Origin of the sequence: Marinobacter sp. CP1 (assembly GCF_001266795.1) — a bacterium.
Lineage (GTDB): Bacteria > Pseudomonadota > Gammaproteobacteria > Pseudomonadales > Oleiphilaceae > Marinobacter > Marinobacter flavimaris.
Genome location: NZ_CP011929.1, coordinates 745,683 through 965,704, shown reverse-complemented (window position 1 = coordinate 965,704; position 220,022 = coordinate 745,683). Strand labels below are relative to the sequence as shown.

The following is a 220,022-nucleotide window of genomic DNA, read 5'->3' as shown; positions in this document are numbered from 1 at the left end:
CATGCTGGACCTGAATGCCAAAGACCCGGATGTGCGCGAAGCGTCCGCGCAGGACATGATGGGCAAAGTGGATGCTTCCCTGGTTGAGCCACTGGAAGCTCAGCTGGCGAAAGAAGAAGACGCGGCCGTCCGCAACCGCATTGAAGAAGCCCTGGCCATCTACCGGGTGGGCGAGGGCAACCTGGAGGCCGTGGACGTGCTCGCCGGCAGTCTTCATCCCCGGGCCCGTGCCGCTTTGAACGAAGCCGTTCGCGGTGACAACGAGGCGCTGGCTCAACGTGCCGCCAGGGCCCTCGAAAGCATTGAACAGAAACTCCAACTGAACCGCGCCGCCGAGACCCTGTATTTCGGCCTTTCCCTCGGTTCGGTTCTGGTACTCGCCGCCATCGGCCTGGCCATCACCTTTGGCGTGATGGGCGTGATCAACATGGCCCACGGCGAACTGATCATGCTCGGTGCCTACACCACCTGGGGCATGCAGCAACTCTTCCCCGGCCAACCTGGCCTGGCGCTGATTCTGTCGATTCCCGCCGGGTTCATGGTCGCGGCCACCGCCGGCATCATCATTGAACGCAGCGTAATCCAGTACCTCAAAGGCCGGCCGCTGGAAACCCTGCTGGCCACCTTCGGTATCAGCCTGATCCTGCAGCAGCTGGTGCGCACGGTGATCTCTCCGCAAAACCGCACCGTGGTAACGCCGGACTGGATGAGCGGCTCCCTGGTGATCAACGACGCGCTCTCGCTGACCCTGAACCGCCTCTACGTGTTGGCCTTTGCGCTGATCGTGTTCGCCGGGCTGATGTTGATCATGCGCAAGACCCGCCTGGGCCTGGAAGTGCGCGCTGTTACCCAGAACCGTGCCATGGCGCGCTCCATGGGCATCCGCGCCACCCGGGTAGACATCATGACCTTTGCCCTGGGCTCCGGCGTCGCCGGCCTGGCCGGGGTGGCGCTCTCCCAGCTCACCAACGTGGGCCCGAACCTGGGCCAGAACTACATCATCGATTCGTTCATGGTGGTGGTGTTCGGCGGCGTCGGTAACCTCTGGGGCACGCTCATTGCCGGGCTTTCCCTGGGCACCATCAACCAGCTGCTTGAACCCTGGGCCGGTGCCGTACTCGCCAAGATCATCGTGCTGGTGTTCATCATCCTGTTCATCCAGAAACGGCCGAAGGGGCTCTTCCCCCAGAAAGGCCGGGCAGCGGAGGGTTAAGGTATGTGGTTAACAAGACCCTTACAGGAACGTTCAACCCAGATATTTCTTGGCGTGCTGTTCGCGGCCGTGGTGCTGGTGACCTTCCTTCACCTGTTCATGCCCCAGGACAGCGCCCTGCACGTGAGCGCCTTTACCGTCACGCTTCTTGGCAAATACCTCTGCTACGCCCTGCTGGCAGTGGCCGTGGACCTGGTGTGGGGTTACCTCGGTATCCTCAGCCTGGGCCATGGCGCCTTCTTTGCTCTCGGCGGCTATGCCATGGGCATGTACCTGATGCGCCAGATTGGTGATCGCGGCGTGTATGGCGACCCGATCCTGCCGGACTTCATGGTTTTCCTGAACTGGCAGGAGCTGCCCTGGTTCTGGCACGGGTTCGACATGGCCTGGTTCGCCTTCATCATGGTGCTGCTGGCCCCGGGCCTGCTGGCGCTGGTGTTCGGCTTCCTGGCCTTCCGCTCACGGGTAACCGGGGTGTACCTCTCCATCATTACCCAGGCGCTTACCTTCGCGCTGATGCTGGCCTTCTTCCGCAACGAGATGGGCTTTGGCGGCAACAACGGCCTCACCGACTTCAAAGACATCCTCGGCTTTAACCTGCGTACCGACGCCACCCGCCTCGGGCTGTTCATCGCCACCGGTATCGCCCTGGCCATTGGCTACGTGATTTGCCGGGGCATTGTGACCAGCAAGCTGGGCCGGGTGAGTGTGGCCTGCCGGGATGCCGAGGCCCGTACCCGCTTCCTGGGTTACCGGGTGGAGCGGGTTCAGCTGTTCGTGTTCGTGGTCTCCGCCATGCTGGCGGGTGTGGCAGGGGCGCTGTATGTGCCTCAAGTAGGCATCATCAACCCCAGTGAATTCTCGCCGCTGTTCTCCATCGAGATCGTGGTGTGGGTGGCCCTGGGTGGCCGGGCGACCCTCTACGGCGCGGTGATCGGGGCCATCCTGGTGAACTACGCCAAAACCGTGTTCACCGGCATCATGCCGGACGCCTGGCTGTTCGCCCTCGGTGGCCTGTTCGTGCTGGTGACCGTGTTCCTGCCCAAGGGCATTGCCGGGCTGCTGCAGAAGCGTCGGAAAGCCAGGGAAGATGACGATACCCCCACCGAGCAGGAGGCGACTGTATGAGCTTTTTTCAGGAGCTGACCGACCGCGAGCATGTGTTCGAGTTTTTGACCCAGGTGCAGTCCCCGGTGGACGTGCGCCACGGGCCGATCCTGTATCTGGAAGACGTGAACGTAAGCTTTGACGGCTTCAAGGCCATCAACAACCTCAACCTCACCATCGACGACGGCGAGCTGCGCTGCATCATCGGCCCCAACGGCGCGGGTAAAACCACCATGATGGACATCATCACCGGGAAAACCCGCCCGGACACCGGCTCGGTCTGGTTCGGTAGCCGCCACAATCTGCTGACCATGAACGAGCCGGACATTGCCTCCCTGGGCATCGGCCGCAAGTTCCAGAAACCCACGGTATTCGAAGCGCTCACCGTGTTCGAAAACCTGGAACTGGCCATGGCGGCGGACAAGCGGGTGTTTCCCACCCTCACCGCCGTGATGAAAGCCGAATACCGGGACCGGATCGACGAAGTGCTGGAAATGATCGGCCTGGAATCCCTGCGCGACCGCCTCGCCGGCATCCTCTCCCACGGCCAGAAACAGTGGCTGGAAATCGGCATGCTACTGATGCAGAAACCCCGGCTGCTGCTGGTGGACGAACCGGTAGCGGGCATGACCGAACAGGAAATGGAACGCACCGCCGAACTGCTCACCAGCCTGGCCGGCAAGCAGTCGGTGGTTGTGGTGGAGCACGACATGGGCTTTGTGCGCTCCATCGCTCGCAAGGTGACCGTGCTGCACCAGGGCAGCGTGCTGGCCGAAGGCTCCATGGACCAGGTCTCCAACGATCCGGAAGTGATCAAGGTGTATCTCGGGGAGGAGGCGTAATGCTGAAGATTGAAAAGCTCAACCAGTTCTATGGCGAGAGCCACACCCTCTGGGATCTGGACCTGGACGTACCCCAGGGCCAGTGCACCTGCGTGATGGGCCGCAACGGCGTGGGCAAGACCACCCTGATGAAATGCATCATGGGTGAAGAAACCACCAAGAGCGGCAGCATCGAATTCGCCGGGGACGTGGAACTCACCAAAAAGAAAGTGGAAGACCGCTCCCGGCTGGGCATTGGCTACGTGCCCCAGGGCCGGCAGATCTTCCCGCTACTGACCGTGGAAGAAAACCTGCGCACCGGCCTGGCCGTTCGCAAGGACGGCAGCAAGAAAATCCCCGAGCGGGTGTATGAACTGTTCCCGGTTCTGAAAGAAATGCGCCACCGCCGCGGCGGTGACCTTTCCGGCGGTCAGCAGCAGCAACTGGCCATCGGCCGCGCTCTGGTGATCGAGCCGCGCCTGCTGATCCTCGACGAACCGGGTGAGGGCATCCAGCCCAACATCGTGGCCCAGATTGGCGAGGTGATTCGCAAGCTCATCGAGGAAGACGGCCTTACCGTTCTGCTCGTGGAACAGAAGCTACCGTTCGCCCGCAAATACGCCGACCGGTTTGCCATCCTCGACCGGGGTCGACGGGTGGCAGAAGACGAAATCGCCGGCCTGACCGATGAACTCATCAAGAAGCACCTGACGGTATGACGGTTTTTGAACGCATCGAACCCGCCCACGACTCCGGCCATCGCTTCGACGCCGGGCGGCACTGGGCCGCGTCCATTGCCCTGGGCTTCGACACCCGGCCGGATGGCAGCAACACCGCCACCCGGATGACCCATGTGCGCCACAAAGGCCCGTTGCGGGTGCAACGTCCCTTCTATCCGGAAGGCCGCCATGGCTGCTGCCACGTGTACCTGCTGCATCCGCCGGGCGGATTGGTGAGTGGCGATGCCCTGAGCATCGAGGCTCGCGTAGGTAAAGACTCACACACCCTGCTGACCACGCCAGCGGCGGCCAAGCTCTACAAGGCCGACAGCCACGGCGTTGCCTGGGCCCAGCACACCCGGTTGAAGGTGGAGCAGGGCGGCATTCTCGAATACCTGCCCCAGGAGACCCTGGCGTTTGATGGTTCCCGGGGCGAACAGAGCACCACCATCGAACTGGAAGCCGGCGCCCGATGCATCGGCTGGGAAATCCTCGCCCTCGGCCGCCCGGCCAGCAAGCTGCCGTTTGTCTCCGGCCATCTGGAGCAGAAATTCCGCCTGCTGATGGACGGCCGCCCCCTGTGGCTGGAACGCCAGCTTATGGACCCGAACCACGCCCGGTTCAAAGGCCACTGGGGCCAGGGCGGTGCCACCGTGCAGGCAACCCTCTGGGTGGTTGGCCTGGACGATGAAGCCGGTGCCATTGAAGAACTCAGGGAAGCCCTGCCGGCAAGCCACCGCTGGGCGGTGACCCGCCGAAGGGGTGTGGTGCTGCTGCGCTACCTGGGGCAGGAACGAAACGAAGCCTGGGCGCTGTGCCAGCAAGCCTGGGAACTCATCCGGCCAAGACTCACCGGCCAGCCAGCCAGCGTTCCCCGAATCTGGCTGACCTGAATGTTTGTGCAGGTACAGGGTGGAACGGCCTGTTCAGGCACCAAGAGCGAGCTAAAGAAACGTAGGTCGATGAGATGGTCTCCTCCCCTCCTAATCGGCGTCGCAATGCGCCAGGATAGGGAAGGAGAATTTTCCTATCAGAAACGAGTGGGAGGAGACCATGAGTAAGGTTACAACGGTTGGCATTGATCTCGCAAAGAACACGTTTGTCCTTTTTGGGCTGGGCCCTAAAGGTCACAGCGGGTGGAAGCGCAAAGTGCGCCGCAAGCAGTTGCTGGAGCAGCTGGTGCGTTTGGAGCCTTGCACAGTCGCTCTTGAGGCGTGTGGGAGCTCGCACTATTGGGCTCGCCAGATACGAGCGTTAGGGCATCAGGTTGAGTTGTTACCGCCTCAACATGTGAAGGGCTATCTTCGAGGTCAGAAAAACGATTACAACGATGCTCAGGCCATTGCGGAGGCCAGTGAACATGGGCGAATTCGCCCGGTGCCGATCAAAGAGGTCGAGCAGCAGGATGATCAGATGCTGCACAAGCTGCGCCAGGGCGTGAGCAAGGATCGGGTACGAATCAGCAATCAGCTTCGAGGATTGCTGGCCGAGTACGGTGTGATCATGCCCCAGGGAATAGCGGCGCTGCGCCGGGAGCTGCCACTGGCACTGGAAGACGCTGACAACGGGTTGAGCGAGCGGGCCCGGCAGTTGTTGCACCGCCAGTATCAGCGTTTTCTGGAAGTAGAGCAGGAACTGGCCTGGTACGACCAACAAGTAAAGCAGAGATCGAGACAGGATGAGACCTGTCGGCGCCTGCAAGCGATACCGGGCGTTGGTGAAGTCGTCGCCAGTCTGCTGAAGGGCTGGATGGGTGATGGCCGCCAATTCCGGCGAGGCCGAGACGCTGGCGCAGCGCTGGGCCTGATCCCCCGTCAGAACAGCACCGGGGGCAAAGACGTCTTACTGGGAATCAGCAAGCGAGGCGACCCGTACGTACGCGCCCAACTGGTTCACGGGGCGAGAGCGGTGGTTGCCCGTGCGGACGGGAAAATGGACCGCCTCAGCCGATGGATCCAGCGACTCAAGGCAGAGCGAGGGTTCAACAAGGCAACCGTCGCATTGGCCAACAAGTTGGTTCGCATTGCCTGGGTGATTATCGCCCGAGGCGAGCACTACCAGCCATCGGAGCAACGGCTGGCGGTATGAATAAGTCAGGGATTGACTGAGCTAAATCACCGACGCGACGTCGGAAAGTAAAGCGGTTACCCTTCCCGCAGGTTGCGAGGGTCACAGCAATCGATGGCATAACAGGTCAGACCGGCCTGCCGAAAACCTGACTAATCCAAGGGCCCCAGAGGCCGTTAGGTCGATAAGGACGGCAGGCGCGGATCTTCCATCAAGGCCAGAGGCGACAAAGCCGCCTCATCAAACAGGCCGGATATACGGGCGCAAACCTGTCCCTGACATTGAGTGCTGAGACCTTGCAAACGGGGAGGAGACCATATACGGATTAGCAAAGCGTAATCCGACAAGCAAGCGGAGAACAAAAATGGAACTAACCCCGAGAGACAAAGACAAGCTGCTACTGTTCACGGCAGCCCTGCTGGCTGAACGCCGCAAAGCCAAAGGCCTGAAGCTCAACTACCCGGAAGCCGTGGCCCTGATCAGCGCCGAAATCATGGAGGGCGCCCGCGAAGGCCGTACCGTGGCCGAGCTCATGACCGCCGGCACCGAAGTCCTCACCCGTGATGACGTGATGGACGGCATCGCCGAAATGGTCGACGAAGTGCAGGTGGAAGCCACCTTCCCCGATGGCACCAAGCTCGTCACCGTCCACAACCCCATCGTGTAAGGAGCGCGCCATGATCCCCGGTGAATACCAGCTCAAAGACGGCGACATCGAACTCTGTGAAGGCCGCGAGCGCATCCAGATAGAGGTGGCCAATACCGGCGACCGCCCGATCCAGATCGGCTCTCACTACCACTTTGCCGAAGCCAACCCGGCCCTGGATTTCGACCGCGCCAAGGCCCGTGGCTATCGCCTGGATGTGGCGGCCGGCACCGCCATCCGCTTCGAACCCGGCCAGAGCCGGGAAGTCACGCTGATCCCGTTCGCGGGCGGCCGTGAAATCTACGGTTTCCGGCAGGAAGTCATGGGCAAACTGGAGGGCCAGAAATGAAAATTACCCGACAAGCCTACGCCGACATGTACGGCCCAACCACCGGCGACCGGGTACGGCTCGGCGACACCGACCTGTGGATTGAGGTGGAAAGCGACGCCGCCCACTACGGCGACGAAGTAAAATTCGGCGGTGGCAAGGTTATCCGCGACGGCATGGGGCAGAGCCAGCGCGCCGATGCGGCGGTGATGGACACGGTGATCACCAACGCCCTGATTCTGGACTGGTGGGGCATCGTCAAAGCCGACGTGGGCATCCAGAAAGGCCGCATCGCCGCCATCGGCAAAGCCGGTAACCCGGACACCCAGCCAGACGTGACCATCGTGATCGGCCCCGGCACCGAAATCATCGCCGGCGAGGGCAAGATCCTCACCGCCGGCGGCATCGATGCCCACATCCATTTCATCTGCCCCCAGCAGGTGGAAGAAGCGTTGATGAGCGGTATCACCACCATGCTCGGTGGCGGTACCGGCCCGGCCACGGGCACCAACGCCACCACCTGCACACCGGGCCCCTGGCACATCGGCAAGATGCTCCAGGCGGTGGATTCACTGCCCATGAACATCGGCTTCCTGGGCAAGGGCAACGCCTCGCTGCCGGAATCCCTGGAACTGCAGATCCGGGCCGGCGCCATTGGCCTGAAGCTGCATGAAGACTGGGGCACCACCCCGGCCAGCATCGACAACTGCCTCACGGTGGCGGACAAATACGACGTGCAGGTGGCGATCCACACCGACACCCTGAACGAATCCGGCTTTGTGGAAGACACCCTGGCCGCGTTCAAGGGGCGCTGCATCCACACCTACCACACCGAAGGCGCCGGCGGCGGCCACGCACCGGACATCATCACCGCCTGCTCCAAGGATTACGTGCTGCCGTCGTCCACCAACCCGACACGGCCCTACACCGTGAACACCATCGACGAACACCTGGACATGCTGATGGTGTGCCACCACCTGGACCCGAACATCCCGGAAGACGTCGCCTTTGCGGATTCCCGCATCCGCCGCGAGACCATCGCCGCCGAGGACATCCTGCAGGACATGGGCGTGATCTCCATGATCGCCTCCGACTCCCAGGCGATGGGCCGCGTGGGCGAAGTGGTGTGCCGCACCTGGCAGACCGCCCACAAGATGAAACAGCAGCGCGGCCTGCTGCCGGAGGATGAAGACCTGGGCGCCGACAACCTGCGTGCCAAACGCTACATCGCCAAGTACACCATCAACCCGGCCATCACCCATGGCATCGCCCATGAAGTGGGTTCCGTGGAAGTGGGCAAGCTGGCGGACCTGGTGCTCTGGAGCCCGGCGTTCTTTGGCGTGAAGCCCGCCACCATTCTCAAGGGCGGCATGATTGCCGCCGCGCCCATGGGCGACCCGAACGCCTCGATTCCCACGCCCCAGCCGGTGCATTACCGCCCCATGTTCGGCGCCTTTGGCAAAGCCGCCAGTGCCACCCGCCTGAGCTTTGTGAGCCAGGCTGCGATTGATGCCGGTATTGGCAAAGAGCTTGGCCTGGACAGCCCATTATCCGCCTGCAAGGGCGTGCGTGACGTGCGCAAGGGCGACATGAAACTGAACGACGCGTGCCCGCACATCACCGTGGACCCGCAAACCTACGAGGTGCATGCCGATGGCGAGCTGCTCACCTGTGAGCCCGCCACCGAGCTGCCCCTGGCCCAGCGCTACCATCTCTTTTAGTCAATACAGCTGAAGGCTGTTCTGAGCCGGGAATAAGAGGACATTGTTATGTTGGAACTGATTGAACGCATCGGTGACGTGAAGTCCACCGGCATCGATACCAGCGAGATTCTGGACAACCTGATCCTGCCTTACGAGCTGCGTATCCGTGGCCGGCTGCGGGCCACCACCGAAACCAACGTGGACGTAGGCCTGTTCCTGGATCGCGGCCCGGTGCTGCGGGACGGCGACCTGCTGCAGGCCAGGACCGGCGAGATCGTGCGCATACGCGCCGCCGAAGAGCAGGTTGTGACGGCGCGCATCAAGTCTGGCCAGCCCCTGGCCCGCCTGTGCTACCACCTGGGCAACCGCCACGTGACACTGGCCATCGGCGAAGACGAGCAGGGCAGCTTCGTGCGTTTCCCGCCGGATCATGTGCTGGAAGAGCTGGCCGAACGCCTGGGCGCCACCGTGGTGCATCACACCGCCCCGTTTGATCCGGAACCCGGTGCCTACACCCAGGCCGGGCATTCTCATGGTCACAGTCACGGCAACAGCCACAGTCATTCACACGATCACGACCACGGGCACAGCCATGGCCACAGTAAGAAACATACCCACTGAGGCCGCCACCCCGCAGGTGGACGACCTGGCATTGCTGGGCCTGATGCAACTGGTCAGCCCGGCACTGCCCATCGGCGCCTTCGCCTGGTCCCAGGGCCTGGAAAGCGCCTTCGAACTGGGCTGGGTGAACAACGAAGCCGAACTGGCTCAGTGGATTGAAGGCGTACTGGAAGACGGCCTCAGCCGCTGCGAACTGCCCCTGCTGGTACGTTTGCAGACCGCCTGGGCGGAAGGCGATGCCATTGCGCTGGCAAAGTGGAACGACTGGCTGCATGCCACCCGGGAAACCGCCGAGCTGAGTGACGAAGACACCCGCCTCGGCGGCGCCCTCGTCACTCTTTTGCGCAACCTGGAACTGCTGCCCGAGCCACACCTGATTCCGGAAGAGCCCGGCTACATCACCATGTTCGCGTGGGCCGCCCATAAACGCTTTGTGCCGGTTCGTCAGACGCTGCTCGGCTTTGCCTGGGCCTGGCTGGAAAACCAGCTTGCGGTGGCCTGCAAGGCATTGCCCCTGGGCCATACCGCCGCGCAGCGCATTATCGAACGGCTACGGCCGCAACTGGCGGTGGCGGTGGACACCGCCCTCGAACGAAACGATCACGAACTCGGGCCCATCCTGCCGGGACTGGCGCTCGGAAGTGCAATGCATGAAACACAGTATTCACGGCTTTTCAGAAGCTGAATAACAATTGAGGAGATCTGCCATGACACATTGTCTGAGAGTTGGAGTGGGTGGCCCGGTTGGTTCCGGCAAAACCGCCCTGTTGCGCCAGTTGTGCAAAGCCCTGCGGGACCACTACGACATCGCTGTGGTGACCAACGACATCTACACCCGGGAAGACGCCGACTTCCTCCTGCGCCACGAAGCCCTGGCCGCAGACCGCATCCTCGGCGTGGAAACCGGCGGCTGCCCGCACACCGCCATTCGTGAGGACGCCTCCATGAATCTGGCGGCTATCGACGACCTCCAACGCCGCCACCCGAACCTGGAACTGGTGCTGGTGGAATCCGGCGGTGACAACCTCTCCGCCACCTTCAGCCCGGAACTGAGCGATCTCACCCTGTACGTGATCGACGTCTCCGCCGGCGACAAGATCCCCCGCAAAGGCGGCCCCGGCATCACCAAATCCGACCTGCTGATCATCAACAAGATCGACATCGCCGAACAGGTGCATGCCTCCCTGGACGTGATGGAGCGGGACAGCAAGAAAATGCGCGGCGAACGGCCCTTCGTTTTCACCAACCTGTACGACGGGGTAGGGCTGGAGACGATCATCAGCTTCATTCTGGAGCGGGGCATGTTGCCGGAGCGACGGCCTGAGAAGCTTGCCGAGACTGCTTGAGCCAATCGAGTACAAACGACTTAGGAACCATCAGGAGAAAACCATGAAACTCACAGCCAAACTCCTCACAGCTGCCGCGTTGCTGACTGCTTCCGCCTCCGCCATGGCCCACTCCGGCCACTCCGAAGGCGGCTTCACCAGCGGTCTGCTGCACCCCATGCTGGGCCTGGACCACCTGCTCGCCATGGCCGCCATCGGCTTCTGGAGTGTGCGCCAGAGCAAGCACATGAAAAACGCCACCCCGGCCTTTGTGATCGGCGGCATGATTCTCGGCGCCACCCTTGCCTGGGGCGGCCTGAGTCTGCCGGGCGTGGAAACAGGGATTACCTTTTCAGTACTGGTCGCCGGCATCCTGATTGCCACACTGGCGAGGCTGCCGACGGCTGTGGGTGGCACTCTGGTTGGTGCGTTCATGCTGTTCCATGGTTTTGCCCATGGGGCGGAGATGCCTGCAGGCGCGACACTTGGTGCTTACCTGGCTGGTTTCTCGATCGCTACGCTCGCCATTACCCTCGTCGGGCGTGGATTGGGTAGCTTGATGCTGAAAGCAGATAGCCGGTTCAGTCGTGGTGTTGGTGGTGTGTTGGCGGTTGCTGGGGCGTATTTGGCGGCTGCCTGATACGCACTTCGAAACTTGCAAACGATAGTTAGAGAGCCGCTCGGGAACCGAGCGGCTCTCTAATTATCCAGTCTAAGAATAAATCTGTCCGAGTTTTTGTTCAGCCCGCCAAAAGAGGCCCCGGCGTCACCAAATCCAATTCGTTGATCATCAACAAGCTCGATATTGCCGAACAAGTACACGCCTCCATGGACTCAGTTGGTCGAGGCTCCAGAAAATCCTGACGAATACCTCTTAGTGTCTCCCAAACTGAATAACGGAGTTAGACTGGAAGCCATCATCAGCTTCATTGTCGAACGCGACAGATTGCATACCTTGCCGATAGTTCCTGGCTAAAAATCAAGCTTGTTTTCCAGTGCTTCTTTTAACCATTCGGGTAGAGTCGGAAGTCTCACTGTGCCAAGCTCACGCGGTTCAATCTTACGCAAACCACCACCATACTTTCTCAGATTTATTCTAAGGTCAGCGTCCTCTGCCGCCTGAAGCAGATCAAAAAGATCGCGTTCTCTAACCGGATTCTGATCTAGAATGACTTGCAGTCTGGGCTTTGGATACATTAGGAGATATGTGTTCGTAGCCAAAGCATCTGACTCATTCTTAATAAACCGAATTGGCGAGACAGTGTTTGTACCGCGCCCCATATACGTACACAGAAAAGGCGGCGGATCCCTTCGTTCCTGGCGATACCAAAGCCTGCGCGAACGAATCAACGATCTATCTTTAATTCCCATCTCGTCTGCGGAATCCAGGAACTTTTTTATTAGTGGAAATTTTCTTCTAAGTTCTAACTCCTCAAGGCTACAATCAAACAAAAATAACTGGTTATTAACCGCAGGGAGCCCTTTGGCGTCTCTGCGAACGATAGCTGATGAAAGTGTTCGAGATTTTGGGAGAAGGGGAACCAAGAACTCATCTGGAATATTGGCGTCGTAAGCCTCATCTCTTTTCAGAATGAAAAACTCATTGGCACCGGTTGCAATTCCTCTTTTGATTTCAAAAAGCTCTCCGAGCGTTGGGCCGTATGAATCAACTGGCTCACCAAAAAGCATTTCAAAGGTCCAGCGTCTTTTACTTCTAAGAAACCCAATCGAGAAACTTCGGGATTGCTGAGGATCATCTATACTTCCGCCGTGACTAAACGTTACGTAATCATCCTCCCGCGCGCCATTCTTCTCCAAGAATACGACACAAGATGAGACCTTCGCATTCTCGAATTGTGGTAATGCGTCGTCGTAAATATGTATCTTCTTGAGTCTTACGCTGGTTGTAAGGTATTGCCGAAGCGCAAAACCATAGTTGGTATCCATAAACTCAGTTGGAATAAGCCACGCACCAATAGCTCCCTCTCTCATCCATGAGTGGGAAGCAAGAATAAAATAAACGTAAAGACCAGAGAGTCCACTTATTTTTAAACCACTGGCTTTCGTAGCTTTTTCACGTAAAAGCTGTCCATACGCTTTGTCGATGTGCTGAAATCTAACATAAGGAGGGTTTCCCAAAATAAGATTTCTGTCTGGTTTGCTATCAAAGTGAAGATAATCTCCTGAGTTGACTTCTAAGCCATACCTACTCCATTTTGATCGAGTGGACTGAGCTATTTGATTGTTCAATTCGACTCCAATTGCCGATTTTATTGAACTGTCATCGAGGAGATGTTGTAAAATTGAAAAAAATACGCCATTCCCAACCGCGGGATCTCCGAAAAACACAGAGTTTCTGCCTGCACCCATGAGATCTAAAGCGCACCTTGTAATATCTGTCGCTAGCTCGGGCGGAGTAATGTAGAGGCCTGACTGATTAGCGTCAGGATCTTTGTTTTTATCCCAACTAAGAGCTTCGTATGGCGAGGATTCGTATTTTTCCAGATTGCAGTCCTGCTGATATGGATGCTCGACCGGTTCAAAATCTTTGGCAACAAAGTGGATCTCGTCACAGATTTGGCGAATGGCATCTATTCGATCTGAATCTGACAGGGACGCTAAAAGCTCCAGTGAGAGATTTTGACTAAAAAGTTTCGCAAAAACATCCTTTGTTTTTGATGAAAACATCAAATTTGACGTTTTTTTTTCTGCTATTTTTCCTAATTTCGATTTCGTCTAAGCGCTGATCAATTAATGGAAGCTGGAAGCTCCAATCATAACGCTCCAGTAAACTCAAAAGTTTTTTGGCAAATTCTGAGTCATCACCATCATACATCGTAATATGAAATACACTATCGGGGAAATGCGGTTTGTGTTCCAGTCTATTGAGTTCTTTCGAAGAGCATTTAATGAACACCACCTTGTTACTGTTATCATCGGGCTTCACCAGTCCGAAGCTACCCGGCCCAATTATTTCCAGGCTAGTAGGAGCACACTGCCTGTAAATTGAAAGATCGTTTTTCCTCAAACGGTCAATGTATCGAACAGTTACATGAGGCTTTGATCTCGACTTCGGATTTCCAAGTTTTCGGATAGCATCGAGAAGTGGGCCGATCTCTGTATTATCGAGATTGAGAACGAATGCAGTTGCCAATTTAGATCACCAAGTGTCGTACAAGACCTAATTCAAAGTTCTTTTCTTTGTCAATAAATTTTATCAGTTCAAACATTGCATCTCCGAATTCATTGGCCTCTTCGAGGAGTTTCGAGCCATTATTTTCGGTTGCAAATCTTTGGTGGAGTTCGGTTTTAGAGAGGCCCGTCATGTCTAAAAAAACGGAATATTTTGTAATTAGATTATTCACCATACTTTGGGCGTTTGGCAGCCATTTTGGAACTTTTTCTAATCGTTCTCGAGGTGTCATTTTTATTAGTTTAACTACTTCTTCTTTATTTGTTGATGTTGGCATCGCGCCAATTGCGCAAACAGTGGCAAAGCACGTCATCATCCTGCTATATTTAAGCTTATAGTTGTGTACCTTTTTTTTCGTCTTTGACTCATCATCTTTTCGGCGATATTCATAGTTGAGGAGAATCGTTTTCCAGTATCTACAAATATCGTTCAGTAGGAAGATCGGACGAAAGTCATCTTTGTGTAGTTCGCTATCCTTAAAGTAATAATCTATGACGCGTTCAATTAGTTTTTCATATTCAGCTTCGTTATATAACCATTGGCTTTCAAGAATTAAAAGCATTCGCGCGGTGAAGTAATTTTGGTGGTCGTCTGTGGGGCTTCCGAGTATGTCAAACATTTTGTCGATCGACAGGATGTCTAGATATTCACAATCACCTGAAAATTTTGGAAACTTCAAGTCTGATATGACTTGGATAAGCTTTCCAAATAACTTTAGTTCTTTTGTCCTCGGATCTTCCAACTTATCAGGATTAGCGAAAAAGAACATATCAATGTCCGAGAATTCGCTCGCTTCTAAGCGCGAAAATGAGCCTGCTCCAATTATTGTGAGATTTGGGTACTCTGTTACTTCAGGGGTTTTGCCTAGGGCATGTCGAAGTTCATTAATTTTTTTTGTTGAATGGTCTTTTCTATTTTTTATTACCCGCTGACTATCAGGCTGTGTATTACTCACAGATTCCTACCCCCCGGCCGGTGGTTTTTTTGAAATTTCTACTGCTCTTCTCTTTGCTTGTTTTTTTGTATAGAAAGGGTTTTCCTCTCGTGCTTTTCGTAGCGCTTTTCTTTGGAGGTACTGCTTTTGAGCGCTATCAAATGCTTTCCCTGTTGTGGTATGTGAATTTTGACTTATTTGTAGGTAACGACGATAAAAATGGTTTAGTTCGTCTTCTGACAAGGAGCCGCCCTCTGACTTAATCTTTGCAGTCTTTAAGTCGAATGATAAGTCGGTATATTGCTGAATAGCTCGAATGTGTAGAGAGTTATTGGATTCCACAAAAAAGCTGTCAAAAAGAGCATTTATTAGAAAGATCGCAAGGGCTAATAAGCCCGAAAATATTAGTATCTTTGGTTCATTAATGCTCGGATAATAATTTTTTAAAATATTTATATCTGTAAATACAACCAAAGTAATAAGTGCGCTGAGTAATATGTTAGCAGATTTTTGAACTTTGAGTTTGAAGCTGGTGCTCTCTTGAAGTACATCATGTACTCCGCGCTGAAGTTTTATTCTTTCTTCCAGGTCGCCCTCGCGGGTGTTGTATTCTACATTCCTGTTTTCGGGCTGATTTTGAGCGTTTGTCATATGTCTGGTCCATCAGAAGTGCAGAACTTCCTGTCGAAAAAACATCTAGATTCTAATAGCATGAGTCGAGCGTAGCACTTTTCGAAGAACGCATGGAAGTGCTTCTGGTAGACTTCGTTAAGAACCGGAAAATATTGATGGATCATGCGCCGGTGCAACCTAGGGAAGGAGCTTCATATCTTACATCGAGTGTTTTTATCCATTGAGTTGCCGGAAGCTTTGCGGAGGCGAGTGGCCTTGATTTCTGAAAGGATTGTTGGGCTCGTCCCGCAAGCCCAAAATCGCCTTCACCTCACGGTCTGTTTTATTGGTGACGTTTCTACTAATGAATTGGATAGATTACTGCGCATCAAAAAGAAGATCGAAGTCCCGGAATTTGATGTGGAGCTTGGGAAACTGACAGCCATAGATCTCCTTCATTCTCGCTGTTGGTGTATTGAGGTTTTTCCTCTTGGCCAGATGCGGGTATTGAATAGTTTGGCTAGGAAGCTACTGATTGGTCACGGTTTTGGTGTTGAGCAGGTTAACTATTATCCACATATTACCATTGGCTGGCCTAAGGCAGGGGAAGACACGGTGGAATTTGATCAATCTCTTGTTACCAAGCTTTGTGGCGTTTCGTTTGCTGTCCGCGAGGTTGGAATTTTTGAGAGTCAATCGAGGGACGGATCAAAGGTCTATGAGAAAAGGGGAGGTTTTGGGCTTTTAGAGGACACACAGGATAAGGCTATTAGAAAATTTGATTTGGGGCTGGACAGATAGTGAGGCTTTTCAGGCTTTAGGTGAACACTGGGCGAAATTATAAAATGCCCGGCGAGTGCACCACCCGGAATACAAAAAAGCTTTTTTGTTCGGTGCCAGAAGTGATAAAACCCATCTGTTATAGTTCCCGAAGAAGCTTTGAGCCATCTGAGCCGCGGGGCTCTTATTCGAAAAACTACTGTAAACGCTGCGGTGTTGGGCTGTTTGGTGAGGATTACTTCAGTTTCAACGAGAAGCCCGCCCCAACTGTCCGGAAGAACCTGGCTGTGCATTTTGCAGCGCTTCTTTTCGGGGTTGCTGGCTTAATGTTATCGCTTTTGACTGGCCGGTCTTGACCCCTGGGAAAACCTGGACAGATCTATTATCGCTGTTGTGAGGGTAAACTAGCCCGCTTTTCCTGAGACATTCCCTCCTCCCACTCAGCCTCACCGCCCGGCGCTGGCAAAAACCGCCCAAACTCGATCATCTGGGTGGCCGGGATGTCCTGCAGATAGATCCAGACATCTTCAGCTGAGATGTCTACGATTTGGGCTATTTCTTCAAGCATCTGGCTCATCAGGGCCTGTTTGATCTCGATGCTTCTGCCCTCCCGCACCAGGCCGTGCACATACACCTGAGGCGCGGTGTTCACTCTGCCACCCACAAAGTGTTCGCCCTCATTGGCCGCAGAAAACAGAACCTGGGCAAAGAACCTGGGAGCGCCGGTTTGGGCATTATGGGCCGCTGTGATGGCCTCGGCGATCTGTGATTTCTGCTGCGACGACAGAGACAGATTTGCGACCGTGACGGTGTAAGTGGGCATGGGAAGCTCCTGCCATGGGTTGTACGTTTACACTGGATCTCGCCAATACCGGAGTGAGACAGGCTTGTTTCACTATAGCAACGCTTAGCTGCCGTGCCCCGGCGATTTACGCTGCCGATTTGATATTGAAGCAATGAGCTATCCTGAGACTCTCGACCTTCAAGCATGAGAGCCAAACAATGATCGAAACGCCCCTGGAATTTCAGAGCGATGGTACAACCTGTCGCGGTGTTCTTTACACGCCGGATGCCGGCAGTAAAGATTTACCGTGTATCGTCATGGCCCATGGTTTTGGGCTGACTCATGCCAGTGGTCTGGCACCGTTTAAGGAAGCCTTCTGCAATGCGGGATACGCGGTCTTTGCCTTTGACTACCGCCATTTCGGTGACAGTGATGGTCAGCCACGCCAGACGCTGAGCCCCCGGAAGGAAGTGGCAGATTGGCTGGCGGCACTGAATTTTGTGCGGCAGCTGGATCGTGTCGATGGCAGCCGCATTTGCCTGTGGGGGACGTCGTTTTCTGGCGGGCTGGTGATTGCGGCCGCGGCAAAGGATGGAAACGTGCAATGCACCATCTCCCAATGCCCGATGATGGATGGCTTGGCGTCTTTGCTGGGGGTTGTCGGTTATGCCGGCTTCATGCAGGCGATGCGTCTGACCTGGCACGGAACGGTCGACTGGCTTCGTCGTGGGCTGGGGATGTCTGCCCGGTATATTGCGTCGGCCGGCCGTCCCGGCGAGTTGGGCATGATGACGGCTGAGGACTGCCAGGAGGGGTATGTTCCCTTGCTGGCCGATAACGCGTCGAATTACGTCGCGGCGGGCGTGAGTTATGCCATTCCTCTTTTCCGGCCCATCCGGTTGGCCAGCAAAGTTGCCTGCCCGGCACTGGTGTTGATTTGCGACCACGATACGGTCGCCCCGGCGAGTGCTGCAGCCAAAGCAGCCCAGAAAATGCCGAACGCGGAAGTGAAGCACTATCCGGTGGGTCATTTTGATGTCTATCGGGGCGAAGCTATGGAGCAGTCCATCGAAGATCAGCTGAATTTCCTGGCCCGGTTTTTACGGTGACAGCGAAAACCGGGGCAGAGCTATTTTGGATGGGGTTAAGGGCATAGAATTGGCGAATGGTATCGACTGGGTTCGGATGCGCACTCAGATAACAACCGCAGCGACAGGCCCTAACTATGAATGTGGATAAAGCAAAAAAGCGTATCGCAAAGCAGGTCAAGAAGGGCTTTCACGGCTATCCGTTGGTTTCGCTGGAGTACTTTGGTAAAGCGAACTCTGGCAAAACGCCCGATTCAGCCAGCGAGGTTGTGATTTCTTATACCGAGGAAGAGGGCGCGGAACCCCAGAAGCAAACGTTCGTAAGTGGCAGTGATGCCAGGGAAGATGAAACCATTCAATCCACACTCCTCAAAATCATTGAACGGGCGGATGCAAAAACGGTTACTGAGATCGACGGTATTTCCCCTGTCCGTGAAAGCTGAAGCTCGGGAAACCGGGTGACCGCTCAGAATCGAGACAGGCCCATTTTCTTAAAGCGTTCGACATAACCATGCACAGCAGCAGCCTGCGAGGCAGCGATTTCAAAATCACCCAGGATGGCGAGGACATTCGGCACGCGGACTTGTTTTCGTCGTTTCAGGATACCGATCGCCTTAGCATCGTTGTCCCTCGTCGGTTTGAGGGCATTGGTGCGATGACTCTGATCATGGCCTACGTCACCGCGTTCTATGACCGCTATCGTGAGCGCGGGCCAGAGTTTTATGCCTACCCGGATTTCTTTACCTTTCAGCGGGAGGCCCCCTGTGCCGACTATGGCATGTTCGACATCTGGCCCAACCACAAGAACGTCCACGTTCCAAACGATGCGCAGCAGACCGCAGAGGCCATTAACGGGCGGGGCGTGAACGTTTTACTGGTTCCCGACAACGACGCGCGGGAGGTAGCGATCTCACCGGTTGAACGGGAAAGCGCCAGGCGCAGTGTCCAGCAGTGCTTTGCCTACTCGGAGTCCGGTACCGCGTCGTCGTCCGATCTTGTCATCGAATGCCGGAGTGAGTTGCTCCGCGGTTATGCATTGTCCGTTCTCGATTCCGTGCCTGCCGACGAATCGGTGCTGAAGCATCGCAGGCAATGGGAGGCGCGACTGGCCGGCGACACCTTTCGCCAAAAGTTTCGCACGTTGGATCTTGATGATGCTTTGCGGAGGATCTGAATTGCGCAATGCCGACGTGCCGGCAATGCGACTCGTGCCCGGTTGCCGCTCTCTATTTCGAACAAGTGTACAAAAAGCGCAACAAACGCCTCTCGCTCGTTAACCGGTGAACGCCGGCCAAAAATCGCTGCACGCCCAGAAAGTTCTCTTCACCCTCACAGTCGATCAGTGCGTCTTTCCGTTTTTCGCGCGCATCGTGCCAACGTTTGGACAACAGAGCACAGTTCGCAGTGGTATCACGAGCTTCAAGCAGCTTGAGACCGGATTCCTGTATTAATTGCTCGTTGACGCCGGGAGGGCTGAAAAAATACAGACCGTCTGGGCATCGATTCTCAAGCTCTTCATAGGAAATCAGTCCCCCGATCACCAAAGCGTCGCTAAAGACGAATTTCCCACCAGGTTTTAGCAACCTTTGTGTGTTGGAGAGAACTTCTCGCCGACGAGGGACATGACACAGGACATCCGTGGAATAGATGGCGTCGAAAGAATTATCTTCATAGGGCAATTCTTCAGAGGCATCGTGTTGTTCGAATTTCACGAGGTCGCTGACCTTCTCATCTTCGGCCAACGCATTCGCCGTTTTCACGCCCGACGCATTTATCTCGAACCCTACAACCCGACAGCCTATACGCTTTGCCAGGCCGACAGCGTACCCGCCAGATCCACAACCGATGTCCAGGACCGATGAATCTGATGTCAGCTGAAGTAACTCGGGTATCTCGTGGGATTCTTCAGTCGAAACCCAGCTGGTTTGCCCATAATCCTCGCCATAAGTCTCCAGCCGGACCTCGCTGTAGGTTTCCAGCGAGTAATTGCTGTAAGAGCTACTGTAGAGATCGATCTTTTTGCTCATGGGTTCTTCCCTTCCTGGGCTGCTGACTTTTGCTGCCAGGTAGTGGATACGGGAAACCGGTGGTCTTGTTTCACTGTAGCAACGCCTGCACTTCGTCACCACGAGCCAGCTCACCCCCTTCAACCACCCGCGTAGTAATGCCTCCATGCCCACGCATGGCGTTGTACCCACCCGGCCCGAGGGCCGTCTCCATCTTGCTGCAGGGGTGGCACAGGCCGGTGTATTCCAGCACCACACCCCCAATCCGGAACCGTTTGCCTTTCAGGGCCAGCAGGTTCAGGCCAGAGACAACGATGTTGCGCCGGAAAACCTCGGGTTCAATGGCTTCCCGCTGCAGGCACGAGGCAATGGCATGCAGGTGTTCTTTCTGGATCAGGGTCACCTGTCGTTTGCTGGTATCGCGGCCCTTGAATCGATCTCCGTCCAGCCCTTTGCCCGGGGTGACCGTTGCCCTCTCGAGCACCTGCATGGGCTCGCCGCGTGCAGGGCGGATGCCAATCCACTGAACGCGGCCGCATTGGGGAAGTGTGTCGAGCAGGGTTTGAAGTGGGGTCGATTCGGGCATGGGGTTATAAAACTCCTTGGGCGATGAGTTGGTGGCTCAGGACAAAACCTGGCCGCCGTCCACCACCAGTGTCTGGCCGGTAATCCAGCGGGCCATATCGGAGGCCAGGAATAACGCGACGTCGGCGACTTCCTCCGGCGTGCCCAGGCGCCCGAAGGGAATCCCCTCGCGAATACGCTGGTAGAGCTCTGGATTGTTCTGCCGGGCCTGATCCCACACGCCGCCCGGAAACTCGATCGAGCCAGGGGCAATGCCATTAACACGCACTTTATGCGGGGCCATGGTCACCGCCAGGCTGCCGGTGTAGTGAGCGACCGCGGCCTTGATGGCTGCGTAGGGGGCGGTGCGTGTCGAGGCGTGCAGGGCGGCGATGGAGGCAATGTTGATGATCGTGCCCCCGGCTTCCTTGAGCGCCGGAAGGCAGATGTGGCCAGCGCGAACCGTGCCCATCAGATCCACTTCAACACTGCTCAACCAGCCTTCTTCGTTGTCTTCCCGCCCGAATGCCGATGCGCAATTGACCAGCACGTCCAGGCCGCCCAGCTCGTCCATGGCGTTCTGCAGATAAGTTTCCAGCTCGGCCTTGTCGCCGATGTCGCAGGGGGCCACATGCAGGGCCAGCCCCTCGCTTGCCACTTCTTCTGCCAGAGCGTCCAGGGACGCCTGCCCGCGGGCGCACACAGAGACGCTGGCCCCGGCTCGGGCAAAGCCCAACGCGATTGCCCGGCCAATACCCTTGCTGCCGCCAGCGACGATGACGCGCCGGCCGTGGAAATCAAACATCACTGAATGCTCCTGTTTTCCCATAAGGTTTGGTCTCGCCCTCGGGCACCGCGAACTGTTTGGCTAGGTTCTCTCTTTGAATTTCAGTTTGCAATTGCCGTTCATGCGCTGTGGAAACCGGGACAGATTTATTTTTTTATCGCCCTCACGCAACGGCGGAACAGCTCTGCCGAAAAGTATCGGTGTTCGCCGGGCTGCTCTGCCACGAAGAGCTGGCCACCGGAACTGTAGATTCCGCCCTCGATCATCAGGTTGTCGCTCATTTCAAAGTCTTCAATGGTATGGCCCAGTTCGTCCAGGTCGGTGGCGCCTGCTCGTTCCCGGTAATATCGGCTTTCGAGGGTAAACCCGAAGGCGGGTTTACCCTGTCCGATCATATACCCCACCTCAAAGACGGTGCCCGGGTCCGCGCTGATACCGCGGAAGGGGGTCAGGTTGGCGATGATGGCCTCGCAGCTGTCCATCAGTTCCCGGTTGGCCCAGTAGATCCGATGCCCGCGCCTGAATTTCGCCTCGTTGGCGGACAGCGCCAGTTCAGTGTCCAGCGGGTCTACGCCCTCCAGTCCGTTTTCCTGTAGCAGGCGTTTTTTTCTCGGCCACGATGGCCTGATGTTCAGCTGCGGGGAAGAAAACTTCTGGGCCGGCGAGGTAGATTCGTTTTGGCTTCGTCATGGGTGCCTCATAAAGCTGATGAAACTGCAGGATAGCATCCAGTATTTTCCAGGTAGCAGAAATGGGGCAGCGAGGTTTGATCGTTGCGCCGGGCGGATGCCAATCCACTCAACGCGGCCGCACTGAGGCAGTGTGTCCAGCAGGGTTTGAAGTGGGGGCGATTCGGGTATGGGCTTTACTGAACTGCTGGGACGATGGGAAAACTAGCGGAATCAGGGAAACCTGATACGCTTGATTGGTCGCAGCTGATTCTGCGGCAGGATGCGAGCGGTATTCAAGGAAGATAAAAATAACGCAGCAAGGAGCTACACCATGTTAAACGTCAGGTTTAATCGTACACCTCTTGCCATCGCAGTGGTCGCAGCAGCGACCGGCCTACCTGTCTTCGCCGCTACCAGCGTTGATACTTATACCCTTCGAGAAGCGGTTACTGTTGCAGGGGTTCGCAGTCACCAGGCTGCCTTTCAGGCAGCAGCCGATGCCAATGGAGGAACCCGAGAAGCATCATCGCCCGGCTACCAGGCTTCGGTAGATTACGTCGTCGGACAGATGACCTCTGCAGGGTATGAGGTAACGATCCAGGAGTTCGACTACCCATTCTTCGAGGAAAACTCGCCCGCCGTCCTAGAGCAGTTAGCCCCCAATCCGACGGTCTACGAGTATTTCGGGCTTGCCGGCTTTGCCACCATGACCTACTCCGGCAGTGGCAACGTGACGGGAGTCGCCGAGGGCGTGGATCTGGCTTTACCACCTGGAACGGAAGCCAACACCTCGACCAGTGGCTGTGAGGCAACGGATTTCTCTGGGTTTACAGCCGGCAATATCGCGGTGATCCAGAGGGGGTCCTGCTCATTCGCCCAGAAGGCGCAGAATGCTGCGGATGCCGGTGCCATCGGGGTGATTATCTTCAATGAAGGCCAGCCCGGGCGTACCGAAAACTTTTTGGGAACGCTCGGTGATCCTGGTTTCACTATTCCAGTGGTTGGCGCCGCCTTCGAGGTTGGCGTTGAGCTCGCCGCCGGCGGTGTTGATGCAAATCTCGTGGTCGATGCCAGCTCGGAAATTCGCACGACATCGAACGTTATTGCCAACTCGCCAGAAGGCCGGGACGACCGGGTGGTGGTAGTAGGCGCACACCTTGATTCGGTGTCCGAAGGTCCCGGTATCCAGGATAACGGCAGTGGCTCGGCGGCCATCCTGGAAGTTGCGATCCAGATGGCAAACCAGCAGATCAGCCCGAGAAATAAGGTGCGTTTTGCCTGGTGGGGGGCGGAAGAAGCCGGCTTGCTGGGAGCACAATATTACGTTGATCAGTTGAGCCCGCGTGACATCAAGGACATTGCGCTGAATCTGAATTTCGACATGATTGGCTCGCCGAATTTCGTTCGCTTTGTCTACGATGGCGATGGTTCTGATACTCCGCTTGCAGGCCCCAACGGTTCAAAGACGATCGAAAGCGTTTTCCTTGAGTACTTCAAAGCGAGGTCCTTGCCGGTTGAGGCAACCGCCTTCGACGGCCGCTCTGATTATGGGCCTTTTATTGAAATCGGAATCCCTGCGGGTGGGCTCTTCACCGGGGCGGAGGGGATCAAGACACCTGATGAAGTCGGTTTATATGGCGGTGTTGCCGGTGAGCAATACGATCCCTGTTACCACCTTGCCTGTGACACCTTCGATAACATCAGCCTTCAGGCGCTCGATGAGATGTCCGATGCTGTTGCGCATTCTGTGATGACCTTCGCCTTGACCACCTCGTCGGTTAACGGAACCGACAAAGGTAAAGGGCTGGGTAAGATCAAAAACGATATGGAATATCGCGGATCTCGCCTGGTGAAATAGCGCTGCAATACGATGGCAGGCGACCAGGGACGGTCGCTTTGCTCCATTTAAAATCGGGACAGGTTTATTTTTTAGAAGGAGCTCGGTTGCCCCCCAAGTTGACAGTATTGGCTATCATTAGGGGTATCTTGCATGATCAAAGGAAGGGAAAAAGACTCGCCAGATGAAACCGCTCCTTCTGATCGTTGCTTACCTTGTCGCTGTCACCCTGCCGTTGCTCCTGTCCGCATGGGTAGGAGGTCCACCACGCCAGTTCCACCAGGAACTGGCCTCCGGCCTTGGCATTCTTGCCTTCTCGATGATCCTCGTGGAATTCATCCTGTCCGGGCGTTTCCGGGCCATTTCAAATGACGTCGGCATGGATGTGACCATGCGGTTTCACCAGGTCATGGCTCGCACGGCACTGGCTTTTGCTCTGCTGCACCCGTTTCTTTACCAGGGAACGCCGACAGGAGGGCAGCGCCCATGGGACCCCACGCGTCAGTTGACGCTTACAACGGATTTTTCCGATCTGGCGACAGGCATTATCGCCTGGCTGTTGCTTACCGGCCTTGTTGTCATGGCCATCGGGCGCACCCAGCTGGGCTACCGATACGAGACATGGCGCCTGTTACACGGGCTCGGCGCGCTGCTGATCGCGGTACTTCTGCTGCACCATACGGTGTATGCCGGGCGTTACGGATCGCAGCCGGTGATGACCTGGGTGTGGCTGGTCATGACGGGTGTGGCGGTTGGGTCACTGCTGATGGTTTACCTGGTGGTTCCCTGGCTGCAGAAGGCTCGCCCCTGGCGCGTGACGTCTGTCGTTCGGTTGACGCCGAAGCAATGGGAAGTGACGGTGACCCCCAACGGTCACCGTGGGCTGGATTATCAGGCCGGGCAATTCGCCTGGCTGAATGTGGGGCAAAGCCCTTTCTCGATGAAGGAACACCCTTTCTCCATTTCCATTGATGGCGAGCTGATGGATCGCGTCTTTTCAGAGCTGGAGTTCCGTGACTGGGTGTTTGTGATGTGCGGACCGGCGGTCATGATGGACGTTGTTGAGGATCACCTGATCCAGCGGGGCACACCCGCTCACCGGATTCTCTCGGAGCGGTTCAGCTATGACTAATCCAATCCAGCGGCTGAATCAGCGGCGGCGGCTTTTTTTGGTCATATGGGGGCTGAATATTACTTTGGTCCTGATCCTGCTGGTTTTTGTGTTGCGCTGATGCAAAGGCAGGCCAGGGGTATGATCAGGTGAGCCCGATGCGCATCCAGCCCCTCGGTCAGCACTCCAGGTGCCGGGTTTCCCCCGTTTCCACATCGGTGTAAGTGACCTTCACGGTTTTGAAGTTCAGGTCTACAAACAGGTGGCAGTAATAGTCTCCATGGCGCCAGGCCATGGCCACGCTTGAGTTGTTGGAATAGTTCAGTTCGAAGTGCCCATCAAAGGCCGGGTAGTTGCTGCGGAACTTCATCAGGCTTAGCAGGCGTTGTACCACCGGTTTCTGGATGTCCTGCTCCACTTCTTCGAGGGTGTAGTAATGGCGGTTGATGTCTCGCAACTCGCCACTTTGTTCCATCAGCTCGTGATCGTTACAGCCGGCCAGTAGCCCCACGTAGTAAACCTGTGGGATGCCCGGGGTGAAAAACTGGATGGCCCGGGCGGCGATGTAGGCGTCGTCGTTTTGCATCAGCGCGTCATAAAAGGTGCAGGTGAGCTGATAGATGGCACCCACGCTGTGAATGTTGGCCGCTGAGCGCCGCATGATGGGGTCCGCGCTGCGGGCGTCGATGTTGTCGATCAGTACTTTGATTTTCTCATCCGGCAAAACGCCTTCCACATCGGGAATGCAGATGCCGTCATGGGTATCCAGTACGGTGACCATGTTGCGCGGGCACATGCGCAGCCAGTTCTTCAGGTAGGTGCTGTTGGCGTCCAGCAGTGAATAGAGCAGCAGCGGCGGCAGGGCGAAGCCATAGGGGTGCATGTTGCGCCGGCTGATGGCGTACTGGTAGCTGGTGTGGTCGTGTACTTCCGGGAGGCATTCCGCCCCGTGTTTCAAGGCAACCTGGTTGACCCAGTCGAGGATTTGATACACCTCCGGTTCCACCAGAAAGCAGCTGGTGCCGATCCGTTTGGTGGTGTATCCGAAGGCGTCCAGCCGCAGCAGATTAACGCCTTTTGATGTCAGAAATCCGATGTAGCTTTCCATCAGCTGATAGGCCAGGTCGGATTCGTAATTCAGGTCGATTTGCTGTTCGGTGAAGGTACACCACACTCGGGTTTTGGTGCCGTCGGACAGGGTCACTTGCCGGAAGGGCTCTTTCTCCTTGCGGATGTGAATCTTCGCCATGTCGTCCGGTGAGATCTCGCCGAATTTATCCACGTGCACAAACAGATCGGCGTATTCCGAGTCGAAGCCGTTGGCAATGAAGTCGGTGAACTCCGGCGATTCGTCCGAGATATGATTAACCGTCAGATCCACGCACAGATCGTACTTTGCCGTAAAGGCTTCGATGTCGTCCCAGGTGCCCACCTTCGGGTCCACTTCCTTGTGGGTCAGCGGCGAGAAGCCGCCATCGGCGTTGGAGGGAAAAAACGGCAGGATGTGCAGCCCGCCGATGGCTTCGGACAGATGCGTGTCCACCACGGTGTAAAGGTCTTTCAGATTGTTGCCGATCCGGTCCGGGTAACAGATCAGCTGCACCGCATTTTTGAGCAACATGGTGTGGTTTCCTCCGTTCAGGCGGCGCAATGACCAATGGGCAGAATCTTTTCCAGTTTGATGGTGCGGCGCTGTTCGGCGGTGTCGATGAATTCCCGCCCCCAGTAATCGATGTCGTAACGGCTGACCACTTCAAAGGCCTCGCTGAGCCGATTCTGTGCTTCGCTGCGGCTCATGGCCAGGGCGTAGTAGCAGGTGTCGGCAAGGTCCTGGGGGTGATGGGGATTGGCCAGGATGGCACCGCGCAGTTCGGCGGCGGCGCCGGCGAATTCCGAGAGCACCAGCCTGCCACTGCCCTGGGTCAGGCCCTGGGTGGCAATGTATTCCTTGGCCACCAGGTTCAGCCCGTCTCGCAGCGGTGTAATCCACATCACGTCCGCCATGGTGTAGTAAGACACCAGTTCCTCGAACGGCAGGGCGCGGAAGAAGAATTGCACGGGCGTCCAGCCCACCTGTGCGAACTGGCCGTTGATGCGACCGACCGTCTGCTCGATCTGCGAAAGCAGTTCCTCGTAGATGGTCATCCCGGCGGCCGCCGGCACGCAGACCATCATCAGGGTAACTTTGGTTTTCAGCTCCGGGTGCTCGTTGAGCATGCGTTCGTAGGCATCCAGTTTTTCGATGATGCCTTTGGTGAAGTCGAGGCGCTCGACCGACAGAATCAGCCGAACGTCCATCAGTTCGTTACGCAGGGTTTCCATGCGGTCAATCACGCTCTGGTCCGCCAGGGCATGTCGCACCCGGTTCAGGTCCAGCCCCACCGGGTGGGCGCCCAGGCCGATCTTGCGATCATTCACCTTGATTTCGGTGCTCATCTCATCAAGGCCCACGGCACAGCCGTAGGTCAGGAACCGGGGCGCACAGCCGGCTTTCTGAGTGACTTCCAGGGGCGTGACACCGCGAGCCACATCGACAAAGTTTTCCGCCTGCCTGGGAATGTGGAAGCCGATGTGATCGCACTGCAACAGGCTGCCAACGATTTCACGGCGCCAGGGCAGCACGTTGAACACGTCTGCTGAGGGGAAATAGGTGTGATGGAAAAAGGCAATGGTGAGGTCCGGGCGAATCTCGCGCAGATAGGCCGGCACCATCCATAGATTGTAATCGTGAATCCACACCACCGCGTTCTCTGCGGCTTCCTCGGCCGCGCGCTCCGCAAACTGCTTGTTGACCTTGAGGAACACCTGCCAGTGATCATCGTGGAAGGTGGCCCGCTCCCAGAAGGTGTGCAGGGTTGGCCAGAAGGCTTCCTTGGAGAACCGCTTGTAGAAAATCTCGACGTCGTCTTTGCTTAGGGGCACCCGCGCGGCCACCAGTTTTTCGTAGCGGTCGGTATCCACTTCGGTGTGGGTCTGGAACGGGCCCAGGTCCGGGTCGTCAATGGACCAGGCCACCCAGGAGCCGGCTTTGCCGTCGGCAAAGAAGCTCAGCAGCGTGGGGATGATGCCATTGGGGGATTTTGGGCGACGGCGGATCAGTTCGCCGTTTTCCACCACTTCTTCGTAGGGTAGGCGGTGGTACACGATTACCAGGTCGGATTTGCCCCGGTTCATGTAGTCCGGCGCTTCCGCTTCAATGCCCAGATGGCCGAGATACCCGAAGTGTTCGAACGCCTCAAGGATACCGCCGCAGCCGGTTGCCCCGGCGTGAAGAACCCTTGCCTTGTGCATGGTAGCGTCCAGCAGGTCGGGCTCAGATTCGCCCACGCACACGCCTTTGAAGCCGTGCTCGTACATCGACAGGTCATTCAGGGTGTCGCCGGCCACCAGCACGGATTCCGGGTCGACGTTCAGGTGTTTCACCAGTCGTGACAGGGTACGCCCCTTGTTCACGCCCTGGGGCAGGATGTCCAGGTACTTGTGGTTGGAGAAGAGCGCATTGCAGGACAGCGCCTTGATGCGGGCGACCATCTCGTCAGTGACCACATCGCCGTCGCAGAAATAGGACACGCGGCGTTCCTGGGGGACTTCCTGTCGCTGCAGGCCGTCAAAGGGGAGCAGGGCGTCTTCGATCATCTGTTCGCCCGGCCAGAGCTCGTCGATCTCGCCTTGCAGCGGTTGGATGGCCTGCTGGGTCTCGCCGTGAACCACGGTGCAGCCGACGTCACAGATGATGTAGTCCGGCTGCGGAATGGTGGGGTCGGACAGCAGCGGCAGCACGGATTCCAGGCCGCGACCGGTCACAAATACCAGGTCTATTTCGGGGTGGGCGGCAACCAGTCGGTAGAGCTTGAGGCGGTTGTCGGGATCACCCGCGAGAAAAGTACCATCGAGATCGGTGGCCAGTAACATAGTCTGCTCCTATCGAAACTTTTGCTCAGATAAGGAATGCGTTGCAGCTTTCATACCGGAATCGGATTTAACAGCGTCACCTATGGCGCAGCGATTGCAGGCCAGTAAGCAGTGGCACGGCGATCAGGGCGATACAAAAACTGAACAACACACCCCAAGTGCTTGCTGTCTGAGGCAAACAAGCCCTTTCATTTCAGGGCAGGGAGGTGTGTATCTGGACTTTAATGCGCCCTATTGGTGCAATTCTCGCGAGTGTCGCGCTATTACAGCTCGGCAGTGGCTTGTTGAATACGCTGCTGGCGGTTACGGCCAATGAGCAGGGTTTTTCCACGGCACGGATCGGCGTCATCATGTCCGGCTTTTTCGTGGGGTTCGCCTGCGGCATCTTTATCAGTGGCCGTTTGATCCGCCGCATGGGCCATATCCGTACCTTTGCCTTCTGCGCGGCGGTGTGCGCGTCCATCGCGCTGCTGCACTCCCTGTGGGTTGATCCCTGGGCATGGATGGCGCTTCGCTTTCTTTACGGATTGTCCCTGGTCACCCTGATGACGGTGACGGAGAGCTGGCTAAACGCCCGCGCTGAGAAGCACGAGCGCGGGCGGGTCTTCGCCATGTATATGGTGGTCAACCTTGGGGGAATTGCCCTTGCTCAGCAACTGCTCAGGCTGAGCCCGGGCGAGCTGTTGGTGCTGTTTTCGGTGTCGGCCATCCTCAGTTGCTGGGCGCTGCTGCCCATCACCATCAGCAGTCGCAGCCAACCCCACATTCCCGAACGGGCTAAGAGCAGTCTGAAGAAGATCATCGGCTTTGCGCCGCTGGCCGTTGCTACCTCGGCGCTCTCCGGCCTGGCCATGGGCGCTTTCTGGGCGATGGCGCCTTTGTACGCGAGCAAGCTCGGATTCGGGTTGTCGGAGGTGGGGCTGTTGATGAGCCTCACCATTGTGGGCGCTGCCCTGGCGCCTCTGCTCGTGGGTTTGATTATGAATCTGGTGGGCCCGCAGGGCATGCCTGTTTACATGGCGGTTGTTCTGGGCTTGCTCGCCACCTATGCGATCTATCAGGTACGCCATGTTTCCGTGCTCACCGCGGGCGAGCAGGCGCATTTTGAGCCAATGGCGCAGTCGTCCCATGAGATTGTTGAAATGATTGAGCGGTAGATAGTTATTGCACCGGCTCACCGCTCCAAGGACGGTGAGTGGCCTGCGTTCGAGCTTCTCGATAGCCGGGAAGTCATTGGCTCTGTAGCTGCCCTACATAGGCGGAAACGAAGGCCGCTTCCTGGAAGGCCTTCAACCCCGTCTCTGCAAACGCAATGGGCAGCGGATTGGCTGCCAGTGTGGACTTGATGAGAGCGGAGGGCAGCAGAGTCACCGTCAATTCGATGTCGGTGATCAGTTGAATGGCGGCTTCCATTTTGAAGCTGACAGCGCCACCGGCAAATTTGCCTTTTGGCATTCGCTCTTTGATCGCGACGTGAGTCACGCCGTACTCGGCCATTAAGGCGGCAAAGGCCGCCTGGAACTGCTTCAGGTCTTCACGGCTGTGGTTTTTTGGCAGTGACAGTTTGCGCACCTTGCATTCCGGCAGGTTGAACTGCCCCCGGTCCATATTCAGGAAACACACCACTGCATCACTGCCGGTAAGCTCAACACCGCAAACAATCATAGCCATTTCCCCGTCTCCGCCTGTTATCAGCCGCAGCACTTCTTGAATTTGAGCCCGCTACCGCAGTTGCAGATATCGTTACGTGAAGGCGATTTTACCGTGGTAACCGCCCCGCCTTTGGTCAGGATAGCAGTGAGCTCGGTAATGGACTCAACGGCGCCCTCGCGGGTATCCACCGAAATGTTTGCGTACAGCTTTGCCCTGGCCACCTGCGCTTCGACTTCCTGCTTGCGCGCGTCACTGGTTACCACCAGCGTAAGCGGGTATTTCTTGCTGCCACTCTTCTGGCTGGCGTTGGTCTGAAAGCCGCCGTAAGTGGTGTGGTGCTGGCGTGCGTCCTGCCGGCCTTTGAAGAAAAATTTGTCTGACATGCTGAGATCCTGATGGGGAGAATGCCCGGGCTATTGCCGGGAGGAGTCTTTTAGCATGCTTATGGAGACGGCGATATAGGGAGATACGAAATCCGCCTGGTCCCCCGTGACGGTTTTGTGACCTTTCCTTGATCGACTTTTTACCCAGCCGTGACGGCCGCGTAAGCGTTCCTGCTTAGTCTGCATTCTGATGCTGCTGGTCTTCAGGTATGGGGTCGGCAGTGTCGAATAGACACTATTTCCAATAAGGAGAATGCACAATGAAAAGCCTGACAGCGACGCTTCTGGCCCTCGGTACCACCCTGGCCCTGATGGCCCCGGCCCATGCAGACGACATGGACAAGGGCAACAAGGGAATGGACGACACCATGATGCAGGACGACATGAAAGATGACGGTATGGCCAAAGACTCCATGAAGTCCGACACCATGGACACCATGCATGACGGGATGAAGACCGAAAGCATGATGGATGAGGACATGGAGAAAGAGGGAATGGAAAAAGACGCCATGAAAAAGGATGGAATGTCCGAAGGGGATAAAACATCCATGTAATGGCCGGAAATTTTCCAGATTGGCGCTCTATTGAACGCCGTAAACCTCAATAATCGTCTTGGCCAGCTCCAGGTCGTTCTGGTTCGCCAGTGCGAGCTGGTTCAGTGCCCGGATGGTGGTGTCTTTCTGGGAGGCATCGACACCCAGCAGTTGCACGATGGTGTCCACCTTTTCACCGCCACCGCTTGCCAGCTGGTGGCGAAACTCTCCGCTGAACGCGATGATGATTTCCTTGATCTGTCGCGGCTTGGAGGTGGAGATCCCGGTGGGGGTGTCAGGCTTCAGGGTAACGAAGTACTGGTCCGGCGAGAACTCGTGAATGGCACCTGAAACACCATCGGTAGTGGAACCCAGAAGCCCGCCGATCACGATGTTCCCGAAGAACCAGGGGTTGGTTGTGGTAGAGAGCTGAGCGGTGTAGGTCTTGTAGCCTTCCTTCTCAAAGGTAATGGACTGGTTGGAGCCCCGATCCACTGGCACCGTCAGTGGCGTTTTACCGAGCACTCGGCCGGAAACCGTAACGGTGGCTTCTTCGGGCTCGCTGTTGAAGGTGAGCTTCTGGTCGGTTCCTGAGACGACCGACGCGCAACCGGTCGACAGAAACGCGATTGCAGCGAGTGTGAGGAGTAGGGAGTACTTCATGGTTCTTCCTTGTTGTAGAACGTGGTTCCAGAAACGTTATTGCGTGAGGGAGACGTCACCGGGCTGGATTTGCAGTTCGGCGAGTTTGTCGAGCAGACCCTGAATGTTGGCTTTGCCGGAGCCTTCGTTGGCCAGTCTCAGGCGCTTGATAGCGGCGAATGCATCGCCAATGGTGGCGGTGTAAGGGGCGACAACCGTTTCATTCAGAACCACGGCACCGTTGTTTTCGCGGTCAGTGAGGATGTATCTCACGTGGGTGGTTACCTCGAAGTCCAGACCGAACATGGGTTGGTCAACTTCCAGCAGGAGCGCTTCGAGCTGGTAGCGGCCGGAGCCTGCGAGCAGTCCCTGTTTCTGCAGGGTTTGCTTCAGGGCGCCAGCGAACGCGTCGTTGTCGATTTCAGAAGTCCAGGCGGGGTTTGTTTTTTCACCGCCAGATACGTTGGTGACATCCACATTGTCTTCCAGGGCTGTGTCGTAGGCCTTCACTGGCCCCTCATACACCATGTTGCCCATTTTGGCGCCGGAGGCGCAGCCGGTGAGGTACAGCAGAGCAGCCAGCACTGCCAGGATCCTTGCGTTTCGCACAGTAGATTCCTTCTTACTTAATTGATTATTTTGAGTTATTCCCTGCCGACACGCCGGAGCTTATGGCGGCGCGCCATGGTAGCCGAGCGTTGGTGAGCTTGCTATGAACTGAGGGGCTAACCGGAGTAAAATCTCGTGAAATGTCACGGAGAGGCCGCTCTGGAGTCTGTTCCAGTGCTGCGGGCTTTTTCTGCTAGACGCTATTCCTTGAGCCGAACGAGCAACCGCCCATCTTGGACCTGGATATAGTCCACACCGGCTGCAAAGGATTGCCAGAACCCCGGGTTGGCACCGAACTCGTTGACCAGATCCACGTTCTTGAGGTTGCCCAGCCAGGCATTCGGGATGGGAACGCCCATCAAGCTCACTCCCTTTAACTTAACCAGCGGGCGACCGTTGGCAAAGGAGAGTTCCACTCCTGCATTTACTCGCACCGTTCTGCCGCCGAGTACAGGGAAACCCTCTTCAAAAGGTACGAGAAGCACCGCGCTCAGAAGATCGTCCGAGAGATCGACGGCGAGTCGTTGAGCCAGATCGGTGTTGTTGGCGAGCATGCCGTTGAGTTCCCGCTCGCTGAAGCGTACCTCCCGGCTGGCACCTTCCTCACTGTAGGGCTCTGGCTTTAACGGGCCGGCAGATCCACCACCTTGGGTGTCAATCCCCAGGGTGTTCAATTTGCTGTTGAGTGAATCCTGTTCACTGGCATTCAGGGTTACGGGTTCGAAGTTGTCTGGGAACACATAGTGGCTTAACCACCAGTAACCAATGCCTGCCGTGGCAACGATGGTGAGCAGGACAATGCCAAAGACATGCAGGCCACTGAAGCCCTTCTTTGCGGGTGGTGGCGCGGATGTTGGTTTATCTTCGGTTGTTTCGTTCATTGCCGATGACACCGCTTTAACGCGGTGGTTTCAGTTCCCTTTTTTGAATTTCGCTTTGCAATTCCCGCTCATGCACATGGTGCAGTAATGCTCACGGTCCTCGTGCTTGGTGCCCTCTGTGATCTTGATGCCACAGCCGTTGCAGAGCAGAACGGCAACGTCGCCTTCAAATTTCACAATAGCGTGTTCGTATTCCATAAGACACCCTGGTCCTGATTAAAAATGCATCATGAGTAGTACGGTATTTGCAGCGGGGCAGACCGCTGGCGGGCTGCTACCACCGGCGTGTTTGAGATTAAACCGCGACAAACTCTTTTCGTCATTCCAGAATCTTTGGCCAGTTTGCGTCTGCCTGTCGAATGAAGCCCTCTGTGTCCTTCAGCCATCGATCCTGAACCGACTCATTGTAGTTGAGGTACAGCCGGCCATCGCGGATGGCCCAGTGTTGAGGGTCACCTTTGGCGAGGTAGCCTTGGGCAACCGCCCAGGCGCAGTAGCCGCCGTAGGCAGGCAAGTAGCGTTCAGGATTGGCTTCGAAGCGCGTCAGGTTCTCCGCACTCGCGAATCGCCAGGTTACGCCCAGGTGCTCTGTGGTGTATTCGCGCGAGCCTTTGGCTGGTTTTCCCGTTTCGAAGTAGCTGACTGTGTCGTAGCCGCCCGCCCCGGTATTGCTCAGCAGGCCGGTGTAGACGGCAGGCTCAGAGGCCCAGGTGGTGGCGCTAAAGAAGAATACGAGGGTGATGAATGTCAGTTGTCTGTTCATGTCGGTGTCCCCCGAAGGATTTGGTTCTTTAACCGAGAACCCTGGTGCAGCCTTTTGCCACAAAACACCCCATGCTGTGCTGGCGATATTGGCGCATGCTGAATCGTTGATGTTTGCTCCCACTCTATGGACACAAACGAGGTGGTTTTGTTTCGCGCCCTGAACCCTGCAGGTCATAAAAAGATGTGCAGAAGCTGCTTTGCCACTTTCCGTAGCCACAAAATCGGAGACGGTGAGTAGGGTGAGACACTGACTCTACTGTCGAATAAACGCTTCGGTCAGAAGGAACAGGTGCTGCCTTAACGTATCCGAAAACTCCAGCTGGAAAACGGTCAACGGTTCCACCTGCATGGCTTTGCGGGCCGGCTCCGGCGGGTGGGACATATGCCAGCAGCCAATCAACGCCTGCTGGCACTGCATCAGATACCGAAAACAGGCGGCTTCTTCCTGGCCTGTCGCTGCAGCGAAGACAGCCGTCAGTCGGCGGGTCTGTGCCAGCAGGAACAGTTTGAACTCCCGGGCCTCCACTTCGCTCAGGCCGGTTTCAAGAGCAATGTGCAGGATGGCGGTGAGACCGCAGAACACGGGATGAGCCAGAATGCGGTCAACGAACTGTTCAGGGAAGCCGTCTGGGCCAATCGCTTCAACGTCTGAAACCCAGCCCGACATTGCGCGGCGGTAAACGGCAATGAACAGCAGTTCCTTGCTGCGGAAGTAGCGATATAGAGCCGCTTTGGTGAGCCCGGTTTCGCGGGCCACATCCGCCAGGGTCAGGCCGTGGAACCGGTGCTCCAGAAACAGCCTTTCCGCCGCATCGAGTATCTGCTGTTCCCGTAGCGCCTTGTCTGACTCGGTCCGGGCGCGTTGTTTACCACCGCATAGTCTGTGCTTCAAAACCACCTCAAAATGCTCGTTTGTTGGCCCACATCAGGCTTGCAGCCATCCGGCCAGCCGTCGTGTTACGGCCCGGGGCGAGAGTTTACCAGACCAGACCATCAGCAGGTTGCGCAGCCCCGGAATAACAATGGCGTTTCTGCGTTGGGCCAGGGATTTCTTGACCACATCCTCGGCTGTCATGGTGCCGGCTTTGAAGAGTTTGGTGTCAGTCATGTGTGCTTCCTGGGCAAACTCTGAAGCAGTGGCACCGGGGCACAAGGCACTCACCGCAACACCTGCCCCTTTGAGTTCCTCATGAAGCGCTTCGGAGAAAGACAACACAAACGCTTTGGTGGCGTAGTAAATTGCCATATTCGGCCCGGCCTGGAATGCCGCGGTGGAAGCCACGTTGATCACAAAACTGCCGCTCTGTTTGCGCAGGGCTGGCAGCAGCTGCCAGGTGAGGGAGACCAGCGAGGTGATGTTCACCTGGATCATTGCCAGCTGTCGTTCCAGGGCCAGATCGGCAAAGGCGCCGCGGTCGCCAAACCCGGCGTTGTTGATCAAGCCGGCAAGCGGCCAGCCGCCCTCGTTGATCCGCCGGGCCAGTGCGTCGGCGCCGGCCTGGTCCGCCAGGTCGGCTTTCAGGACGATGGCCTCAATTCCATGCTGTTTCTTTAATTCTGCGGCCAGAGCATTCAGGCGCTCTTCCCGGCGAGCCACCAGAATCAGATTCTGTTTTTCCGCGGCGAGTGCCCGGGCGAAGCACTCGCCAATGCCGGCGCTGGCGCCAGTGATAACCACGTACGACATGATTCTCTCCATTTAAATGAACGATGGTCACTTAATATACTGCGGCGTTTTCTGCCTGTAAATGACCGGTGGTCACTTATTTGTGTTTCCGGTGCTGAAATTGAAAATCCGTTTGATCAATACGGCCCTGGAGTTGCCTGATAGTGCGATGTGAACTGCGAGGTTTATCGGGCCTCAAATTTGGGATAGGCTTTCAAGTCCCTCAAATCAGGGACAAATTTTCAAACATAAGGAAATGGAATGACGGCTCAACGTTTCACCGAATACAAGATGGTCCATATTTCGGAAGGTGGCTGTGGCACGCTCCTGCTCGGCTCCTCTGGCCTGCCTTTGAAAAAAATCGAAGCAGAATTGAATCGGTATGCTGCCGAGGGTTGGCAGGTAGTATTCCAGGTTCTGGAGATGAAGCGTTTCTGGCTGTTCTGGCAGCGTGAATCCGTGATTGTGACCCTGGGGCGTTAACCGGTGCTGCAGGCGTTAGCACTGAAGGCCATCGGGTTTTATCGTCGGACAGGCGGTGGTACCCGATGGTTTGGCATCGACTGCAACTTTGAGCCGAGTTGCTCGGCTTATTCAGAGGAAGCTATCCGCCGGTTCGGTCTCTGTGAGGGAGTGAGGTTAACGTTTCACCGTCTTCGCAGGTGCAACAGGCCGGACGCGATCTGTAAATGCATTGAGCCGGTCACGGGGGATATCGGGCATGCTGAGACAAGAAGAGGTTGATGCCGAGGAAGAAGCCCTCAGAAAGGCGATTCGAGAGCTTTCAGAAGAACAGCGAGTGGAATTCTACCGGAAGGCCGGGAAAGCGGTGAAGGATCCGGATACCTACGCGGCACTGAACTGGTTTTTTATCACCGGATTGCACCATTTTTACCTGGGGCGCTGGCAATGGGGGCTGATGGATATTGGCGCCTTGCTTGTTGCTATCGGGTGTTTCGTCGCTGGTTTGGTTTTGCCCGGAGTTATCCTGCTTGCGATCGTTTATTCCTGGGAATTGTGGCAACTTTTCAGATCCCAGATTATTGTCCAGGACTGGAATAACCGGCTTTATCGGGATTTGTTGCGGCGCTATTAACCTATGAAAAACGGATGGGTAAATCGCGTAGTGTGTTCAATAAAAAAGGCAGCCCTGGGGCTGCCTTTTTTTGATCACGTATTGGCTGTTATTTACAGGCCAATAACGTTTTCTGCTTGCGGGCCTTTCTGGCCCTGAGTCACGGTGAACTCAACTTCCTGGCCTTCGGCCAGAGTTTTGAAACCGCCACCCTGAATATTGCTATAATGAACAAAGACGTCTGCGCCGCCTTCACGAGTAATAAAACCAAAACCTTTTGCTTCGTTGAAGAACTTAACGTTGCCGGTAATTGTAGACATAAATAGTTATCCTGAAATTAATCAATAAGGTGCCGTCAAAGGATCGTTGTGATCATTGATCAGCGATATGCGGGAAATAAAAAAACGTGCAGGATCAAAAACAGGACAAAAGGTGTGGCAACACAAGAGGTCTTATTCGTGAAATGCTTTGCTAGATCTTTCCAACGAGAGAGACAGTACGCTAATTAGGAGGCCCTGCATAGCAAAGTTTTCAACTGTTACGAAAAACCGGAACAGACTTGTTTGCTGGGCAAACACTCTGTTCCGGTGTTCATTCGCGTTCTAACGTTCTTTTATATTGCCGTCCGCATCGGAAATCACTATCTCGACCCGCCTGTTTTGTTGGCGCCCTGCGGATGTTTCGTTCGTCGCAACCGGATATTGTTCCCCGAATCCCTGCACTTCAATCCGGGCGCGATTAATACCTCTATCCATCAGGGCCTCTCTTACAGCCTCAGCCCGACGCTCTGACAGTTGTTGGTTGTAAGATTCTGCTCCGGTGCTGTCCGTGTATCCTTCCACGCGCACGCGACGGTTTTCATATTCAGCCATGAATTCAGCCAGGCGGCCTACTGTCGTTTCCCCGGCAGGTTTCAGTTCAGCACGATTCAGGTCGAACAGAACGTCACCCAGGGTAAGTACCATGCCACGGTCTGTCTGTTCGGCCTGCATAGCTTCCATTTGACGGCGCAATTCAGCGGCTTCCTGCTGGGCAGCCTGGGCCTCTGCAGAGCGAGCCTGCAACTCCAGTTCCTTGCGTCTTTCTTCGGCTGAGTTTATCTGTTGCTGCAGCTTGGCGCGTTCGGCCTGCTCCCGGGCAATCTCGGCATGGCGAGTGGCCAGGTAGGCCGCATGCTCGATTTCCGCGGTGCTGGCACCCTCTTCCAGTAATCGCTCAGCGCGGGCAAGCTGATCCCTGGCGCTTCTCAGCTGGCGGTCGCCACTGCGGGCAACGTCTGGATCGGTTCGAATGTCCTCATAGGCCGCCTTTGCTTCGTCAACCATCTGATTGTCCTTGGGCGTACTGGCACATCCGGCCAGGAAGATGGAAAAGCCGACAACCATGCTCAAAATCATGTATCGATTGTTCATATCAATCTCCTGTTTAAGCTGGCGCCCTTACTGGCTTCCATTCATGCGTTGGCGAAGAGACTCAATGTTCCTGTTGATCTCCTCCACAGCCTGTTTGGCCTTTGCAGTTTCGGCACGCGCGCCGGCCAACTGAGCATCGACGGATGCCTGTTCCAAAAGGTGCAATGCTTTCTGATAATTCTCCTCGCTCATTTCATCGTCGATGAGCTCTTCGGCATCGGCAAGCTTGTTCTGGGCCTGATTCAGCAGCACTGGCTCAAAGTTTCTTGCGTCGGATGACACCGCTTGTTGAACGGAAGATTCGGCGGCTCGCATTTGAGAGGTGGGGGGCTCCACGGAGCTTGCGCAACCGGTGATAGCGACGGCTATGCCGGCAATCCCGACGGCGCCCAATATCGACATATAATTGCTCATGCAATATCTCCTTATACTGGAAAACGGAGGCCTGACTGATTCCTTTAATCCAGTCAGGTTGCTGATCTGTGGTAATGGACCTGGAGGAGAACTCAGGGTATCTGTCAGCTCAAACGCCTCTACTTCCTCAATTCAAAGATAGCAGTCAGTGGTGTTGTGCACATGAGCATTTATCAATGAACATTAAGAGCCGAAACACACTGTCTGAGAACGAGTAAGCCCTCCAAAATGAACGCTCCTTTCAAACTCCGGCCTTACCAGCGGGAAGCGGTTGACGCCACGCTGGCTCATTTTCGGAAAACCGATGAGTCCGCCGTTATCGTGCTGCCAACCGGTGCGGGGAAAAGCCTGGTTATTGCCGAGTTGGCGCGTCTCGCGAAGCGAAAGATCCTGGTGGCAACCCACGTAAAGGAGCTGGTGGAGCAGAATCACGCCAAGTATCAGAGTTATGGATTAACCGGCGGAATTTTCTCCGCCGGGCTGAAGCGGAAGGAAAGTCACCACCAGGTGACCTTTGCCAGTGTGCAGTCGGTATCGGCGAACCTGGATCAGTTTCGGGACGAATACTCGCTGGTTATTATCGATGAATGCCATCGGGTCAGCGGGGAAGAAACCAGTCAGTATCAGCGCATCATAGAGCTCTTGCGGCAACAGAACGATTCTCTGAAAGTGCTCGGGCTGACTGCTACGCCATACCGTCTGGCCATGGGCTGGATCTATCGCTATCACTATCGGGGCTTTGTTCGGGGCGAGGATGACAAGCCTTTTCAGCACTGCATTTACGAGCTACCGCTGAGTTACATGATCAACCGGGGGTATCTCACCCGGCCGGAGCTGGTGAACGCGGCAGTGGCGCAATACGATTTCTCTGCGCTGCCCCAGGACCGCTTTGGCGAATACGCCGAGAAGGACGTCAACCAGTTGCTCAGCAAACACAAGCGGGTGACCCGAGCCATCGTTGAGCAGGTGATGGAGCTGGCCACTGAACGCCAGGGGGTGATGATCTTTGCGGCCACGGTGGAGCATGCGCGGGAGATTACCGGCTACCTGCCGGAACACGAAACGGCCCTGGTGACCGGCGCGACCGATCTGAAGGATCGGGACTTGCTGATTCAGCGCTTCAAGCAGCGCCAGTTAAAGTATCTGGTGAATGTGTCCGTGCTCACCACGGGTTTTGACGCGCCCCATGTGGACTTTATCGCGATTCTCCGTCCGACCCAGTCCGTGAGCCTGTATCAGCAGATTGTGGGCCGTGGTCTGCGTCTGGACGAAGGCAAGCAGGATTGCCTGGTAATAGATTACGCGGGAAACCACGTGAATCTGCATCACCCGGAGGTGGGGGAGCCGAAACCGAACACTGACAGTGAGCCGGTGCAGGTGTTCTGCCCGGGCTGCGGGTTTGCCAATATCTTCTGGGGCAAAACAGACGATGACGGCCGTGTGATCGAGCACTACGGCCGCCGTTGTCAGGGGCTGCTGGAGCTGGCGGAAGGGGATGAGCCCGCCGGGCAGAACGGGCGCCCGCAACAGTGTGATTACCGTTTTCGTTTCAAGGAGTGCCCACACTGCGGTGGCGAGAATGATATTGCGGCCCGCAACTGTCACCAGTGCCATAAAGCCATCATCGACCCGGATGATCAGCTGAGAGATGCGCTGAAGCTCAAGGATGCCATGGTGATCCGTTGCGCCGGAATCACGCTAGGTGTTGATGGCGGCAAACTGAAGATCATCTATCACGGTGAAGACGGCGAGGAGCTCAACGAGTCGTTTGATTTCAGCAAGCCCGGACAGCGCGCCATCTTTAACAAACTGTTCGGGCGTCGTTTTGCCAACGGCCAGGCCCCGAAAGCCTTCAATAGGGCGGAAGAGGTCCTCGAGATGCAGGCCCTGTTATCGGCCCCGGATTTCGTCATCGCCCGCAAGCAAAAGCACTATTGGCAGGTACAGGAGCGGATCTTTGATTATCGGGGTGCCTATCGTAAGGCGAATGAAACCTAAGGCCGCTTCGTTAAATTGTTCAATCTGAGAGCGAGGAGTGCCGGCCACTCGATCGCTGACTCATATCGGCCAGTTGGCAAATCGATCACCGAATATCAACAGAATGATCGGGAGGGGAGAAATTGCGACGGCGACTAAAAGCAGGTACCTACCCACGGAGAATATCTTGCTCATTCCGGCCATCATCGCAAGCCCACCACCCCCGCCCAGAACCATATTGCCCGGCAGATTGATGGCAAGCATCAGGGTGAGGTAACGGTGCCGCAAAAGCCACGGGATCCAACGCCGGGGAGACAGGTCTGACAGACGTGTCAGTCGCTGCTCGGCAGATAGCCCGCTGAAGCTCTCAAGGAATGAAGCGGCTTTAACGAGATGTATTTCTCGCAAGAACTTGATGATACCCCTCTCCGGGACCAGGCGACCGATCAAAAAAGCCAGGCACATGGATATCAGTGTGCAGCCATACACCAGTGGCACGATTTTGGGTCCGAGGATCATCATCAGGGCGAGTCCGATTTCGACGCCCGGCACAAATGGAATTGCCATCAACACAATATAAGCGGCCATGGAGATCATGATGATCTGGTGCAGCATGGGCTCGTTCGTGGGGCGGACGTCCATCTCGATGCCATCAACGATACCGCTCGTCAACAGGTTGCCGGCGATGATGACGCTGATTAGAAGGGCAAGTTTTAGGAGTCCTGCCAGGCCTTTACCCGCCAGTAGGCCTTGCCGGGTCATTGACTGTTGGTCTCCACCAACCGGCCTTTGAAACTGAACTCTTTTTCAAAGGTCCAGTACCAGCGCTTGTTTACCCAGGTGAACGAGCCCTCGATTTCGTCCCCCCGCACAGTGCCCCGCCAATACATGACTGCATCCGACTTGCTACATGGCACTTCGGCTCGCATCTGAATGCCATCATCATGCGCCCTGACCCAGTATTCGACCTTGGCATAGCCGCAACGCCGAGCGCACTCCTCAGAGACGAAATAGCCGTCTTTGAATACCAACAGATCGTCAGTATCGGCGGGTCGCCCCATCGGGCCGAGTTTACTCTGGAAGGACATGCCATCCAGCGCTTGGTGGGAGATGGTCTGTTCATCAGCGAGCGAGAGGTTGCTAATTGCGAAGGCCGCAAGGAGCACCAGCCAAGAAATCGCGTGATCAGGAATCAGTCCTAATGAATGGGTGGAGGTGCTTCTTGTTGAGCCAGGAGACAGATTCATGGCACGAACTCCGCGCACTTGATCTGATTAAATTTTAGTCAATTTGTTGGTAAATTGGAAAGCAAGAGTCGGTTTTATTCTGCCGGTCCTGATCAGCGTGCCCGCCGCCTGATCAGGACCTTATGCAGCTCCTCCACAGCGAGCAGGCTCATAGCCAATGCAAGCAACTGCAACCATTCGGCCACTGAAATTGGCTGGATCTGCAGGACATCGGACAGCCCCGGGGTGTACATGGCACCAATGTGTGCCAGCTGCGCGAGGGGAACTGCCAGCATCAGGAAAGGGTTACGGAACAAGGAGATCTTGAATAGGGAACGGGACTCCGAGCGGCTGTTCAGCGCGTGAATGTTGCCGAAGAGCACCATTAGCATCAGCGTCAGGTTGCGCGCTTCCTCAATGCTTTGGCCCTGGTCGAGTGTCCACTGAAAATTGAGGAATGCGACGAGGCCCATCCACGATCCCACCACCAGGACATGCTCAATAATGTGTTTGTCGAATACGGGCTCGTGAGGTGAGCGTGGCTTTACAGACAATTCGCCGCCTTCCTTCGGTTCAAATGCCAGTGCTACGTCCTGGAAGCCGTTCGCAACCAGATTGAGCCAGAGTAGCTGGACCGCGATCATGGGCATTGGCAGGCCGGCCAGTACACAAAAGAAGAAAAGCAGGATTGCCGAGAAACCGGTGGCAACCAGCAGTCCAATCACCTTGCGGATATTGTTGTAAACCACCCGCCCTTGCTCGATGCCGGCAACAATGGAGGAAAAATTATCATCGGTGACGATCAGGTCTGCCGTTTCCTTCGCCACATCCGTGCCGCGTTTGCCCATGGCGATGCCCGCATGGGCCTGCCGCATGGCGGGCGCATCATTGACACCATCCCCGGTGACCGCGACAAAATGCCCGTCCCGCATGAAGCTGTCCACAATCTGGGCTTTCCTGGCGGGTTCGATGCGGGCGAATACCCGGGCCTGGCGAATGAGCTGGTCGACCGCCGCCTGGCTCTCCGCTTTGGCTTCATCAAGCATGGGCCCCGTGACAACCGTAGCGTCCGTGTCACACAGGCCCAGTTCCAGGGCGATCGATTTTGCAGTAGCAGGATGGTCGCCCGTGACCATGGCCACCTCAATTCCGCCGGTGCGGCACTTTTCGATGGCATCAAAGGCTTCATGACGGAGGGGGTCGATCATGGCGACCATGCCGAGAAAGACCATATCGGCCATCTCATGGTCGCCGGATGAAGACGTTTTCTTCGCCAGGGCGATAATCCGGTAGCCTCGGGACGCGAGCTCGGTGAACTGGCTTTCGAGGGCGGGCTTGTCTATTGCCGTGGAGCCGTCAGTGGTTGCCATCTGGTGGCACATGGCCAGCATCTTTTCCGGGCTGCCTTTGGCATAGATGACGGTTTGATCACCAATGCGGTTGACCACACCGCTGTAGGCCTTTTCCGACTCATACGGGATCAGGGCCACCTGCTCCTGCCGGGTTCGCAGGTCAGTGATGGACATACCCAGTTTTTTGGCCATAACCAGGAAGGCGATGTCGACGATATCGCCCTGGGACACCCATTCGCCGCCGCTATAGTCCAGATGACTCTCATTGGCGAGGACGCCTGCGACACAGAGCTCCCGCAGCGTATCCTGGCCTGCTGTATCCACCTGGGTTCCGCCATGGCCTGTTATCTCGCCGCCAGGGGCCACGCCCTCGCCAGTGACATCGAATTGGCGCCCATCAGGCAGCATCACTTTGCGAATCGTGAGTTCGTTGACGGTCAGCGTGCCGGTCTTGTCGGAGCAGATCAGGGTGCAGGATCCGAGGGCTTCCACAGCCACGAGCTTGCGGATGATTACATTGCGCTTTGCCATCCGGGACATGCCGATGGCCAGGGCCACGGTCAGTGCGGCAGGCAGCCCCTCGGGAATGACCGAGACCGCCAGGCCGATGGTCATGAGGACCATGTCTTCGATCGAATAACCACCATCCAGGATCATCAGGCAGGCGAGGGCGCCTATGGCCACGAGAATGCCGAAAGCAACCTGGTAGGTGAACTTTCGGATCCGGATCATCAGGGGCGGTTCGGCGGACGTTTTGCCGGTGACACCCTGGGCAATCTTGCCAAGCTGGGTGTCAGAGGCGGTTGCTATCACCCGGCCGCGTCCGCGCCCGTGGGTGATGATGCTGCCCGCAAAGCACTGATCAACCCGCTCTGTGAGTGGCGTGCTGTCGTCGCTTGCCGCTCCGGCGTTCTTGGCAACCGCCAGGGATTCCCCCGTCAGCATGGACTCATCCACTGCCAGGCTGCTGGCGCTGAGTAACTGAATATCAGCGGGCACCTTGTCGCCGGAAGAGAGCAGAACCACGTCGCCCGGAACGACCTCCTCCACTTCCACGGTGACCACCTGGCCATCCCGCAGAACGTGAGTGGTCCCTTTCATCATTTGCTTCAGCGCGGCAGCCGCTTTCTGGGCCGAAAACTCCTGGACCGTGCCGATAATCGCGTTGATCAGCAGGACGATCAGGATAAAAACCCCGCTGGGGGTCTGGCCGAGTGCAAATGACACCCCGGAAGCGATCAGGAGGATGTAAATGAAAGGGCTAAGAAATTGCCGCGCAAAAAGCTCCACCAGGCCTGGCATGGGCGGGGTGGGCAGTTGGTTGTAGCCAAATTGCTTCAGGCGTGCACTGGCTTCCGCTCGGGTGAGTCCGTTACCAGCGGGATCCGGTGTGCCGGGTAGCTCTGGGACTGCGCTGTTCATGGTGTTTTCTCTGGCCCTGCAGGAAAGTGGGTGCGATGCACAGGAAGTGTAGACTCCTATTTTTCCCTTGGGCCATCAACCGCTTTGACCGAAGGCGCTGCTGAAGTCAGCATCGCCGCTGGTTATAATGCTATATCGTTAACCGCCACAGAGAACCCTATGTCTATCGAAAAGAATCAAGTCGTCCTGTTTCACTACAGTGTCCGTGATGAACAAGACAACGTTGTTGAAAACTCCCATGGTGGCGAGCCGAACGCGTACCTGCATGGCCACGGTGGCATTATCAAGGGCCTGGAAGAAGCCCTGGAAGGTCGCGATGCCGGTGATACGTTCAGTGTTACCGTCACTCCCGATAAAGCCTACGGACCGCGCAAGGCTGATGCCATCCAGCGGGTGCCGATCAAGCATTTGATGGGTGCCAAACGCTGGAAGCCGGGCATGGTCGCCCAGGTGCAAACCGAGCAGGGTCCACGGCATGTGGTGGTTGCCAAGGTCGGCCATAAGTTCGCGGATGTCGATACCAACCATCCGATGGCCGGTAGAACCCTGACCTTTGATATTGAAGTCATTGACGTGCGCGCCGCTACTCCGGAAGAGTTGTCGCACGGTCACGCCCATGGGCCGGGTGGGCACCATCATTGAGGAAATAAGGGAGCGTGAGTATGCAGATGGGTGTCATCCCAGACGCCCATAGCAAAATGCCTCAGGCCTATTTTCAGCCATAGCCCATCATGCCCGGTAACCACAACACGATGCCGGGCAGCGCGATCAAGGCGGCGATGGTTAATACATCGGCCACAAAGAAAGGGGTGCAGCCCCGGAACACGTCCTGCACAGTACATTCTGGGCGCACGCCGGCAACAACAAAGCAGTTCAGTCCGATGGGAGGGGTAATCAGGCAGAGCTCCGCCATCTTTACCACAATAATGCCAAACCAGATGGCGCAGCCGGCGCCAGAGACCCCGAAGGCCGACTCGGCGGCAGTAACGTCGATCCCCCCATTCAGGGCTATCACCGCCGGGTACACTACGGGCAGGGTCAGCAGGAGCATGCCGATGGCGTCCATAAACATCCCCAGCACGGCGTAAGCGCAGAGAATGAGCAGGAGCGTTAGCAGCGGACTCTGTTCCAGGCTGACGATCCAGTCTGAAAATGCGCTGGGCAGATCGGCGAAGCCAAGAAAGCGAACGTAGATGAGAACGCCCCAAATGATGGCAAAAATCATCGCCGACAGCTTCGCCGTTTCCATCAGGGAAGCCTTTAGCTCTGGCCACCGGCTTCCGTTGTAGATCGCCATGCAGAGAATGACAAACGCACCCAGGGCACCGGCTTCAGTGGGCGTGCCCACGCCGCCATAAATACAAACCATGATGATGCCAACCACCACGAAAATAGGCAGTGCGCCTGGCACTGACTCAAAGCGCTGTTTCCAGGTATAGCCTCGAACCGGCGGGCCGAAGTTCTTGCGGGTCATTGCCATGAATATGACAAGTGCACCGTAAACCAGGGCTGAAAATGCACCGGGCAGGAAACCGGCCATTAGCAGCGCGCCGACGTCCTGTTCAACAATAATGGCGTAGATAACCAGAATGGCAGAGGGCGGGATCAGCGACGCCAGTGTTCCGCCCGCTGCAACAACGCCAGCGGCGAAGCGCTTGTCATATCCCAGTTTGAGCATTTCCGGCACGGCGATGCGGGCGAAAACCGCAGAAGTCGCCACTGACGCGCCGGACACGGCTGCGAAGCCTGCTGTGGAAAAGACGGTAGCGACACCCATGCCTCCTGGTAGCCAGCCCACCCAGCGTTTGGCCGCTTCAAAGAGAGCTTTAGTGAGTCCTGCGTGATAGGCAAGAAAGCCGATCAGTATAAAAGCGGGAATCAGTGACAGGGCAAGCGAAGAAACTTTTGAATGGGGAATGGTGCCCGCCATTTTTACAGCGACCAGGAATCCCCGGTCGAAACCGAGCTTGGCGGAAAAGATCCACACCAGACCGAGAAAGCCGGCTGTGGCCGCTGCGAAGGCTACTCGAACGCCTAACAGGACGAAGACCAGCATGGCGCCAGTGACCCAGAGGCCAATGTCGATGGAATCCATGTTGCCCATGGTTTGAAACAGTTCAGTCATGGTGTTTTTTCGTCCTCGTGGCCACTGACGGCACTGGCTTCCCGGGCGGCAACGTCGGCCGCCGACTCCACAAGCGGGACAGCCACAGGCGTATCGCCACCCTGTCTGAGCGCCCGCAGGTAGCCCCACAATTGCAGTAACAGACGCATTGCCAGAATGGTTAGAGCGATTGGAACCACCAGTTTGGCGGGCCAGGTGGGCAAATTGATGTCGAGCGATGAATCACCAATGGAGTAGGCTCGCCAGAAATGCATGTAGCTGCCGTAGATCAGCACAGACGTGACTGCCAGCATCAGCAGGGTTGTGACCATTTCGGTAAACCAAAGGTAGCGGCCGCGGAATTTGCCAACCAGTATGTCCATGCGGATGTGGCCGCCCATTCTCTGGGTATAAGCAATGCCAAGAAAAGCAATGAACGCCATGGCCTGTTCGACCCAGTCAACATAGCCACTGATTGGCGATGAAAAGATCCAGCGACCGAGAATGTTTACCGTTGCCAACAAAACCAGCAGAAAAATCGCAAAACCGCCGGCAAGGGTGAGTAAGGACTCCAGCCGGAAAAACAGACGGTCCAGACGACTCAGCGTCGAGTTGTCAGAAAGTACAGATGCGGCTGCAGACATGTCAGCCTCCAGTTAGTGATGGTTCGGTTTCCCAAAACCAAACCGGGGCCCGATGAGATTGAATCGGGCCCCGATTTTCAGGGCAGGTTACTGTTCGGCGAAGAGTTTGGCTGTGAAATCGAAGACAGCCTTTGCATCAAAATCGCCCTTGTGGGTTTCAATCCACTCCTGGCGGACAGACTCAGCCAGTTCGTTGAGTCGGGCAGTCTGCTCTGGGGTGAAGGTAACCTCGGTAATGTTGGTTTCGTCCTTGGCGGCCTCGAACCTGGCCGTGGTGTTCTGCTCGTAGTTTTCCACGTAGTAGTCGAGAGCTTCCTCTACAGAACCCAGCAGTGCCTCGCGGTGGGCCGGCTCAAGCATGTCCAGGGCATCGGTATTGACGACCACCGGGCAATTGGCTGAGCCGAGATTAAGGTTAGTGGTTGCCCACTGACCTACTTTGTAAGTTGTGGTGGCCAGGTGTGCGTGGGGGGCGAAGGAGGCTGCGTCGATGACTCCGGAATCCATGGCCTGGCGCACCTCAGCGAAAGGCACCCCTGTCTTGACCGCGCCCAGTTTTCCCAGCACACCCATGATTCCGCCCGGGCCACGGATGCGCATGCCTTCAAAATCTTCCAGAGTCCCGATCGGCTCTCCTTTACCGACGATGTTGTACTGAGGCAGTGGGGTGGGCATCAGCAGGGTGGCATTCCATCGGGCCAGATCTTTCTTTACCTCGGGGTGATTGAACACTTCGGTATAGATGTCGCTGATCCGAGCCAGAGAAACGTCTTGTGAGAAAGGCAGCTCGGTTACTGTGATGGTCGGGTTTTTGTCGGTGTGGTAGAAGGAGCAAAACTGCGCCATTTCGAAAGCGCCAAACGAAATACCATCAAGGTTTTCCCTTGCCTTGGACAGCCCGCCATAAGAAATGTTGAGGGTGAACTCTCCATTGGTTTTGGCTTCAACCAGTTCGGCGAGTTTCTCGACGTTTTCGGTGAAAGCTCGGCGCTTTCCCCACAAAGATACGTTCCACTCGGTCGCCGCATGAACATCGGCTGCGATAAAACTGGCTGCGGCCACCGAGGCGACCAATGCGGTTTTTATGGTAATCATGAGGTTTCCTTCCGGTTAGTTGTTGTTTGTCGGTGTTGGCATTCGTGGCGCAGGTGATTGCGTTGATGCTGAAGGTGAATGCTAAGGTTTTCGTTCACAAAGCTTAGGTCACGTTCTTCATATTTTGCAGTAGTATATTGGTCGGGTAGGGCTCAGAATCTGTTTGTTCGGTCGCACTCGTATTCGTGCCGCATTAACTGCTTACGCTCTCCAGAGGGTAAAGCGCAGTGTTAATAGGGTTAAAGGTTAATGAAAGCAGTCCATTCAGTCTTTGTGTTTGCGCTGTTCGTGATCTTTGCAAGCACAGTCTCTGCAAAGATTTACAAATGGGTAGATGAAGACGGTAAGGTTCACTTTAGCGATCGTCTGGATCATAGCGTTCAGCAGGAAGTGGTCAATGTGAAGCCGAGCGCTTCGAAATGGTCCCGCTTTGAGATCGATGTCAAAGCTGTTGATATTGAGCTGAGTGAGGAAGAGCACCGGCAGATCGTTGACGGCGTGAACAATGTCTACGAGTTTTTTGACCGGGTGATGTCCTTTGACATGTACGAGACGGTGCCCGTCAATATCCTGATTTTCAAGAACAGTGCCGAATACCGGGACTACCTGGTTCGCAAGAACAGGGGCATGTCGGTTGCCTCGTACGGGCTTTACATCCCCTCCGAGCATCAGATCGTCGTCTATGTGCAGAAAAACAGAAGCCTCACCTTTAAAACGATCAAGCATGAAGTGAGTCATGCGGTTGTCGATACAATCGTTCCCTATGCGCCTGCCTGGCTGAATGAGGGGCTTGCGGAGCAAATGGAGATGCTGGAACGTGATGAGTCGGGCTTGTATTTTGAGCGTCATCACGAAAACCAGTGGGTTGTTGATCAAGCCCGTGAGCAGGGCCGTTTAGCGGCTATCGACCAGTTGTTGAAACTGCCCAGCAATAAGTGGCGACATTCAGATCTGTCGGGGCGCGGAAGCCTGAGGGCTCAGTCCGGCCAGTTTGTCTATTTTCTGTTTTCCAAGCCGACCAGCCGTAACTTTGTGGTGCGACTGATGCACAACTTTAACCGGGGTGACCGCACCATCTCGTACTACCTGGTGGATGACAATTACATCGGCGGTGTAACCATGTTGGGGCTGGACTGGCGGCGTTGGTTGCATGATCAGGGTGAGGGGATTGTCAGGCTTTAGTCTTCTGTCGTTGTTATTGGGTGTCGCGAGGGCAGGAAACTGCTGGCACAGGAGCGACTCACGGCTCCAGCTCACGTCCTGTTTCGGAAATCATCTCCAGCAGCTCCTGCAACATGCTGTAGCTCAGTCCCCAGATGCATGAATCCAGGTAGTGGCAACACGGCAGGTTCAGGGTTCCGAGGGGCGTGCGCCAGGGGAGTTGGCTTTGGTTCTCGCCGGCAGCGAGGTAGTCCAGGGGGACCCAGACCGCCCGCTCGACTTCATGATTAGGCGAGACAGCCTTTGGCCCCCGCCATTCGAACACGTAGGGTGTAACGACCATCGGACGCCAGCGGCTGTGATGGCGGGTAATCAGGTCTGATAAGCGGGCTAGGTAACGGCCATGGCGACTGAGGTCGATACCCGTTTCTTCCAACGTCTCCCGTTGGGCCGCGGCCCGGGCGGACGCGTCTTCGGATTGCAGCCGGCCTCCGGGGAATGCCATATCGCCGGACCAGGGATCACCCGCCCGGCGGGCTCGCTGGATAAAGAGCAACTCCTTGCCGCCGTCTTCTGTTTTCCGAAAGATCAACGCAACAGAAGCGCGAGCGAATCGGCGCCGGAATGGTATTTTCTGAGGTCGCAATTGGCTGACCCAGGATTTACGGGGCACGGAAATCTGTCCTCTGGTAAGTAGAGCTATAGTAAAACACATCTTGCAAGGCCGGGGTGTGTTCGTTGCGTCCGCGTTGCCAGGGGCTCTGTGGAAGACTAGATTGCAAGGCCAGAGGAAGTAAATCAGGCTGGATAGATGAAACCGTTCTTTTTGATCCTTGTTTACCTTTTTGCTGTCACATTGCCCTTGATCTTGTCCGCGTGGGTGGGAGGGCCTCCTCGCCAGTTCCATCAGGAACTCGCATCCGGTCTTGGCATCCTTGCCTTCTCGATGATCCTGATGGAGTTCATCCTGTCTGGCCGTTTCAAGGCCATCTCAAATGGCGTTGGAATGGATGTGACCATGCGGTTTCACCAGATCATGGCTCGTACGGCACTGGTCTTTGCCGTGCTGCACCCGTTCCTTTACCAGGGAACTCCGACCGGTGGTCAGCGCCCCTGGGACCCAACGCGCCAATTGACGCTCACGACCGATTTTTCCGCTCTGTCGACAGGTATTGCCGCCTATCTGCTTCTCGCGGGCCTTGTTGTAATGGCGATCGGGCGCACCCAACTGGACTACAAATATGAGGCATGGCGCCTTCTGCACGGGATCGGTGCGCTTTTGATTGCGGTTCTTCTGTTGCACCACACCGTCTATGGCGGGCGTTATGGATCGGAGCCTGTGATGACCTGGGTTTGGCTGGTCATGACTGGTGTGGCTGCCGGGTCATTGCTTGCGGTTTACGTGTTGGTTCCCCTCTGGCAGAAAGCTCGTCCCTGGCGTGTGGCCTCGGTCACCCAGTTGACGCCAAAGCAATGGGAGTTGACCGTAAAACCCGAAGGTCATCGGGGGCTTGATTACCAGGCCGGGCAATTCGCCTGGCTGAATGTCGGCCACAGCCCCTTCTCGATGAAGGAAAACCCGTTCTCCATTTGCTCGGCACCGGCGTCCGGGGCTGAAGTATCTTTCATGATCAAAGAGCTTGGCGACTTCACGCGAACAGTTGGCCAGATAGAGGCGGGTACCGTCGCCTACGTTGACGGTCCTTATGGCAATCTTTCTGTCGATGGTCGCACTGAACCCGGGGTCGCTCTCATCGCAGGTGGCGTTGGCCTTGCTCCGCTGCTGGGCATACTTCGGCAAATGCGCCTCACCGGCGATTCGCGCAAGGTAAGGGTGATCTATGGAAATCGGCTGATTGATCAGATTGCGTATCGTGAGGAGTTGGGTGAGCAGGACGTAGTCTATGTGCTGTCGGAACCGCCTGAAACCTGGCAGGGAGAGACGGGTTTCATCGATGCAGAGCTTATGGATCGTGTGTTTTCAGAGAAAGAGATCAGCGAATGGCTCTTTGTGATGTGCGGGCCGTCGATCATGATGGATATCGTTGAAGATCATCTGATCAAGAAGGGTACGCCCTCTCACCGTATCCTGTCGGAGCGTTTTAGCTATGACTAATCCCATCAGCCGCATGAGCCTGAAGCGCCGAACTTCGTTGATCATCTGGGCTGTAAACATCATTTTATGCCTGACTCTTGTGTTTTTTGTTTTGCGCTGAGTCATGGCTTTGCATTTTCTGTGACGTTGGGGATGGCCTGAACTCGGTCGGCTTCAGCGCCGCGAACTGAACTGCCTCAGATTTCCCGGCTTTGGTCTACAGTGTATTGGAGCGAACGGTTGCTAAACGATTGTCGCACCAATTATCGAGACGGTGACGGTGGGTTTATGGAGTTGGAGCAAATCAATGCCATAGAGCGGGCAACACGTTATGGGCGTGCCGAGGTTCTTCGCATCGGCGTGGCGGTGATCTTCATTGTGGGGATCATGTTGTATGTCCGTTCCATCGGGGCCGATGCGCCGAATATGGTCATGCTGGTAGCGGCGGCCATGATTGGCGGATACATGGCGATGAATATCGGCGCCAACGATGTTGCCAATAATGTTGGCCCCGCTGTTGGCTCCAAGGCCCTGACGCTGGCCGGTGCAATCGCCATCGCCGCAATTTTTGAGGCCAGCGGGGCGCTTATCGCCGGTGGCGATGTGGTGAGTACCATCAAAAAAGGGATTATTGATCCGGCTCTGATTGCCGATGCCGATACGTTCATCTGGCTCATGATAGCCGCGCTGCTTGCCGCTGCACTGTGGTTGAATACGGCGACATACGTCGGCGCGCCAGTCTCCACGACACACTCCATTGTTGGTGGTGTTATGGGCGCGGGTATCGCTGCCGGTGGCACGGGCATTGTTGATTGGGGCCAGTTCGGCCAGATCGCTGCCAGTTGGGTTATTTCCCCGGTGCTTGGCGGTGCCATTGCAGCCTTGTCTCTATACCTTATCAAGCGCCGGATTACCTACAAGCGGGATATTGCCCAAGCTGCGAAACACAACGTTCCCCTGTTCGTTGCAATCATGGCCTGGGTCTTTTCGACCTATCTGGCGTTGAAGGGATTAAGCAAGATTGTCGAGATCGGGTTACTCCCCGCCGTTGGGTTGGGGGCAATCGTCGGAGCCATCGTGTGGTGGCTTACAAAATGGTTGATTCACCGCCACTCCGCCGAGGTGGAAAACAGCAAGGCGGGCGTTGATGGCCTTTTTACTATCCCGCTGATTTTTGCGGCCGCGCTTCTGAGCTTTGCCCACGGCGCGAATGACGTTGCCAACGCAGTCGGCCCGCTGGCCGCGATCAATGAAGCCGTGCTTCAGGGCGGAATAGCGTCCAAGGCCGCGATTCCCAGCTGGGTGTTGTTGGTGGGTGCACTTGGTATCGCGCTTGGCCTGGCACTGTTTGGCCCCAAGCTCATACGCACGGTAGGTTCGGAAATAACGGAGCTCGACCGGATGCGGGCTTTCTGCGTAGCGATGGCTGCGGCGGTTACGGTTATCGTTGCCAGTCAGTTAGGCCTTCCGGTGAGCTCAACGCATATTGCGATAGGGGGTGTGTTTGGCGTTGGCTTTTTGCGCGAACATCTCAAAACGACCTATCGCCAGAAGATTGATGAGATCGAGGCGCACTATGCCGGAGAGGACCGGGAGAAAGTAGAGCGGGTGCTGGAGGAGTTCGAGGAAGCTTCCTTTGAGGAGAAGGGGCAACTTCTACAGAACCTCAAGAGGAATAATGGTGGCACGGCACCGATCTCGAAAAGCGATCGCAAGGGTCTGAAAAAGGTTTATCGCCAGGAGCTGGTAAAGCGATCAGCGGTGTTCAGGATTGTGGCTGCCTGGATTGTCACCGTTCCATTATCGGGACTGTTAGCGGCTATGCTTTTCTTCACGATCAGGGGGATGCTTCTTCCATAAGCTCTCTCAGTTTGGCAAGTTGCGCCTCAACAACTCGCAGGCGAACTTCTGTTTGAGCGGGTGTTTCCCCCGGGGCGCCGGAAGTCAGTCGGTCGCGGTATTTCTCCTGCTTCTCCACCAGCCGCTCTTCAAGCCGCTTCAGTTCTTCAAGCTCCAGGGACTTACCCTTGTCATGGTCGCCCAGAATATCGTCAAGCTTCGCCACAAGATCCTTGAAACCCACTGTTCCGTCCTCTCTGTTTAAAGCTTAATCGGAATTCGTCATGGCATGACTTCTGCCCGCCCTGCGTCGCTCACCGACAGCTCCTCTGTGGTTCGAGCGGCTTCAACATCCATGGCAGTCAGGAGCTCGCGGGTTCCTGTCAGAATAGCATCGACGGTTTCGCTGGCGTAGGCAGAGTCGTTTAGCAGAGACGTAGCCATGGCGGCATCAATCCGTTTTGCACCCAGGAGTTTTGTGACACGACCGACCATCGATTCGCGGTCTACTCGTGCACGCACAGCGATCTCGTCGAGCTCCAGTATTGCTGCGCTGGCATCCTCAAACCGGCCTTCGTAAAAACGATGGGTCTCACGCAGTACCATCGCGACTCGCAGTCGAAGCTCGTTGTACTCTTTGCGAATCGTGGCGTTATCCGACGCCATATAAATTGTGAGATTCTTGCGTAGGTGTTTGACATGCTTGATGGCTTCGACCATCTCCGCGGCAGCATGCTGAAGACGATAAAGCGATTCGGTGGAGTTGGCCGGCGACTCCCGGGTCATTCGCCCGGAAATAAAGTCGAGAATGGCGTTGTACAGGCGTTTTACTCGCTGTCGGTAGATCAGGTCGATGTCGATATCGATGCGTTCCCGGGAATTGTTAATCATCGCTTCAAGGTCATCGCTCTGGCGAATATTTTCGCGGTGCAGGTGGAGACCATGGGAAAGGATAACGAAGGCTTGATCGAACAGGTGCCAGACCTCCCTGCGCACTGCCGCGTTTGCACTATCGGGTGAGTCCATCGCAGCCTGATTCAGGTACCGCGGCTGTGCGGCGACCTCTTCCTCTCGCTCTGGCAGCCAGCGCTCGAGTGCCCGTGCCATTCTCGATATCAGTGGCAGCATGATGGCAACACCAAGGCAGTTGAACAGGGTGTGGAATACGGCGAGCTTGACCGTGTAGTCATCGTCGGCGATCGACATGAGGGCTGACAGGGCATCCACTGACCAGCGCAGGGGCTCGATCAGCACCAGGGCAATCACCGCCGTTACCGCGTTGAACAGGAGATGGGCGCCTGCCAGACGCTTGCCAGTGATATTTGCACCCAGACCACCGATCAGAGCGGTGACGGTTGTACCAATATTTGCACCAATGGCCAGGGCCAGAGCGTTTTCGTAGGTAATCTGGCCCGTGGCCAGACCGGCCAGAGTCAGCGCCAGCGTCGCATGGCTGGATTGCATCACGACGGTCGCCAGAATTCCGAGGCCTGTGTAGACAAGAAGTCCTGAGATACCGTCCATTGCATACTCGCGCAGATCGACAGCCGACTGATAGCTTTCGAAGCCCGCCTTCATGAAATCGATACCGAGAAACAGAAACCCGAGCCCGGCGAGAATTGCACCGAAGGCTTTCCAGGCTCGTGGTTGCTGAAAATTCAGTACCACGCCAAAGACAAGCATCGGCAAGGCAAAGGCCGAAAGGCTCATTTTCATACCGATGGTGGCGAATAACCAGGCGCCGGTCGTGGTGCCAAGATTGGCGCCGAAGATAATGCCGATACCCGTGATCAGCGGAAGCAAGCCGGCGCTCAAAAACGAAATCGTGATCACCGATACCAGGGAACTGGACTGCATGATGGCGGTACTGACGATGCCAAAACCGAGGCTTTTCGGAATCGTATCGGTTGTACGACGCAGCACGCTCTCGAGAAAACCACCGGTAAACTGGCGAAACCCGTTCTCCAGCGAGAGCATGCCGAACAGAAAAATGGCAACGCCGGCGGCAATCTGTTTGAACTCTGGGCTCACCCATAGCGCAAGGGCGAGGATTCCGAGGATCAGAGCAAGAAAGAGTTGGCGATAGTTCACTGGGATTCAACGTCCCCTTTTATGAATTATTTGACTATCAGGTTGCACTGGAACCATTCCAGTGATCATCCTTTTGAATTGTAGGCTGTTAACTTTTTAAACGCGTACCCAAACCGTGAATCGAACTTTAATAACCCGGCATTCATCGCAAAAAGGCGAGCGATTGAAACCGTGCCTTGCGATGCGCACGACAGGAGGCCAGATGACGTTCGAGCATATCGTTCAGATAAACGACCTGACCAAGCCAGAGCTACCGGTTCTGACCCGATTCCAGGTGTGGGAGGGGCTGGTGCTCAGGGCCCGGCGCCCGGACAAGTTCCTCGTTGGTGTCGATGATTACGAGATTCTGGATCAGGGCCCGGCTTACCTGAAGCGTAGCCTCCAGCTGCCGGGACTGCAGGTGGTCGATGAAGTCACTTTCTGGCACGAGGCGAGGATAGAGTATCGGACCCAGCCAACGGCTACCCTCCCGGCCGCAACACTTGTTATGGATATCGAAGAGCCCGAGCCGGCATCACTGTTTGTCCGTTTCCGGTATGAAACAGCGAGCATCGAGAACCGTGGTGATTCGATGCCCTATGACCAGTATCTTGAACAGGCCTATGTAGTCACAGACATTGAGACGATTCAGATCATTCGGCAGTTGGCTGAGACAGGGGTATTCTGCTAAATCCCACTCGTTTGATGGAGTGGGAGCGTATCCTGTCTGTTAGCCCACAGTTGAGGAGTAGCCATGTTTCGCATTCATGTCGAACGAGTTCTCGAGAAGGATATCGAGTCAGTCTTTGAAGCCATCTCCGACCATGCCCGCTATTCCCGGTTTCCAGGGGTCAGCAAGTCTTTACTGATTGAAGAGGGTAGAGACGAGAAAAATGGCACTGGCGCCCTGAGAATTATCGGAGCGGGCCGGCTCGAGCTCACTGAGCGTATTACCCGGTTCGAGAGGCCAAACCGAATGCATTATCAAATTGAAAAATCGAGCCCGTTCGCCGTTCAGCACACGAAGGGAGAGATTGTTTTAAAGCCAGAAGGCGAACAGACCCGGGTTACCTGGGTTTCTGAAGGGCACGTGCAAGTGCCGCTGCTGGGTGGGGTAATGGACCGATTGGCTGAGCGCAGCTTTTCCAGAGCCTTCAGTTCTTTGCTCAAGGCTATTGAGCGCCTCTAGAGCTTGAGCTGAGCCCACACTATTCATAACTCGACAAACCGTGGCACAACCATGAGCCCTACACCCACTGCCAGCATCTCCCAGGCGCTGCTGGCCAGGTAGGGATACAGGATCATGGCAATGCCGCAGTAGCGGGTGACGATGTTTTTCCTGCGCCGGCCATACATGAAATAGGCGAAACCGATGCAGCCAAACAGCAGCGACAGGAAGATGTCAGCGGTTTCCATGCGGTGAACTCCTCCGGTAAGTTTACCCGTATAGACTAATTGTAGAGCCTCGAAATAGGGAGCAAGTTGGTTATGAGAGTGTCTTTTTCAGTGAAAGCGGTGCTAATCCTGCTATCACTTGCGCTGGCACCGATAGTAGCGCACGCGAAGCCCGTGTGGATCGATGTCCGCACAGAGGCGGAACATCGGCAAAGCCACATAGATGGAGACCCGCTGATTCCGCATGACCAGATCGTTGCGGAGGTTACCGAGAGGTTCCCGGACAAAGACACCGAGATTAATCTTTATTGCCGCAGTGGCAACAGGGCAGGTAAAGCAAAATCGGCTCTGGAGCGTGCCGGTTATACAAATGTTGAGAACAAGGGGAGCCTGGCTGAGGCGCGTGAAGCGCGTAGTCTATAGGGAGCGAACAATTTTTAGCCACTTCAGGTATAATGGAGGGCTTACGATATTAATTAAGCCATCCCGACCTGGATATCACTATGAGCAAGAAACCCGAGAAAGTAACCCTGACTTCTGCTGCCATTGAAGAACAGACAGCCGCGTTTTTGAAAGCGGGCGGATCTGTGGAATACGTCGGCAAGGGCAAAAGCGGACAAGTATCCCCCACGGGTTCAAAGCAGATCAGCCTGAAAAAGTAACGCCCATCTCAGTGACGAGGATTGCTCTGATCGGGGGAGGACTCGTCATCTGAGGCGTTGTCATTCGATGTGAGGTAGTAGTCTTTCTCATCGAATGTTTTCACATCAGGATCTTCAATATAGTTTTTGCGTTTGCCCCGATACAGCCAGACGGCGATGATCGCGACAATTACTGCGAGCACAATTCATTTCATCGTTATCTCCTCCACAAGGTCGTCGTTCTTATATTGAGCACCTTGCAGAGTGACCAGTCAATGTAACTTGCACATACGCTTCAAAGAGGCTCGGATCGGCATTTGAGCAAAATGCCATTCGCGCCTTTACTTGATGTACGGACAGCAAAGGTGTCGTGCAGATCATGATGGAATCATTCGGTGCAGATTTGATTGAGCAGCTCCGTCGAAATCTTGGCGATGCCTTTCAGGCAGTGTCAGGCGAGAATCTCGACTGGGGGGCGTTGCTGGTACAGGTACTTGGCCAGCTGCTGGTCTCTGTAATCTACCTTGGCGTCTTCCTGGGCGTTTATCTGATTCTGATCGCTGCCATCAGGCTGGGTCTTGGTGAGCGGCGAACCAAAACCCCTCTTTACATCCAGATGCGCAGCGGCCTGCGCTATCTGGCCGGGTTGGGTGCGCTGATAGTTATTCTTGCGCAATTCGGGGTTTCTCCTGAGGTTCTCAAGGCGATGGCGAGGGCAGGTTTCATGGTCCTCGGTTTCTACGTGGTCTGGGTAGTTTTCCGGCGTCTGATCAAGGAAGGCACTTCACGCTATCGAATGGATCCTTCCATCCGGCAACTGGTCGAGAATCTGTTTGCGGTTATCGCCGCAACCCTTGCGGTGGTGACGGTGCTTGCCCAGTTCGGTTTCGATGTGGTGTCGATTATCGCCGGTCTGGGCATCGTCGGTATTGCCGTTGGTTTTGCAGCGCAATCCACTCTCTCCAATTTCATTGCGGGAATCACCCTGCTCATTGAAAGGCCTTTTCGAATCGGTGATTGGGTCACCATCAACGGACAGGAAGGCAAAGTGGTGAAGATTGCCTTGCGAACCACCTGGCTGCGAACCCGGGATAATATCTTCACGATGATTCCAAACGACAGTGTTGCCTCCACGGATATCATCAATTACAGCGCAGAGGGCGTGACACGCCTGAATATTCCCGTGGGGATTGCTTACAAGGAATCTGCGAAGGCGGCGAGGGAAGTGCTGATGCCGGTTTTGCTGGCACATCCCGAAGTTTTGCAGGGCGCTGGCATGGAGCCCCGTGTTTTGCTCAAAAGCCTCGGTGATTCGTCAGTGAACCTCGAAGTCAAAGTGTGGATAACGCCGGATAACCTGGATGTTCGGCCCAGAATCATGGCCGATATTCTCGAGCAGATGAAAGAAGCCCTGGATGCCGCCGGTATAGAGATTCCCTTCCCGCATCTGCAGCTGTTCATTGACGATGCAAAAGGATTGAAGCCGGTTCTCGAACCTTTCTACAGGCTACGGGGATAAAACGGAAAATCCTTGCAGGCAGCCCTTCGGATGCTTGCATCTTGTGACTCCAGATCCTTTCGCAATCGTCTTGATAGTGGAGGGACAGGCTCGCTTCCTGGCCTGTAAGGGTCTAAATTGTTGTGTATGGAAACTAATTTCCGCGTCTGGCTGGGACACTCTGGTCTGACGCATCGGGTTGTTGCCAATGCCCTTTGCGTTATTTCGAATATAAAGGGGTAACTTATGGCGATCACACCGAAATCCAAAATGTCGCAGGAAGTGCTGGCCTGGCGCGATCCCTCCATGGACTCGGTTCTGGGAACGGAAACACCCAAGGACCCAAACAAGGGCTATATTGCTCTTCTTGGCTGGAGTATTAATGCGATCAAGGCGGCTCAGAAGTTCGATCGCCGCTATATCGTGGTTGCCCCGGATTGGGCTGCCGATTTTTGCACGGCCAACAATATTCCCTTCATCCCCTGGGATTTTGTTCGCCTGAACGATCGGTCAATGGAAATCGCTGAAAAGCTGAAAGCCGAAGGGGTGGATGTCGCAATCCCATTGTTCGAGGAAACGGTGGAATGGTCAGGCGCGATCAACTCTGTTCTGTTGAATAATCCGCGTATGTACGGCCAATCCATTTTGTTCCGGGACAAGGCGCTGATGAAACGTCGGGCCCAGCTTGGTGGTATTCGCGTCGGGATTTTCGAAGAAGCCCACGAAAAAGATGACATCATTCGCTTCATGAAGCGGGTTAACCAGACTCTGCTTAAACTGGATGGTGACCCGGACGATCCGATTCACGTGAAGGCCTTCGATAAAGCCGGCTGCCTGGGTCACCGCATGATCCGCACGCTGGAAGAAATCGATACGATTCCGGACGAGGAATACCCCCTGCTCATGGAAAGTCATCTGAGTGGCTGGGAATTCGCTGTTGAGGCCTGGATCCACGATGGCAAAATCAAGTTTCTGAATATTTCAGAGTACGTCACCCTGGGTTACTCGGTGTTTGTTCCTGCCACGAAGGAACTTGAAAGCTGGCGCGAAGCAATCACCAAGCAGATCGAATTGCTGGTCAAAACATTTGATATTCAGTTCGGTCTGATCCATCCGGAGTACTTCGTAACCAGCGACGGCACCATGTACTTTGGCGAAGTTGCGTACCGTCCACCCGGGTTCAAGGCCTTCGAATTGATTGAACGCGCGTATGGATTCAATGCCTACCAGGCTTCCATGCTGGTGTTTGATCCCAAGAGCACCAAGGAAGAGGTCGATGCCTTCTTCCCCCGCGAAGTGGTCGATGCCAAAGGTTATGCCGGTTGCTTCGGTGTTTATCCGAGACGCCGAGTAGTGAGCAAGCTGGAAATGCCCAAAGAGTGCATTGAGCATCCTTACTTTGAGTCGCACGAGTTGGTGGCCCCTGCCGAGGAAACAGTTCCGGACCGATCCGCTTTTGGTACTCACTGGGGGCTTGTGTTCTTCTTCGGTGACGACCCGATCAAGATGCGGGATCTTCTGAAATCCCAGGAGGAGCTGGACTTCTACGTCTAGGAACGACAGGAGCCGGCTGATACCCGGCTCCTGATAGTCCGACACAGCTTCTCCGGGGCGTTACCAGTTCTCTGAGAAAGGCCGCGCATCGAGCTCGAAAGTCCAGGCTGAGCGTGGCTGGTTGTGTAGCTGCCAATAGATTTCCGCGAGGTCGTCGGGCTCGATAATGCCGTCCTCGCCCTTGCTCGCATAGAGGTCCGGCAAAAATTCTGCCGTGGCTTCATTGCGGATGAGGCCATCCACCACCACGTGAGCGACGTGAATCCCTTGCGGGCCTAATTCCCTTGCCGTGCTTTGCGCCAGGGCGCGCAGTGCATGCTTGCCGCCGGCAAAGGCCGCAAAGCCGCGTCCGCCGCGGAGGCTGGCGGAGGCGCCGGTAAAGAGGAGTGTGCCTTCATTGCGTTGCAGCATTTTCTTTGCGACCTCGCGCCCGACCAGAAACCCGGCCAGTGCGCACATCTCCCAGACTTTCCGGTAGACCCGGGTGCTGGTCTCGCAGATATCGTATCGAACGTTTCCGCCCACGTTGAAGACGGCCACCCGTATTGGGCCATGCTCTGACTCAACGCGCTCAACCAGCTCAATGACCTGGTCTTCGTCCCTTGCATCGGAGTGGATGGCTGTCGCGCTCGAGCCGAGAGCCCGAATTTCCGAGCTGAGAAGATCAAGATCCCCGCGCCTGCGGGTGACCACAAGGTGGAAGCCTTCCTTTGCAAAGCGCCGGGCGATGGCAGAACCTAGGTGGTCGCCGGCCCCGATGATTAGAGCAACTGGTTTTTCTGTTGTTGTCATTTTGCCACCTGTAGTGAGGCCTTTATCCGTGGGTTCGAATCGTATCGGCGATCTTTTCAGCAATCATGATCGTCGGGGCGTTGGTGTTACCACCAATCAAAGTCGGCATGACTGAAGCGTCGACCACCCGCAAACCCTCAAGTCCGTGAACCTTGAGGCTGGAGTCAACCACGGCCAGATCATCTATGCCCATCTTGCAGGTGCCTACCGGGTGATAGATCGTATCCGCGCGGGCGCGAATGTGGCGTTCCCATTCCTCATCGCTCATGCCGTCGTGAACGCCGAACATTTCGGATTGTCGGTACGGCGAGAGTGCAGGCCCTTCGAGAATCTCCCGGGTGATTTTTGCGCCTTTGATAGTCAGATTCAGGTCGTCTGGATCGGACAGATAGTTGGGGTCGATGCCGGGATCGGTCATTGGGTCGGCGCTGAGCAGAAAAACACGCCCTCGGGATTTCGGCCGCAGGTTGCAGACGTGGCAACTGAAGCCGTGTCCCCAATGCAGTTTACGGGCGTGATCCTCCACGATGGAGACGACGAAGTGCAGCTGCAGGTCTGGCTTGTCCTGCTCCGGGTCAGACTTCAGGAATGCCGCCCCCTCTGCAAAGGGCGAGGCAATCATACCCGTCCCATCCGTTCGCCATTGGAGGGAATGGCGAAGCATGTTTTTCATGCCCGTTAAACTGAAGCCAAAGTTATCGGTATCCCCGGACTTGTAGGCCAGAATGAAATCCAGATGATCCTGCAGATTTCGGCCGACACCCGGCAGTTCGTGAATCATGGGAATACCGTGCGGGAGGATGTCTTCAGGGTTTCCCACTCCGGATAGCTGTAGTAACTGCGGTGAACCGAAGGCACCGGCGGATAGGATGACTTCGCGGTTTGCTGAGGCCGAGAGCGATCGGCCCTTGAGTCGATACTCAACGCCGGAAGCACGTTTTCCGTTAAAAAGAATTCGGGTCGCACGGGCACCGGTCACAACCTTTAGGTTGTTGCGCTGTTCCATGATCGGATACAAATACGCCGCAGCGGTGGAGCAGCGTTCACCATTGCGTTCGGTGTCATGAAACTGGGTAACTTCATAGAGGCCAACGCCCTCGTTGTCGCCGGTATTGAAATCGTCGCTTGCGGGATAGCCGTGCTCTTTAGCCGCATCGATAAAGGCTTCGGAAATGGGCCTTGGTGATCGCTGTTTGCAAACATGCAGTGGGCCATCGGCCCCGTGGTATTCGCTGGCTCCACCTTCATGGCATTCCGCTTTGCGGAAGTAGGGCAAAACATCGTCCCATCCCCATCCGTCGCAACCCAGCTCGGCCCATCCATCATAATCCGCCCTGTGTCCACGCACATAAAGCATTGCGTTGATCAGGCTGGAACCACCCAGCCCACGGCCTCTGGGCTGGAATCCTCGACGCCCAGCCAGTTCGGGCTGCTGCTCTGTATTGAGCGCCCAGTTATTGATCTTGCCATGGCCGGGCATGATTGCGACTACACCAGCTGGCGCGCGGGTCAACAAGTGATCGCCCTTGCCGCCTGCCTCCAGGAGACAGACGCTGACATCGGGGTCCTCACTCAATCGCGCCGCCATCACGGCGCCAGCCGATCCGCCACCTACAATGATGTAATCAAAAATCATACGGTCCCCGGTTCCTGTTTTTGTTTTGGGTGTACGCTTTCCTGAGCCAGAAAAGGCAGCAGTCAACGAGATGCAGGATCAAGGTTAGACCATGGCCTGGCCGAGCGCCTCTTGGCAGATGGACAGACTGCTAAGAGCGTAGGATGCCGAACTGATCGTGATTCCCGGTGCCGGGCATGCTGCAAATCTTTCGCATCCGGATCCGGTTAATCAGGCATTGGATAATTTCTTGAAGCGACTGTAGGCCGCGGATTCATTCCGCGGCATCCGCTTCTTGCTTGGTTTCATGCTCGGTTCCCGGGGCGTGCTCTGGTGGGCAGTAGGTTGTGTAAAGCTTGAGCATGCCGTTTCCGGTGTTACGGAAGTTGTGAAAGGTACCCGAGGGCACGATGCTGACGTCGCCCGCCTTTACAGGAACCTTCGTTTCGCCGATCGTCGCTTCTCCCTCGCCCGAGACGAAATAAAGCAGTTGATCATGTCCCTCGTGAACTTCACCGCCAATCTCGCCGCCTTCGGGAATTGCCATCAGAACGAGTTGTGTATGATCTCCGGTCCATAATACCTGCCGGAACTCTTCGTTGCTTTTCGCCATTTCCACAACGGGTAGCGTGGTTCTGCGAACTTCGTTCATTCCAGTATCTCCATCCGTGAATTCAGTATTTGGTACTCCTTTTAGCCACAATCGGATCGCCGGTCTTCAGGCGAAGTCGTAATCACCGCCTTTCTCGAGCGCCCTCTGATAAGCCGGTCGGGCATGAACGCGTTTGACCCATCCGCTGATGTGAGGCCGGTTCCTGCCGACGATGCCCCTGGCTACGGAAGCCTCAAGCGGGAAGCTCATCTGGATGTCCGCCGCGCTCAGTTTGTCCCCCAGGAACCAGGTGTTCTTCGCCAGATGGCTTTCCACGAAATCCAGGTGGGTCTTGATCATCGGGCCTATAAACATCTCGTTGGTTTTGTCCGAAATGCCTTTGGCGACAGGTTTAACAAAGAACGGCATCGGGCTGGTTTTGACCTTTTCGAAGACAAGGCGCAACACCAGAGGCGGCATCAATGAGCCTTCGGCGTAGTGCAACCAGTAGGTGTAGTCGAGCCAGGCTTGCCCCCCGCTCTCCGGGAGCATGGTGTCTTTGCCGTAGGTGTGCGCCAGGTATTCGATGATGGCACCGGATTCGGCAACCACCAGTTCGCCGTCTGTGATCACCGGGGATTTTCCAAGCGGGTGCACCTTTTTCAGGCTTTCGGGGGCCAGCATGGTCTTGGGATCTCGCTGGTAATGCTTGATCTCGTAGGGAACACCCAGTTCTTCCAGCATCCAGAGAACGCGCTGTGAGCGGGAATTGTTGAGGTGGTGAACTGTAATCATGCGCAAGCTCCGTTCGCATTGAAAAATGGTCGGGTGTGAAGAGTAGTCTGAAAAGAGCGTTTTGGTTCACCGCTGGCGGTGATTAAGTGGCTAATTACGATTGCGCACCGCAAAGCCGTGGCGCCTGAGCTCCTTCAGAATCTCGGGCACTTTGAAGGGCATCAACGTTCGCGTTGTTTTCAGAAGACTGATGGCAACATGCATCCTTTTGTACCAGAGTACCTGGCGGATCTTCTTCTTCATCGGGTGATAGCCTTCCCGATAAAGCTCGTCAACGCGGTCGGCGTTATTGGTAAGGCTGTAGTCGCTCAGGTCCAGAGGTACCGATATGTCGGCATGCTTCAGTTGCTTGCGGGTGTTGAAATCGATGCCAATGTTGATGGCGTTGGAAATGACATCGAAGGTGTTGTCCGGCTTCGGATAACGGCTGACATGGCTGAGATCAACGGCCACCGTAATACCAGCACCCATTTTGGCCAATGGCGAAATGGGGACGTTTTCCACCAGCCCCCCGTCCACCAGAATCCGCCCATCGATTTCAACAGGTACAAACAGGCCGGGAACCGCCATTGAGGCGCACACGACATCCGCCAGATTGCCTTCCCGGAAGATCAGCTGTTCACCGGTTTCGATATCCGTGGCACAGATGGCCAGCGGAATCTCGGCGTCCTCGATCCGGACATCGCCCAGATCGCGGTGAATCATCTCCCGAATGGCGTTGGTGCTGAACAGCCCTCCGCGCTCAAAGGTAAAGTTGATGATTTTGGAGAGGTTCAGCGTTGAGCAAATGCTGAGGATGGATTCCGCCGGGCGGCCGAAAGCGTAATAGCTCGCGATAAGCGCGCCGGCGCTCGTGCCCGAAATGCAATGAATCTTGATTTGCTCTTCTTCAAACGCTTTCAGCACACCAATGTGCGCAATGCCTTTGGCAGCGCCGCCTCCCAGAGCCAGACCGATGCGGGTGTTAAAGGGGTTGAGTTTCATCAGCGGGAACCTTCAGGCGTTGCGAGGATTCGTACCGCACAAGTCTAACAGAGTTGGAAATTTTAATTCTTAGAGTTCAAAATATTGGGGTGGCACTTAGAGAGGTAAACTTTCCAACCGACTGCCGGGTTATGCAGTCATAGGAGTCCTCACATTGGGTGACGTCATTTCAGACGATTATCAGACCGACTATGTAGCCGGTCAGGATAATATCGAGAAGTTCGGCTTCGATATCCACAACATCGTATTTCCGTTAACCGCAATCCTGATTGTTGCCTTCGTTGTCGGAACACTTATTTTCCCCGCAGGTGCAAAGGAGTTGCTCGATAGCGCCAAGAATGGTGCGATTGCTGTGTTCGACTGGGGCTTTCTTCTCAGCGCAAACCTGTTTGTTGTTTTCTGTCTGGCCCTTATTTTCATGCCGGTGGGCAAGATTAGGATTGGCGGGCTTGATGCCAAGCCAGAGTTCTCTCTGCTGTCCTGGTTTGCCATGTTGTTCGCAGCTGGTATGGGTACCGGGCTGATGTTCTGGTCGGTTGCCGAGCCTGTGGCCTATTACACCGACTGGTATGGAACGCCCCTCGGTGTTGAGCCAAACACTGCTGAGGGTGCCCGCCTTGCGATGGGCGCAACCATGTACCACTGGGGTCTGCATCCCTGGGCAATCTACGCGATTGTCGGGCTCTCGCTGTCGTTTTTTGCCTTTAATAAAGGCCTGCCGCTAACCATTCGCTCTGCCTTTTTTCCAATTCTGGGAGACAAGGTGTGGGGGTGGCCCGGTAATGTCATCGACACCGTGTCGGTACTGGCGACCATCTTTGGTCTTGCAACCTCGCTCGGGTTTGGCGCCCAGCAAGCGGCATCCGGTATTTCCTACCTGTTTGATATTGAGGGAGGCCTGAATATTCAGGTCGGCGTGATCGCCGGCGTTACGGCTGTTGCTACCCTCTCCGTGATTCGGGGGATCCATGGTGGTGTCCGGATTCTCAGTAACGCGAACATGATCATGGCCGGGCTGCTGCTTCTGTTTGTAATATTTGCCGGCCCCACACTCGCCGTGTTCCAGTGGCTCTGGGATACGTCGGTCTCCTACGCGTCCAATATGTTCTCGCTCAGTAATCCCTTTGGCCGCGAGGAAGACACCACCTGGTTCCATGGTTGGACGGTCTTCTACTGGGCCTGGTGGATTTCCTGGTCACCGTTCGTAGGTATGTTTATCGCGCGGGTATCCCATGGCCGCACGGTGCGTGAGTTCGTCACGGCGGTTCTGATCATCCCGACCATCATTACTCTGTTCTGGATGAGCGCATTCGGAGGCGGGGCGCTAAATCAGGTCCAGAACGAGATTGGCGTGTTGGGTTCAGAGGGTCTTACCGAAGTGTCGTTGGCCATGTTCCAGATGCTGGAAAATATCTCACTGTCTGGAATCACCTCGTTTATCGGGATCACTCTGGTATTGACGTTCTTCGTCACATCCTCGGATTCCGGTTCCCTGGTGATTGACAGCATCACGTCTGGCGGCAAGACCGATGCCCCGAAAGCCCAGCGCATCTTCTGGGCGGTCACCGAAGGGACCATTGCCGGGGTGCTTCTGTTCGTTGGCGGTGAGCAAGCCCTCAACGCACTGCAAGCTGGCGCCCTGAGTGTCGGGCTGCCATTTACGCTGGTGCTGTTGGTGATGACCTACAGCCTGTTCAAAGGCCTTCATCATGAACGCCGCTTGCTGATTGCCGAAGGCAAGATGGTGTAACCCCAGGCTGATATCAGGTGACGCTGGAAGGGCCCCCCATTGAGGGGCCCTTTTTTGAGCGAGAGTATCCGGTCAGGACGGGTAGAATTGCCGGATGGCCGTCAGCAGCATGTCGACATCCTCACGGCTGACATCCTGGTGGGTCACAAAGCGGATCGGGTCGCCGGCCGTAATCAGGATGCCCTGTTCGGCCAGGTAGTCTTTCAGCTGTGACGCCTGGCCCGCCTTGCACCTTGCGTAAACGATGTTGGTCTGGGTACTGGCCGGGTTGACCTCAAGTTCCGGAATCTTTGCCAGGCCGTTGCTCAGGTATTCGGCGTTTTCATGGTCCTCGAGCAGTCTAAGCGGCCCCTTTTCGAGCGCGATACGTCCCGCGGCGGCCAGAATGCCGGCCTGGCGCATGCCGCCTCCCACCATTTTGCGCAGCCGGGTGGCCCGCTTGATGAATGATTCCGACCCCAGCAACAGCGATCCGACCGGTGCGCCCAGGCCTTTGGACAGACACACGCTGACGGAATCGTAGTGCCGGGTTATTTCGGTGACATCGCAGTTTGATTTTACGGCGGCATTGAAAATACGGGCGCCGTCCAGGTGCAGAAGAAGCCCGTGTTCGTCGCAGAACGCACGGGCCTGCGCCTGGTACTCAAGGGGCAGTACTTTGCCACCGATGGTGTTCTCAAGGGAGAGCAGACGGGTGACGGCAAAATGAAAATCGTCCGCCTTGATCGCGGCCCGGGCTTTTTCCAGATCAATGCTCCCGTCCGGCTCGTTCTCGATCGGTTGGGGCTGGACACTGCCCAGCACCGCGGCGCCTCCGCCCTCGTACTTGTAATTGTGAGCGGACTGGCCACAGAGATACTCATCGCCACGGCCACAATGACTCATGATGGCAAGCAGGTTGGCCTGGGTGCCTGTGGCAGTAAAAAGGGCCGCTTCGAAGCCGAGCCTCTGGGCGGCGTAGGCCTGCAGGCTGTTAACCGTAGGGTCGTCGCCATAGACATCGTCTCCCACCTCGGCGCTGGCCATGGCTTCGCGCATCTCGGGGGTGGGGCGGGTCACAGTATCGCTGCGGAAATCAATCATTGTTCCTGGCGCCTTTTTCTTTCCTCGGATGCCTGCATTCTACAGTGCAGCAGGAATCATGGAATTCCCACCCTTTGCATTATTCCCGATTCGTCCCCATAAACCAGAACAAAGCCAAACAACAGGAGATCAGCAATGACGGCACCAACCCTTAAGGAACAACTGTACAGCGCGGTAAAAGAAGCAATGCGGAACAAGGATAAAACCCGCCTGGTTACTTTGCGCATGGCCCAGTCTGCCGTGAAGCAGATCGAGATTGATGAACGCCGCGAGCTCAATGACGAGGATGTTCTCAAGGTGCTGGACAAGATGCTCAAACAGCGCCGCGACGCGGCCAGTCAATACGACGAAGCCGGCCGCGAGGAACTGGGCGATAAAGAGCGAGCGGAAATGGTGATCATTGAAGAGTTCATGCCGGCGGCTCTCAGCGAGGATGATCTTGACGGGTTGATTCGGATGGCCATCAGTTCAACGGATGCCCAGGGCATGCAGGACATGGGTAAGGTGATGAATGAACTGAAGCCCCAGGTACTTGGCCGCGTTGAGATGGGGCATTTGAGCAAGAAAGTGCGGGCCGCGCTGGCGGGTTGATCCAGTTAACCATTTCTATCGCATAAAACGGGGCGACGCGTCGTTCAGAAAATCGTCGCGCGGAAATGCCTCGGAAGGTATTTCTGTTCAAATTCGAAGGAAAAAGGAAAGCGTTATGTCTATCGAACAAGTGCTCTATCGTGCCCATGCAGAAGCAACCGGTGGTCGTGACGGCCGTGCAATTTCGTCAGACGGCATTCTTGATGTAGAGCTGGCAACCCCGAAAGAAATGGGCGGTGCCGGCGGCAAGGGGACCAACCCGGAGCAACTTTTTGCTGCAGGCTATTCCGCATGCTTTATCGGCGCCATGAAATTTGTGGCCGGTCGCGACAAGCTCAAGATGCCGGAGGATGCTTCCATTGAAGGCGTGGTTGGCATCGGCCAGATCCCCAATGGGTTTGGCATTGAAGTGGAATTGCGCATCAGCCTCCCGGGTATGGACGATGCCGAGGCCAAGCAGCTGATCGATGAAGCGCACAAGTTTTGCCCATATTCCAACGCGACCCGTGGCAACATCGACGTAACACTCAACCGGGTAGGCTGATACCCGGTTTGGATGCAGTTTCGGAACCTGGATCTACCAATCGAGCCTGAGGCTTGCCAGCAGGGCATCGCCAAGGCTCAGATCCTCGGTGCCCGTGTTCAGGTCCTTGTATTGAACACGGGTAGCCAGACTGGCTCCTATACCAAGAGCGATGGTTGGCCAGGATTGTCCCCCCTGGTGCACCCGATAAGTCAGTTGGGTTCTCCACTCGCGTAAATAGAGCGCGCTTTCTACTTCCCTGTCCTTGTCCATCGTGGCCCAACGGTCCCCGTTTCGTTCCACCCGGAACGCCCAAACCTGCCCCGGGCTCTGCCACTGCATCAGAACAGGCAGGTCTACCAGCCAATGGCCGTGTGCGTTGCTTTGTTTCCAGCGTGCTCTGGGGAGCCAACTGAAAGAGCCAAACCTGTGAATTGCGCGATCTATGCCCTACTATTTTAGCGTCAGTTTTTTCAGCCGCCGTGATTTCCAGGAGCCTATGTCCGATAAAGAGCTACGCACCCGATCCGACAAACAGGCGATCGACCAGTTTATCAATGAGGTTCGCACGTTGCCCAAGCAGGGTGGCGGGCAGGGGCGGCTGATTGTCGCGCTGGACGCGACTGCAAGTCGGGAAGCTACCTGGGACCAGGCCTGCCATCTGCAGAGCGAACTGTTTATAGCAACCCGGGATCTGGGTGGCCTGGCCATTCAGCTCTGCTACTACCGTGGCTTCGGTGAGTTCAAGGTCACGGGGTTTGTGACCGAAACCGGGCAGTTGCTGAATCTGATGAACGGCGTTTCCTGCCTCGGTGGGCGCACCCAGATCAGCCGGGTATTGGCCCACGCGGTGAAAGAGACCCGTGCAAAGCCCGTCAAAGCTGTGGTGTTTATCGGTGACTGTTGCGAGGAACCGGTGGACGAGCTCTGTCACACCGCCGGGGAACTGGGAATGCTGCGCACACCGGTGTTCATGTTTCACGAGGGCAATGATGCCCATGCAAGGGCGGTATTTCAGCAGGTGAGCAAGCTTTCAGGGGGCGCATACGCACCCTTTGACCGTAACAGCCCCCAGGTGCTCAAGGATCTTATGGCGGCAGTTGCGGTCTATGCTTCCGGGGGAGCCAAGGCACTGCAGGATTTTTCCAGCCGTAGTTCCCCGGAAGTGAAACGCCTGACCAGACAGATCCGATAGTGTTTGTGAGAATCCATTGATGGGCCGGTGTGCCCGGGGTATTTGAGTGCCTTTAACGCTTGTTGCCATCGTTGTCGCGGTTGTGGCTTGGGTGTGGTTGCGCAATCAGCCTGCCAGTCAGCGCAATGCCGCCATTCTCAAGCTGGCTCTGCTGGCCGGCATCGGCATCGTCGTCTTGCTGGCTGTGACCGGGCGTTTGCATTTTGTCTTCGCCGGTTTGGCCTTTCTCTATCCTCTGTTGCGTCGCCTGCTGCCATCTCTATTGCGTGGCGGGCTCGGTCGCGTGGCCGGTGGTGCCGGGGCCAAGTCGGGCAACCAGTCCCATGTTTCCAGCGATATTCTCGAAATGACTCTGGACCACGACTCGGGAATCATGAGCGGCAAGATCATCAAGGGCCCGATGGAAGGGAGAGAACTGGCGGAGTTAAGCGAAAGCGATTTCCTCGAGCTATTGCGCTATTGCCGCGGCCAGGACGAGGATTCTGCCCGGCTACTTGAAACTTACCTGGATCGCCGGTTCGGAGACTCCTGGCGAGCAGACGATGAGGCGGCCTCTGAAAGCGATCCGTCGGGCGGCAGTGGCAATACGAGCGGCCCGCTTACCGAGAGCGAAGCGCTGGACATTCTGGGGCTCGAGCCCGGAGCCAGTCGGGAAGAGATCATCAAAGCCCATCGGAGGATGATGCAAAAACTTCACCCGGACCATGGTGGCAGCAATTACCTGGCGGCGCGCATCAATGAGGCCAAGGAGTGTCTACTGGGCTGAGGTGCAGCCTCATTTGCAGGCATTTGCTCAGAGTGATTGCCTGCACGCCGGGATAAGGATATTGTTCAAAAACTGAACTTTTTAGCCCGAGGTGAGAAGACAGCGGTTTGAAGATTTCAACGCTCGCCCATTTCTTTTTATTTCTTCTGCCAGGATTCCCTTTGGCTGCGAATTCGGAGCCACTGCCGCGGCTTAAAGTTCTCGCTGCTCAGATACCGGGTGCAGCGGAGCCAAGTCTCGAGGGGCGAGATATAGAATTGGTTTTGGCGACCTTCGATGAGTGCGGATTTGAGGCCGAATTCATCATGCAGCCCTATGAGCGCCATGCAAGAACCTACACGGATCGTCAGGACTTCGATGCTATTGCCACAGTACCTTTGCACTGGCGTCTTCCCGGTTATTCCACATCCGCCTACATCTGGTACCAGAACGGTGCCTTCTACAATCACTCCCGTGTCGGGCCGATTGAAAGGGTCAAAGACCTGGCCGGTCTCAACGTGGTGACGTTCCGTGAAGGGGTCGATGTGCTGGGGATCAGCGATAACGTACCTGAATTTGCCTCGCTCACCGAAATCGCCGATCAGACCATTCACTCCCGGCTACTGTTTATGGGCCGGGTCGATGCGATCCTGGCCGACGGATTCGTGGTCGCGGAAGTGAATCGGAGAATCTTCAACAAGAAGCGCCGCGGTGAAAGCTGGCCCTCGCAGTCTGATGCTTTTCGTTTCGCGCCAATCTTTAACCCGGCGCCGCACAAGATGGTTTTTCGGAACCCCGCATTCGCCGCAGCCTTTGATCAATGCTTCGACGATTTGCGGCAATCGGGTGTGATTGGTCTCATCAATCAGAAATACATCGATAAGTATCAGAATGTGCTACGTTTCAGGTATCTAGGACGTTAAGTACAGGTCCGTATGGAAAGGTAAGCGAACCTGGACGACCCTGATCGCAGGAAATTCATGCGTTCAGTCCCATGGAGTGGAGCGATGGTTCGGCCACACTGTGCAGTCTTCATCAGCCTGCAGATCTTCTTTTCCAGCCTTGCGGCCGCCTCGGTTCCTGTCGCCGTTGGTGAAGGGTTGCAGGGCGTGATCGGGTACTCCGATGGCAAGCTCTATGGGTCCCTGGCGCCGCTCTACGAATGTGTCTTTGATCGCGCTGACATCCAGCCCCAGTTTATTCAGGTGCCTCTGAAAAGAGGGCTGGGGTATTTGCACTCGGGAGAAGTCTCGATGGTTCTGCCCCTTGCCCAGAGTGAGCGTCGGGACAGAATCGGCGAGTTCGCCGGTGAGTTGTTTTCGGCGGACTATGTTTTTGTCTCGAATCGCCAACTTCCGCCGATATCTGAAACCTCGGGCCTTAAATATGGGCTGCCTCGGAGTTTTGTTGGTGAACAGTTCATTACCGACGAAAACCCGAGAATCGAAGAAGTCACAGAGTGGTCCCAACTGGTTGCCATGCTTCACTATGACCGCCTGGATGCGGTCGTATTGCCGGCGCTTCTGGTGGAGGATCTCTTTGGTCCTGATGTGGTCAAGGTATTCCAGCAAACAGCGGGAACCCTCCCGGTTTCGCTTTACCTGTCTCGAGCGAATCTGGACAGCGAGGATGTGGGCAAGATCAAACGCGCAGTCAGGAGTTGTCGCGCCGGTGACCTGGTTTCCGAGCTGCGTTAGGGAGCTTTCGCCGGCCCGCTATTCCAGAGTTTCCCGCTCAGTCCACGGATGCTTCACTGCGTGACTTTCTCAGGTGATGGCGTTTTCTGCTTCGCGGAACCCGATTTCCCGCGTTGCGGTTGTCGCCGCTTCCGGACCGCCGGGCTTGGTGGTGCCGGCTCGTTGCGCAAGTAAGCCCCGGGCGCCGGTTCAATCACCGGCAGATTGCCCTCTCCCGGAATGCGAGCCTTAACCTCACCGCCACCGAACTGCTCGGCCCAAGCCACCCAATCCGGCCACCAGGAACCTTCAAACTGCTCGGCACCTTTCAGCCATTCCTCTGGATTGGCCGGGTTGTCTTCGTTGAGGCGATAGCCGTACTTCTTCTTCTCGGGCGGATTAATGATGCCGGCAATGTGCCCTGAACCGCCGAGGACAAAACGCAACGGGCCGCCCAGGTTACGTGCGCCTTTGTAGCAGGAGATCCAGGGTGCGATGTGGTCTTCAATCGCAGATGCAAAGTAGGCGGGGGACTTCACCTTTCGCAAATCGATCGGTGTACCCGCTAGAGTAATACCCCCGGGCTCACGCAGCCGGTTGTTCAGGTACATATTGCGGAGGTAAAAGCTGTGCATGGCCGCTGGCATGCGGGTGGCGTCCGAGTTCCAGTACAACAGGTCAAAGGGCGCCGTGTCGCGGCCGAGAAGGTAATTATTGACGAAAAAAGACCATATCAGGCTGTTGGCACGTAGCATGTTGAAGGCCGTTGCCATGGAAGCACCTTCAAGATAGCCCTGTTTGTTCATGGCCTTCTCGATTTTGGCAATAGAGTCCTCGTCGATGAAGACTTCGAGATCGCCGACTTCCGAGAAATCCATCATGCTGTTGAGAAACGTCGCGCTTTTTACGCGATCATCCCCGCGAGCCGCCAGCCAGGCAAGTGTGCAACCAAGCAGGGTGCCACCAATGCAGTATCCCACCGTGTTGATTTCGCGCTCACCGGTTGCCTGTTCAATGGCATCCATCGCGGCGACCGGACCTTCGAGCATGTAGTCTTCAAAGGTCTTGTGCGCCAACTCCGGGCCGGGATTTACCCAGGAAACCACAAACACGGTGTGGCCCTGTTCCACCCAATAACGGATGAACGATTTTTTCTCGCCAAGATCGAGTATGTAATACTTGTTGATCCAGGGCGGTATCACCAGCAAGGGCCGGCGATGGACGGTCTCGGTGGTCGGCCGGTATTGAATGAGTTGCATCAGATCGTTCTGGAACACCACGTCGCCGGGTGTGTTGGCCAGATTGTCGCCCACCTCAAACGCGTCCGGATCGGACATACGGAAAGGCATCGGGCCTTTGCCTTCGTCCAGATCACGCAGCAGGTTGGCGAGGCCGCGCAGGAGGTTCTTGCCTCGTGTCTTGACGGTTGTGCGCAACACTTCCGGATTGCTCAGGATGAAGTTGCTGGGGGCCAGGGCGTCGGTCATCTGGCTGGTGAAAAAACGGACTTTCCGCTTATCGTGATCATCCAGATCCCGGACATCGTCGATGGTGTCCATCAGCCAGCGAGTTGACAGTAAATACGCCTGCTTGAGGGCGTTGAAGGCGATGACGTCGTTCCAGGCCTGGTCACGGAAGCGACCATCGCCAGGCTCTGGTTCTGCTACGGTCAACGGTTTCTTGCCAATACCGCTGGCCAGAATGCCAGACCAGAACAGACTGGTGTCCTTGAGCAGCCGCATCTGTGCAAACAGAAGCGTGTCTGGCTGGGTTGCAAGCTTGCCGGTCAGGGTGAAGAAGGGTTTGGTCATGCTCCCCACGCTGGCCGGATTGGGCGGGCCACCGCGCAAACGTCGCATTATGGAGCGCTTGAGCAGGTGACCACCATGAACACCCACTCGTGCCAGAGAGCGGCTTACCACATTGGGTTCGAAGTCAGGCGTTGATTGCTTTTTTATTGGTTTATCAGCCATTTTTTCGCCTTCTGTCTTTCAAGTGTTACATGTAAACGCCGCCGTTAACGTTGATCTGCTGGCCGGTGATGTAATCGCCTTCCGCGGCCAGGAAGACCACGGCGCGGGCAATTTCCTCCGGCTTGCCAAACCGACCCATGGGAACCCTGGCAATGATCTGTTCACGGATATTCTCCGGGACCTGGGCCAGCATTTCGGTTTCGGTAAAGCCGGGCGCGATGGCGTTGACTGTGATGTTGTACTTGGCCATTTCCAGTGCCAGGGTCTTGGTAAACGCAATGATACCGCCCTTGCTGGCTGCGTAGTTGGCTTGCCCAAAGTTGCCGGCTTGCCCGACGAATGAGGTGATGTTGATTATTCGACCGTACTTCTGGTCCATCATGATTTTCAACACTTCTGAGCAGGTGGCGTAGACGCTGCCCAGGTTGGTATCCAGGACGTCGTTCCAATCGTCGTCGGTAAGCTTCTTCATGGACTTGTCTTTGGTGATGCCGGCGTTGTTCACCAGAATGTCTATGCGGCCCCACTCGTCCTGAACCTGACGAACCAGGCTCCGCGCTTCCGGCATCTTCGAGAGGTCTGCTTTGAAGGCAAGTGCCCGGACGCCGGTGGCCTCGATTTCCCTGGCAACTTCGTCGCCTTCAGGCTGACGTGAGCGGTAGTTGATGGCGACATCGGCGCCGCGTTGAGCAAGCTGAAGTGCGATGTGACGACCGATGCCGCGTGAGGCACCGGTTACGAGGGCGACCTTGCCCTTGAGGTCTTGCATGAAATCCTCCCTGGAGCGGTAGCCCGCTCTGGTTGTTATTCCTTATTATTAATCACCTCATTCAAGCTAGCAGAGCACCCGAGTCGCGACAAGAAAATGTGATACCCGTCACGCTTCGCGGATGAATGTCTTGAGCCGCGGCGCAATGGATTCGCGCCATTGGCTGCCATTGAAGACACCGTAATGGCCAACCCCCTCTTGCAGATGGTGCAGACGCCTGGCGTCCGGGATATTCACGCATAGTTTATGGGCGGCCCGGGTCTGCCCGGGGCTGGAAATGTCGTCTTTCTCGCCTTCAATCGTCATCAGTGCTGTTTTTTCGATAGCCGCCGGATTCACTTTTCGGCCCCGGTGCATGAAGCAGCCCCGGGCAAGGTGAAACTCCTGGAAGACACGCTGGATGGTGTCCAGGTAATAGGTGGCCGGCAGATCCATGACCGCGAGGTATTCGTCATAGAATTCACGATGACGTCTGATCTTTTCGACCTCCTTGTCACGCATGGACTTGAACAGGCCCCGGTAGGCATCAATGTGGCGGTCGAAGTTCATGTTCACGAATCCGGTCAGTTGCAGAAAGCCGGGATAGACTTTCCGCATGGCTCCCGGATAAGGCGCGGGCACAGGGTGAACCAGATTGCGCCGGAACCACGCCAGATTGTGTTTAGTGGCCAGCTCGCATGGCGCGGTGGGGTCGACGCGTCCATCTATGGGGCCGCTCATCAGGGCGAGTGAGCGTGGTTTCGCGGGGTTATTATCCTCGGCCATGATGGCGGTAGCCGCGAGCACTGGCACTACCGGTTGGCAAACCGCCAATACATGAGTGTCCGGCCCAAGCTCTTCAATGAAATCGATCACGTAGTCGATATAGTCGTCCAGCCCGAAGTCGCCCGCGGAGAGAGGAACCCTGCAGGCATCACGCCAGTCGGTGATGTAGACGTCGTGGTCTGGCAGCATTTCCTTCACAGTGCCGCGCAGCAGTGAGGCAAAGTGTCCGGAAAGCGGCGCAACGATCAGGAGTTTCGGGTCATCAGGCCGCGATACGCTGCGCTGGAAATGCTTGAGCTGGGCAAAGGGTTTGCGCTGGAGGATGACTTCACTGACGTCCACCTTTTCGCCATCGCACACTGTTGAGTGCAGATTGAAGGCCGGTTTCGGGTAGCGCCGGGTCAAATCGCCAAACACGCCATAGGCGGAGGCAATGCTGCGAGCGCCCGGTAAGCGGGATAAGGGGCTCAGGGGATGTCTGAGCAGTTTACTCTGTGCGTCTGTCGCGATACGCAAGGGCATCAGCGCTGCGCGGCTCATTTCATGGGCAAAATACATCATGATACTGTCCTGCTTGAGTTATGGAGTCCGGAAGTCAACGCAAAACTCAACAGCCATCGATTTCCGCGCTCGATCTTTGATACCCGATGCTGATAAAGATCCGGGCGAAACAGATACAATCTTCCAAAAAGGTTGAAAATGTTCTTGTCGCAGATGAATTCGCCACCGGCTTTGGGTTTGGCCAGAACCCAATTGAGTTTGTAGAGCCGGCCCTCGGAAACCATGTCCACGTGCGGTCCTACCTTGTGGCCCTCTGGATATCGGACCAGGTATATATTCAGGCGTCTGGAATGAAAGAGAACCCGGGTCTTTACGTTCGCAGGCATGGTAATGGCATACGCTCTTGCAGAATCACTGCAAGCAGTTTGCGCGCTCTGTGGGCCATTGGTCAATCAGGGCCGGGAACTCGCTCCTACCAAGATGAGGATTTGAACTGATGACCAGAGCATCAGGTGGTCGCAAGCTTTTGCGATGGTTTTTGCTGCTATGCGGTGGCGCTGTCGTGCTGATCCTGTTGGTGGTTCTGATGTTCCGGTTCGTAAATCCACCCACCTCGGCCTTCATGCTGGGTTATCAGCTTCAGAGCCCGAACAAATCCATCGCCCACGAATGGGTGCCCATGCGCGAGATCTCTCATTGGATGCCGCTGGCGGTGGTTGCCAGCGAGGATCAGCGATTCCCGCATCATGTGGGCGTGGATTTTGAGGCGATTCGCCAGGCGCTCTCGGAGTATCAGGCCGGCGACGGGCTTCGAGGGGCCAGTACCATCACTCAGCAAACGGCCAAGAACCTCTTTCTATGGAGCGGGCGTAGTTTCATCCGCAAGGCCATCGAGGCGGGGTTGGCGCTTGTTATAGAAGGCCTGTGGTCAAAACAGCGGGTACTGGAAGTTTATCTGAACATTGCCGAGTTTGGTCCCGGTATTTATGGCGTTGAAGCTGCCAGCCAGGCCTATTTCGGCAAGCCTGCCCGTCACCTTACCGAGTACCAGGCCGCGCTGCTCGCGGCCGTACTTCCGAATCCGAAAGTTCTGCGTGTCAACTCGCCATCCTCGTATGTATTGGAGCGAGTGGCCTGGATTCGGGGCCAGATTGCACAGCTGGGTGCTGGATATCTGCGAGATCTCTAGTCTTGCAGATGAGCCGGTTTATTGGCGTGACCCCTGGCGCGTACTCGTTGATACTAGGGGTATTGCAGGACCACTTATTTCTAAAGGATCGCAAGAATGTCTCTCTTCCCCGACGACAACGGTGAGAACGACCTGTTCATGTCCCGAACAGATCCGGACAATCCGCTGGGCACCCATGCCCCTTACAGTTTCGAGCTGGAAGGCAAGGTCTGGCCAACCGTGGAACACTATTTCCAGGGCATGAAGTTCACCGACGATAACCGCCAGGAAAAGGTGCGCAACGCCGATACGCCCGGAAAGGCCGGAAAGCTTGGGCGCAAACGCCACAAGAGCCTGCGGCGGGATTGGAAGCAGGTGCGCGAAACCGTTATGACACGGGGGATCTACGTGCGCTGCCGGACCCATCCCGAGCTGGCAGAGGCTCTGCTGGATACCGGCGACACGAAAATCGTTGAAAACAGCAATTTTGATTATTTCTGGGGCTGTGGCCGGGATCGGCGGGGCGATAACCGTTACGGAAAGGTGTTGATGAATGTGCGGGCCAGGTTGCGGGAGGAGCGGGCAGCGCAGGATTGAACTTCAACCTGCCCGCCACCTGCCACACCATTAGTGCAGGTCAATCGCTCTGCTTCAGGCCCATTTCCCAGAAATCGATTTCAAGCCGGGTGGCGTCGCTGAAAATCCGGGTTAATTCCTTGAAGCGGGCAGGGGAGACATCGGCCAGTCGCTCATTGAGCCAGCTGATCTCTGCTCGCATCGCCTCTTGGAACTCGTCGCTCTCGTACATGGCGATCCAGGCATCGTAGGGGTTGTTCTCACCCCGAATCGTTTCTGCCCGGCTGTTCAGCCAGTTGGCGATCTCACCGTAGCCCACCATGCACGGCGACAGGGCCACGTGCAGGTCCAGCAGGTCGCCCCGGTTGCCGGTGTCCAGAACGTAGCGGGTGTAGGCCAGCGTGGCTCGGGCTTCCGGCAGGTCGGCCAGCTCTTGTTCGGAAATGCCCCATTCCTTGCAGTAGCTGACGTGCAGATCCAGTTCCACATCCACGATGGCCTGCAAACCCTCCTTTGCCTGGCGAAGGTCCGACAGTGTCGGGCTTTTATAGGCTGCAAGAGCAAAGGCACGGGCAAACTGGATCAGGAACAGGTAGTCCTGCTTCAGGTAATGCTGGAACGCTTCTGGCGCTAATGTCGCATTACCGAGTTGCTGCACAAAGCCGTGCTCGATGTAGGCCTGCCATTCGTTCTGGCAGCTCTTTTTCAGGTCTTCGAACTGATAAGGCATGCTTGCTCCTGGAAACAGTGTCGGCTCAGTAACAGGAATTGGGTGACGAGTCCGGGTTGATTTCGCCGGAGACTTCTTCCGGATCAATGCCGTGACTGATCAGTACTTCCCGCACAAAATTTACCTGAGCCAGAATTCTGTCAGCATCATCTCCGTATTCAAACCGGTTGATCTCGACCGGCTGGGGCATGAAGGTAAAGGCGGTTTTCAGGGCGGTGAGCGTGTCTTCGTCGGCCATTGGCATACTCCTCGTGCGATTTGAGTTTCACAGGAGGAGTATACGCAAGTCTTCAGGTTCAGGCCCGCCGACGGCTGGATGCCACCAGCGAACCCAGAACCACGAGTATCGCAGCCAGCGGAAGCCGCCAGTCTGGCGCGGCAATCCCGGCCAGTACCAGGAAAAGAGCGGCTAGCACCGGCACCGCATAGGCGAGGCTTCCCACCAGGGCTGTAGGTCCCTTCCGAAGGGCCAGATCCCAGGCCACCATGGCCAGTCCGTATGGCCCCAGACCGAGGGCGACACCAGCGGCAAGCGCGGTTCCTGAAGGCAGCGCATGGGCAGAGCCGGATACGGTGTCTGCGGCGGCTGCTCCGGCGCCTGCCAGAAGGAACAGGCCGGGCATTACCGGAGCAATCGCCACAGGTGTTGCCTGGCAGATCCACGAATACAGGGCCCAGCAGCCCCCGGCCAGAAGAGCCAATCCGTAACCGGTCAGATTGCCTGAGAAACCATTACTCAGGGCCTCCGGGCCCAGCAGCAAAGCCGCCCCGGAAAAGGCAATCAGTGCCCCCGCAACAACCGGGAGGGCGATCCGCCGATGGAAAGCCCACTGGCTGATCAGGATAAACATAACCGGCCAGGTATAGGTGATCAGAGACGCCTCTGCGGTGGGCGCCATGCCCAGGCCGGCCAGATACGCGCCGACCGCCCCGAGTACCAGCAAAGGCACAAGACCGAAAATCACCAGTTTCCATTGCCAGGACACTTTCACAGATCTGCGCGCTTCGCGCCCCCGGAAACTCATTGGCAGCACCGCCAGTGCGCCACTGATCAGGGCGATGGTTGTAAGTTGAAACGGAGGGATGGAGCGCGCTGCATCCACCAGCAGAGGTGCGACGGCCCACAGCACCACGGCAACCAGAGCCGCGATGATGCTCAGGATGTTTGGCAGACCGATGGTCGCGTTAAGAATCCTCATGGGCAGTCCTCCTTTAGCCGGTGTGTTGCGATCTGACAGTGGCAGGATATACTCGGATTAAGCATCACAAAAACAACAGTTATTGATAAAAAACATCACAGGAGTTGATGGATTGCGTCCCAGGATTCTTGATCTGAACGTGCTGCAAACGCTACTGGCCATTGCCGACACCGGAACGGTTACCGCCGCTGCAGACCGGCTTGCTTATACCCAGTCAACCGTGAGCATGCAGTTGCATCGACTGGAGTCCCTGCTGGAGGTGCCCCTTCACGAGCGGGAAGGGCGGCGGATACGGTTTACCGCGGAGGGCGAGCAGCTGATCGGTTATGCCCGGAAGATGCTGGCCCTGAACAACGAGGCATTGGATTCGCTTCGGCAGCGGCAGGTATCGGGGCAGCTGAGCCTGGGTATCCCGGAAGACTATGCGTTTTTGCTGACCTCCGTGCTCTCCCATTTCAGCCAGCTGTTTCCGGCGGTTCAGCTTCAGGTTATCTGCGGGTCGAGTGTCAGGCTTTTGCAGCAGGTGCAGGCCGGTGAGTTGGACCTGGCGGTTGTAACACGCCAGACCCGCTCCCCCGGGGGGGAAGTGATTCGCCGGGAGCCACTGGTGTGGGCGGTCGGCGCCGAGAAACAGCCGTCCCTCACAGATCCCATCCCTCTTGCGCTCTACTCGCCGGGTGCTGATGTGTTCAGGGAGGTGGCGGAGCAGGCGCTGTTTTCTGCGGGTCGGCAGTGGCGCCTGGCCTACTCAAGTCAGTCGATGACGGGGCTGATGCCAGTGGTAGTGGCCGGATTGGCGGTGGTGCCGGTAACCCGCGATATGCTCACGCCCCAGTTGCGTGTTCTGGACGAACGAAGCGGAATGCCGGCCCTGCAATCCATCGAGATGGCTCTGCACCGGCCATCGGGCCGCCCCACTGAACCTGCACGGCAGATGGCGGAGCTGATCCGGGAGCATCTGGCGGGAGATGGCTGATCTGTCCCCGTGTTAGGCTGACGATATCGTGTCTAAATGCAATGAACGGGATATGCCATGAAAACGATCAACATCGACATTGTTTCCGACATCGCCTGCCCCTGGTGTGCCATTGGCTACGCCCGCCTGGAGCAGGCCATGAAACAGCTGGCGTCTGAATACGAATTTGGCCTCCAATGGCATGCCTTTGAACTGAACCCGGATCATACGGGTGAGGGTGAGCCCATCCTGCCGGCTCTGGCCCGCAAGTACGGCCGGAGCGAGGATGAGATGCGCGCTACCCAAAACCAGATGATGACGATTGCGAAGGATCTGGGCCTCAATTTTGAGAAAATGCAGGAACGTTTTACCTGCAACACCTTCGATGCCCATCGACTGGTCAAGTGGGCTGCTGAGCAGGGCAAGCAGACGGAGATGAAGCAGGCGCTGTTCGAGGCCTATTTCGGAAAGGCAGAGGATGTTTCAGAGCCGAACGTGTTGCTGGATTGCGTCGAGAGCCTTGGCCTGGATCGCGCTAGGGCTGAGCAAATTCTGGATTCAGATGAATTCGCCAATGTGGTCCGGGAGGACGAAGCGACCTATCAGCAGGCCGGCGTTTCTGCCGTGCCGGCATTCATCGTGAACGGTAAGTACCTGATCTCCGGCGCCCAGGAGCCGGATACCCTGGTACAGGCGTTTGAGGAAATCGGAGCAAAGCCGGAGTGAAATCCGGAACTGGAGCGTAGATGCCGAAACCTTCCGAAGCCCGGCAGCGGGCCATTCTGGAGCGGCTGGATAAATTCAGCCGGTTCACCGACAGCAACATTGCTATCCCGTTTACCAATATAAAAATAGGTGCGGAGGCAGTGATTGGCTTGTTGCCCGTGGTGGGGGACGCCGTGGGCCTGGTACTGGCCGGCTACGTATTGGTGGAAGCGCAGAGGGCGGGCGCCAGCAAGGACGTCAAGCTTCGCATGCTGCGCAATATGGGCATTGATTTCCTGGGTGGCCTGCTGCCGGTGATAGGTGATGGCTTTGACGCGGTATACAAAGCCAACACCCGCAACACCCGCTTGCTGAGAAACTACCTGGAAAAAGAGTTGGCGATTGAACCACCCCCGCCGCCTTTCCCCTGGATGACCGTGATCTGGTTGTCCGTGCTGTTCGCTGTCGTTACGGGCGGTCTGACACTGATTCTCTAGGCCTGCTGCCGTCCCTCTGACGCTTTTAGTCGACTGAGTGTCGTATTGGTTCCTCCCGGCAACCTCAAAGAGGGCCACATTAGGGCTATCGACAACCCGGGAAGGGGGAGATAGCAATGGCTGTTAAATTCGAGCAAGCACTTCTGGATTATCCACAACAACGGGCCGGTGCGGCACGCCAGCCCGACAGCGTCGACCAGTCTGATCGACGCGTTCCCATCAACTTGCGCCAATCTGGCCCCACGCCGGTGGAGATGCTGATTTCCACACGGGTCCGCAAGTCACCTTACTGGCATCTGGCCTATGAGGCGGGCTGCTGGCGCGCGACAGTCTACAACCGTATGTACCACCCCCGGGGTTATGTTCGCCCGGAAGACGGCGGCGCCATGCTGGAGTACGAGTCGCTGATCCACGACGTCACCATGTGGAACGTGGCGGTTGAGCGTCAGATCCAGGTCAAAGGCCCGGATGCCGAGCGGTTCGTGAATTACGTGATCACCCGGGATGCGACCAAGATCAAGCCCATGCGTGGCAAGTACGTCATCCTCTGCAATGAAGAGGGTGGCATCATCAATGATCCTGTTCTGCTGCGGGTCGCCGAGGACGAGTTCTGGTTTTCGCTCTCCGACAGTGATCTTGAGCTGTGGATGCGGGGCGTAAACGTTGGCATGGGATTCAATGTCACCATTGCGGAAATCGATGTGGCGCCCGTGCAGATTCAGGGGCCCAAGTCTGAAGCCCTGATGGCGGACCTGTTTGGCGACGCCGTCCGGGACATTCCCTACTACGGCTTGATGGAAGGCCAGGTGGCCGGCCACGACGTGATCGTGTCCCAGACCGGCTTTACCGGAGAGAAGGGGTACGAGATTTACCTCAAGGATGCGACCAAATACGCCGAGGACCTCTGGTATACCGTGCTTGCCGCGGGCGAGCCCCACAACCTGCGGGTCATAGCGCCCGCCCACCATCGCCGGATTGCTGCGGGCATTCTGTCCTGGGGCCAGGATGTGGATCAGGAAACCCTGCCGTTCCAGTGCAACCTGGCCTACCAGGTGCCGCGCAACAAGGAGGCCGATTACATCGGCAAGCAAAAGCTTGAGCAGGTCCGTGAGCAATTGGACGCCGGTCGCCCGCCTTTCAGCCACATCATGGTGGGCATCCGTTTTGGCGGCGGCAAGGTGACTGACTACTCCAACGATTTCTGGCTTATCAGTGGCCCGGACGGCGGCGAAGCGGAGGGCTATGTTACCTCCCCCTGGTACTCCCCGGAGCTTGAGACCAACATCGCGCTGGCGTATGTGCCGTTTGACCTTCGGGCTGTCGGCACGCGGCTGACTGTGCATCTTCCTGTGGAATATGCCGCCGCGGATGGTTCAACCGCTGTGGAGGCGGAAGTGGTGGAAGTGCCCTTCCGGCCTTCGGTGAATCCCAACGCCCGCGAAAGAGCCCGGGCCAAGGGGATCGACTTCGCCGATTAACCGAACGGGAAGAACCGGCGATAACAGCTGTCGGGTAAACACCGTTGGCAATGGGGTGCGCGGTTTATGACACTGGTTAGCGAAAGACAGGCGTTCAATCGGCCCGATGAGGAGGCAGCAGCACGGTTTCGTGATCTGGTGCGCTCGGCATCCATTGAGGCCACACCCCGCCAGATCCTGACGACAGAACATTTGCCGGATCTTCTGCCGGCAGGCACCTGCGTGTACGTGCCCTTCCTGCCAAAGGGGCAGTTCAGTGACACGCTGGAAGCGTCCCGTCGTCTGCTGGATCTGGGTATGCAGCCCGTGCCGCATGTGCCCGCCCGAATGGCCCAGAGCCGGGGGCAGTTGCGGGACTGGTTGGCCCAATTAGATGAAAGCGGGGTAGACCGTCTGCTGCTGATCGCGGGCGACAGCGATGCCGTGGCCGGCCCGTTTCCCGACACTTTGGCCGTGCTCGAATCGGGATTGTTGGCCCAGTTCCGGTTCCACGGTATCGGTGTTGCGGCTCATCCGGACGGCCATCCTATGGCGGATCGGGCAACCCTGGCTCAGGCATTGAGCGTCAAGCGTGAATACGCCCGTACGACCGCTACCAGGCTCTGGGTGGTCACCCAGTTCACCTTCGACGCTGAGGTGGTGATCGACTGGCTGCAAGGGCTGGGCAATATTCTGGAAGAAGTGCCTGTCTATATCGGCATGGCGGGCCCAACCCGGGTTAAAACGCTTATCGCTTATGCAGCTATGTGTGGGGTAGGCGCATCCGCACGTATGCTGCTTCGTCGCCCTGGCAGTGCCCGGATGCTGGGTGCCTGGAAACCCGACGATATGGTCCGGGCGCTGGTGCAGTACTGCCTGGAAAATCCGGAGACGTTGCTGCGGGGCATTCATCTGTTTCCGTTCGGGGGGCTGCGCCAGTCAGCGCAATGGATTCGGGATCACAGTGGGTCCTGCGAGAACAACAGGGAGGCAGTGCCATGAGTCTTCAGTACAGTAAACTGACGCCCGACACGCCAGCGCCGTCCGAGTTTCCACCGCCGGGCACTCCGGATATCGAGATTGCCCGTTCGGTTCAGTCCCAGTCTATCCTGCTGTTGGCGCAGCAGCGTTTCGGTTTGCCGGCGGAGAGCCTGGTGCCCTTTGGCCATTACAAGGCAAAGCTGGACATGGCCTACGTGGATACGTCCGACTCGGCACCCAGAGGCAAGCTGGTACTGGTGACGGCCATTACGCCAACCCCTGCGGGGGAAGGTAAGACCACCACCAGTGTAGGGCTGAATGATGGCTTCAACCGGCTGGGTGTGCGTTCCTCCGTGTGTCTGCGGGAACCGTCCCTGGGGCCCTGCTTTGGCATGAAGGGTGGTGCTGCCGGCGGAGGCCGGGCTCAGGTGATCCCGATGGAAGACATCAACCTGCATTTCAACGGCGACTTCCACGCCATTACCAGTGCTCATAACCTGCTGGCGTCACTGATCGATAATCACATTCACTGGGGCAATGAAGCCGGGCTGGATCCGCGTTACATAAGCTGGCGCAGAGTCATGGATATAACCGACCGGTCGCTGCGAAACATGGTCTGTGGCCTGGGCGGAGCGGCACATGGCGTGCCCCGTGAGACCGGGTTCGATATCACGGTGTCATCGGAAATCATGGCCATCCTTTGCCTGGCGGATGGCCGGGCGGATCTGAAGCAGCGCCTGGGAAATATCATCGTTGGACGGCGCTCGGACATGTCGCCGGTAACCGTTCGTGATCTGGGTGTCGAGGGTTCACTCACCGTACTGCTGAAAGAAGCCCTGCAGCCAAACCTGGTGCAGAGCCTGGAGCACAATCCGGTGTTTATTCATGGTGGGCCCTTTGCCAATATCGCCCACGGGTGCAATTCCGTCACCGCAACCCGGGCTGCGCTGGCCCTGAACGACGTGGTGGTTACCGAGGCGGGCTTTGGTGCCGATCTGGGCGCGGAAAAGTTCATTGATATCAAGTGCCGGCACACGGGATTGCGCCCGGATGCCGCCGTAGTGGTCTGCACCATTCGGGCTCTCAAAATGCAGGGCGGTATTCCCCGCAGCCAACTGGGGATTCCCGACCTGGCGGCGCTGCGAAAAGGGGCGGCCAACCTTGAGCGGCATATCCGCAATCTGCAGCAGTTTGGCCTGACCCCGGTGGTGTGCATCAACCGTTTCCCGGATGACACTGAGGAGGAGATGGCGCTGGTCCAGTCCATCAGCGAGGAGCTGGGCGTGCGGGCAGTGCCCGCGGATCACTGGGCAACCGGTGGTGAAGGCGCCACTGAGCTGGCCCAGGCGGTGCTGGACCAGATGGATGAGGGCAAACCGGAGGTGAAATTCCTCTATGAAGACAGCCTGCCCCTGGCGGAAAAGATTCGCACCATTGCTACCCGTATCTACCATGCCGGAAGCGTGGAGTTCACAACGATCGCCAAACGACAGCTGGAGGAATACGAGAGCCTGGGGTTTGGCCACCTGCCGGTGTGCATTGCCAAGACCCAGTACAGCTTCTCGGTGGACTCGTCGGTGAAGGGCGCGCCGTCCGGGCATATGTTGCCGGTGAGGGAAGTGCGCCTGGCGGCCGGAGCCGGGTTCGTGGTGGCGGTCTGTGGTGACATTATGACCATGCCGGGGCTGCCACGGCGCCCCGCTGCCCTGGACATTGCGCTGGATGAAAATGGCCTGGTGGTGGGGTTAACCTGAGACTGGGTTTAACTTGGGACAGTGTGCCCCGGGGAATCCTCAAAGGTTCCGTAAGTGGGCTCGGTCCTGGCCCGCTTCAGGGCCTGCAGGGATGAAGACGGTAAACTGGCCATGGTGTCGGTCAGGAGGCCGTCCGCCCTGGCCGGAGTAAAGACTTCCATCCGTTCATACTTGGGCGCGCGCCCCATGGTCTTGCGATAACAACGGCTGAAGTGGGTGGCGGAAACGAAACCGCACATGGAGGCAATTTCCACGATCGAACAGGAAGTCTGCTTGAGCAGACGGCGCGCCCGGTTCAGCCGCACTCTCAGGTAATAGCGCGACGGCGTGCACCCCATGTGCTTCAGGAACAGCCGCTCCAGTTGCCGGCGTGAAATGCCTGCCAGAGTCGCCAGTTCCTGCAGTTCGATCGGCTCTTCGATATTGGATTCCATCAGCTGGGCAGCTTCCGCCAGCTTGGGTTGCGCCCGGGCCAGGCCCGGATGCATGGGCATGGGCTGTTGCTCACTCTCCTCCCGGACCCGGTCGCAGACAAACATGTGGGATATGGCATTGCTGAGCTCCTGGCCATGCCGCCGTGCCAGGAAGCTGAGCATCATGTGCATTGGCACCGTGCCTCCGGTGCAGGTCATGCGTTCACGCTCGACCGTAAACAGGCGGTTGTTGGTCTGAACCCGGGGAAAGTCTTCCTGCATGGCTTCCAGGCATTCCCAGTGGGCACTGCAGGCGTAGCCGTCGAGCAGACCGGCACTGGCCAGCACATAGGGGCCGGTACAGACCGCTCCCAGCAGGACATGCTGCCGGGCCATCTGTTTCAGCCAGTGCGCTTCCTTGCGTGAGAAACTGCGGGTGACATCAATCCCGGCGACCACGATGACCAGATCAAAGCTGTGCGCTTCCTGAATGGAGGCATCCGGGACCATGGTGATGCCGTCACTGGCGCGGGCGTAATCGCCCTCGGCCGTAAGCAGTTGCCAGGAATAGAGTTCGGTGCCTGCCAGCTGGTTGGCCATTCGCAGAGGTTCAACCGCCGTGGCAAGGGCAATCAGGGTAAAGTTGTCGATCAGCAGGAAGCCGACCCGATAGGGCTGCTGGACGGGCTTGTCTGTTTGCGAACCGGTATCAGTGGTCATAAACAACCCCCTTTGCCCTGCCTGGGCCAGTTGCGCCGGCCAATACCCGGAATGTCCGTACCGACCACCCCAACCTGAACACTAGCTGTTGCATCCGAGTCGTGCAATAAGTGATCAATTCCATACTCCTTTTATTCTATGACGGGGGCAATAATGCGGATGGTCCACATGCGACACGGTGCATGCCAGGATGGACTCAACGCGACGTGTCCTGCTGTCGGAAATCATCGTTTCCATGTCGCCAAAAAGCATGCGATTGGCCTCGATTGGCGCTAGTGTTGAATTACGTTCCTCAACAGGAGGCCACACATTGGCAGTCAGTCTGTTTGAGCTGTTCAAGGTTGGTATTGGCCCCTCCAGTTCCCACACAGTGGGACCCATGGAGGCGGCCAGAAGATTTGCCGGGTCTCTTGTGAGTGAGGGTCTGCTTTCTTCTGTCGGTCGGCTCAAGGTGTCCCTTTACGGGTCTCTCGGTGCCACCGGCAAGGGGCATGGCACCGGCCCTGCGGTAATGATGGGACTGGAAGGTGAACGACCAGACAAGATCGACCCGGCGGTAATGCCGGCTCGTCTTGAGCAGATCCGCGACCGTGGAAACCTCTTGCTTGCAGGGCAGCAGGCCATTGAATTCCGTGAGAATACCGACCTGGTCTATTACCGCCGCAAATCCCTTCCCGAGCACCCCAACGGCATGACCTGTCAGGCTTTCGACCGCGACGGGCAGTGCCTGTTCGAGAAAAGCTATTATTCGGTCGGCGGTGGGTTCGTGGTGGATGCAACCGTTGAGGGCACCCTGAAGGTGCGCGAGGATGACACCCCACAGCCATACCCATTCAGCAGTGCCAGGGTGTTGCTGGAGCTGTGTCGGGAACACAACCTGGCCATTGCCGACATTATGTCTGCCAACGAACAGGCGTGGCGCACGCAAGAGGAGGTTCGTAGCAGCATTCTGGCGCTATGGCAGGTGATGCGGGAGTGCGTACAGAGCGGCATTCAGCACGAGGGCGAGTTGCCCGGTGGCCTCAAGGTCCGGCGCAGGGCCGCGTCGCTGTATCGGTCGCTGATGGACAAGCAGCGGGTGGACCTGATTTCACCTTCCCTGAGTGCACTGGACTGGGTAAACCTCTATGCCCTGGCCGTCAATGAGGAAAATGCCGCCGGCGGGCGGATTGTGACGGCGCCCACCAACGGCGCAGCAGGGATTATCCCCGCCGTGCTTCACTATTACTGGGAATTCTGTCCCCGGGCGGACGAGGACGGCATTGTGCGTTTCATGCTCACCGCCGGTGCCATTGGTGTGCTGTTCAAGGAAAATGCGTCCATTTCCGGGGCCGAGGTGGGCTGCCAGGGCGAAGTGGGTTCGGCCTGTGCCATGGCCGCGGCCGGGCTTGCTGCGGCAACGGGCGGTTCACCGGAACAGGTAGAAAATGCCGCGGAAATCGGTATGGAGCATCATCTGGGCATGACCTGCGACCCCATCGGTGGGCTGGTGCAGATTCCCTGCATCGAGCGCAACGCCATGGCCTCGGTTAAGGCTATCGATGCCGCCATCATGGCCCTGAGGGGTGACGGCAAGCATTACGTTTCGCTCGACAAGGTTCTACACACCATGCGGGAAACCGGTCGCGATATGCTGGATAAATACAAGGAAACCGCCAGGGGAGGGCTGGCGGTCAACATCATTGAGTGTTGACCACCGCGCCTCTTCTCTGAACCCGGTCAGGATTTGACTCGCTCGTTGTCCGGATCAAACAGTGCCCGGTAACCCACCGCTTCGATTCGGATAGGGTAGTGCTCCTGGAAGTATTCCAGGGTGAGCTCACGCCCTTCCTGGGCGTACTCGACGGGGATGTAACCCAGCAGAATGATCTTCCTCACCGAAGGCCCCCACGCCACACTGGTGTTGTAAGAGCGGCGGCCGTGGCTATCCACCAGCACTTCACCGGTTTGTGGGTCCAGAATCGGCCATTGGCCAACCGGGTAGCGCAGAATGCCGTTGGCATCCCGGTGCTCGGTCATGGTCATCGTGCACAGGTAGGCCGATTGCCGTGGCCACTCCCGTTGCTCCAGATACGCGGCCTTGCCGTGAAAATCGGCTTCTTTGACCTTGGGTCGTTGCAAACCGGCTTCGTAGAGATTGTATTCCGTTTCCAGGTCCACGTTCTGCAGTCGCAGGCTCTTCTCCAGGCGACGGGTATTGGCGTAGGTTTCAATGCCCACCGGCGTAACGCCCGCATCGTAGAGCAGGTCCCAGATTCTCAGGCCATAGCTGAAGGGGAAATAGAGCTCCCAGCCCTGCTCGCCCACGTAGGATATTCGGAAGGCCCAGACCGGGACCCCTCGAATGTTCAGTTCCCGGACGGTGGCAAACGGGAAATTGTCCGCGGACAACTGGTCCGGGTCGGTAACGAACTGGGCCAATGTCTCCCGGGCCTTTGGTCCCCAGAGGCCAAGGGTCGCCAGTTCGTCCGTGCGGTCATGCACCTGGATGTTGTCCAGCCCCTTCTCCCGGGCCATACGGGTGATCCAGCAATAGTCCCGATGGCCGGTGTCGCCGCCGCAGACGACCCGATAGTCTTGCGCGCCCCGCCGAATGATGGTCAGGTCGGAACGCACGCCCCCGCGCTCGTCGAGGAAATGGGTGTAGACACCTTTGCCGTTGGGCGTGGTACCGCCGACTTTGGCAACCGACAGATATTCCAGCAGCGCTTCGGCGTTATCACCGGAAATGTCGAAGATGGCGAAGTGCGAGAGATTGATCATGCCCACGGATTCGCTCATCTCAAGCTGTTCGGCGTTGGATACCTCCCAGAAGTGCCGGGCGTCCCATTCGTGTTCCCGCACCGGGATCCGGTCGCGGTATTTCGCCAGCAGGGTGGACTCGTTGGCTGCATAACCGTGAGCACGCTCCCAGCCTGCGGCCTCCATGAAGTAAGCACCCAGACCCACTTCCCTCAGGTAGAAAGGGCTGGTTCGCATCTTGCGACCGGTAAGGTACGGCTCACGGGGGTGAACCGCCGGGGTGTAGATCTTTTTGGCCGTCTCGTAGCAGCGGTTGTACACGTAGTCCGGGGTTTTCTGCAGCGGGTAATGACGCGCAATATCGATACTGTGGGGATCCATCTGCGGGGAGCCGTGGGTCATCCAGTCGGCCAGGACCTTGCCCGCTCCCGGGCCGTCCTTGACCCAGACCGCCTCGCAGAACCACAGGTTACGGACTTCCGGGGATTCGCCCATGAGTGAACCGCCATCCGGTGTGACCGACAGCAGGCCGTTGAAAGAGTGTTTCTCTTCCCAGCCCAGTTCGCCGAGGATCGGCGTCATCTCAATGGCTTTTTCGTAGGCGTCCATGACCTGGTCCAGTGAAAGATCCCGCATTGAGGGGGACATCCGCGCATCACCGGGCTCCGCAATGGCGCCGGGGTAGACCAGCCGCGGGTTTTCCGCTTCGTAATAGCCCCACTCGATACGGCCGCCTTCGGTGGTGGTCGGGTCGCCGGTGTCCCGCACATAGGCGGAATTACCCTGGTCGCGGAACAGGGGATAGACAATCTGCTTGCCGGTGCCATTGAGCTCTTCGTAGGGCCCGAAAAACAGCAACGGATGCTCCAGTGGCATCAGTGGCAGGGGCGCGTTCGCGGTGTTGGCCATCAGGGGCCCCCATATGCCCATGGAGAGAACGACGTATTCGGTCTCAATGTAGCCCTTGTGGGTTTCCACGCCACGTACCTGGCCGTCCTGGACATCAATGCGGATGGCCGGCGTGTAGGCAAAGGCCTGCAGTTTGCCGGTGGCCACGGCTTCTTCCACCAGGTCGCCGGCAACACTCTGGGAGCGGGGCACTACCAGCCCGGCATCCGGATCCCACATCGCGCCCTGGATCTGACTTTCGTCCAGCAATGGAAACAGCTCCTTTGCCTGTTTGGGCGAGATCATGCTGACATTGGTGCCGAACGCTTTTCCGGAACCCACCTTGCGACGAAGCTCGTCCATCCGCTCGTCGTCGTCAGACCGGGCCACTTCCATGCCGCCGCATTTCACGTAATTGCCGCGTTTTTCGTAAAACGCCTGGCTGTACTTGGTGGTGTAAATGTTCAGCTTGTCGTGGGAAGTGGTGAAGCAGAAATCCGAGGCGTGGGAGGTGGAGCCGATGTCGGAGGGAATGGCGGATTTTTCCAGCCCTACGATGTCATCCCAGCCCTGTTCGATCAGGTGGTGTGCTACCGAGGAGCCAACGATACCGCCCTGGCCAATGATTACGACTCTTGCACGTTTCGGTAGTTGTGCCATTTTGGTTCCCCTTTGCCTGCAATGAACGCCCTCGCGCTGCCGCATATCGGCCAGGGCCCTGATTCAATGTGGCTCTAATTGCTCAGTGCAGGTGAATCCAATACGACACCGAGTTGTCCAAAAACGGCAGAGGCAGCCCCGAAGAATCCGGGCCACCGGCTGGCCCAATGTGTCAGTTTTTGTTGGAACGACCGGTATTGTGGAGAGATTCTTCGTGGTAATGCAGGGCTGCTTCAGCGCGGGCGACGGCACCAATTAATCAACCCGGAGATGACTAACAGTAAAATAGCAAGTGCTGATAAGTCAGATATCCAAGGTCCAATGCGCATAATGCGCCCAGAATGGAGATCCAGTAACAACTGCTGCAAAGAGATGCCTTCGCCATGATAAGTATCGAGAAGCTGCTTCCTGACTGCCGCAGGTGTGGCGCGTGGACTTGACCACGCCACCTGCTTATTTGCGGGTGGGACCGAAGTCCAGATCAATAATACTGATTCCGCCGCTCATGGGATGAGTGGAAACGGCTTAGCGACCGTCCGACCTCACCAGAACGTGGTGCACTGGCCCCGGAACCTCCAGTTTGCGAGCAATCGCATTCGTGTTCCACCTTTTATGTGATCAATCTTGACCAGCGGACCTCAAGGTGAACTTCAGCTCGCAGAGCAACAACCGATTTTTTGCTTAGGGGATTCGGACAACCGCGTACCCCTGCATCTGATAGCCGATGACCGAGACGAAACCATTATCTACCGGGTCGACCTCCGGAATGATCGTCGCCTCATCTACACCCATCCCTTTCAACGCGTAACGGCAAACTTCCAGTGTCACCCCGTCCTTCTTCATTTGTTTAAGAGTCGTCTGGAATTTCTGTACCTCGGCCAGCTCTGCCTCATTAAATGATGCGCTGTCAGTCGAAAGCAGTTTCACCACCGGCCCGTGAAAAACGATGGCGATGTTGGGATCTTTCGCAAGTGCCTTCACTTCAGGTGCTTTGTAGGAGTTCTTTATTACCAAGAAAACGGGGTTAACGACCTTGGGATCTCCTTGGCTCACCTCGTAGACAGCGTCATAGTTTTTAACGCCCTTCAGAGCATTGTCGTACCCGGCTGCACCTGCAGGTAAAGACATCAGGACCATATAGATGGCCGCAAAGAAGATGGGGGGAATTCGGCGAAGTATGCTTTTATAATTCACGCTCATGACAAATCTCCTTGAGGGATAGGAACTTGTTTTTTTGTCAGCCAACCCATAAAAATGCTCCAGAATCTAAAATATTCTCCCTAAGCTAATACAGGTACGATATATCATAAATGTACCAATTTGGAGCAAGTTGGGGTTCTAGCAGTCGAACACACGAAGCTGAAATAGACCTGAAAACAGTTGCCAGGCATGCAGTTGAAACCGGACAGTTGAAACCGGGACTGAAACCGGGGACTGAAACCGGGACAGATCTATTTAGTTGAAACCGGGACAGATCTATTTGGGGTGAAAATAGGTCTGTGGGATGAAAATAGGTCTGTCCTGAGGGCGAGCATGCCGACCGGTTTGAGCTGCTGGCTGCGGAGGTTCTGAAACAATGGCAGGAGAGTGCGGTGCCAAACGAGCACAGCCCCGATAGCAAGGTGCTCAGCTGCTCCATCGGGATTTGTCAGGGCCTGGCCAACGAGTTTGATTCAATCGACGACATGATCCGAAGGGCCGACGAAGCCCTGTATTGCGCGAAAAAACAGGGCCGCGCCAGATACGTAGTGGCCTAATCCTCGGGCATGTGTTCGAACAGACTGCCCAGCCCCGACTGGGGACTGAGCTTGCCGCACAGTCGCAAAGCCTCCCAGAAACTGACCTGATTAGCGGTCAGTATCGGCTGCCCGATTGCCTGCTCCAGATCGGTGAGCCAAGCTGAAGAGTGGAGAGCTGTGTCTGGCATCAGCAGGGCGTCGGCCTCTTCCCTGACGTTGGCCAGAGCGAATTCGATAACCGCGTCTTTCTCAAGCAGACCGACTTCCGCGGCTGTGATGATGCCTCGGCTGGCCAGGTGCACGACCTCGATATCGAAATGATTCAGGAATGCCCGGAATCGCTGCGCGACCTCCTCCGGGTAGGTGGCAGCGATGGCCACCCGTTTGGCGTCAATGGCTTTTACCGCTCTGGCGAATGCCATTGCTGTCGTCGAAGCCGGTACACCGAGCAGTTTCTCGAGCGTATCGATCTGCTGGCGAATGCCATCTAGGCCGAGCACAAAACTGGCGCTGGTGGAGGTCCACATCACCGACTCAATCCCTGAGCCAGCCAGCGCTTCTGCACCCTTGGAAAGCCGGCTGACGCTGCCCATCTCACTGAGGGCTTCAACGGTGTGGGCGTCCTCCAGGAATTCAGTGTGGATGAGGGTTATTTGCGCCGGGGGCTCTATCATGGAACCCATCAGGGGATAATCATCTTCGGCCGCATGGCCCGGGTAGAGGAACCCGAGTCTGGCTGGAGGCGGGGTGTGGCTCATAGAACGCTCCCTCACTGGCAGAGATTGACGTGCCTGTACAATAGACCAAAACTGGCAACTCAGCAGTCTTTGGAGAGTAGCGATGGAGAATAGCTATGGAGAGTAGCTATGGAGAGTAGCTATGGAGAGTAGCGATGGACAGCCAATGGTTACTGATCTTTGCTGATGCGCTCCTGATCCTGCACACGATACTGGTGGCCTTCGTCATCCTGGGACTGGTGGCCACATTCGCTGGCTATTTCCTGAATTGGCGGTGGGTGCGCAATTTCTGGTTCCGTCTGAGCCACCTGGCGGTTATTGCTATTGTGGTTCTGCAATCATGGCTGGGTGTGTTATGCCCGCTTACGAGCTGGGAAATGGCGCTTAGGGCTAAGGCCGGGGAGGCGGGCTATGAGGGATCGTTTATCCAGCACTGGCTGCAGTCCATTCTGTATTACAGTGCTCCGGACTGGGTGTTTATTCTGGCTTACACGGTGTTCGGCGCGCTGGTCCTGGCCAGTTGGTTTGTGGTCAGGCCCAGGCGGTGAAAAAAACGGGCTGGCTTATTTCCTGAAAAATAGAAGGAAAGCGCCCGCTGCGGCCGAGGCTGCCCCGCCAATCAGATACCACATGGTGTCGTCGGTAAATCGGCCTGTGACCGTTTCGGTCAGCTGGTTTCCCAGGGACTGAGTTGATTGGTAGCCGAAGTAGAGCAGCCCAATGCCAATGACCAATAAAACAATGCCGACCAGTTTGGAACTTCCCATTGAATTCTCCTTATGATTGGCACTGCCGTTCAGCGTGCCTCGGGTCAGGGCAGCTTGCCATCGGATTCCGGATTTTCCAATAGATCCTTTCGTTCTCGCTGGTATTCCTCAAAGGATTTATTTGCGCGATCAAGGCATTCGAAGTAGGTCGATGGCGGCTCGTTGGCACAGTCGTTCCGTTGATTTATTTGAACGTTCTCATAGACAGCTCTGTGGCTGCAGCCGGTGGTCACTGCGAGCAGGGTGATTAGAGAAAGTGCTGTCTTCATTGGCCGACATTACTCTTCTGAGGATTAGCCCAGCCCTATTCTGGTTTCTTGGCAATCAGGAAGTAAACGTCTTTTGAGGTTTCCGGTACCCAGCGATAATCGATCTGGAATCCGGCATTTTCCAGATGCATTTCCAACTGACGACGCGATACGAATTTGACATAGGGTGCAAATCGCAGTAAGCGGGCCAGGCAGGCTACTGGCTTGAGATGTGGGCGCGTGTCCTGAAGGCAGGCGGTATTGCTGACGAACACGCCGCCGGGTTTGAGCATGCTGAAAACCTGGTTTATGGCCCGCTCCGGGTCTCGGAGCAGGTGCAGGATGTTCAATCCCAGAATCGCGTCGAACGCTTGCTGCCGATGTTGCATGTCCTCAAGCGTGGCAACGACGAAACGAAGATTGTTGAGAGTATTTCCTGCCATCCTTTCCCGGGCAATGTCGATCATTCGGGAGGAAGCGTCGGTTGCAAGGTAGCTGCGGACTTTTGGAGCATGAATTAATGCTGTGGAACCGGTACCGCAGCCGAACTCCAACACGTCCATTTCGGGGTGGAAGTATTTTTGGGTAAGGGCAATCTTTCTTAAATAGGCATTCTGATCTGAGATAGGGCGACGGGCGTAACGCGCTGCGCTGCGGTTCCAGAAATTGACAGACGAGCTCATGGATTCCCCTTTCCAGCCTGGCGGCATAAATTCAGTGAACCCATTCTATCTGTGCGAAGCTGTTGGTAATATTGCCAGAATCGAATGTCTGGTATGCAAATCTGAATGAATTGGCAATCTGTAAAGTTTGATTGGAACCGGGCTCGAGCCTTTCTCGTGACTGCCGAGGAAGGATCCCTCTCTGCTGCAGCAAAGGCTCTGGGGGTTTCGCAGCCGACCCTCGGAAGGCAGGTTGCGGCGTTGGAAGAGGAACTTTCTACGGCGCTGTTTGAGCGGGGAGGTCGTGGGCTGGAATTGACTCGGAATGGCCTCGAACTGCTTGCCTATGTCCGAGCGATGGGAGAGGCCGCAAGCAGCCTCTCACTTGCGGCAACGGGTCAGGCGAACTCCATTGAGGGCGAGATTGCGATTTCGGCATCTGAAATCACTGCCGCTTACATTCTGCCTCCAATTCTTCAGAGGCTTCGGTACCAGTATCCCGGAATACGTATCAACCTTGTTGCCTCCAATGAGGCCAGCGATCTTCGCCGCCGTGCTGCGGACATTGCCATCCGGAACTTTCGACCCACAGAACCCGATCTGATTGCCCGCAAGGTGGGGGAATTCTCGGCGACTCTCTACGCCAGACCCGAAATCCTGGCTGATCTGCCATCGCCGTTGACCGACGGTCTTTGTAAGGCTCCATTCATAGGCTTTCTTTCAAACAATGAGAGATACGTGGGAGCCCTGGCGCAGCGTGGCCTCAAGCTGCGGGAAGAGCAATTCGTTGCCAGGACGGACAGCCATCTGGTGCATTGGCAAATGGCTCGGGCTGGTATCGGTATTGGCATGATGCCCGTTGAGTTGGGTAATGCAGAGGCTGAAGTAGAGAGAGTCTTCGAGGATAAGGTTTTTGGCGGCGATGTCTGGCTCGTCTCCCACCGGGAGCTCAGGATGAACCTTCGGGTTCGGACGGTCTTTGATTTCCTCGCTGCTGAACTTACCGAGTACTTTGAACCACAAAAATAACCGATTGCGGCAATTGGCCCCCGGTTGAAGGTTCCCTGATCTCTCCCAACGTCAATCCCGTTTTCGTGAACAGGTTCAGCCAACTGGCGAGCGTTCGGAAGTACCAGGGAGCCGGATCGCCGAAATCGCCGGGAAGGCCAGCCCAGGTTCCGGGCTTCCAGCCAGTGGCGTATTCTCCTTCATGGAAAAAGGCGACAGGGTGGAGAGTCTGGATGACGCACGCACCACCGGGATTGAGAAGTTTGGGCAGGGCCTTGAGAAACGCGTTCACCGAGGTGTCTCCCAGCAAGGCAAAGTTGTTCACAACAAGATCAAACGTGCCCAGATCGGCATTTTCCAGTTGTTCGTAGTCGAGGACCCTGAAGTCTTCCTCTCCCTGTTGCCGGGCATATTCGATCAATTCCGGCACGGCATCTGTTCCGGTGCCTCGGTAGCCAAGGCGCGTTACTTCTCTGATCAACCAGCCCTCGCCACATCCTGCGTCGAGAATTGAGCCACCCGAGGGGGCGTAATCTTCAATCACTCTTAAAACACTGCTGCTGGAGAGGTTCCCCGGCGCTCGAATGCCCGCTTGTTCCACGGCCCTGATCCAGGGCGAGGCATTTGAGTTCCATGCGGTAAGAATCTGTTTTTCGTACTTTGATGTCATGGTTTGGTGAGCCCCGATCGCAGGGTGTTGACGCATTCTCTGATCTCGCGCTCGTTGGCGCTCGCAAATCCCATTACGAGGCCGGTTCTGGAGGAATCTCCCAGAAAGTGCGCGCTTAGCGGTGTACTGCCAAATCCCCTGGCTTTCAACCATTGGCTGAGCGCCAGGTCGTCAAAATCTCCTTCAAGTACCAGATGCATCCCCGCGCTTTCCGCCACCGGTTGAGCAAGCCCGCCGAGCTTTTCCGTAACCTCGCGCTGGAAGAGTTGCCACTTGTCCCGGTATAGCTGGCGCATGCGCCGCAGGTGGCGTGTGAACTGACCACTCTCAATGAATTCGGCGATGGTTGCCTGGGAAAGAAGGGGCGTCTCGCCACCTCTAATCTGTTTTGCCCAGAGTAAGGGTTCGACCACCGGCTCCGGGACCACCAGATAGCCAACGCGCAATGCGGGTAGCAGCGTTTTGCTGAAACTGCCCATGTAGAGCACGGGCGCATTCTCGAACAGGCCCTGGATGGCGGCGAAGGGCTTGTTATAGAAGTGGAACTCGCTGTCGTAGTCATCCTCGATGATCCAGCACTCATTGCGCTGGGCCCATTGAACCAGCGCCATTCGCTGGGACAGGTCCAGGATGCCGCCCATGGGGTATTGGTGCGTGGGCGTGCAGAACAGGAGTCTGGCTCTGGCAGGCTCAAGGCCTGGCAACGCTTCCACATCCAGGACCTGGTTCCTGAGGGGAATTGGAATCACAGGATTGCCTAGACGGCCCAGCGCGTTCCGGGCGCCACGGTATCCGGGATTTTCGCAGAGGACACTGTCGCCCCGTTGCAGAAAAACGTCGGCAAGCAGCGAGAGGGCCTGTTGTGCGCCGTTGGTGATGATGACTTGATGCTCTTCGCAGCGAACACCGCGGGAGGTTCGCAGGTAGGTGGCGATGGCGCGTCTCAGGGGCTTATACCCCTGGATGCTGTCATATCCTCGCAGTGTCCGCCGGCTTTCCTGGTGGTGCAGAATCCGGTTCCAGCTTCGGATGGGAAACGCATCCAGATCTGGCAAGCCCGGCTGAAATGGCAAACTGGCGTCTTCTACAGGCTTCGACTTTCCCCGTGGAAGTGCAGGTAGTGGTGGCAGTTTCATGGAATCGCCAACGGGGTTGTTCAGGCCTGGCCCTGAGGGGTTCACGGCTGATTTGATGTCTTCATGGACAAAGACACCCTTGCCGGCACGGCTTTGAAGAAAGCCCTCCGCTTTGAGCTGTTCATAAACAGCGTTCACCGTGTTGCGGCTGATGCCAAGATCCTTCGCCATCTGGCGGCTGGGCGGAAGCTGGCGCCCGGGTGGGTAGCGCTGGTCGAGTATCCGTTCGGACAACCGTTGATACAGCTGATGCTGCAGCGGATGCGCGCTGTCCAGGCGAATATCATCAATCACATCAACTGGTCCTATCAAAAGTCACAATCTGGATCTTTAAATGGTATCAGAAGTGCCTTTCAATAGAAGTACATTTTGTGAAGTGCAAGACCGGAAAGGAGCTTCTGATGACAACGACTGATTTGGCCGGGCCCAACGCCTCCCCGCTGACTTCCTGTCCACGCAGCAGGGTGCAGAGGGCGGTAAAGCGAGCCAGCTATGACAGGGAAACAGCCTACCGGCTGATTGATCGGCTCAAAACGGCGCATCTCGGATTTGTGGAAGATGGCGAGCCTCGCATCATTCCGATCACGGCCTGGCGACTGGGCGACGACCTCTATGTGCACACGCTCAATGGTGGACGATTGTCCCGGCGTCTGGAATCGGGCGTATTGCTCTGCATTTCCTTCGCCGTGACAAATGAATGGGTGATGACAAAATCGGCGTTCAATCACAGTGCCAACTATGAATCACTGGTGTTGTTTGGCCATGCGGTTCCGGTAACCGATGATGCCGACTTTGATGCCGCGTTCCGCGCGATTATCAACCAGATTGAGCCAGGACGGTGGGAACAGGTGAGGTCACCGAATGACAAGGAGCGAAAAGCAACGGCGTTATTCCGGATACCGATTGAAGAAGGGGCGTTCAAAAGCCGTACCGGCGGTCCGAATGACGATCCGGAAGATATGGCTCTGCCCGTGTGGCACGGATTGATACCGACCGGTGTTTAACCTGTCGATGAAACTATAACTCAAGGGCCAGCCTGGTCTTTGGGAGCCATCTTCAAAAACAGGCCCAGGGATGCCAGCAGCAGGGCGGTACTGACGATGATGGCAACGGGATAATAGAGGTTGCCGGCGAGTTCCAACTGACTGTATTTGATGATCATGATCAGCCCTTCAAGCGACATGGCAACGCACACTGTTCCAATAAAACGCGGCAGTGTGCGTCTCATCATGGTTATGACGTCGTGGGATTCTGACCGCCCGCTGTACTCGGAGCGTATCACCATGGCCAGTTCGTAAACTGCGAGAGCGATAATGCTGCCATTAACGCCCTTGATCAGGGCCTGCATAAGTTGCTGGCCAGACTGGAGGGCGTCGATCACTTCCAAAACGGTGGCACTGACCAGAGTGAAAGCGAGTACGAAGAAAACCAGCGAAAATAATCGGGCGAATAGTGCCCTGACCGGAATTGCGGCCAGCATGTTGACCATAGTGTATAACCCCCCAGCGTTGATCAAGTCAGACGCAGGCTACTGACAAGAGCCGTTGATTTCGCTTAAGGATTGCTCATTCTCTGGTAATCTGATGGGCCAATCCTGACGACCCCCGGAGCGACTTGAGCCCAATGTCTGAAGATCCTTTGAAAACCCTGTCCGACCTTGCCAGCGATGCCCATGCCCGCATCCAGGCAACCCATCAGCACATTAATCCGGTGGTAGAGGTTCGTCGTGGTATGCGCGACGCCGGTATACCGGCGGATGTGATGACGATCGACTGTTTGCGGACCCGCCGAAGGATTACGCTCATACTGCACGATGAACAGCCCGGCGTTCTTCTGTACCAGTTCGTGACCATCGAGGATGAGGTGGGCAATGACTTTCAACAGATGGCACTTGGCGAAATGACAACCACCAAACTGTTCGAGTGGATTCAGGAGTATTTTGGCTAATTTGCACAGATCCGGGCCCACTCTGAAGTAAACTTGGGGTAACCAATAACAATAGACCGACAAGGTTCTCAAGATGCCACTATCCCGAAAGTTTCTTTTTGCTCCTTTGCTGGGCATTGCCCTGGTCATGACGGGTTGCGATTCCGGCCCCGATTCTTCCGCAGCCAACAGCGCCGGACACACTGCGCCGACCGCCACGACCGAGCAGGCCAATCGGGATGTATTGGACCAGCGACCCTTCGATAACCGTGACGATTTGGAGAACGCGCGACGCGGACTGATTGCCCAGGACCCTGAACTGGTCATTGATCATCTGGATGGCGGTGAAGTCTGGAACATGCCGGCCTATGGATTTATCGACGAGGATGGAAAAAACGCCCCGGCCTCGGTCAATCCAAGCCTATGGCGCCAGGCTGCCCTCAACAACATTCACGGGTTGTTCAAGGTCACCGACGGGCTCTACCAGATCCGGGGTTACGACCTGGCGAACATGTCGATCATCGAAGGCGAAACCGGGTGGATCCTGGTAGATCCTCTGACCGCCCGAGAGACTGCCAGCAAAGCCTTCCTGTTTGCTCGAGAACATCTGGGCGAAAAGCCGGTGCGGGCGATTCTCTTTACCCACAGCCACATTGATCACTTTGGCGGCGTGCAGGGCATTCTCCAGCACCTTTCGGACGAGGAAAAAGCCAACCTGCGGATTATCGCGCCAGAGGGCTTTGAGGAGGAGGCAACCAGCGAGAACATCATCGCCGGCCCCGCCATGACACGCCGGGCCATGTTCATGTATGGCAAGCGTCTGGATCGAGACGAACGCGGCCATGTTGGCACTGGTCTGGGCAAAGGCCCGGCTTTTGGCACCTTTGGCTTTGCCCCGGCGACGGATCTGATCAGCGAAACCGGTACGGAGCTGGAGGTGGACGGCGTTCCGATGATTTTCCAGATTGTCTCTGGTTCCGAAGCGCCTGCAGAGTTCACCTTCTACCTCCCCGAACAAAAGGCCTTTTGCGGCGCCGAGCTGGTCAGCCGCAATATGCACAACATCTACACCTTGAGGGGCGCGAAGGTTCGGGATGCCCGTCTATGGAGCAGCTTTATCGACGAAGCAAAGACGCTGTTTGCCGACGCCGATATCTACTTCGGCAGCCACCACTGGCCGCTGTGGGGGCAAGAGAATATCCAGGACTTCCTGGCTGTTCAGCGGGATACCTACAAGTTCATTCACGATCAGACGGTGCGTTTGATGAACCAGGGTGCGACGCCCCGGGAGATCGCCGACCAGCTCAAGCTGCCGCCGGAGCTGAATCGGGCGTTCCATAACCAGGGGTACTACGGCACCGTGTCTCACAACGCCAAAGCGGTGTATCAGCACTACCTGGGGTGGTTTACAGCGAACCCGGCTCAGCTAGACCCACTTCCGGAAAGTGACTCGGCCCAGCGTTATGTGCAGATGATGGGTGGCGCTGAAAAGGTTCTGGAAAGCGCCCGCGAGGATTTCGAGGCGGCCTCTGCCATGGGGGCCAGTGAAGGGCGCGACACCTACCGGTGGCTGGCGGAATTGCTCAATCAGGTGGTCTTCGCCGAGCCGGGGAATGACGATGCAAAACAGCTTCTGGCCAACGTCTATGACCAGCTTGGCTATCAGGCGGAATCCGCACCCTGGCGGGACTTCTACCTGACGGGGGCATACGAGCTGCGCCATGGTTCGCCGAAAGAGGGCATCAAACCGGCGATGATGAGAGAAGTGCTGCTGAACACGCCGGTATCCCTGTTCTTCGACAGCATGGCGGTGCGGCTGAAGGCCGAAGACGCAGAAGGGGAGAGCGCCGTCATCAAGATTACCTTCACGGATCTCAAGGAAAGTTATCTGCTGACTTTGAAACATTCCGTGCTTCACAACCGTCTGGTTAATGAGGACACTCCCGCTGACGCCACATTGAATCTGACGCGGTCTTTGTTTGTGGATCTGTTGATCGGCCGTGCGGGGCTGAAGGAACTTCTGTTCAGCGACGAGATCAGCTTTGAGGGAAGCCGGCTCGACCTGATAGGCTTTTTCAGTATGCTGGACAAGCCTCAGGGCCGGTTCAATATCGTTACACCCTGATGAGTACTTTATGAAATCTGTTGCACTCCTCGATGGCGGCCTGGGCCAGGAAATCTACCGCAGGGCCATGAATGTTACGTCACTGCTCTGGTCAGTGGCGGTAATGCGGGAGCAGCCGGACGTTGTTACCGATGTCCATGCTGACTTTATCAGGGCCGGCGCCCGTACCCTGACACTGAACACCTATGCCGCAACGCCCACACGACTGGCCAGAGAAGGCCTTGGTGACGAGATTGGTGCAATCCATCAACGGGCGTTTGAGGTGTTGGAGCGCGCCATCGCGTTAACGGGTGCCGACGTTGATATCGCCGGCTGCCTGCCGCCCCTGGTCGGAAGCTATCGGAGCCAGCCTGACCGGACGTTCGAGGATCTGAAATCGGAATTCGACATCCTTGTTAAATTGCAGAGTGGGGCGGACGTCTTCCTCATCGAAACCATGACCAACTCGCTGGAGGCGAAAGCCGCCTGTGCTGCCGCCAGTGAATCAGGCAAACCCTTCGGAGTGGCATTCAGACTGGAAGCCGATGGCAAGCTCCGGTCAGGGGAGACCCTCGCCGAGGCTGTTGAAGCGGTGAGGGCGTCAGGGCCAACGGCGATTATGCTCAATTGCTGCGATCCGGAAGTGATTTCGCAGGCAATGCCTGAATTGGCCGGCCTTTACCCCTGCACGGGTGGCTACGCAAACGCGTTCAAAACAGTTGAACCAATGGCCGGCGGAGCGCTCGTGGATGAACTGGAAGCCAGGCAGGACGTGTCACCCGGGGTGTATGGGCTTCAGGTGAAACAGTGGTTGGATGACGGCGCAGGTGTTGTTGGCGGCTGCTGTGAAATCACGCCTGAGCACATCAGCCACCTGGCCGATGTGCTGACAGGCGAGTATAACCTGATACGGTTCTCGGAATTGCCGCGCGGTTAGCCGGCGAGCCGAGGAGCTTTGGCTCTGCGCGCTTCCACAGCACGTCTGGAACGACGTGCCTCGATGTATTGCATTGCATCGTTCCGGATGGGAAGGTGCAAGGCGCCTTCCAGATCATGGCGGTCGTAGCCAAGATCTGAAAGCGTATCGTCTTTTTCTTTCAGCAATGACTCTGCCATACGGCGGAATTGCTGGCGTCTGGAATATCCCTCAATCCAGGAGGTGATCGGCTGCATTGCGGAGTGTGCCTGATGCTCTGTGCTCTTCAACATGTCTACGGCCCCGACTGTTGGTGAATGACTTGCAGCAGCTCGTTTGGAGACGTCTTGTAACTCGCCTACGGGTGCCTACAGCCGCTATTCTGGTATTCTCTCTGCCTTCAATCAAACGAAAAGAATTTAAGATCTTGTTCAGTTATGCTTAAGGCAGTTGCCGGCCATAAATCTATCCGTAGGGTCCGCCCATGAACATGCCTCTGCTTGATAACGATGTGCTCCGGAGTTTCGTTGCCATTGCGGAACATGGCACGTTTACCAGTGCCGCCAAAGCCGTTCACCGAACACCTTCCGCCCTGAGCATGCAGATCAAACAGCTTGAGCGGAACCTCGGGAAAACCCTGTTTGTTCGCGAACCCAGGCGTGTCACGTTGACCGCAGAAGGGGAGGTTCTTCTTGATTATGGGCGCCGATTGCTGCGCCTGAATGAAGAGGCCGTGCAGTATTTCGTTTCGCCAACCCTTGAGGGGAAAGTGGGTATTGGCACGTCTGACGATGTGGGTACCCGGATTCTGCCGGAAGTTCTGGCAGAATTTGCCAGATCCTATCCCGCCGTGCTGGTGGATGTCGTGGTTGGTTCGAGCAAACAGAATCTCGCTCGCCTGGACGCCGGGGAACTGGATATGACCCTGGTAACTGTGGCCGATGAGGGGCGTATTCCCCGCGGTGAGGTGGTGTACGAGGAACCGCTGGTCTGGGCCGGGCGAGAGGGCTCATCGGCCTATCAGCGTTCCCCGCTCCCGATTGCCATGGCCCATGAGGGATGTGCCTGGCGGCGTATGACCCTTCGGACACTGGACAAAGCGGGTATACCTTACAGGATTGCCTACACCTGTGAGCATTGTTCCGGCCAGGAGGCGGCAATGCTGGCGGACTTGGCCGTGGCCCCGTTTCCGCAAAGCCTGATTCGTCCGCCTCTGAAAGAGGTTGCCGGTGATAGCCTGCCGGAAATCGGCTTCTATCAGCTGGCGTTGGTACGCCGGGGTTCAAATCCCCTTAATGACGCGCTTGCCTCGCATGTCAAAGAGGCGTTCCTCGGTCTACGCTAAACGGTGCTGCAGGTAATAGTATTGCGCATATCCTCTAGCCGCCCGACTTTGAATCAAGGAAATCATTGATGACAGTTTATTTTGTCCAGGCTTTTATCTACCTGGTGGCAGCAGTCATCGCTGTGCCCCTGGCAAAACGCCTGGGGCTGGGCTCTGTTCTCGGGTATCTCGTGGCCGGTGTGGTTATTGGACCGGTCACGGGGCTGGTAGGGCAGGAAGCCAATACCATTCAGCATTTTGCCGAGTTCGGTGTGGTCATGATGCTCTTCCTGGTGGGTATGGAACTCGACCCCAGGGCGCTCTGGGCCATGCGTGTGCGCCTGGTCGGACTGGGTGGGCTTCAGGTGGTGCTGACGGCGGCTGCAGGCATGGCAGTGGCCGCATGGTTGGGACTGCAGTGGCAGACAGCCATTGCAGTCGGTCTGATCTTTGCCCTGTCGTCCACGGCGATTGTTCTTCAAACCCTCAACGAAAAGGGATTGGTCAAAACCGAAGGCGGTCGCAGTGCGTTCTCCGTCCTGCTGTTTCAGGACATCGCTGTTATTCCGATGCTCGCCCTCATCCCCTTGCTGGCACTGCCGGAGCTCATGGACGCCACGGCAGGTTCCGACGCCAAGCAAGGTCACCTCAGCCTGGTGGATAGTCTCTCGGGATGGGCTCATGGGCTGGTTGTGGTGGCGGCCGTTGGTGCCGTGATTGTTGGCGGCCATTATCTGAGCCGGCCCCTGTTTCGTTATGTGGTGCAGTCGGGCTTGCGTGAAGTATTCACCGCCACGGCGCTGATGCTGGTCATCGGGATTGCGGCCCTGATGAGTCTGGTAAATCTGTCCCCGGCTCTTGGGGCCTTCCTGGCTGGTGTCGTTCTGGCTAACAGTGAATTCCGGCATGAGCTGGAAGCGAACATCGAACCGTTCAAGGGACTGTTGCTGGGCCTGTTCTTCATCACCGTTGGCGCGGGCATCAACTTCGATGTGTTGTCCGAGCAATGGAGTACGGTGGTGTCACTTGCGGTTGCGGTGATCGCAGTCAAGGCCGCGATTTTGCTCGGCCTGGCGTTGCTGTTCCGGGTTCATGGCAGTAATGGCTGGCTGTTTACGTTGTCCCTGGCACAGGCCGGTGAGTTTGGCTTTGTGCTTCTGACCTACAGTGTCCAGAACAACGTGATTCCCATGGAAACGTCACAGGTCCTCTCACTGGTGGTGGCGCTGTCGATGTTCCTGACGCCGTTGCTGTTTATCGTGTATGACCGGATTGTGTTGCCCCGTTATCGTCGTTCACAAAACGACGAGCGCGAGGCGGATACCATCGATGAACAGGCGCCGGTTATCGTCGCTGGTGTTGGTCGCTTTGGCCAGATTGTCTGCCGGCTATTGCGGGCCAATAATGTTCCCATCGTTGCATTGGACCATGAGATCGAACAGATCGAGAACCTCCGGCAGATCAATATCAAAAGTTTTTTCGGGGATGCGAGTCGCCCGGATTTGCTGGAAACCGCAGGCATCGAACAGGCCCGGCTGCTGGTCGTGGCGATCGACGACCGTGATCGTTCGGTGCAGATGGTGGAGCATGTGAAGCAGTTCTTCCCCGGTGTCTGGGTGCTGGCCCGCGCTTTCGACAGAGGCCACGGATACCGACTGCGCGAGGCCGGGGCCGATGATGTGGTGAGTGAAACCTATCATTCGGCACTCGAGCTTGGGGGTCATGCCCTGACCGCCATGGGTGTGCACCCGATGCGTGCCCGTCAGATGACCTGGGCCTTCCTCGACAATGAAAAAGCCCACGAGGATGAGCTGTTCGACGCCTGGAAGGAAATCGAGGAGGGCATCCGGTTCAGCCCCCGCTACGGTGAGTTATTCATGAAGCTGGAAGAAGCACTCAGCAGTGCCATGCAGAGTGATTGGGATGAGCCGAAGCAGGAGGATGTCCCTGTCTGGAGACCGCCTGAACGCTGACTTGGAGGCATCGCTGGGCTAAATTATTGTCTGGGCGCCTCGTGAGGTCAGTATGGTTTCCAGGAAAACGCTTGTTGTCTCGGGAATGGTTTTTGCCGGATCCTGCCTGGCCGCCGAATCGGACCAGGGCGATTGTATTGCCAGCAGTATCCAGCCGGAAGCCATTGATCTGGACAAGCCGAGAGATCAGCTCGCCCGCCAGAGCGATCTGGTGATTCCCGAGGATGCACGCATCGCCAGCATCCGCGTTCTTCGCCGTCCCATCTTTGATACCACCGATCCTGAGCAGGACAACGCGCTCTATCGAACTCTTATCGCGCTCAACACGCCTACCTGGGAGTCCGCCCTGCGTGCCCAGTTGGTGTTTGAAGAAGGAGATGTCTACGAGCCCGAGCTTATCTCCGAATCCGAGCGGGTGCTGCGCCAGCGTGAGTATTTGACCGCTGCCTGGGTAGGCGTAACCCGGGTTTGTGGCAACGAGGTTGAGGTAAGCGTGCTTACAAGGGATACCTGGACACTGTTCCCGAGCGTGGGGGTATCCCGATCCGGGGGCGAAAATACCACCAACTTCGGGTTGTCTGACCCCAACTTTGCCGGATCAGGCAAGAGCCTCGGCATTGGCTATGCGAAGGACCCGGACCGCACCGAAACCAGTCTCTATTTTGATGACCCGAACGTACTGGGTTCGCATTGGCAGGCGGGGTTCTCGTTCGACGAGAGAAGCGACGGCCGGGGCCGAGGCGCCTACCTTGAGAGGCCTTTCTTCAGCGAGACCACCAACTGGCGTTTTGGGTTGAGCGGCATCGATGACGTAAGGGAAGAATCCCGCTATGTCGGCGCGGAGGCTATTGCCGATTATCGGCGCAGCCAGGAGTTCTTCAGTATCGATGGAGGCTGGCGCCTGGCCGAGAGGAACGATCGGCAACTGAGGTTGCTCGCCGGCTACCGCTACAATGCACTCATGTTCGACCGTTTGCCCAACGAACCCGATCTCGACATCTTTCCAGACGACAGGACCCTGAGTTACCCCTGGATTGGCTTTGATTACCGCCAGAACCGTTTCCGTGAAATGACCAACCTGACCCGGCTCCAGCGGGTGGAAGATGTGCGGGATGGCTTCGTGTGGCGTACCGAGCTGGGTTATTCCGGCAGCGGGCTGGGTGCCACTGAGGACCGTGTGGTTCTCAATATGGATTTCCGGGATGTGCTGCACGTAACCGAGACCAACTATGCCAGCTATACCCTCAGCCAGAGCGGCACATACCGCCTCGATGAGGACCGGGTGGAAAACCTGCTGGGTACAGCAAGCGTGCGATACTTTCATGGCGGCTCGGAACGCTGGAACAGCTGGTACACCAACCTGGCGTTCACCGCAGCGCACAATCTGACGGCCGATCAGCAGCTGCTCATCGGGGGCGAGAACGGGCTGCGCGGTTACCCAAGTGAGTACCAGCAGGGCAATCGCCGGGTGCTCTGGACCCTTGAGAGACGTTACTTCCCGGATTGGCATCCGTTCCAGTTGTTCCGGGTGGGCGGCGTGGTGTTTACTGACGTCGGCCGGGCCTGGTTCACCGACGACCGGAATAGTGGTCCTGACGAAGGGGTGCTGAAAGATGTCGGCTTTGGCATGAGGCTGGCGTCCAGCCGCATCGAGGTGCAACGGATGCTGCACCTCGACTTTGCCTTCCCGCTGGACGGCGACGACAGTATTGATGATTTTCAGATACTGTTGCGGGGTCGAAGCCAGTTCTAGCGCACAGGTTCTGCCTGAGCCACATTGGTTTGCGCTTTCTTCCTGTTGCTTATCCTGAGCCCGAGGATCACCAGGAAAGCACCCAGCCAGATGGTTACAGAGTAGTGCTCCTCGAACCAGAAAACACCTATGAGCAATCCGAAGACGGCCGCCACGGCTCCGAGCTGACTGTAAAAAACCGGGTCAGAGCGACGCTGAAGCTCAAAGGCGCAAAGGTAGGTCAGCGCGGTTAGTAGTCCCTGCAGAACCACAATGCCAATAAGATACGATCCTGTGCCCTCCGGAAAAATAGGGGTGTCCGTCAGGCCGGCGACCAGGGCAAGCGTGAAGGCCGACGCCAGCAGCGTACCCGATGCAAGGACCATGGGTTTTACATCATCAGGCCAGGCGACTGAGCGATAGACGTTACCGATGGATAGCATCGCCGGGATAATCAGGCCCATGGCGAACCAGACTATGTTCGGGCTGCTGATCTCGGAATGACGTTGCAGCACAATCCAGGCGCAGGCGACGACCGCAATGGATAACCCGGTCAGTTTGATCCAGCTTCGTTTTTCCAGGCCGATGCTGGTGGCGAGCAGGAACGTAAAGATTGGGGGGAGGGCATACATGATTCCCGTGAAACCGGCTCCGAGTTTGGTCACCAGATAAAATCCGATCACATTCGGGATCGCGATACCGGTCAAGCCGCTGATGAGGAAATAGCGGGTCAGGCGACGTTCCAGTAGAGAACGGCGTTTATGGGAGCACAACAGTAGAACGGCTCCTGCAATGAGCGTTTGCCAGAAGGCATAGGTGACGGCAGGCATACCCTGGGATGTTGCCGCTTTCGCCAGCGCCAGCATCAGCGCGATCAGAAATCCGTTGGCCAGTAGTAGGCCCCAGATCAGGGCTTGGGGAGGGATAAAGGAACGCTGCGCTGTCGCTATCATCACTGAATGCTCCGGTTGGTGAGGCGGGTTGTTGATAGTGAGTGTGCAGCAATCGATTGGGTTGATAATTGGGTCTGGGCGAACAATACTCCTTCCAAATCAGAAATAATCAGGAGTTTTAAGTGGCTACGGACAAGCTGGTGGCAATGAAAATTTTCAGGCGCGTTGCAGAGCTGGGTAGTTTCACCCGGGCTGCGGATGACCTGGATATAACCGCTGCAACGGTGAGTAAGCATATTGCCTTTCTGGAACGGGATCTGGATACCAGGCTGATAAACCGCACCACCCGCCGCATGAACCTGACTGGTGCCGGGCTCGCTTTTCTGCAACGTACTCAGGCGTTGTTGGATGATCTGGAAGAGGCAGAGCTTGAGGCAAGAGGGTTGCAGGCAGAGCCTCGAGGCACGATCAGGCTGAACGTTCCCATGTCGTTCGGGTTGACCCACATAACTGAGGCCATCGACAGCTTTCTCCGCCTTTATCCTGACATTGACGTTGACCTCCAGCTCACCGATCGCATGGTTGACCTGGTGGAGCAGGGCGTAGACATCGCCATTCGGGTTCGAAGCTCTTTGGCCGATTCCACCCTCATGGCAAGACCACTCAGAACATCCAGAAATATCGTATGCGCATCACCGGCGTATCTGGAGAACGCACCTGAGGTTCATGTCCCGAATGATTTGGCAGGGCACAACTGTCTGACGTTCAGTCTTCACGACAGGCCCAGGGTCTGGGAGCTCGGCGATCAGGAAGTGATGGTCAGCGGTAACTATCGGACAGACAGCAGCCTTGCGATTCGCCAGAGTCTGTTGAGAGGGACTGGTATTGGCTTCTTACCGCGCTTTCTGGTGCAGGGCGATATTGAAAAAGGCGTCCTGGTTCCATTGTTGACCAATTTCCCGCCCAAGCCCTATACCGTATTCGCCCTGTTTCCGCCCGGGCGCAAGCAACCCACCAAGGTTCGCCTGCTGCTTGACCACCTGGACCAGCATCTGGGCGAGAAGCCTTATTGGGAATAGCGCTGATCCCGTGGCTCAACTTCTGGCTATTTCCATTTTGGAAAATATGTAGTTCTATTCCATCCGTTTTTTAGGGTTCGCCGGTTCCATAGAGTGGTTACCTCAATCTGAAGGAGGCAAACCTCATGAACCGTCGAACCAAAATTCTCCGCTCTTTCTTTTTTCCCATATTGCTCGCACCCGCTATGGTGATGGGCGCCGATGTGGCCTCCAGCCCCTGGGGACCGGATGATGAAATCGGTCGCTTGAACATGATTACCCCGGAATCCCGAAAGGCGGCGCTCGAGAACCTGAATCCGGCGACAACCTACGATCTCAGCGTCGAGTACTACATAGGCATGCCAAGCTGGCAGGAGGCAGGCGATCCACGTTTCCAGATGTGGATGACCCATACCCCGAAGGGCACCCAGGTGGACGATCCCATGTCGGTCGGCGACAAGATGAACGCGCATGTCAGCTACACAGGCTCAGCGTTCTCGATGTATGCGCATACCGGTACCCATATCGACGCACTTAACCATTTCGGTCTGAACGGCAAAGTCTGGAATCATTTTTCCGCTGAGGAGCATTTGGGCGACCGGGGCTGGAATCGGACGGGCGTTGAGAAACTGCCGCCAATTATTGCCCGTGGGGTGTTGCTGGATATTCCGGCAGCAAAAGGCCTTGAAGAGCTTTCGCCTGGTTATCGGATCACGCGGGAAGACATCAAATACACCATGACCGTTCAGGGGACCGATGTTGCTCCTGGTGATGTGGTCCTGATTCGCACCGGCCGCATGCGTCACTACAGCGATGGACGCCGCTTCATGGTCAATGCGCCCGGACTGGGAATGGATGCGGCACGCTATCTGGCAGGAGACAAACAGGCATTGTCGCTGGGCGCTGACAATCTGAGCTTTGAAGCGTTTCCATCCGAAGACAGTGAAAACTACGTGCCCGTGCATACCTATCTGTTGGCCCAGCAGGGTGTAACGATAATGGAGCTGGTAAACCTGGAGCAACTGGCAGAAGACAAGGTGTACCAGTTCGCGTTCATCGGAACACCTCTCAAGATTCGTGGCGGAGACGCAGCGCCGTTGCGGCCCATTGCAATACCGTATGCCTCTGATCGCTAATTGCAGATCTTTGAATCTTTACTGGAGATATCGCTATGAACATTCATGAAGCCCTGGACTGGCGTTACGCCGTCCGCGAGTTTTCACCAGAAAAGCTTGATGGCCAAACGGTGGAAACACTGGTGGATGCAGCCCGCAAGAGCGCATCTTCCTATGGACTGCAGCCATACAAAATTCTGATTGTTGAGAGCAAGCCGGTCCGGAAGGATTTGCTGCCTTATTCGTATGGCCAGCAGAAGGTCTTGGACTGCTCGCATTTGATTGTTTTTGCGGCGCAGACAGACATTGGTGATCACACCGTCGACAGGTATGTCACGCAGTTTGAGAAAATCCGGAGCGTACCTGCGGCGGAGATCTCGGGCTATGTGACTCACATGAAAGAGGCACTCGCATCCAAGTCGCAAGCAGAGAAGCAGGCGTGGGCGCACCAGCAAGCCTATATTGCCCTGGGCACGCTGCTCACCGCGGCCGCCTCCATGCGGATCGACAGCTGCCCGATGACCGGTTTTGACCACAACGCCTATGATGACGTGCTGGGGTTGGCAGAGTTGGGGCTGGAGAGCTCGGCGATTGTTGCCTTGGGTTACCGCAGTGCCCGAGACCGGAGTTCTGGCTTGCCGAAAGTGCGTTTTGATTACGACGATCTGGTCATCACGATGTAAGGTTTGGCCGGGCCGATTGGCCTCTCTGGCTGGTGTTCCTTGGCTATAGGGTATAGGTTCGGGAGAACGGCGACACATTCTCGAGCAAACTGCCGTATAAAAGGAGCACCAGCTCTATGAAGGTTTTCTCCAACCCGGTTGGTTCCGGAAATCTGTGGTTTGACAATCTCACTACTGCCGAGGGCACGCCGGTCGCTTACGATCCACAGGCCAGGGCGTTCGTCCCCATGCCGCCTTTCTGTGTGAATCGGGATATTATCGGCTGCAACTGGATTGCGCCTGAGAAAGGGGCTTTCTGCAGGTCGTGCGCGATGACAGCGCTGGCGCCGGACCCGAACATTCCCAACGCCATGCCAAACTGGGCCGAGACTGAGGCTGCAAAGCGGTGGGTGCTGGATAACCTCGGGCGCTGGCACTGGTTCCGCCCGGAGGATCCGGGCACACGCCCGGTTTTTCATATGTTGGCGGAGGGACTGACTCCTGTTGCCATGGGGCACGCCAATGGTGTGGTTACCATCAGTGTTGCAGAGGCGGATCCGGTGGTTCGTACCACCCGACGACAAGCCCTCGATGAACCCTACCGCACCATGGTTGGCCATATGCGCCATGAGATCGCTCATATGCTCTGGTGGCGTCTGAGTTTGCGGGAAGATTTTCTGGATGCGTTCCGGAAAATGTTTGGTGATGAACGAGCCGATTATCCGGCGGCCCTTGAGCATCACTATCATAACGGTCCGCCAGAGGAATGGAGGCTGTTCTACCTGACCAGTTACGCCTCGGCACACCCTCACGAGGACTGGGCAGAGACTGCCGCGCACCTGCTCCACCTGACAGACATCACCGACAGCCTGGTGTCATCGGGGCTGACATCGCCGGAAGTGCCCAGTCAGGGCTGGGATCCCTACGCCGAGCCCGACACAGCCATGCTGATTAACGTCGCGGCGTCGCTGGCCATTCGGGTCAACCATGTGAACCGCTCCATGGGCCTTTCTGACCTGTACCCGTTTGTGTTGTCAGAAACGGCGCAACGCAAACTCGCGTTCGTGCACGACTGGTTGCGCCGGGGCGCCCAGGGCCTCTAGTGAGAGTTTGCGCCGGCCAATCAGGCTGGCGCCACACCAAACAGCCACTGGTGGGCCCACACCACCATAACCACATACACTGCCAGGCCGCCGATGACAGCAATAACGTCATTGGCTTTGGTGGCTGGCAGCGTTGGAATGGCTCGCTGGGTTCTCCGCTTCATGGAGATCCGGTCGGCAACGGCCCAAGCCAGGAACGAGCCGAACAGCAGAAGATCGTGGAGCATTCCGTTTGCGAGAAGGTGTGCCAGCGCCCAGAGTTTGACAGCAGCCAGCATGGGATGCCCCAGCTTTGCCTTGATCTTTCCTGGGAAGTAGGTAGCAAACAGCAGCGGGAATACAGGTACCAGAAGCAGGAAGGCCACGTGCTTTAGCCAGGCGGGTGGCACGTAGATCACCGTCGGATCCATCCGGGCTGCACCGTAACCCCAGACGATCAGAACCAGACCTATCAGGGATACCAGGGAATAAAGTCCTTTAAAGGCTCCCTCGCCCATAGAGGCATTCAGCCGGTTGCGCAGGGGCTCGTTTACGATGGAGAGCGAATGCACGCCGAGAAACAGAATCAGACCAACAATCAGTGTGGTCATGTGCAGAACTCCTTGTGGCTTTTGGAGGGTGGTTCCTGGGTGTCAGGGCCGTTGTCCGTAGCGGGCCCCGATGCATTGAGTCCCGGGTAGTATAGGAAACCGGGACAGAACATGCCTGAGCGTTTATGATCGGCGATCTGATTCACCGGATTGAAAAGGCCCCTATGAAGTTTCCAAAGGTGACTGTTGTACTGGTATCTGCCGCCCTGCTGTTTGTTCTCTGGGACCAGACCCGCGAACAGCCCGACCCCATCGACGCAAGCCGCCTTTCCAACTTGCGGGCCAATCCCGTTGAACTCAGTGCTGCAGTCGACTGGATTTTCGGGCAGATTCCGGACTTCTGCTCGGATGTTACGGGCGAGGGTAGTGGCGCGACGGCCCAGTCTGATTGCGTCGAAAAAGCCGAAGCTCGAACCTCTACGTGTCGGCGGATGCTTTACGATAGATTCCCGAGTGTTGTTGCCTCGGAGGCGGTATTCCGGGATGTTTCGCTCACGGCCATGGCGTGTCTGGTGCCCCGATCAGGAATCGTGAACTAGCCAACGGTTCTTCCCGATAGTTACAGGATCCCAATTGCATGCCCATCTCTGCTCACTATGGTTTGACGGTACTGATCTGGGGGCTGACCTGGACAGCGATTCGGCTGCAGGTTGAAGCAGCCCCTGTCGATATCTCCGTGTTTTACCGGTTCGTTATGGCCTCTGTGGTGACACTGGTGGTTCTTGCCATCGCGCGCAAATTGGAGAGGCTTACCCTGAAACAGCACGGCTGGCTGGTACTGCAGGGAGCGACCCTGTACAGCATCAACTTCCTTCTGATCTATCGTGCGGCAGAATCGATGACAAGCGGTCTGCTGGCGGTGGTATTTTCCCTGGCCGCGCTGTTTAACGCCCTGAATGGCTGGCTCTGGTTGCGATTGCGGCCCACCGCTCGGCTGTATCCGGCAATCTCTCTGGGGATCACCGGTGTGGCCCTGCTGTTCTGGCACGATTTGCAGCTGGGTAACGCCACCGCCACCAGCATTTTGTTCGCCATTGCAGGAACTTTCTGGTTCTCCATGGGTAACCTGGTCAGCATCAAGGTGCGGATGTCACAGGTGCCGCTGTTCCTGGCCAACGCATGGGCCATGGTTTACGGCGCGGTGATTCTTGGCATCTGGTGCCTGTTGCAGGGTGTGGAATGGGTGGTGCCCACTTCAGCGACATTCTGGGGAGCGACTGTATTCCTGGCGGTGCCTGGCTCCATCATTGCGTTTTATTGCTACATCACGGTCATCCAGACTCTGGGCGCTGACAAGGCCGGCTACGCGACGGTGCTTTTCCCTGTGGTTGCCCTGAGCGTTTCGACCTGGCTCGAGGGCTTCGAATGGACAGCAACGGCTGTGTTGGGAGCATGCCTGGCGCTGTTGGGGAACTATGTTTTGTTTCGCTCCGCTAAGGCGTAGCGCTGGTGTAGCTCGCGGATGGCGTCTGCAAGAGCGGGGAAAGGACCCTCAGTAGGAACACCCGGCACCACCTGATTGATTGGCAAGGTTGCCACGGGTGGTGGCGCCACATGCAGCTCGTCCAGCCAGCTTGAAAGCTGCTCTGACGAGCTTGCATAAACAATGCGGCCGAGCCCCACCCAGCCATGAGCGGCTGCGCACATCGGGCAGTGTTCGCCGGAGGTGTATACCGTTGAGGCGGCTCGCTCATCCGGGGTCATGTTGGCAGCTGCCCAACGGGCTATTGCGAACTCGGGGTGCTGGGTTTCGTCTCCACCGGCAGTCTCGTTATGGCCCTCGTACCTGACGGCACCGGTTTCATCCACCAGCACGGAGCCAAAAGGCGGGTTTCCGCTGTCCACTGCCATTGACGCTAACTCCACACAGCGGGCCAGGTGTTTCATTTCGGTTTCGTAGATCACGCTGCCTCCTTCATTGACCTCGTGCGTCCAGGTAATGCATCCAAAGCATACGAGCGGCTACGGCTCGCCACGGCTTCCATTGTTCCGCAAAAACAAGTTGTTCATCTCTGGTTGGCCGGGCCTCCAGCTGTTTGATGTCCTGTAGCGCGGATGCCAGAGCCAGGTCTCCCTGAGGCCAGACATTCGCTCGCCGGAGCGCCATCATGTAATAGACGTCGACGGTCCAGGGCCCGAGACCCGGTATATCCAAAAGGTGGCTTCGGCCCTGCGCATCGTCAAGGGTGTCAAGCTTTAAGAGTTCCAGCGCACCGCTGGCAACCCGATTGGCGAGCTCGACGCAGTACCGGGCTTTTTGCCGTGTAAGCCCGACTTGCCTCAGCTCAGACTCGCCAGCCTTTTGGACCAATTCCGGGGTTACCGATCCTAGATGCGACGCGAGCCGCTGAAACATGGTGGCCGCGGCTTTGATCGAGACCTGTTGTTCCAGAATGATATGCACCAGTGAGGCAAACCCCGGCTCTCGAGCCCAGAGTGGCGGGTACCCAAGCCGGTCCCGGATCCTGTATAAATCGGAATCTCTCTCGGCCAGAACGTCAACGCCCATTCTCAAGGTTTCGTCATTGATCGTCTTTCGTTGCATAAACTCCTTTTTGCCTAATGGAGGGCCGATTGCTGGTCTCCGTTCAGGATCTGTTGTTGCACAAAGGAGCGAGCTTGCTCTGGCAGTGTATGCCGTCGATCTTTAGTTCCGCCATCATTCAATATCCGAAGACATGATGCCAATTTGTACGAAACAGCCCCTCCTTGGTTCTCAGGACCGAGCCCTGGCGAACCGGGGGCGTCATTCCCATAAGGATATGCCCTTAGAGTCGAAAGGAATCCTGGTATGGGTAGGATGCGTAACACTCAGTGCTTTCAATGACCAACCAATGAGGTGAAGTCACTATGAAATTAACGCTTAAACACACCGTTGCTGCAGTCGCACTCACTTTTATTTCTGGCGTTGCAATGGCGGCCGAACACGTCGTTGAAATGAAGAACTCCGGCGCTGACGGTGCCATGGTCTTTGAACCGGGATTTGTTAAGGCCGAGCCTGGCGATACCGTCAAATTTGTCCTGGTCGATCCAGCCCACAACTCAGTGTCCGTAGAGGTGCCTGAGGGTGCTGAAGGCTGGCAGGGAGCCATGAATGAGGGCATCACGGTGACCCTGAACGAAGAGGGTGTATACGTTTATAAATGCACGCCCCACGCCGCGTTGAACATGGCCGGTGTCATTCAGGTAGGCGAAGCTGTCAACTACGACTCTGCGAAAGCCGCCGTGGATAAGCTCACTGCAGCCGCTGCAACGAACAAGGACCGTCTGACCGGTTACTTTGAGCAAGTCCAGAAGTAAGTCAATCGGGATAGAGGCCGCTCACATTACTGCGCGGCCTTTTCTATTTTAATCGAAGACAATTCGATTACGGCCGTCCCGCTTCGCTTTATAGAGTCGCTGGTCGACCAGATCCAAGAAATCGGCGATGCGGTCGTGGCGTGAGGGAATCACAGTGCCTATTCCCATGCTCATAGTAACCTGTTTACTGTGCGGGCTGTCTCCCTGGGGAAGTTGTTCCTCAAGAAGCAACTGACGGCAACGTTCAGCCACACTGATGGCAGCTGGCGTGTCCGTTTCGGGCAGGATGATCACGAATTCCTCACCACCGAACCTTGCCACGAAGTCGCGGGGCCGTTGGGCCCCGTTCTCCAGTAGCGTAGCGATTCGCTTGAGACATTCATCACCCTGCAAATGGCCGTTAAGATCGTTGTACGCTTTAAAATTGTCGATATCGAGCAGTATGACTGACAGAGAAGACTGGTGTCGGATGGCGTCGTTCCAGTTCTCGTTCATGACGGTATCAAACATTCGGCGGTTTGCGACGCCGGTGAGTCCATCCTTGTAAGAATACTCTTCCAATTTCTTCTGCAGAGCGACCAATTCGTCTTCGGTTTTCTTGCGCTCGCTGATGTCGAACATAAAGCCGATCAGAGCCTCGACATCACCGTTATCGTCACGCAGTACATGCACCACATCCCGCAACCAGACGTATTCTCCTCGTTCGGTGAGGGCCCGATAGTCCGCCTCATGATCGACTCCGGCCTCGGATTGCGATACGCAGAAATTGACGACCCGCTCCCGATCCTCGGGGTGCATGCGGGTGGCCCAGTCGTCTACGGTTAGCCAGCTGTCCTGGGGCCAGCCGAGCAAGGCTTCAATCTGGGGCCCTATGTACTCGAATCGCATGGTTCGCCAGTTGATTTTCCAGGGAATCGCTTTGGTTGACTCCAATAAGGTTCTGTAAACGGAGCTATCTTCAACCAGTCCAGCGGGGTTGTCACTCAATTCATTGTTCTCCGATTACCGAGCCAAAGCAGCTCTGTGTCTGCGTGATGAACGTAATAGAAACATTGTCTCCTACAGTTAAGATAAACCAGTCCCGGCAACAAAAATACCGCTTTTGGCGCTTCGCATGAGCACCAACCCGGGTGGCGATAACGTTGACAGAGACATCGTGCTGGGGACGCTGTTGTGCCTGGCGAGCGGTCAAGTAGCCACCAACTGGTTCGATCAGTTGGTGGACCACGAGGCGATAAAAGAGGGGGTGACCGCGCTGATCAGCGTGGCAACCGCTCCCAGATAGTCACTTCTGAGAGGGTATGCTGGAACTTGTGCTGGGTTTCGCGGATAACGAAAGGCACCTTTCTCGGCTGACTGACTAGCCTGAAATGCTGTGAGAGGTGCTCTTTCAGGCCATCCAGCGTGGTGTGGTTCTCACCATCCTTTTTGAAACCGCCAATCCACTCTTCCTTCGGCGTGTGTTCCTCCAGCCAGGTGTAGGGTGAAGCAATAACCAACAGCCCACCGTCGTTGATTCGCTCGTGAATGCTGTCCAGAAAACGCCTTGGGCGGTAGAGGCGATCAATAAGGTTGGCCGCCAGAACAAGGTCGTAGCCCGAGTACTGCGGTTTCAGGTTACAGGCATCCCCCTGGTAGAAGCTCACGTTCTCAGAACATTCCTCGAGGCCAAGTTCTTTGAGCGTTCGGGTGTGATAGCTGACCAGTTCGCCTTCCTCTGCAAGCGCATAGCGAATAGAGCCTTGCTCGGCCATTTCCACGCCCAGCCTGATAAAGTTGGCTGAGAAATCGACGCCTTCCACCTGGTCAAAGTGCCTTGCCAGCTCGAAGCTGGACCGGCCACAGGCGCAGCCAAGATCCAGTGCTTTGCCGGTGGGCTTGCCATTCATGGCATCCAGGGCCAGATCCGCCAGGGCCTTCGGGAAGTTTTCCACACCAAACCAGGTATCGCCGAAGTGGAACTCCGCGTATTCAGTCAGCAACCGGTCGCTTTCGTAGTAGGCATTGGGTTGCACCGCTTCGCTTTCCGAGGCGATGTAGCGGAAGCCGGGCAGGAAGATGCTCCATGGTCCAGGTGCAGGTTGGCGTTGGCAGGGTCGTTGTCCACCTCTTTGATACCGGTTTCCTCCCGTTTTCACTCGCAAAAGGCTTTTGCTTCGTGGTAATTGACTTCCACCGGCCAGTCCCACGGCATCTCCACTTCCTCGGTCATCAGTCGCAGGTGCCACCCATTCTGCCAGCGCCAGAACGTTGGATGCCTGGCCTTGGCGAATTGGCGCCAGGCGCAACCTTCTTCACTCCAGAACCGGTCTTCCTGGTAACCGCCAGCTTCAACAAACGCCAGGAATTCCTGATTGCTGACCAGATACTGACTGGCCCTGAACTCATCGACCTCGGCTTCATGCTCGCCGTATTCATTGTCACAGCCGTAGTAGGCGTCATCGTAGGGTTTGCCGATTGAAACTGTGCCGGCTGGCACGGTGATCAGCTCGTTTTCCGGCGCTTCACCGGTTTCACGAATCGGGGCCCCTTCCGGCTGCGGGCGGACCATTGCCAGATCATGCTGGCGGATCAGTACAGACGAGGTCTCCAGATGGATACGCTCGTGCTCGACGCCCATGACGATGGGCCACCAGGGGCTCTCCCAATTGATTGGCAGGCTGAGCGGCAGTGTTTCGATCAACTCGAGAACGGTGGCCCGGACTTTGGCCCGGTAATCCATGACTTCGGCGACGGTAGGCCAGTCGTAATGGTCCTCGTCCAGATCGTCCCAACTCATCTCATCGACACCCACTGCAAAAATCGACTCCATGCGCGGATCGATGCGCTCGGGTAGCAGCTTGGCCAGAACCAGCTTGTTAACGAAGAATGGTGCGGTGTGGCCAAGGTAGAAAATGAGGGGGTGTCTCAGAGGGATCGACTTCTGGAAGTATCCGGCGTCCTCAGCAAACCTGTCGTGCGGCACGCCGCTCTGGATGAGAAGGCGGTTTCCGGTATTGGCACTGTCATTGTCGAACACGTCCTTTGTTTTTTTACCCACATGCATACGTTTCGATGGTCAGGGATGGTTCAATTCTCCCTGCAAACCGTTTAGAGCTTCCCTGTGGTCAAAATGTTACACGCCAGCTTCTTTCGCCAGGGCGACTGTCCGGGGCGCGCACCAGCTGCACCGAGGAGAATCGCCGTAGTAACGGACGGTTGATCAGGTTCAGGGCAGCCATGAACGCAATGTTGGCGGCGAATAGAATGGCAAACGTGCTGTTGGAGAGGCCAGACCATTCCTGGTAGATGAACGGGGAATGGGTGATGAACAACAGCATGGTGCTGAAACACAGAACCTGAATGCCGATAAAACGCATGGTGGTTTTATGTCTGAGCACCAGCAGGTAGTTGGTCACCAGGGACCGAATCGGTGTGGTGGTCGGGATTCGAGGCTGGGGCTTCGGAAAAAGCGCAACCTGCAGGGTCAGGACAAGAAACCCGGCGTAGCCCGCCAGCATGAGAAGTATCCACTGCCACTCGCCAAGCGCCAACATGAGTGACCCCAGCGAGGGTGCTGCAGCGGGCGCTATGAACGTGATCAGCCCAATGAGGCCGAACAGCCGGGCGGCATCCTGACCGCTGACCTCGTCCCGGATAATGGCGGGAACCGATACCGCACAGAACGCCCCGCCGATCCCTTGAGCGATCCGCCAGAACACCATGTCTGACAGAGTATCTGCCAGCGACACCATGACCGCACCGGCCATGAATATAAAGAGCCCGCCGAACAGCACGGGCGGCGGTTTTCATCGGAGCATGCGTATTTTCAGAAATCCCCGTGCATGAACCGCTCAATTCCTGTAGCCTGCGCGGCTTTTTCTTCCAGAGGCAGACCTTATGACCGTGCAATCCGAATCTCTCCCGCGAGCCAGAAGTGGGCCGCTGACAGACAGCGATCCCGTTGTTCTGGTGCTCACTATCGGCTTCATACTTCTGTTCGTAGGGGCCTCAATATTCGACAGTAGCTACGTGGCGGAACTCATCGGTAGCGGGTTTGCGTGGACCGCCACCTATCTGGGCTCCTTTTTCCAGTTACTGCTGCTACTCACATTCTTCATCGCCATTGGAACAGCCCTGAGCCGGGCCGGCGCCGCTCGGATAGGCGGACTGGATCGACCAGAAATCGGCCGTTTCCGGTGGCTGTCGATGATCATGTGTACCTTGTTGGCCGGAGGCGGGGTGTTTTTTGCCGCTGGTGAACCGGTTTACCACTTTGTTGTTACGCCTCCGGCTTTTAATACCGAAGCTGGCTCCGCCGCAGCGGTCGCTCCCGCCATGGCCCAGTCGTTCACGCACTGGGGATTCCTGGCATGGGCCGTGCTCGGCTCCCTGACAGCCCTGGTCCTGACGCGGGCCCACTACGGACAGGGCAAACCTTTGCAACCAAGAACGCTGTTGTACCCGGTATTCGGTGAGAAAGTCATTCAGGGGCGCCTCGGTGGTGTCATCGATGCCTTCTGTGTGATTGCCGTGGTGGCCGGCACCGTCGGGCCCATCGGTTTTCTCGCCACCCAGATGAGCTTTGGGTTGCATGAGCTGTTCGGAGTGCCAGACGGCTACGGTACCCAGCTGAGCGTTCTGGTGGTTCTGGCCGGGGTGTACATGACTTCTGCCATGACCGGTCTGCATAAGGGCATTCAGTTGCTGAGCCGTTTCAACGTGATATTGGCGTTGGTTATTGCCGGGGTTATCTTTGTCTTCGGCCCCACGCTGTTCCTGGCGAATACCTACACCCAGTCGATGGGTGAATACGTCACCTCGTTCTTTGCCATGGCAACCATGACCGCAGAAACGGCACCGGCCTGGTGGATGAAATGGTGGACGGTGTTTTTCTTTGCCTGGTTCATTGGTTATACGCCGTTGATGGCAGTGTTTGTTGCCAGAATCTCCCGGGGCCGGACAGTTCGTGAAATGGTTCTGGCGGTGGCCGTATTGGCCCCCATCGCGACCACCATCTGGTTCACCCTGCTCGGTGGCTCCGGTATCTATCACCAGCTAGCCGGTACTTTCGACCTGACTGAAGCTCTGAACAACTTTCGCTTTGATGTCGCCACACTGACCGTGGCTCAGGCTTTGCCCGGCGGCACCTGGATGGCGGCGGCGATTCTGTTGCTGACAACCATTTTCGTTGCCACCACCGGCGACTCCATGAGCTATTCGATTGCTATGGTCGGAGCTGGCCACGACGAACCAAGCCCTTGGATCCGTGTGTTCTGGGGCGGTGCCATGGCATTGATGGCGGCCATTCTTCTGTATATGGGCGCCGGCCAGATTGGCGTACTCCAGCAGTTCATCGTGCTGACAGCGATTCCGGTTTCACTGGTTATCCTCCCCTCGCTCTGGACCGGACCGAAAGCTGCCATGGCGATGGCACGGGAGCAAGGGCTGGTCTAGGCTTTTACGGGGCTGAGCGGAATACAGGGATGTGTTCGCCTGCCCACTTTTCTGATTGAAAGCTCGGGGAGGGCAGATGCTGGAATCGTTTGAAGCCGGTTTCAAGGCATGGTTGTGGCCGGGTTTTACGGCGATTCTCGCAGTTGCTGCGACCTATGTCGTGTACCGACTGGCTCTGGCAGTCTTTCGGCATTTTTCAGGGTCCAGGACGGTCATTCGCCTGTTCCTCGATGCGGCTGCCCGGGCGCTCGGTGTTGTTTTCTGTCTGCTCACCCTTGCAGGTTCGCTGGCGGCCGCACCACCGGATCTCCCGTTGATGGCGGCGATTCAGCAAATCACCACCCTTCTACTCATCCTTGCCATCACCTGGGCGGCCGTTCGACTGACATCGGCCATTGGCGAGGTCATTGTCGCGCTCAATCCAGTGCTGGAAGGGCATTGGAAGCGGGCGCGCAAGGTCGAGACCCAGACCCGATTCCTGGTCCGCGCACTTAATATTCTCATCGTGATCATCGGCCTGGGCGCTGCCCTGATGACCTTTGAATCGGTTCAGCACATGGGCGCCAGCCTTCTTGCCTCCGCGGGTGTCGGCGGCCTTATTCTCGGGTTCGCGGCCCGTCCTGTGTTGAGCAACCTGCTGGCCGGTATGCAGATCGCTCTGACCCAACCTTTCCGTATAGACGACGTGCTGTATGTGCAGGGCGAGTGGTGCTGGGTAGAGGAAGTGACAGCCACCTATGTGGTTTTGCGGGTCTGGGATCTGCGTCGCCTTGTAGTGCCACTGCAATGGTTTATCGAGAACCCGTTCCAGAACTGGTCCAGGAATACCGCAGAGTTGCTGGGAACAGTTTTTATCTGGGTCGACTACACCATGCCGGTTGAACCGCTCCGGCAGGAATTCACTCGTTTGCTCAATGAATCGGGGCTCTGGGATGGCGAATTTTCCTCGGTGCAGGTGACCGATTCCAGTGATCAGGCCATTCAGGTGCGTTTTTTGATGAGCGCCGCCAACTCCAGCAAGAACTGGGACCTGAGATGTGCGGTCCGGGAGGGCATGGTAACCTTCATTCAGGAACACTACCCGGCTCAGCTACCTAGGCTTCGAGCCCGAGTGGTTGAAAACTGAGCCTTGGTTGAGCGCTTGAAGGCCAGGCGAGATCAGAACTTATAATTTAGCCCCACCGCAAACAGGTACGAGGATTCATCGTAGAAGGTCAGGTTGGATTGGGTGTCGCCAAAGCCGGCAAAAGAAATAAACGACCAGTCCTTCCAGCCCATGAATTGCGGGTACTCGTAAGCTGCAAGCAGGCTGAGCTCATCATCAGAACGCTTTTATTGAACAACGTGCTGGCGCTGCCATCGACGTTAAAGTTGGACGTTGAAGAGATGATCCCCGCATTTAGCGAGACTTCACCACTGAATCCCTTTTGCGGAGGCGCCGGTTGCGCGAATACAGGCAACGCGATGCACAGGATCGGGAGGGCGAGGTACTTTTTCATTCGGATGCTCCGATTATTCTGAATTAGACGCCGTTTCGAGGTCTGACCTCAGTGATGCTCCTTTTACGCGTGAATAGTGTCTTGCGGTTCAGCATGGTTCTAGCGGTGCTGATTTTCCACGCCAAGATGAACTTTACTGGTGAATGGTTGCGAATCTCCCCGGAAATGTATCCCTTTATGCTCTTAGGCAACCTGGCCCTTGCAGCGTTGCTGATAATGTTTTGGATAAGCGGCCGCCAGTCTCCGCCAAATACGTGTTAGGCTCCGTCGAATACCGAAAAGCAAACGACAGGAGTGGCGTACCTGACATGAGCAGTGAAGACCTCAATCAAGTAATGGAAATGGATGGTGAAGAGCGGTACGACTACTTCCTGAGCCAAGTGGCCGAGGAACGGGAAATCTGGATCCTGGTTAACGGCCAGAGCCAATTCCTCAAGATCGCCTCGGACGATGGCGATGTGGAATACCTGCCCGTGTGGCCGGCTTCGGCGTTTGCCGCCGAGTACGCCAACGGCGGCGATGAGCTGACGCCCCGCAGTATTTCACTGCCGGACTTCTTCCGGAAATGGGTCCCCGGTTTAACGAAGGATGGCCTCGATGTGGGTGTATTTCCCGGCCCTGATAAAACGGTATGGATCACCGAGCCGGCAGAGCTCAAGCAGGATCTTCAGGACGTAATGTCTGATTTCTAGTACAGTTTTCATCGCCTGGCCGCTTTGGCGAGACGAGTAATATGAAGCGCTGCTTGATTTCGTCTGGTCTGCCCTGATCATTTATCTCAGTACACAATCTGAGGGCAATCAATCATGACTGATATCCGACACCTGGTCTGTCCCCACTGCCACAAGGTAAATCGCGTGCCTGCGGATAAATTGTCATCTGGCGGCAATTGCGGCGCCTGCAAACAGCCGTTGTGGCCGGATCAGGTTCTGGAACTTACAGACCAGAGCTTTGCTAATCATACCGGGCGCAGTGATCTGCCGGTGCTGGTGGACTTCTGGGCGAGCTGGTGTGGCCCCTGCAAAATGATGGCGCCTCAGTTCGAACAGGCCGCGAGAGACTGGCGGGGCAAGGTACGTTTTGCCAAGCTAAATACGGAACAGGCCCAAGGCCCGGCCAGCCAGTTTGGCATTCGCAGCATCCCTACCATGATCCTGTTCCAGAATGGCCGGGAAGTGGCCCGCCAGAGCGGCGCCATGAATCAGGCGCAGATCAGCCAATGGCTGCAGTCGAAGGGTATTCGCTAGCCTGATAAGGCTGTTTATTCGCTGGCCGGTCATTAAAACGCCACAATGGCTGAGGCCCTGCCATTGCAGGGCTGAAGACACCTATCCGAGCTGTTCCCACAAAGTTATCCACAGTTTTTGTGGGTAAAGCTGACTTTGCAGCGACATCGACTTTCTTATGGTATGTAGCCAGAATTCGAGCCAAACTGTCTGTAACTCGAAAGGCAGAGTCGGGCAAGCGACGGCCTTACCCGGTTGATCACTCCAACGAGGACCGAATGAGAGCAGTCCTGTTTATCATCATGGCATTCTGGTTCCTTCCAGTTTCGTCCCAAACGCTCAAGATTATGGGTTCGGACGAGAGCTTTCTCCCGTTTTAGTACGGCAATGATCTCAGCGAGGGCATTCTGGTCGAGGTGATCAATGAATTCACCAAACAGACCGGTATCGCAGCCGATTTCGTCCCGATGGCGCGTAAACGCCAGGCCTGGGCTCTGGAACGAGGACTGGCCAACGCGGTTTTCGCCAACCCGCTATGGATGCCTTTGCCGGACCAAATGCACGCCGTAGGGCCGTTGTTAACCTGGCGTGACCGCGTGTTCGCGCAACCTGGCCGGCGCCCGGACTCCTTCGATGACCTCAAGGGAGGTATCTGTCTTCGCAGATGGTTTGTCTACAGTGATGGGCTTGAGGGGCGGATCGGGAGCCATCTGGTGCGCCATGACGGCTACAATGCCCAGCAGATGCTGCAAATGTTTTTGCGCAAACGGTGCGATTACATCGTCATGAACGAAACGGAGTTCCGGTTTCTTGCAGAGCTGGGGGACGTAGATCCGGAACCTTATAGCACGGAACTGATAGACGCCGAGTGGCCGGTCTATCTTGGGATACTTGAAAACGAGACAGCTTTAATTGAAGCGGCGGAAGCTTTTTTCTCTACCTACACGATTGACGTGGAGGCCATGCTACCCAGACTGCCATGGCCGGACCGTTGAAGAGATTGATGGTCGGTTTGTCGATACGCCAGGCATGCGAGCGGCTTTCCAGGCGTCGTACCAGAATGTCCGCTTTGCAATCTAGCCGCATCCAGGGCACTACTAAACAAAAGCGGACATTCGCGACTCTCCACTGCGAGCCGGTTTTTGATCCAGTCTTGAAGAACGATGAACCGCTTCAATGGTTCGGCAATGCAAAACCATTAACGAAAAGGCAGCCCCATTTGTTCATGAAAGCTGTTCATACGCAGTATTTGAGTATGAATCCGTGAACCGTTCTCGTTAGTTTGGTTGTAGGAAGCTCAGCCAAGCCTTCCAAGAACTGGAAACGTCGACAACATCCATGACGCGAATACAGTCATCTGACCGGTGAGCACCAACACGCCCATGACAACGAGTACCAGGCCTGCAAACACTCTCAGCAGTCGACTCCAGCGACTGAACCAGCGCACTCGTCGGCGAAAGTGCTCAATGAATAGGGCAGTTCCCAGGAAGGGAAGAGCCAGCCCTAACGAATAGGCAGCAAGATACAACATACCTGCCTCGGCATTGGCATGGGTGGAGCTGAGCGCCAATATAGCCCCGAGTATGGGACCTATACAGGGTGTCCAGCCGATGGCAAATGCTATCCCCAGAAGAAAGGCGGCAGTGGGACGTCCGCCTTCAAGTGACTGTCCAATGCGCCATTCGCGCTGCAACGCCGGCATGCTCCACCAGCCCAGCATAAACAGACCCATTAGAACGATGAGCACGCCGGCCACCAGGTTGGCCTCTTCACGATAGGCCATCAACCATTGCCCTAAAGCACTTGCGCTTGCTCCCAAGGCAACAAAGATCAGACTGAACCCCATCACAAAACACAGGCTCAGCCAAAGGGCCTTCAACCGATTCGAAGCCTCAGTCAGAGCACCTCCAGTAACAACCGACAGGTAGCCGGGAACCAGAGGTAGCGTGCAGGGTGAAAAAAACGATATGAGACCACCGGCAAACGCGGCGGCAATTCCCCAGGTTGCAAGATCCGGCATCTAGCCTCCTATTGCTGCGAGTGCATCAAGCCGCCCAGAAATCAAATTTGATGCCTTTCTTGGAAGTGCCCTTGTCGATAATGGCCCGCGCGCGCCATAGCATTTTGCCTGTACCGCACTCCGGCAGGGTAAAGGTTCCCTGGTAGACGCCCTGGGCATTCGGTACCAGCTGGGTGCGGACCACGCCCATGTACATTTCAAGCCCTTCAAAATCGACGATTAGGGAGTCTGCTGTCATGTTAGCGAGATGCACACGAATGGGAATTTCTGTCATAGATTCGATGGCTTCATTACCTAAACCGACTGTGATGGCTTGATTGTCCTTTCGCCCGATACACTGACCCTTGAAAGGTGCGCATCCCTCGGTGGCGTAAAAAGTGACACCGGCATCCAGATCTGGCTTCAGGTACTGCGGCAGCACGAAAATTGCAGCGACCATCAGACTGAAACCGGCGATACCGAATAACCATGACCATTTCTTGAAGTGCTGATTCAACGACATTTTCGAGTTACCCGAGATCTAGCGTGAGTGTTGTCTGGTGTCCGTGAGAAATCAGGAAGGACCCTCAGCCTAATTAACGTCCTGACTTTCGCTCCGTTGATAACGGCGCTGGTCTTCCGTCCATAGCGTTTTCAGGTACTCGATCACCAACTGAATTTCCTGGTCGGTGAGGATGTCCTTGAACGCCGGCATCGTCAGCCTATCCGTTTTATTGAAGGGATGTCGCCAGCCCTCGGCAATCATCCTGAACAACATGGCATCGCTGTGGCGCCAGGTGTGGCCTGTCTCATCGTGCGGTGGCGGGGGCATTTCGCCTTTCTCATCCGGTTTGGTCCAGTCGGCAGCACCCTCGCCCTGCCATCCGTGGCAGGCGGCGCAGTATTGCTCGTAAATCTGGCGACCCTCGGCCACCTCGGTCGGCCCACTGTCACTGTTTGGTGGCGCGCCCCCCGCCACCACAAGGGCCGGGGCAACGAGCAAGACCAGCGGGAAAGACCACTTATTCATGAACAGGTACCCATTCGCCAGAGGCGTTCTGCGAAAGCAGATCTCCATCCTCTGTGCCCACCACGAGTCCTTCCTTGAGTGAGAATGTCAGAGCGGTGACTGGCTCGGGTATCTTAAGGCCAGCCCAGCTTTCGCCACCGTCCGAACTGTGGTGAAGTTGCCCCTCGATCACGGCGTAGACGTTCTCCGGGGCAGAAGGATCGTAATCAATAGCAGTCACAGTCCCTCGTAATTCGCCGGCATCGCCCCAGAAGCAGAAACAGTCCATGGAGCGGGCAACGCCGCGGGTGGTGCCAGCGAACAGCCAGCCACTTTCCATACTGCCCGGCATATCCGAGTGCAGGAATGCCTGCACCGGCTCCCGGGGGCCACTGTCTACCTTCACCCATTCGGCACCGCCGTCCCTGGATCGGAACATGCCACTTTCACCGAGATAGACGTAAAGCGTTTCGGCTTGGGTGGCGTGGGCGGCAATCGCCGTGATTCCGAGATCCGGCAGGGTGTCATTGAGGGATTGCCAGCGCTTGCTGGCGTTGTCATAGCGCCAGATACCAAGGCCAGGCCCTGCCAGGTACAGACTTTCGTCCGCGCCCTTTGCCATGGACCGAGGGGGAGCGCCGGAATCGGACGGTGGCAGCGGGATCTCGGTAGTGCTCTGGCCTTCCACGGCAAGCAGGCCGCTATTCCGAAGCACCAGTAGGGCGCCGGAGGCGTCAGTCGTCAGCGCCTTCACTGCTTGGCCATCAGTCGCAGACTGGGCTTGAACCAGACCCGGCATGACGGCAATCAACGCGAACAGGAAAAGCCTGGAAACGCCAGAATTCAGGCGGTAAACCTTCGCTTTCATGGGGCTGACCTCAGTAATCCTTGTGTTCACGGAAAACACCCTGCTTGCCATTGGCGTTAAAAGCGATGACCTGATAATCGTCCTTCCGGCCGGTTTCCATGCCGGGGGTGCCATGGGGCATGCCCGGCACTGATAGCCCAATCGTATTGAACTGCGGGTCCTCAAGGTAGGCGACGATGTCATTGGCCGGCACATGGCCCTCAATCACCAGGTTTCCGATCAGCGCAGTGTGGCAGGACGCCATATCTCGGGGTACGTCGTACTTTTGCTTGATTTCATTAAGGTTGTTGGTTTCAACGATGCGGGTCTCAAAGCCATTGGCCGCGAGGTGCTCGGCCCAGTCCTGGCAGCAACCGCAATTGGGGCTTTTGTAAATGGTGATGGCCTGACCTGTCTTTCCACTCTCGGCTTGCGCAACCGATGACTGGTCAGATTCGTTGGTCTGGATGGCCAAGGTGGTGCCAGCGCCGATAACGACAGCGGCTATACCCGTATAAAGGGCGAGTTTCATGGTCTTCATGGAAAATCCTCGGTTGGAATCGCTTACATGTAGTGCAGGGCGCGGGGATGCACATGCGTCCCCGGCCCATAGCTTCAGTTCATGAGGGTGTCCAAATGGTTATTTGGTGCCGGTGTCTTTGTCTTTCATGCCATCGCCACCATGAGCCTGCATCATCTTCATGCACGCTTCGGTCATGGCTTTGCGGTCTTCTGGGGACATATCGGACATCATCCCCATCATGCCGCCCATACCCTCCATGCCTTGCGAGGACATCATGCCATTTTGCTCGGAATGTCCGGCCATCATGCCGGCTCCTTCGCCGTGGGCAACGGCAGAGAAGAGGGCAACACTGCCTGCCAGAACGGCGGCGGTTACGGTGAGGTTGATTTTTGAATTACGCATTTGATTTACTCCAGTTAAAGTCTCGTTACGGATGGACGGAAGTACGAGACTTTGTTGTAAGAATTAACGTTAAAGAGCTTGCCTCCTAGAGGCAAAAATCCGGGTTAAAACTCAGGAGTGGTGTTCTGGAGGGGGCGTAATAGAAGCCAGGAACGGATCCTGGTAGAAGGTTGATCGTGCGGTCAATACCGGGTGGGAGCCCGTATCGGTAAAACCGATGGAATCCCCCGGTAACAGGGCAACGCTGACGCTGACCCCGCATTTGATCAGCCCACTGGCGCTCGGGCAGGCCATGTCAGGGGCTGAGGCACAATCCGCTTCAGTGTCTGTTGAGGAGCCGGCGCTCTCAGCCTGAGCCATCATCATGGAACCACAATCCGGCATCGCAGTGTCCGCGTCGCTGTCCGCTATTTTGGACATAGCCAATGCCGGTCCGCTTATCACCAGAAGCAGTGATAGCAGCGCGGAAATAAATTGGCGGGTTGTTGCGGTCATCCTGATTCCAAGCACCAAGCTGTAAAGGTTCAACGCTGTGACACACAGCTCGACTTTCAGTTCACCAAATCCTAGCAGTTTTTATTTCAATGACACAACGCCATCGATATCCAAAGGCTCAAGGTGAATTCACTTTGACCATTCTGACAAAAGTCTTGACCTTAAACCGTGCTTCAACGTTATTTTCTCAAAAATGCTCAACTGCAACTGTTTACCGCATAAGCGGTGGAAATGAGCAACCAACAACCACGGTAAAAATGAGGGACGATAATGAGAGGAGGACCGGTGGGTTTGCTGACAGGGCCACGGCGTTGGTGGTTGTTTGGCGCCTTCGGGGTCATCGCGGGACTCACCTTTGGCTGGGAACAGCTGGTGATATTCGGGCTCGCTCCCATACTGATCAGCCTCCTGCCCTGCCTGATCATGTGTGGTCTTGGGTTGTGCATGATGAAGTGCAAGGACAAATCGGGCTCGGTGACAACGGTTGAGCAGACCAAGGAGACTGGTAGCGCTTAGCTTTGCACCTGAAAATAGCGCATCATCCCTGCATCCTCATGTTCCATGTTATGACAGTGGTAGATGTAAAGGCCGTCAAAGCGCTCGAATTTCATCGCCACCTGAACCGTTTCACGAGGCATAACCAGAACCGTGTCGTGCCAGCCACTGTCTACCAGGCCCTGCTGTAGACTGTCCGAGTTGCCGCCTCGTCGCCCTACAACGTTGAATTGCAAGCCATGAATATGCATCGGGTGAGGCATCGGTGTGCTGTTGTGGAATTCCCAGATTTCCGTGTCACCAAGGCGGACTTTTTCGTCATCAGCAACATTCGTTCCGTCAAACCGCCGGCCATTCATGGCAAATCCCCGCATCATAACCGGGCTTAACTCGAACGACCGGATTCGCGTATTGCTGTTTACCGGTATTTTTTGCCGCTGCACACCTAGCTGTGCCGGTAAAGGTTCGCTGGCCTTTAATGACTTGGACACCTCCAGCCTGGCCAAGGGGAATCGGCTGCCAAGGGGCAGGGCGTTGCTGCCCATCATGCCCATTCCGTCCATCATACCTCCGCTCATCATGCCTGCCCGGAAACGGTCACTGATAAGCTCCAGCGTATCACCCGGCTGGAACTCGGAAAGATCGCCCCATATATCAAGCCGCTGAGCCGGAGCCAGCACGGCGTAAGGCCTGTCTTCCGGTTCCTGAAGAAGGCCGCCGTCTGCACCGATAACGGTGACAGGTCGCCCGTCGCTCCAGGCCAGTTTGTAGATGCGGGCGTTAGAGCCATCAAGGACTCGAATTCTGTATGGGCGGGTGGCAACCTTGCGGGTGGTTGGAGGCGCCCCGTTAGCCAGCACTCTGTCCCCCAGAAAACCGTGCATACGGTCCATCATGGACCCCATGCCACGGCCCAAGTAAACCAGTTCATTGTTACCAGCAAAGGTGCGGTCCTGAAGCACCAGCAGCAGCTCGTTATCGCCCGACGGCAATTTGAGGTCCGCTTCTTCCTCGTCTTCAACGATCAGGAGTCCGGCCAACCCTGCGTAACTTTGAAATCCTACGCGACCACCTTGCTTGCCGTGGGCATGAGAGTGGTACCAGAACAGTCCGGCCCGGTCCAATACCTCGAAGCCAACAGTCATTGTCTCGCCTGGGCGGATCGGTAGTCTTGGCTGTCCGTCTACGTCGGACGGCACGTGAAGTCCGTGCCAGTGGACGGTGGTGTCCTCTGGCAGCTCATTGTGAATATGGATTTTGACGGTTTGGCCGCGGCGTAGCCGGATCGTTGGGCCGAGGTAACTGTCCGGATTTTCGGAGACTGTGTTTTTTGGACCTTTCAGCAATTCCGCCCTGTAGCGCCACACTTCACTGGGGGCGCCCGGGCCCATCAGCGAATGCGAAAAGGGACGGGAAAAGTCCTAACATCAGCGTAACCAGCCTTTCAAAACCCTTCATTACAGTGTCTCCGTCTTTTCGCCCCACTTGACTCAAAACGGGGGACCTTGGGTCAGTTTGGTGTACCGCCACCGGTCTGACAAAGCATGAAAAAATGCCTTGACCTTAAAGTTCACTTTAAGGTTATGGTTGGCATCAGTCATTGATCACTTGTTTTGAGGTGCAAGAATGAAAACGTTCAATATTGGCGAACTCTCTGATAAAAGCGGCGTGGCCAGCCATGCCATTCGCTTTTACGAGCGGGAAAATCTCATGCCCGAGCCTGCCCGAACCCAATCGAATTATCGTCGTTACCCCGAGGATGCGATCGCCAGGCTGCAGTTCATCATCCACGCCAAGCAGTGGGGTTTCACTCTTGATGAGATTCGTGAACTCCTGATGCTTCAGGACGCCAATGGCGACCGTGCCGAGGCCAGGCAAATTGCAAAGAAGCAACTGGAAAAAATCCGGCATCAGATTCAGAGTCTGTCCCGCATCGAGGCCGTCCTGTCTGAAACACTGAAGGAATGCTCCGGTGAGGGGCCGATGGATGGCTGCCCGATTGTTGAAGCTATAGCCCAGCAAGGGTGAAGCTGGCAATCGCCTGCGGATGCATTGATTTAGAGGCACACAGTTATCTGTGCCGAGGAGCTAAACGGGTATGCAACGAATAGAAATTCGTGTTGATGGAATGTCTTGCGCTTCGTGCGTCGGACGGATTGAAAAGGCGCTCATGGGTCAGCGCGGCGTTGCGGAATCCCAGGTGAATCTGGCGACCGGAAAAGCCACCGTGAAATTTGACCAGCCGGCCACGCCGGCCACGCTAATCGACTTGATTAAGGAGGCGGGTTATCAGCCACGAGTACAGTCGGCTGAAATTCCGGTCATCGGAATGACCTGTGGCTCCTGCGTATCCCGGGTTGAGCGGGCATTGAACAAGCAACCCGGCATGGTCAAGGCCAGTGTCAATCTGACTACCCAGAAAGCGTTTGTGGAGTTCCTGTCTGACACCTTGTCAGTGCCGCGAATTCATCAGGCTATCCGCGACGCAGGGTATGAACCTCAGGAGCCGGACGCCAATAGCGAAACGGAAGAGCAGGACAGGGAGGGCATCGACCTCCGCCGGAAAGTGATCTTCGCTGCGGTGTTGACCATTCCGGTAGTTCTGATTGCCATGGGTAAGATGATCCCCGCTCTTGAATCTCTATATTCCAGCCTTTTGCCCCATCGGGGGTGGATGGCTATTGAGTGGCTACTAACCACGCCGGTGTTGTTTTATGCCGGATTGAGGTTTTTCCGGTCCGGGTACACTGAATTGCGCCATGTCAACCCTGGCATGAACAGCCTGGTTATGATCGGCACCAGCGCTGCCTATTTCTACTCCGTCGCAGCACTGCTGGTTCCAGGATTCTTTCCCGCCGGTACCGCCGAGAGTTATTTCGAGGCAGCGGCAGTAATCGTGACGCTCATTCTGCTGGGACGCTACTTTGAGCACGTCGCCAAAGGCCGGACGTCGGAGGCAATCAAAAAACTTCTGCAATTGCAGGCCAAGACCGCCCGTGTCATTCGGGATGGGGAAGCCGTCGAAGTGCCCATCGAAGCCGTGGTACCTGGTGACCGTATCCAGGTGCGCCCGGGAGAGCGGGTTCCTGTTGATGGCGTGGTGGAGGAAGGCCAATCCTACGTGGACGAGTCCATGATCAGCGGCGAGCCCGTTCCCGTGGCCAAACAGAAAGACGCCGAGCTGGTGGGTGGAACCATTAATAAGAACGGTTCCCTGACGTTCCGGGCTACGAGGGTCGGTGCGGACACCGTTCTGGCACAGATCATCAGAATGGTGGAATCGGCCCAGGCTGATAAACCCCCGATTCAGGCGCTGGCCGACAAGATAGCGGGAATTTTCGTTCCCATTGTGATTGTGCTCGCGATTCTGACGTTCATCACCTGGTTCAGCTTCGGGCCCGAGCCGGCCCTGTCCTTTGCCTTCGTCACGACGGTCAGCGTACTGCTGATTGCTTGTCCCTGCGCGATGGGACTGGCTACGCCAACAGCCATTATGGTCGGAACCGGTAAGGGCGCCGAAATGGGCGTGCTGTTCCGCAAAGGCGCGGCCCTGGAGACACTGTCTCGGATGGACACCATCGTCCTCGATAAAACCGGCACCCTGACTCGGGGCCAGCCTGAGCTGACAGATTTCATACTGGTGGAAGGCCGCGAGGATGAGGTCCTGGCCTGGGTTGCGGCTGTGGAGACCGAAAGTGAACATCCCATCGGGGAAGCCATCGTCAAGGGCGCAAGGGATCGGGGCCTCACGTTACCCGCGATCAGTGAATTCCAGGCGGAGCCGGGCTACGGCATCCAGGCACAGGTGGCCGGACGCCGGATCAATGTGGGCGCGGACCGTTATATGCGCCGCCTCGGTATCGACCTGGCCAGCGTCGCCGACGATGCGGTGTCACTTGCTGAAAAAGCCAAATCCCCGCTGTATGTTGCCGTCGACGGACGCCTCGCCGCGCTGATTGCCGTGGCCGATCCGCTCAAGAACGGCTCGGTGGAAGCGATTGCTGCGCTCAAGTCATCAGGGCTCAGCGTGGCCATGCTCACCGGTGACAACCGCGCCACCGCCGAGGCGATTGCGCGGCAAGCCGGTATCGAACGGGTGCTTGCGGAGGTATTGCCGGACCAGAAAGCGTCCGAAGTGAAGCGCCTGCAAGAGGAAGGTGCCCGGGTTGCTTTTGTGGGTGACGGTATCAATGACGCACCGGCCCTGGCGCAAGCCGATGTGGGTATCGCCATCGGCACCGGTACCGACATTGCCATCGAGGCCGGCGACGTGGTTCTGATGCGCGGCGACCTCCGGGGCATCGTGGATGCTGCAGCGCTCTCCCGGCGCACCCGCAAAACGATTCTTGGCAATTTTGTCTGGGCCTACGGATACAACCTGGCACTGATCCCCGTGGCCGCAGGTGTTCTGTTCCCGTTTACCGGTTATCTGCTCAACCCCATGCTGGCTGCGGGTGCCATGAGCCTTTCCAGTGTGTTTGTGGTGACCAATTCCCTCCGACTGGGCCGGTTCAAATCCGATAGCGGAAGCTCCGTGGAGAACAGTATCAGCGAAAGCGGAGCCGCACAGGCCAGTGTCTCGTAAGAGGCCTGGCACACACAGAATCAGGAGATTGACATGATGACGAATGAGGCATGCATGTTTGGAATGGCGGGAAGGGGGTTGATATCCCTTTTGCTCATCGTCGCCTTGGTACTTGGCGTCGCAGCCCTCGGCAAGTACCTGTTTTCGAAAAACAGGGACGATTCTGGACGCGCGAGTAAGAACGCCAGAGGAGACTATGACTACCACCCTGAACCATGAATTTCATCGGGTACCCATGGCAGGCATGGGAGTTAGACCGAACGCAAAAGCAAAAGTAGTCGGGGTTCTGCTCTTGCTGGTTGCACTGGCTGCGATCTATTGGGTCATGCTGGAGACCGGAGCATTGACCACCGTGACCAACAAGGCGGCCTTGTCGGAATGGATTGACCAACTGGGGTATTGGGGGCCGGTGGGTATCATTGGCCTGATGATCACGGCCATTGTCCTGAGCCCGATCCCCAGCGCCCCGATCGCCATGGTTGCCGGTACGGCCTATGGATCGCTATGGGGAACAGTCATCGTAGTTATCGGTGCTGAGGCCGGCGCACTGATCGCTTTCGCCATTGCTCGATCCTTGGGGTACGACGTTATCCATCGCTGGAGGCGGGTACGTCCGGTATTGAATTGGCTGGGCAAGGACCGCTCCCAGGGCGGGTTGATGCTTGTCATTTTTGCGTCGCGATTGGTGCCCTTTATCTCCTTCGATGCCGTCAGCTATGCAGCCGGCCTGACACCGATCGCGTTCTGGCGATTCGTGGTCGCAACTCTGGCCGGTGTTATTCCGACAGCGTATTTGATCACAGCGTTTGGTGGCTTGCTCATGGCATCTGAGTCCGGGGTGGTGACCGGGCTTCTGATCCTGGTCAGTGGCATTACCCTGTTACCGATTGTTGCCAAGCTGCTCATGGCTCGCCTAAGGCACCAGAAAGCGTCCGAACTTGCATGATAGAGGTTGGGTTGAAGGCGCCTTGGCAAATACTCATCCCGCACAGCAGGACAGCTGTTTCACGTCTTTGGTGAAGGTTTGCGCGCAGAGCTTGAGGCCTTCCACCATGGTCAGATAAGGAAACAGTTCATCGCCGATGTCCTGCACGGTCATCCGTGACCGAAGTGCAATGACTGCCGTCTGGATCAGTTCACCGGCTTCCCCGGCTACCGCCTGCACCCCCAGCAAGCGTCCCGAATCGCGCTCGGCCACCATCTTAATAAAGCCATGGGTGTCGAAATTCACCAGCGCTCGCGGCACGTTTTCCAGATCCAGCAGACGGGTGTCCACATTGTAGCCCTGCTTGAGCGCTTCGGCCTCTGTCAGGCCAACTGTGGCGACCTGAGGGTCGGTAAACATCACCCCCGGCATGGCGCTGAGATCCAGGGTGGCCTCGCCTCCCGTCATGTTGACCGCAGCCCGGCTGCCCCCGGCAGCGGCGACGTAGACAAACTGCGGCTGATCGGTGCAGTCACCGGCGGCATAGACACCGGGGACCGTGGTTTGCAGTTGCCCATCCACCTGAATCGCGCCACGGGAGGTTTCCACACCGATGCCCGCCAGGTTCAGGTTTTCGGTATTGGGTATCCGGCCGGTCGCCACCAGCAGTTGATCAGCTCGTAAGGTACCGGCATTGGTCTCGATAACGAATTCATTGTCGGTATAGTCCACACGGCTGGCCTGGGTCTGCTTGAGCACCTCGATGCCCTCGCGCCTGAACGCCGCCTCTATGGCCTCACCGACGGCGGGTTCTTCACCGGATAGCAGGCGGCTGCGGGCCAACACGGTGACCTTGCTATCCAGCCGGGCGAACGCCTGAGCCAATTCCAGGGCAACAAAACCGGCGCCGATAACGATCAGCCGTTCAGGCACAGTAATTAATGCCAGCGCACTGGTGGAGGTGAGATAAGGCGTCTCAGCCAGCCCCGGTATCGACGGCTCTGCGGGGCGGGCGCCAGTGCCAATAAAGGCGCGATCGAAATGGACGTTCTGCTCGCCGCCCTCGTTCAACTGGACCACCAGGTTATTGCCATCGACAAACCGGGCTTCACCGTTCAGGACCGTGATTGCCGTCTGGTCGCGCAGAATCCCTTCGTACTTGGCGTCGCGCAGTTCCTCGACACGCGTCTGCTGTTGCTGAAGCAGTTTCGCCCGGTCCACCTTCGGTATCTGGGCGCTGACGCCCCCGTCAAATGGGCTCTCCGTGCGCAGATGCGCGATATGCGCGGCACGAATCATGATTTTCGACGGCACGCAGCCGGTATTCACGCAGGTACCACCAATAATGCCGCGCTCGATCAGGGTGATGCGGGCGCCACGCTCCGCGGCCTTCAGGGCAGCCGCCATGGCTGCGCCGCCGCTACCAATCACAGCGATATGCAGGTTTTTGTCACTATTCATTCCGAGTTCCTTGAATTACTGGGGCATTGTCACGGCAGGCGCCGAGTCGCGTGTAACAGAGGGCGCCTGGAGTCCTTTATCACAACTCACTTACTGTCCGTTTCCAGGGATTTCAGGGTGGAGGGATAGCCGACATCGCCCGTTGCCTGGGTTAAGGCTTCCACCGATGTTCGTGTGTCGTCAAAGGTAATCATGGCTTCTCGATCCGGATAGCTCACGTCGACTTGTGAAACACCGTCCACCTTGTTCAAGGCCAGCTTGATGGTAATGGGGCATGCGGAACAGGTCATCCCCGGAACCGAAAGCGTCACTGTCTGCATGGCGGCCCAAGAGGGCATGCTGAGCAGGGCGAAAAGCAACGTCATGGCAAAGCGCATTTTCATGGGACAATCTCCTTTCAATAAAACAGAGGAAGAGCATAGGGAAACAACAGGGCGACCAGTATCAGTGCCGTTACTGCCCAAAAGATCACCTTATAAGCCGTTCGCACCCGTGGTACGGCACACACTTCACCGGTTTGACACTGTTCCACTGGCCGGAAGATTCGACGCCAGGCGAAGAACATGGCCACCAATGCAACGCCGATGAAAATCGGGCGGTAAGGTTCAAGAGCCGTGAGGTTGCCCATCCAGGCACCGGAGACACCCAGCGCGACAAGTACCAGCGGTCCGAGGCAGCAGGCCGAAGCCAAAAGGCCCGCAATACCTCCCGCAGCCAAGGGGACACGCCCCGATTTGGAATTCGACATAACGCTGACACCTTTCATGGTTTCATTCGATGAGATAAGATTACTTCCGTAGTCAGCTACGGAGTCAAGGGGTATGCCGGATAAAGCGAATTCATTGACCATCGGTGGCCTGGCGAAGGCTGCCAACGTCCATGTCGAGACAATCCGCTATTACCAGCGGCGACGTCTAGTACCGGAGCCGGAACGTCCTCCAGGTGGTATTAGGCGCTATGGTCCAGCTGATATCGAGCGGTTAATGTTCGTGAAAACGGCTCAGCAGCTGGGCTTCAGTCTTGTCGAAATCAGTGACCTGCTACAACTTGAAGATGGCGCTCACTGCCAGGAGGCCAGCGCTCTGGCCGAGCACAAGTTGCGGGACGTGCGTGAGAAAATCGACCAACTGGGGAGAATCGAGAAGGTACTGGGCGAGATGGTTGAGCAGTGCCATGCCCATCCGGACAATATTACGTGCCCATTGATTGCATCATTGCATGAGGGGGCAATGGGGGAAACGATCAACGTGAAAGAACATGATTTTCACTCGACTGAGGACTCGAGGGAGAGCGGATGTTTTATCCCCGGATAGTCCCCACACCCAAGCTTCTGAGGAACTTATGTGCGCCGCCAACATCTTACTCTGGTAGCCGCATTGGCGGATACGGTGATGGAGCGTGTCTGTTTGCACCTCCGTCAATGTAGGTTAAAGTGGACGATTATCTTCCCACGCGGAAGATGTTTTAGCTGTTCTGTAATCAGGATATCAGTGCGATGACCACACGGCTTATGGGACTGGCAGTACTACTGCTCGTGGCTCTTCTCCCCGTTGCACAGGGAGTTGCCGCGACCTCTTTTGAGGCGGAACCCATGGCCGAGGCTTGTGTCATGTTGCCAGACACCCAGGTGATGCATGACTGCGCCGGGCTCAATGCCGAGGGCAGCTGCAGTAGCCCGTGTTCAACGTCCCATGTCGGGAAATCTGCAATTAGAGACTCGGTAGTGCTGTTATCTTCCCCCTGCCCGAAAGGCTATTATTCTCATTCCGGCCGTGTACTTTCTGGCCCAGACCCTTTTCCTCCCAAGTATTCAACAGTGTCCTGAACCTTTGATTACCAGAGGCTTTCGCTTCGAGTGCCTGTCGTTTGGCCTTGCGCGGTAGACCACCACGTAGGCAGCTTTGCTGGTGATTTTATCGACTGATGAATACATGAAAACGGGAACGTATCTGTGATGTCATTCTATCTGGAATACCTGGTGCGCGGCATGACCGTGCTCTGCCATAAGCTTTCGGGTTTCAGCGGGACGCCAGGGCTGCTGTACAAGGATTCGAGCGGACAATGGCGGGGCCAGACTGGTGTGCCCAGCCAGGAAGCGCTCGGCAGGATGCTGGGAGTCACTGAGTAATGGATCAGCTGCCCTCATTACTCATTGCCGGCCAGATCATGATGGCGGTTATGGCAGGTCTACTGCTGAACCTGACGCCCTGCGTGCTGCCCGCGATCCCCATCAAGGTCCGGACCATCCTGCGGGAGGCGGGCGGCCAGAGGTCCCATCGGGTGCTGGCCGCGTTGGCATTCACGGCCGGAACACTCACCTTTTTCCTGACGCTGGGCGGCCTGACCGCACTGCTGCAGTGGAACTGGGGCACGTTGTTCCAGTCAACGCTATTCGTGGCCGTCCTGGTTGCGTTAATGGTCGGGTTTGCGGTGATTACCTGGCTCGATCTGCCCATCCCCGTCCCGACATTCGCCGCCTCGGCGCATGGCCGGCGTTACTTTGAAGCCTATGTATCCGGGCTGTTGAGTGCGATTCTGGCCGCGCCCTGCGCAGGCCCTTTCTTGGGGGGCGTACTGGCCTTTGCCGTTACCCAGCCGGCGCCGGTCATCATGGGGATATTCGGCAGTATCGGGCTGGGGCTGTCGTTGCCCTATGCGGTACTGATGCTCAGGCCCGAGTGGCTGAGTCGTTTGCCCAAGGCGGGCCCCTGGACCGTAGCCATTCGTGAAGTGCTCGCGCTGATATTGCTGGCCGCCGCCGTGTTTTTCAGTGCGAGCCTGGTACCCAAAGCGGTATATCCCTGGCTGTGGTGGGCCTGGCTGGCGCTGGTGCTGGTCTGGGGTCTCCGCCGTTTCGTTCAGGGGAACGGTGCCGTGCGCGTGATCACTGCAACGGCGACAGGCCTTGCCCTTGCCGTGACAGTGGTATTCGCATCTCCGTTGGGCAGCGGCGAAGACGAACTTGTCTGGCAGCCCTACTCAGCAGAACTCCTGGCAGAAACAAAAGCCCGTGGCACGCCGTATTTGCTGGAGTTCACTGCCGACTGGTGCATCAACTGCAAGGTCCTGGAGCGCACCGTGTATAAAGAGCCCGCTGTGGCCGAAGCCGTGGAGCGGGCCGGCATGGTGCCGATTCAGGTGGACGTGACAGCAAGCGATCCCGAAAAAGACGCATTGTTAACCGCGACGGGTGGGCAGGCCTTGCCCTTTGCAGCGGTTTTTGCCGGTGATGGCGCCGTTGTCGCCCGTTTCACGGGACTCTTTGACACCGATAGCCTGGTCGAGGCGATCAACCGCACCGAGAATTCACAACCCTAGATACTGGAGATGAACCATGACAACCCGACCCAAAGTATTGCTGACCGGCGTAGCGGTTTTTCTGATCGCGATCGCGGCCGTGTTTGTGCTGACCGATACCGATTCCGGCAATGGCGGTGGCCAGGCCCAGCCTGAACAAGCCAATTCCGACCCCCAGGCGCCAGTTGCCCGCACGGGGTTGGCAGATTCTTCCGATAAGGTCCGCCTCAATCTTGCGGAAGGCGGCAAAGCCCTGATAGGGGAGACCGGTGAAATTATTCTGACACTGGACATTGAATCGGGCTGGCACGTGAACGCCAACCCGGCCTCCATGGAGTTCCTGATTCCCACCGTCGCCAGTTCTTCGGTCAACGGTCAGTCGCTTGACATCCCGACCCAGTACCCCCGCGGCAGGGTCAGTGACATCACGCTGGGTGACACCGCCCTGGAGGTGTACGACGACGGTGCGAGTATCCGGCTGCTGCCAGACGAAAAACAGACCACCGCGCTGAAAGAGGCAGGCAAGCTTGACATGACAGTACGGGTGCAGGCCTGCAGTGACGAGGGCGTTTGCCTGGCGCCGGCTGACCTGCCCGTTGCGCTGAATCTGGACGATACCAAGCCACAATAACCCGGGACTCCCTTCGGAAAACAACTTAAATGGAGAATGACTGTGAACAGCTTATTCAGAGTATTCCTGATTGCCGTGGTTGCCTTGGGCAGCACCAATGCCATGGCCCACTCCATGGAGGATGTGGAGGCCTCATTGAACGAGAAAGAGCGATATGCCCAGTTCGTGGATCAGCCGGCCCCTGCGTTTGATCTTACCGCCGCTGACGGCAATACCCTCTCCCTTGATGACTTAAACGGCAAAACCGTCGTGCTCAATTTTCTCTACACGCGCTGTACCGACGCCTGCCCTTTGCATATGAACCTGATACGGCAGTTGCAAACCGGGGTTGAAGAAGAAGGACTGAGTGAAGAGGTGGTGTTCATCACCATTGCCACTGATCGCGAGGATATTGCCGGGACCCGGGACAACATGCGCGCGTATGGCGACAATTTCGACCTGAACCCTGGTAATTGGCACTTTCTTTACCGGGGCGAAGGTGAACCGCCCGGATTGACATCGGAGCTCGCCAAAGCCTACGGCGTTCAGTTCAGGGATACCGGGGAGGGTGTACAGGTTCATGGCGTAGTAACCCACGTGATTGATCCGGGAGGCCAGATGCGCGCCCGATTCCATGGATTGAAATTCAAGCCTGAACACCTGGTGACCTACCTGAAAGCCATTGCCAAAGGCCCCAACGCGGCAGCCGATGATGGGTTCTGGGGCCGACTGCACGGGCGAATTGAAGAGTTGTTACAGAGTGAGTAACGCGTGGGGCGCCATGCGGGCAGCAAACCGACCACTTTAATCAGGAGAAATGTCTAATGAGTCACCAGCGCATATCCGCCGCCCGTGGAATCGCCGTAGTCCTTTTCGCGCTTGCTATTTCCATAGCCGCTCCAGTTATGGCTGCAGGGAAAGTTCCGAAGTCCGTGGGGCCCCAGGGGTTCCTGATCTGGGAGTCCCCTCGCACTCTGCCCGAGCTGGCTTTTGAGGACGAAGACGGCAGGCCGCTGACACTGGCTGACTTTAAGGGTAAGGCGATATTGCTCAATATCTGGGCGACCTGGTGCCTGCCTTGCCGTGAGGAAATGCCGACGCTGGACTCACTTCAGGCTCAACTGGGCGGCGAGCAATTTGAAGTGGTCGCGCTGTCCGTTGACCACTCAGGCATCAGCGTTGTTGAAAAATTCTACCGGAAAACCGGCATCCAACATCTACGCCAGTATATTGATCCGTCGACACTGGCGACCTCAACACTGGGCATAGAAGGTGTTCCTACAACGCTGCTGATTGATCACGACGGTCGCGAAATTGGCCGTCTGGTCGGTGCCGCGGAATGGGACAGCCCGGCCATGGTGGATTTGATGACCCGCACCATTGAAGGGGTTCCGGACTGACTGGATTTACGCAATTGAAAAGGCAGGTGCGTAATGCTTCAAGCTACTACTGCATGCTTCCTTCGCTGAGCCCTTCGAGAACCCCGCAGGCCTCAATTTCCCGATCATCGTTACAACTCGCTCGCAGCGACACAAGTTGTTTCTCCAGTACCTGCAGATCGGTTATCTGAGACCGTACTTGAGCGATGTGATCATCAAGCAAGGTGTTGATGGCCCTGCAAGGCTGATGGGGCGCGCCCTGATAACGCTGTAACTCGTGAATTTCAGCGAGTGACAGCTCGAGTATTCTGCAGCGCCGGATGAAGGCCAGTCGCTCAACATGCCGTTCAGTGTAAATACGGTAGCCGTTGTCCTGACGATCCGGCGGCGGTAACAAGCCCTCTCGCTCATAGAAACGGATGGTCTGGGTGTCGACCCCTACGGACCGTGCCAACTGACCAATGCGCATCGGGTTTCTCCTCAACAGATGGTATCTGCTTTATTGACCTTATAGTGGCTATATGGTTTTAAATCATAATCCGACAATACTCAAGTGGAGCCGTATCATGAGTAAACCCTGTGAAGACGCCTGTGGCTGCGAAGCAACACCCGCCGAGGGTAATGCCGGGTCGGGGGCCTCTGAAGCGTCCGGCAACTGGATCAGTGTGTATACCGTACCGAAGATGGATTGTCCTTCGGAGGAACGGATGATTCGACTGGCCCTGAACGGTTTTGAAGACATTCGCGGGCTGTCCTTCGACCTGTCTGATCGGCGGTTGAAGGTTGTGCACGATGGCGAGGCTGAGCCTATCACCGCGAAGCTGGCAACCCTCGGGCTGGGAGCTTCGCTTCAGGAAACGGCCGCTGCCGACCCTGAGTCAATCAAGGCGCTCGGGGGTACGGCTATCTCGGCCGAGCAGGAGTCCGGCACCCTGCGTTGGTTGCTCGGTATCAATGCCGTCCTGTTTGTGGTGGAAATGACGGCCGGCCTGATCGCGCACTCCACCGGTTTGATTGCAGAATCCCTGGACAATTTTGCCGACGCGGCCGTGTATGGGCTCGCCCTGTATGCGGTTGGGCACAGCGTGAAAATGCAGGTGCGTGCGGCGCATCTTGCGGGCGTACTCCAACTGATACTGGCTGTGGGCGTACTTGCAGAGGTGGTGAGGCGCTTTGTCTTCGGCAGTGAGCCTGAGTCGCTGGTAATGATGGGGATTGCGTTCATCGCATTGATCGCCAATACCACCTGTCTGCTGCTGATATCCAAACATCGGGAGGGCGGTGCCCACATGAAGGCGAGCTGGATATTCTCAGCCAACGATGTGGTCATCAATCTGGGGGTCATTACCGCTGGCGCCCTGGTCGCGTGGACTGGCTCCAATTACCCGGACCTGATCATCGGCAGCATTGCGGGGATTATCGTACTCAACGGTGCCAGGCGCATCCTGGCGCTTAAGGGTTAAATAATGTCCATCGTTGCCAAAAAACACTTGCCGTATGGCCTGCTGGCGATTTCGGGCCTGATTGCGGCGTCTGATCAGGTTGTAAAATGGCTGGTCCAGCAGTCAATGGCGTATGGCGAGTCGATTCCGGTGACCCCGTTCTTTAACTGGGTGCATGTCTGGAACACCGGCGCCGCATTCAGCCTGTTTGCCGATGGCGGAGGTTGGCAGCGATACTTTCTTATCACAGTCGCGGTAGTTGTCTCGATTGTACTGATCGGGCTGATTGTTCAGTGCCGCCGCAGGGGAGAAGCCATCGCGTACAGCCTTATTCTTGGCGGTGCCATGGGCAACCTGATTGACCGTATATTTCGTGGCTATGTTGTGGATTCCTTTGATGTCTATTGGCAATCCTGGCACTGGCCAGCCTTTAACCTTGCCGATATCGCCATTGTGCTGGGCACCGTGCTTTTCCTCTATGTCAGTTTCATACCCGAAAAATCGGGCACGAACGTCGAGCTCGATGGATCAGGCTAAAAAACATCTGACAAACGCCTTGACCTTAAAGTTGACTTTAAGGATACCGTCTGTACTGACAAACCGAGAACGACAGCCAAAGCAAAGGAGAATGAAACGATGACATTGCAACTTGGAGAAACCGCTCCCGATTTCACCGTCGCATCCACCGAGGGAAACATTCAGTTTCATGAGTGGCTGGGAGACGACTGGGCCGTGCTGTTTTCACACCCCGCCGACTACACCCCGTCTGTACCACAGAGCTCGGTGCCTTCGCGAAGCGTAAGGACGAGTTCGCCAGTCGCGGTGTGAAGCTGATCGGGGTATCTGTCGACCCGCTCGACTCTCATAACGACTGGGTGAAGGATATCGAGAAAACCCAGGGCACCGGGCTCAATTTTCCCCTGCTGGCAGACAAGGATCAGGTGGTTGCCGACCTGTACGGAATGATCCATCCAAAAGCCGACCCCAAGGTGACTGTTCGAACGGTATTTATTATCGATTCCGCGAAGAAAATCCGTCTGATGCTGACGTATCCCCCTAGTACCGGGCGCAATCTGGACGAGATCCTGCGCGTCATTGATTCGCTCCAGCTGACCGACAACCACAAAGTGGCCACGCCGGTGGACTGGAAGAATGGCGAGGATGTGATCATCGTTCCGTCGCTCTCCAACGAAGAGGCCAAAGAGCGTTTCCCTGACGGATGGGATGAGCAGACACCGTATCTGCGCGTTACCCGCCAACCTGGTCGGAAGTAACAGGGAGTTCGTCAGCCAGCCGGGCGGCTGGCTGACGAAGCGATACCTGAGAACCCCTCACCGATAGGTTCGGTCATCGCCGAACCCTTAACCGAACACGGCCCCGAAATGCTTACCCTGACAATCCCTGAAGTTGGTCTCTTCGCGTTGTTGATTGCACTTTGCCTGCCGCTGCTTCAGGCGACCGTGCCCTTGCTGGGAGCCGCCACCCGGCGCCCGTTGTGGATGGCATTTGCAGAGCCTATGGCATGGGGGCAATTTGTTTTTCTACTGATTTCTTATGCCAGCCTGACCGCCAGTTTTCTTCTGGATGATTTCAGCGTGGATTATGTGGCCCGTAATTCCAACTCGATGCTGCCCTGGTACTACAAGTTCACCGCCGTCTGGGGCTCTCATGAAGGCTCGGTGCTGTTATGGAGTCTGATTCTCAGTGGCTGGGGCTTTGCCGTCAGTCTGTTTTCCCGCCAGTTGCCACGGGATATCCCGAGACCCGCATCCTGCTGCGTGGTGATGCTCATTTCGCCAACGTGGAATTGATGCAACTGGCGCTCGACGATCCGTACACCGATTTTCTGTTCGGCCTGGCCGGCAACAGCCGTCTGAAAAAACTGGCCGAGCCACACCTGCAATCCACCCGGCGGCTGCACGATACCCGCTGCCATAACGCTCGCCTCGCGGAACAGGCCCCGCCGCAACGCTCGCGCACCTTCCACGAGATCGATTATCAGGCCCGTTCCTGGCCACAGGCGTTTCGCACTGTCCTGAAAGCCGAAACCATGGCCCTCGGCGATAACCCCCGCTTCGTCGTCACCTCCCTGGAAGAGTCAACCCCGGAAATACTGTACGCCGAGCTGTATTGCGCCCGGGGCCAGGACGAGAATTTCATCAAGATGATGAAAAACGACCTGGCCAGCGACCGCACCTCGGATTGCCGCTTTGCGGCCAACCACCTGCGCCTGTTTTTCTCCTGCGCCGCCTATGTACTGCATCACGCCTTGCGCGCCGAACTGTTGCAAGGCACCGAGTTGTCTCAGGCCCAGCCCTCGACGGTCATCATCAAGCTGTTCAAGCTGGCCGTACGGGTGGTGCAGTACAAAGACCGCATCAAGCTCCACCTGCCAGGTAGCTGCCCGGTCAAGGCCCTTCTGCACACAGTCACCGAACGGTTATATCGCCTGCCTCGGCCCAGGTTAAACACCGGCTGAGCCGCTGTCGGCGCTCACCTCCATCTCGGGCTCGGGAGGCCTTCCCTCGCCCGGACGCTGGAATTGATCAAATAATAAACACTTAAGGCCGGTGACTGGATGACATCAGAGCGACATTGGCGCGCATACTACACTAATAATTCTCATATCTGGGCGTAATGGGCTAACCGAGAAAATTTCGTGGCTGCTGCTTGGGGTGTTTATGAAATGTTCGGGTTAGATGCGTAACTAGACTCCTTGGTTCCTGGATGCCGCAGACGCTGTCAGCTCCAGTCGAGGATCACCCTGGGGTTTCGATCAGGTTTCTCCAGTCGTAAACAAAAGCGAACGTTCGAGTGAGGGATTTACGTCAGAGCCTCCAAGCAAATCACAGCCATTTCATCCAGTATGATTGGCGGAGCAAATTGCAGACGCTGAATGATTACGTGGCAGAGATGACCATGCTCGGCTAAGCTCCTGTTTTATCGATTTAAGTGCAGCGTTATTGATGTTTCAAAGTCAGTAATAGTGACACAGTCAAATTTCTGCAATGATAAAGCGCGCTGCCTAATTGCTGTTATGTTTCTCTCAGAGCAGGCTCAAGTCCAAGGTGATCAACAAAGGGGATGAAGTCGCGATCCAAAAACAGCAGGGGCAACTCTTTTTCTATACAGAATGTCGCGATGATCACGTCGGCAGTTTTTCTGATCGTGATGCCTTTTTTTCGTAGTGCCCGATAGTTGTCGGCGCACTTAATTGCCATTTCTTTGCCAAACATTTCATACTGATCCAGAGCGAGCAGGCTTTGCTTGGTTTGGCGATACTGTTTGTCGTTGCGGATGCCTTGGAGGATTTCCAAAAATATGAGGTCTCCAATAGCAACCGAACCTTGAACTATCGAGGCATCCAGCAGATCAGTTTGCGGGTTGTCGACCCCATTGAAATAGTCGATCCAGACGCTGGTGTCTACCAGGATCATCGGGCAGCTCGCATTTCGCCCAAATCGCCTTCCCACTTGATCTTGCCACGTAACTTTCGAATTTCCTGCTGCTTGCTAAGCTGGACTAGAAGTCTAAGGCCTTGCTCGACGGCCTCTTTTTTGGTTTCGTAACCGGAGGCTTTGAGGGCTTCGGCCATTAACTGGTCGTCAATGACTATGTTAGTTCTCATGATGCACCTATGTGTATGCTTTTCGACTTTTATACACAATCTAGCATCTCAAGGAGAACATAACAATCGGCTGCACAGCGACCGATTTTCCGCCGCCTCCGCGGCTACAAACCGGCGCGTGAGCCGGGCGTTGTAAAGGAAATACCCGTCCATGAGAGATAGAGTAAGACTTAATCCGGGTGAAGAACTGAAACTCGAGGGCAGCAGAACTAAAGGACCTTTGGGTGAAACAGAAATCGACACATACTCCGTCATCAACAAGGCAGGAGAAGTCGTAGGTTCAGTTGTGCACTCCGATCACACAGCCATCAAAGGCTTTAAAAGAACGCAAACACTTGTCCAGAAAGATGCTGAAGGCAGTGTTTTGGTAGATAAGCGATGGTGATCTCAAATTTCGACCAGGTTTGGGCGACATGACCAATGGATATTGAATCTCTGACGCGCCTAACCCACAATCATGTCCAGCGAAGTAAACAAACGCTCACTTTAATTGCGGTAGAGAGGTAGAACAGGTGACTGAGCTGGTTAGTTATGAATTGAAAGATGGTGTAGCAACGATTGCCATCAGCAATGGCAAGGCCAACGCCCTGAGCCAGGAAGTGTTCGAGGGGCTCAACGCGGCGCTGGATCGGGCGGAGCAGGGCAAGGCGGTTGTGATTCTGACCGGCCAGCCAGGCGTGTTCTCTGCCGGGTACGACTTGAAAGAAATGCAGAAGGGGCCGAAAGAAGCAGCCGCGCTGGTAAAAACCGGCTCCAGCTTTACCCGGCGTCTGGCCGCATTCCCGTTGCCGATTATTGGTGCCTGTAGCGGCCATGCCATTGCCAAGGGCGCGTTCATTCTGCTGTCAGTGGATCACCGCATTGGTATTGAGGGGCCCTTCAAGCTTGGCTTGAACGAGGTGGCAATCGGCATGACCATGCACCACGCCGGGATTGAAATTGCCCGCCATCGACTGGCGCCCGCCCACTTTTACCGTTCGGTCGTGAACGCTGAGATATACAACCCGGAAGGGGCAGTAGAGGCGGGGTTCCTGGATGAGGTGGTTGCCCAGGACAAGCTGGTTGAGCGGGCCACCGAGCTGGCGCAGCATTTCAAAACCCTGAACATGCGCGCCCATCGTGAAACCAAGCTGAAGGCCAAAGCGGACTATCTGGCGCTGCTGGATCGTTGCATCGAGCAGGATGCCGAGCACCTTGGCCTGAACGGCTAGCTCACGTTTCCGAACTGAACTGCGGTGCTTCGCGGAAACGGAACAGTTTTGCCAGGATCACGTCAGGGAAAGACTGGATCCGGGTGTTGTAGATCATGGCGCTCTCGGTGTAGCTGTTTCGCAAGAGCGAAAGGTAGTTTTCCGTCTCTGCCATGATCGACATGAACTTCTGAATGTCCTCATTGTTCTTCAGGTCCGGATATCCCTCGATCCGGGCCTGGAGGGCATTGGTTACGTTCTGTTCAAACTGGATAAGCTTGTCGGCCTGGCCCTTCGAACTCATCTCGACAGGGTCCGCACTGCGTAGCTGGGCAATGGCTTTCAGCAGCTGTTTTTCGTGGGCCAGAGACGCCTTTACGATTTTCTCCAGGTTGGGCCACAGCTCATGGCGTTGCTGGAGAATGGTGTCGATATTGGCCGATGCCCGCAAAGCCCCTTGCCCCCGATCCAGGCCGGCAAAACCCAGGCAGTAGACGTTCACGAAGGTTTCGAGAAAGCGGACGGTGTAACGCCTGTCGCCCCGGCGCTCCGAATGGTACTGCGGGTATTCGATCTTCGCACCGTCTGGCTGGACGAGAACCTTTCCCTCGCTGTCCTCCAGCCAGAAAGGCGCTAGTTCTTCCCGATGCTCAATAACCCGCCATTTTTCGTTTTTTCCGGAACCCCGCTTTTCTTCAACCTTGTAGTCGAAGGCCACGCATTTCTCGTTTTTTAGTGGATCCCTGAGCGGGGGATGGTCTTCATCGACATCCACAATTGCCTTGAGCTCCGAGACGCCAAAACTGAGTCCCCGGGTGCTGCTGGTAGGTACCGCTTCGATCAGGCGCTTGAACTTGACGGTCCGGATCGACAACCACAAGAGCAACAGGGCAGCAATAATGCTGGCTGCGGCGAGTCGGCGGCTGGTCCAGGCGTGCTGGTATCGGCCCTCATACAAATCGGCGATGGCAGACCATTCCTGACGGAGCTTGTTGATGCCAAGCACCGAGAGCGTACCGGACACCGCAATGGCCATTACCAGAACATAGACCCAGAACCGGTGAACTTTGATCAACGGAAGGGACAGCGCGATACCCAGAGCCAGAAAGCCAGTTGCGATGGAAATGCGGATGGCTGCCTCGAAGAACCGGTCGCCACTGTCCACGGCCAGCGTGTTCCGGGAAACCATGGCCGGAAGGCTGAAGTCTTCGAGGCCATAAAAGGTAACTGCCCCGATTTCGCTGCTGTACTGGCCGATTACCCGCGCCGTGTGTCCGGGAATGAGCGCCCACTCCGAGTAGATTCTGCGGCCGGACTGATTGCGATAGGTTCGCTCCAGATTCCATTCGACCTCTTCCAGATCGCTGCCCGGAGCTACAATGACTGAGCCGGTCTGGTCCCTGAGCTGGAAGTCGCCGCCGCGGGCGCCGGAATCCAGGGTGCGGATACGCAGATCACCGTCGGAGTCGCGATATTCCTCCTCGAGTTTGTAGCGATAGTAGACCGCCTCGGTGTTGGAATAGGGCGTTTCGAGAGTTCCCAACTGATCCGTGACCTTGCCTGCGATCACATAGGGGCCTGTGGTCAAAGCGCCGACGGGCATTTCTGGTAGGCGTTCCAGTTGCCGTGCTTCGGTGAGCTGGCTGAGCCCGGTCGTCATCGCATATTAGCTGCCTGCCAGGCAGGCGACTGCGATAATGGCGGTGATAATCCGGCCGGGAATACTGGCGATATTGAAGCGCCCCATGGCGGGAGAGTCCTTGGTCTGCTGGCTTTCAGGGGCAAGAGTATAAAGTATCGGGCTTTGTCATTCCCCCGGCCTCACCCGAATTGGGATGGAACGCAAGTTGGCAATGATGGGTGGTTCCTATAACGTTAAAGGCTTTCCTTTCAGAATTCAGGAGCGCGTTGTGTCCCAGTCCGAGCAATTTGCCAGCGACAACTACAGCGGTGTGTGCCCGCAGGCCTGGAAAGCCATGGAGGCGGCCAACCGGATGGATGAACCAGCCTACGGCGAGGACAGCTGGACGCAAAAGGCGGCGGATGGCCTGAGGACGCTGTTCGATACCGACTGTGACGTTTACTTCGTGTTCAATGGCACTGCCGCCAATTCTCTGGCCCTGGCCTCGATCGGTCAGTCGTTTCACAGCGTGATCTGCCACGAGCTGGCCCATATTGAAACCGATGAATGCGGCGGCCCGGAGTACGCCTCCAACGGCGCCAAGCTGCTTCTGGGGCAGGGCGAGAACGGCAAGCTGACACCGGAGAGCATTGAGCACCTGGTAACCAAGCGAACCGATATTCACTACCCCAAGCCCAAGGCGCTAAGCCTGACCCAGGCCACAGAGGTTGGGACGGTCTACACACCCGAGGAGCTCAGGGTTATTCGGGCGGTCGCCGATCACCATAAGCTCAATATCCATATGGATGGCGCCCGCTTCGCCAATGCGGTGGCTGCGCTGGATGTACATCCGTCGGAAATTACCTGGAAAGCCGGTGTCGATGTTCTTTGTTTTTCCGGCACCAAGAACGGCCTGGCGCTTGGTGAGGCGGTGGTGTTCTTCAACCGGTCTCTGGCGGAGGATTTCGAGTGGCGCTGTAAGCAGGCGGGCCAGCTGGCCTCCAAGATGCGTTATATCTCGGCACCCTGGTGCGGGCTTCTCGAAGGCGATGTGTGGTTGGAGAATGCCCGCCATGCCAATGCCTGTGCCCAGCGTCTTGCCGAGGGGCTGGAAGGTCTTCCAGGTATCCAGCTACGCTACCCGAGACAGGTGAACGGCGTTTTCGTGGAGATGCCGGAGCCTTTGCAGGCGGCACTGCGGGCCAAAGGCTGGCGATTTTACAACTTTATCGGTGGCAGTGCCCGCTTGATGTGCTCCTGGGCAACGACCAATGAGCAGGTAGACCGCTTCCTGTCGGATGTTCGTGCCCTGGTTAGTTAAGATCTATCGATTCCGGGGCGAAGTCGTGGTATATCAGCAGCCCCAAAACCCCAAATTTTACGGAAACAGAAGACATGCCCAGAGCCAGTGAAATCAAAAAGAATTCCGCCGTTGAATATGATGGTCGGGTGTATTTTGTAAAGGACATCGAGCGTTCCGTGCCCCAGGGCCGGGCTGGCGGCAGTCTTTACCGCATGCGCATGTACGATGTGGTGACCAACCAGAAGCTGGACGAGACCTTCAAGGATTCGGACATGCTCAACCTGGCCGACCTTACCCGCCGGGAAGCCACCTTTTCCTACGCCGATGGCGATGAGTACGTGTTCATGGATACCGAGGACTTTACTCAGTACAGCCTGAACCGCGAGGCCATTGCCGAAGAGCTGCTGTTCATTTCCGAAGATACTCAGGGTGTCATGGTCATCCTGTTGAAGGATTCGCCGGTTTCGCTGGCTCTTCCGCCTACGGTGGAGCTGGTAATTGAGGAGACGGACCCGTCTGTAAAGGGTGGCTCTGCGACGGCTAGAACCAAGCCCGCCCGGTTTGCCACTGGCCTGGTTGTTCAGGTTCCCGAGCACATCTCCACCGGAGATCGTATCCGCATTAACGTGGAGGAGCGCAAGTTCCTGGGCCGCGCCTGAGTTAAAGTCGTTCCGAAGTAAGGACACCCTGTGAAGCCAATAGAAACAATAAAAGTGCTGGTCGCCAGCGTGATTGCTGTTGTGGTCATGGTGGGTATTGCCCGGTTTTCCTACACGCCGATGATCCCGGAAATGGTCGCGGCACTGGGGCTGAGCAAATCCGTTGTCGGCATGCTGGCAACCGTGAACTACGCAGGCTACCTGACCGGCGCAGTGCTGATTACCCGGATCAGCGATCTTGGTCTCAAGGTAAGGCTCTACCAGCTTGGCCTGGTGGTTGCCGTGGTTTCAACGGTTCTCATGGGGTACACCACCAATGTGTGGGTGTGGTCCATTCTGCGTTTTATCTCAGGTCTGAGCACCTCAGCGGGTATGTTGCTGGGTGCCGGTCTTTTGATGAGCTGGTTGATCAAGAACAACCAGAAGTCCGAGCTCGGCGTGTTCTTTTCCGGTATCGGGCTCGGGATTGTACTCACCGCTGTGGTGGCGGAGCTGATCAAGGATCCGTTCACCTGGGATCAGCAATGGGTGATTTACGGGCTGGTGGCCCTTGGGCTTCTGTTGCCCGCCTGGCGTTGGATGCCGGACTACCGGGCCTGTGCCTTGCCGAAAACAGGTGCGGCCAAGGCAGGTGACGAGCGAAGCCGGTTCATACGGATCCTCCAGCTGGCGTATTTCTGCGCCGGTGTGGGCTATGTGGTGACAGCCACCTTCCTCGTAGCAATTGCGGAATCCATGCCCGAGCTTCAGGGGCAGGGCTGGCTGGTCTGGCTGATTGCAGGTCTTGCTGCAACGCCGGCCTGCTGGCTGTGGGATGTGTTTTCCCGGCGTTGGGGCCAGTGGCTGGCGCTTTATCTGGCCTACACCCTGAACTCCGTGAGCATCCTGATGCTGATCGTGAACACCAGCTTCGCCAGCGTGATGCTCAGCTCCGTGATTTATGGCGCCAGCTTTATCGGTATCGTCAGCATGATGCTGGCAATGGTAGGGCGGGTTTTCCCCGAGAACCCTTCCCGGCCCATGAGCCGGTTGACCTTCAGCTACGGTATCGCCCAGATGATCGCACCCGCGGTGGTTGGCTATCTCGCGGATGTGGAAGGTAATTACACCAACGGCCTCTGGCTGACCCTGGTGGTGATGGCGTTAGGCGTTTTGATGCTTCACCTGGCAAGGCGGGCGCAGCAGCGTCAGGGCGAAGCCGCGACAGCGGGTTGAATTGATTCCGCAATCGAATGTCACTCGAAGAGGAAAGCAGATCATGCCAGGAAAGCCTTCAAAACCCGTATCAGCATCTGCGATTGAGAAGCACGTCTACAAGGTGTTTCCAAACGACATGAATTCCCACAATACCGTGTTCGGCGGCATGATCATGGCAAAATGCGACCGGCTGGCGCTGGTCGTGGCAGAGCGGCATTCCGCCCATGTTTGTGTGACGGCTGCCGTGGATTCAATCCATTTCAGGGCACCGGCGAAGGGTAACGATACGCTGCTGTTCAGCCTGTCGCTGAACCGGAGCTGGGGCTCGTCCATGGAAATCGGTGCCAGGGTAGAGGCCGAAAACAGTTACACCGGCGATACGCGGCACATTCTCTCGGCCTTTTTCACCTTTGTTGCTCTGGACGAGAATGACCGGCCGGTGGATGTCCCGGAAGTGATACCGGAAACGGACGAGCAACAGCGCCGGTACGACAATGCCGAGATTCGCCGGGAAGGGCGCCTGAAAACCCGGGAACAACTGGCATCCTCGTCCCGCTCGGCAACTGACTGAGCGGGTGCCTAGAGAACCTCTGGTTCTGTTGTCGGATCTGTCTGGATGGCAGTATCCCGCAATCCACCGAACCGCTTGTAAAACTTCTCACCCGGACCTGGAAGGGGGCCGGAGGCGTTTTCGAGGTTCTCGTCCAGCCACTGCTCGGCCCGCACATAGATTTGACGATACAGGTTCCGACACAGCTGTTTGGCGCTGCGGCCTTCCCAGTCACCGGGTAGCAGTTCATCGGGCAGCAGCGGGTCCCTCAGAAGAATTTTGCGGTACTCGTGGATCAGCAGGATCCGGAGTATCAGGCACTCCGCGGGGCTGAGAGTGTCCTCAGACTGGAGTTCACGCCACAGGGGCCGGAACTGGGTCAGGAAGCGTCGGTAGCGGCCGCCCAGTTCCTCAAGGTTCCAGCTTTCGCGAACCTGCAGTCTCAGGGCTCTTGGGCTCTTCTGCTCCATGGGCATGGTCTGCATCACGATGGTGTCTTCGAGAGCACCCCATTCCTGAAGCATTGGAATCAGTTCGCTGCGAGTGAAGCGTGGGTGTTCCATCAGCCCGGGTGCCATGCTGCCAAAACTGAGCCACTTGAGTTCCTCCCGGACTTTTTGCCTGAGTTCCGGGGAAAGCTGGTTCAGGTAGACCAGGCACCAGCTTCCACTCCATTCTTCGGCGCCCAGGTTATAGACGTGCTGAAAAGCCTGCTCGAACCGCCGCAGGCCCGGGCCGGTGAGGCTGTAATAACTGCAACGGCCCACCTTTTCGGTCTGCAGCCAGGATTCCTGAACCAGACGATACACCGAGGTGCGAACCAGTCGCTGGCTGATGCCCATGGGCTCTACCAGTTTCATCAGGCTTCCCAGCCAGACATTGCCGCCGCGGGGAACGATGGCATCGCCATAGATGGTGATGATGAGTGAGCCGGCCCGAAGGGGTCGCTTTTTCTGGAAGTTCTTGACGAGCAGTTCTAGCTGGCTTTTTGCAGTCATGGCCTGAGTTCGCAAATAAGAATCAATGAAACACGTTGTACGTATTATGCGGTTCTTACGTGTCAGGTAAAGGTTTGTCTTTCGATCAGCGGTGCTGGCGTGTTCTGCCAGTGTCGGCTTTACTGACAGAGCCGCGTTGGCACTCCCGGAAATCAGTTGACACGAGCGTTATGATACAATAACGTCATTTGATATTCGTCAATGGTATCGAATCATACCGGGAGCGAAGAAACAAAAACTCAAGCCCCTGCAAAAAACGGGAGAACAAAAACAATGTTTAAAACAGTGATTCGTCGCGCAGGCAAATGCGCAGCCGTTGCAGCCGCCGGTCTCATGATGATGAGCGCTCAGGCAGCTGAACCCATCAAGATCGGTTCGTTCCTGTCAGTGACAGGCCCGGCATCGTTCCTTGGTGATCCCGAGCTGAAAACGCTCGAGATGTACGTTGAAAAAATTAATGAAGAAGGTGGTGTCCTTGGTCGTCAACTGGAGCTGATCCACTATGACGACGTTGGCAACGCTTCCTCTGCCCGTAACTTTGCCAGTCGCCTGATCCGCTCGGACCAGGTTGATATCATCGTTGGCGGCAGTACTACCGGCGCTACCATGGCGGCGGTACCGCTGATTGAGCAGGCAGAAGTGCCGTTCATCTCCCTGGCCGGTGCTGTGGTTATCACCAACCCGGTCAAAAAGTGGGTATTCAAGACTCCTCAAACCGACCGCATGGCGGCAGAGCGTATTCTGACCGACATGAAGGATCGCGGCATTACCAAGTTTGGTCTGATTTCCGGTACCGGTGGTTTCGGAAGCTCGGGTCGTACCCAGACTCTGGAAGTGGCCGAAGCGATGGGAATGGAGGTTGTAGCCGACGTTACCTACAGCGGATCTGATACAGACATGACCGCCCAGCTGACCAATATCCGTAACACAAGTGGTGTGGAAGCGGTGCTGAACTTCGGTTTCGGTCAGGGCCCGGCCATCGTAACCCGCAACTATGCTCAGTTGGGCATGGAACTCCCGTTCTATCAGTCCCACGGTGTTGCATCCGACAGCTTCCTCGAGCTCGCCGGTTCGTCTGCAGAAGGCCTTCGCCTGCCAGCGTCTCCGCTGCTGGTGCCGGATTCCCTGCCGAACGACGATCCCCAGAAAGAAGTGGTTCAGAACTACAAGGCTGAATACGAAGCCCGTTGGGATTCCAAGGTGTCCACCTTCGGTGCCTACGCCTACGATGGCCTGATGCTGGCGGTCCGCGCTATGGAAGAAGCCGGCTCGACCGATCCGGAAGCCGTTCGTAACGCACTGGAGAATATCCAGGGCTATGTCGGCGTAACCGGTGTATTCAACATGTCACCGGAAGACCACAACGGCCTTGATCCAGACTCCTTCCGCATTCTGGAAGTCCAGAATGGCGAATGGAAACTGATCGACTGATACCCCTTTAACCTGTCTCGCGGCTGGCGACGACCCCTATTCAGGGTAAGTCGCCAGCCGATGTTCGACCGGAACCACCGCTATGCTCGCAGAATTCTTACAGTACCTGTTCACCGGGATTACTATCGGTGCGACTTACGCCCTGATAGCCCTCGGCTTTACCCTCATCTACAACGCCAGTCACGTCATCAACTTCGCCCAGGGCGAGTTTCTGATGATTGGAGGCATGGCTACGGTTTCGCTTACGGCCATGGGCGTGCCCATGATCCTGGCAGTCGTGTTGGCGGTCATTCTGGCCGGTATTCTTGGCGTCGCCCTGCAGCGGTTCGCGATTGCACCTGCCAAGCAGGCCGATGTTGTTACCCTGATCATTATCACCATCGGTGCGTCGATCTTTATCCGTGGTATTGCCCAGGTTGTCTGGGGCAAGGAATACCACGTGATGCAGAATTTCAGCACAGACCAGCCTATTGAAGTTTTCGGAGCGGTATTGAATAGCCAGAGCCTCTGGGTTCTCGGTATTGGCGCGATCCTGGTGGTCGGCCTGGTGCTGTTCTTTACCAAGACACTGATTGGCAAGGCTATCCTGGCGACATCCATGAACAAGGAGGCTGCGCGCCTTGTCGGTATCCGGACTCAGATGGTTCTGATGCTGGCATTCATGGTTTCGGCATTACTGGGCTCTGTGGCCGGTATTGTTGTTGCCCCGATCACGTTCACGTCCTACGACATCGGTATCATTCTCGGACTGAAAGGCTTTGTGGCGGCTGCCATTGGCGGCCTGGGTAGCGGCGTTGGCGCGGTGGTTGGTGGTCTCTCGCTGGGCATCGTTGAGGCCATGGCGGCCGGCTACATTTCATCGGACTACAAGGATGCCGTGGCATTCTCCATGATCCTGCTGGTGCTGTTCTTCATGCCCCGCGGATTGTTCGGTGCCAAGGTAGTGGAGCGCGTCTGATGTTGAACACGTTTATGCAGTCGCGTCTCCGGGGGCTGATTGTTCTCGCCCTGATTCTCATCATTCTTCCCGCTTTTCTCGGCAACCCGTTCCATTATGAGCTGGTTACCCAGATGGCGATCATTGCTGCCACGGTGGTTGGCCTTAATCTCCTGGTGGGTTTTGCTGGCCAGATCAGTCTTGGCCACGCTGGCTTCTTCGGTCTTGGCGCCTACTTTACCGGCATCGCGACCGGCACCTACGGCTGGCCTTCAGTGCCCGCGTTGGTGGTCGGAGCAATTGTTGTGGGCTTTATTGCCTGGATTGTCGGGCGACCGATTCTGCGCCTGAAGGGCCACTATCTGTCCATGGCGACCCTCGCCGTTGGTTTTATTATTGCCATCATCCTGAACAACGAGCGTGCACTGACCGGCGGGCCAGACGGTATGCCGGTGCCGGCCTTCGAAATATTTGGCTGGGAGCTGAGCGCGTTTGGTCGCTATTCGCTGTTCGGTATCACGATCGAAGGCTTCCAGGCCTGGTATATCTTCGCCAGCGTGGTGCTTCTGGTAGCGGTGTGGTTTGCCCTGAACCTGATTGAATCGCCGATTGGCCGGGCGCTGCGTTCGGTTCACGGCTCGGAAGTGGCTGCCAGCGTTGTCGGTGTGAACACCGCGAAATACAAAAGCCTGGTGTTCGTGATCTCGGCGATCTACGCCAGCCTGATGGGCAGTCTTTATGCCCACTTCCAGGGCTTCATTACGCCTGCGGTAGCAAGCTTCGAATTCTCCATCCTGTTCATCACCATGGTTGTTCTGGGTGGTATGGGCTCGACCTTCGGTGTCATTCTTGGCGCCGTGGTGCTGAAGCTTTTGCCCCAGGTTCTGGCAGATTTCCAGGAGCTGGAACATGTCATGTTCGGCCTGATCCTGATGCTCACCATGATTTTTATGCCAAAAGGGCTGTTGCCCACACTGACCGCGTTTGTTTCCAAGAAAATGCGCAAGAAAGCGGGAGGTGAGGCATGACAGCACTGGTCGAAGTAAAGGGGCTGGATAAAGCCTTTGGTGGTGTCCATGCGGTGGAAGGCGTCAGCTTTTCGGTTGAAGCCGGACAGGTCTATTCTGTTATCGGCCCCAATGGTGCCGGCAAGACAACGCTGTTTAACCTGATCACAGGGCTCTATACGCCGACCAAAGGCGAGATCCTGCTGAACGGTGAGAGCACCGCCAAGCTGGAGCCCAATGAGCTGGCAGAGCGGGGCATGTGCCGCACGTTCCAGCAGATGCAGATCTGCATGAACATGACCGCCATCGAAAACGTGATGCTGGGTCGGCATCTGCAGCTCAAAAGCAGCCTGTTTACGACCCTGTTCCGTTTGCCTTCTTTGCGCCGCAACGAGGCCGCGGCCCGTAAGCGCGCCGCCGAGCTGATGGAGTATGTGGGATGCGGTGACTACCTGGATGCCGAAGCATCGGCGATGTCCTATGGTGCGCTGAAGCGCCTGGAGATTGCCCGGGCATTGGCCGCTGAACCAAAGGTAATCCTCCTGGACGAGCCCGCCGCCGGTTTGAACGCGGTTGAAACCGCTGCCCTGGAGGATCTGATCCGGAAAATTGCGGATCAGGGCACCACCGTTATGCTGGTTGAGCACGACATGAAGCTGGTTATGGGTATATCCGACCGGTTGCTGGTGCTTAACTACGGCCGTGTTCTGGCAGAGGGAACCCCTGAGGAAATCCGCCAGAACCCGGATGTTATCGCCGCCTATCTGGGTGGCTGAGCAAGGAGACATTTCACATGAGCGAGCAAAACACTGAAATGGCGCCTGCCCAGTCACGCAGTGAGCAGGCCGTACGGATTATTGTTCATGAACACCAGGCACTGTGGCGGATTCTGGATCTGCTGGACCAGCTGCTTAGTGATATGAACCTCAACGATCAGCGCCCGGATGAGCGGCTGCTGAAGACCATTTTTGATTACATTCAGCACTTCTCCCAGCGGGTGCATAGCACCCCCACGGACATTGAGCTGTACAAACGGCTCAGCGAGAAGTCCCCTGAGACGGCGCCTCTTCTTGAGAAGCTGGCGAAGGGCTATGTCATCGGTCATGAAAAGCTGGTGGAGTTGCGCCGGCTCCTGGCCGAGTGCGAGGAAGGCTGGCCGGAAGGTCGCGAGGAATTCAGTCACGCCCTGGCGCGTTTCACGGAGGCCCTGCGCAAGCACATCCGCAAGGAAGAGGGCGTGGTTATTCCTCGGGCCCGGAAACTGCTGACGGAAGAAGACTGGCAGCAGATTATTGAAGCCCGGGACGTGGAAAACGATCCGCTGTTCGGTGAGCGCGTCCGGGAAGAGTTCCGGGAACTGCGGCACCAGATTGTCAGTTATACCCCCGAGAAATTCGGTGGTCTCGGCCTGAAGCACGCAGACCGGGTGACTGCGCCTCATGCCAAAGAAGAGATGCTGTCCATCAAGGGGCTGGTTACTTCCTACGGTCAGATCGAAGTTCTGCATGATGTGGATATCCATATCAACAGCGGTGAGATCGTGTCACTGGTAGGCGCCAACGGTGCCGGCAAATCCACCCTGCTGATGACCATTTCCGGTTTGCAGCCCACTGACCGGGGTGCCATAACCTTCGAAGGCAAGGATCTTTCCAAGATCAGCGCCGATCAGCGGGTGGCTAATGGCATTGTCCAGGTGCCCGAGGGCCGGCAGGTGTTCAAGGACCTCAGTGTGCACGACAACCTGCTGTTGGGCGCCTATACCCGGGGCAAAACGCCCGAGGTAATGGACGACCTGGAACGGATGTACACCAAGTTCCCGATTCTGCGTCAGAAGCGCCATAACCTGGCGGGTGAGCTCTCCGGTGGCCAGCAGCAGATGCTGGCAATGGGCCGGGCCCTGATGGCCAAGCCCAGGCTGCTGCTTATGGACGAGCCAAGTATGGGTCTGGCCCCGTTGATCATCGAAGAGATCTTCAACATCGTCAAAGAACTGAAGGAAGAGGGCATTACCATCTTCCTGGTAGAGCAGAACGCCTCTCAGGCATTGGCACTGGCTGATCGCGGCTATGTGCTGGAGACCGGCAAGGTGGTGATTGAAGGGACCGGCCGTGAACTGCTCAGCAATGAGAAGGTTCGTGAGGCCTACCTGGGCATGTAATCGCCCGGAACTTTCCTTGCGCCAATAAAAGGGGGACAGGTCTTGCGACCTGTCCCCCTTTTATTTGCCTGACGCTTTCTCCCTGGGGTCCAAGACAGGGAGAAAGCAGGGAAGCCCGGTGTTACTCGGGCTTCTTGGCAACCAGTGTCAGGATGTCGTAGCTCGCAACCATCTCGTCGTTCTGGTTGTGAACCTGAACATCCCAGACCACAACACCCTGGGGGTGTCCGTCCGGAGATGTCCGACCCTGATCGATCTTGCGCTTGCAGGTCAGGCGCGCCCGGATTGTGTCACCCGGGGCAACCGGCTCAATGAAACGCAGGGTGTCCAGACCGTAGTTCGCCAGCACCGGACCTTCACCCGGATAGACGAACAGGCCGGCCGCAGCGGAAAGCACGAAGTAGCCGTGAGCAATGCGCTTGCCGAACTGGGAGTCCCGCGCCGCGATTTCATCGAAGTGCATATAGAAGTGATCACCGGACAGGCAACCAAAGTTGACGATGTCGGCTTCGGTGACGGTGCGTCGATGCGTCAGCAGAGACTCGTTGATCTGCAGGTCTTCGAAGTGGCGACGGAACGGATGCACGTCGGTTTCGATCAGATCAGCACCGCGTACGTACTCGCGGGTAACCGCAGCCAGCATGCTCGGAGAGCCCTGGATTGCGGTGCGCTGCAGGTAGTGGTGAACCGCACGGATACCGCCCAGTTCCTCACCACCACCGGCGCGACCGGGGCCGCCATGCTTCAGCATGGGCAGAGGAGAACCGTGGCCTGTGGATTCTTTTGCGGCTTCGGCATCCAGCAGGTGCAGGCGGCCATGGAACGCGGCCAGCAGCGGGGCGACCCTGCCAGCAATGGCAGGGTCCCGGGTGGTCAGGGTAGTGACCAGGGAACCACGGCCTTTCGAGCAAAGTTCAACGGCGTCTTCAACGGTGTCGTAAGGAATGACGGTAGCAACCGGGCCGAATGCCTCGATATCGTGGGCACCACAGCCGCTTTCCGGGTTCCGGCACAGCAGCAGGTGCGGCTCGATGAACGCGCCCTTCTCGGTGCCATCGCCGGTAGCCTTGAAGTTGCCTTCGCCACCCACAACCAGCTCACTGGTCTTGAGCAATTCCTGGATGTTGGCTTTCACATCCTCCAGCTGGTCGATGGAGGCCAGTGCACCCATGCGGACGCCTTCGACAGAGGGATCACCCACGGTGATCTTGGAAAGCTGCTCTTTCAGCTTGTCGCAGACCGCGTTTACCTGATCTTTCGGAACGAAGATACGACGAATGGCGGTACATTTCTGACCGGCCTTGGCGGTCATCTCGCGCCGGATTTCCTTTACGAAGACGTCGAATTCTTCGTGCTCCGGGGTCACGTCCGGCGCCAGAATGGCACTGTTCAGTGAATCGGCCTCGGCGTTGAACGGAATCGAACGATTGATGATGTTCGGGTGGTTCCTGAGCTTCCGTGCCGTTGCGGCCGAGCCTGTGAAGGTCACCACATCCTGCTCTTCCAGATGGTCAAACAGGTCGCCGGTGCTGCCAATGATCAACTGCAGGCTGCCTTCCGGAAGCGCGCCGGATTCCTGCATCAGGCGGACGGCGAGTTCGGTCACGTAGCAGGTTGAGGTGGCCGGCTTCACGATGGACGGCATGCCTGCCAGGAAGGTGGGTGCAAACTTTTCGAGCATGCCCCATACCGGGAAGTTGTAGGCGTCAATGTGAACCGCAACGCCGCCGCGGGGCACCAGGATATGGGTGCCTGCAAAGTGGTTGTTCTTGCCCAGCGGAGTCACCGGGCCTTCGTGAACCACGTTGCCCGAGGGAAGTTCGCGGCGGCCCATGCTGGCGTAGGAAAACAGCGTACCGAAACCACCGTCGATATCGATGCCGTTGTCGCCCTTGGTGGAACCGGTATGCATCGACAGGGCGTAGAGTTCTTTTTTGTGCTCCTGGAGGTACAGGGCCATGGCCTTCAGGGCCAGGGCGCGCTCCTGGAAATCCATCGCCATGAGGTTTTTGCCGCCAACCCTGCGGCCATACTCAACAGCGTTCTTGAAATCGAGGGTGTCGTCGTGGGTATGGGCGACGATCTCGCCGTTAACGGCGCTTGGCAGAGCCTTGGCGGGCTTTTCGCCGACCCACTGGCCGGCAATGAAACTTTTCAGGACTGACATGGGAAACTCCATTCGTTTCTGAAACGCGAAGGCAAGCCCCGTTGCTGCGGGACTTGCCTTGCTCTTGTCTTGTTTTGGGGGCGGAAACTACATTTCGTCGTAGTCCAGAACCACCTTGTCGCTGATCGGGTAGCACTGGCAGGAAAGCACGTAACCGGCTTCCACCTCGTAGTCTTCCAGAGCAAAGTTCTGGTCCATCTCTACCTCGCCTTCCACGACCTTGGCTCGGCATGTGGAGCAGACGCCAGCCTTGCAGGAATAGGGCAGGTCCGCGCCTTCTTCGTTGCCGGCATCCAGAATGCTCTTGGTGTCGCGCACCAGCGGGAAAGTCAGCGAGCGGCCATCAGCGATCACCGTTACTTCACTGATTGACTGGGGATCGACGTGTGCCGGATCCCGGTCTTTCCGGGCCTGGGGAACCCCACCAGCCGGGGTAAACAGTTCGAAGTGGATCCTGCTCTTTTCCATGCCGTGGTTCCGCAGTGAGTCGCGCACGGTCTCGGTCATCATCTGCGGGCCGCAGATAAAGGCCGCCGTGAGCTCCTTGGCATTGATCCAGTGATCGAACAGCTTGTCGCACTTCTCGTGGTCGATACGACCGTTGTAAAGGTCTATGTCCTGTTCTTCACGGGTGAAGATGTACACCAGGTTAAGGCGGGACATGTACTCGTTTTTCAGGTCCTGCAGCTCGTCACGGAACATGGTGCTGCTGGTGGCCTTGTTGCCGTAGAACAGGGTGACCTCGCTCTTGGGCTCGGTTTCCAGGGTGGTCTTCACGATCGAGAGGATCGGAGTAATACCACTGCCGGCCGCAACGGCCAGGTAATTGCCTTCACGTTCCGGGTCCAGATCAATGGAGAAATGGCCCTGCGGCGGCATGACTTCCAGAGTCTGGCCGGGCTTGAGTTGCTCGTTGGCAAAGGTGGAGAAGCGACCGCCCGGAACCTGTTTGACGGCGATGCGAAGCTCCTGGTCGTTGACACTGCGGCAGATCGAGTAGGAGCGGCGAACTTCCTCGCCATCCAGCTTGGTGCGCACGATCAGGTGCTGGCCCTGCTGGTAGTGAAACTTGTCTGCCAGATCTTCCGGCACGTCAAAAGCAAGTGATACGGCGTTTCTTGTTTCAGGTCTGACCTCTTTGAGGGTCAGTGAGTAAAATTTGTTCATGATCGTATCGGCTCTAGATGCATTTGAAATAGTCGAAGGGCTCGAGGCATTCCTTGCAACGATAAAGGGCTTTGCAGGCGGTGGATCCGAACTCGCTGACCCGTTCGGTGTCTTTGCTGCCGCAATGAGGGCAGGCAATGACCTCCGGTTCTCCGAGCAGGCTCATTTTGCTGGAGCTGCCCTCGGGTGGCGCGATACCGAACGCCCGAAGCTTTTCTTTGCCTTCGTCTGTGATCCAGTCGGTGGTCCAGGCAGGGGTCAGAACCTGTTTGATTTTCGGATCGCGGAAGCCAGCGGCGCGCAGCGCCTCGGCGATCAGCTCCTCAATCAGTTCGGTTGCCGGGCACCCGGAGTAGGTCGGGGTCACGTCAATGGACAGTTCTTTACCGTCCCAGTGAACCGCCCGGACAATGCCGAGCTCCACGACACTGACTGCCGGCACTTCAGGGTCTTTGACCTCTTCAAGAAGTGCCCAGATGTCGTCCTCTGTCAGCAGATCGGGGCGGGCGTTGGCCGGCACCCGATCACTGGCAATCAGAATGTCGACAGCTGACCGGCTGTCTGAATCACCATGTTGTGGCATCGGGATAGGCCCTCTGCAGGAACTGCATTTCTGCCAGGATGAAACCGAGGTGTTCGGTGTGCTCGCCGTGCTTGCCACCCATGTACATCCAGGCGTCTTCCGCGCCAGGAGTCAGGGTTGCCTGGGTGAGCACCTCGTTGACCATGCCGCGCCAGTCTTTGGCCAGCTGGTCAGTATCCGGGCCAATGCCCGCCTCGGCCATCACACGATCGGTGTCGTCCGGCGTGATAAGCTCGCCGGTAAAACGCCAGAGGATGTCGACGGCGTCCTGCATGCGGCGGTGGCTTTCTTCAGTGCCATCACCAAAACGCTTCACCCACTCCGAGGAGCGGCGCAGGTGGTAGGTCACCTCTTTCAGCGCCTTGGCAGCGATGCCGGCAATGCGCTCGTCGCTGGATTCGGTCAGGCTCTTGAGCGTGAAGTAGTGGTACACGTCGAAGAAGAACTGACGGCCCATGGTGACGGCGTAGTCCTCGTTGGGCTGCTCGGTCATCAGCAGGTTGCGATACTCGTGAGCGTCCCGGCGGAAGGCCAGCTTGTCAGCATCGCGGCCATCGTCGATCAGCTCGGCTGCATACTCGTACCAGTTGCGAGCCTGGCCGACGAGGTCGAGGGCAACGTTCATCAGTGCCATCTCTTCCTCAAGCGCCGGGGCCTTGCCACACAGCTCGCAAAGGCGCTGGCCGAGGATCATGTCGGAATCTGCCAGGCGCAGCAGGTATTCCTTTAATGCTTCTGTTTGTGTCATGGGTACCGCTCCTTACATGTGTCCGACTTCATCGGGCAGCTTGTAGAAGGAAGCGTGCCGGTAAACCTTGTCTTCCGACGGATCGAAAAGCACTTCCTTCTCGTCGGACGCGGACGCCGTGATGGTGTCGGAGGGCACAACCCAGATGCTCACGCCTTCGTTGCGGCGTGTGTACAGGTCACGGGCGTTCTCCATAGCCATCTCGGCGTCAGCAGCGTGAACGCTGCCCACGTGTTTGTGGTTCAGGCCGTGCTTGGACCGTACAAAGACTTCGTAAAGGCGCCATTCAGACATGTTGTATTCCTCCGGTATCAGGCGGCTTGTGCGCGCTGTTTTTGTTTTTCGGCGTAGGCGACGGCCGCTTCACGGACCCAGGCACCTTCGTCAATAGCGTTCTTGCGAGTCTTGATGCGCTCGCGGTTGCAGGGACCGTTGCCCTTGAGGACGTCGTAGAACTCCTGCCAGTTGATTTCGCCGAAATCGTAATGGCCGGTTTCTTCGTTCCACTTCAGGTCCGGATCCGGTGCAGTGCAGCCAAGGAATTCGAGCTGCGGCACGGTCTGGTCAATAAACATCTGGCGCAGTTCGTCGTTGCTCTTGCGCTTGATCTTCCAGGCCATGGACTGCTGGGAGTTCGGGGACTCGTCGTCATGCGGTCCGAACATCATCAGTGCCGGCCACCACAGACGGTTAATGGCGTCCTGCACCATGGCTTTCTGTTCCTCGGTGCCTTCGCGCATCATGTCCAGCAGGATCTGGTAACCCTGACGCTGGTGGAAGCTTTCTTCCTTGCAGATGCGGATCATGGCGCGGGAATAGGGACCATAGGAGGTACGCTGCAGCACCACCTGGTTAACAATGGCGGCGCCGTCTACCAGCCAGCCAACAGCACCCATGTCCGCCCAGTTCAGGGTCGGGTAGTTGAAGATGCTGGAATACTTGGCTTTTCCCTGGTGCAGCTTTTCGATCTCTTCGTCACGGTCAGCACCCAGGGTTTCCATGGCGCTATACAGGTACAGGCCGTGGCCCGCTTCGTCCTGAATCTTGGCCATCAGCTGGAGCTTACGCTTGAGCGTAGGCGCGCGGGTAACCCAGTTGCCTTCCGGCAGCATGCCGACCACTTCAGAGTGGGCGTGCTGGGAAATCTGGCGAATCAGGGTCTTCCGGTAGCCTTCCGGCATCCAGTTTTTGGGTTCGATTTTGGTTTCGGCGTCGACCTTTTCCTGAAAGTCGCGCTCTTCGGGCGACATCTCTTCTTTGGTCTTAAGGCGCTTGGCGCCGGTTTCAACGAGCTGGGCGTACATAAACAAATACCTCCGGATCGGGCTTGTTGTTCTGTTGTCCGTGAACAGAGAACCCTCAATAACAACTGAGGGTCAATGACTCCATATTATATGATACTGAATAAATATCAAGAACAGTCTTTGTGTGTCATGTTATATCTAAAAGCTTCCTTATGAGATCTTATAGTGCTGATTTGCATAATAAAAAAAGTGATACGTGAGCAAATGCTATTGAGATCAGCAAACGGAAAGCAATTTTAAATCGGTGATTGCGGGCCCTGGTGGTGGGAAAAGCAGCGAGAGTCAGCGGCATCCGCTGCGTGCTGACTCTCTGCTGGTCGGTCGGATTTACTGGTTACGGCGATCAAATACGCGCTTGGCCTTGCCTTCCGAGCGTGCCAGACGGTTGGTTTCCACCACCTCGACACGGGTGCTGATGCCGATGTAGGACTTGATGTGGTGCGCCAGTTCCTTGGTCGCCGCAGCACGACTCTCGGGGGTGTCGGTTACGCCGGGTTTCAGTTCGGTCCGGATATCCACGCAGTCCAGGTTGCCTTCCTTGTAAACCTCGATCTCGTAGTGCGGTGCCAGAGCCTCGCACTTGAGCACCTGCTCCTCGATCTGGCTCGGGAACACGTTGACGCCGCGAATGATCAGCATGTCGTCGCTGCGGCCGGTAATTTTGTCAATCCGGCGCATCGGGCGCGCTGTACCCGGAAGCAGGCGGGTGAGGTCTCGGGTGCGGTAACGCAGAATCGGCAGGGCCACCTTGGTCAATGACGTGAAGACCAGCTCACCGTATTCACCATCAGGCAGCACTTCACCGGTTTCCGGGTTGATGATTTCCGGATAGAAGTGATCCTCCCAGATGGTCGGGCCGTCTTTGGTTTCAATACATTCCATGCCCACGCCCGGGCCCATGACTTCCGATAGGCCGTAGATATCCAGTGCCTCGATGCCAAGGCGCTCTTCGATCTCGGAACGCATGGCGTTGGTCCAGGGCTCCGCGCCGAAGATGCCCAGGCGCAGCGGCAGCTTGTGGGGATCGATGCCCTGCCGTTCCATCTCGTCGGCGATGTTCAGCATGTAGGACGGTGTGACCATGATGATGTCCGGCTCAAAATCCTTGATCAGCTGGACCTGCTTCTCGGTCTGCCCGCCAGACATCGGAATAACGGTGCAGCCCAGACGCTCGGCGCCATAGTGGGCACCAAGGCCACCGGTGAACAGGCCATAACCGTAAGCCACATGTACCTTGTCACCGCGGGAGCCGCCACCGGCCCGGATGGAGCGCGCCACAATGTCGGCCCAGGTGTTGATGTCGCTCTGGGTGTAACCAACCACGGTTGGCTTGCCGGTGGTGCCACTGGAAGCGTGCACCCGAACCACATCCGACATGGGCGTGGCAAACATGCCAAACGGATAGTTATCGCGCAGGTCTGCCTTGGTGGTAAATGGCACCTTGGCCAGGTCTTCCAGCGAGTTGATGTCCATGGGTTTCAGACCGAGGTCATCAAACGCTTTACGGTAAAAGGGCACGTTGGTGTAGGCATGGACAACGCTCCAGCGCAGGCGCTGCAGTTGTTCATGGCGCAGCTCATCAATGCTGGCGGTTTCCATGCGGTCAAGTTTGCCAAGTTTTTGTAGTGGTAAGGTCATGGTTCTGTCCTGCGTTGTTCTTGTCTGCCAAGGGTCTTTGTTCTGTTTTCCGCGGTGGCCTCAGGCCACCGTATCCGTGCGCTCAATGATCAGGGCGATACCCTGACCAACGCCGATGCACATGGTGCAGAGGGCATAGCGCGCTCTCTGGCCTGCAGCGTGGCGACGTTCCAGTTCGTTAAGGGCGGTGGTTACCAGCCGGGCTCCGCTCATGCCCAGGGGGTGGCCCAGGGCAATGGCGCCACCGTTCGGGTTCACGTGCTCGGCATCATCCGGCAGGCCGAGGTCCCGGGTAACTGCCAGGGCCTGGGCGGCAAACGCCTCGTTCAGCTCGATCACATCCATATCCGCCAGTTCCAGGCCGGCCGTGGCCAGAACCTTGCGGGTGGCGGGAGCCGGGCCAAAGCCCATGATCCGGGGCTCCACGCCGGCCGTTGACATGGCAACGATTCGAGCGCGGGGTTTAAGGTTGTATTGCTTGAGAGCATCGGCTCCGGCCAGCAGCAGTGCGCAGGCGCCGTCGTTCACGCCGGACGCGTTACCGGCGGTGACTGTGCCGTTTTCACGGAACGGGGTCGGCAGCGAGGCCAGCTTTTCAAGGCTGGTTTCCCGGGGGTGCTCATCAGTATCCACCACCAGTGGGTCTTGCTTGCGACGGGGAATCGTGACCGGTGTGATCTCCGTAGCGAATCGGCCATCCTTTTGGGCGGCCGCTGTGCGCTGCTGGCTGCGCAGGGCAAAGGCGTCCTGATCTTCCCGCGAAATGCCGAAATCGGCCGCCACGTTCTCGGCGGTTTCGGGCATGGAATCGATGCCGTATTGCTTTTTCAGGACCGGGTTTACAAAACGCCAGCCGATGGTGGTGTCAAAAATCTCCGCCTTGCGGCTGAACGCGGACTCGGCCTTGCCCATAACGAAGGGAGCCCGAGACATGGATTCGACGCCGCCGGCAATCATCAGCTGGGTTTCGCCAGTACGGATGGCCCGGGCGGCGCTGCCCACTGCATCCATGCCGGAACCGCACAGGCGGTTGATGGTGCTGCCCGGCACGTCTACCGGCAGGCCTGCCAGCAGAAGGGACATGCGGGCAACGTCGCGGTTGTCTTCGCCGGCCTGGTTGGCACAGCCGTAGAGAACGTCGTCAACTTTCGACCAGTCCAGGTCGGGATGACGCTCGGTCAGCGCCTTGATGGGGATGGCGCCCAGGTCGTCTGCACGCACTGCGGAGAGAGCGCCGCCATAACGACCGATGGGGGTGCGAATGGCATCGACGATGTAAGCGTCTTTCAAGGTGTTGTCGGTGCTCATGCAGTTTCCTCCGAGTTGCGAACGGTGCCACGAACCTCGTAGGAGCGGCCCCGGAACAGGGCAACCTTGCGGCCGTCCTGATTGGTTAGTGTGATGTCGTAAACGCCGGTGCGGCCGCCGCGGGCCTGTTCTTCGGCGGTGGCGGTCAGCAGGTCGCCCTCTTTGGCGCCGTACATGTAATCAATGCTGCAACCGGAGGCCACGGTGGCGCGGTCGTAGCTGTTACAGGCAAACGCAAACGCCGAATCGGCCAGGGTGAACAGGTAACCGCCGTGGCAGGAGCCGTGGCCCTGGATCATGTCGCAGGTGACCGTCATGGTGAGCACTGCCTTGCCCGGGGCAACGGACTCGATGTTCATGCCCAGTTTCTGGCTGGCGCGGTCCCGCGCGAACATGGCCTTGGCGCATTCTTCGGCGAGTACTTGCGGATCCATCTCGCTCATGAATAAAACCCCTTCTGTGCAAATGCGTTCTTCCGGAGCAGCAGGGCAGGGCGATAGCGGTCCTCTGCGTAGCTGGTCTGGATGTTGGTGAGCACCTTGAACACGTGGCCCGCGCCCAGGCGGTCGCTCCAGCTCAGGGGGCCGTCGGGATAGTTCAGGCCCGCTTTCATTGCCAGATCGATATCCGCGACCGTTGCAACATCGTGCAGAGCCGCATCGGCCGCTTCATTCGCCAGCATGGCGACGGTACGCATGATGACCAGCCCCGGCCGGTCCGCGATCAGGCTGACTTCGATACCCGCTTTTTGCAGTAAAGCACAGGCACAGGAAACCGCTGCGTCGGACGCCTGATCGGCAGGCGCCAGGGCAAGCCGGCTTGCTTTGCTGTAGTCAAAGGCAAGGTCAAACAGCACCAGATTGGCGAGGCCCTCACAGGCGGCACGCTCGGTAGCCATCCGGCCGTCGGTAAGTGCCAGTACCGCATCGCCGAAGCGAATCTGGCCCGGGCCGTCGCGCTCGATAATGGTCAGGCCGGCTGCCTTCAGTCGCTCCAGCAACGGTGCGGCTACGCCGGGATTGCCTTCGGCAATGACCACGGACTCATCGGATTGATGTGCCGGCTCGGTCTTTGGCTGCGGCTTTTCCGCACTCTCGCCATAGGGATAGAACCCCTGGCCGCTCTTGCGTCCCAGGCGACCGGCTTCCACCAGTTCTTTCTGGATCAGCGACGGTAGAAAGCGGGGGTCCTGATAATAGGAATTAAAGACAGAGCTGGTAACCGCATAATTGACGTCGTGTCCGATCAGGTCGGTCAGCTCGAATGCGCCCATGCGGAACTGGCCAGCTTCGCGGATAATCGCATCCAGGGTGGCGGCATCGGTGGCCTGCTCCTGAAGGAGGCGAAGGCTCTCCGCGTAAAACGGACGGGCCACGCGGTTCACGATGAAGCCCGGAGTCGACGTTGCATACACCGGCTTCTTGCCCCAGGCGGTGGCCGTGGCATGGACGGTATCGGCAACGGTCTTGCTGGTCGCCAGCCCCATGACCACTTCGACCAGCGCCATCAGCGGTGCCGGGTTGAAGAAGTGCATGCCCACCAGACGCTCCGGTTTGCTCATGTCAGCACCGAGGGCGGTAACAGAGATGGAGGAGGTGTTGGTGGCGAGGATCGTATCGGCGGTACACAGGTCTTCAAGGCTCGCCAGCAGCTGACGTTTGATCTGGAGGTCTTCGATGATGGCCTCGATCACCAGCCCGGCGTCTGCGACGTCATCAAGCTTTGCAACCGGGTGAATCCGGCCGATCACATCGTCCAGCTCCTGCTGCTGCATCTTGCCTTTGTCGACACGACGCTGAAGCTGCTTCGCGATACCGTCACGGCCCGCCTCGGCGGCACCCTCTCTCTGGTCGTGCAGGTAAACCTGGTGGCCTGCCTGGGCGGCCACCTGGGCAATGCCGGAGCCCATGGCGCCGGCGCCGACGACGGCAACTTTGGTTTGAGTATCCAGTGCCGGCATGGCTTATTTCCCCTTGAAGTTCGGCGTGCGTTTTTCCATGAAGGCGGCAACGCCCTCACGGTAGTCTTCGGTCTGTCCCGCCATGCGCTGCAGATCGCGCTCCAGATTGATCTGCTCTTCAAAGGTGTTGCTGGCGCTGGCGTGCAGTGCCCGCTTGATCAGTGCAAGGCCCTTGGTCGGTTGGGTCGCGAAATGGCGGGCAAGTTTCATGGTCTCTTCCATGAGTTGCTCGTTATCAACGCAACGCCAGATCATGCCCCAGTTCTCGGCCTGCTCGGCGCTGATCTTGTCGCCCAGAAGTGCCATGCCTTTGGCTCTGGCCATGCCCGCTACCCGGGGCAGAGTCCAGGTGCCGCCGGAATCAGGTACCAGCCCCAGTTTGCAGAAGGCCTGAACGAAATTGGCTGAGCGGGCCGCGAGGGTAATGTCGCAGGCCAGGGCAATGTTGGCGCCGGCGCCAGCGGCCACCCCGTTAACCGCGCAGAGCACGGGCATCGGCAGATCCCGGAGGCTTCGCATCAGCGGGTTGTAATAGTTCTCCAGAGAGGCGCCCAGGTCCGGCATTTCCTGATCTGGCGAGACGCTGCGGTCGGAAAGATCCTGCCCCGCACAAAAACCCCGGCCGGAGCCGGTGATGACCAGTACACGGACAGACTCATCCTTGCGCACGGTGCTGATGGCATCGCGCATACGCTCATGCATTTCAACGTTGAAACTGTTCAGGTTGTCCGGACGGTTCAGGGTAAGCAGAGCCACGCCCTGATCGATTTCAAGAAGAATGCTCGGCTGAGTCATGGCGGTATGTCCTGTTGTTTGTTGTAGGGGGGATAGCGCGAAAGGTGTGTTAAATCGGCACACTGCTATCGAATGTGGAAAATGAGTATATCTTAGAATTGATACTCGTCAAGGATTGTTCTGGCTTGGTTCTGTATCACTTTGGTCGGAGGTAATCGCCTGCTTTGTCTATATTGCTGAATATCCGGTAAAAATTCATCAGCGCTCTCAGGTTTGAGCCATTGCAGGGGTGGATTCTCGTCTCAAAACAGGCGCTAAGGTATGAAAAATCTCCCGGAAAAGGATAATGTGATACAGAAAATGAATCACAATGACTTTTCGGGTCCCACGTTCAGCCTGTCGTTTGGCGGAGCGCTGCCAGGCCCGTCCGCGAAGGAGACCGTTATGCCCAGCTACAGTATAGAAGGCGTTGTTCCTGTTGTTCATCCGTCCGCCTATGTGCATCCAACCGCCGTTCTCATTGGGGATGTCTGGATCGGACCGGATTGCTACGTGGGGCCTGCGGCTTCGCTGCGTGCAGATTTCGGGCGGATCATTCTGAAACAGGGGTCGAATGTTCAGGACACGTGTGTCATGCATGCCTTTCCCGGGATGGATACGGTTGTCGAGAAAAACGGACACGTCGGCCATGGCGCAATCCTGCACGGCTGCGTTGTCGGAGAAGATGCCATGGTGGGCATGAATGCGGTGGTGATGGATGAGGCGCACATTGCACCCCGCTCCATTGTTGGCGCCTGCGCGTTTGTTAAGGCGAAGTTTACCTGTGAGCCGGGATCGCTGATTGTTGGCTCGCCGGCCAAGGTTATGCGCATGCTGAGCGACAAGGAAATCGCCTGGAAGAGAAAGGGCACAGAAGAGTACCAGCGACTCACGCTTCGTTCTCTGGCAAGCCTTGAGGAGGTCCAGCCACTGTCAGAAGCTGAGACGGATCGGCCCCGGGTGGACGCCAGCGGTTACAAGCCCAAGTACGAGCAGTCCGAATAGATGGTTTGGCGCCGGATACGGGAAATCGCTTTTAGAGTCCGGCGTCCTTGACGTTCTCCATAACCACAAACGTGCTGGTTTGCAGCACGTGGGGCAGGGCCGAGATTTCCTCCCCAAGAACCTGCCGGTATTCCTGCATGTTGCGGGTTCGGACTTTTAACAGGTAGTCGAAGTTCCCGGCAATCATGTGGCACTGCTCCACCGCCGAGACGCTCTGAACAGCTTTGTTGAAGGCGGTCAGGGCGCCGCTGCTGGTGTCGTTCAGGGTAACCTGTGCGAAGGCAATGTGGCTGAGACCAAGTTTGGTCTGGTTAACCAGGGCCGTGTAACCGGTGATGTAGCCGTGCTCCTCAAGCCGGCGCATCCGCACCTGACATGGCGTTTTGGAAAGGCCCACCCGGGACGCAAGCTCGGTTACCGTGATTCGGGAGTTCTTCTGTAGCTCGCGAATAATGGATTGGTCTATTCGATCCAATTCGGCCATGTTGTCTGTTCCAGGTTAAATTAACGGCTAAATCATATGGCAAATATAATCGAAACTCCTCTAATCCGAAACTATATGGTCTAAGTGACTTTCCGGCCTTGCGTATACTGGTAGGTTCATCAGCCCAGTAAGAACGTTTACCAAGTCCGGAGAGTTTCGATGACCGATTCCCGCGCATTACAAAAACAAACCCTGCTGGAACAGCTTGCCGATGTCCTCCAGAACCAGGCGTCCGATAACGACGACTCCCTTGAACTCCGGGAGATCGTGGCCCGGATGGTGGAGGAGTCCCGATCCTGGGATGACGACCTCCACGGCGAACTGGTCCGGAGTTTCGGCGACTCGATTGGCGGGCGCTATGCCCAGGTGTTCAGTGGCGGGTTCCCTTCGGCCTACCGGGCGAGGTTTCCGGTGTCAGAGGCACTTGCCGATATTGAGCAGATCCAGTCTATTGCCGTCAGCACCGATGTGCCCATGCGGTTCTACCAACCCAGAGATCCTTCCGAAACCGGATTCCACTTCAAGCTCTACAGCGAAGGCCAGCCGGTTATCCTGTCAGATGTGATTCCGATTCTGGAGAACCTGGGTATGCGGGTTCTGGGCGAGCACCCATACCGGGTTCGTCGACGGGATGGCGAAAATTTCGGCGTCAGTGATTTTACCGTCGAACTCCACGACCGGTGCCGGCAAGCCGACCTGAGAGCTGCAAGGCCGCTGATCCAGTCGGCGTTCCGGGAGATCTGGAACGGCTTTGCAGAAAACGACGATTTCAACCAGCTGATCATGCTCTGCGGCCTGAGCTGGCGGGAAGTGGCGCTGATCCGAGCCTATGCCCGTTACGTGAAACAACTGCGATTCGGGTTCAGCCAGCCGTTCATTGCAGAAACCCTGGCCCGGCATCCGGATATCACTTCGCGGCTCGTGGCGTTCTTTTTCAATCGGTTCGAGCCCGGGGTAAAAGGACGTAAGTCCAGGACAGAAAAGCTTGAGGCAGAGCTGCGGGATTCGCTGGAAGCGGTGGCGAGCCTCGATGACGACCGCATTCTGCGGCGTTTCTTCATGCTCATTCGGGCAACGCTGAGAACCAACTATTTCCAGGTCCGGGAGGATGGCGGGTTTCCGTCCTATCTGTCGCTCAAGCTGGATCCGTCGTCGATTCCTGACATACCGCGCCCAAGGCCAAAGTTCGAGATTTTTGTGTATTCGCCCCGAATCGAAGGCGTGCATCTGCGTGCCGGGCCAGTCGCGCGGGGTGGCCTTCGCTGGTCCGACCGGATTGAGGATTACCGTACGGAGATCCTTGGCCTGGTGAAGGCCCAGCAGGTCAAGAACTCGGTGATCGTGCCTGCAGGCGCGAAGGGTGGCTTCGTGGTGAAGCAGCCGCCCAGGGATGGCTCTCGGGAGGCCGTTCGCGAAGAAGGGGTTTCCTGCTATCAGACCTTCATAAGGGGGCTGCTGGATATCACTGATAACCTTGATGACGGCCAGGTAGTCCCTCCTGCCAATGTCGTTCGCTATGACAGTGATGACACCTATCTGGTGGTCGCCGCCGACAAGGGCACAGCCACGTTTTCCGATATCGCCAACGCACTGGCGGCAGAGTACAACTTCTGGCTGGGCGATGCCTTTGCCTCCGGGGGCAGTGAGGGCTACGACCACAAGAAAATGGGTATCACCGCCCGGGGCGCCTGGGAGTCGGTGAAACGGCACTTCCTGGAAAAAGGCACCGATACCCAGAGCGATGAGTTCACCGTGGTCGGTATTGGCGATATGGGTGGCGATGTATTCGGCAACGGCATGCTCCTATCCGACCGAATTCGACTTATCGGTGCATTCAATCACCAGCATATTTTTGTCGACCCGGATCCGGATGCTGCGGCCTCGTTTCGCGAGCGAGAGCGGCTTTTCAAACTGTCCGGCTCATCCTGGGCCGATTACGATACCCAGCTGATCAGCGACGGGGGCGGTGTTTTCTCCAGGTCCATGAAGTCTATTCCTGTGTCGTCGCAGATGCGCAAGGTGTTGGGCATCAAGGCACGCAGCCTGTCGCCTGCGGATCTGATCAGCGCTTTGTTGAAAGCGCCGGTAGACATGCTCTGGAACGGTGGTATCGGGACCTATGTGAAGGCGCCTTCAGAGTCCCATGAGGATGTTGGCGACAAAACCAACGATGCGCTTCGAATCGACAGTAACGAACTGCGATGCAAGGCATTGGGAGAAGGCGGGAACCTGGGTGTTACCCAGAAGGCCCGCATCGACTTCGCCCGTCGTGGCGGCTCCGTGAACAGTGATTTTATCGATAACGCCGGTGGCGTCGACTGCTCGGACCATGAGGTGAACATCAAGATTCTGCTGAATGACCTGGTGCACCGACAGCTGATGTCGCTTCCGGAGCGAAACCGGATGCTCAGGGCCATGACGTCTGAGGTGGCCGAACTGGTGCTGCGCAACAATTACCGACAGGCGATGGCGCTGAGTCTTGCCCAGAACCCCGCAGTTGCCACCGCAGACCAGTACGAACGGCTGATGCGCAGGCTGGAGACAGAAGGCAAACTGGACCGCAGTCTCGAATTTCTTCCGTCGGATGAAGAATTGCAGGCTCGCCGTGAGCACGGCGGCGGCCTGACACGCCCTGAACTGGCGGTACTGGTTTCCTACGCAAAAATTGAACTCAAGCAGGCCCTGGTCGCATCACCGATCGTCCATGACCCGCGATTCAATTCTGCGCTGCACTCGGCTTTCCCGGCCTCTCTGCTGGCCGCCTTCCCGGAAGCGGTGGGGGCCCATCCCCTGCGTGCAGAAATCTCGGCCACCCAGATTGCCAACGACATGGTAAATCGCATGGGGATCACCTGGTTTGACCGGATACGCAGCGCTACCGGGGCTGATGCTGGACGGATTGCCTCGGCCTACCTGATCTCCCTGCGAATACATGACGTAGACGCCCATTGGGAGAGTATGGAATCACTGGATGGAAAAATTGACGCCGGCGTTCAGGCAGACCTGTTCGCCGATGCCATCCGGTTAGTGACCCGAAGCACCAGCTGGCTCTTGCAGAACCGCCGGCAGGCGCTGGACCCGGTTTCCTGTATCGACCATTACCGGGCTCCCATGGCGGATGTGCTGGCTTCAAAAAGCCGACTTGAATCGGTGATTCCTGCAAGTCGCTGGTATGAACGCTATGCTGAATACTGTGAGCGGATGGTTCCGGAAGATCTTTCCGCCTGGTGCGCTTCCGCGGAAAGCCGTTACTGGCTGATGGACATGGTCGAGATCGCCCGTCAGCTGGACGAAAAGCTGGAGTCGGTGGCCTGGGTGTATTTCACGCTCGGTGAAAGCCTGAACCTGACCTGGTTGGACCGGCAAATGCGGGCCTTCCGGGCAAATGGCCACTGGCAAGTGTTGGCGACCATTCATTTCAGGGACGAGCTGGATCATCAGTTACGGAATCTCACGCTAAGCGTGTTTTCCGAGCCCGTTGATGGCGATGGAACGCCGGAGAAGCGGATTGAGGCGTGGCGGGGGAACAAGCGGATGTTACTCGCCCGCTGGGAGCGGATGCTGAACGACATGCAGGCCGCCAATGATGTGGATTGTGCCGTTTTCTCAGTCGCTCATGGAGTGCTCAGAGAGCTGGCATTGAAAGCCGCATAGCAGGACTACGACAGGCAAGGTGACTGAAAATCACGTTTTTTGGAGAAAATTATTAATTTTTTGTGATGTATTAAAGACGTAATGGCACGCTTGCCTTGAATTTATAGCGAAATAGTCTTTGTCGATCTCGGTAGAATGCCGGAGAGACAAACAACTAAGAGGGTACAACTATGAGACCGCAGCAATCACAGACGCCCGAGCTTGTCGATAGCCGGCAGGCGATTCGTGATTATTATCTCGCTGACGAACACAAGGTTATCCACGAGATGATTGCCGGTGCCCAGTTGTCCCAGGCCGAGCGCGACGCCATTTCGGCTCGTGCGGCTGAACTGGTACGCGGCGTTCGCAAGAATGCCAAGTCCACCATCATGGAGAAGTTCCTGGCGGAGTATGGCCTGACCACCAAAGAGGGTGTGGCCCTGATGTGTCTGGCCGAGGCGCTGTTGCGCGTGCCTGACAACACCACCATCCACGAGCTGATCGAAGACAAGATCACGTCAGGCGCCTGGGGCACCCACGTGGGCAAGGCGTCGTCTTCACTGATCAACACTGCTACGGTTGCTTTGCTGATGACCAGCAACCTGCTCAAGGATTCCGAGCGCAACACCGTGGGTGAAACCCTGCGCAAGCTGCTCAAGCGCTTCGGCGAGCCGGTAATCCGTACGGTGGCCGGTCAGGCGATGAAAGAGATGGGTCGACAGTTCGTTCTGGGTCGCGATATCGATGAAGCCCAGGATGAGGCCAAGGAATACATGGCCAGGGGTTACACCTATTCCTACGACATGCTGGGCGAAGCTGCCCGCACCGATGATGACGCCAAGCGTTATTACGACTCCTATTCCAACGCCATCGACAGCATTGCCAAGGCGAGCAAGGGCGATGTCCGCAAGAACCCGGGCATCTCGGTCAAGCTCTCCGCCCTGCTGGCCCGTTACGAGTACGGCAACAAAGAGCGGGTCATGAACGAGTTGCTGCCGCGGGCCCGCGAACTGGTCAAAAAGGCCGCGGCTGCGAATATGGGCTTCAATATCGATGCCGAGGAGCAGGATCGTCTGGCTCTGTCTCTCGATGTGATTGAGGAGCTGGTGGCGGATCCCGAGCTTGCAGGCTGGGATGGCTTTGGCGTGGTTGTTCAGGCGTATGGCAAGCGCTCCTCTTTCGTACTCGACTGGCTCTACGGGCTGGCCGAGAAGTACGACCGCAAGTTCATGGTGCGTCTGGTGAAAGGTGCCTACTGGGATGCTGAAATCAAGCGTGCCCAGGTTATGGGTCTGAACGGGTTCCCCGTGTTTACCCGCAAGGCCTGCAGTGACGTCTCGTTCCTGTCCTGCGCCACCAAGCTGTTGAACATGACGAACCGGATTTACCCACAGTTCGCCACCCACAACGCGCATTCGGTATCTGCCATTCTCGAAATGGCCAAGACCAAGGGTGTGGACAACTACGAATTCCAGCGCCTCCACGGCATGGGCGAATCCCTGCACAATGAGGTTCTGAAGGTCAGTGGCGTGCCCTGTCGCATTTATGCGCCGGTTGGCCCGCACAAGGATCTTCTGGCGTACCTGGTGCGTCGTTTGTTGGAGAACGGTGCCAACAGCTCCTTCGTGAACCAGATTGTCGACAAGCGCATCACACCGGAAGAGATCGCCAAGGACCCGATTGTCAGTGTTGAGGAGATGGGCAATAACATTTCCAGCAAGGCGATCGTGCACCCGTTCAAGCTGTTTGGCGATCAGCGTCGCAACTCCAAAGGCTGGGATATTACCGATCCGGTCACGGTTAACGAGATCGAGAAAGGTCGCGGAGCCTACAAAGACTATCGCTGGAAAGGTGGTCCGCTGATTGCGGGTGAGGTGGCCGGTACCGAAATCCAGGTGGTACGTAACCCGGCCGATCCGGATGATCTGGTTGGCCACGTCACCCAGGCCTCCGATGCTGATGTAGACACCGCGATTACCTCAGCGGCGGCCGCGTTCGAGAGCTGGTCCGCCAAATCGGCTGAAGAGCGTGCTGCCTGCGTTCGCAAGGTGGGCGACCTGTACGAGGAGAACTACGCCGAGTTGTTCGCGCTCACTACCCGTGAAGCGGGCAAATCCCTGCTGGATGCGGTTGCTGAGATCCGTGAAGCGGTCGATTTCTCACAGTACTACGCCAACGAGGCCATCCGCTATAAAGACAGCGGCGATGCCCGCGGCGTGATGTGTTGCATTTCGCCCTGGAACTTCCCGCTGGCGATCTTCACCGGGCAGATTCTGGCCAACCTCGCGGCAGGTAACACCGTGGTGGCGAAGCCGGCTGAGCAGACATCCTTGCTGGCTATTCGCGCCGTGGAACTGATGCATCAGGCGGGTATCCCGAAGGATGCCATCCAGTTGGTGCCGGGTACCGGCGCAACCGTTGGTGCAGCCCTGACCTCCGATTCGCGGGTGAGCGGCGTGTGCTTTACCGGTTCTACCGCTACTGCCCAGCGCATTAACAAGGTCATGACCGAGAACATGGCGCCGGACGCGCCGCTGGTGGCAGAGACCGGTGGCCTGAACGCGATGATCGTGGACTCCACGGCATTGCCGGAGCAGGTTGTCCGTGACGTGCTGGCGTCTTCGTTCCAGAGTGCCGGTCAGCGGTGTTCCGCCCTGCGTATGCTCTATGTGCAGAGAGACATTGCCGATGGCCTTCTGGAAATGCTCTACGGTGCAATGGAAGAGCTCGGCATCGGCGATCCCTGGCTGCTGTCCACGGATGTGGGCCCGGTGATCGACGAGAACGCCCGCAAGAAGATCGTGGACCACTGCGAGAAGTTCGAGCGCAACGGCAAGTTGCTGAAGAAAATGACAGTCCCCGAGAAAGGCCTGTTCGTTTCGCCGGCAGTTCTCAGCGTCAGTGGTATTGAGGAGCTGGAAGAAGAAATCTTCGGGCCAGTCCTGCACGTGGCCACGTTCGAGGCGAAGAACATCGACAAGGTGGTGGACGACATCAACGCCAAGGGCTACGGCCTGACGTTTGGCATCCACAGCCGTGTTGATCGCCGCGTCGAGCGTATTACCAGCCGGATCAAGGTGGGTAACACCTATGTGAACCGCAACCAGATCGGTGCCATCGTGGGCTCCCAGCCATTCGGTGGTGAAGGCCTGTCTGGCACCGGTCCAAAGGCCGGTGGTCCGCAGTACGTCCGTCGTTTCCTGAAAGGTGAAACGGTCGAGCGCGAGGCGGATTCGAACGCCAGGAAGGTGGATGCCAAGCAGTTGCAGAAGCTCATCGGGCAGCTGGACAAACTGAAGACGTCCAGGCCTGAAGCTCGTATGGACGCAATCCGGCCCATCTTTGGCAATGTTCCGGAGCCACTGGACGCTCACGTGGAAGCGCTACCCGGGCCAACGGGTGAGACCAACCGCCTGTCCAACCATGCCCGTGGCGTGGTGCTGTGTCTGGGACCGGACAAGGAAACCGCTCTGGAGCAGGCGGGTACCGCGTTGTCACAGGGCAACAAGGTGGTGGTGATTGCACCGGGCACCCAGGATGTGGTCGATCAAGCGAATAAGGCCGGGCTGCCGATTGTTGGCGCCGAGGGTCTGTTGGAGCCGGAAGCACTGGCAACCATCGATGGCTTCGAGGCGGTAGTCAGCTGTGGCGATCAGCCCCTGCTGAAAGCCTATCGCGAGGCACTGGCCAAGCGTGATGGTGCGTTGCTACCGCTGATCACTGAGCACACGCTGGATCAGCGATTTGTGATCGAACGCCACCTATGTGTCGACACAACGGCCGCGGGCGGTAACGCCAGTCTGATTGCCGCCTCCGAATAATCGGCGGTAATCGGTACCATGCGCGCCCGGCGTCAGTCAGTCCTGATGTCGGGCGCGCCTGTTTTCAGACGTTGGTTAAACAGCATCCGGCGGCCTTCGGCCTCGGCAACGTCCGAAAGATAGAAACTGACCGATGACCCCGGCCCCCTCTGGGCCAGAAGGCCCGCATCGAGAGCGCTCAGGCAGCCGATTTTCGGATAGCCGCCAATGGTCTGCCGGTCTTTCATCAGAACAATGGGCTGACCGTCTTTCGGTACCTGAATAGCCCCATAGGCAATCCCCTCCGAGACAATCCCGTCCAGATCCGAATAGATGGCATCACCTTTCAGTCGATACCCCATGCGATCGATATTCTGGCTGATTTCGTAATCGCACGAGAAAAACTTCTCCCGCTGAACTATAGAGAAGCTCCGATACTGATAGCCGGGAATAACCCCCAGGCGCAGGTGTTGTTGATAATCGGGGACTTCCGGCTCGGGAAGAAAAGCTTCAACAAACGATGCGTTTTTCTCAAACTCCAGCGTATCGCCCTTGGCCAGTTTCGCGCCTTTGCCATCCAGGCCGCCCAGGCCCTCGCGTGCCACGGTGGCGCAACTGCCAAGCTTCATGGCTGGCTTGAATCCGCCGCTGACCGCCAGGTAGGCCCGCAAGCCGTTCACAGGCGTGGTGAAGTCCAGTCTGTCGCCCTTATTGATGTGATGGGTGCGCCAGGGCGCAATGGCCTGATCGTTGATACGGGCGCCCAGATCGCCGCCGGTAATGGCAATGCAGGCCTCATGGTTCGCCTTCAGGCTGAACCTGCCAAAGGTGATTTCGATCTGTGGGGCATCGAGATCATTGCCCAGCAGGCGGTTCGCCCAGAAAAATGCAAACTCGTCCATGGGGCCGCCGGTGGTCACGCCCATATGCTGGTAGCCGTGGCGGCCGGCATCCTGAACAAGGGCCAGCATTCCGGGTTCGAGGACTTCAAAGCTCATCGAGGTTGCCTCCCAGCTCCAGGAATTCGTCCCGGCTTATGGCGCGAAAGCGCACCTGATCGCCGACCTGTACCAGGGCCAGAGAGTCGCTGTCCCAATCCACCATTTTCTGCGGCGTGCGGCCAATGATTTGCCAGCCACCCGGTGTGCAGCTCGGGTAGATTGCGGTTTGGGTGCCTGCGATACCGACGCTGCCGGTAGGGACTTTCAGTCGGGGCGTGGATTTCCGCGGAATGGCAATCCGTTCGTCGGTACTTCCCAGGTAGGCAAACCCCGGAGCGAAGCCGATGGCGTAGACCTGATAAAGCTGTTCACTGTGAATGCGAACGACCTCGTCCCGGGACAGGCCGGCATGCTCGCAGACATCCTCCAGGTCCAGACCCACTTCGCGATCATAGTAGACGGGCAGCTCGACGATGCGGGCAGAGTCGCCCTCGGTGGAACCATCATCCTCGGAGTCGATCGCTGCGCGTACTCTGCGAACGATGGCAAACCGGTCAGCCTGTTCCAGATCCCAGGTCACCAGAATTGAGGTGTATGAGGGAACCAGGTCAACAATGAGGTCGGACATGTCGCGCCGCAGCCGGTCTGTGGCCCGCTTGACCAGGCCTGCGGATTCCGCACCGATCTGGTCGCCAAAATACACCATGCAGGTGTTTTCGTTGACCGACTCGATCCTCATAGCGCTTCCACGACCTGTCGCATATGCCGTGCAGCGTCGACGGCATGGTAGCTGTCGCCGTGAATACAGATGGTATCGGCCTTGATCGGAATATGTTTGCCCGAGATCGAGGTGACCGTTCCTTCGCGGATAATCTGGGTGACCTGCGCCTCAATGGCTTCGGTTGTCTCGTGCACGGCACCACGAACCGACCGTTTTACCAGTCTGCCCTCGTCGCTGTAGGCGCGATCAGAGAACGCCTCGAACCAGACCTCGATGCCATATTCGTCCGCGCGATCCTTGACCTGTTGCCAGTCCGGCGTTGCCATGACCACCAGGGGGCACTTTGGTGCGTAGGAGCGAACGGCGGACATAACCACGGACAAGGTGGTGTTATCGACCATCATCCGGTTATACAGGGCGCCGTGGGGCTTCACGTAGGAGATGGAAGTGCCATGTACCTGGCAGATGCCGTTGAGCGCCGCCATCTGGTAAACCAGGATAGCCTTGAGCTCGTCCGGGCGGCAGTCCATGTCCCGACGGCCAAACCCCAGCAGGTCCGGGTAGCCCGGGTGGGCGCCAATGGTCACGTTCTGGGCCAGAGCCAGTTTGACCGTGTGGTCCATGGTCAGCGGGTCGGATGCATGAAACCCGCAGGCAATACTGGCCATATCAATGTAGGGCATGACTTCGGCATCCATGCCCTTGGTCCAGGTGCCGAAGCTCTCGCCCATGTCGCAGTTGAGTTTCATTGTGTACCTCCGAAAAACGTTGTGTCCTGCATTACCCCTGGCTCATGGTCTGGGGCAGGTAGGTGACAATCTCCGGGAACCAGCCGATCAGGAAAAGTGCTGCCATGATCAGCAGGAAGAACGGCAGGGCTGCCCGGGCCACGTACAGTATGTCTTTACCTGTCAGGGCCTGGATGACAAACAGGTTGAAACCCACCGGGGGCGTAATCTGTGCCATCTCTACCACCAGCACAATAAAGATCCCGAACCAGAGCAAGTCGATGCCGGCCTGCTGAACCATCGGCATGACAACCGCCACGGTCAGAACCACAACCGAAATCCCGTCCAGGAAACAGCCGAGCAGGACGAACAGCACTGTCAGTCCAACCAGAAGTTCGAACGGTGACAGGGACATGCTGCCGATCCAGGCGGCCAGTTCCCGCGGAATACCCAGGAAGCCCATGGCCAGGGTCAGAAAGTGGGCACCGACGAGAATCAGGCCGATCATGCAGGAGCTTTTCACAGCGCCCAACAGACTGTCCTTGAAACTCTGGATGCTGAGTGAACCGGTTGCGGCCGCGATGATCAGCGCGCCGAACACGCCCAGTGCAGCGGCTTCGGTTGGCGTGGCAAAACCGGTATAGATAGAACCGAGTACGAAAATGATCAGGCCAACGATCGGGAGCAGCATCTTCAGGGCCTTGATCTTGACCGAGAACGCCAGGTTTTCCTTTTTGGTGGTTGGCAGCTGATCTTTGTTGAGCTTGGCCCAGATCATGGTGTAGCCCATGAACATGGCAACCAGCATCAGGCCGGGCAGAGCACCGGCAATAAACAGGCGGCCAATGGAAACTTCCGCGGCCACGCCATAAACAATCAGAATAATGGAGGGTGGAATCAACAGCCCCAGCGTGCCGGAGCCGGCCAGGGTGCCTACCGCCATCTTGTCGCTGTAACCCTGGGCCTTCAGTTCCGGCAGGGTCATTCGGCCAATGGTTGCGGCCGTGGCAGCTGAGGAGCCGGAAACTGCCGCAAAAATGCCACAGCTCAGAATATTCACATGGAGGAGCTTGCCGGGCAGTCCGCCCATCCAGGGCGCCAGACCCTTGAACAGATCCTCGGAAAGTCGGGTACGAAACAGAACCTCGCCCATCCAGATGAACATGGGCAGGGCCGTCAGGGACCAACTGGTACTGGCGCCCCAGCTCGATGTGGCGAACAACAGGCCGATCTGATCGTTGCCTGAGAGCAGCAGGCCCAGAACGCCAATGCCAACCAGCGTCAGAGACACCCACACGCCCACCGCGAGCATCAGGATCATCGCCACGGCCAGTACAATGGAGAGAAACGCGATATCCATTACACGTCCTCCAGGTTCAGCTCGTCTTCATGCTGCTGATAGGACGGTGTGCGCTTGCGAATCACAGCAACCAGATCGTCCAGGATGGCAATGTTGAGTGCGGTCATCCCCAGTGCAACCGGAACCTGCGGGATCCAGATGGGAACGGGAATATAGCCGTGGGAGACCTCCTCGAAAATGTAGGATTCCCAGACCATGTGCCAGCAATAGAATGTCATATAGCAGGCGAGTGCGAACCCGAAAATAAGTACGACCAGCTCCTGCCAGAATCTCGGCCGTGCCGACCACTTCTGGATAACCAGGGTGACCCGGATATGGCCGCCGTTATGAAAGGTGTAGGCAAGACCGAAGAAGGTGGATGCTGCAAGCGCCCAGCCGGACACGTCTTCCGCTGATGGAATGATAAAGCCGAACAGGCGGCCGACGATCTGCGCCAGGATGACGACCATGATCAGGGCGATGCAGAAACCAGCAGCGTAGCCGGATGCCAGATAAAATTTCTCTCGAAGAGAGTTCATAACGGATGCCTCCCGGAACAGCCTCCCGATATTCGGGAGGCTTCCGTTGAGTGAACTTTTAGCGGTAGTTGGAGAGGATAGCGCCGACTTCTTCCGGTGCTTCCTGTTTCCACTCTTCCACCATGATGTCGCCGATCTTCTGGAGTTCGGCCATCAGTTCATCAGACGGTTCGGAGACCGTGATGCCATTTTCCGCCAGAGTGGCGGTGTCTTCAGCGGCGGTCTTGCGAACGCCTTCCCAGCCTTTGGCCTCGGCCGCAGCGGCCGCATCCAGGATCACCTGGCGCTGTTCATCGCTCAGGCGACGGAAAGCACGCTTGTTGACGACCACAACGTTCTTGGGAATCCAGGCCTTGATATCGGTGTAGTGGGAAAGGTAATCCCAGGCCTGCCCGTTGGCGCCTGTCGACGGTGAGGTGATCATGGCATCAATAATGCCGGTGCTGAACGCCTGCGGGATCTCGGGCACCTGAACCGTTGTCGGGGTTGTGTTCATCAGGTCAGCGAGACGCGAAGTGGAAGGGCTGTAAGCCCGCATCTTCAGGCCTTGCAGGTCTTCCAGGGTGTTGACCGGGGCTTTGGTATACAGGCTCTGGGCGGGCCATGGCACGGTGTAAAGCAGGGTCATGCCTTCCTTGTCCAGCTGCTTTTCGATCTGGGGCTTGGCGGCTTCCCAGAGTCTTTTGGCATCTTCGAAGCTGGTTGCCAGGAACGGAATGTTGTCGTGTTTGAACACCGGATGGGTGTTGCCCATGATGCCGATGAAGATTTCACCCAGCTGCACCTGACCGGTTCTTACTGCCCGGGGAATTTCCGGGTGCTTGACCAGGGAGGCACCGGAATGAACGGTGATGGTGAGGTCACCATCGGTGCCGTTTTTAATGTCCTCGGCAAAACCGTAGGCAATCTGGGTAGGCAGGTTGGCATCGCCGTAAGGCGTTGGCATGTGCCATTGCTGAGCCTGAACGGATGAAGTCAGCAGCGCCCCGGTAACCAGGGTGGCTGTGGCGAGTTTTTTGAACATAACGAATCTCCCGTGTTTCTGTTTTTTTATCGTTTCAGTTGAACGGCGGCTTCAGAGTACCGCCAGTTCTTCATTCAGCCGCTCGGTAAGCAGCATTTTTCCCGGTACATGGGTTATTGCGAAAGGCAGGCGAGCGTTCTCGAGGGCCAGTTGCGGGGTAACCCCGCAGGCCCAGAACAGCGGAAGTTCGCCCGGCCTGATCGTTACCGGATCTCCAAAATCAGGCTGGTTAACGTCCTCAATGCCAATGAGCGCCGGATCGCCGATATGAACCGGTGCACCGTGGGCCTTTGGCAGGCGGGTCGTAATCTGTATCGCGCGGATTGCATCCGCACCATTGAACGGGCGCATGGAGACCACCATGTTGCCACTGAACGGGCCGGCGGGCCGGGTAGCGATATTCGAGCGGAACATTGAAACGTTCCGTCCCTCGTCCACGTTCCGCACCGAGAGCCCGGCCCTGATCAAGGCATCCTCAAACGAGAATGAACAGCCCAGGACAAAGGTCACCAGGTCGTCCCGCCAGAGGCTCTTGAGGTCTGTGGCTGTCTCTGCTCGCTCGCCATTCCGGAAAACCTGGTATTCAGGCACATCGGTCCGGATATCCAGATCGTGTCCAAGGTCGGGGAGGGTCGGGTCCCCGGGTTGAGACATGCCGATCAGGGGACAGGAAACCGGGTTATTCTGACAGTATAGGAGAAAATCCCCGGCCCATTCGGACGGCAGGATGACCACGTTCCCCTGCAAGAGGCTGTTGGCCAGGCCACTTGTGGGCGCTGTGTGGGCGCCCGAACGAATGCGAGCGCGTAATTCTGAGGCCTGATCAAGCAGGTTGTTCTTGAAATCGGAATACGCACCGGTGTGCATGACGGTAACCCCTGATTGAAATTGTTTTTTACAACTAAATTTCAGGGTATACCGGCTGGTGAAAAAGTCTAATTATCGTTTTTTAGGTCTGGCGATAAGTTTTCGTGATGTGTTGTCCGGTCGTATTCGTCAGAAACCATCACACCAAGGTTTGCTGCGAGTTCGGCAATCGGGTTGAAAGGGGCACCGGAATAAGACGCGGTGAAGGCGAGCTCGGAGGGCGTCCACGAGGTGTTGAGCTGGACCAGACGACCGCTTTCCAGTTCATGCTTGATCACGCTCAGCGGAAGCGTAGAGATACCAATGCCATCCAGGGTCAATTGCCGGCAGGCTGCCAGCGAACTTGAGGAATAGAAACGGGCAGGGAGTTCATCCATCTCGCTGAATTTCTGGCTGATTTCAGCAAAGGGTTTGGTGTTCCTGGCATAAGTAATGATGGGCCATTCGGCCAGCTCCTTGAGAGCCAGGAGCCGATCCGGGAGGTTGAGCTCGGGACTGGCGACCCAGATCAGTGGGAAACTGCAAAGCGCGCGGTTTTCAATTTTCGGCTCAGATACGGGCCCCATCAGGAAGGCCAGATCGAGGCTCCGGTCCAGCAAACCGGATCGGAGGTTGCCGGAGACATCCACGGTAATTTCCACATCCAGATTGGGGGCCGTTTCGTGCAGTTCCCGGAAAAAACGCGGCAGCCAGGAGTGCACAATTGTTTCGGAGACCCCGAGCCTGAGAATGCCGGAGAGCGACGCCCCCCGGTCTGCGCGCTTGCGCAGCTGCTGGGCCATGAAGACAATTTTCTCGGCATAGGGCAGCAGCTCCTGCCCCTTGCTCGTAAGCTTGCTGTGCCCGGATTCCCGCTCGAACAGCCTGACGCCAAGCTCGTCTTCAAGCGCGGCAATTCGGTTTGAAATGGCTGGCTGGGTGGTGTGCTGGTGCTCGGCGGCCTTGCGGAAGCTGCCAAGCGTTGCAACCCAGATGAAGGTCTCCAGACGCTTGAAATTCATTGGTTATCGGACCTCTGAGGGGCCTACAGAGCGGCGTAGCGCTCGTGAAGGATGCCAACCCTTTCGACATAGGCCTTTGTTTCGGCGTAGGGCGGTACCCCCTGGTATCGACTGACGGCGCCAGGCCCCGCGTTGTAGGCGGCGGTGGCCAGCCGGATGTCACCATTGAACCGGTCGAGCATCTTGGCCAGATAATGCACCCCGCCACGGATATTCTCGGCAGCCGCCAACGCGTTCCGTACACCCAGTTCTTCAGCCGTGCCGGGCATGAGTTGCATCAGCCCCTGGGCTCCCACCGGGGAGAGGGCTTTTTCATTGAATGCCGATTCGGCGTGAATTACAGCGCGGACCAGCGCGGGATCAACCCCGAACTCCTGTGCCGCGGTCTGGATTTCTGAATTGAAGGGTTTGGTGAACAGCGGCGTTTTGCGCCAGTCGACGCTGGATTCAGGGTCGCAGGCGTAGCAGTGGAAACGGATAACGTCGAACTCGGCAGCAGCCGGCTGAATACTGCTATAAGCAACCACGCCGTTGTCATCCGTATAGCGGTAGACGGTGTCGTTACCGCTGGAGGCTCTGGGCTGGCTGGCACTTTTTACGTTGGTGAATTCGACGGTGCCATCCGGGTGCACGATACGCTTGATGCCGTCCGCCAGGGCGGATGCGGACAGGGCAAGCACAAGAGCTGCGATGGATGGGATCAGAAGAGATCTGCCGATGTTCATTACTCACTCGCGAAAGATGCCGTCTGTGGCCGGCTTCAGGTATTCTTTGAATACCGCCGTTGGCTGAATTATACGGGCTTGCGGGTCGGAATAAAGCGCGCGCTGTGTCGTAAAAATGTTACGTTCTGCGTTTAATGCCGGCCAGTTCTCATTCTATGGAGAGGTCCCTCCAGAGCATCATGGTTAACCCGACCGACACACGCAACCTCGTTCTCATCGGCATGCCCGGCAGCGGCAAGAGCACGGTGGGTGTGCTGCTGGCCAAACGTCTGGGTTTCGGGTTTGTCGATACCGATTTGCTCATTCAGGAAGAAGCCGGTCGTACTCTCCAGGCAATTGTAGACCAGGATGGCTACATAGCCCTGCGTCGAATAGAAGAACAGGTGCTTCTCAAACTGGATGTCCGGCACAAGGTTATCAGCACGGGAGGCAGCGCCGTCTTCAGTGAACGTGCCATGGAACATCTCAAAAGCAACGGCACCGTCGTGTTTCTCGACATCCCGCTTGAACTGGTTATCGAGCGAATCGGCGATCACAGCATGCGGGGCATTTCCCGGAGGCCGGATCAATCTTTGGACGCCCTGTTCGAAGAGCGTTTTGAACTGTATTCCCGGTATGCGGACGTGACGGTGAAAGGGGAGGGTCTCAATCAGGATCAGGTCTGTGAGGCGGTGGTCGAGAGCCTTATTTCGCCGCAATACTGAACTTCAGTATTAGCTCAAGTTAAGGTGCATCCAGACAGACCTCGCTGCTACAGTCCCATGATGTGTTGGGAGGACTTAATGATGAAGAACTGGACTTACGCACTTGCGATCGTTTTTGCTGGACTGTTTTCAGGAACGGCTCTGGCTGAAACATCACCCGAGGATTCTTCCGTGGAGTCGCTTAAGCAGGAAACCGGTGAGTTGGGTGAGGCGCTTCAGGAGTATGGTTCTGATCAGAAAGAGCAGGCCGAGGATTCGATCAACAAAACATTGTCGGCCCTGGATAAACGCATCCAGGAGCTTGAGCAACAACTCTCGAAAAACTGGGACGATATGAGCGATACCGCCCGAGAGCGGTCCCAGAAGAGCCTCGAGTCGTTGCGAGAACAGAGGGCTCGTGTCCAAAACTGGTATCAGGAACTGAAAGACAGCTCGGCATCCGCCTGGGAGAAGGCTCGAAAGGGATTTTCCGATGCCTATGAAGCGCTTTCAGAGCAATGGAACAACACCGAGGAGGAGTTGCAGGACTCGGAAAAACGCTCCGACAGCATCTGAGCTGGCCCCGCGCTGGTCAAGTCAACTCCGCCCGATCAAGACGTTTCTTCCGGTACTGGTTCGGGCGGCAGTCTCTTTCCCGCTAGATTCTCCATCAGCCGGCAGGTCACCAGGTCGCCCGTCACGTTGATGGCCGTCCGGCACATATCCAGGATTCGATCCACGCCCATGATCAGTGCGATGCCGCTGGGAGGGATGCCCACGGTTTGCAGCACCATGGCAAGGATCACGATGCCTACCCCGGGCGTGGCCGGTGAGCCGATGGACGCGCCCACAGCCATGGCGACCACGAGCGCCATACTGCCCATGCTGAGATCAATGCCGTAGACCTGTGCAAGAAAGATGGTAGCAACGGCCTGGTAGAGTGCCGTGCCGTTCATGTTGATGGTGGCGCCCAGGGGAATCACGAACTGGGAAACCGACGGCCGGACACCGAGCTTGTCTTCGGCGGTTCTTATGGAGAGCGGCATGATGGCCGCCGAGCTGGATGTGGAAAAGGCCAGCAACAGCACATCCCGGGTGTCTTTCAGGAACCGGACGGGGGATTGGCCGGCGAGCAGCTTCAGGATCAGCATGTAAACGCCCAGAAGTACCAGCAAGCCCGCAATGACGGTTGCGACGTAAGATGCCATGCCCAGCATTGCCCGGAATCCCAGGGTGGTTGTGAGTTGGGCCATCAGGCCGAACACGGCAATGGGGGCAAGGCGCATTGCCCAGCGTACGACCGTCATGCAGATTTGCTGGAGGGAATCGAGCAGGTCCAGCATGGGCCTGGATTTTTCCGGGGCCATGCTCACCAGGGCAATGCCGACAATGATGGAGAAGATCACCACCTGGAGCATCTGGCCTTCAACCATGGCATCGAGCGGGTTGCCCGGTAGCAGCCCGATCAGGGTCTTGGGCAGCTCATCCACACCCGGCATGGAGGCAACAGGCACACTGTTTTCCCCGGCCTCAACGGGAGTGCCGAGCCCTGCCATCATTCTGCCGGGGTTGATCAGGTCGCCGATCCAGAGACCTATCGATGCTGCCATGGCCGTCGTGATTACGAAAAAGCCGGTTACCCTCAGGCCCAGCTTTCGCAACTGTTCAAGGTCTTCGCTGGCGGCGAGCCCGCGAACCACCGAGGCAATTACCAGGGGGATTACGATCATCTGGATGGTGGCCAGAAACAGTTGCCCCGGGAAAGCCAGCCAGTTACCGATCAACGTCCCGGTTTCCGGTTCCACGAGTCCCACCGACGGTCCCAGGAGCGTGCCTGTAATCAACCCGAGGAACATGCCAATGAGCACCTTCAGCCAGAGCTTTCCCTGCACCAGCCCCGAGAGGTAGCTGCTGAGATGACGCAGTGGCCGTGGGTAAAAATCGCTCGTCTGGTTTGGCATTGCCTTGAATCTTCCCTGTTTCTGTTGGAGCTACCCTGAAAGCATAGCCCATGCTGGCTCTGCGTTTGTGAGGCAGATCAATCCGGCATCAGGTTGATTTCTTCGGCAGTCAGTGAGCGGTATTCGCCGGCCGCCAGGTCATCGTCCAACAGGATATTTCCCATCCGTTCCCGATGCAGGGCCGTTACGCGATTACCGACGGCATGGAACATGCGCTTCACCTGATGGTAACGGCCTTCGTAAATGGTCACTCTGGCTTCACAGGGGCTCAGAAGATCCAGGTCAGCAGGTGAGGTGGTGAGTTGCTCGAACTCAAACCAGATGCCCTCCGCGAATCGATGAGGGGTCTCTGGAGAAATCGGATAGGCGGTGCTGACCCGGTAGACTTTCGGGATCTTGATTCGGGGCTCGGTAAGCTGGCGTGACCAGCGGCCATCATTGGTGAGAATCAGCAGGCCCGTGCTGGCGCGGTCGAGTCGTCCGGCAATGTGCAGATCCTCGCGCAGTTCTGGCGAGATCAGCTCCATCACGGTCCGATGGGTGTCGTCGAGCGTTGCACTCAGAAAACCTGCAGGTTTGTGGAGCATGAGGTAATGGCAGGCTTCAGCCTCTTGAATGATATCGCCGTCCATCCGTACGCATGAAAACCGATCCACCTCGGCAGCAGCATCGCGGCAGGTGACGTCATTTACGGCCACCCGACCGGAAGCAATCAGAAAATTGGCCTGACGGCGACTGATGTCATTCCGGTTGCTGAGAATTCGTGAAAGCTTCATGGTGTGAATCGGCTATGCTGAATGTAAACCCCCGATAATAATACGAGGAAATGCCATGCCATTCTCTGTTGATCACCTTGCCGAACTCAATTTGCTGGGCCAATTTCCTTCCACCTCGACTCAGGAAGGGCTCAAGGTTCATGCCCATTCGGCGGCTCCGGAAACTGTGAAGGCCGCCGAAAACCTGCATGCCAAGGGGCTGATCAGCCAGAAAGATGGCGGCTACCTCACGCCGTTGGGGGCAGAGGCAGTGGATCTGACCCAGAAGCTCCAGTCGATTCTCAGTAGCTCATAAAGCGCGGATGACCTGTCCGGCCTTTGAGACCCGGTGCCCTCCCGCGTTAGGGTGAGGCCATGAGCAACTGGAAGAAGTCGCCCGTCCTCTGGATGGGCGGGAGCATTGCCGCCGTTGGGCTGATAGTCGGTCTGCTTTACGCCTTCGGTGTGCATCAGCAGGTCGTTGAGCTTCTGCGCTGGTTTGATACCCAGGGGGCCTGGGCGGCTCTCCTCTTTGTCGGCATCATGGTGCTGGCCATGGTGCTGCTTCTGCCCGGGGTGTTGTTGACCACCGGAGCGGGTTTCGTGTTCGGCGTGTTGGAAGGCACAGCCTACGTGGTGGTGGGCACTACGTTGGGCTCGGCCATTGCCTTTCTGGTTGCCCGGCATTTTCTTGGTGAGCACGCCCGTGTGTACATTCGCAGCCGCGCGCGATTGTCTGTCGTCAGCAACGAAATGGCGCCTCACGGCTGGAAAATCGTACTCCTGACCCGTCTGATCCCTTTCTTCCCCGGCAAGCTGTCCAATTTTCTGTTCGGTCTCACCAACTTCTCGTTTGGCGGTTTCGTTGTCGGCACCTTTTTCGGTGTGATTCCCTTTTCCCTGCATAACGTGTATCTCGGCTCGCTTGCCGCCGACCTGTCAACTCTGGGTGTGCGGGAAACCGGCCGTTCACCCCTGGAGTGGGCCATTTACGGTGCCGGTTTCGTAGGCACGGTAATGGCCGTGGTGTTTCTCAATCGTCTCGCCCGGCGGGCACTCGCCCGTTACAAGGTCGAGACTGAGCCAACAGAACAGGAGGCAAACGAATGAGCTGGATGAAGTGGCTGCCCTGGCGTTACCTGGTAAAACGCGTGGCCCACCGCCATGGTTTCCTCGATCCGATCGCGCTGCTCGGGAAACTTCACAGTTTTGCCCAGCCTTCGGAAGTCGGCGAGCCCATCGAACTGCTCCGGGCCGGCGTGGTTTTCCATGCGCGGGGGCTGATCAACAGTCGGGTCATCCAGCACAACCTCGATTGGGTCTGGCCTTACTGGGTGGAGCGCCAGTTCGACCCCGAAGACATTGCCTTCATTCCCCGGGCATTCTCGATTACCCACATCAATCTCAGTAACCGTAACTGGACGGCCATCGGCCAGCCGGATGTGGATGAGTTGCCCGTGGTGGATCCCCGGGGGTTGCTGACACCGTTCCATGACGGCTGGTCACTGGATGCGTGGCTGCTGGCGGACAATGGCCGGTGCCTTCTGCCCTCTCGTTGCAAAACGGCCCGGCAACGCCAGGAACTTGAGGGTGGTCCCTGCGTGGTCACAGAGTCCGAACTGGACGGGCTGGCCCTGACCAGTCGTTCCCGGGTGGTAGTCGAAAACGGCCGGGCGGTTTGCGAAATGGTCGTGAAGGCCCGGGCCGAGACTTCCGGCTCTCTGGTCATATCCTTGCGCCCCGCCAATCCTGAAGGAATCAGCTTTATCAACAAGGTCCGGCTGTCCGAGCAGAGAGACGCCTGGACCATAGATGGCAAGCAGGCGGTGTTTTTCAGTCGCCCGGCAGAGCGTCATCATGTGTCGAACTATCGCGAGGGTGATGTTCGGATTCATCTGCAGGACAAGGAAGACCAGTGCGAAGGGCAGTGCGACGTCGGCATGGTCACCGCAGCGGCCCTGTTCCGGGTCGAAGCAGGTGAGGAGTCGGAGCTCAGGCTCAGGGTGCCGCTGCAGGATGAGTCGGCGCCAGTTATTCGCTCTGACGGCTGGGCGGCCGCCCTTCATGGCCATGCCCGCCTGGAGTGCCCCGACGAAAACTGGCAGTTCCTCTATGACGCCGCCCTGAATTCCCTGGTGCTGCACTCTCCGGAAGATGTGTACCCCGGGCCCTATACCTACAAGCGTTTCTGGTTTCGCGATGCCGCGTTCATTATCCATGCCTTGCTCTGTGCAGGTCTGACAGATCGCGCTGAGCGGGCGCTCTACCAGTTCCCGGCGCGGCAACTGAAAAACGGCTATTTCCGCTCCCAGGAAGGGGAATGGGATGCCAATGGAGAAGTGCTCTGGATTCTGAGGCGGTTCCATGAGCTTACTGGTCGACCTCTACACCCGGAGTGGCAGGAGCCGGTGCGCAAGGGCGCTCGCTGGATCGAGAATAAACGCCTGAGTGAAAATATCGAAGGGCCTCACGCTGGCCTTTTGCCCGCCGGATTCAGCGCCGAACACCTGGGGCCCAATGATTATTACTACTGGGACGACTTCTGGGGCATCGCCGGCCTGAAGGCCGCCGAATCACTGTTTGCCCCGATTGACCGGGAAACCAGCGAGCATTTTGGCGCCGGTGCCCAAGAGTTCAGCCAGACCGTTGATCGCAGTCTGGCAACCTGCGAGCAGCGACTCAAGCGACCGGGAATGCCGGCCTCGCCCTATCGCCGCCTGGATGCGGGCGCCATAGGCTCACTGGCGATGGGTTATCCGACCCAGCTGTGTGAGCCGGATGATCCCAGGTTGCTGGACTGTGCCGAATTCCTGCTCGAAAAATGCTTTGTGAAAGGGGCGTTCTATCAGGACATGATTCACTCGGGTCTTAACGCCTACCTCACCCTGCACGTGGCTCAGGTTCTCCTGCGTGCGGGCGATGCTCGATTCCTGGATCTGGTGGATGCGGTGGCTGGCCTGGCATCGCCCACCGGGCAATGGCCGGAAGCCATACATCCGGCGACCGAGGGCGGCTGTATGGGCGATGGTCACCATGTCTGGGCGTCGGCCGAGTGGGTGTTGATGGTCCGCAACTGCTTTGTCCGGGAGGAGGGAGATCGTCTCATTCTCGGAGCTGGTATCCCTCCCCGGTGGCTGGAGCAGGACAAACCAATCCGCTTCGGGCCGGCACCGACCAGTTTCGGATCCGTGTCCGTCACCATTACGCCCCGGCCGGGCGCAGCACCCGAAGTCACCTGGGAGGGTAACTGGCACGATTCCGAGCCGGCTATCGAAGTAAGGCTGCCGGAGACCCGTGCCTGACAAACTGTACTGGTCACGAAACCGGATTTCTGTATCTGTTTTGTTTGCCTGCTAACTTATAAAGTAAGCTGACTGACAAATACATCGAATCCGGTTGAGTTTCATGCGCTCACTGTTTTACTCGTTTTTCGTGCCCGCGCTGTTCGTCTGGCTGTGGAGTACTGGTTTTATCGGGGCCAAGTACGGTCTGCCCTTTGCGGAGCCGTTTACGCTGCTGCTGATCCGCATGCTGCTGACACTGGTGGTGCTTGGAGCCTTGGCCTGGGTCATGAAAACCCGCTGGCCGGGCTGGCGAGGTGCCGGACACCTTGCGGTTACCGGGATGTTGGTGCATGGCTGCTATCTGGGCGGTGTCTACTACGCGATTCAGGATGGCATGGCGTCCGGAATTGTTTCCCTGATTGTGGGGCTGCAACCCCTGGTGACGGCTGCGGCGGCGGTGGCAATCCTCAAGGAAACAGTCAGCGGACGTCAGTGGATTGGACTTATACTGGGGCTGGTCGGTGTCGCGCTTGTCCTCCTCGAGAAGTTCGGTATGAGTGGTCAGGCCTCCGGCTTTTCTCCCTGGAGCCTGCTTTGGGCGGGTTTTGCCCTCGCTGGAATTTCCATGGGCACGGTCTACCAGAAGCGCTTCGGCGCCAGCGCGGATCTGGTGGCCGGCACGCTGATCCAATTTGCGGCAGCGGCCGCCCTGTTTGCCATTGGAGCCTTCGCCCTCGAAACCCGCGAGGTTGAGTGGAGCCTGCAGTTGCAGTTGTCCATGGCCTGGCTTGTGATTGGGTTATCCACCGGCGCCGTCCTTCTTCTGATGTGGCTGATACGCCAGGGTGCTGCTTCCCAGGTGGCCAGTCTGTTCTACCTGGTGCCTCCGGTTACCGCGCTGGAAGCGTATCTGCTGTTCGATGAGCGCCTTGGAGGACTGGCAATGACAGGCGGGCTCGTCGCTATCGTTGGTGTGGCTCTGGTTGCCACCCAGAAAAAACCAGCCTAGGAAGGGTGTCCGGGAGTGGCTAATACATGACGGATGCGACCAAAGGGGTCTGGTATGGCCTGAGTGCCTACACGATCTGGGGCTGTTTTCCTCTGTTCTTTGCCCTGTTTGAGGGTGTGCCGGCCTTTGAAATCTTGATTCACCGGATCATCTGGTCCTGTGTTTTTCTCGCTGTGGTCATAAGTGGCCTCCGTCGCTGGCCTGCTGTGAGAGCGGCATTGGCGAATCCGAAGCAGCTCTGGCGCGTTCTTGCCTGTGCGCTGCTCATTGCCGCCAACTGGGGCATCTACATTTATTCCGTGGAAACCCGCCATGTTCTCCAGGCCAGCCTGGGCTATTTCCTGACGCCACTGGTGAATGTCGCCCTGGGCATGCTCGTGCTTCGCGAACGCATGGGGCCGTGGCAGATGGCTGCGGTGATGCTCGCAGGCGTTGGTATTCTGATCCAGCTTGCGATGCTTGGTGAACTGCCGTGGATTTCACTCGCCCTTGCCATGAGTTTCGGTACTTATGGCCTCGTTCGAAAACAGGTGGTGCTCGATGGGCTTTCCGGCCTGTTCGTTGAAACCATGCTGCTGTTGCCGGTCGGCCTGCTGACCTTTGGATGGCTGGCGAGCGAGGGAATGTCGCACTTCGCCGACAGTGCCTACATTGGCAGCCTGCTGATGGCCAGCGGCATTGTGACAGCCATTCCGCTGCTACTTTTTGCCGGTGCCGCCCGGCGCCTGCGGTTGGCGACCGTCGGCTTCCTGATGTACATCAATCCCACCCTGCAGTTCTTTATTGCCCTGCTCGTGTTCGGCGAGCCTTTGAGTGATGCCCAACTGACGAGCTTTGTGGTGATCTGGATTGCACTGGGCCTGTACAGCTGGTCTTCCTGGCACTACCGGCCGCGGGTGCCGGTGGGCCAGGATTGAGTTTGCCACCCTCAGGACTACACCGCTCAGGAGAGTGTCGCGAGCAGATCATTGATGGCCCGGGCGAAGGGCACGGGTGAATCTTCCTGAAGAAAATGACCGCCCTTGAGGGTTACGTGGGGCTGGTCTTTTGCACCTGGAATCCGCTTCTGCATATAGGCGTCGCCGCCCCGAGTGATCGGATCGCCATTGCTGAAGGTGGTCAGAAACGGCTTTTCCCAACGTTCGAGCACTTTCCAGGCGTTCCGGTTAGCCTCACTGGCGGGATCGTCCGGGTGCATCGGCACCAGTCTGGGGAAGGCCCGGGCGCCGGCTTTGTACTTTTTGCCAGGGAAGGGCGCGTCGTAGGCCCGCATTTCATCGGGGCCCAGCTTGCGGAAAGAGCCGGTGTTGATGATCCGTGCAATGGGAAACCAGGGACTGTGCAGGGCAAAATTCTTCCAGATCTTGAAGGCCGGCGGGGCTGTCTGATCGCCGGTAGGTAACATGCCGTTGCCCACCACAATGGCCCGGAACCGTTCCGGATTCTCCGCCGCCAGCCGCAGCCCCAGCAATGAGCCCCAATCCTGGCATACCAGAGTGATGTTGGTGAGTCCGAGCTGATCGAGGAACGACTGCATCCAGTCCATGTGCTGCTGGAAGGAATAGTCGTCAAGGGACGTGGGTTTGTCGGACTTGCCGAAACCGATCAGATCCGGGGCGATAACCCGGTGGCCGGCCGCCGCGCAGATCGGAATCATATGCCGGTAGAGGTAGGACCAGGAAGGTTCGCCATGCATCATCAGAACGGGACTTGCGTCGGCCGGCCCTTCATCCACGTAGTGCATACGCAGCCCGTCCACCTCCACGTAGTGGGGCTCAAACGGGTAATCCAGGAGTCGTTCAAAGCGTTTTTCCGGGGTTCTGACAAAATCCATCGAGCTTGCCTTGTTGTTCATTATTGTGAGGGAATGGTCTAAAGGATTGTGATGGAGCAGGGGAGTAGAGACAAGCGCCATGGCTTATTGGCTGATATGCAATTCCGGTGCTGGCGATGGTGAGCGAGGCCGGGACTTCTGGCTGGAGCACCTGGCAACTGCCGGTATCCACGATCCTCTATGCCGTGACTTTGAGGAATCCGACTGGAGCACCAGGCTCGACGACCGGGACACGCTTATAGTCGCGGGCGGAGACGGTTCGGTAAGCCGGGCCGCCGCCGTTTGCCGGGAGAAGGGGGCCACCCTTGCTGTCCTGCCGTCTGGTACAGCCAACGACTTTGCCCGGAATCTGGGGCTTCCCCACCAGCCGGGAGCGCTGTGTAAGTTGATTGCCAGCGGCCGAACGCAAATGGTGGATGTCGCGGATTATGGTGACGGTATGTTTTTGAACGTTGCCCATGTCGGCATGGGAACCCTCCCTGCACGAGAATCCCGCAGTACCGAAAAAAAGCTCTTCGGGCGCTTCAGCTATGTGGTCGAATTATTACGCCGGCTGAATGCGAAGCGAGGCTTCAGGGCAACCATCCGTTGCGATCGGGGCGTCGTGAAGGGCCGGTGGCTTTCCATCGCGGTGGCCAATGGCGCTTTTTTTGGCGGTGGCAACGAGATTCCCGAGGCATCCGTCAGCGATGGCCAGCTGGCTATTGTCGCGGTCCGGCCACGCCCCATTCTTCAGCTTTTGTTCACGTTTCTGATGGTTCGCCTGAACCGGCAAACTCCTCGGCGCACCAGTACGCTGGTCCATATCAGGAGCCAACGCTGCCTGGTACACACCGGCAAACCTAAGACCGTTACGGCCGACGGGGATGTGGTCTCCAGAACGCCTCTCAACGTAGTCTGCAAGAGCGGCTGCCTGCGCGTGATTGGTGACAGGATTGTCAGCACTGCCGACGGTGACGCAGGAGACGTTATCTCTGGTGGCACCTGAGCTCCACAGAAAGATGGCAGGTTTTCCAGATACGTTTTGTCACTGACTTTTTCCGCAGGAAGCGCAATCATGGGTTTTGCTGGCATAATCAACCAGAAAGGCTGACATTAAATGCCAGTATGTCGCTTTTGCAATCATGTCCCTGGTTTATGGCCACTCAATGCGGCCGCCTGGCTTCCGTTCCAGCTGAATCGTCGAAAAGGACTAGAGAATGCCCACAGAAACTGCACCGGTCTCCTCGAAGTTAATCACAGGCATTAAAACCGGCCTCATCGCGTTGACCCTGTCGGCCATTGGCCTCCCGGTCCTTGCGGCCGAGCGCCTGTATATCTTTACGGAAAACTACCCTCCCTATAATGCCTCTGAAACCGGAAAAGGGTTCGCCCACAATGAAGACGACATAACCGGCATCTGTGCGGATATGGTCAAGGCGATGCTGTCCCGGGTCGACTATGACTACGTGATGAAAATGCGGGACTGGAGTTACGCCTACAACTGGGTACAGGATCGCGAAAATCATGGTCTGTTCTGCACCGCGCGCACCGACGAGCGGGAAGATCAGTTTCAATGGGTAGGTCCTCTGGCATCAATCAAGTGGACGTTGTTCGCCGCGCCAGACTCCGATATCACTCTGGACTCCCTGGAAGAAGCCAAAGACCTGAGAATCGCCGGGTACAAGGGCGATGTGATGTCCGAGTACCTGGTTGATCAGGGATTCAACGTGGTGATGGGGGTTTCAGGTGATGTGAACACTCGTCGCCTTACCCTCGGCCAGGCCGACCTGTGGGTTACCGACGGCCTGGTGGGCCCCCTGATGGCAGAGGAAGAGCACGGTATCACCGGGCTGCAGCCGGTGCTGGTATTCCGGGAGACGCCCATGTATCTGGCATTCAGCAACAATACCGATCCGGCTGTGATCGAGGATCTCCAGCAGGCTCTGGACGAGGCTCGTGAGGCTGGAGAGATCGAAAGAATCGCTGCCAGCTACGAATAAGCAATCAGGGATGGGCGGAATTTTCAGAACCAGAGCCCGATCTGCGGATCGGGCTCTTTGCGTTCGATCAGCAACCCGTTCTTCTCAAGCATGCCAATGAGCTTTTCGGTATCCTCGATGTTCAGGAAGCCGCCAATTGATACTTCGGTATCCCGATGGGTCAGAGAGAGCTTCGCCGGTGTGAACGGGTGCGGCGGTGAGGCAACCCTGAGCCGCGCATAACGGGTGGGAAGGGTCCACTCGGCCTGCTTGCGCTTTCTGCCTTTCTCCAGATGAATGTCCTCATCGTCGATGGACAGCACCTCCTGCCGCTGGCACTCCCGCGAGGTCAGGTAGATGCCGCAAGCGAGCGCAATCAGCTCCAGCCCGGCAAACGGAATAATCACCCAGGCGCCCATAAGCGTAAAGCCCGTTGCGATAAGGGCTGAAAGCACGAACAGGGCGGCCCAGATCCGGACATTGCCATGCCAGCTGAGGGAACGGTTGGGTGTCAGGACCAGCCGGAAACCATCCGGATGTGGCAAGCGTTCCACCATGGAATCTGCCTCAGTTTTAACGCGCCGCTAGACTTGATGATAGTCAATTATACGGTGAGTGCGACTTGATCAGATCTGACAGTTGGCTGGAGGAACCGTTTCGAAAACCGAGCGGGCAGTCTCCAGCTGATTTTGCAGGGAGGCAATGCGGGTGTCGTGATTCGGATGGGTGGACAGAAATTCCAGCGGTTGTGCGCCCGAAGCCTGCGCCATGTTCTGCCAAAGCCTGACACTCTGGCCCGGTTCAAAACCGGCCCGGGCCATGATTTCCAGGCCCATCAAATCGGCCTCCTCCTCATGGGCACGACTGAACGGCAGCGTAATACCCAGTTGGGCGCCAATGCCCAGAGCCTGCTGTATCTGGTTCTCCGCAATTTCACTTTCGGTGAACAGGCCCACCAGCAGCATTCCTGCTTGCAGGCCCAGTTCCTGGGTCAGGCGTTCATTGCCGTGGTCGGCAAGAACATGGGCTATTTCATGACCAATGACCGTGGCCAGTTGGGCCTGGTTTTCGGCCAGTTCAAGTAGCCCTGAATGCACGCCGATCTTGCCTCCGGGGAGGGCAAAAGCGTTGGGAGTGGCATTTTCAAAGACGGCAATCTCCCAGGACTGTGGCATTGGAGCGTCCGGATATCGGGTGTGGGCGGCGCTGACCAGGGCCTCCGTAATGCACTGCACTAAGCGGTTGATGTCAGGCCTTGTGATTACGGCATTTTGCTGCTTTATCTGCGCGAAGCTTTCCTGGCCCATATCAGCCAGAACGGCATCGGGTACCAGAGCCAGCCGGTTCCGACCAGTGGGGGATTCCTGGCAGCCGGTCAGGAAGGTGACAGTCACGAGGATAAGCAAAAGCGATTTCAAGCAGGTCTCCGTTACCCGTAAAGTAAAACTCTGATTTTATCGTTAGTATCCGCGGTCGGGGAGACTTACGCCATCCTGTCAGCGTTTGTTGCGGGTCTTTGGTAGGATGGTAAGTCGGTTATGGGGGAAAGACGGTTATGAGGGTGATGTTGCTGGGCGCTACCGGCCTGACTGGTGGCAAAGTGCTACAGGGTTTGCTGGGAAGGGAGGAAGTTTCGCAGGTGGTGGCGCTGGTGAGGCACAAACTGCCGACGCTGCATGACAAACTGGCACAGCATGAAGTCGATTTCGATCGCTTGGAGGATCACGCCGAACTGTTCGATGTGGATGTGATTATCTGCTGCCTGGGCACCACCATCAAAAAAGCGGGCTCACAGGATCAGTTCCGGAAGGTGGATCTGGGCTACCCGATGAAAGCGGGTGAGCTGGGTCGCTCCCGTGGAGTACGAGCGTTCATCCTGATGTCTGCGATTGGAGCCTCGTCGTCGTCGACTATTTTCTATAACCGGGTAAAGGGCGAGCTTGAAGACGCCCTGAGAGATCTCGACTATCCCTACCTGTCCATCTATCACCCGAGTCTGTTGTTGGGCGATCGCAAAGAACAGCGCACCGCCGAGGCCCTGGGCATAAAAGCGATGCCACTGGTGAACCGTCTGCTGATCGGTCCCCTGGATAAGTACCGCGGCATCGAGGCGCAAACGGTGGCCAATGCCATGGTCAATGAGGCGTGTAGGCTGGCCTCAGAGCCTGCTGCCGAGCAGGTGGTCCAGACGCGCGAGTACGATGAGATTGTCCAGCTGGCGGGCTGAGCCGGTTATTTCCCGTTCAGAATGCCGACAACCAGACGGCCGGCCAGGCCAATGAGAATGGCCCCGAAGATACGCTCGAACCACACGGCTTTCTGTCTGAGCAGGGTCAGCCATTTCGGGTTGGAGAACAGCCAGGCAACGATCAGGTACCAGCTGGTATCAATGACAAGGGCGGTTGCGGCATAGCCGAACTTGGCCATCAGGCTGGTGTCGGTGCCCACCACCTGACTGAACAGGGCCAGGAAGAATACCGCGATTTTCGGGTTGAAGAAGGCAATCAGAAAACCGTCACGGGCCGCACTTTTGGTGGTGGGCGGCTCGGGCAGTTCGTCATCCGCCTGCCGCTTTGCCATCAGTCCTTTCACGCCCAGCCAGGCCAGGTACAGGGCGCCGCCCCATTGCAGAATTGAAAACGACGTTGGCGAGGCGGTGATGATGGCGGCGAGCCCGAGGATGCTCAGAAAGGCATAGATGCCGACACCGATGCCATGGCTAAGAGCGGTGATGATGCCGTTGCGCCGACCACCGGTGAGCGTCTGCTTGAGCACCAGTGCCAGCGAGGGTCCCGGGGACATAGCGCCCAGAATGCAGATGGTGACCACGGTCAGCCAGGTTGCAAGCGTCATGGTGGGTCAGTCCTTTGCAATTGAAACAGGCTGCCGATTCTAGCAGCCTGTCCGCCGGTAAAAACCTGGAAACTGCAATCAGTTCAATGCTCAATCACCCGCCAGAATCCACCTGGCGGCCTTCTCGGCAATCATCAGGGTTGGCGAATTGGTGTTGCCGCTGGTGATCGTGGGCATTATCCCGGCATCCACCACGCGCAATCCCGCCACACCCCGGACCCTCAGGTGTGGGTCCACTACTGCCTGTTCATCATCGGCTCGCCCCATACGGGTAGTGCCCACCGGGTGAAAGATCGTGGTGCCGATGTCGCCCGCCAGCTTCGCCAGCTCGTCGTCGGTCTGGTACTCAAGTCCTGGTTTGAATTCCTCCGGCTCGTACTGCATGAAGGCAGGCTGTTCGGCAATACGGCGCGTCACCCGCAAAGAGTCTGCAGCAACTTTCCGGTCTTCCGGCGTGCTCAGGTAATTGGGGGATATCGCCGGTGCCTGTTTTGGATCGTTGCTGCGGATGCGCACCGAACCCCGGCTGGTGGGGTTCAGATTGCAAACGCTGGCAGTGATGGCCGGGAAATTGTGAAGCGGCTGCCCGAAAGCGTCCAGGCTAAGGGGCTGCACATGGTATTCGATGTTGGCGTAATCGTATTCCTCGGAACTGCGGGTAAACAGACACAGCTGTGAGGGCGCCATACTCATCGGCCCCGAGCGTGTAAGCAGGTATTCCAGGCCGATCCTGGCCTTGCCGATCAGGGAGTTAGCCATGGTGTTCAGCGTTGTGACCCCTTTCACCTTGTACACAGACCGGATCTGCAGGTGATCCTGGAGGTTCTCGCCAACGCCGGGCAGGTCGGCAACTACATCAATGCCGTGTTCCTTGAGGAGGTCGGCGGGACCAATGCCCGAGAGTTGGAGCAATTGCGGGGAGCCAATGGCGCCAGCGGACAGGATAACTTCCCGTTTTGCCCGGGCGATAACGTCATCGCCGCCAGACCGCTCGACCCGAACGCCGACACAGCGAGGCCCGGAACCGGCGTTTTCTGTCTCGAGCCCTAATACATGGGTTGAGTGCCATAGGGTCAGGTTGGAACGCTTTTCCGCGTTCCTCAGGAACGCTTTGGACGTATTCCAGCGCCAGCCGGAGCGCTGGTTCACCTCAAAGTAATCCACGCCCTCGTTGTCGCCGCGGTTGAAATCCCGGGTCCGGGGTATGCCCGCCTCGACGCAGGCAGTGGCAAAGTCCTCCAGCACTTTCCACTTCAGGCGCTGATGCTCCACACGCCATTCCCCGCCGTGACCGTGGTACTTGCGGTGCTCCGGATCGGCATCGCCGCCTTCATCAAGGCGGTAGTGATCTTCATGGCGCATGAAATCGGGAAGACAGTTGTCCCAGTTCCAGGCGTCCTCGCCGGTAATTTCGGCCCACTGCTGGTAATCCCGGGCCTGGCCACGAATATAGAGCATTCCGTTGATGCTGGAGCAGCCTCCCAGAGTCTTGCCGCGGGGGTAGATGAGGGATCGGCCGTTCAGGCCAGGATCGGGCTCGGTACGGAAACGCCAGTCTGTTCGCGGATTGTCGATGCAGTACAGGTAGCCCACCGGGATATGAATCCAGTGGTAGTTATCCCGTCCGCCAGCCTCGATCAGTAGCACCCGATTCTCCGGGTTTGCGCTCAGCCGGTTGGCCAGCAGGCAGCCGGCAGTGCCGGCGCCGATAATGATGTAATCGAACTCCTGATGTCCCGTCGCATTGTTGTTGTCGGACATGGCGTTTTCTCCGCTGCTGGTTTTCTAGTTACTTGGCGGTCGGCATCACAAATTCCGCACCGGCATCAATGGAATCGGACCAGCGCTGCATGATGGATTTCTGGCGCGTGTAGAACTTCACGCCCTCTTCGCCGTAAGCGTGGGTGTCGCCAAACATCGAGCGCTTCCAGCCGCCAAAGCCGTGCCACGCCATGGGTACGGGAATGGGTACGTTAATCCCGACCATGCCGACCTGGATTCGGCGGCCAAATTCCCGGGCCACGCTGCCGCTCTCGGTGAAGCAGCTGACACCGTTGCCGAATTCGTGGTCGTTGATCAGACGAATCGCCGTTGCGATATCGGGTACCCGGACACAGGCCAGAACCGGTCCGAAGATTTCTTCACGATAGATCGTCATATCGGGCGTGACGTGATCAAACAGTGAACCGCCCATCCAGAAACCATCGGCGCAGCCATCGCCGGTGTTCGAGGCATCGAACTCCCGGCCATCCACGACCAGCTCGGCACCTTCTGCCATACCCTTGTCAATGTAGCCGGTAATGCGCTGGTGTGCGGCGGCGGTAACAATCGGGCCCATCTCGGCATCCAGCTGTTCGCCGTTTTTCACTTTCAGGCTTCGGGCCCGCTCGGCCAGTCTTGGCACGATCTTGTCCGCAACATCCCCGACAAGCACCGCCACACTGATGGCCATGCAGCGCTCGCCGGCACTACCATAAGCGGCACCGATCAGGGCATCGACCGCTTTGTCGAGATCGGCGTCCGGCATCACCACCATGTGGTTCTTGGCGCCGCCGAGGGCCTGAATGCGCTTGCCGTGTTTGGCGCCTTTCTCGTACAGCAGGTTGGCAATCGGAGTGGATCCGACAAAACTCAGGGCCTGGACATCCGGATGCTCGATCAGGGCGTTCACCGCGTCCTTGTCACCCTGCACCACGTTAAATACGCCATCGGGCAGTCCGGCCTGTTTCAGCAGGTCGGCGATCATCAGGGAAGCACTCGGGTCCAGGGGGCTGGGCTTCAGGACAAAGGTATTGCCTGCCGCGATGGCTACCGGAAACATCCACATGGGCACCATCGCCGGGAAGTTGAACGGGGTAACGCCGGCGACCACGCCCAGGGGCTGGCGGGTGGTCCAGTTATCGATACCCGTGCTGACCTGCTCGGTGTAATCGCCTTTCAGAAGCTGGGGAATGCCGCAGGCGAACTCGACGATGTCGATGCCCCGGGCTACTTCGCCCTGGGCGTCCGTAAATACCTTGCCATGCTCCGCGGTGATGGCGCGGGCCAGGTCATCCTTGTGGGTCTTCAACAGTTCCAGAAACTTGAACATGACCCTGGCCCGGCGAATGGGCGGTGTGTCGGCCCAGGCGGGGAATGCAGCATCGGCGGCAGCAACAGCGGCGTCTACGTCCTCACGGCCGGCCAGAACTACGCGGCCTGTGACCTGTCCGGTGGCCGGATTGAACACGTCCTGGGACTGGCTGGATGTGCCGAGAGATATTTCGCCATTGATATAATGCTGGATGGTTGCGTTGGTCATGGATGCCTCTGTCTTTTCGCGATTGGCCGCTCGAAATGGCAGAAATGCATTCTGCTAAGGGCCCTTAAGGAGCTTTGGGTAATTTCTGACCATACAGGTTAGGTGTGGCAAAGGGGGAAAGCAATTGAGATTTTCAAAAGCCAGATATAAGGTAATCTTATATCGAGAACCTGAAACGAGACGCTTATGTACCCCCTTCAGAGCCTTCGGGCGTTCGTTACTGTCGCCCGTGAGGGCAGTGTAAGCCGCGCCGCCACTCGCCTCCATCTGACTCAGCCCGCCGTCAGCCTCAAGCTCAAGCAACTGCAGGACGAACTGGAACTCAAACTGTTCCTGCGCAAGCCCCAGGGTCTGGTGTTGACCCCCGATGGCCAGGCTCTCTTGCCTTCGGCTGAAAAAGCACTCGCTGCCATGGCGGCGTTTGAGCAGAGCGCCCGGGCATTGCACAACACCCTTCGAGGGCGGTTGCGGATTGGTACCATCGTGGATCCCGAATTTATCCGTCTCGGGGCGTTTCTGCACCGCCTGGTGGAGCGGGCGCCACAACTGGAAACCGAACTGCGTCAGGGTATGAGTGGTAGCGTGTTGGAGCAGGTGCGGGATGGCCGGCTAGATGTCGGTTTTTTTTCTGGCGCCGCCAGGCGTCGGGCCGGGTGCACTGGCGCCGGACGTGGTGCACCGTGAGCTGACCCGGTTTCACTACTATGTGGTTGCGCCGGCGGGTTGGGGGCCGAGGCTTCGGTCGGCGCAGTGGTCCGACTTGGCAGTTATGCCCTGGATTGTGACTCCAGAAGACTCCGTTCATCACCGGCTGCTTAAAGGCACTCTGGAACCCATGGGGTCAATGCCGCGGGGCGTAGCCCAGGTCGATCAGGAGGCGTGCATGCTGGACCTGGTCAGGGCAGGTGTGGGTTTGAGTCTCGCGCGGGATGCATTGGCGATGGCTGAGCGCCAGGAAACCGGCCTGGAAATTGTTGAGGGGTTGCAGTTGCCTTGCGCGCTCAGTTTCGTATGGCACCAGGACCGACAGGGCGAGCCTCTGATCGCGGAGGCTCTGGAAGCCCTGGCGGGTGTCTGGGCGGTTAGCCCAACGTAGCATCCAGGAACATCATTACGGCAAAACCGCCCATCAGGCAGAAGGTGGACATGATTTTCCATTGCCGGTGATGGGTTTCGGGGATAATTTCATTGCTGATGATGAACAGCATGGCGCCTGCTGCGAAGCCAAGGGTCCAGGGCATTATTGGCTCGGCAAGCCAGACAAGCGTCGCTCCGAAGAGACCACCCAGTGGCTCGGCCAATCCAGTCATCAGGGCAATGCTGAAGGCCTTGATTCGCGAGTAGTTGATGGCCAATAGCGAAAAAGCGACGGCCAGCCCCTCCGGAATGTTCTGGAGTCCGATACCGGTGGCAAGAACATAGCCATTATTGACATCGCCGCCGGCAAAACCGACGCCCACCGCCATGCCTTCGGGGAAGTTGTGGAGGGTTATAGCGACAATAAAGAGCCAAATGCCGCGGATGTAAGAAGCGTCCGATCCTTCCCGGCCCAGTTCGAAGTGCTGATGCGGCAGCTTCTGGTGCACAAAGTAGAGGGCAGCGGCACCGGAGAGCAGGCCGAAAATGACAATCAGCGCGGCGGTCCAGGTCTCGCCAGTAATCTGTTCGCCGTACTCGAGGCCAGGTAGTAACAGAGAAAAAAATGACGCCGCCAACATCACGCCTGCGGCTGAAGCCAGCATACCGTCCTGCAGTTTATGGGTGAGGGTACGGACAAGAAACACACCCAGGGCGCCCACGCCACTGGCAAGGCCCGCCAGCAGGCTGGCAATGGTTCCCAGCCAGACAATACTGATGTCAGAAGTCATTCAGTCTCCCGTTGGCTTGTAATGTCAGCATAGCAGCTTGAAGTAGCTACGCCGGAGGCCCCGCTGTGGGTTCCTCCGGCTGCATTTCTCGGGAGAGAAAAGCGATCAGGCGGCGTTCTGCTCGCGCCAGGCCAGCTCGTTGGAAATGGTGGCCTTCGGTTGCAGCATCGCGAAATCGATGTCTGCAATCTCTTTGCCGTCTTTGAGGCGCTGCACGAAGTCCGGGTTTGCGAGCGCCTTCTTGCCCACCGCAAGCAACGTGTCCGGGAACTGGTTGGCCACATCCTGGCAGTTGGTTTCATCAATGTTGCCATTGAGGATAAGACCGATCCCTTCAACGCTGGCGGCCACGCCAGCCAGGCTCTCATCACCCTCTACAAAATGCTTCCGGTTAACGTCACCGTCGGTTGTATGGACGAAATCGGCACCTGCATCGCGGACCGCTTCCACAATCTGACGGAATCCGGCTTCACCCTCCGGCAGCTGGTGGTCTGGATCAGTGACCGTGCCCTGAGACAGGCGGATGCCTACGGTGAAGTCCTCGCCAACGGCCTCGCGAATCGCACGGACCACTTCAACCACCAGGCGCAGCCGGTTTTCCAGTGAACCACCGTACTCATCGTCGCGTTGGTTAAAGTAGGTGCTCAGGAACTGATTCAACAGATAGCCGTTGGCCCCGTGAATCTCAATGCCATCGAAGCCGGCGGCTTTCGCATTGGCGGCGGAATGTGCAAAACCTTCAACCGCCGCCTGAATGTCGGTCCTGGTCATGGCGCTGGGCGTTTGCCACTCAGTCTGGTCGCCATAGAAACCAAGCGGGGCGCCTTTTGGGGTAACTTCGCTGGGCGCCTGTGGCTGGTCGGTGAAACGGTTGGCCTGGAACTGCGCGCCGGCGTGCATCAACTGAACGATGATCTTGCTGCCTGCGGCGTGTACCCGTTCGACAATGGTCTTCCAGCCATCTATCTGCGCTTCGTTGATGATGCCGGGCTGGTTGGCATAGCCCTGGCTTGCCTTGCCATCGGTATAGGTTCCCTCGGTGATCACCAGACCAAAGCCGCCCCTCGCGTAGCGTTCGTAATGGTCTGCCATCAGGGCATTCGGGGTGCCGTCCGGCTCCGCACTGGTGCGTGTCATTGGTGCCAGGGCGAATCGATTAGGTACCTCGATGGTGTTGAATTTGATGGATTGCATCACGTCGCTCATAGATACCCTTTCATGTTGTTGAATTGGACGAGGGATACTATCGGGGCGCAGCGCCTTCTCTAAAAGCGAAGAATATCGACACAGCCTGTCAGTATTTTTGAATGATTATTCTGAGGTGCCGGTTTTGCTGTCGGAATGGCCAAGGGAGCGTTCCGGTGCAACCTGGTCGCGAACCAATTGCTTGAGTTTGGTAATTTCCGGGAAGCCGCCGTCTTGCTTGCGGGACCAGACCCGCTTGCCATTGACCCACACCTCGAAAATACCGCCAGTGCCGGGGTGCAGGCTCAATTCACTGATCTCGCCTTCGAAGGTTGTCAGCAGCTCCTGCGCCATCCAGGCCGAGCGCAGAAGCCAGCGGCAACCGGTGCAATAGTGGATATCGATTTTGTTGGTCATGATGGTGTCTGTGACTCCTTTGTTTGATGGCGGTCCAGCTGCAGAGTAAGACGTTGAAAAAGCTGATCCTGAAAGTCCCGGCAAAGCGGGTACAGATGACCGAGGCCGGGCATCGGGGTCAGCTCTGCGACTGGTAGATTTTTGGCGAGGTGGCGAGCGTAGTCCATGGGCACGAATGGATCCTCCTCGCCCTGGTAGATGAATACCGGGGTCCGGATATCGCGAAGACTGAACCCCCAGTTTCCAAGTTCGGTCAGTAAATCGGTGGTAATGGCTCGTCCGCCACTGTTGAGACACATGAGCTGATCACGCTGGAATTCGCCGTCGCTCAATAGCTTCCTCAATAGCTGGCGGTCATGCCTGCTGGCCATTTCCTCGGCACCTTTGAGATAAAGTCCCGGGTGACGCCTGGATAGCCAGGCAATCAATGTGACGGCCAGCCGGGTCAATCGGGGACTGAGCCTGACCAGTTGCGGGCCCGGCCATCGTGTGGCCTGAACCAGTCCGCCGGAGCCTGGATATTCCGCAAAATGGGTGAGCCCGGAAAGGCAGACCCCGAGATCAACCCGATCCGCGAGTCGGTAACAGCAGGCCAGGGTCCGGGAACCGCCGCTGGACCAGCCGATGTGACTGAAGCGCGCCAATTCCAGGGAATCGGCAAGCTGCTCGATATCGGCCGGGTAATCGAGCAGCTTGCGCCCTGGCTGGAAATCGGAGTTGCCGATACCGGGGCGGTCGGGGGTCAGGATGCGAAACCCGTGCTCCCTGGCTTTTTCATCAAAGAAGCGGCCTTCCAGACGGCTGCCCGGCATACCGTGCCCAAAGACAATCGGGTAGCCGAGGGGGTCGCCAACGTCCGTGAACGCCAGGGTCCTGCCATCTGAAAGCGTTAGAACCCGGTGCCACCGCGCATCGGCACTAATTTGTGTCATTCGTGGGGTAGACCGAGCGCGACAGGGTGGGCTCACAGCCGACAACTCTGCGGGCCTGTTTGTGAGCGTGGAGATACCAGCGTTGGCCGGCTTTTGCGAACGTGTTTTTGCTCACGTCAAAGTCTACGTTTTCCATGGTTGCCGGAATAGGCGAGCCGTCGGCGTGGCGATAAACGCAGCTCACGCCAATGGTCAGCGCTGTCGCTGCCGGTAGTTCAATGAATCCGTCTTCTCTTACAGCCGGCTCATTGTCGTTTATCGCAATGACCTTGAGACACGGACCGTAATGAACCTTCTCAAGATCATCCAGGTATTCGTTGAGACAATGGTTGGCGCTGACGAAAACGGTGTCTCCGTCAATTTCGTCTTCGGCGGGCGGCAGCGACTGACATCCCTGCAGTAAGAGTATCCCGAAAACCAATAGCAGGGTCTGTTTCATGATATCTCCTCAACTGATGCGCGTATCCTGTTTCAGAGCTTGTCCTGTGCCGGGCCCGAGCCGGCTACCGGAGTATTGTAGCGCGTATCCCCCTCGGCGGTTCCACGGAGCTGATCAATCAGGCGGGCATCGCGGTTGTATAAATCATTGCGGAACTGCAGCCTGCCCTCGTTATCTACCCAGGAGGTCCAGTATTGGATGTGCACAGGCACCGGCTCCGGGAGCACGACAGTCTGGGGTTGTGCCTCGGAAACCACCCGGTCAATCTTTTCCCGGGACCAGTCGGGCGCCGACGCCAGAAGTCGCTCTGCAAGATCAAAAGGTTGCTCAACCCGGATGCAGCCAGAGCTGAATGAACGCTCGGCCCGGGAAAACAGGCCGCGCCCCGGCGTATCGTGCAGGTAAACATCGTACTGGTTCGGAAACATGAACTTGATCTGACCCAGGGCATTCTGAGGGCCGGGTTCCTGCACCAACTGGTACGGGAAGTTGTTCCGATTCAGTGACGGCCAGTTAACCTCCAGCGGGTCCACTCTTTCCCGGTCAGTGCCCCAGCCACGGTAAACGCTGATATTGAGTCGGGAGAGATAGTCCGGATCGCGGAGAATCCGGGGCAATTGATCCTGAATCATCAGCGTTCGCGGTACGGTCCAGGTGGGATTGAACACCAGATACCGGATGCGATCGGAGAACACCGGCGTTTGGCGGAAGGGCTGGCCGACGATCACTCGTTTGCGCAGTACTTCTTCGCCGTTTTCCACCATTTTCAGTTCAAATCCGGCGATATTGACCAGGACATAGGTGTCGCCGAGGGATTCCGGCAGCCACCGCCATCGTTCGAGCGTGGCGTCAATGTGGCGCAGGCGTTCCACCGGTATCAGGTTCAGTGCTGTCAGGGTGTCCTTCCCGATAAGGCCATCGGCTTCAAGCCCATGTCGGGCCTGGAAGCGCATGACCGCAGATTCAAGCTCCGCGTCGTAGTCACGCGGATCTGTGACTGTTGCCGGTGATTCTGCAAGCTCTCCCAATAGAGAGAGTCGTCGGCGGACCTCATTCAGCCGCTCATCCCTGTCGCCGGGCCGAATGGTCGGGCGCAAGGCCAGAGGTAACCAGGGCTGGCCCAGCAGTCTGGTCAGGTCCTGCCTTGCAGCCATCAACTTCCGGTAAGCGGGATCGGCCGGACGCAGCGAATCCAGCGTGCCGGTGATATCCGAGCGCTGCAACGCATCCTTTAAAACGGATTCCATCTGGCGCTGGCGCCTGTTGGCGGTCCATTCGGCGTGAACCGTCTGCGGGTTGACCTTGCCGACCAGCATGTGTGAGCTGAGCATCAGAAAAGCATCAGAAAAGCATCAGAAAAGCATCAGAAAAGCATCAGAGAACAGCAGATCCAGATCGGCCCTCAGGTCTTCAGAGAAATCGCTCATGGGTCTGAGTGCCAGGCCCGAGAGAATATCCGCGTGATAGTCAGCCGGGTTCAGACCGTCATGACTGGCTTGTTCAACCGAATCAATCAACTGCCGGCGAAGCTCAGCCGATTTCCATGCTGGCTGGTATCCGTTGGCCCCGTAAAAGGCTGACAGTGCCTGGTGGGCCATTAACCGGCTTCCGAGCACCTGAACCGGGAAGCCGGCTTCCATGGCCTCAATCCTGGCAACAATGGCTTCATCGGCTGCCAGGCAAACGGGGTGCCAGAGGGTGCCCAGCAGGGCAAACAATGTTGTGGCGAGGGAAAAACGTCTGAATCCATGCATGGGTGTTCTCCACCTCTTCCCTGAGAGGCGTTAATCGCGGTGGTAAAGTGCAATAGTCTGATGCTACCACAGCGGCATTTGTTCCCCACCTGGCCGCCGGAAAAGATCACCTCGCAGCGGTTCTTCTGCATGGAGGTTCAGCCCCAAGCGCCGTGCTTTTTTGGTGAAACGCTGGCGAATCAGGTCCGAGTAAGGGCCCGTGCCCGTCATTCTGCGGCCGAAGGTGGCGTCATAACTCTTGCCGCCCCTGAGGTCGCGCATTCGGTTCATCACATGCTCGGCCCTTTGCGGGAAGTGCCGCTGCAGCCAGTCCTGGAACAGCTCGTCCAGTTCATGGGGTAAACGCAGCATGATCCAGCTGGCACGGGTGGCGCCCGCCTCTGCCGCGGCTTCCAGAATTGACTCGATTTCGTGATCGTTGATGAAGGGGATTACCGGCCCGAGGATGATACCGGTCGGAATGCCGGCCTCCGAGAGCTGCCTGATCATCTTGAGGCGGGTGGCCGGTGCGGCCGTCCTCGGCTCCATGCGTCGTTTCAGATCGTTGCTCAGGCTGGTGAGGCTGATCCGCACAGAGCAAAGCCCATCAGAAGCCATTTCGCGGAGCAGATCAAGGTCTCTGAGGATGAGAGCGCCCTTGGTAATGATCGACACCGGGTGGCGATACTCGGCCAGAACTTCCAGCACCTGGCGGGTAATCCTCTGGTCCCGCTCCAGTGGCTGGTAGGCATCCGTATTGACGCCCAGGGCGATGGGCGACACCCGGTAGGCGGGCCTGTCGAGCTCTTCTCTCAGGCGGGCGGCGGCGTTGGGTTTGGCGATCAGCCGGGTTTCGAAATCCAGCCCCGGTGACATGTCCCAATAGGCGTGGGTAGGGCGGGCGAAACAGTAAATGCAGGCATGCTCGCAGCCACGGTATGGATTGATCGACTGGTCGAACGGTACGTCCGGTGAGGTATTTCGACTGATTATGGATTTTGCGGTCTCAAGGACGACTTCCGTAGCGAGCGTATCGGGGTTCAGGTCGTCTTCGGGGTCGTGATACCAGTCATGGTCTGCCTCCCGGTCAGTGACAATGGGCTGGAACCGGTTGTGGGGATTCAGGGCCGTGGCGCGAGTTTTCATGGGCATGCTTGATACTGTTTAAATGTACAGTATCGAGCATGCTAACGCCTGGAACCCTGCCGTGCAACCTGTCCAGGGCCCGCTGTTACAGACGGAAGCCCTGTGAGGCCTGGGTCAGGGTGGTTACCTGGGATGATAGTCGTCCGATATGGGCGTTGAGCTTCTGGCGGATATCCGAGGTTTCCCGGGTGTGCCCGTGGATCTGCTCCACCTTCTGGGCGATTTCCTCGGTGGTCGTTGATATCCCCTCAACAGAGGACACCACCTGATTCATGTCGCCAGCCAGTTGTTGTATCGAGCCGGTGATCTGTTCGATCGAGTGCGCCGCCTCTCTCGAGCTTTCCTCTCCCTCACCTGCGGAAGTCAGGCCCTCTTTCATCAGTCTGGAAATGGCCTGGGTTTCACGGTTGAGGGATTCCACGATCTCGGCAATCCCGTTGGTTGCCGATACGGTCTTCTCTGCGAGGGACCGAACTTCGTCGGCAACAACCGAGAAACCGCGTCCGGCCTCGCCGGCTCTTGCCGCCTCAATCGCAGCATTCAAGGCCAGCAGGTTAGTCTGTTCAGCCAGGCCGTTGATTACGCCAACGATGGAATTGACCTTCTCGCCGGTTTTGCTCAGCTGGCTGACCTGATCGTGGGTTTTCTGGATTCTTTCGGCCAGTTCGGTCATGGTTTTGGCGCTTTGCCTGACCACCTCGGCACCGGAATGGGCGGCACCGTTGGCGCTCTGAACAGCGTCATTGACTGACTGGGTGTACTGGGCAATATCGACCGCCGTGTGTGAGATTTCCTGCACTGCAGTGGCGGTCTGCTCGGTCTCATCTTCAACCTGCTCGCCGTTTCTGCCCATTTGTTCTACCAGAGCATCCAGTTCAACCTGAAGCGATGACAGCGTGCGGTTACCCTCGACGACTTGCCCGATAACGTCCGAGACATCGTCCAGCATCTTGTTGGCCGCTTCGCCCAGGCGATTGAATTCATCGTTCGGATTCCTGCCTGGCTCAAGGCGCTGACTGAGGTCGCCGCCGGCGACCCGGGTGAGCAGGTTTACGGTCTCATTGAGTCGTTTCACCAGGGTTCTTGAGGCGGTCGTCAGGGTCAGGATAAGGATAATCACCACCGCAGCAGCGGTTGCAATGATCAGCCAGGTTGAGGCGGCGCGGGCCTCTTCGGCCTGCTGGCTGGTTGCCACAATAATGTCCTGGCGGAGGAGGGTGTTCTGCTCGGCAATCAGATCGCGAATACGGGTGCCGGTGGCTGACAGTTGGTTCTCAATGGCAGACAGGTTGGCGATGAGCGATTCGGCATCGGAAAAGGCATTGGCGAACGCCTGGACAGCCTGGCCGATGTCAATTTCCTGCCAGTCCATCTCGGTGACGGTGGTCTGCATCCGCGCCAGGGCCTCACGGGTTGACTCGGCGTAGGTCGCATCGAAGGTAGACAGGTAGTCGCGGTAGGTGGAGGCGATGGTGTTGATGTCGTCGTTGAAGATGGAAATGCTGATTTGCCGAAGCCTGTCGTTTATGGCTTCGGACATTGTTGCTCTCAGACCGCTGGACGGAGTGAGGCCTAGCTGTTGATTCAGGGCCAGCCATTCGGTGCGAAGTCGGGTATACTCCGCAACCTGCTCCTGGATTTGTTGTGCAGTGGTCTTTACCGCGTCACCCGGCAGGGTTCCGGCGGATTCACTGAGCGCCGACGACTGGACCGCGAGCGACGCCAGTCTCTCCTGATAGTTCTCAACCTGGTTCGGTTCCAGATTCTCACTCGTTCTCTCGAGTGCCAGCCAGTCGTTCAGCAGGGTCAGGGACGCGGATTCATAGGCTCTTGCTTCGCTTCGGGCCTCATAAGCGTCAGATACCTTGCCGAGCCCGCTCAGGGAGGCCAGAGTGGCAATCGCCAGACCAATCAGCGTTGCAACAATCAACAGCAGGAACTTTTGTTTCCATGACAGGGCCATTCACATCCTCCGGGGAATGTTGTTTTTCTTCGCAACTAACTGAGCTTAGACCAGTTCCGGATAAACGACGGCCCTTTTGACGACAACCGGGAATCCATGTCTGATCTCGCGATTTACCAATATCTGCTGATTGCCCTGATTTTCGTCTGGAGTGGTTTTGTCCGCTCCGGGCTGGGATTCGGTGGCGCCGTTCTGTCCCTGCCATTTCTGTTGCTGGTTCTTGATCAACCGCTCGTCTTTCTGCCGATCATTGCGGTCCACCTTCTGGTGTTTTCATCCCTGACAATCTGGATGAACAATCGCACCGGGGCAGGCAAGCAACGTGAGGCGGGCTCGGGCACTGTCGACTGGCAATACTTGTGGCGGATCCTCGCCATCATGATTGTGCCCAAGCTGATTGGTGTATTCGGGTTGATTACCATGCCCAGTGACATCCTGAGTGCCATCATTTTCGTTATCGTGGCGCTTTATTCTGTTTCCTACATCATCAACCGACCTTTTCGCAGTGGCAGCAAAACGGTCGACGCGATATTCCTCATGGTGGGCGGATACATCAGTGGCACTTCCCTGATCGGTGCGCCCCTGATCATTGCCGTGGCAGCCCAGCACCTGCCCAAAGAAAAACTGCGGGATACCTTGTTCGCGCTCTGGTTCATTCTGGTGCTGATCAAGATGGCCGCTTTCGTCTGGGCCGGCATCGATCTGCAACTTATCCATCACCTCTGGCTGCTGCCATGCGCAGCCGTCGGCCATGTAATCGGGCTCTACGCCCATGACCGTATTCTCCAGGCGGAGACTCCGGTGTTCTTCCGTCTGCTGGGAACCGTGTTGCTGCTGGTGAGCAGCGTCGGTATTGTTAGCGTGCTCTGGTAGCAGCCAGGGCGCGAGGCTCAGCCTGCGCGCCCGAATACCCGTTCAAAGAAACCGGTCACCCGCACGTCTGGTATTGGCAGGCTGTCGACTTCGTCCATGGCCCGTCGCCAGAACTTCTCGGGGTCGTCCAGATGCGCAACTTTGGCGCGCTCGTCCGGACTGTAGTGGTTGTGCTCCCCGGCAATGCCCTCGGCCATCAGTTCCTGGGTCCAGAGGTAGATTGCAGCCCGAACGGTCCTGAGGAGCCGGCAATAAACGTCGCGACTCAGGTTGATGGCCAGCTCGGCGGTCAGGTTGATCTGCTTCTGCAACACGGCCATCTCGTCTTTTTCCAGCAAAACCCGGTTGCCGTTGCCCTTTTTGCAACTCACACAGGTTTTCTCAAGAGCTTTCACGCCCTCGAGCAGATCCATGTAGCCAAACTCCTCTTTTTGCTGATCATCTACTGGAGCGGGGATCCAACCATACTGGGGGGATTTGGCAACAATGTGCCCGTGTAGCTGCCTACGATAAGGCGGTGCGGCAGCAACATCCTGATATCCATCAAATTCGGTGCGTAGCCAGGCCGCCATTTTACGGTGACGAAGCATCATGGCCAGGGTAATGGCAGAGGGCATGATCTCTTCGAGCAGCTCTGCGGAGTCCCGCGTGCGTTCGTCGAGGTGGTT

237 protein-coding genes and 5 pseudogenes (2 of these 242 cut by a window edge) are annotated in these 220,022 nt (G+C 57.1%); 118 read left to right on the top strand and 124 right to left on the bottom strand.

Annotation, left to right across the window (positions count from 1 at the left end):
- The 13 genes from urtB to ACP86_RS04555 form a co-directional block, all read left to right on the top strand.
- A protein-coding gene (gene urtB / locus ACP86_RS04615; protein WP_053112906.1) for an urea ABC transporter permease subunit UrtB crosses the window boundary here: on the top strand, positions 1-1,213 show its 3' portion. Its footprint begins 386 nt before the window's first position; only the last 1,213 of its 1,599 coding nucleotides appear in the window; the start codon falls outside the window, past its left edge; its stop codon occupies positions 1,211-1,213.
- 3 nt (positions 1,214-1,216) lie between these two features.
- Positions 1,217-2,341: an urea ABC transporter permease subunit UrtC gene (gene urtC / locus ACP86_RS04610; protein WP_053112905.1), complete on the top strand. Its 1,125-nt coding sequence runs from the start codon at positions 1,217-1,219 to the stop codon at positions 2,339-2,341.
- A complete protein-coding gene (urtD, locus tag ACP86_RS04605; protein ID WP_053112904.1) occupies positions 2,338-3,162 on the top strand; it encodes an urea ABC transporter ATP-binding protein UrtD in 825 nt (274 codons plus the stop codon). The genes urtC and urtD overlap by 4 nt, the downstream gene beginning before the upstream one ends.
- Positions 3,162-3,860 carry an urea ABC transporter ATP-binding subunit UrtE gene (urtE, locus tag ACP86_RS04600; RefSeq protein WP_008175218.1) on the top strand — a complete coding sequence of 233 codons (699 nt, stop codon included), beginning with the start codon at positions 3,162-3,164 and terminating at the stop codon, positions 3,858-3,860. The genes urtD and urtE overlap by 1 nt, the downstream gene beginning before the upstream one ends.
- Complete coding sequence (locus ACP86_RS04595; RefSeq protein WP_053112903.1) at positions 3,857-4,753, top strand: urease accessory protein UreD; 897 nt, start codon at positions 3,857-3,859, stop codon at positions 4,751-4,753. Before urtE ends, ACP86_RS04595 begins: the two co-directional genes overlap by 4 nt.
- Positions 4,754-4,913: 160 nt before the next feature.
- Positions 4,914-5,948, top strand: coding sequence for an IS110 family transposase (locus ACP86_RS04590; RefSeq protein ID WP_008172057.1), 1,035 nt, complete (start codon positions 4,914-4,916; stop codon positions 5,946-5,948).
- 343 nt (positions 5,949-6,291) lie between these two features.
- The gene (gene ureA / locus ACP86_RS04585; RefSeq protein WP_008175208.1) at positions 6,292-6,594 is read left to right on the top strand and encodes an urease subunit gamma; all 303 of its coding nucleotides are present in this window, start codon (positions 6,292-6,294) and stop codon (positions 6,592-6,594) included.
- Positions 6,595-6,604: 10 nt separating this feature from the next.
- Positions 6,605-6,922 carry an urease subunit beta gene (locus tag ACP86_RS04580; protein ID WP_053112902.1) on the top strand — a complete coding sequence of 106 codons (318 nt, stop codon included), beginning with the start codon at positions 6,605-6,607 and terminating at the stop codon, positions 6,920-6,922.
- Positions 6,919-8,622 (top strand): urease subunit alpha, encoded by a 1,704-nt coding sequence (gene ureC / locus ACP86_RS04575; protein ID WP_053112901.1) that lies wholly within the window; start codon positions 6,919-6,921, stop codon positions 8,620-8,622. The genes ACP86_RS04580 and ureC overlap by 4 nt, the downstream gene beginning before the upstream one ends.
- A gap of 48 nt (positions 8,623-8,670) precedes the next feature.
- Positions 8,671-9,225: an urease accessory protein UreE gene (ureE, locus tag ACP86_RS04570; RefSeq protein ID WP_053112900.1), complete on the top strand. Its 555-nt coding sequence runs from the start codon at positions 8,671-8,673 to the stop codon at positions 9,223-9,225.
- The gene (locus ACP86_RS04565; RefSeq protein ID WP_053112899.1) at positions 9,197-9,910 is read left to right on the top strand and encodes an urease accessory protein UreF; all 714 of its coding nucleotides are present in this window, start codon (positions 9,197-9,199) and stop codon (positions 9,908-9,910) included. The genes ureE and ACP86_RS04565 overlap by 29 nt, the downstream gene beginning before the upstream one ends.
- A gap of 22 nt (positions 9,911-9,932) precedes the next feature.
- Complete coding sequence (gene ureG, locus ACP86_RS04560; protein WP_053112898.1) at positions 9,933-10,571, top strand: urease accessory protein UreG; 639 nt, start codon at positions 9,933-9,935, stop codon at positions 10,569-10,571.
- Positions 10,572-10,614: 43 nt separating this feature from the next.
- Complete coding sequence (locus tag ACP86_RS04555) at positions 10,615-11,190, top strand: HupE/UreJ family protein (RefSeq protein WP_053112897.1); 576 nt, start codon at positions 10,615-10,617, stop codon at positions 11,188-11,190.
- A 332-nt stretch (positions 11,191-11,522) separates the two neighbouring features.
- On the opposite strand, the gene ACP86_RS04550 is transcribed toward ACP86_RS04555, so the two are convergent.
- Genes ACP86_RS04550 through ACP86_RS04540 form a run of 4 tightly spaced genes read right to left on the bottom strand, consistent with a single transcriptional unit; the run spans position 11,523 to position 15,328 of the window.
- Positions 11,523-13,238 (bottom strand): Eco57I restriction-modification methylase domain-containing protein, encoded by a 1,716-nt coding sequence (locus ACP86_RS04550; protein WP_053112896.1) that lies wholly within the window; start codon positions 13,236-13,238, stop codon positions 11,523-11,525.
- The gene (locus ACP86_RS22585) at positions 13,195-13,704 is read right to left on the bottom strand and encodes a hypothetical protein (protein WP_144422717.1); all 510 of its coding nucleotides are present in this window, start codon (positions 13,702-13,704) and stop codon (positions 13,195-13,197) included. Before ACP86_RS22585 ends, ACP86_RS04550 begins: the two co-directional genes overlap by 44 nt.
- Position 13,705: 1 nt before the next feature.
- On the bottom strand, positions 13,706-14,698 hold the full coding sequence (locus ACP86_RS04545; RefSeq protein WP_141201875.1) for a hypothetical protein: 993 nt from the start codon (positions 14,696-14,698) through the stop codon (positions 13,706-13,708).
- Between the two features lie 6 nt (positions 14,699-14,704).
- Complete coding sequence (locus ACP86_RS04540; RefSeq protein WP_053112894.1) at positions 14,705-15,328, bottom strand: hypothetical protein; 624 nt, start codon at positions 15,326-15,328, stop codon at positions 14,705-14,707.
- Between the two features lie 144 nt (positions 15,329-15,472).
- Between ACP86_RS04540 and thpR the strand changes: the two genes are divergently transcribed.
- The gene (thpR, locus tag ACP86_RS04535) at positions 15,473-16,090 is read left to right on the top strand and encodes an RNA 2',3'-cyclic phosphodiesterase (protein WP_053112893.1); all 618 of its coding nucleotides are present in this window, start codon (positions 15,473-15,475) and stop codon (positions 16,088-16,090) included.
- 361 nt (positions 16,091-16,451) lie between these two features.
- On the opposite strand, the gene ACP86_RS04530 is transcribed toward thpR, so the two are convergent.
- A complete protein-coding gene (locus tag ACP86_RS04530; protein ID WP_053112892.1) occupies positions 16,452-16,892 on the bottom strand; it encodes a tautomerase family protein in 441 nt (146 codons plus the stop codon).
- 179 nt (positions 16,893-17,071) lie between these two features.
- Here ACP86_RS04530 and ACP86_RS04525 point away from each other — a divergent pair, with 179 nt between their 5' ends.
- The 3 genes from ACP86_RS04525 to ACP86_RS04515 all read left to right on the top strand — a co-directional run bounded on the left by ACP86_RS04525 (position 17,072) and on the right by ACP86_RS04515 (position 19,115).
- Positions 17,072-17,962, top strand: a complete 891-nt coding sequence (locus ACP86_RS04525) for an alpha/beta hydrolase (protein WP_053112891.1) — start codon at positions 17,072-17,074, stop codon at positions 17,960-17,962.
- A 116-nt stretch (positions 17,963-18,078) separates the two neighbouring features.
- Positions 18,079-18,384: a hypothetical protein gene (locus ACP86_RS04520; RefSeq protein ID WP_053112890.1), complete on the top strand. Its 306-nt coding sequence runs from the start codon at positions 18,079-18,081 to the stop codon at positions 18,382-18,384.
- Between the two features lie 68 nt (positions 18,385-18,452).
- Entirely contained in the window at positions 18,453-19,115 is a 663-nt protein-coding gene (locus ACP86_RS04515) for a hypothetical protein (protein ID WP_053112889.1), read from the top strand.
- A 52-nt stretch (positions 19,116-19,167) separates the two neighbouring features.
- Here ACP86_RS04515 and ACP86_RS04510 read toward each other — a convergent pair whose 3' ends face one another.
- The 4 genes from ACP86_RS04510 to ACP86_RS04495 form a co-directional block, all read right to left on the bottom strand.
- The gene (locus ACP86_RS04510) at positions 19,168-19,968 is read right to left on the bottom strand and encodes a class I SAM-dependent methyltransferase (protein ID WP_053112888.1); all 801 of its coding nucleotides are present in this window, start codon (positions 19,966-19,968) and stop codon (positions 19,168-19,170) included.
- Positions 19,969-20,038: 70 nt separating this feature from the next.
- Complete coding sequence (locus tag ACP86_RS04505; protein WP_053112887.1) at positions 20,039-20,533, bottom strand: MOSC domain-containing protein; 495 nt, start codon at positions 20,531-20,533, stop codon at positions 20,039-20,041.
- A 36-nt stretch (positions 20,534-20,569) separates the two neighbouring features.
- Positions 20,570-21,316, bottom strand: a complete 747-nt coding sequence (locus ACP86_RS04500; RefSeq protein WP_227507818.1) for an SDR family NAD(P)-dependent oxidoreductase — start codon at positions 21,314-21,316, stop codon at positions 20,570-20,572.
- A 128-nt stretch (positions 21,317-21,444) separates the two neighbouring features.
- The gene (locus ACP86_RS04495) at positions 21,445-21,849 is read right to left on the bottom strand and encodes a nucleoside 2-deoxyribosyltransferase (RefSeq protein WP_264752626.1); all 405 of its coding nucleotides are present in this window, start codon (positions 21,847-21,849) and stop codon (positions 21,445-21,447) included.
- Between the two features lie 451 nt (positions 21,850-22,300).
- On the opposite strand from ACP86_RS04495, the gene ACP86_RS04490 reads away from it, so the two are divergent.
- Both ACP86_RS04490 and ACP86_RS04485 read left to right on the top strand, forming a co-directional pair.
- Positions 22,301-23,827: a M28 family metallopeptidase gene (locus tag ACP86_RS04490; protein ID WP_053112885.1), complete on the top strand. Its 1,527-nt coding sequence runs from the start codon at positions 22,301-22,303 to the stop codon at positions 23,825-23,827.
- Between the two features lie 163 nt (positions 23,828-23,990).
- Positions 23,991-24,938: a ferric reductase-like transmembrane domain-containing protein gene (locus tag ACP86_RS04485; protein ID WP_053112884.1), complete on the top strand. Its 948-nt coding sequence runs from the start codon at positions 23,991-23,993 to the stop codon at positions 24,936-24,938.
- A gap of 157 nt (positions 24,939-25,095) precedes the next feature.
- Here ACP86_RS04485 and gtfA read toward each other — a convergent pair whose 3' ends face one another.
- The gene (gene gtfA / locus ACP86_RS04480; RefSeq protein ID WP_053112883.1) at positions 25,096-26,538 is read right to left on the bottom strand and encodes a sucrose phosphorylase; all 1,443 of its coding nucleotides are present in this window, start codon (positions 26,536-26,538) and stop codon (positions 25,096-25,098) included.
- A gap of 17 nt (positions 26,539-26,555) precedes the next feature.
- Positions 26,556-28,829 carry a glucosylglycerol-phosphate synthase gene (ggpS, locus tag ACP86_RS04475; protein WP_053112882.1) on the bottom strand — a complete coding sequence of 758 codons (2,274 nt, stop codon included), beginning with the start codon at positions 28,827-28,829 and terminating at the stop codon, positions 26,556-26,558.
- 224 nt (positions 28,830-29,053) lie between these two features.
- On the opposite strand from ggpS, the gene ACP86_RS04470 reads away from it, so the two are divergent.
- Positions 29,054-29,986, top strand: a complete 933-nt coding sequence (locus ACP86_RS04470; RefSeq protein ID WP_053112881.1) for an MFS transporter — start codon at positions 29,054-29,056, stop codon at positions 29,984-29,986.
- A gap of 73 nt (positions 29,987-30,059) precedes the next feature.
- On the opposite strand, the gene ACP86_RS04465 is transcribed toward ACP86_RS04470, so the two are convergent.
- Positions 30,060-30,494: a DUF3010 family protein gene (locus tag ACP86_RS04465; RefSeq protein WP_053115454.1), complete on the bottom strand. Its 435-nt coding sequence runs from the start codon at positions 30,492-30,494 to the stop codon at positions 30,060-30,062.
- A gap of 26 nt (positions 30,495-30,520) precedes the next feature.
- Positions 30,521-30,865, bottom strand: a complete 345-nt coding sequence (locus ACP86_RS04460; protein ID WP_053112880.1) for a PBPRA1643 family SWIM/SEC-C metal-binding motif protein — start codon at positions 30,863-30,865, stop codon at positions 30,521-30,523.
- 260 nt (positions 30,866-31,125) lie between these two features.
- Between ACP86_RS04460 and ACP86_RS04455 the strand changes: the two genes are divergently transcribed.
- Positions 31,126-31,419, top strand: coding sequence for a hypothetical protein (locus ACP86_RS04455; RefSeq protein ID WP_053112879.1), 294 nt, complete (start codon positions 31,126-31,128; stop codon positions 31,417-31,419).
- Between the two features lie 27 nt (positions 31,420-31,446).
- Here ACP86_RS04455 and ACP86_RS04450 read toward each other — a convergent pair whose 3' ends face one another.
- The 7 genes from ACP86_RS04450 to ACP86_RS04425 all read right to left on the bottom strand — a co-directional run bounded on the left by ACP86_RS04450 (position 31,447) and on the right by ACP86_RS04425 (position 35,982).
- A complete protein-coding gene (locus ACP86_RS04450; protein ID WP_014578102.1) occupies positions 31,447-32,061 on the bottom strand; it encodes a PEGA domain-containing protein in 615 nt (204 codons plus the stop codon).
- 36 nt (positions 32,062-32,097) lie between these two features.
- The gene (locus ACP86_RS04445; RefSeq protein ID WP_227507816.1) at positions 32,098-32,649 is read right to left on the bottom strand and encodes a hypothetical protein; all 552 of its coding nucleotides are present in this window, start codon (positions 32,647-32,649) and stop codon (positions 32,098-32,100) included.
- Positions 32,650-32,849: 200 nt separating this feature from the next.
- A complete protein-coding gene (locus ACP86_RS04440; protein WP_053112878.1) occupies positions 32,850-33,530 on the bottom strand; it encodes an arginine N-succinyltransferase in 681 nt (226 codons plus the stop codon).
- A gap of 30 nt (positions 33,531-33,560) precedes the next feature.
- The gene (locus tag ACP86_RS22970; protein WP_008172490.1) at positions 33,561-33,728 is read right to left on the bottom strand and encodes a hypothetical protein; all 168 of its coding nucleotides are present in this window, start codon (positions 33,726-33,728) and stop codon (positions 33,561-33,563) included.
- Between the two features lie 121 nt (positions 33,729-33,849).
- On the bottom strand, positions 33,850-34,293 hold the full coding sequence (locus ACP86_RS04435; protein ID WP_053112877.1) for a YHS domain-containing (seleno)protein: 444 nt from the start codon (positions 34,291-34,293) through the stop codon (positions 33,850-33,852).
- A 255-nt stretch (positions 34,294-34,548) separates the two neighbouring features.
- Positions 34,549-35,193, bottom strand: a complete 645-nt coding sequence (locus ACP86_RS04430) for a TetR family transcriptional regulator (RefSeq protein ID WP_053112876.1) — start codon at positions 35,191-35,193, stop codon at positions 34,549-34,551.
- A gap of 27 nt (positions 35,194-35,220) precedes the next feature.
- Positions 35,221-35,982 (bottom strand): SDR family NAD(P)-dependent oxidoreductase, encoded by a 762-nt coding sequence (locus ACP86_RS04425; RefSeq protein ID WP_053112875.1) that lies wholly within the window; start codon positions 35,980-35,982, stop codon positions 35,221-35,223.
- Positions 35,983-36,222: 240 nt separating this feature from the next.
- Here ACP86_RS04425 and ACP86_RS04420 point away from each other — a divergent pair, with 240 nt between their 5' ends.
- The 3 genes from ACP86_RS04420 to ACP86_RS04415 are packed head-to-tail and all read left to right on the top strand — an operon-like array spanning position 36,223 to position 37,057.
- Entirely contained in the window at positions 36,223-36,444 is a 222-nt protein-coding gene (locus tag ACP86_RS04420) for a DUF4177 domain-containing protein (protein WP_014578093.1), read from the top strand.
- Between the two features lie 3 nt (positions 36,445-36,447).
- Positions 36,448-36,705 carry a membrane protein insertion efficiency factor YidD gene (gene yidD / locus ACP86_RS23670; RefSeq protein ID WP_075267581.1) on the top strand — a complete coding sequence of 86 codons (258 nt, stop codon included), beginning with the start codon at positions 36,448-36,450 and terminating at the stop codon, positions 36,703-36,705.
- Positions 36,683-37,057 carry a hypothetical protein gene (locus ACP86_RS04415; protein WP_053112874.1) on the top strand — a complete coding sequence of 125 codons (375 nt, stop codon included), beginning with the start codon at positions 36,683-36,685 and terminating at the stop codon, positions 37,055-37,057. The genes yidD and ACP86_RS04415 overlap by 23 nt, the downstream gene beginning before the upstream one ends.
- A 92-nt stretch (positions 37,058-37,149) precedes the next feature.
- Here ACP86_RS04415 and ACP86_RS04410 read toward each other — a convergent pair whose 3' ends face one another.
- The 3 genes from ACP86_RS04410 to ACP86_RS04400 all read right to left on the bottom strand — a co-directional run bounded on the left by ACP86_RS04410 (position 37,150) and on the right by ACP86_RS04400 (position 38,862).
- Entirely contained in the window at positions 37,150-37,356 is a 207-nt protein-coding gene (locus tag ACP86_RS04410) for a cold-shock protein (protein ID WP_008172483.1), read from the bottom strand.
- Positions 37,357-37,638: 282 nt separating this feature from the next.
- Positions 37,639-38,448: an OmpA family protein gene (locus tag ACP86_RS04405; protein WP_053112873.1), complete on the bottom strand. Its 810-nt coding sequence runs from the start codon at positions 38,446-38,448 to the stop codon at positions 37,639-37,641.
- A gap of 27 nt (positions 38,449-38,475) precedes the next feature.
- Entirely contained in the window at positions 38,476-38,862 is a 387-nt protein-coding gene (locus ACP86_RS04400) for a DUF4398 domain-containing protein (RefSeq protein ID WP_053112872.1), read from the bottom strand.
- A 228-nt stretch (positions 38,863-39,090) separates the two neighbouring features.
- Here ACP86_RS04400 and ACP86_RS04395 point away from each other — a divergent pair, with 228 nt between their 5' ends.
- Positions 39,091-40,860 carry a DEAD/DEAH box helicase gene (locus ACP86_RS04395; RefSeq protein WP_053112871.1) on the top strand — a complete coding sequence of 590 codons (1,770 nt, stop codon included), beginning with the start codon at positions 39,091-39,093 and terminating at the stop codon, positions 40,858-40,860.
- Between the two features lie 60 nt (positions 40,861-40,920).
- Here the strand turns inward: ACP86_RS04395 and ACP86_RS04390 are convergent, their stop codons facing one another.
- The 3 genes from ACP86_RS04390 to ACP86_RS04380 form a co-directional block, all read right to left on the bottom strand.
- A complete protein-coding gene (locus ACP86_RS04390; RefSeq protein ID WP_053112870.1) occupies positions 40,921-41,601 on the bottom strand; it encodes a hypothetical protein in 681 nt (226 codons plus the stop codon).
- Positions 41,598-42,086, bottom strand: a complete 489-nt coding sequence (locus tag ACP86_RS04385) for a hypothetical protein (RefSeq protein WP_053112869.1) — start codon at positions 42,084-42,086, stop codon at positions 41,598-41,600. The genes ACP86_RS04390 and ACP86_RS04385 overlap by 4 nt, the downstream gene beginning before the upstream one ends.
- A gap of 92 nt (positions 42,087-42,178) precedes the next feature.
- Positions 42,179-44,839: a cation-translocating P-type ATPase gene (locus ACP86_RS04380; RefSeq protein ID WP_053112868.1), complete on the bottom strand. Its 2,661-nt coding sequence runs from the start codon at positions 44,837-44,839 to the stop codon at positions 42,179-42,181.
- Positions 44,840-44,998: 159 nt separating this feature from the next.
- On the opposite strand from ACP86_RS04380, the gene ACP86_RS04375 reads away from it, so the two are divergent.
- A complete protein-coding gene (locus ACP86_RS04375) occupies positions 44,999-45,481 on the top strand; it encodes an FKBP-type peptidyl-prolyl cis-trans isomerase (protein WP_053112867.1) in 483 nt (160 codons plus the stop codon).
- A 73-nt stretch (positions 45,482-45,554) separates the two neighbouring features.
- On the opposite strand, the gene ACP86_RS04370 is transcribed toward ACP86_RS04375, so the two are convergent.
- The 3 genes from ACP86_RS04370 to dctP all read right to left on the bottom strand — a co-directional run bounded on the left by ACP86_RS04370 (position 45,555) and on the right by dctP (position 48,682).
- On the bottom strand, positions 45,555-46,964 hold the full coding sequence (locus tag ACP86_RS04370) for a TRAP transporter large permease (RefSeq protein WP_199185497.1): 1,410 nt from the start codon (positions 46,962-46,964) through the stop codon (positions 45,555-45,557).
- Complete coding sequence (locus tag ACP86_RS04365) at positions 46,961-47,587, bottom strand: TRAP transporter small permease subunit (RefSeq protein ID WP_053112866.1); 627 nt, start codon at positions 47,585-47,587, stop codon at positions 46,961-46,963. Before ACP86_RS04365 ends, ACP86_RS04370 begins: the two co-directional genes overlap by 4 nt.
- 87 nt (positions 47,588-47,674) lie before the next feature.
- Complete coding sequence (gene dctP, locus ACP86_RS04360; RefSeq protein ID WP_053112865.1) at positions 47,675-48,682, bottom strand: TRAP transporter substrate-binding protein DctP; 1,008 nt, start codon at positions 48,680-48,682, stop codon at positions 47,675-47,677.
- 249 nt (positions 48,683-48,931) lie between these two features.
- Between dctP and ACP86_RS04355 the strand changes: the two genes are divergently transcribed.
- Positions 48,932-49,864: a DUF4124 domain-containing protein gene (locus ACP86_RS04355; RefSeq protein WP_053112864.1), complete on the top strand. Its 933-nt coding sequence runs from the start codon at positions 48,932-48,934 to the stop codon at positions 49,862-49,864.
- Between the two features lie 58 nt (positions 49,865-49,922).
- Here the strand turns inward: ACP86_RS04355 and ACP86_RS04350 are convergent, their stop codons facing one another.
- The gene (locus ACP86_RS04350) at positions 49,923-50,516 is read right to left on the bottom strand and encodes an NUDIX hydrolase (RefSeq protein WP_094182577.1); all 594 of its coding nucleotides are present in this window, start codon (positions 50,514-50,516) and stop codon (positions 49,923-49,925) included.
- A 138-nt stretch (positions 50,517-50,654) separates the two neighbouring features.
- Between ACP86_RS04350 and ACP86_RS04345 the strand changes: the two genes are divergently transcribed.
- Positions 50,655-51,959, top strand: a complete 1,305-nt coding sequence (locus ACP86_RS04345; RefSeq protein WP_053112862.1) for a ferric reductase-like transmembrane domain-containing protein — start codon at positions 50,655-50,657, stop codon at positions 51,957-51,959.
- 267 nt (positions 51,960-52,226) lie between these two features.
- Positions 52,227-53,798, top strand: a complete 1,572-nt coding sequence (locus ACP86_RS04340; protein WP_053112861.1) for an inorganic phosphate transporter — start codon at positions 52,227-52,229, stop codon at positions 53,796-53,798.
- On the opposite strand, the gene ACP86_RS04335 is transcribed toward ACP86_RS04340, so the two are convergent.
- A complete protein-coding gene (locus ACP86_RS04335) occupies positions 53,776-54,021 on the bottom strand; it encodes a hypothetical protein (RefSeq protein WP_008172468.1) in 246 nt (81 codons plus the stop codon). The two genes, ACP86_RS04340 and ACP86_RS04335, sit on opposite strands and share 23 nt — an antisense overlap.
- Before the next feature lie 38 nt (positions 54,022-54,059).
- Entirely contained in the window at positions 54,060-55,868 is a 1,809-nt protein-coding gene (locus tag ACP86_RS04330; protein ID WP_053112860.1) for a Na/Pi cotransporter family protein, read from the bottom strand.
- Positions 55,869-56,070: 202 nt separating this feature from the next.
- On the opposite strand from ACP86_RS04330, the gene ACP86_RS04325 reads away from it, so the two are divergent.
- Positions 56,071-56,538: an AtaL-like protein gene (locus tag ACP86_RS04325; RefSeq protein WP_053112859.1), complete on the top strand. Its 468-nt coding sequence runs from the start codon at positions 56,071-56,073 to the stop codon at positions 56,536-56,538.
- Between the two features lie 63 nt (positions 56,539-56,601).
- On the top strand, positions 56,602-57,036 hold the full coding sequence (locus ACP86_RS04320; protein ID WP_053112858.1) for an SRPBCC family protein: 435 nt from the start codon (positions 56,602-56,604) through the stop codon (positions 57,034-57,036).
- A 23-nt stretch (positions 57,037-57,059) separates the two neighbouring features.
- Here the strand turns inward: ACP86_RS04320 and ACP86_RS04315 are convergent, their stop codons facing one another.
- Positions 57,060-57,263, bottom strand: coding sequence for a hypothetical protein (locus tag ACP86_RS04315; RefSeq protein WP_008172460.1), 204 nt, complete (start codon positions 57,261-57,263; stop codon positions 57,060-57,062).
- A 72-nt stretch (positions 57,264-57,335) separates the two neighbouring features.
- On the opposite strand from ACP86_RS04315, the gene ACP86_RS04310 reads away from it, so the two are divergent.
- Positions 57,336-57,665, top strand: coding sequence for a rhodanese-like domain-containing protein (locus ACP86_RS04310; RefSeq protein ID WP_008172458.1), 330 nt, complete (start codon positions 57,336-57,338; stop codon positions 57,663-57,665).
- Between the two features lie 80 nt (positions 57,666-57,745).
- On the top strand, positions 57,746-57,904 hold the full coding sequence (locus ACP86_RS22965; RefSeq protein ID WP_008172456.1) for a hypothetical protein: 159 nt from the start codon (positions 57,746-57,748) through the stop codon (positions 57,902-57,904).
- Positions 57,905-57,912: 8 nt separating this feature from the next.
- Here the strand turns inward: ACP86_RS22965 and ACP86_RS04305 are convergent, their stop codons facing one another.
- A complete protein-coding gene (locus ACP86_RS04305; RefSeq protein ID WP_008172455.1) occupies positions 57,913-58,086 on the bottom strand; it encodes a hypothetical protein in 174 nt (57 codons plus the stop codon).
- Between the two features lie 176 nt (positions 58,087-58,262).
- Between ACP86_RS04305 and ACP86_RS04300 the strand changes: the two genes are divergently transcribed.
- Entirely contained in the window at positions 58,263-59,402 is a 1,140-nt protein-coding gene (locus tag ACP86_RS04300; protein WP_008172454.1) for a mechanosensitive ion channel family protein, read from the top strand.
- A 285-nt stretch (positions 59,403-59,687) separates the two neighbouring features.
- On the top strand, positions 59,688-60,935 hold the full coding sequence (locus ACP86_RS04295) for a carboxylate--amine ligase (RefSeq protein WP_405421057.1): 1,248 nt from the start codon (positions 59,688-59,690) through the stop codon (positions 60,933-60,935).
- Positions 60,936-60,995: 60 nt separating this feature from the next.
- On the opposite strand, the gene ACP86_RS04290 is transcribed toward ACP86_RS04295, so the two are convergent.
- The 5 genes from ACP86_RS04290 to ACP86_RS04270 form a co-directional block, all read right to left on the bottom strand.
- Positions 60,996-61,727: an SDR family oxidoreductase gene (locus ACP86_RS04290; protein ID WP_053112856.1), complete on the bottom strand. Its 732-nt coding sequence runs from the start codon at positions 61,725-61,727 to the stop codon at positions 60,996-60,998.
- Between the two features lie 22 nt (positions 61,728-61,749).
- A complete protein-coding gene (locus tag ACP86_RS04285; protein WP_053112855.1) occupies positions 61,750-63,363 on the bottom strand; it encodes a GMC family oxidoreductase in 1,614 nt (537 codons plus the stop codon).
- A gap of 253 nt (positions 63,364-63,616) precedes the next feature.
- Positions 63,617-63,994: a cupin domain-containing protein gene (locus ACP86_RS04280; RefSeq protein WP_053112854.1), complete on the bottom strand. Its 378-nt coding sequence runs from the start codon at positions 63,992-63,994 to the stop codon at positions 63,617-63,619.
- Between the two features lie 66 nt (positions 63,995-64,060).
- Positions 64,061-64,729, bottom strand: a complete 669-nt coding sequence (locus tag ACP86_RS04275; protein ID WP_053112853.1) for a glutathione S-transferase family protein — start codon at positions 64,727-64,729, stop codon at positions 64,061-64,063.
- Positions 64,730-64,819: 90 nt separating this feature from the next.
- The gene (locus ACP86_RS04270) at positions 64,820-65,713 is read right to left on the bottom strand and encodes a patatin-like phospholipase family protein (RefSeq protein ID WP_008172443.1); all 894 of its coding nucleotides are present in this window, start codon (positions 65,711-65,713) and stop codon (positions 64,820-64,822) included.
- Positions 65,714-65,867: 154 nt separating this feature from the next.
- On the opposite strand from ACP86_RS04270, the gene ACP86_RS04265 reads away from it, so the two are divergent.
- Complete coding sequence (locus ACP86_RS04265; protein ID WP_008172442.1) at positions 65,868-67,463, top strand: BCCT family transporter; 1,596 nt, start codon at positions 65,868-65,870, stop codon at positions 67,461-67,463.
- A gap of 72 nt (positions 67,464-67,535) precedes the next feature.
- Here ACP86_RS04265 and ltaE read toward each other — a convergent pair whose 3' ends face one another.
- Positions 67,536-68,546, bottom strand: coding sequence for a low-specificity L-threonine aldolase (ltaE, locus tag ACP86_RS04260; protein WP_053112852.1), 1,011 nt, complete (start codon positions 68,544-68,546; stop codon positions 67,536-67,538).
- A gap of 135 nt (positions 68,547-68,681) precedes the next feature.
- Here ltaE and ACP86_RS04255 point away from each other — a divergent pair, with 135 nt between their 5' ends.
- Complete coding sequence (locus ACP86_RS04255) at positions 68,682-69,137, top strand: GatB/YqeY domain-containing protein (RefSeq protein WP_008172437.1); 456 nt, start codon at positions 68,682-68,684, stop codon at positions 69,135-69,137.
- A gap of 115 nt (positions 69,138-69,252) precedes the next feature.
- Complete coding sequence (locus ACP86_RS04250) at positions 69,253-69,681, top strand: organic hydroperoxide resistance protein (protein ID WP_053112851.1); 429 nt, start codon at positions 69,253-69,255, stop codon at positions 69,679-69,681.
- A gap of 33 nt (positions 69,682-69,714) precedes the next feature.
- Here ACP86_RS04250 and ACP86_RS04245 read toward each other — a convergent pair whose 3' ends face one another.
- Positions 69,715-70,002: a hypothetical protein gene (locus ACP86_RS04245; protein ID WP_053112850.1), complete on the bottom strand. Its 288-nt coding sequence runs from the start codon at positions 70,000-70,002 to the stop codon at positions 69,715-69,717.
- A 157-nt stretch (positions 70,003-70,159) separates the two neighbouring features.
- Here ACP86_RS04245 and ACP86_RS04240 point away from each other — a divergent pair, with 157 nt between their 5' ends.
- From ACP86_RS04240 to ACP86_RS04225, 4 genes are all read left to right on the top strand, one after another.
- Positions 70,160-70,855, top strand: a complete 696-nt coding sequence (locus tag ACP86_RS04240; protein WP_053112849.1) for a hypothetical protein — start codon at positions 70,160-70,162, stop codon at positions 70,853-70,855.
- Positions 70,856-70,901: 46 nt separating this feature from the next.
- Entirely contained in the window at positions 70,902-71,621 is a 720-nt protein-coding gene (locus ACP86_RS04235; protein WP_053112848.1) for a DnaJ domain-containing protein, read from the top strand.
- Positions 71,622-71,728: 107 nt separating this feature from the next.
- Complete coding sequence (locus tag ACP86_RS04230; RefSeq protein ID WP_227507815.1) at positions 71,729-72,523, top strand: transporter substrate-binding domain-containing protein; 795 nt, start codon at positions 71,729-71,731, stop codon at positions 72,521-72,523.
- A gap of 84 nt (positions 72,524-72,607) precedes the next feature.
- Positions 72,608-73,297 (top strand): hypothetical protein, encoded by a 690-nt coding sequence (locus ACP86_RS04225; protein ID WP_053112847.1) that lies wholly within the window; start codon positions 72,608-72,610, stop codon positions 73,295-73,297.
- A 53-nt stretch (positions 73,298-73,350) separates the two neighbouring features.
- On the opposite strand, the gene ACP86_RS04220 is transcribed toward ACP86_RS04225, so the two are convergent.
- From ACP86_RS04220 to ACP86_RS04205, 4 genes are all read right to left on the bottom strand, one after another.
- Positions 73,351-75,249: a PHA/PHB synthase family protein gene (locus ACP86_RS04220; RefSeq protein WP_053112846.1), complete on the bottom strand. Its 1,899-nt coding sequence runs from the start codon at positions 75,247-75,249 to the stop codon at positions 73,351-73,353.
- A gap of 25 nt (positions 75,250-75,274) precedes the next feature.
- Positions 75,275-76,018 (bottom strand): 3-oxoacyl-[acyl-carrier-protein] reductase, encoded by a 744-nt coding sequence (fabG, locus tag ACP86_RS04215; protein WP_053112845.1) that lies wholly within the window; start codon positions 76,016-76,018, stop codon positions 75,275-75,277.
- A 108-nt stretch (positions 76,019-76,126) separates the two neighbouring features.
- Complete coding sequence (locus tag ACP86_RS04210; protein ID WP_053112844.1) at positions 76,127-77,344, bottom strand: polyhydroxyalkanoate depolymerase; 1,218 nt, start codon at positions 77,342-77,344, stop codon at positions 76,127-76,129.
- Positions 77,341-77,670 (bottom strand): 2OG-Fe(II) oxygenase, encoded by a 330-nt coding sequence (locus ACP86_RS04205; protein ID WP_053112843.1) that lies wholly within the window; start codon positions 77,668-77,670, stop codon positions 77,341-77,343. Before ACP86_RS04205 ends, ACP86_RS04210 begins: the two co-directional genes overlap by 4 nt.
- Before the next feature lie 110 nt (positions 77,671-77,780).
- Here ACP86_RS04205 and mtgA point away from each other — a divergent pair, with 110 nt between their 5' ends.
- Positions 77,781-78,473 (top strand): monofunctional biosynthetic peptidoglycan transglycosylase, encoded by a 693-nt coding sequence (mtgA, locus tag ACP86_RS04200; protein WP_053112842.1) that lies wholly within the window; start codon positions 77,781-77,783, stop codon positions 78,471-78,473.
- A 96-nt stretch (positions 78,474-78,569) separates the two neighbouring features.
- Positions 78,570-79,049 (top strand): NADAR family protein, encoded by a 480-nt coding sequence (locus tag ACP86_RS04195; RefSeq protein WP_008172417.1) that lies wholly within the window; start codon positions 78,570-78,572, stop codon positions 79,047-79,049.
- A 40-nt stretch (positions 79,050-79,089) separates the two neighbouring features.
- Here ACP86_RS04195 and tenA read toward each other — a convergent pair whose 3' ends face one another.
- From tenA to ACP86_RS04180, 3 genes are read right to left on the bottom strand one after another with little or no spacing between them, the layout of a single operon-like run.
- Entirely contained in the window at positions 79,090-79,758 is a 669-nt protein-coding gene (gene tenA, locus ACP86_RS04190; RefSeq protein ID WP_053112841.1) for a thiaminase II, read from the bottom strand.
- A 25-nt stretch (positions 79,759-79,783) separates the two neighbouring features.
- A complete protein-coding gene (locus ACP86_RS04185; protein WP_053112840.1) occupies positions 79,784-79,996 on the bottom strand; it encodes a hypothetical protein in 213 nt (70 codons plus the stop codon).
- 58 nt (positions 79,997-80,054) lie between these two features.
- Positions 80,055-80,957, bottom strand: a complete 903-nt coding sequence (locus ACP86_RS04180; RefSeq protein ID WP_053112839.1) for a DMT family transporter — start codon at positions 80,955-80,957, stop codon at positions 80,055-80,057.
- A gap of 112 nt (positions 80,958-81,069) precedes the next feature.
- On the opposite strand from ACP86_RS04180, the gene ACP86_RS04175 reads away from it, so the two are divergent.
- The 6 genes from ACP86_RS04175 (at position 81,070) to ACP86_RS04150 (ending at position 87,306) form a co-directional block, all read left to right on the top strand.
- Positions 81,070-81,933 carry a LysR substrate-binding domain-containing protein gene (locus ACP86_RS04175; protein ID WP_053112838.1) on the top strand — a complete coding sequence of 288 codons (864 nt, stop codon included), beginning with the start codon at positions 81,070-81,072 and terminating at the stop codon, positions 81,931-81,933.
- A gap of 57 nt (positions 81,934-81,990) precedes the next feature.
- Complete coding sequence (locus tag ACP86_RS04170) at positions 81,991-82,638, top strand: DsbA family oxidoreductase (protein ID WP_053112837.1); 648 nt, start codon at positions 81,991-81,993, stop codon at positions 82,636-82,638.
- Positions 82,639-82,658: 20 nt separating this feature from the next.
- The gene (locus ACP86_RS04165; RefSeq protein WP_053112836.1) at positions 82,659-83,114 is read left to right on the top strand and encodes a DUF4112 domain-containing protein; all 456 of its coding nucleotides are present in this window, start codon (positions 82,659-82,661) and stop codon (positions 83,112-83,114) included.
- A gap of 116 nt (positions 83,115-83,230) precedes the next feature.
- The gene (locus ACP86_RS04160) at positions 83,231-84,592 is read left to right on the top strand and encodes a glycine cleavage T C-terminal barrel domain-containing protein (protein WP_053112835.1); all 1,362 of its coding nucleotides are present in this window, start codon (positions 83,231-83,233) and stop codon (positions 84,590-84,592) included.
- Positions 84,593-84,658: 66 nt separating this feature from the next.
- Positions 84,659-85,573, top strand: a complete 915-nt coding sequence (locus ACP86_RS04155; RefSeq protein ID WP_053112834.1) for a methylenetetrahydrofolate reductase — start codon at positions 84,659-84,661, stop codon at positions 85,571-85,573.
- Entirely contained in the window at positions 85,570-87,306 is a 1,737-nt protein-coding gene (locus ACP86_RS04150) for a formate--tetrahydrofolate ligase (protein ID WP_053112833.1), read from the top strand. Before ACP86_RS04155 ends, ACP86_RS04150 begins: the two co-directional genes overlap by 4 nt.
- An 8-nt stretch (positions 87,307-87,314) precedes the next feature.
- Here ACP86_RS04150 and ACP86_RS04145 read toward each other — a convergent pair whose 3' ends face one another.
- Positions 87,315-88,439: a GlxA family transcriptional regulator gene (locus ACP86_RS04145; RefSeq protein ID WP_008172402.1), complete on the bottom strand. Its 1,125-nt coding sequence runs from the start codon at positions 88,437-88,439 to the stop codon at positions 87,315-87,317.
- 310 nt (positions 88,440-88,749) lie between these two features.
- Between ACP86_RS04145 and ACP86_RS04140 the strand changes: the two genes are divergently transcribed.
- Positions 88,750-90,132 carry an L-serine ammonia-lyase gene (locus tag ACP86_RS04140; RefSeq protein WP_008172400.1) on the top strand — a complete coding sequence of 461 codons (1,383 nt, stop codon included), beginning with the start codon at positions 88,750-88,752 and terminating at the stop codon, positions 90,130-90,132.
- Positions 90,133-90,158: 26 nt separating this feature from the next.
- Here ACP86_RS04140 and ACP86_RS04135 read toward each other — a convergent pair whose 3' ends face one another.
- From ACP86_RS04135 to ACP86_RS04130, 3 genes are all read right to left on the bottom strand, one after another.
- A complete protein-coding gene (locus ACP86_RS04135; RefSeq protein ID WP_053112832.1) occupies positions 90,159-92,729 on the bottom strand; it encodes a GcvT family protein in 2,571 nt (856 codons plus the stop codon).
- A 233-nt stretch (positions 92,730-92,962) separates the two neighbouring features.
- Positions 92,963-93,178: a hypothetical protein gene (locus ACP86_RS23665; RefSeq protein ID WP_227497799.1), complete on the bottom strand. Its 216-nt coding sequence runs from the start codon at positions 93,176-93,178 to the stop codon at positions 92,963-92,965.
- Between the two features lie 232 nt (positions 93,179-93,410).
- Positions 93,411-93,929 (bottom strand): DsrE family protein, encoded by a 519-nt coding sequence (locus ACP86_RS04130; RefSeq protein ID WP_008172396.1) that lies wholly within the window; start codon positions 93,927-93,929, stop codon positions 93,411-93,413.
- Positions 93,930-94,279: 350 nt separating this feature from the next.
- On the opposite strand from ACP86_RS04130, the gene ACP86_RS22000 reads away from it, so the two are divergent.
- Complete coding sequence (locus ACP86_RS22000; protein WP_081467523.1) at positions 94,280-94,486, top strand: diguanylate cyclase domain-containing protein; 207 nt, start codon at positions 94,280-94,282, stop codon at positions 94,484-94,486.
- Here the strand turns inward: ACP86_RS22000 and ACP86_RS04125 are convergent.
- Entirely contained in the window at positions 94,483-95,226 is a 744-nt protein-coding gene (locus ACP86_RS04125) for a hypothetical protein (RefSeq protein WP_008172391.1), read from the bottom strand. The two genes, ACP86_RS22000 and ACP86_RS04125, sit on opposite strands and share 4 nt — an antisense overlap.
- Positions 95,227-95,360: 134 nt before the next feature.
- Between ACP86_RS04125 and ACP86_RS04120 the strand changes: the two genes are divergently transcribed.
- Positions 95,361-95,753: a DUF2784 domain-containing protein gene (locus ACP86_RS04120; RefSeq protein ID WP_008172389.1), complete on the top strand. Its 393-nt coding sequence runs from the start codon at positions 95,361-95,363 to the stop codon at positions 95,751-95,753.
- Positions 95,754-95,768: 15 nt separating this feature from the next.
- Here ACP86_RS04120 and ACP86_RS04115 read toward each other — a convergent pair whose 3' ends face one another.
- From ACP86_RS04115 to ACP86_RS04105, 3 genes are read right to left on the bottom strand one after another with little or no spacing between them, the layout of a single operon-like run.
- On the bottom strand, positions 95,769-95,972 hold the full coding sequence (locus ACP86_RS04115) for a DUF3185 family protein (RefSeq protein WP_053112831.1): 204 nt from the start codon (positions 95,970-95,972) through the stop codon (positions 95,769-95,771).
- Positions 95,973-96,016: 44 nt separating this feature from the next.
- Complete coding sequence (locus ACP86_RS04110) at positions 96,017-96,241, bottom strand: hypothetical protein (protein WP_053112830.1); 225 nt, start codon at positions 96,239-96,241, stop codon at positions 96,017-96,019.
- 35 nt (positions 96,242-96,276) lie between these two features.
- Positions 96,277-96,903, bottom strand: a complete 627-nt coding sequence (locus ACP86_RS04105; protein ID WP_053112829.1) for a class I SAM-dependent methyltransferase — start codon at positions 96,901-96,903, stop codon at positions 96,277-96,279.
- Positions 96,904-97,008: 105 nt separating this feature from the next.
- Here ACP86_RS04105 and ACP86_RS04100 point away from each other — a divergent pair, with 105 nt between their 5' ends.
- Positions 97,009-97,911 (top strand): LysR family transcriptional regulator, encoded by a 903-nt coding sequence (locus ACP86_RS04100; protein ID WP_053112828.1) that lies wholly within the window; start codon positions 97,009-97,011, stop codon positions 97,909-97,911.
- Here the strand turns inward: ACP86_RS04100 and ACP86_RS04095 are convergent.
- Together ACP86_RS04095 and ACP86_RS04090 are read right to left on the bottom strand one after the other, a co-directional pair.
- Positions 97,883-98,560 carry a class I SAM-dependent methyltransferase gene (locus ACP86_RS04095; protein ID WP_053112827.1) on the bottom strand — a complete coding sequence of 226 codons (678 nt, stop codon included), beginning with the start codon at positions 98,558-98,560 and terminating at the stop codon, positions 97,883-97,885. The genes ACP86_RS04100 and ACP86_RS04095 overlap by 29 nt on opposite strands.
- A complete protein-coding gene (locus tag ACP86_RS04090) occupies positions 98,557-99,990 on the bottom strand; it encodes a PLP-dependent aminotransferase family protein (RefSeq protein WP_053112826.1) in 1,434 nt (477 codons plus the stop codon). Before ACP86_RS04090 ends, ACP86_RS04095 begins: the two co-directional genes overlap by 4 nt.
- Before the next feature lie 107 nt (positions 99,991-100,097).
- Between ACP86_RS04090 and ACP86_RS04085 the strand changes: the two genes are divergently transcribed.
- Entirely contained in the window at positions 100,098-100,700 is a 603-nt protein-coding gene (locus ACP86_RS04085; protein WP_053112825.1) for a pyridoxamine 5'-phosphate oxidase family protein, read from the top strand.
- Positions 100,701-100,720: 20 nt separating this feature from the next.
- On the opposite strand, the gene ACP86_RS04080 is transcribed toward ACP86_RS04085, so the two are convergent.
- Entirely contained in the window at positions 100,721-101,185 is a 465-nt protein-coding gene (locus ACP86_RS04080; RefSeq protein ID WP_053112824.1) for a hypothetical protein, read from the bottom strand.
- A gap of 134 nt (positions 101,186-101,319) precedes the next feature.
- Between ACP86_RS04080 and ACP86_RS04075 the strand changes: the two genes are divergently transcribed.
- The 3 genes from ACP86_RS04075 to ACP86_RS04065 all read left to right on the top strand — a co-directional run bounded on the left by ACP86_RS04075 (position 101,320) and on the right by ACP86_RS04065 (position 104,663).
- Entirely contained in the window at positions 101,320-101,643 is a 324-nt protein-coding gene (locus tag ACP86_RS04075) for a hypothetical protein (protein ID WP_053112823.1), read from the top strand.
- A gap of 73 nt (positions 101,644-101,716) precedes the next feature.
- Complete coding sequence (locus ACP86_RS04070) at positions 101,717-103,747, top strand: alkyl/aryl-sulfatase (protein ID WP_053112822.1); 2,031 nt, start codon at positions 101,717-101,719, stop codon at positions 103,745-103,747.
- 10 nt (positions 103,748-103,757) lie between these two features.
- Positions 103,758-104,663 carry a homocysteine S-methyltransferase family protein gene (locus ACP86_RS04065; RefSeq protein WP_053112821.1) on the top strand — a complete coding sequence of 302 codons (906 nt, stop codon included), beginning with the start codon at positions 103,758-103,760 and terminating at the stop codon, positions 104,661-104,663.
- Here the strand turns inward: ACP86_RS04065 and ACP86_RS04060 are convergent.
- The gene (locus ACP86_RS04060) at positions 104,660-104,935 is read right to left on the bottom strand and encodes a hypothetical protein (RefSeq protein ID WP_227497794.1); all 276 of its coding nucleotides are present in this window, start codon (positions 104,933-104,935) and stop codon (positions 104,660-104,662) included. The genes ACP86_RS04065 and ACP86_RS04060 overlap by 4 nt on opposite strands.
- Before the next feature lie 191 nt (positions 104,936-105,126).
- Here ACP86_RS04060 and ACP86_RS04055 point away from each other — a divergent pair, with 191 nt between their 5' ends.
- The 3 genes from ACP86_RS04055 (at position 105,127) to ACP86_RS04045 (ending at position 109,692) form a co-directional block, all read left to right on the top strand.
- Positions 105,127-105,987 carry a LysR family transcriptional regulator gene (locus ACP86_RS04055; RefSeq protein WP_053112820.1) on the top strand — a complete coding sequence of 287 codons (861 nt, stop codon included), beginning with the start codon at positions 105,127-105,129 and terminating at the stop codon, positions 105,985-105,987.
- 68 nt (positions 105,988-106,055) lie between these two features.
- Positions 106,056-107,939, top strand: coding sequence for a monovalent cation:proton antiporter-2 (CPA2) family protein (locus ACP86_RS04050; protein WP_014578017.1), 1,884 nt, complete (start codon positions 106,056-106,058; stop codon positions 107,937-107,939).
- A 52-nt stretch (positions 107,940-107,991) separates the two neighbouring features.
- Complete coding sequence (locus tag ACP86_RS04045) at positions 107,992-109,692, top strand: BamA/TamA family outer membrane protein (protein WP_053112819.1); 1,701 nt, start codon at positions 107,992-107,994, stop codon at positions 109,690-109,692.
- Here ACP86_RS04045 and ACP86_RS04040 read toward each other — a convergent pair.
- Complete coding sequence (locus ACP86_RS04040; RefSeq protein ID WP_053112818.1) at positions 109,689-110,624, bottom strand: DMT family transporter; 936 nt, start codon at positions 110,622-110,624, stop codon at positions 109,689-109,691. The two genes, ACP86_RS04045 and ACP86_RS04040, sit on opposite strands and share 4 nt — an antisense overlap.
- A gap of 122 nt (positions 110,625-110,746) precedes the next feature.
- Here ACP86_RS04040 and ACP86_RS04035 point away from each other — a divergent pair, with 122 nt between their 5' ends.
- The 4 genes from ACP86_RS04035 (at position 110,747) to ACP86_RS04020 (ending at position 114,502) form a co-directional block, all read left to right on the top strand.
- Positions 110,747-111,643: a LysR family transcriptional regulator gene (locus ACP86_RS04035; RefSeq protein ID WP_053112817.1), complete on the top strand. Its 897-nt coding sequence runs from the start codon at positions 110,747-110,749 to the stop codon at positions 111,641-111,643.
- A 125-nt stretch (positions 111,644-111,768) separates the two neighbouring features.
- A complete protein-coding gene (locus tag ACP86_RS04030; RefSeq protein ID WP_053112816.1) occupies positions 111,769-112,758 on the top strand; it encodes a cyclase family protein in 990 nt (329 codons plus the stop codon).
- A gap of 35 nt (positions 112,759-112,793) precedes the next feature.
- On the top strand, positions 112,794-113,420 hold the full coding sequence (locus ACP86_RS04025; protein ID WP_053112815.1) for an NAD(P)H-dependent oxidoreductase: 627 nt from the start codon (positions 112,794-112,796) through the stop codon (positions 113,418-113,420).
- A gap of 116 nt (positions 113,421-113,536) precedes the next feature.
- Positions 113,537-114,502, top strand: coding sequence for a putative zinc-binding metallopeptidase (locus tag ACP86_RS04020; RefSeq protein WP_053112814.1), 966 nt, complete (start codon positions 113,537-113,539; stop codon positions 114,500-114,502).
- A gap of 20 nt (positions 114,503-114,522) precedes the next feature.
- Here ACP86_RS04020 and ACP86_RS04015 read toward each other — a convergent pair whose 3' ends face one another.
- The gene (locus ACP86_RS04015; RefSeq protein ID WP_053112813.1) at positions 114,523-115,092 is read right to left on the bottom strand and encodes an NnrU family protein; all 570 of its coding nucleotides are present in this window, start codon (positions 115,090-115,092) and stop codon (positions 114,523-114,525) included.
- Between the two features lie 164 nt (positions 115,093-115,256).
- Here ACP86_RS04015 and ACP86_RS04010 point away from each other — a divergent pair, with 164 nt between their 5' ends.
- Both ACP86_RS04010 and ACP86_RS04005 read left to right on the top strand, forming a co-directional pair.
- Positions 115,257-115,631, top strand: coding sequence for a hypothetical protein (locus ACP86_RS04010; protein WP_227507814.1), 375 nt, complete (start codon positions 115,257-115,259; stop codon positions 115,629-115,631).
- Between the two features lie 38 nt (positions 115,632-115,669).
- Positions 115,670-116,536 (top strand): DMT family transporter, encoded by an 867-nt coding sequence (locus tag ACP86_RS04005; protein WP_053112811.1) that lies wholly within the window; start codon positions 115,670-115,672, stop codon positions 116,534-116,536.
- Here the strand turns inward: ACP86_RS04005 and ACP86_RS04000 are convergent.
- Positions 116,506-116,997, bottom strand: coding sequence for a nucleoside deaminase (locus ACP86_RS04000; RefSeq protein ID WP_176443066.1), 492 nt, complete (start codon positions 116,995-116,997; stop codon positions 116,506-116,508). The genes ACP86_RS04005 and ACP86_RS04000 overlap by 31 nt on opposite strands.
- 10 nt (positions 116,998-117,007) lie before the next feature.
- Positions 117,008-117,637: a DNA-3-methyladenine glycosylase family protein gene (locus ACP86_RS03995; RefSeq protein ID WP_053112810.1), complete on the bottom strand. Its 630-nt coding sequence runs from the start codon at positions 117,635-117,637 to the stop codon at positions 117,008-117,010.
- Positions 117,638-117,942: 305 nt separating this feature from the next.
- On the opposite strand from ACP86_RS03995, the gene ACP86_RS03990 reads away from it, so the two are divergent.
- Positions 117,943-118,392 (top strand): pseudoazurin, encoded by a 450-nt coding sequence (locus ACP86_RS03990; RefSeq protein WP_053112809.1) that lies wholly within the window; start codon positions 117,943-117,945, stop codon positions 118,390-118,392.
- A gap of 48 nt (positions 118,393-118,440) precedes the next feature.
- On the opposite strand, the gene ACP86_RS03985 is transcribed toward ACP86_RS03990, so the two are convergent.
- Positions 118,441-119,379, bottom strand: coding sequence for a GGDEF domain-containing protein (locus ACP86_RS03985; RefSeq protein WP_053112808.1), 939 nt, complete (start codon positions 119,377-119,379; stop codon positions 118,441-118,443).
- A gap of 127 nt (positions 119,380-119,506) precedes the next feature.
- On the opposite strand from ACP86_RS03985, the gene ACP86_RS21995 reads away from it, so the two are divergent.
- On the top strand, positions 119,507-119,677 hold the full coding sequence (locus ACP86_RS21995) for a hypothetical protein (protein ID WP_176443065.1): 171 nt from the start codon (positions 119,507-119,509) through the stop codon (positions 119,675-119,677).
- Here ACP86_RS21995 and ACP86_RS23450 read toward each other — a convergent pair.
- The 3 genes from ACP86_RS23450 to ACP86_RS03975 form a co-directional block, all read right to left on the bottom strand.
- A complete protein-coding gene (locus ACP86_RS23450) occupies positions 119,652-120,407 on the bottom strand; it encodes a putative 4-mercaptohistidine N1-methyltransferase (RefSeq protein ID WP_200905083.1) in 756 nt (251 codons plus the stop codon). The two genes, ACP86_RS21995 and ACP86_RS23450, sit on opposite strands and share 26 nt — an antisense overlap.
- Before the next feature lie 119 nt (positions 120,408-120,526).
- Entirely contained in the window at positions 120,527-121,432 is a 906-nt protein-coding gene (gene ovoA / locus ACP86_RS23445) for a 5-histidylcysteine sulfoxide synthase (RefSeq protein ID WP_200905082.1), read from the bottom strand.
- Positions 121,433-121,499: 67 nt separating this feature from the next.
- Positions 121,500-122,168: an MFS transporter gene (locus ACP86_RS03975; RefSeq protein WP_227507813.1), complete on the bottom strand. Its 669-nt coding sequence runs from the start codon at positions 122,166-122,168 to the stop codon at positions 121,500-121,502.
- Positions 122,169-122,271: 103 nt separating this feature from the next.
- Here ACP86_RS03975 and ACP86_RS03970 point away from each other — a divergent pair, with 103 nt between their 5' ends.
- The gene (locus ACP86_RS03970; RefSeq protein WP_008172343.1) at positions 122,272-123,828 is read left to right on the top strand and encodes a BCCT family transporter; all 1,557 of its coding nucleotides are present in this window, start codon (positions 122,272-122,274) and stop codon (positions 123,826-123,828) included.
- A 76-nt stretch (positions 123,829-123,904) separates the two neighbouring features.
- Entirely contained in the window at positions 123,905-124,954 is a 1,050-nt protein-coding gene (locus ACP86_RS03965) for a mechanosensitive ion channel family protein (RefSeq protein WP_053112807.1), read from the top strand.
- A 32-nt stretch (positions 124,955-124,986) separates the two neighbouring features.
- Here ACP86_RS03965 and ACP86_RS23660 read toward each other — a convergent pair whose 3' ends face one another.
- Positions 124,987-125,106 (bottom strand): DUF2860 family protein, encoded by a 120-nt coding sequence (locus ACP86_RS23660; protein ID WP_008172339.1) that lies wholly within the window; start codon positions 125,104-125,106, stop codon positions 124,987-124,989.
- Positions 125,107-125,635: 529 nt separating this feature from the next.
- On the opposite strand from ACP86_RS23660, the gene ACP86_RS03955 reads away from it, so the two are divergent.
- The 3 genes from ACP86_RS03955 to ACP86_RS03945 all read left to right on the top strand — a co-directional run bounded on the left by ACP86_RS03955 (position 125,636) and on the right by ACP86_RS03945 (position 127,548).
- Positions 125,636-126,019, top strand: a complete 384-nt coding sequence (locus ACP86_RS03955; RefSeq protein WP_008172335.1) for a DUF2750 domain-containing protein — start codon at positions 125,636-125,638, stop codon at positions 126,017-126,019.
- Between the two features lie 114 nt (positions 126,020-126,133).
- Positions 126,134-126,574, top strand: a complete 441-nt coding sequence (gene trxC / locus ACP86_RS03950) for a thioredoxin TrxC (RefSeq protein WP_008172333.1) — start codon at positions 126,134-126,136, stop codon at positions 126,572-126,574.
- Positions 126,575-126,969: 395 nt separating this feature from the next.
- Entirely contained in the window at positions 126,970-127,548 is a 579-nt protein-coding gene (locus tag ACP86_RS03945; RefSeq protein ID WP_227507812.1) for a hypothetical protein, read from the top strand.
- Between the two features lie 302 nt (positions 127,549-127,850).
- Here ACP86_RS03945 and ACP86_RS03935 read toward each other — a convergent pair whose 3' ends face one another.
- The 7 genes from ACP86_RS03935 to ACP86_RS03905 form a co-directional block, all read right to left on the bottom strand.
- Positions 127,851-128,573, bottom strand: a complete 723-nt coding sequence (locus ACP86_RS03935; protein WP_053112805.1) for a cytochrome c biogenesis CcdA family protein — start codon at positions 128,571-128,573, stop codon at positions 127,851-127,853.
- Between the two features lie 25 nt (positions 128,574-128,598).
- On the bottom strand, positions 128,599-129,075 hold the full coding sequence (locus tag ACP86_RS03930) for a hypothetical protein (protein WP_053112804.1): 477 nt from the start codon (positions 129,073-129,075) through the stop codon (positions 128,599-128,601).
- A 69-nt stretch (positions 129,076-129,144) separates the two neighbouring features.
- The gene (locus tag ACP86_RS03925) at positions 129,145-129,582 is read right to left on the bottom strand and encodes a c-type cytochrome (protein ID WP_008173721.1); all 438 of its coding nucleotides are present in this window, start codon (positions 129,580-129,582) and stop codon (positions 129,145-129,147) included.
- Positions 129,575-130,429, bottom strand: coding sequence for a hypothetical protein (locus ACP86_RS03920; protein ID WP_053112803.1), 855 nt, complete (start codon positions 130,427-130,429; stop codon positions 129,575-129,577). Before ACP86_RS03920 ends, ACP86_RS03925 begins: the two co-directional genes overlap by 8 nt.
- A gap of 10 nt (positions 130,430-130,439) precedes the next feature.
- On the bottom strand, positions 130,440-130,949 hold the full coding sequence (locus tag ACP86_RS03915; protein WP_008173723.1) for a DUF411 domain-containing protein: 510 nt from the start codon (positions 130,947-130,949) through the stop codon (positions 130,440-130,442).
- Between the two features lie 99 nt (positions 130,950-131,048).
- Complete coding sequence (locus ACP86_RS03910; protein ID WP_008173724.1) at positions 131,049-131,333, bottom strand: hypothetical protein; 285 nt, start codon at positions 131,331-131,333, stop codon at positions 131,049-131,051.
- 111 nt (positions 131,334-131,444) lie between these two features.
- Positions 131,445-131,828: a hypothetical protein gene (locus ACP86_RS03905; RefSeq protein ID WP_008173725.1), complete on the bottom strand. Its 384-nt coding sequence runs from the start codon at positions 131,826-131,828 to the stop codon at positions 131,445-131,447.
- 285 nt (positions 131,829-132,113) lie between these two features.
- On the opposite strand from ACP86_RS03905, the gene ACP86_RS03900 reads away from it, so the two are divergent.
- Positions 132,114-132,344: a hypothetical protein gene (locus ACP86_RS03900; protein ID WP_227507811.1), complete on the top strand. Its 231-nt coding sequence runs from the start codon at positions 132,114-132,116 to the stop codon at positions 132,342-132,344.
- Here the strand turns inward: ACP86_RS03900 and ACP86_RS03895 are convergent.
- Positions 132,341-133,714: a multicopper oxidase family protein gene (locus ACP86_RS03895; RefSeq protein ID WP_075267580.1), complete on the bottom strand. Its 1,374-nt coding sequence runs from the start codon at positions 133,712-133,714 to the stop codon at positions 132,341-132,343. The genes ACP86_RS03900 and ACP86_RS03895 overlap by 4 nt on opposite strands.
- A gap of 235 nt (positions 133,715-133,949) precedes the next feature.
- Between ACP86_RS03895 and ACP86_RS03890 the strand changes: the two genes are divergently transcribed.
- The 4 genes from ACP86_RS03890 to ACP86_RS03875 all read left to right on the top strand — a co-directional run bounded on the left by ACP86_RS03890 (position 133,950) and on the right by ACP86_RS03875 (position 137,854).
- Positions 133,950-134,351 carry a MerR family transcriptional regulator gene (locus ACP86_RS03890; RefSeq protein WP_053112800.1) on the top strand — a complete coding sequence of 134 codons (402 nt, stop codon included), beginning with the start codon at positions 133,950-133,952 and terminating at the stop codon, positions 134,349-134,351.
- A gap of 70 nt (positions 134,352-134,421) precedes the next feature.
- Positions 134,422-136,908, top strand: a complete 2,487-nt coding sequence (locus ACP86_RS03885) for a heavy metal translocating P-type ATPase (RefSeq protein WP_053112799.1) — start codon at positions 134,422-134,424, stop codon at positions 136,906-136,908.
- A gap of 33 nt (positions 136,909-136,941) precedes the next feature.
- On the top strand, positions 136,942-137,127 hold the full coding sequence (locus ACP86_RS03880) for a hypothetical protein (protein ID WP_008173735.1): 186 nt from the start codon (positions 136,942-136,944) through the stop codon (positions 137,125-137,127).
- The gene (locus ACP86_RS03875; protein ID WP_008173737.1) at positions 137,105-137,854 is read left to right on the top strand and encodes a TVP38/TMEM64 family protein; all 750 of its coding nucleotides are present in this window, start codon (positions 137,105-137,107) and stop codon (positions 137,852-137,854) included. Before ACP86_RS03880 ends, ACP86_RS03875 begins: the two co-directional genes overlap by 23 nt.
- A 33-nt stretch (positions 137,855-137,887) precedes the next feature.
- Here the strand turns inward: ACP86_RS03875 and merA are convergent, their stop codons facing one another.
- The 3 genes from merA to merT all read right to left on the bottom strand — a co-directional run bounded on the left by merA (position 137,888) and on the right by merT (position 140,042).
- Positions 137,888-139,294 (bottom strand): mercury(II) reductase, encoded by a 1,407-nt coding sequence (gene merA / locus ACP86_RS03870; RefSeq protein ID WP_008173739.1) that lies wholly within the window; start codon positions 139,292-139,294, stop codon positions 137,888-137,890.
- An 86-nt stretch (positions 139,295-139,380) separates the two neighbouring features.
- Complete coding sequence (merP, locus tag ACP86_RS03865) at positions 139,381-139,677, bottom strand: mercury resistance system periplasmic binding protein MerP (RefSeq protein ID WP_008173740.1); 297 nt, start codon at positions 139,675-139,677, stop codon at positions 139,381-139,383.
- 14 nt (positions 139,678-139,691) lie between these two features.
- A complete protein-coding gene (gene merT, locus ACP86_RS03860) occupies positions 139,692-140,042 on the bottom strand; it encodes a mercuric ion transporter MerT (RefSeq protein ID WP_008173743.1) in 351 nt (116 codons plus the stop codon).
- A gap of 73 nt (positions 140,043-140,115) precedes the next feature.
- On the opposite strand from merT, the gene merR reads away from it, so the two are divergent.
- The 6 genes from merR to ACP86_RS03835 all read left to right on the top strand — a co-directional run bounded on the left by merR (position 140,116) and on the right by ACP86_RS03835 (position 144,601).
- The gene (merR, locus tag ACP86_RS03855; protein WP_053112798.1) at positions 140,116-140,607 is read left to right on the top strand and encodes an Hg(II)-responsive transcriptional regulator; all 492 of its coding nucleotides are present in this window, start codon (positions 140,116-140,118) and stop codon (positions 140,605-140,607) included.
- 641 nt (positions 140,608-141,248) lie between these two features.
- Entirely contained in the window at positions 141,249-141,422 is a 174-nt protein-coding gene (locus ACP86_RS22565; protein WP_008173750.1) for a hypothetical protein, read from the top strand.
- The gene (locus tag ACP86_RS03850; RefSeq protein WP_053112797.1) at positions 141,422-142,612 is read left to right on the top strand and encodes a protein-disulfide reductase DsbD family protein; all 1,191 of its coding nucleotides are present in this window, start codon (positions 141,422-141,424) and stop codon (positions 142,610-142,612) included. Before ACP86_RS22565 ends, ACP86_RS03850 begins: the two co-directional genes overlap by 1 nt.
- Before the next feature lie 16 nt (positions 142,613-142,628).
- On the top strand, positions 142,629-143,222 hold the full coding sequence (locus ACP86_RS03845; protein ID WP_053112796.1) for a protein-disulfide reductase DsbD domain-containing protein: 594 nt from the start codon (positions 142,629-142,631) through the stop codon (positions 143,220-143,222).
- A 42-nt stretch (positions 143,223-143,264) separates the two neighbouring features.
- A complete protein-coding gene (locus tag ACP86_RS03840; RefSeq protein ID WP_053115449.1) occupies positions 143,265-143,969 on the top strand; it encodes an SCO family protein in 705 nt (234 codons plus the stop codon).
- A 56-nt stretch (positions 143,970-144,025) separates the two neighbouring features.
- Entirely contained in the window at positions 144,026-144,601 is a 576-nt protein-coding gene (locus tag ACP86_RS03835) for a TlpA family protein disulfide reductase (protein ID WP_008173754.1), read from the top strand.
- Positions 144,602-144,647: 46 nt separating this feature from the next.
- Here the strand turns inward: ACP86_RS03835 and cadR are convergent, their stop codons facing one another.
- On the bottom strand, positions 144,648-145,049 hold the full coding sequence (gene cadR, locus ACP86_RS03830) for a Cd(II)/Pb(II)-responsive transcriptional regulator (RefSeq protein ID WP_008173755.1): 402 nt from the start codon (positions 145,047-145,049) through the stop codon (positions 144,648-144,650).
- A 97-nt stretch (positions 145,050-145,146) separates the two neighbouring features.
- Here cadR and ACP86_RS03825 point away from each other — a divergent pair, with 97 nt between their 5' ends.
- The 5 genes and pseudogenes from ACP86_RS03825 to ACP86_RS03810 form a co-directional block, all read left to right on the top strand.
- Positions 145,147-146,043: a cation transporter gene (locus tag ACP86_RS03825; protein WP_008173756.1), complete on the top strand. Its 897-nt coding sequence runs from the start codon at positions 145,147-145,149 to the stop codon at positions 146,041-146,043.
- Between the two features lie 3 nt (positions 146,044-146,046).
- Positions 146,047-146,559, top strand: a complete 513-nt coding sequence (lspA, locus tag ACP86_RS03820; protein WP_008173757.1) for a signal peptidase II — start codon at positions 146,047-146,049, stop codon at positions 146,557-146,559.
- A gap of 99 nt (positions 146,560-146,658) precedes the next feature.
- Positions 146,659-147,296: pseudogene (locus tag ACP86_RS03815) on the top strand (peroxiredoxin).
- A gap of 108 nt (positions 147,297-147,404) precedes the next feature.
- Positions 147,405-147,773, top strand: a pseudogene (locus ACP86_RS23140) (heme lyase NrfEFG subunit NrfE); the annotation flags it as partial.
- A 5-nt stretch (positions 147,774-147,778) separates the two neighbouring features.
- A pseudogene (locus tag ACP86_RS03810) lies at positions 147,779-148,501 on the top strand (IS1380 family transposase); the annotation flags it as partial.
- 556 nt (positions 148,502-149,057) lie between these two features.
- Here ACP86_RS03810 and ACP86_RS03805 read toward each other — a convergent pair.
- Positions 149,058-149,459 carry a PIN domain nuclease gene (locus tag ACP86_RS03805; RefSeq protein ID WP_008173765.1) on the bottom strand — a complete coding sequence of 134 codons (402 nt, stop codon included), beginning with the start codon at positions 149,457-149,459 and terminating at the stop codon, positions 149,058-149,060.
- Entirely contained in the window at positions 149,456-149,650 is a 195-nt protein-coding gene (locus ACP86_RS03800) for a type II toxin-antitoxin system VapB family antitoxin (protein WP_008173767.1), read from the bottom strand. The genes ACP86_RS03805 and ACP86_RS03800 overlap by 4 nt, the downstream gene beginning before the upstream one ends.
- A 151-nt stretch (positions 149,651-149,801) precedes the next feature.
- On the opposite strand from ACP86_RS03800, the gene ACP86_RS03795 reads away from it, so the two are divergent.
- Both ACP86_RS03795 and ACP86_RS03790 read left to right on the top strand, forming a co-directional pair.
- Positions 149,802-150,035, top strand: a complete 234-nt coding sequence (locus ACP86_RS03795; protein ID WP_008173769.1) for a hypothetical protein — start codon at positions 149,802-149,804, stop codon at positions 150,033-150,035.
- 127 nt (positions 150,036-150,162) lie between these two features.
- Complete coding sequence (locus ACP86_RS03790; protein ID WP_008173771.1) at positions 150,163-150,861, top strand: crotonase/enoyl-CoA hydratase family protein; 699 nt, start codon at positions 150,163-150,165, stop codon at positions 150,859-150,861.
- A gap of 1 nt (position 150,862) precedes the next feature.
- On the opposite strand, the gene ACP86_RS03785 is transcribed toward ACP86_RS03790, so the two are convergent.
- Positions 150,863-152,500: a LemA family protein gene (locus ACP86_RS03785; protein ID WP_227507810.1), complete on the bottom strand. Its 1,638-nt coding sequence runs from the start codon at positions 152,498-152,500 to the stop codon at positions 150,863-150,865.
- A gap of 196 nt (positions 152,501-152,696) precedes the next feature.
- Between ACP86_RS03785 and ACP86_RS03780 the strand changes: the two genes are divergently transcribed.
- The 4 genes from ACP86_RS03780 (at position 152,697) to ACP86_RS03765 (ending at position 156,191) form a co-directional block, all read left to right on the top strand.
- Positions 152,697-153,782 (top strand): threonine aldolase family protein, encoded by a 1,086-nt coding sequence (locus ACP86_RS03780; protein ID WP_227507924.1) that lies wholly within the window; start codon positions 152,697-152,699, stop codon positions 153,780-153,782.
- A gap of 74 nt (positions 153,783-153,856) precedes the next feature.
- The gene (gene yeiP, locus ACP86_RS03775; protein ID WP_008173777.1) at positions 153,857-154,423 is read left to right on the top strand and encodes an elongation factor P-like protein YeiP; all 567 of its coding nucleotides are present in this window, start codon (positions 153,857-153,859) and stop codon (positions 154,421-154,423) included.
- 30 nt (positions 154,424-154,453) lie between these two features.
- The gene (locus ACP86_RS03770; RefSeq protein WP_053112795.1) at positions 154,454-155,638 is read left to right on the top strand and encodes a YbfB/YjiJ family MFS transporter; all 1,185 of its coding nucleotides are present in this window, start codon (positions 154,454-154,456) and stop codon (positions 155,636-155,638) included.
- A gap of 43 nt (positions 155,639-155,681) precedes the next feature.
- A complete protein-coding gene (locus tag ACP86_RS03765; RefSeq protein WP_008173781.1) occupies positions 155,682-156,191 on the top strand; it encodes an acyl-CoA thioesterase in 510 nt (169 codons plus the stop codon).
- Positions 156,192-156,199: 8 nt separating this feature from the next.
- Here the strand turns inward: ACP86_RS03765 and paaX are convergent, their stop codons facing one another.
- Positions 156,200-157,168 carry a phenylacetic acid degradation operon negative regulatory protein PaaX gene (paaX, locus tag ACP86_RS03760; protein ID WP_008173782.1) on the bottom strand — a complete coding sequence of 323 codons (969 nt, stop codon included), beginning with the start codon at positions 157,166-157,168 and terminating at the stop codon, positions 156,200-156,202.
- 273 nt (positions 157,169-157,441) lie between these two features.
- Between paaX and ACP86_RS03755 the strand changes: the two genes are divergently transcribed.
- The 6 genes and pseudogenes from ACP86_RS03755 to ACP86_RS23650 all read left to right on the top strand — a co-directional run bounded on the left by ACP86_RS03755 (position 157,442) and on the right by ACP86_RS23650 (position 162,701).
- Positions 157,442-158,599, top strand: a complete 1,158-nt coding sequence (locus ACP86_RS03755; RefSeq protein ID WP_053112794.1) for an ABC transporter substrate-binding protein — start codon at positions 157,442-157,444, stop codon at positions 158,597-158,599.
- 82 nt (positions 158,600-158,681) lie between these two features.
- The gene (locus tag ACP86_RS03750; protein WP_014577972.1) at positions 158,682-159,557 is read left to right on the top strand and encodes a branched-chain amino acid ABC transporter permease; all 876 of its coding nucleotides are present in this window, start codon (positions 158,682-158,684) and stop codon (positions 159,555-159,557) included.
- Positions 159,557-160,564, top strand: a complete 1,008-nt coding sequence (locus ACP86_RS03745; RefSeq protein WP_008173786.1) for a branched-chain amino acid ABC transporter permease — start codon at positions 159,557-159,559, stop codon at positions 160,562-160,564. Before ACP86_RS03750 ends, ACP86_RS03745 begins: the two co-directional genes overlap by 1 nt.
- Positions 160,561-161,319, top strand: a complete 759-nt coding sequence (locus ACP86_RS03740) for an ABC transporter ATP-binding protein (protein WP_008173788.1) — start codon at positions 160,561-160,563, stop codon at positions 161,317-161,319. Before ACP86_RS03745 ends, ACP86_RS03740 begins: the two co-directional genes overlap by 4 nt.
- Positions 161,320-161,336: 17 nt before the next feature.
- Positions 161,337-161,786: pseudogene (locus ACP86_RS23655) on the top strand (hemerythrin domain-containing protein); the annotation flags it as partial.
- Positions 161,787-161,996: 210 nt separating this feature from the next.
- Complete coding sequence (locus tag ACP86_RS23650; RefSeq protein ID WP_008173790.1) at positions 161,997-162,701, top strand: ABC transporter ATP-binding protein; 705 nt, start codon at positions 161,997-161,999, stop codon at positions 162,699-162,701.
- Between the two features lie 121 nt (positions 162,702-162,822).
- Here the strand turns inward: ACP86_RS23650 and paaZ are convergent, their stop codons facing one another.
- The 11 genes from paaZ to paaG all read right to left on the bottom strand — a co-directional run bounded on the left by paaZ (position 162,823) and on the right by paaG (position 174,371).
- Positions 162,823-164,868, bottom strand: coding sequence for a phenylacetic acid degradation bifunctional protein PaaZ (gene paaZ, locus ACP86_RS03730; protein ID WP_008173792.1), 2,046 nt, complete (start codon positions 164,866-164,868; stop codon positions 162,823-162,825).
- Positions 164,869-164,955: 87 nt separating this feature from the next.
- Entirely contained in the window at positions 164,956-166,035 is a 1,080-nt protein-coding gene (gene paaE, locus ACP86_RS03725) for a 1,2-phenylacetyl-CoA epoxidase subunit PaaE (RefSeq protein ID WP_008173794.1), read from the bottom strand.
- 13 nt (positions 166,036-166,048) lie between these two features.
- Positions 166,049-166,618 (bottom strand): 1,2-phenylacetyl-CoA epoxidase subunit PaaD, encoded by a 570-nt coding sequence (gene paaD / locus ACP86_RS03720; protein ID WP_008173796.1) that lies wholly within the window; start codon positions 166,616-166,618, stop codon positions 166,049-166,051.
- The gene (gene paaC, locus ACP86_RS03715) at positions 166,602-167,366 is read right to left on the bottom strand and encodes a 1,2-phenylacetyl-CoA epoxidase subunit PaaC (protein ID WP_008173798.1); all 765 of its coding nucleotides are present in this window, start codon (positions 167,364-167,366) and stop codon (positions 166,602-166,604) included. The genes paaD and paaC overlap by 17 nt, the downstream gene beginning before the upstream one ends.
- 12 nt (positions 167,367-167,378) lie before the next feature.
- Positions 167,379-167,660 (bottom strand): 1,2-phenylacetyl-CoA epoxidase subunit PaaB, encoded by a 282-nt coding sequence (gene paaB / locus ACP86_RS03710; RefSeq protein WP_008173800.1) that lies wholly within the window; start codon positions 167,658-167,660, stop codon positions 167,379-167,381.
- Between the two features lie 17 nt (positions 167,661-167,677).
- Positions 167,678-168,670: a 1,2-phenylacetyl-CoA epoxidase subunit PaaA gene (paaA, locus tag ACP86_RS03705; protein ID WP_008173802.1), complete on the bottom strand. Its 993-nt coding sequence runs from the start codon at positions 168,668-168,670 to the stop codon at positions 167,678-167,680.
- Between the two features lie 327 nt (positions 168,671-168,997).
- A complete protein-coding gene (gene paaK / locus ACP86_RS03700; RefSeq protein WP_053112793.1) occupies positions 168,998-170,308 on the bottom strand; it encodes a phenylacetate--CoA ligase PaaK in 1,311 nt (436 codons plus the stop codon).
- A gap of 60 nt (positions 170,309-170,368) precedes the next feature.
- Entirely contained in the window at positions 170,369-171,616 is a 1,248-nt protein-coding gene (gene pcaF / locus ACP86_RS03695) for a 3-oxoadipyl-CoA thiolase (protein WP_176443055.1), read from the bottom strand.
- Positions 171,613-172,059 (bottom strand): hydroxyphenylacetyl-CoA thioesterase PaaI, encoded by a 447-nt coding sequence (gene paaI, locus ACP86_RS03690; protein WP_008173807.1) that lies wholly within the window; start codon positions 172,057-172,059, stop codon positions 171,613-171,615. The genes pcaF and paaI overlap by 4 nt, the downstream gene beginning before the upstream one ends.
- Positions 172,056-173,576 (bottom strand): 3-hydroxyacyl-CoA dehydrogenase PaaH, encoded by a 1,521-nt coding sequence (gene paaH, locus ACP86_RS03685; RefSeq protein ID WP_008173809.1) that lies wholly within the window; start codon positions 173,574-173,576, stop codon positions 172,056-172,058. Before paaH ends, paaI begins: the two co-directional genes overlap by 4 nt.
- A 3-nt stretch (positions 173,577-173,579) precedes the next feature.
- Positions 173,580-174,371, bottom strand: a complete 792-nt coding sequence (paaG, locus tag ACP86_RS03680) for a 2-(1,2-epoxy-1,2-dihydrophenyl)acetyl-CoA isomerase PaaG (RefSeq protein ID WP_008173811.1) — start codon at positions 174,369-174,371, stop codon at positions 173,580-173,582.
- 384 nt (positions 174,372-174,755) lie between these two features.
- On the opposite strand from paaG, the gene paaY reads away from it, so the two are divergent.
- Complete coding sequence (paaY, locus tag ACP86_RS03675; RefSeq protein WP_008173812.1) at positions 174,756-175,355, top strand: phenylacetic acid degradation protein PaaY; 600 nt, start codon at positions 174,756-174,758, stop codon at positions 175,353-175,355.
- Between the two features lie 31 nt (positions 175,356-175,386).
- Here paaY and ACP86_RS03670 read toward each other — a convergent pair whose 3' ends face one another.
- A complete protein-coding gene (locus ACP86_RS03670; protein ID WP_008173814.1) occupies positions 175,387-175,839 on the bottom strand; it encodes an Lrp/AsnC ligand binding domain-containing protein in 453 nt (150 codons plus the stop codon).
- Positions 175,840-175,998: 159 nt separating this feature from the next.
- On the opposite strand from ACP86_RS03670, the gene ACP86_RS03665 reads away from it, so the two are divergent.
- Positions 175,999-179,493 carry an NAD-glutamate dehydrogenase gene (locus ACP86_RS03665; protein WP_053112792.1) on the top strand — a complete coding sequence of 1,165 codons (3,495 nt, stop codon included), beginning with the start codon at positions 175,999-176,001 and terminating at the stop codon, positions 179,491-179,493.
- A 170-nt stretch (positions 179,494-179,663) separates the two neighbouring features.
- Positions 179,664-183,293 (top strand): bifunctional proline dehydrogenase/L-glutamate gamma-semialdehyde dehydrogenase PutA, encoded by a 3,630-nt coding sequence (gene putA, locus ACP86_RS03660; RefSeq protein ID WP_053112791.1) that lies wholly within the window; start codon positions 179,664-179,666, stop codon positions 183,291-183,293.
- Between the two features lie 32 nt (positions 183,294-183,325).
- Here the strand turns inward: putA and ACP86_RS03655 are convergent, their stop codons facing one another.
- The 9 genes from ACP86_RS03655 to ACP86_RS03615 all read right to left on the bottom strand — a co-directional run bounded on the left by ACP86_RS03655 (position 183,326) and on the right by ACP86_RS03615 (position 191,157).
- A complete protein-coding gene (locus tag ACP86_RS03655) occupies positions 183,326-184,270 on the bottom strand; it encodes a biotin-dependent carboxyltransferase family protein (protein ID WP_053112790.1) in 945 nt (314 codons plus the stop codon).
- Entirely contained in the window at positions 184,260-184,952 is a 693-nt protein-coding gene (gene pxpB, locus ACP86_RS03650; protein ID WP_008173822.1) for a 5-oxoprolinase subunit PxpB, read from the bottom strand. Before pxpB ends, ACP86_RS03655 begins: the two co-directional genes overlap by 11 nt.
- Positions 184,949-185,683, bottom strand: a complete 735-nt coding sequence (locus ACP86_RS03645; protein WP_053112789.1) for a 5-oxoprolinase subunit PxpA — start codon at positions 185,681-185,683, stop codon at positions 184,949-184,951. Before ACP86_RS03645 ends, pxpB begins: the two co-directional genes overlap by 4 nt.
- A gap of 31 nt (positions 185,684-185,714) precedes the next feature.
- Positions 185,715-187,022 (bottom strand): TRAP transporter large permease, encoded by a 1,308-nt coding sequence (locus tag ACP86_RS03640; protein ID WP_014577956.1) that lies wholly within the window; start codon positions 187,020-187,022, stop codon positions 185,715-185,717.
- A complete protein-coding gene (locus ACP86_RS03635; RefSeq protein ID WP_014577955.1) occupies positions 187,022-187,540 on the bottom strand; it encodes a TRAP transporter small permease in 519 nt (172 codons plus the stop codon). Before ACP86_RS03635 ends, ACP86_RS03640 begins: the two co-directional genes overlap by 1 nt.
- A 58-nt stretch (positions 187,541-187,598) precedes the next feature.
- Entirely contained in the window at positions 187,599-188,564 is a 966-nt protein-coding gene (locus tag ACP86_RS03630) for a TRAP transporter substrate-binding protein (protein WP_014577954.1), read from the bottom strand.
- Between the two features lie 51 nt (positions 188,565-188,615).
- Positions 188,616-189,431 carry a putative hydro-lyase gene (locus tag ACP86_RS03625; protein WP_053112788.1) on the bottom strand — a complete coding sequence of 272 codons (816 nt, stop codon included), beginning with the start codon at positions 189,429-189,431 and terminating at the stop codon, positions 188,616-188,618.
- Positions 189,432-189,499: 68 nt separating this feature from the next.
- Complete coding sequence (locus tag ACP86_RS03620) at positions 189,500-190,432, bottom strand: LysR family transcriptional regulator (RefSeq protein WP_014577952.1); 933 nt, start codon at positions 190,430-190,432, stop codon at positions 189,500-189,502.
- A 23-nt stretch (positions 190,433-190,455) separates the two neighbouring features.
- The gene (locus tag ACP86_RS03615) at positions 190,456-191,157 is read right to left on the bottom strand and encodes a lytic transglycosylase domain-containing protein (RefSeq protein ID WP_014577951.1); all 702 of its coding nucleotides are present in this window, start codon (positions 191,155-191,157) and stop codon (positions 190,456-190,458) included.
- Positions 191,158-191,336: 179 nt separating this feature from the next.
- Between ACP86_RS03615 and ACP86_RS03610 the strand changes: the two genes are divergently transcribed.
- On the top strand, positions 191,337-191,861 hold the full coding sequence (locus ACP86_RS03610; RefSeq protein ID WP_053112787.1) for a shikimate kinase: 525 nt from the start codon (positions 191,337-191,339) through the stop codon (positions 191,859-191,861).
- Between the two features lie 78 nt (positions 191,862-191,939).
- Positions 191,940-192,416 carry a hypothetical protein gene (locus ACP86_RS03605; protein WP_053112786.1) on the top strand — a complete coding sequence of 159 codons (477 nt, stop codon included), beginning with the start codon at positions 191,940-191,942 and terminating at the stop codon, positions 192,414-192,416.
- A gap of 35 nt (positions 192,417-192,451) precedes the next feature.
- Here ACP86_RS03605 and ACP86_RS03600 read toward each other — a convergent pair whose 3' ends face one another.
- Together ACP86_RS03600 and ACP86_RS03595 are read right to left on the bottom strand one after the other, a co-directional pair.
- Positions 192,452-193,801 carry a dicarboxylate/amino acid:cation symporter gene (locus tag ACP86_RS03600; RefSeq protein ID WP_053112785.1) on the bottom strand — a complete coding sequence of 450 codons (1,350 nt, stop codon included), beginning with the start codon at positions 193,799-193,801 and terminating at the stop codon, positions 192,452-192,454.
- Positions 193,802-193,878: 77 nt separating this feature from the next.
- Positions 193,879-194,577, bottom strand: coding sequence for a pseudouridine synthase (locus ACP86_RS03595; RefSeq protein ID WP_008173846.1), 699 nt, complete (start codon positions 194,575-194,577; stop codon positions 193,879-193,881).
- 55 nt (positions 194,578-194,632) lie between these two features.
- On the opposite strand from ACP86_RS03595, the gene ACP86_RS03590 reads away from it, so the two are divergent.
- The 5 genes from ACP86_RS03590 to rarD all read left to right on the top strand — a co-directional run bounded on the left by ACP86_RS03590 (position 194,633) and on the right by rarD (position 199,766).
- Positions 194,633-194,872, top strand: a complete 240-nt coding sequence (locus ACP86_RS03590; protein ID WP_008173849.1) for a TIGR02647 family protein — start codon at positions 194,633-194,635, stop codon at positions 194,870-194,872.
- 59 nt (positions 194,873-194,931) lie between these two features.
- The gene (locus tag ACP86_RS03585) at positions 194,932-195,666 is read left to right on the top strand and encodes a TVP38/TMEM64 family protein (RefSeq protein WP_008173851.1); all 735 of its coding nucleotides are present in this window, start codon (positions 194,932-194,934) and stop codon (positions 195,664-195,666) included.
- Positions 195,663-197,858, top strand: a complete 2,196-nt coding sequence (locus tag ACP86_RS03580; RefSeq protein WP_053112784.1) for a hypothetical protein — start codon at positions 195,663-195,665, stop codon at positions 197,856-197,858. Before ACP86_RS03585 ends, ACP86_RS03580 begins: the two co-directional genes overlap by 4 nt.
- A gap of 103 nt (positions 197,859-197,961) precedes the next feature.
- A complete protein-coding gene (locus ACP86_RS03575; RefSeq protein ID WP_053112783.1) occupies positions 197,962-198,849 on the top strand; it encodes a DMT family transporter in 888 nt (295 codons plus the stop codon).
- 26 nt (positions 198,850-198,875) lie between these two features.
- On the top strand, positions 198,876-199,766 hold the full coding sequence (gene rarD / locus ACP86_RS03570; RefSeq protein ID WP_053112782.1) for an EamA family transporter RarD: 891 nt from the start codon (positions 198,876-198,878) through the stop codon (positions 199,764-199,766).
- Between the two features lie 26 nt (positions 199,767-199,792).
- Here the strand turns inward: rarD and ACP86_RS03565 are convergent, their stop codons facing one another.
- Positions 199,793-200,683 (bottom strand): haloalkane dehalogenase, encoded by an 891-nt coding sequence (locus ACP86_RS03565; protein ID WP_053112781.1) that lies wholly within the window; start codon positions 200,681-200,683, stop codon positions 199,793-199,795.
- A gap of 79 nt (positions 200,684-200,762) precedes the next feature.
- On the opposite strand from ACP86_RS03565, the gene ACP86_RS03560 reads away from it, so the two are divergent.
- Complete coding sequence (locus ACP86_RS03560) at positions 200,763-201,671, top strand: diacylglycerol/lipid kinase family protein (protein WP_053112780.1); 909 nt, start codon at positions 200,763-200,765, stop codon at positions 201,669-201,671.
- Between the two features lie 211 nt (positions 201,672-201,882).
- Entirely contained in the window at positions 201,883-202,665 is a 783-nt protein-coding gene (locus tag ACP86_RS03555; protein WP_053112779.1) for a substrate-binding periplasmic protein, read from the top strand.
- Between the two features lie 23 nt (positions 202,666-202,688).
- Here the strand turns inward: ACP86_RS03555 and ACP86_RS03550 are convergent, their stop codons facing one another.
- Positions 202,689-203,201 (bottom strand): DUF2244 domain-containing protein, encoded by a 513-nt coding sequence (locus tag ACP86_RS03550; RefSeq protein WP_008173864.1) that lies wholly within the window; start codon positions 203,199-203,201, stop codon positions 202,689-202,691.
- A 69-nt stretch (positions 203,202-203,270) separates the two neighbouring features.
- Entirely contained in the window at positions 203,271-204,062 is a 792-nt protein-coding gene (locus ACP86_RS03545; RefSeq protein WP_053112778.1) for a M48 family metallopeptidase, read from the bottom strand.
- Positions 204,063-204,199: 137 nt separating this feature from the next.
- Between ACP86_RS03545 and ACP86_RS03540 the strand changes: the two genes are divergently transcribed.
- On the top strand, positions 204,200-204,871 hold the full coding sequence (locus tag ACP86_RS03540) for an NAD(P)H-binding protein (protein WP_008173867.1): 672 nt from the start codon (positions 204,200-204,202) through the stop codon (positions 204,869-204,871).
- Positions 204,872-204,876: 5 nt separating this feature from the next.
- On the opposite strand, the gene ACP86_RS03535 is transcribed toward ACP86_RS03540, so the two are convergent.
- The 3 genes from ACP86_RS03535 to ACP86_RS03525 form a co-directional block, all read right to left on the bottom strand.
- Complete coding sequence (locus ACP86_RS03535) at positions 204,877-205,497, bottom strand: LysE family translocator (RefSeq protein ID WP_053112777.1); 621 nt, start codon at positions 205,495-205,497, stop codon at positions 204,877-204,879.
- A 90-nt stretch (positions 205,498-205,587) separates the two neighbouring features.
- Positions 205,588-207,258, bottom strand: coding sequence for a GMC family oxidoreductase (locus tag ACP86_RS03530; RefSeq protein WP_053112776.1), 1,671 nt, complete (start codon positions 207,256-207,258; stop codon positions 205,588-205,590).
- Positions 207,259-207,286: 28 nt separating this feature from the next.
- Entirely contained in the window at positions 207,287-208,798 is a 1,512-nt protein-coding gene (locus ACP86_RS03525) for a CoA-acylating methylmalonate-semialdehyde dehydrogenase (RefSeq protein WP_053112775.1), read from the bottom strand.
- Positions 208,799-208,984: 186 nt separating this feature from the next.
- Between ACP86_RS03525 and ACP86_RS23430 the strand changes: the two genes are divergently transcribed.
- Positions 208,985-209,482, top strand: a complete 498-nt coding sequence (locus ACP86_RS23430; RefSeq protein ID WP_264752580.1) for a LysR family transcriptional regulator — start codon at positions 208,985-208,987, stop codon at positions 209,480-209,482.
- On the top strand, positions 209,412-209,894 hold the full coding sequence (locus tag ACP86_RS23425; protein ID WP_264752579.1) for a substrate-binding domain-containing protein: 483 nt from the start codon (positions 209,412-209,414) through the stop codon (positions 209,892-209,894). Before ACP86_RS23430 ends, ACP86_RS23425 begins: the two co-directional genes overlap by 71 nt.
- Here ACP86_RS23425 and ACP86_RS03515 read toward each other — a convergent pair.
- The 9 genes and pseudogenes from ACP86_RS03515 to ACP86_RS03480 form a co-directional block, all read right to left on the bottom strand.
- Positions 209,881-210,666: a ZIP family metal transporter gene (locus ACP86_RS03515; RefSeq protein ID WP_008173877.1), complete on the bottom strand. Its 786-nt coding sequence runs from the start codon at positions 210,664-210,666 to the stop codon at positions 209,881-209,883. The two genes, ACP86_RS23425 and ACP86_RS03515, sit on opposite strands and share 14 nt — an antisense overlap.
- 105 nt (positions 210,667-210,771) lie before the next feature.
- Positions 210,772-211,872, bottom strand: a complete 1,101-nt coding sequence (locus ACP86_RS03510; RefSeq protein WP_053112774.1) for an NADH:flavin oxidoreductase — start codon at positions 211,870-211,872, stop codon at positions 210,772-210,774.
- Between the two features lie 105 nt (positions 211,873-211,977).
- Positions 211,978-212,268: a SelT/SelW/SelH family protein gene (locus tag ACP86_RS03505; RefSeq protein ID WP_008173882.1), complete on the bottom strand. Its 291-nt coding sequence runs from the start codon at positions 212,266-212,268 to the stop codon at positions 211,978-211,980.
- The gene (locus ACP86_RS03500) at positions 212,265-213,200 is read right to left on the bottom strand and encodes an alpha/beta fold hydrolase (protein WP_053112773.1); all 936 of its coding nucleotides are present in this window, start codon (positions 213,198-213,200) and stop codon (positions 212,265-212,267) included. The genes ACP86_RS03505 and ACP86_RS03500 overlap by 4 nt, the downstream gene beginning before the upstream one ends.
- Positions 213,187-213,639 (bottom strand): hypothetical protein, encoded by a 453-nt coding sequence (locus ACP86_RS03495; RefSeq protein ID WP_053112772.1) that lies wholly within the window; start codon positions 213,637-213,639, stop codon positions 213,187-213,189. Before ACP86_RS03495 ends, ACP86_RS03500 begins: the two co-directional genes overlap by 14 nt.
- Before the next feature lie 32 nt (positions 213,640-213,671).
- A complete protein-coding gene (locus ACP86_RS03490) occupies positions 213,672-214,793 on the bottom strand; it encodes a L,D-transpeptidase family protein (RefSeq protein WP_227507923.1) in 1,122 nt (373 codons plus the stop codon).
- A gap of 3 nt (positions 214,794-214,796) precedes the next feature.
- Positions 214,797-215,237: pseudogene (locus tag ACP86_RS23125) on the bottom strand (peptidoglycan-binding protein); the annotation flags it as partial.
- A 219-nt stretch (positions 215,238-215,456) separates the two neighbouring features.
- A complete protein-coding gene (locus ACP86_RS03485; RefSeq protein ID WP_053112771.1) occupies positions 215,457-216,518 on the bottom strand; it encodes a PA0069 family radical SAM protein in 1,062 nt (353 codons plus the stop codon).
- An 85-nt stretch (positions 216,519-216,603) separates the two neighbouring features.
- A complete protein-coding gene (locus ACP86_RS03480) occupies positions 216,604-218,481 on the bottom strand; it encodes a methyl-accepting chemotaxis protein (RefSeq protein ID WP_008173889.1) in 1,878 nt (625 codons plus the stop codon).
- Between the two features lie 96 nt (positions 218,482-218,577).
- Between ACP86_RS03480 and ACP86_RS03475 the strand changes: the two genes are divergently transcribed.
- On the top strand, positions 218,578-219,354 hold the full coding sequence (locus ACP86_RS03475) for a TSUP family transporter (RefSeq protein ID WP_053112770.1): 777 nt from the start codon (positions 218,578-218,580) through the stop codon (positions 219,352-219,354).
- A gap of 17 nt (positions 219,355-219,371) precedes the next feature.
- Here ACP86_RS03475 and ACP86_RS03470 read toward each other — a convergent pair whose 3' ends face one another.
- Positions 219,372-220,022, bottom strand: partial view of a hypothetical protein gene (locus ACP86_RS03470; RefSeq protein ID WP_008173893.1) — the 3' portion only. Its footprint extends 15 nt past the window's final position; the window shows 651 of its 666 coding nt (coding positions 16-666); its start codon lies beyond the right edge, outside the window; it ends in the stop codon at positions 219,372-219,374.

What these genes read in the sequence shown, in the direction of transcription:
- ACP86_RS04105 (WP_053112829.1), bottom strand. Translation starts at nt 96,903, where the DNA reads ATGAGCTCGTCTGTCAATTTCTGGAACCGCAGCGCAGCGCGTTACGCC.
- ACP86_RS03970 (WP_008172343.1), top strand. Translation starts at nt 122,272, where the DNA reads ATGACCGTGCAATCCGAATCTCTCCCGCGAGCCAGAAGTGGGCCGCTG.
- ACP86_RS04310 (WP_008172458.1), top strand. Translation starts at nt 57,336, where the DNA reads ATGAGAGTGTCTTTTTCAGTGAAAGCGGTGCTAATCCTGCTATCACTT.
- ACP86_RS03935 (WP_053112805.1), bottom strand. Translation starts at nt 128,573, where the DNA reads ATGCCGGATCTTGCAACCTGGGGAATTGCCGCCGCGTTTGCCGGTGGT.
- ACP86_RS03605 (WP_053112786.1), top strand. Translation starts at nt 191,940, where the DNA reads ATGATGAAGAACTGGACTTACGCACTTGCGATCGTTTTTGCTGGACTG.
- tenA (WP_053112841.1), bottom strand. Translation starts at nt 79,758, where the DNA reads ATGCCTTATCAGTTCGAAGACCTGAAAAAGAGCTGCCAGAACGAATGG.
- ACP86_RS03500 (WP_053112773.1), bottom strand. Translation starts at nt 213,200, where the DNA reads ATGACACAAATTAGTGCCGATGCGCGGTGGCACCGGGTTCTAACGCTT.
- pcaF (WP_176443055.1), bottom strand. Translation starts at nt 171,616, where the DNA reads ATGAGCACCGACAACACCTTGAAAGACGCTTACATCGTCGATGCCATT.
- lspA (WP_008173757.1), top strand. Translation starts at nt 146,047, where the DNA reads ATGTCCATCGTTGCCAAAAAACACTTGCCGTATGGCCTGCTGGCGATT.
- ACP86_RS04135 (WP_053112832.1), bottom strand. Translation starts at nt 92,729, where the DNA reads ATGGCACAACTACCGAAACGTGCAAGAGTCGTAATCATTGGCCAGGGC.
- ACP86_RS04060 (WP_227497794.1), bottom strand. Translation starts at nt 104,935, where the DNA reads ATGTTGAAGAGCACAGAGCATCAGGCACACTCCGCAATGCAGCCGATC.
- ACP86_RS04460 (WP_053112880.1), bottom strand. Translation starts at nt 30,865, where the DNA reads ATGTCAGACAAATTTTTCTTCAAAGGCCGGCAGGACGCACGCCAGCAC.
- ACP86_RS04220 (WP_053112846.1), bottom strand. Translation starts at nt 75,249, where the DNA reads ATGGCTGATAAACCAATAAAAAAGCAATCAACGCCTGACTTCGAACCC.
- ACP86_RS04150 (WP_053112833.1), top strand. Translation starts at nt 85,570, where the DNA reads ATGAGTCTTCAGTACAGTAAACTGACGCCCGACACGCCAGCGCCGTCC.
- ACP86_RS04145 (WP_008172402.1), bottom strand. Translation starts at nt 88,439, where the DNA reads ATGACCACTGATACCGGTTCGCAAACAGACAAGCCCGTCCAGCAGCCC.
- ACP86_RS04245 (WP_053112850.1), bottom strand. Translation starts at nt 70,002, where the DNA reads ATGCAGTGGCAGAGCCCGGGGCAGGTTTGGGCGTTCCGGGTGGAACGA.
- ureA (WP_008175208.1), top strand. Translation starts at nt 6,292, where the DNA reads ATGGAACTAACCCCGAGAGACAAAGACAAGCTGCTACTGTTCACGGCA.
- ACP86_RS03480 (WP_008173889.1), bottom strand. Translation starts at nt 218,481, where the DNA reads ATGGCCCTGTCATGGAAACAAAAGTTCCTGCTGTTGATTGTTGCAACG.
- ACP86_RS04440 (WP_053112878.1), bottom strand. Translation starts at nt 33,530, where the DNA reads ATGAACGAAACAACCGAAGATAAACCAACATCCGCGCCACCACCCGCA.
- ACP86_RS04395 (WP_053112871.1), top strand. Translation starts at nt 39,091, where the DNA reads ATGAACGCTCCTTTCAAACTCCGGCCTTACCAGCGGGAAGCGGTTGAC.
- ACP86_RS04275 (WP_053112853.1), bottom strand. Translation starts at nt 64,729, where the DNA reads ATGATTACAGTTCACCACCTCAACAATTCCCGCTCACAGCGCGTTCTC.
- dctP (WP_053112865.1), bottom strand. Translation starts at nt 48,682, where the DNA reads ATGATTACCATAAAAACCGCATTGGTCGCCTCGGTGGCCGCAGCCAGT.
- paaY (WP_008173812.1), top strand. Translation starts at nt 174,756, where the DNA reads ATGCCCAGCTACAGTATAGAAGGCGTTGTTCCTGTTGTTCATCCGTCC.
- fabG (WP_053112845.1), bottom strand. Translation starts at nt 76,018, where the DNA reads ATGCAAGACCTCAAGGGCAAGGTCGCCCTCGTAACCGGTGCCTCACGC.
- ACP86_RS04420 (WP_014578093.1), top strand. Translation starts at nt 36,223, where the DNA reads ATGACGGCTCAACGTTTCACCGAATACAAGATGGTCCATATTTCGGAA.
- thpR (WP_053112893.1), top strand. Translation starts at nt 15,473, where the DNA reads ATGCGCCGGTGCAACCTAGGGAAGGAGCTTCATATCTTACATCGAGTG.
- ACP86_RS03510 (WP_053112774.1), bottom strand. Translation starts at nt 211,872, where the DNA reads ATGAGCGACGTGATGCAATCCATCAAATTCAACACCATCGAGGTACCT.
- ACP86_RS04020 (WP_053112814.1), top strand. Translation starts at nt 113,537, where the DNA reads ATGAAGGTTTTCTCCAACCCGGTTGGTTCCGGAAATCTGTGGTTTGAC.
- ACP86_RS04160 (WP_053112835.1), top strand. Translation starts at nt 83,231, where the DNA reads ATGGCTGTTAAATTCGAGCAAGCACTTCTGGATTATCCACAACAACGG.
- ACP86_RS03805 (WP_008173765.1), bottom strand. Translation starts at nt 149,459, where the DNA reads ATGATCCTGGTAGACACCAGCGTCTGGATCGACTATTTCAATGGGGTC.
- ACP86_RS03955 (WP_008172335.1), top strand. Translation starts at nt 125,636, where the DNA reads ATGAGCAGTGAAGACCTCAATCAAGTAATGGAAATGGATGGTGAAGAG.
- ACP86_RS04565 (WP_053112899.1), top strand. Translation starts at nt 9,197, where the DNA reads ATGGCCACAGTAAGAAACATACCCACTGAGGCCGCCACCCCGCAGGTG.
- ACP86_RS04080 (WP_053112824.1), bottom strand. Translation starts at nt 101,185, where the DNA reads ATGGTCAACATGCTGGCCGCAATTCCGGTCAGGGCACTATTCGCCCGA.
- ACP86_RS04520 (WP_053112890.1), top strand. Translation starts at nt 18,079, where the DNA reads ATGAATGTGGATAAAGCAAAAAAGCGTATCGCAAAGCAGGTCAAGAAG.
- mtgA (WP_053112842.1), top strand. Translation starts at nt 77,781, where the DNA reads ATGACCAGAGCATCAGGTGGTCGCAAGCTTTTGCGATGGTTTTTGCTG.
- paaK (WP_053112793.1), bottom strand. Translation starts at nt 170,308, where the DNA reads ATGACCTTACCACTACAAAAACTTGGCAAACTTGACCGCATGGAAACC.
- ACP86_RS03580 (WP_053112784.1), top strand. Translation starts at nt 195,663, where the DNA reads ATGAGCTGGATGAAGTGGCTGCCCTGGCGTTACCTGGTAAAACGCGTG.
- ACP86_RS03930 (WP_053112804.1), bottom strand. Translation starts at nt 129,075, where the DNA reads ATGTCGTTGAATCAGCACTTCAAGAAATGGTCATGGTTATTCGGTATC.
- ACP86_RS03485 (WP_053112771.1), bottom strand. Translation starts at nt 216,518, where the DNA reads ATGAAAACTCGCGCCACGGCCCTGAATCCCCACAACCGGTTCCAGCCC.
- ACP86_RS03495 (WP_053112772.1), bottom strand. Translation starts at nt 213,639, where the DNA reads ATGAAACAGACCCTGCTATTGGTTTTCGGGATACTCTTACTGCAGGGA.
- ACP86_RS03910 (WP_008173724.1), bottom strand. Translation starts at nt 131,333, where the DNA reads ATGCGTAATTCAAAAATCAACCTCACCGTAACCGCCGCCGTTCTGGCA.
- ACP86_RS04015 (WP_053112813.1), bottom strand. Translation starts at nt 115,092, where the DNA reads ATGACCACACTGATTGTTGGTCTGATTCTGTTTCTCGGCGTGCATTCG.
- ACP86_RS04075 (WP_053112823.1), top strand. Translation starts at nt 101,320, where the DNA reads ATGTCTGAAGATCCTTTGAAAACCCTGTCCGACCTTGCCAGCGATGCC.
- ACP86_RS03630 (WP_014577954.1), bottom strand. Translation starts at nt 188,564, where the DNA reads ATGTTCAAAAAACTCGCCACAGCCACCCTGGTTACCGGGGCGCTGCTG.
- ACP86_RS04055 (WP_053112820.1), top strand. Translation starts at nt 105,127, where the DNA reads ATGAACATGCCTCTGCTTGATAACGATGTGCTCCGGAGTTTCGTTGCC.
- ACP86_RS03800 (WP_008173767.1), bottom strand. Translation starts at nt 149,650, where the DNA reads ATGAGAACTAACATAGTCATTGACGACCAGTTAATGGCCGAAGCCCTC.
- ACP86_RS04390 (WP_053112870.1), bottom strand. Translation starts at nt 41,601, where the DNA reads ATGACCCGGCAAGGCCTACTGGCGGGTAAAGGCCTGGCAGGACTCCTA.
- ACP86_RS03875 (WP_008173737.1), top strand. Translation starts at nt 137,105, where the DNA reads ATGACTACCACCCTGAACCATGAATTTCATCGGGTACCCATGGCAGGC.
- ACP86_RS03750 (WP_014577972.1), top strand. Translation starts at nt 158,682, where the DNA reads ATGCTCGCAGAATTCTTACAGTACCTGTTCACCGGGATTACTATCGGT.
- paaA (WP_008173802.1), bottom strand. Translation starts at nt 168,670, where the DNA reads ATGTACGCCCAGCTCGTTGAAACCGGCGCCAAGCGCCTTAAGACCAAA.
- ACP86_RS04425 (WP_053112875.1), bottom strand. Translation starts at nt 35,982, where the DNA reads ATGTCGTACGTGGTTATCACTGGCGCCAGCGCCGGCATTGGCGAGTGC.
- ACP86_RS04010 (WP_227507814.1), top strand. Translation starts at nt 115,257, where the DNA reads ATGAAGTTTCCAAAGGTGACTGTTGTACTGGTATCTGCCGCCCTGCTG.
- ACP86_RS04045 (WP_053112819.1), top strand. Translation starts at nt 107,992, where the DNA reads ATGGTTTCCAGGAAAACGCTTGTTGTCTCGGGAATGGTTTTTGCCGGA.
- ACP86_RS03635 (WP_014577955.1), bottom strand. Translation starts at nt 187,540, where the DNA reads ATGAACTCTCTTCGAGAGAAATTTTATCTGGCATCCGGCTACGCTGCT.
- ACP86_RS04320 (WP_053112858.1), top strand. Translation starts at nt 56,602, where the DNA reads ATGTTTCGCATTCATGTCGAACGAGTTCTCGAGAAGGATATCGAGTCA.
- trxC (WP_008172333.1), top strand. Translation starts at nt 126,134, where the DNA reads ATGACTGATATCCGACACCTGGTCTGTCCCCACTGCCACAAGGTAAAT.
- ACP86_RS03560 (WP_053112780.1), top strand. Translation starts at nt 200,763, where the DNA reads ATGGCTTATTGGCTGATATGCAATTCCGGTGCTGGCGATGGTGAGCGA.
- ACP86_RS04290 (WP_053112856.1), bottom strand. Translation starts at nt 61,727, where the DNA reads ATGACAACAACAGAAAAACCAGTTGCTCTAATCATCGGGGCCGGCGAC.
- ACP86_RS03990 (WP_053112809.1), top strand. Translation starts at nt 117,943, where the DNA reads ATGAAATTAACGCTTAAACACACCGTTGCTGCAGTCGCACTCACTTTT.
- ACP86_RS03765 (WP_008173781.1), top strand. Translation starts at nt 155,682, where the DNA reads ATGCCAGGAAAGCCTTCAAAACCCGTATCAGCATCTGCGATTGAGAAG.
- ACP86_RS04295 (WP_405421057.1), top strand. Translation starts at nt 59,688, where the DNA reads ATGGACTCGGTTCTGGGAACGGAAACACCCAAGGACCCAAACAAGGGC.
- ACP86_RS03995 (WP_053112810.1), bottom strand. Translation starts at nt 117,637, where the DNA reads ATGCAACGAAAGACGATCAATGACGAAACCTTGAGAATGGGCGTTGAC.
- ACP86_RS03625 (WP_053112788.1), bottom strand. Translation starts at nt 189,431, where the DNA reads ATGCACACCGGTGCGTATTCCGATTTCAAGAACAACCTGCTTGATCAG.
- ACP86_RS03550 (WP_008173864.1), bottom strand. Translation starts at nt 203,201, where the DNA reads ATGGTGGAACGCTTGCCACATCCGGATGGTTTCCGGCTGGTCCTGACA.
- ACP86_RS04550 (WP_053112896.1), bottom strand. Translation starts at nt 13,238, where the DNA reads ATGTTTTCATCAAAAACAAAGGATGTTTTTGCGAAACTTTTTAGTCAA.
- ACP86_RS04410 (WP_008172483.1), bottom strand. Translation starts at nt 37,356, where the DNA reads ATGTCTACAATTACCGGCAACGTTAAGTTCTTCAACGAAGCAAAAGGT.
- ACP86_RS03665 (WP_053112792.1), top strand. Translation starts at nt 175,999, where the DNA reads ATGACCGATTCCCGCGCATTACAAAAACAAACCCTGCTGGAACAGCTT.
- cadR (WP_008173755.1), bottom strand. Translation starts at nt 145,049, where the DNA reads ATGCGCATTGGTCAGTTGGCACGGTCCGTAGGGGTCGACACCCAGACC.
- ACP86_RS04530 (WP_053112892.1), bottom strand. Translation starts at nt 16,892, where the DNA reads ATGCCCACTTACACCGTCACGGTCGCAAATCTGTCTCTGTCGTCGCAG.
- ACP86_RS03895 (WP_075267580.1), bottom strand. Translation starts at nt 133,714, where the DNA reads ATGGGCCCGGGCGCCCCCAGTGAAGTGTGGCGCTACAGGGCGGAATTG.
- ACP86_RS04165 (WP_053112836.1), top strand. Translation starts at nt 82,659, where the DNA reads ATGCCGAAACCTTCCGAAGCCCGGCAGCGGGCCATTCTGGAGCGGCTG.
- ACP86_RS04110 (WP_053112830.1), bottom strand. Translation starts at nt 96,241, where the DNA reads ATGAAGACAGCACTTTCTCTAATCACCCTGCTCGCAGTGACCACCGGC.
- ACP86_RS04385 (WP_053112869.1), bottom strand. Translation starts at nt 42,086, where the DNA reads ATGAATCTGTCTCCTGGCTCAACAAGAAGCACCTCCACCCATTCATTA.
- ACP86_RS04435 (WP_053112877.1), bottom strand. Translation starts at nt 34,293, where the DNA reads ATGAACAGACAACTGACATTCATCACCCTCGTATTCTTCTTTAGCGCC.
- ACP86_RS03655 (WP_053112790.1), bottom strand. Translation starts at nt 184,270, where the DNA reads ATGAGCTTTGAAGTCCTCGAACCCGGAATGCTGGCCCTTGTTCAGGAT.
- ACP86_RS04315 (WP_008172460.1), bottom strand. Translation starts at nt 57,263, where the DNA reads ATGGAAACCGCTGACATCTTCCTGTCGCTGCTGTTTGGCTGCATCGGT.
- ACP86_RS03925 (WP_008173721.1), bottom strand. Translation starts at nt 129,582, where the DNA reads ATGAATAAGTGGTCTTTCCCGCTGGTCTTGCTCGTTGCCCCGGCCCTT.
- paaX (WP_008173782.1), bottom strand. Translation starts at nt 157,168, where the DNA reads ATGACTGCAAAAAGCCAGCTAGAACTGCTCGTCAAGAACTTCCAGAAA.
- ACP86_RS03880 (WP_008173735.1), top strand. Translation starts at nt 136,942, where the DNA reads ATGATGACGAATGAGGCATGCATGTTTGGAATGGCGGGAAGGGGGTTG.
- ACP86_RS23650 (WP_008173790.1), top strand. Translation starts at nt 161,997, where the DNA reads ATGCTGTCCATCAAGGGGCTGGTTACTTCCTACGGTCAGATCGAAGTT.
- ACP86_RS04250 (WP_053112851.1), top strand. Translation starts at nt 69,253, where the DNA reads ATGTCTATCGAACAAGTGCTCTATCGTGCCCATGCAGAAGCAACCGGT.
- ACP86_RS03620 (WP_014577952.1), bottom strand. Translation starts at nt 190,432, where the DNA reads ATGAATTTCAAGCGTCTGGAGACCTTCATCTGGGTTGCAACGCTTGGC.
- ACP86_RS03920 (WP_053112803.1), bottom strand. Translation starts at nt 130,429, where the DNA reads ATGAAAGCGAAGGTTTACCGCCTGAATTCTGGCGTTTCCAGGCTTTTC.
- ACP86_RS04120 (WP_008172389.1), top strand. Translation starts at nt 95,361, where the DNA reads ATGGACAGCCAATGGTTACTGATCTTTGCTGATGCGCTCCTGATCCTG.
- ACP86_RS03615 (WP_014577951.1), bottom strand. Translation starts at nt 191,157, where the DNA reads ATGAACATCGGCAGATCTCTTCTGATCCCATCCATCGCAGCTCTTGTG.
- ACP86_RS22970 (WP_008172490.1), bottom strand. Translation starts at nt 33,728, where the DNA reads ATGGAATACGAACACGCTATTGTGAAATTTGAAGGCGACGTTGCCGTT.
- ureG (WP_053112898.1), top strand. Translation starts at nt 9,933, where the DNA reads ATGACACATTGTCTGAGAGTTGGAGTGGGTGGCCCGGTTGGTTCCGGC.
- ACP86_RS04225 (WP_053112847.1), top strand. Translation starts at nt 72,608, where the DNA reads ATGGTTCGGCCACACTGTGCAGTCTTCATCAGCCTGCAGATCTTCTTT.
- merT (WP_008173743.1), bottom strand. Translation starts at nt 140,042, where the DNA reads ATGTCGAATTCCAAATCGGGGCGTGTCCCCTTGGCTGCGGGAGGTATT.
- ACP86_RS04370 (WP_199185497.1), bottom strand. Translation starts at nt 46,964, where the DNA reads ATGACTGAACTGTTTCAAACCATGGGCAACATGGATTCCATCGACATT.
- ACP86_RS04405 (WP_053112873.1), bottom strand. Translation starts at nt 38,448, where the DNA reads ATGAACAATCGATACATGATTTTGAGCATGGTTGTCGGCTTTTCCATC.
- paaI (WP_008173807.1), bottom strand. Translation starts at nt 172,059, where the DNA reads ATGAGCGAGATGGATCCGCAAGTACTCGCCGAAGAATGCGCCAAGGCC.
- pxpB (WP_008173822.1), bottom strand. Translation starts at nt 184,952, where the DNA reads ATGAGGATCGAGTCGGTCAACGAAAACACCTGCATGGTGTATTTTGGC.
- ACP86_RS23660 (WP_008172339.1), bottom strand. Translation starts at nt 125,106, where the DNA reads ATGGGCTGGAAGGACTGGTCGTTTATTTCTTTTGCCGGCTTTGGCGAC.
- ACP86_RS22965 (WP_008172456.1), top strand. Translation starts at nt 57,746, where the DNA reads ATGAGCAAGAAACCCGAGAAAGTAACCCTGACTTCTGCTGCCATTGAA.
- paaG (WP_008173811.1), bottom strand. Translation starts at nt 174,371, where the DNA reads ATGACTCAGCCGAGCATTCTTCTTGAAATCGATCAGGGCGTGGCTCTG.
- ACP86_RS03835 (WP_008173754.1), top strand. Translation starts at nt 144,026, where the DNA reads ATGAGTCACCAGCGCATATCCGCCGCCCGTGGAATCGCCGTAGTCCTT.
- ACP86_RS04005 (WP_053112811.1), top strand. Translation starts at nt 115,670, where the DNA reads ATGCCCATCTCTGCTCACTATGGTTTGACGGTACTGATCTGGGGGCTG.
- ACP86_RS04525 (WP_053112891.1), top strand. Translation starts at nt 17,072, where the DNA reads ATGATCGAAACGCCCCTGGAATTTCAGAGCGATGGTACAACCTGTCGC.
- ACP86_RS04085 (WP_053112825.1), top strand. Translation starts at nt 100,098, where the DNA reads ATGACAACGACTGATTTGGCCGGGCCCAACGCCTCCCCGCTGACTTCC.
- ACP86_RS04555 (WP_053112897.1), top strand. Translation starts at nt 10,615, where the DNA reads ATGAAACTCACAGCCAAACTCCTCACAGCTGCCGCGTTGCTGACTGCT.
- ACP86_RS04095 (WP_053112827.1), bottom strand. Translation starts at nt 98,560, where the DNA reads ATGACATCAAAGTACGAAAAACAGATTCTTACCGCATGGAACTCAAAT.
- ACP86_RS04100 (WP_053112828.1), top strand. Translation starts at nt 97,009, where the DNA reads ATGAATTGGCAATCTGTAAAGTTTGATTGGAACCGGGCTCGAGCCTTT.
- ACP86_RS03525 (WP_053112775.1), bottom strand. Translation starts at nt 208,798, where the DNA reads ATGACCAACGCAACCATCCAGCATTATATCAATGGCGAAATATCTCTC.
- putA (WP_053112791.1), top strand. Translation starts at nt 179,664, where the DNA reads ATGAGACCGCAGCAATCACAGACGCCCGAGCTTGTCGATAGCCGGCAG.
- gtfA (WP_053112883.1), bottom strand. Translation starts at nt 26,538, where the DNA reads ATGTTGCTCAAAAATGCGGTGCAGCTGATCTGTTACCCGGACCGGATC.
- ACP86_RS04400 (WP_053112872.1), bottom strand. Translation starts at nt 38,862, where the DNA reads ATGAGCAATTATATGTCGATATTGGGCGCCGTCGGGATTGCCGGCATA.
- ACP86_RS03530 (WP_053112776.1), bottom strand. Translation starts at nt 207,258, where the DNA reads ATGTCCGACAACAACAATGCGACGGGACATCAGGAGTTCGATTACATC.
- ureE (WP_053112900.1), top strand. Translation starts at nt 8,671, where the DNA reads ATGTTGGAACTGATTGAACGCATCGGTGACGTGAAGTCCACCGGCATC.
- ACP86_RS03670 (WP_008173814.1), bottom strand. Translation starts at nt 175,839, where the DNA reads ATGGCCGAATTGGATCGAATAGACCAATCCATTATTCGCGAGCTACAG.
- ACP86_RS04195 (WP_008172417.1), top strand. Translation starts at nt 78,570, where the DNA reads ATGTCTCTCTTCCCCGACGACAACGGTGAGAACGACCTGTTCATGTCC.
- ACP86_RS04155 (WP_053112834.1), top strand. Translation starts at nt 84,659, where the DNA reads ATGACACTGGTTAGCGAAAGACAGGCGTTCAATCGGCCCGATGAGGAG.
- ACP86_RS04270 (WP_008172443.1), bottom strand. Translation starts at nt 65,713, where the DNA reads ATGAAACTCAACCCCTTTAACACCCGCATCGGTCTGGCTCTGGGAGGC.
- ACP86_RS04285 (WP_053112855.1), bottom strand. Translation starts at nt 63,363, where the DNA reads ATGATTTTTGATTACATCATTGTAGGTGGCGGATCGGCTGGCGCCGTG.
- ACP86_RS04375 (WP_053112867.1), top strand. Translation starts at nt 44,999, where the DNA reads ATGTCTATCGAAAAGAATCAAGTCGTCCTGTTTCACTACAGTGTCCGT.
- paaH (WP_008173809.1), bottom strand. Translation starts at nt 173,576, where the DNA reads ATGCCGGCACTGGATACTCAAACCAAAGTTGCCGTCGTCGGCGCCGGC.
- ACP86_RS03585 (WP_008173851.1), top strand. Translation starts at nt 194,932, where the DNA reads ATGAGCAACTGGAAGAAGTCGCCCGTCCTCTGGATGGGCGGGAGCATT.
- ACP86_RS03595 (WP_008173846.1), bottom strand. Translation starts at nt 194,577, where the DNA reads ATGAAGCTTTCACGAATTCTCAGCAACCGGAATGACATCAGTCGCCGT.
- ACP86_RS04500 (WP_227507818.1), bottom strand. Translation starts at nt 21,316, where the DNA reads ATGTTTGATTTCCACGGCCGGCGCGTCATCGTCGCTGGCGGCAGCAAG.
- ACP86_RS04280 (WP_053112854.1), bottom strand. Translation starts at nt 63,994, where the DNA reads ATGAACGAAGTTCGCAGAACCACGCTACCCGTTGTGGAAATGGCGAAA.
- ACP86_RS04415 (WP_053112874.1), top strand. Translation starts at nt 36,683, where the DNA reads ATGCTGAGACAAGAAGAGGTTGATGCCGAGGAAGAAGCCCTCAGAAAG.
- ACP86_RS04180 (WP_053112839.1), bottom strand. Translation starts at nt 80,957, where the DNA reads ATGAGGATTCTTAACGCGACCATCGGTCTGCCAAACATCCTGAGCATC.
- ACP86_RS04345 (WP_053112862.1), top strand. Translation starts at nt 50,655, where the DNA reads ATGAAACCGTTCTTTTTGATCCTTGTTTACCTTTTTGCTGTCACATTG.
- paaD (WP_008173796.1), bottom strand. Translation starts at nt 166,618, where the DNA reads ATGCCACAACATGGTGATTCAGACAGCCGGTCAGCTGTCGACATTCTG.
- ACP86_RS03640 (WP_014577956.1), bottom strand. Translation starts at nt 187,022, where the DNA reads ATGGATATCGCGTTTCTCTCCATTGTACTGGCCGTGGCGATGATCCTG.
- ACP86_RS03740 (WP_008173788.1), top strand. Translation starts at nt 160,561, where the DNA reads ATGACAGCACTGGTCGAAGTAAAGGGGCTGGATAAAGCCTTTGGTGGT.
- ACP86_RS04590 (WP_008172057.1), top strand. Translation starts at nt 4,914, where the DNA reads ATGAGTAAGGTTACAACGGTTGGCATTGATCTCGCAAAGAACACGTTT.
- ltaE (WP_053112852.1), bottom strand. Translation starts at nt 68,546, where the DNA reads ATGATTGATTTCCGCAGCGATACTGTGACCCGCCCCACCCCCGAGATG.
- ACP86_RS04465 (WP_053115454.1), bottom strand. Translation starts at nt 30,494, where the DNA reads ATGATTGTTTGCGGTGTTGAGCTTACCGGCAGTGATGCAGTGGTGTGT.
- rarD (WP_053112782.1), top strand. Translation starts at nt 198,876, where the DNA reads ATGACGGATGCGACCAAAGGGGTCTGGTATGGCCTGAGTGCCTACACG.
- ACP86_RS21995 (WP_176443065.1), top strand. Translation starts at nt 119,507, where the DNA reads ATGAGCACCAACCCGGGTGGCGATAACGTTGACAGAGACATCGTGCTG.
- ACP86_RS04185 (WP_053112840.1), bottom strand. Translation starts at nt 79,996, where the DNA reads ATGGCCGACGAAGACACGCTCACCGCCCTGAAAACCGCCTTTACCTTC.
- urtD (WP_053112904.1), top strand. Translation starts at nt 2,338, where the DNA reads ATGAGCTTTTTTCAGGAGCTGACCGACCGCGAGCATGTGTTCGAGTTT.
- ACP86_RS03490 (WP_227507923.1), bottom strand. Translation starts at nt 214,793, where the DNA reads ATGGCTGCAAGGCAGGACCTGACCAGACTGCTGGGCCAGCCCTGGTTA.
- ACP86_RS04505 (WP_053112887.1), bottom strand. Translation starts at nt 20,533, where the DNA reads ATGCCCGAATCGACCCCACTTCAAACCCTGCTCGACACACTTCCCCAA.
- ACP86_RS04125 (WP_008172391.1), bottom strand. Translation starts at nt 95,226, where the DNA reads ATGAGCCACACCCCGCCTCCAGCCAGACTCGGGTTCCTCTACCCGGGC.
- ACP86_RS03785 (WP_227507810.1), bottom strand. Translation starts at nt 152,500, where the DNA reads ATGACGACCGGGCTCAGCCAGCTCACCGAAGCACGGCAACTGGAACGC.
- ACP86_RS03755 (WP_053112794.1), top strand. Translation starts at nt 157,442, where the DNA reads ATGTTTAAAACAGTGATTCGTCGCGCAGGCAAATGCGCAGCCGTTGCA.
- ACP86_RS04455 (WP_053112879.1), top strand. Translation starts at nt 31,126, where the DNA reads ATGAAAAGCCTGACAGCGACGCTTCTGGCCCTCGGTACCACCCTGGCC.
- ACP86_RS04025 (WP_053112815.1), top strand. Translation starts at nt 112,794, where the DNA reads ATGAACATTCATGAAGCCCTGGACTGGCGTTACGCCGTCCGCGAGTTT.
- paaC (WP_008173798.1), bottom strand. Translation starts at nt 167,366, where the DNA reads ATGACACAAACAGAAGCATTAAAGGAATACCTGCTGCGCCTGGCAGAT.
- ACP86_RS03515 (WP_008173877.1), bottom strand. Translation starts at nt 210,666, where the DNA reads ATGACTTCTGACATCAGTATTGTCTGGCTGGGAACCATTGCCAGCCTG.
- ACP86_RS03600 (WP_053112785.1), bottom strand. Translation starts at nt 193,801, where the DNA reads ATGCCAAACCAGACGAGCGATTTTTACCCACGGCCACTGCGTCATCTC.
- ACP86_RS23425 (WP_264752579.1), top strand. Translation starts at nt 209,412, where the DNA reads ATGTCGGTTTTTTTTCTGGCGCCGCCAGGCGTCGGGCCGGGTGCACTG.
- ACP86_RS04485 (WP_053112884.1), top strand. Translation starts at nt 23,991, where the DNA reads ATGAAACCGCTCCTTCTGATCGTTGCTTACCTTGTCGCTGTCACCCTG.
- ACP86_RS04255 (WP_008172437.1), top strand. Translation starts at nt 68,682, where the DNA reads ATGACGGCACCAACCCTTAAGGAACAACTGTACAGCGCGGTAAAAGAA.
- ACP86_RS03850 (WP_053112797.1), top strand. Translation starts at nt 141,422, where the DNA reads ATGGATCAGCTGCCCTCATTACTCATTGCCGGCCAGATCATGATGGCG.
- ACP86_RS04510 (WP_053112888.1), bottom strand. Translation starts at nt 19,968, where the DNA reads ATGAGCAAAAAGATCGATCTCTACAGTAGCTCTTACAGCAATTACTCG.
- ACP86_RS03845 (WP_053112796.1), top strand. Translation starts at nt 142,629, where the DNA reads ATGACAACCCGACCCAAAGTATTGCTGACCGGCGTAGCGGTTTTTCTG.
- ACP86_RS03915 (WP_008173723.1), bottom strand. Translation starts at nt 130,949, where the DNA reads ATGAAGACCATGAAACTCGCCCTTTATACGGGTATAGCCGCTGTCGTT.
- merA (WP_008173739.1), bottom strand. Translation starts at nt 139,294, where the DNA reads ATGAATAGTGACAAAAACCTGCATATCGCTGTGATTGGTAGCGGCGGC.
- ACP86_RS03795 (WP_008173769.1), top strand. Translation starts at nt 149,802, where the DNA reads ATGAGAGATAGAGTAAGACTTAATCCGGGTGAAGAACTGAAACTCGAG.
- ACP86_RS04470 (WP_053112881.1), top strand. Translation starts at nt 29,054, where the DNA reads ATGCGCCCTATTGGTGCAATTCTCGCGAGTGTCGCGCTATTACAGCTC.
- ACP86_RS03540 (WP_008173867.1), top strand. Translation starts at nt 204,200, where the DNA reads ATGAGGGTGATGTTGCTGGGCGCTACCGGCCTGACTGGTGGCAAAGTG.
- ACP86_RS04450 (WP_014578102.1), bottom strand. Translation starts at nt 32,061, where the DNA reads ATGAAGTACTCCCTACTCCTCACACTCGCTGCAATCGCGTTTCTGTCG.
- ACP86_RS04540 (WP_053112894.1), bottom strand. Translation starts at nt 15,328, where the DNA reads ATGACAAACGCTCAAAATCAGCCCGAAAACAGGAATGTAGAATACAAC.
- ACP86_RS04515 (WP_053112889.1), top strand. Translation starts at nt 18,453, where the DNA reads ATGCACAGCAGCAGCCTGCGAGGCAGCGATTTCAAAATCACCCAGGAT.
- ACP86_RS03575 (WP_053112783.1), top strand. Translation starts at nt 197,962, where the DNA reads ATGCGCTCACTGTTTTACTCGTTTTTCGTGCCCGCGCTGTTCGTCTGG.
- yeiP (WP_008173777.1), top strand. Translation starts at nt 153,857, where the DNA reads ATGCCCAGAGCCAGTGAAATCAAAAAGAATTCCGCCGTTGAATATGAT.
- merP (WP_008173740.1), bottom strand. Translation starts at nt 139,677, where the DNA reads ATGAAAATGCGCTTTGCCATGACGTTGCTTTTCGCCCTGCTCAGCATG.
- ACP86_RS22565 (WP_008173750.1), top strand. Translation starts at nt 141,249, where the DNA reads ATGTCATTCTATCTGGAATACCTGGTGCGCGGCATGACCGTGCTCTGC.
- ACP86_RS04300 (WP_008172454.1), top strand. Translation starts at nt 58,263, where the DNA reads ATGATGGAATCATTCGGTGCAGATTTGATTGAGCAGCTCCGTCGAAAT.
- ACP86_RS03745 (WP_008173786.1), top strand. Translation starts at nt 159,557, where the DNA reads ATGTTGAACACGTTTATGCAGTCGCGTCTCCGGGGGCTGATTGTTCTC.
- ACP86_RS03885 (WP_053112799.1), top strand. Translation starts at nt 134,422, where the DNA reads ATGCAACGAATAGAAATTCGTGTTGATGGAATGTCTTGCGCTTCGTGC.
- ACP86_RS04210 (WP_053112844.1), bottom strand. Translation starts at nt 77,344, where the DNA reads ATGATGTATTTTGCCCATGAAATGAGCCGCGCAGCGCTGATGCCCTTG.
- ACP86_RS23430 (WP_264752580.1), top strand. Translation starts at nt 208,985, where the DNA reads ATGTACCCCCTTCAGAGCCTTCGGGCGTTCGTTACTGTCGCCCGTGAG.
- ACP86_RS04170 (WP_053112837.1), top strand. Translation starts at nt 81,991, where the DNA reads ATGAAAACGATCAACATCGACATTGTTTCCGACATCGCCTGCCCCTGG.
- ACP86_RS04115 (WP_053112831.1), bottom strand. Translation starts at nt 95,972, where the DNA reads ATGGGAAGTTCCAAACTGGTCGGCATTGTTTTATTGGTCATTGGCATT.
- ACP86_RS04595 (WP_053112903.1), top strand. Translation starts at nt 3,857, where the DNA reads ATGACGGTTTTTGAACGCATCGAACCCGCCCACGACTCCGGCCATCGC.
- ACP86_RS03965 (WP_053112807.1), top strand. Translation starts at nt 123,905, where the DNA reads ATGCTGGAATCGTTTGAAGCCGGTTTCAAGGCATGGTTGTGGCCGGGT.
- ACP86_RS03565 (WP_053112781.1), bottom strand. Translation starts at nt 200,683, where the DNA reads ATGGATTTTGTCAGAACCCCGGAAAAACGCTTTGAACGACTCCTGGAT.
- paaB (WP_008173800.1), bottom strand. Translation starts at nt 167,660, where the DNA reads ATGTCTGAATGGCGCCTTTACGAAGTCTTTGTACGGTCCAAGCACGGC.
- merR (WP_053112798.1), top strand. Translation starts at nt 140,116, where the DNA reads ATGCCGGATAAAGCGAATTCATTGACCATCGGTGGCCTGGCGAAGGCT.
- paaZ (WP_008173792.1), bottom strand. Translation starts at nt 164,868, where the DNA reads ATGTCAGTCCTGAAAAGTTTCATTGCCGGCCAGTGGGTCGGCGAAAAG.
- ACP86_RS04030 (WP_053112816.1), top strand. Translation starts at nt 111,769, where the DNA reads ATGAACCGTCGAACCAAAATTCTCCGCTCTTTCTTTTTTCCCATATTG.
- ACP86_RS04365 (WP_053112866.1), bottom strand. Translation starts at nt 47,587, where the DNA reads ATGTCTGCAGCCGCATCTGTACTTTCTGACAACTCGACGCTGAGTCGT.
- ACP86_RS03825 (WP_008173756.1), top strand. Translation starts at nt 145,147, where the DNA reads ATGAGTAAACCCTGTGAAGACGCCTGTGGCTGCGAAGCAACACCCGCC.
- ACP86_RS03535 (WP_053112777.1), bottom strand. Translation starts at nt 205,497, where the DNA reads ATGACGCTTGCAACCTGGCTGACCGTGGTCACCATCTGCATTCTGGGC.
- ACP86_RS03505 (WP_008173882.1), bottom strand. Translation starts at nt 212,268, where the DNA reads ATGACCAACAAAATCGATATCCACTATTGCACCGGTTGCCGCTGGCTT.
- urtC (WP_053112905.1), top strand. Translation starts at nt 1,217, where the DNA reads ATGTGGTTAACAAGACCCTTACAGGAACGTTCAACCCAGATATTTCTT.
- ACP86_RS04380 (WP_053112868.1), bottom strand. Translation starts at nt 44,839, where the DNA reads ATGAACAGCGCAGTCCCAGAGCTACCCGGCACACCGGATCCCGCTGGT.
- ACP86_RS04490 (WP_053112885.1), top strand. Translation starts at nt 22,301, where the DNA reads ATGTTAAACGTCAGGTTTAATCGTACACCTCTTGCCATCGCAGTGGTC.
- ACP86_RS04040 (WP_053112818.1), bottom strand. Translation starts at nt 110,624, where the DNA reads ATGATAGCGACAGCGCAGCGTTCCTTTATCCCTCCCCAAGCCCTGATC.
- ACP86_RS04340 (WP_053112861.1), top strand. Translation starts at nt 52,227, where the DNA reads ATGGAGTTGGAGCAAATCAATGCCATAGAGCGGGCAACACGTTATGGG.
- urtE (WP_008175218.1), top strand. Translation starts at nt 3,162, where the DNA reads ATGCTGAAGATTGAAAAGCTCAACCAGTTCTATGGCGAGAGCCACACC.
- ACP86_RS03905 (WP_008173725.1), bottom strand. Translation starts at nt 131,828, where the DNA reads ATGACCGCAACAACCCGCCAATTTATTTCCGCGCTGCTATCACTGCTT.
- ACP86_RS03590 (WP_008173849.1), top strand. Translation starts at nt 194,633, where the DNA reads ATGCCATTCTCTGTTGATCACCTTGCCGAACTCAATTTGCTGGGCCAA.
- ACP86_RS04240 (WP_053112849.1), top strand. Translation starts at nt 70,160, where the DNA reads ATGTCCGATAAAGAGCTACGCACCCGATCCGACAAACAGGCGATCGAC.
- ggpS (WP_053112882.1), bottom strand. Translation starts at nt 28,829, where the DNA reads ATGTTACTGGCCACCGATCTCGATGGTACTTTTCTCGCGGGTGATCCC.
- ACP86_RS04355 (WP_053112864.1), top strand. Translation starts at nt 48,932, where the DNA reads ATGAAAGCAGTCCATTCAGTCTTTGTGTTTGCGCTGTTCGTGATCTTT.
- paaE (WP_008173794.1), bottom strand. Translation starts at nt 166,035, where the DNA reads ATGAACAAATTTTACTCACTGACCCTCAAAGAGGTCAGACCTGAAACA.
- ACP86_RS03780 (WP_227507924.1), top strand. Translation starts at nt 152,697, where the DNA reads ATGGGTGGTTCCTATAACGTTAAAGGCTTTCCTTTCAGAATTCAGGAG.
- ACP86_RS04580 (WP_053112902.1), top strand. Translation starts at nt 6,605, where the DNA reads ATGATCCCCGGTGAATACCAGCTCAAAGACGGCGACATCGAACTCTGT.
- ACP86_RS03475 (WP_053112770.1), top strand. Translation starts at nt 218,578, where the DNA reads ATGTCTGATCTCGCGATTTACCAATATCTGCTGATTGCCCTGATTTTC.
- ACP86_RS04070 (WP_053112822.1), top strand. Translation starts at nt 101,717, where the DNA reads ATGCCACTATCCCGAAAGTTTCTTTTTGCTCCTTTGCTGGGCATTGCC.
- ACP86_RS03890 (WP_053112800.1), top strand. Translation starts at nt 133,950, where the DNA reads ATGAAAACGTTCAATATTGGCGAACTCTCTGATAAAAGCGGCGTGGCC.
- ACP86_RS03555 (WP_053112779.1), top strand. Translation starts at nt 201,883, where the DNA reads ATGCCCACAGAAACTGCACCGGTCTCCTCGAAGTTAATCACAGGCATT.
- ACP86_RS04065 (WP_053112821.1), top strand. Translation starts at nt 103,758, where the DNA reads ATGAAATCTGTTGCACTCCTCGATGGCGGCCTGGGCCAGGAAATCTAC.
- ACP86_RS04130 (WP_008172396.1), bottom strand. Translation starts at nt 93,929, where the DNA reads ATGAGCGTGAATTATAAAAGCATACTTCGCCGAATTCCCCCCATCTTC.
- ureC (WP_053112901.1), top strand. Translation starts at nt 6,919, where the DNA reads ATGAAAATTACCCGACAAGCCTACGCCGACATGTACGGCCCAACCACC.
- ACP86_RS03645 (WP_053112789.1), bottom strand. Translation starts at nt 185,683, where the DNA reads ATGAAACTCAACTGCGACATGGGCGAGAGCTTCGGCACCTGGACCAAG.
- ACP86_RS03610 (WP_053112787.1), top strand. Translation starts at nt 191,337, where the DNA reads ATGGTTAACCCGACCGACACACGCAACCTCGTTCTCATCGGCATGCCC.
- ACP86_RS04325 (WP_053112859.1), top strand. Translation starts at nt 56,071, where the DNA reads ATGACGTTCGAGCATATCGTTCAGATAAACGACCTGACCAAGCCAGAG.
- ACP86_RS04205 (WP_053112843.1), bottom strand. Translation starts at nt 77,670, where the DNA reads ATGCCTGCGAACGTAAAGACCCGGGTTCTCTTTCATTCCAGACGCCTG.
- ACP86_RS04050 (WP_014578017.1), top strand. Translation starts at nt 106,056, where the DNA reads ATGACAGTTTATTTTGTCCAGGCTTTTATCTACCTGGTGGCAGCAGTC.